The organism is Lentzea sp. NPDC036949 (genome assembly GCF_055608075.1).
Genome location: NZ_JBVJRA010000001.1, coordinates 1 through 229,205, shown reverse-complemented (window position 1 = coordinate 229,205; position 229,205 = coordinate 1). Strand labels below are relative to the sequence as shown.

General features: G+C 70.3%; 215 protein-coding genes, 1 tRNA gene and 1 pseudogene. 118 read left to right on the top strand and 99 right to left on the bottom strand.

Annotation, left to right across the window (positions count from 1 at the left end):
* Positions 1-53: 53 nt before the first annotated feature.
* The 6 genes from rpsM (at position 54) to truA (ending at position 4,220) form a co-directional block, all read left to right on the top strand.
* On the top strand, positions 54-434 hold the full coding sequence (rpsM, locus tag ACZ7CD_RS01085; RefSeq protein WP_053733134.1) for a 30S ribosomal protein S13: 381 nt from the start codon (positions 54-56) through the stop codon (positions 432-434).
* A gap of 37 nt (positions 435-471) precedes the next feature.
* The gene (rpsK, locus tag ACZ7CD_RS01080; RefSeq protein ID WP_086669042.1) at positions 472-879 is read left to right on the top strand and encodes a 30S ribosomal protein S11; all 408 of its coding nucleotides are present in this window, start codon (positions 472-474) and stop codon (positions 877-879) included.
* A 23-nt stretch (positions 880-902) separates the two neighbouring features.
* The gene (gene rpsD, locus ACZ7CD_RS01075; RefSeq protein WP_089915251.1) at positions 903-1,508 is read left to right on the top strand and encodes a 30S ribosomal protein S4; all 606 of its coding nucleotides are present in this window, start codon (positions 903-905) and stop codon (positions 1,506-1,508) included.
* Between the two features lie 148 nt (positions 1,509-1,656).
* Entirely contained in the window at positions 1,657-2,715 is a 1,059-nt protein-coding gene (locus ACZ7CD_RS01070) for a DNA-directed RNA polymerase subunit alpha (protein WP_053733132.1), read from the top strand.
* Between the two features lie 48 nt (positions 2,716-2,763).
* Positions 2,764-3,372 (top strand): 50S ribosomal protein L17, encoded by a 609-nt coding sequence (gene rplQ, locus ACZ7CD_RS01065; RefSeq protein ID WP_360395745.1) that lies wholly within the window; start codon positions 2,764-2,766, stop codon positions 3,370-3,372.
* Positions 3,373-3,428: 56 nt separating this feature from the next.
* Entirely contained in the window at positions 3,429-4,220 is a 792-nt protein-coding gene (gene truA / locus ACZ7CD_RS01060) for a tRNA pseudouridine(38-40) synthase TruA (RefSeq protein ID WP_470378132.1), read from the top strand.
* A gap of 83 nt (positions 4,221-4,303) precedes the next feature.
* Here the strand turns inward: truA and ACZ7CD_RS01055 are convergent, their stop codons facing one another.
* Complete coding sequence (locus ACZ7CD_RS01055; protein ID WP_360395748.1) at positions 4,304-5,866, bottom strand: S8 family peptidase; 1,563 nt, start codon at positions 5,864-5,866, stop codon at positions 4,304-4,306.
* A gap of 609 nt (positions 5,867-6,475) precedes the next feature.
* Between ACZ7CD_RS01055 and ACZ7CD_RS01050 the strand changes: the two genes are divergently transcribed.
* Positions 6,476-6,865 (top strand): hypothetical protein, encoded by a 390-nt coding sequence (locus tag ACZ7CD_RS01050; protein WP_470378131.1) that lies wholly within the window; start codon positions 6,476-6,478, stop codon positions 6,863-6,865.
* 63 nt (positions 6,866-6,928) lie between these two features.
* On the opposite strand, the gene ACZ7CD_RS01045 is transcribed toward ACZ7CD_RS01050, so the two are convergent.
* Positions 6,929-7,657: a hypothetical protein gene (locus ACZ7CD_RS01045; RefSeq protein WP_360395751.1), complete on the bottom strand. Its 729-nt coding sequence runs from the start codon at positions 7,655-7,657 to the stop codon at positions 6,929-6,931.
* A complete protein-coding gene (gene eccE / locus ACZ7CD_RS01040) occupies positions 7,654-8,862 on the bottom strand; it encodes a type VII secretion protein EccE (protein WP_360395753.1) in 1,209 nt (402 codons plus the stop codon). Before eccE ends, ACZ7CD_RS01045 begins: the two co-directional genes overlap by 4 nt.
* A gap of 270 nt (positions 8,863-9,132) precedes the next feature.
* Here eccE and eccB point away from each other — a divergent pair, with 270 nt between their 5' ends.
* The 3 genes from eccB (at position 9,133) to ACZ7CD_RS01025 (ending at position 12,241) form a co-directional block, all read left to right on the top strand.
* Entirely contained in the window at positions 9,133-10,758 is a 1,626-nt protein-coding gene (gene eccB / locus ACZ7CD_RS01035; protein ID WP_458430190.1) for a type VII secretion protein EccB, read from the top strand.
* Positions 10,759-10,829: 71 nt separating this feature from the next.
* Entirely contained in the window at positions 10,830-11,147 is a 318-nt protein-coding gene (locus ACZ7CD_RS01030) for a hypothetical protein (RefSeq protein WP_470378130.1), read from the top strand.
* A 14-nt stretch (positions 11,148-11,161) separates the two neighbouring features.
* Complete coding sequence (locus tag ACZ7CD_RS01025) at positions 11,162-12,241, top strand: WXG100 family type VII secretion target (RefSeq protein ID WP_360395757.1); 1,080 nt, start codon at positions 11,162-11,164, stop codon at positions 12,239-12,241.
* A 61-nt stretch (positions 12,242-12,302) separates the two neighbouring features.
* Here ACZ7CD_RS01025 and mycP read toward each other — a convergent pair whose 3' ends face one another.
* Both mycP and eccD read right to left on the bottom strand, forming a co-directional pair.
* Positions 12,303-13,763: a type VII secretion-associated serine protease mycosin gene (gene mycP / locus ACZ7CD_RS01020; RefSeq protein WP_360395759.1), complete on the bottom strand. Its 1,461-nt coding sequence runs from the start codon at positions 13,761-13,763 to the stop codon at positions 12,303-12,305.
* Positions 13,760-15,163, bottom strand: a complete 1,404-nt coding sequence (gene eccD / locus ACZ7CD_RS01015; protein ID WP_360395760.1) for a type VII secretion integral membrane protein EccD — start codon at positions 15,161-15,163, stop codon at positions 13,760-13,762. Before eccD ends, mycP begins: the two co-directional genes overlap by 4 nt.
* Before the next feature lie 231 nt (positions 15,164-15,394).
* Between eccD and eccCa the strand changes: the two genes are divergently transcribed.
* From eccCa to ACZ7CD_RS01000, 3 genes are all read left to right on the top strand, one after another.
* The gene (gene eccCa, locus ACZ7CD_RS01010) at positions 15,395-19,411 is read left to right on the top strand and encodes a type VII secretion protein EccCa (protein ID WP_360395762.1); all 4,017 of its coding nucleotides are present in this window, start codon (positions 15,395-15,397) and stop codon (positions 19,409-19,411) included.
* 613 nt (positions 19,412-20,024) lie between these two features.
* The gene (locus tag ACZ7CD_RS01005; RefSeq protein WP_360395764.1) at positions 20,025-22,739 is read left to right on the top strand and encodes an AfsR/SARP family transcriptional regulator; all 2,715 of its coding nucleotides are present in this window, start codon (positions 20,025-20,027) and stop codon (positions 22,737-22,739) included.
* A gap of 363 nt (positions 22,740-23,102) precedes the next feature.
* Complete coding sequence (locus ACZ7CD_RS01000) at positions 23,103-25,802, top strand: AfsR/SARP family transcriptional regulator (RefSeq protein WP_470378129.1); 2,700 nt, start codon at positions 23,103-23,105, stop codon at positions 25,800-25,802.
* 3 nt (positions 25,803-25,805) lie between these two features.
* Here the strand turns inward: ACZ7CD_RS01000 and ACZ7CD_RS00995 are convergent, their stop codons facing one another.
* A complete protein-coding gene (locus tag ACZ7CD_RS00995) occupies positions 25,806-28,529 on the bottom strand; it encodes an AfsR/SARP family transcriptional regulator (protein ID WP_470378128.1) in 2,724 nt (907 codons plus the stop codon).
* Positions 28,530-28,711: 182 nt separating this feature from the next.
* On the opposite strand from ACZ7CD_RS00995, the gene ACZ7CD_RS00990 reads away from it, so the two are divergent.
* The 11 genes from ACZ7CD_RS00990 to ACZ7CD_RS00940 all read left to right on the top strand — a co-directional run bounded on the left by ACZ7CD_RS00990 (position 28,712) and on the right by ACZ7CD_RS00940 (position 38,391).
* Positions 28,712-30,571: a type VII secretion-associated protein gene (locus tag ACZ7CD_RS00990; protein WP_470378127.1), complete on the top strand. Its 1,860-nt coding sequence runs from the start codon at positions 28,712-28,714 to the stop codon at positions 30,569-30,571.
* A 22-nt stretch (positions 30,572-30,593) separates the two neighbouring features.
* Complete coding sequence (locus ACZ7CD_RS00985) at positions 30,594-30,992, top strand: hypothetical protein (protein WP_470373112.1); 399 nt, start codon at positions 30,594-30,596, stop codon at positions 30,990-30,992.
* Between the two features lie 148 nt (positions 30,993-31,140).
* Entirely contained in the window at positions 31,141-31,449 is a 309-nt protein-coding gene (locus ACZ7CD_RS00980; RefSeq protein WP_360395773.1) for a WXG100 family type VII secretion target, read from the top strand.
* A 68-nt stretch (positions 31,450-31,517) separates the two neighbouring features.
* Complete coding sequence (locus ACZ7CD_RS00975) at positions 31,518-31,802, top strand: WXG100 family type VII secretion target (RefSeq protein WP_360395775.1); 285 nt, start codon at positions 31,518-31,520, stop codon at positions 31,800-31,802.
* Positions 31,803-32,058: 256 nt separating this feature from the next.
* Positions 32,059-32,502 carry a 50S ribosomal protein L13 gene (gene rplM, locus ACZ7CD_RS00970; protein WP_360395776.1) on the top strand — a complete coding sequence of 148 codons (444 nt, stop codon included), beginning with the start codon at positions 32,059-32,061 and terminating at the stop codon, positions 32,500-32,502.
* 26 nt (positions 32,503-32,528) lie between these two features.
* On the top strand, positions 32,529-33,086 hold the full coding sequence (gene rpsI / locus ACZ7CD_RS00965) for a 30S ribosomal protein S9 (RefSeq protein ID WP_360395777.1): 558 nt from the start codon (positions 32,529-32,531) through the stop codon (positions 33,084-33,086).
* 110 nt (positions 33,087-33,196) lie between these two features.
* A complete protein-coding gene (gene glmM / locus ACZ7CD_RS00960) occupies positions 33,197-34,531 on the top strand; it encodes a phosphoglucosamine mutase (RefSeq protein ID WP_458430198.1) in 1,335 nt (444 codons plus the stop codon).
* A gap of 26 nt (positions 34,532-34,557) precedes the next feature.
* Entirely contained in the window at positions 34,558-34,845 is a 288-nt protein-coding gene (locus tag ACZ7CD_RS00955) for a hypothetical protein (RefSeq protein WP_360395781.1), read from the top strand.
* 144 nt (positions 34,846-34,989) lie between these two features.
* Positions 34,990-35,283: a hypothetical protein gene (locus ACZ7CD_RS00950; RefSeq protein WP_360395782.1), complete on the top strand. Its 294-nt coding sequence runs from the start codon at positions 34,990-34,992 to the stop codon at positions 35,281-35,283.
* A gap of 6 nt (positions 35,284-35,289) precedes the next feature.
* A complete protein-coding gene (locus tag ACZ7CD_RS00945) occupies positions 35,290-37,962 on the top strand; it encodes a hypothetical protein (RefSeq protein WP_470373114.1) in 2,673 nt (890 codons plus the stop codon).
* A 3-nt stretch (positions 37,963-37,965) separates the two neighbouring features.
* Positions 37,966-38,391, top strand: a complete 426-nt coding sequence (locus ACZ7CD_RS00940; protein ID WP_470370036.1) for a hypothetical protein — start codon at positions 37,966-37,968, stop codon at positions 38,389-38,391.
* A gap of 74 nt (positions 38,392-38,465) precedes the next feature.
* Here the strand turns inward: ACZ7CD_RS00940 and ACZ7CD_RS00935 are convergent, their stop codons facing one another.
* Complete coding sequence (locus ACZ7CD_RS00935; RefSeq protein WP_470378126.1) at positions 38,466-39,296, bottom strand: dienelactone hydrolase family protein; 831 nt, start codon at positions 39,294-39,296, stop codon at positions 38,466-38,468.
* A 133-nt stretch (positions 39,297-39,429) separates the two neighbouring features.
* Between ACZ7CD_RS00935 and glmS the strand changes: the two genes are divergently transcribed.
* The 9 genes from glmS to tsaD all read left to right on the top strand — a co-directional run bounded on the left by glmS (position 39,430) and on the right by tsaD (position 48,218).
* The gene (gene glmS, locus ACZ7CD_RS00930) at positions 39,430-41,289 is read left to right on the top strand and encodes a glutamine--fructose-6-phosphate transaminase (isomerizing) (protein ID WP_360395787.1); all 1,860 of its coding nucleotides are present in this window, start codon (positions 39,430-39,432) and stop codon (positions 41,287-41,289) included.
* Positions 41,290-42,663, top strand: coding sequence for an NAD(P)H-hydrate dehydratase (locus tag ACZ7CD_RS00925; protein WP_470378125.1), 1,374 nt, complete (start codon positions 41,290-41,292; stop codon positions 42,661-42,663).
* A 51-nt stretch (positions 42,664-42,714) separates the two neighbouring features.
* Positions 42,715-43,800 (top strand): alanine racemase, encoded by a 1,086-nt coding sequence (gene alr / locus ACZ7CD_RS00920; protein WP_360395791.1) that lies wholly within the window; start codon positions 42,715-42,717, stop codon positions 43,798-43,800.
* Positions 43,797-44,894, top strand: coding sequence for an alpha/beta fold hydrolase (locus tag ACZ7CD_RS00915; RefSeq protein WP_360395793.1), 1,098 nt, complete (start codon positions 43,797-43,799; stop codon positions 44,892-44,894). Before alr ends, ACZ7CD_RS00915 begins: the two co-directional genes overlap by 4 nt.
* Positions 44,891-45,352 carry a tRNA (adenosine(37)-N6)-threonylcarbamoyltransferase complex ATPase subunit type 1 TsaE gene (tsaE, locus tag ACZ7CD_RS00910; RefSeq protein WP_360395795.1) on the top strand — a complete coding sequence of 154 codons (462 nt, stop codon included), beginning with the start codon at positions 44,891-44,893 and terminating at the stop codon, positions 45,350-45,352. Before ACZ7CD_RS00915 ends, tsaE begins: the two co-directional genes overlap by 4 nt.
* 63 nt (positions 45,353-45,415) lie before the next feature.
* Positions 45,416-45,739 carry a hypothetical protein gene (locus tag ACZ7CD_RS00905; RefSeq protein ID WP_470378124.1) on the top strand — a complete coding sequence of 108 codons (324 nt, stop codon included), beginning with the start codon at positions 45,416-45,418 and terminating at the stop codon, positions 45,737-45,739.
* Between the two features lie 295 nt (positions 45,740-46,034).
* Positions 46,035-46,715, top strand: a complete 681-nt coding sequence (gene tsaB, locus ACZ7CD_RS00900) for a tRNA (adenosine(37)-N6)-threonylcarbamoyltransferase complex dimerization subunit type 1 TsaB (protein ID WP_360395797.1) — start codon at positions 46,035-46,037, stop codon at positions 46,713-46,715.
* A complete protein-coding gene (gene rimI, locus ACZ7CD_RS00895) occupies positions 46,712-47,170 on the top strand; it encodes a ribosomal protein S18-alanine N-acetyltransferase (RefSeq protein WP_360395798.1) in 459 nt (152 codons plus the stop codon). Before tsaB ends, rimI begins: the two co-directional genes overlap by 4 nt.
* Positions 47,163-48,218 carry a tRNA (adenosine(37)-N6)-threonylcarbamoyltransferase complex transferase subunit TsaD gene (gene tsaD / locus ACZ7CD_RS00890; RefSeq protein WP_470370037.1) on the top strand — a complete coding sequence of 352 codons (1,056 nt, stop codon included), beginning with the start codon at positions 47,163-47,165 and terminating at the stop codon, positions 48,216-48,218. Before rimI ends, tsaD begins: the two co-directional genes overlap by 8 nt.
* On the opposite strand, the gene ACZ7CD_RS00885 is transcribed toward tsaD, so the two are convergent.
* Positions 48,219-49,724 carry an alkaline phosphatase D family protein gene (locus ACZ7CD_RS00885; protein WP_470378123.1) on the bottom strand — a complete coding sequence of 502 codons (1,506 nt, stop codon included), beginning with the start codon at positions 49,722-49,724 and terminating at the stop codon, positions 48,219-48,221.
* Positions 49,725-49,896: 172 nt separating this feature from the next.
* Here ACZ7CD_RS00885 and groES point away from each other — a divergent pair, with 172 nt between their 5' ends.
* Positions 49,897-50,190 carry a co-chaperone GroES gene (groES, locus tag ACZ7CD_RS00880; RefSeq protein ID WP_030478362.1) on the top strand — a complete coding sequence of 98 codons (294 nt, stop codon included), beginning with the start codon at positions 49,897-49,899 and terminating at the stop codon, positions 50,188-50,190.
* A gap of 82 nt (positions 50,191-50,272) precedes the next feature.
* Positions 50,273-51,895 carry a chaperonin GroEL gene (gene groL / locus ACZ7CD_RS00875; protein ID WP_360395804.1) on the top strand — a complete coding sequence of 541 codons (1,623 nt, stop codon included), beginning with the start codon at positions 50,273-50,275 and terminating at the stop codon, positions 51,893-51,895.
* A 150-nt stretch (positions 51,896-52,045) separates the two neighbouring features.
* Here the strand turns inward: groL and ACZ7CD_RS00870 are convergent, their stop codons facing one another.
* The gene (locus ACZ7CD_RS00870; RefSeq protein ID WP_086663892.1) at positions 52,046-52,342 is read right to left on the bottom strand and encodes a WhiB family transcriptional regulator; all 297 of its coding nucleotides are present in this window, start codon (positions 52,340-52,342) and stop codon (positions 52,046-52,048) included.
* Positions 52,343-52,510: 168 nt separating this feature from the next.
* On the opposite strand from ACZ7CD_RS00870, the gene ACZ7CD_RS00865 reads away from it, so the two are divergent.
* From ACZ7CD_RS00865 to ACZ7CD_RS00845, 5 genes are all read left to right on the top strand, one after another.
* Complete coding sequence (locus ACZ7CD_RS00865; RefSeq protein ID WP_360395806.1) at positions 52,511-53,461, top strand: MerR family transcriptional regulator; 951 nt, start codon at positions 52,511-52,513, stop codon at positions 53,459-53,461.
* 17 nt (positions 53,462-53,478) lie between these two features.
* Positions 53,479-54,384: a hypothetical protein gene (locus ACZ7CD_RS00860; protein WP_470370039.1), complete on the top strand. Its 906-nt coding sequence runs from the start codon at positions 53,479-53,481 to the stop codon at positions 54,382-54,384.
* Between the two features lie 81 nt (positions 54,385-54,465).
* Positions 54,466-55,062, top strand: a complete 597-nt coding sequence (locus ACZ7CD_RS00855; protein WP_030471988.1) for a response regulator transcription factor — start codon at positions 54,466-54,468, stop codon at positions 55,060-55,062.
* A gap of 240 nt (positions 55,063-55,302) precedes the next feature.
* The gene (locus ACZ7CD_RS00850; protein WP_360396063.1) at positions 55,303-55,875 is read left to right on the top strand and encodes a sigma-70 family RNA polymerase sigma factor; all 573 of its coding nucleotides are present in this window, start codon (positions 55,303-55,305) and stop codon (positions 55,873-55,875) included.
* Positions 55,876-56,757: an anti-sigma-D factor RsdA gene (locus ACZ7CD_RS00845; protein WP_360395810.1), complete on the top strand. Its 882-nt coding sequence runs from the start codon at positions 55,876-55,878 to the stop codon at positions 56,755-56,757.
* A gap of 204 nt (positions 56,758-56,961) precedes the next feature.
* Here ACZ7CD_RS00845 and ACZ7CD_RS00840 read toward each other — a convergent pair whose 3' ends face one another.
* A complete protein-coding gene (locus tag ACZ7CD_RS00840; protein ID WP_360395812.1) occupies positions 56,962-57,348 on the bottom strand; it encodes a DUF5319 domain-containing protein in 387 nt (128 codons plus the stop codon).
* 124 nt (positions 57,349-57,472) lie between these two features.
* Between ACZ7CD_RS00840 and guaB the strand changes: the two genes are divergently transcribed.
* The 8 genes from guaB (at position 57,473) to ACZ7CD_RS00800 (ending at position 66,246) form a co-directional block, all read left to right on the top strand.
* On the top strand, positions 57,473-58,984 hold the full coding sequence (gene guaB / locus ACZ7CD_RS00835) for an IMP dehydrogenase (protein WP_470370040.1): 1,512 nt from the start codon (positions 57,473-57,475) through the stop codon (positions 58,982-58,984).
* 117 nt (positions 58,985-59,101) lie between these two features.
* Complete coding sequence (locus ACZ7CD_RS00830; RefSeq protein WP_360395816.1) at positions 59,102-60,235, top strand: GuaB3 family IMP dehydrogenase-related protein; 1,134 nt, start codon at positions 59,102-59,104, stop codon at positions 60,233-60,235.
* Positions 60,236-60,295: 60 nt separating this feature from the next.
* Positions 60,296-60,643 carry a hypothetical protein gene (locus ACZ7CD_RS00825; RefSeq protein WP_470378122.1) on the top strand — a complete coding sequence of 116 codons (348 nt, stop codon included), beginning with the start codon at positions 60,296-60,298 and terminating at the stop codon, positions 60,641-60,643.
* 39 nt (positions 60,644-60,682) lie between these two features.
* On the top strand, positions 60,683-60,886 hold the full coding sequence (locus tag ACZ7CD_RS00820) for a hypothetical protein (protein ID WP_360395820.1): 204 nt from the start codon (positions 60,683-60,685) through the stop codon (positions 60,884-60,886).
* 55 nt (positions 60,887-60,941) lie between these two features.
* Positions 60,942-62,618, top strand: coding sequence for a GMC family oxidoreductase (locus tag ACZ7CD_RS00815; protein WP_360395822.1), 1,677 nt, complete (start codon positions 60,942-60,944; stop codon positions 62,616-62,618).
* Between the two features lie 28 nt (positions 62,619-62,646).
* Positions 62,647-63,606, top strand: a complete 960-nt coding sequence (locus ACZ7CD_RS00810) for an MBL fold metallo-hydrolase (protein WP_360395824.1) — start codon at positions 62,647-62,649, stop codon at positions 63,604-63,606.
* Positions 63,603-64,856, top strand: coding sequence for an FAD-dependent monooxygenase (locus tag ACZ7CD_RS00805; RefSeq protein WP_360395826.1), 1,254 nt, complete (start codon positions 63,603-63,605; stop codon positions 64,854-64,856). Before ACZ7CD_RS00810 ends, ACZ7CD_RS00805 begins: the two co-directional genes overlap by 4 nt.
* A 64-nt stretch (positions 64,857-64,920) precedes the next feature.
* Complete coding sequence (locus ACZ7CD_RS00800) at positions 64,921-66,246, top strand: FAD-binding oxidoreductase (protein WP_360395828.1); 1,326 nt, start codon at positions 64,921-64,923, stop codon at positions 66,244-66,246.
* Positions 66,247-66,259: 13 nt separating this feature from the next.
* On the opposite strand, the gene ACZ7CD_RS00795 is transcribed toward ACZ7CD_RS00800, so the two are convergent.
* Positions 66,260-67,705 carry an aldehyde dehydrogenase family protein gene (locus ACZ7CD_RS00795; protein WP_470378121.1) on the bottom strand — a complete coding sequence of 482 codons (1,446 nt, stop codon included), beginning with the start codon at positions 67,703-67,705 and terminating at the stop codon, positions 66,260-66,262.
* 188 nt (positions 67,706-67,893) lie between these two features.
* Between ACZ7CD_RS00795 and guaA the strand changes: the two genes are divergently transcribed.
* Positions 67,894-69,453 (top strand): glutamine-hydrolyzing GMP synthase, encoded by a 1,560-nt coding sequence (gene guaA / locus ACZ7CD_RS00790; protein WP_470370045.1) that lies wholly within the window; start codon positions 67,894-67,896, stop codon positions 69,451-69,453.
* A 48-nt stretch (positions 69,454-69,501) separates the two neighbouring features.
* Here guaA and ACZ7CD_RS00785 read toward each other — a convergent pair whose 3' ends face one another.
* The 4 genes from ACZ7CD_RS00785 to ACZ7CD_RS00770 form a co-directional block, all read right to left on the bottom strand.
* On the bottom strand, positions 69,502-70,656 hold the full coding sequence (locus ACZ7CD_RS00785) for a hypothetical protein (protein WP_470378120.1): 1,155 nt from the start codon (positions 70,654-70,656) through the stop codon (positions 69,502-69,504).
* Positions 70,641-70,919: a DUF4365 domain-containing protein gene (locus tag ACZ7CD_RS00780; protein ID WP_470378119.1), complete on the bottom strand. Its 279-nt coding sequence runs from the start codon at positions 70,917-70,919 to the stop codon at positions 70,641-70,643. Before ACZ7CD_RS00780 ends, ACZ7CD_RS00785 begins: the two co-directional genes overlap by 16 nt.
* A 133-nt stretch (positions 70,920-71,052) precedes the next feature.
* Positions 71,053-71,256, bottom strand: coding sequence for a hypothetical protein (locus tag ACZ7CD_RS00775; RefSeq protein ID WP_360395838.1), 204 nt, complete (start codon positions 71,254-71,256; stop codon positions 71,053-71,055).
* Positions 71,249-72,424 carry a PspC domain-containing protein gene (locus ACZ7CD_RS00770; RefSeq protein ID WP_360395839.1) on the bottom strand — a complete coding sequence of 392 codons (1,176 nt, stop codon included), beginning with the start codon at positions 72,422-72,424 and terminating at the stop codon, positions 71,249-71,251. Before ACZ7CD_RS00770 ends, ACZ7CD_RS00775 begins: the two co-directional genes overlap by 8 nt.
* 69 nt (positions 72,425-72,493) lie before the next feature.
* On the opposite strand from ACZ7CD_RS00770, the gene ACZ7CD_RS00765 reads away from it, so the two are divergent.
* The 3 genes from ACZ7CD_RS00765 to ACZ7CD_RS00755 are packed head-to-tail and all read left to right on the top strand — an operon-like array spanning position 72,494 to position 74,992.
* Positions 72,494-73,735 (top strand): ATP-binding protein, encoded by a 1,242-nt coding sequence (locus ACZ7CD_RS00765; protein WP_458434299.1) that lies wholly within the window; start codon positions 72,494-72,496, stop codon positions 73,733-73,735.
* Positions 73,732-74,382 (top strand): response regulator transcription factor, encoded by a 651-nt coding sequence (locus ACZ7CD_RS00760; RefSeq protein WP_360395841.1) that lies wholly within the window; start codon positions 73,732-73,734, stop codon positions 74,380-74,382. Before ACZ7CD_RS00765 ends, ACZ7CD_RS00760 begins: the two co-directional genes overlap by 4 nt.
* A 16-nt stretch (positions 74,383-74,398) precedes the next feature.
* Positions 74,399-74,992 (top strand): phosphatase PAP2 family protein, encoded by a 594-nt coding sequence (locus ACZ7CD_RS00755; RefSeq protein WP_360395843.1) that lies wholly within the window; start codon positions 74,399-74,401, stop codon positions 74,990-74,992.
* Here the strand turns inward: ACZ7CD_RS00755 and ACZ7CD_RS00750 are convergent.
* The 3 genes from ACZ7CD_RS00750 to ACZ7CD_RS00740 all read right to left on the bottom strand — a co-directional run bounded on the left by ACZ7CD_RS00750 (position 74,976) and on the right by ACZ7CD_RS00740 (position 77,934).
* Positions 74,976-76,262, bottom strand: coding sequence for a serine/threonine-protein kinase (locus tag ACZ7CD_RS00750; protein ID WP_360395845.1), 1,287 nt, complete (start codon positions 76,260-76,262; stop codon positions 74,976-74,978). The two genes, ACZ7CD_RS00755 and ACZ7CD_RS00750, sit on opposite strands and share 17 nt — an antisense overlap.
* 204 nt (positions 76,263-76,466) lie before the next feature.
* On the bottom strand, positions 76,467-76,886 hold the full coding sequence (locus tag ACZ7CD_RS00745; protein ID WP_360395847.1) for an SsgA family sporulation/cell division regulator: 420 nt from the start codon (positions 76,884-76,886) through the stop codon (positions 76,467-76,469).
* Positions 76,887-77,007: 121 nt separating this feature from the next.
* On the bottom strand, positions 77,008-77,934 hold the full coding sequence (locus tag ACZ7CD_RS00740; RefSeq protein WP_360395849.1) for a DMT family transporter: 927 nt from the start codon (positions 77,932-77,934) through the stop codon (positions 77,008-77,010).
* A gap of 82 nt (positions 77,935-78,016) precedes the next feature.
* Here ACZ7CD_RS00740 and ACZ7CD_RS00735 point away from each other — a divergent pair, with 82 nt between their 5' ends.
* Positions 78,017-78,919 (top strand): LysR family transcriptional regulator, encoded by a 903-nt coding sequence (locus ACZ7CD_RS00735; RefSeq protein WP_360395851.1) that lies wholly within the window; start codon positions 78,017-78,019, stop codon positions 78,917-78,919.
* Here the strand turns inward: ACZ7CD_RS00735 and ACZ7CD_RS00730 are convergent, their stop codons facing one another.
* The 6 genes from ACZ7CD_RS00730 to ACZ7CD_RS00705 all read right to left on the bottom strand — a co-directional run bounded on the left by ACZ7CD_RS00730 (position 78,920) and on the right by ACZ7CD_RS00705 (position 85,600).
* The gene (locus ACZ7CD_RS00730; RefSeq protein ID WP_360395854.1) at positions 78,920-80,587 is read right to left on the bottom strand and encodes a serine/threonine-protein kinase; all 1,668 of its coding nucleotides are present in this window, start codon (positions 80,585-80,587) and stop codon (positions 78,920-78,922) included.
* Positions 80,588-80,705: 118 nt separating this feature from the next.
* Positions 80,706-82,043: a serine/threonine-protein kinase gene (locus tag ACZ7CD_RS00725; RefSeq protein WP_360395856.1), complete on the bottom strand. Its 1,338-nt coding sequence runs from the start codon at positions 82,041-82,043 to the stop codon at positions 80,706-80,708.
* 147 nt (positions 82,044-82,190) lie between these two features.
* Positions 82,191-83,084: a hypothetical protein gene (locus ACZ7CD_RS00720; RefSeq protein ID WP_470378118.1), complete on the bottom strand. Its 894-nt coding sequence runs from the start codon at positions 83,082-83,084 to the stop codon at positions 82,191-82,193.
* A 204-nt stretch (positions 83,085-83,288) separates the two neighbouring features.
* Entirely contained in the window at positions 83,289-84,134 is an 846-nt protein-coding gene (locus ACZ7CD_RS00715) for a hypothetical protein (protein ID WP_470378117.1), read from the bottom strand.
* A gap of 173 nt (positions 84,135-84,307) precedes the next feature.
* A complete protein-coding gene (locus ACZ7CD_RS00710) occupies positions 84,308-85,171 on the bottom strand; it encodes a RodZ family helix-turn-helix domain-containing protein (RefSeq protein WP_360395862.1) in 864 nt (287 codons plus the stop codon).
* Between the two features lie 102 nt (positions 85,172-85,273).
* Entirely contained in the window at positions 85,274-85,600 is a 327-nt protein-coding gene (locus ACZ7CD_RS00705) for a hypothetical protein (RefSeq protein ID WP_065916047.1), read from the bottom strand.
* A gap of 70 nt (positions 85,601-85,670) precedes the next feature.
* Here ACZ7CD_RS00705 and ACZ7CD_RS00700 point away from each other — a divergent pair, with 70 nt between their 5' ends.
* Complete coding sequence (locus tag ACZ7CD_RS00700; protein ID WP_470378388.1) at positions 85,671-86,723, top strand: arginase family protein; 1,053 nt, start codon at positions 85,671-85,673, stop codon at positions 86,721-86,723.
* Between the two features lie 18 nt (positions 86,724-86,741).
* Here the strand turns inward: ACZ7CD_RS00700 and ACZ7CD_RS00695 are convergent, their stop codons facing one another.
* Positions 86,742-87,005, bottom strand: coding sequence for a chorismate mutase (locus ACZ7CD_RS00695; RefSeq protein ID WP_360395863.1), 264 nt, complete (start codon positions 87,003-87,005; stop codon positions 86,742-86,744).
* Between the two features lie 225 nt (positions 87,006-87,230).
* Here ACZ7CD_RS00695 and ACZ7CD_RS00690 point away from each other — a divergent pair, with 225 nt between their 5' ends.
* Positions 87,231-87,716 carry a hypothetical protein gene (locus tag ACZ7CD_RS00690; RefSeq protein ID WP_470370049.1) on the top strand — a complete coding sequence of 162 codons (486 nt, stop codon included), beginning with the start codon at positions 87,231-87,233 and terminating at the stop codon, positions 87,714-87,716.
* 73 nt (positions 87,717-87,789) lie between these two features.
* Complete coding sequence (gene pcrA, locus ACZ7CD_RS00685; RefSeq protein WP_360395865.1) at positions 87,790-90,108, top strand: DNA helicase PcrA; 2,319 nt, start codon at positions 87,790-87,792, stop codon at positions 90,106-90,108.
* 856 nt (positions 90,109-90,964) lie between these two features.
* Here the strand turns inward: pcrA and ACZ7CD_RS00680 are convergent.
* Together ACZ7CD_RS00680 and ACZ7CD_RS00675 are read right to left on the bottom strand one after the other, a co-directional pair.
* A complete protein-coding gene (locus ACZ7CD_RS00680) occupies positions 90,965-91,603 on the bottom strand; it encodes a M23 family metallopeptidase (protein WP_360395867.1) in 639 nt (212 codons plus the stop codon).
* Between the two features lie 356 nt (positions 91,604-91,959).
* Positions 91,960-92,940 carry an esterase/lipase family protein gene (locus ACZ7CD_RS00675; protein WP_360395869.1) on the bottom strand — a complete coding sequence of 327 codons (981 nt, stop codon included), beginning with the start codon at positions 92,938-92,940 and terminating at the stop codon, positions 91,960-91,962.
* 199 nt (positions 92,941-93,139) lie between these two features.
* Between ACZ7CD_RS00675 and ACZ7CD_RS00670 the strand changes: the two genes are divergently transcribed.
* The 7 genes from ACZ7CD_RS00670 (at position 93,140) to purH (ending at position 101,999) form a co-directional block, all read left to right on the top strand.
* On the top strand, positions 93,140-94,813 hold the full coding sequence (locus tag ACZ7CD_RS00670; RefSeq protein WP_470378116.1) for a hypothetical protein: 1,674 nt from the start codon (positions 93,140-93,142) through the stop codon (positions 94,811-94,813).
* 219 nt (positions 94,814-95,032) lie between these two features.
* Positions 95,033-96,199 carry an ADP-forming succinate--CoA ligase subunit beta gene (gene sucC / locus ACZ7CD_RS00665; RefSeq protein WP_360395872.1) on the top strand — a complete coding sequence of 389 codons (1,167 nt, stop codon included), beginning with the start codon at positions 95,033-95,035 and terminating at the stop codon, positions 96,197-96,199.
* Between the two features lie 5 nt (positions 96,200-96,204).
* Positions 96,205-97,092 (top strand): succinate--CoA ligase subunit alpha, encoded by an 888-nt coding sequence (sucD, locus tag ACZ7CD_RS00660; protein ID WP_236215987.1) that lies wholly within the window; start codon positions 96,205-96,207, stop codon positions 97,090-97,092.
* A gap of 201 nt (positions 97,093-97,293) precedes the next feature.
* Positions 97,294-97,989 (top strand): DUF5336 domain-containing protein, encoded by a 696-nt coding sequence (locus ACZ7CD_RS00655; protein WP_360395873.1) that lies wholly within the window; start codon positions 97,294-97,296, stop codon positions 97,987-97,989.
* Between the two features lie 152 nt (positions 97,990-98,141).
* The gene (locus ACZ7CD_RS00650; RefSeq protein ID WP_470378115.1) at positions 98,142-99,755 is read left to right on the top strand and encodes a cell division protein PerM; all 1,614 of its coding nucleotides are present in this window, start codon (positions 98,142-98,144) and stop codon (positions 99,753-99,755) included.
* Positions 99,756-99,879: 124 nt separating this feature from the next.
* Positions 99,880-100,431, top strand: coding sequence for a phosphoribosylglycinamide formyltransferase (gene purN / locus ACZ7CD_RS00645; protein WP_458430220.1), 552 nt, complete (start codon positions 99,880-99,882; stop codon positions 100,429-100,431).
* Entirely contained in the window at positions 100,428-101,999 is a 1,572-nt protein-coding gene (purH, locus tag ACZ7CD_RS00640) for a bifunctional phosphoribosylaminoimidazolecarboxamide formyltransferase/IMP cyclohydrolase (protein ID WP_360395876.1), read from the top strand. Before purN ends, purH begins: the two co-directional genes overlap by 4 nt.
* 52 nt (positions 102,000-102,051) lie before the next feature.
* Here the strand turns inward: purH and ACZ7CD_RS00635 are convergent, their stop codons facing one another.
* Positions 102,052-102,762 (bottom strand): hypothetical protein, encoded by a 711-nt coding sequence (locus tag ACZ7CD_RS00635; protein WP_458430221.1) that lies wholly within the window; start codon positions 102,760-102,762, stop codon positions 102,052-102,054.
* A 223-nt stretch (positions 102,763-102,985) separates the two neighbouring features.
* Here ACZ7CD_RS00635 and ACZ7CD_RS00630 point away from each other — a divergent pair, with 223 nt between their 5' ends.
* The 3 genes from ACZ7CD_RS00630 (at position 102,986) to ACZ7CD_RS00620 (ending at position 108,924) form a co-directional block, all read left to right on the top strand.
* Positions 102,986-104,053 (top strand): hypothetical protein, encoded by a 1,068-nt coding sequence (locus tag ACZ7CD_RS00630; RefSeq protein WP_470378114.1) that lies wholly within the window; start codon positions 102,986-102,988, stop codon positions 104,051-104,053.
* Positions 104,050-105,552, top strand: coding sequence for a DNA polymerase Y family protein (locus tag ACZ7CD_RS00625; protein WP_470378113.1), 1,503 nt, complete (start codon positions 104,050-104,052; stop codon positions 105,550-105,552). Before ACZ7CD_RS00630 ends, ACZ7CD_RS00625 begins: the two co-directional genes overlap by 4 nt.
* Positions 105,553-105,630: 78 nt before the next feature.
* Positions 105,631-108,924, top strand: coding sequence for an error-prone DNA polymerase (locus tag ACZ7CD_RS00620; RefSeq protein WP_470378112.1), 3,294 nt, complete (start codon positions 105,631-105,633; stop codon positions 108,922-108,924).
* Here the strand turns inward: ACZ7CD_RS00620 and ACZ7CD_RS00615 are convergent, their stop codons facing one another.
* From ACZ7CD_RS00615 to ACZ7CD_RS00605, 3 genes are all read right to left on the bottom strand, one after another.
* Entirely contained in the window at positions 108,925-109,194 is a 270-nt protein-coding gene (locus ACZ7CD_RS00615; protein WP_360395884.1) for a hypothetical protein, read from the bottom strand.
* Between the two features lie 62 nt (positions 109,195-109,256).
* Entirely contained in the window at positions 109,257-113,537 is a 4,281-nt protein-coding gene (locus ACZ7CD_RS00610; protein WP_470378111.1) for a hypothetical protein, read from the bottom strand.
* A gap of 52 nt (positions 113,538-113,589) precedes the next feature.
* Positions 113,590-114,651: a hypothetical protein gene (locus tag ACZ7CD_RS00605; protein WP_458430227.1), complete on the bottom strand. Its 1,062-nt coding sequence runs from the start codon at positions 114,649-114,651 to the stop codon at positions 113,590-113,592.
* A gap of 255 nt (positions 114,652-114,906) precedes the next feature.
* Between ACZ7CD_RS00605 and ACZ7CD_RS00600 the strand changes: the two genes are divergently transcribed.
* Entirely contained in the window at positions 114,907-116,940 is a 2,034-nt protein-coding gene (locus tag ACZ7CD_RS00600) for an RICIN domain-containing protein (protein WP_360395889.1), read from the top strand.
* 77 nt (positions 116,941-117,017) lie between these two features.
* Here ACZ7CD_RS00600 and ACZ7CD_RS00595 read toward each other — a convergent pair whose 3' ends face one another.
* Positions 117,018-117,584, bottom strand: a complete 567-nt coding sequence (locus tag ACZ7CD_RS00595) for a dihydrofolate reductase family protein (protein ID WP_470378110.1) — start codon at positions 117,582-117,584, stop codon at positions 117,018-117,020.
* Between the two features lie 72 nt (positions 117,585-117,656).
* On the opposite strand from ACZ7CD_RS00595, the gene ACZ7CD_RS00590 reads away from it, so the two are divergent.
* Entirely contained in the window at positions 117,657-118,232 is a 576-nt protein-coding gene (locus ACZ7CD_RS00590) for a TetR/AcrR family transcriptional regulator (RefSeq protein ID WP_470378109.1), read from the top strand.
* On the opposite strand, the gene ACZ7CD_RS00585 is transcribed toward ACZ7CD_RS00590, so the two are convergent.
* From ACZ7CD_RS00585 to ACZ7CD_RS00575, 3 genes are read right to left on the bottom strand one after another with little or no spacing between them, the layout of a single operon-like run.
* Positions 118,229-118,522 carry a DUF3017 domain-containing protein gene (locus ACZ7CD_RS00585; RefSeq protein WP_360395894.1) on the bottom strand — a complete coding sequence of 98 codons (294 nt, stop codon included), beginning with the start codon at positions 118,520-118,522 and terminating at the stop codon, positions 118,229-118,231. The two genes, ACZ7CD_RS00590 and ACZ7CD_RS00585, sit on opposite strands and share 4 nt — an antisense overlap.
* A 13-nt stretch (positions 118,523-118,535) precedes the next feature.
* The gene (locus tag ACZ7CD_RS00580; protein ID WP_458430229.1) at positions 118,536-119,384 is read right to left on the bottom strand and encodes a bifunctional methylenetetrahydrofolate dehydrogenase/methenyltetrahydrofolate cyclohydrolase; all 849 of its coding nucleotides are present in this window, start codon (positions 119,382-119,384) and stop codon (positions 118,536-118,538) included.
* Positions 119,381-120,301 carry a DMT family transporter gene (locus ACZ7CD_RS00575; protein WP_470378108.1) on the bottom strand — a complete coding sequence of 307 codons (921 nt, stop codon included), beginning with the start codon at positions 120,299-120,301 and terminating at the stop codon, positions 119,381-119,383. Before ACZ7CD_RS00575 ends, ACZ7CD_RS00580 begins: the two co-directional genes overlap by 4 nt.
* A 137-nt stretch (positions 120,302-120,438) precedes the next feature.
* Between ACZ7CD_RS00575 and ACZ7CD_RS00570 the strand changes: the two genes are divergently transcribed.
* The gene (locus ACZ7CD_RS00570; protein WP_470378107.1) at positions 120,439-123,081 is read left to right on the top strand and encodes a glycohydrolase toxin TNT-related protein; all 2,643 of its coding nucleotides are present in this window, start codon (positions 120,439-120,441) and stop codon (positions 123,079-123,081) included.
* On the opposite strand, the gene ACZ7CD_RS00565 is transcribed toward ACZ7CD_RS00570, so the two are convergent.
* Positions 123,067-123,684 (bottom strand): pentapeptide repeat-containing protein, encoded by a 618-nt coding sequence (locus tag ACZ7CD_RS00565; protein WP_360395900.1) that lies wholly within the window; start codon positions 123,682-123,684, stop codon positions 123,067-123,069. The genes ACZ7CD_RS00570 and ACZ7CD_RS00565 overlap by 15 nt on opposite strands.
* Positions 123,685-123,689: 5 nt before the next feature.
* Positions 123,690-124,505, bottom strand: a complete 816-nt coding sequence (gene map / locus ACZ7CD_RS00560; RefSeq protein ID WP_470378106.1) for a type I methionyl aminopeptidase — start codon at positions 124,503-124,505, stop codon at positions 123,690-123,692.
* Between the two features lie 80 nt (positions 124,506-124,585).
* On the opposite strand from map, the gene ACZ7CD_RS00555 reads away from it, so the two are divergent.
* From ACZ7CD_RS00555 to ACZ7CD_RS00545, 3 genes are all read left to right on the top strand, one after another.
* Complete coding sequence (locus ACZ7CD_RS00555; RefSeq protein ID WP_360395904.1) at positions 124,586-124,855, top strand: helix-turn-helix domain-containing protein; 270 nt, start codon at positions 124,586-124,588, stop codon at positions 124,853-124,855.
* Between the two features lie 113 nt (positions 124,856-124,968).
* The gene (locus ACZ7CD_RS00550; protein WP_360395905.1) at positions 124,969-125,949 is read left to right on the top strand and encodes a malate dehydrogenase; all 981 of its coding nucleotides are present in this window, start codon (positions 124,969-124,971) and stop codon (positions 125,947-125,949) included.
* Positions 125,950-125,983: 34 nt separating this feature from the next.
* Entirely contained in the window at positions 125,984-126,796 is an 813-nt protein-coding gene (locus ACZ7CD_RS00545) for an inositol monophosphatase family protein (RefSeq protein ID WP_470373141.1), read from the top strand.
* Here the strand turns inward: ACZ7CD_RS00545 and ACZ7CD_RS00540 are convergent.
* The 10 genes from ACZ7CD_RS00540 to ACZ7CD_RS00495 form a co-directional block, all read right to left on the bottom strand.
* Complete coding sequence (locus tag ACZ7CD_RS00540) at positions 126,793-126,984, bottom strand: DUF1918 domain-containing protein (RefSeq protein WP_360395909.1); 192 nt, start codon at positions 126,982-126,984, stop codon at positions 126,793-126,795. The two genes, ACZ7CD_RS00545 and ACZ7CD_RS00540, sit on opposite strands and share 4 nt — an antisense overlap.
* A gap of 86 nt (positions 126,985-127,070) precedes the next feature.
* On the bottom strand, positions 127,071-127,418 hold the full coding sequence (locus tag ACZ7CD_RS00535; protein WP_470378105.1) for a bacteriophage spanin2 family protein: 348 nt from the start codon (positions 127,416-127,418) through the stop codon (positions 127,071-127,073).
* Between the two features lie 59 nt (positions 127,419-127,477).
* Complete coding sequence (locus ACZ7CD_RS00530; protein WP_470378104.1) at positions 127,478-128,449, bottom strand: ABC transporter ATP-binding protein; 972 nt, start codon at positions 128,447-128,449, stop codon at positions 127,478-127,480.
* On the bottom strand, positions 128,446-129,243 hold the full coding sequence (locus ACZ7CD_RS00525) for an ABC transporter permease (protein WP_360395914.1): 798 nt from the start codon (positions 129,241-129,243) through the stop codon (positions 128,446-128,448). The genes ACZ7CD_RS00530 and ACZ7CD_RS00525 overlap by 4 nt, the downstream gene beginning before the upstream one ends.
* Positions 129,236-129,946 (bottom strand): ABC transporter permease, encoded by a 711-nt coding sequence (locus ACZ7CD_RS00520; RefSeq protein ID WP_360395916.1) that lies wholly within the window; start codon positions 129,944-129,946, stop codon positions 129,236-129,238. The genes ACZ7CD_RS00525 and ACZ7CD_RS00520 overlap by 8 nt, the downstream gene beginning before the upstream one ends.
* 112 nt (positions 129,947-130,058) lie before the next feature.
* A complete protein-coding gene (locus ACZ7CD_RS00515) occupies positions 130,059-131,414 on the bottom strand; it encodes a serine/threonine-protein kinase (protein WP_470378103.1) in 1,356 nt (451 codons plus the stop codon).
* Positions 131,415-131,510: 96 nt separating this feature from the next.
* Complete coding sequence (locus ACZ7CD_RS00510) at positions 131,511-131,753, bottom strand: hypothetical protein (RefSeq protein WP_360395919.1); 243 nt, start codon at positions 131,751-131,753, stop codon at positions 131,511-131,513.
* Entirely contained in the window at positions 131,750-141,058 is a 9,309-nt protein-coding gene (locus ACZ7CD_RS00505) for a LamG-like jellyroll fold domain-containing protein (RefSeq protein WP_470378102.1), read from the bottom strand. The genes ACZ7CD_RS00510 and ACZ7CD_RS00505 overlap by 4 nt, the downstream gene beginning before the upstream one ends.
* A 135-nt stretch (positions 141,059-141,193) precedes the next feature.
* Positions 141,194-142,099, bottom strand: a complete 906-nt coding sequence (locus ACZ7CD_RS00500) for a hypothetical protein (protein ID WP_470370070.1) — start codon at positions 142,097-142,099, stop codon at positions 141,194-141,196.
* Positions 142,100-142,207: 108 nt separating this feature from the next.
* Entirely contained in the window at positions 142,208-142,696 is a 489-nt protein-coding gene (locus tag ACZ7CD_RS00495; protein ID WP_470378101.1) for an HhH-GPD-type base excision DNA repair protein, read from the bottom strand.
* 168 nt (positions 142,697-142,864) lie between these two features.
* Here ACZ7CD_RS00495 and ACZ7CD_RS00490 point away from each other — a divergent pair, with 168 nt between their 5' ends.
* Positions 142,865-144,088 carry a hypothetical protein gene (locus tag ACZ7CD_RS00490; RefSeq protein ID WP_470378100.1) on the top strand — a complete coding sequence of 408 codons (1,224 nt, stop codon included), beginning with the start codon at positions 142,865-142,867 and terminating at the stop codon, positions 144,086-144,088.
* Positions 144,089-144,140: 52 nt separating this feature from the next.
* Here ACZ7CD_RS00490 and ACZ7CD_RS00485 read toward each other — a convergent pair whose 3' ends face one another.
* The 4 genes from ACZ7CD_RS00485 to ACZ7CD_RS00470 all read right to left on the bottom strand — a co-directional run bounded on the left by ACZ7CD_RS00485 (position 144,141) and on the right by ACZ7CD_RS00470 (position 147,446).
* Positions 144,141-144,674, bottom strand: coding sequence for an HhH-GPD-type base excision DNA repair protein (locus ACZ7CD_RS00485; RefSeq protein WP_470378099.1), 534 nt, complete (start codon positions 144,672-144,674; stop codon positions 144,141-144,143).
* A gap of 312 nt (positions 144,675-144,986) precedes the next feature.
* Positions 144,987-146,372 (bottom strand): replication initiator, encoded by a 1,386-nt coding sequence (locus ACZ7CD_RS00480; RefSeq protein WP_470378098.1) that lies wholly within the window; start codon positions 146,370-146,372, stop codon positions 144,987-144,989.
* Complete coding sequence (locus ACZ7CD_RS00475; RefSeq protein ID WP_470378097.1) at positions 146,372-146,506, bottom strand: hypothetical protein; 135 nt, start codon at positions 146,504-146,506, stop codon at positions 146,372-146,374. The genes ACZ7CD_RS00480 and ACZ7CD_RS00475 overlap by 1 nt, the downstream gene beginning before the upstream one ends.
* A 631-nt stretch (positions 146,507-147,137) precedes the next feature.
* Entirely contained in the window at positions 147,138-147,446 is a 309-nt protein-coding gene (locus tag ACZ7CD_RS00470) for a hypothetical protein (RefSeq protein WP_470378096.1), read from the bottom strand.
* 346 nt (positions 147,447-147,792) lie between these two features.
* On the opposite strand from ACZ7CD_RS00470, the gene ACZ7CD_RS00465 reads away from it, so the two are divergent.
* Positions 147,793-148,983, top strand: coding sequence for an XRE family transcriptional regulator (locus ACZ7CD_RS00465; protein WP_470378095.1), 1,191 nt, complete (start codon positions 147,793-147,795; stop codon positions 148,981-148,983).
* Here ACZ7CD_RS00465 and ACZ7CD_RS00460 read toward each other — a convergent pair.
* The 5 genes from ACZ7CD_RS00460 to ACZ7CD_RS00440 form a co-directional block, all read right to left on the bottom strand.
* A complete protein-coding gene (locus ACZ7CD_RS00460) occupies positions 148,969-149,526 on the bottom strand; it encodes an NUDIX hydrolase (protein ID WP_470378094.1) in 558 nt (185 codons plus the stop codon). The two genes, ACZ7CD_RS00465 and ACZ7CD_RS00460, sit on opposite strands and share 15 nt — an antisense overlap.
* Positions 149,527-149,574: 48 nt before the next feature.
* Entirely contained in the window at positions 149,575-150,051 is a 477-nt protein-coding gene (locus ACZ7CD_RS00455) for a hypothetical protein (RefSeq protein WP_470378093.1), read from the bottom strand.
* A gap of 118 nt (positions 150,052-150,169) precedes the next feature.
* Entirely contained in the window at positions 150,170-151,774 is a 1,605-nt protein-coding gene (locus ACZ7CD_RS00450; RefSeq protein ID WP_470378092.1) for a recombinase family protein, read from the bottom strand.
* 165 nt (positions 151,775-151,939) lie between these two features.
* Entirely contained in the window at positions 151,940-152,851 is a 912-nt protein-coding gene (locus tag ACZ7CD_RS00445) for a nucleotidyl transferase AbiEii/AbiGii toxin family protein (RefSeq protein ID WP_470378091.1), read from the bottom strand.
* The gene (locus ACZ7CD_RS00440) at positions 152,848-153,690 is read right to left on the bottom strand and encodes a type IV toxin-antitoxin system AbiEi family antitoxin domain-containing protein (protein ID WP_470378090.1); all 843 of its coding nucleotides are present in this window, start codon (positions 153,688-153,690) and stop codon (positions 152,848-152,850) included. The genes ACZ7CD_RS00445 and ACZ7CD_RS00440 overlap by 4 nt, the downstream gene beginning before the upstream one ends.
* Positions 153,691-154,016: 326 nt before the next feature.
* Here ACZ7CD_RS00440 and ACZ7CD_RS00435 point away from each other — a divergent pair, with 326 nt between their 5' ends.
* On the top strand, positions 154,017-156,110 hold the full coding sequence (locus tag ACZ7CD_RS00435; RefSeq protein ID WP_470378089.1) for an ATP-binding protein: 2,094 nt from the start codon (positions 154,017-154,019) through the stop codon (positions 156,108-156,110).
* On the opposite strand, the gene ACZ7CD_RS00430 is transcribed toward ACZ7CD_RS00435, so the two are convergent.
* Positions 156,107-157,054 (bottom strand): IS481 family transposase, encoded by a 948-nt coding sequence (locus ACZ7CD_RS00430; RefSeq protein ID WP_470378088.1) that lies wholly within the window; start codon positions 157,052-157,054, stop codon positions 156,107-156,109. The genes ACZ7CD_RS00435 and ACZ7CD_RS00430 overlap by 4 nt on opposite strands.
* A gap of 135 nt (positions 157,055-157,189) precedes the next feature.
* The gene (locus ACZ7CD_RS00425; protein WP_360395931.1) at positions 157,190-158,305 is read right to left on the bottom strand and encodes a J domain-containing protein; all 1,116 of its coding nucleotides are present in this window, start codon (positions 158,303-158,305) and stop codon (positions 157,190-157,192) included.
* A gap of 105 nt (positions 158,306-158,410) precedes the next feature.
* Here ACZ7CD_RS00425 and ACZ7CD_RS00420 point away from each other — a divergent pair.
* A tRNA-OTHER gene (locus tag ACZ7CD_RS00420) sits at positions 158,411-158,485 on the top strand.
* Between the two features lie 100 nt (positions 158,486-158,585).
* Positions 158,586-158,846 (top strand): Prokaryotic metallothionein, encoded by a 261-nt coding sequence (locus tag ACZ7CD_RS00415; protein WP_065916091.1) that lies wholly within the window; start codon positions 158,586-158,588, stop codon positions 158,844-158,846.
* Positions 158,847-158,980: 134 nt separating this feature from the next.
* Here the strand turns inward: ACZ7CD_RS00415 and ACZ7CD_RS00410 are convergent, their stop codons facing one another.
* Genes ACZ7CD_RS00410 through ACZ7CD_RS00400 form a run of 3 tightly spaced genes read right to left on the bottom strand, consistent with a single transcriptional unit; the run spans position 158,981 to position 161,118 of the window.
* The gene (locus ACZ7CD_RS00410; RefSeq protein ID WP_470378087.1) at positions 158,981-159,574 is read right to left on the bottom strand and encodes an ABC transporter permease; all 594 of its coding nucleotides are present in this window, start codon (positions 159,572-159,574) and stop codon (positions 158,981-158,983) included.
* Between the two features lie 18 nt (positions 159,575-159,592).
* A complete protein-coding gene (locus tag ACZ7CD_RS00405) occupies positions 159,593-160,069 on the bottom strand; it encodes a TetR/AcrR family transcriptional regulator (protein ID WP_458430241.1) in 477 nt (158 codons plus the stop codon).
* Positions 160,066-161,118 carry a medium chain dehydrogenase/reductase family protein gene (locus tag ACZ7CD_RS00400; protein WP_458430242.1) on the bottom strand — a complete coding sequence of 351 codons (1,053 nt, stop codon included), beginning with the start codon at positions 161,116-161,118 and terminating at the stop codon, positions 160,066-160,068. Before ACZ7CD_RS00400 ends, ACZ7CD_RS00405 begins: the two co-directional genes overlap by 4 nt.
* 106 nt (positions 161,119-161,224) lie before the next feature.
* On the opposite strand from ACZ7CD_RS00400, the gene ACZ7CD_RS00395 reads away from it, so the two are divergent.
* Positions 161,225-161,863, top strand: coding sequence for a TetR/AcrR family transcriptional regulator (locus tag ACZ7CD_RS00395; RefSeq protein ID WP_360395939.1), 639 nt, complete (start codon positions 161,225-161,227; stop codon positions 161,861-161,863).
* A 22-nt stretch (positions 161,864-161,885) separates the two neighbouring features.
* On the opposite strand, the gene ACZ7CD_RS00390 is transcribed toward ACZ7CD_RS00395, so the two are convergent.
* The 4 genes from ACZ7CD_RS00390 to ACZ7CD_RS00375 all read right to left on the bottom strand — a co-directional run bounded on the left by ACZ7CD_RS00390 (position 161,886) and on the right by ACZ7CD_RS00375 (position 164,550).
* A complete protein-coding gene (locus tag ACZ7CD_RS00390) occupies positions 161,886-162,830 on the bottom strand; it encodes a ribose-phosphate diphosphokinase (protein ID WP_470370078.1) in 945 nt (314 codons plus the stop codon).
* An 11-nt stretch (positions 162,831-162,841) separates the two neighbouring features.
* Positions 162,842-163,324 carry a hypothetical protein gene (locus tag ACZ7CD_RS00385; protein ID WP_360395942.1) on the bottom strand — a complete coding sequence of 161 codons (483 nt, stop codon included), beginning with the start codon at positions 163,322-163,324 and terminating at the stop codon, positions 162,842-162,844.
* Positions 163,321-163,647 (bottom strand): hypothetical protein, encoded by a 327-nt coding sequence (locus tag ACZ7CD_RS00380; RefSeq protein ID WP_470378086.1) that lies wholly within the window; start codon positions 163,645-163,647, stop codon positions 163,321-163,323. Before ACZ7CD_RS00380 ends, ACZ7CD_RS00385 begins: the two co-directional genes overlap by 4 nt.
* 96 nt (positions 163,648-163,743) lie before the next feature.
* A complete protein-coding gene (locus ACZ7CD_RS00375; RefSeq protein ID WP_360395945.1) occupies positions 163,744-164,550 on the bottom strand; it encodes a metal-dependent hydrolase in 807 nt (268 codons plus the stop codon).
* Positions 164,551-164,665: 115 nt separating this feature from the next.
* Between ACZ7CD_RS00375 and ACZ7CD_RS00370 the strand changes: the two genes are divergently transcribed.
* The 5 genes from ACZ7CD_RS00370 to ACZ7CD_RS00350 all read left to right on the top strand — a co-directional run bounded on the left by ACZ7CD_RS00370 (position 164,666) and on the right by ACZ7CD_RS00350 (position 168,354).
* Complete coding sequence (locus tag ACZ7CD_RS00370; RefSeq protein ID WP_470378085.1) at positions 164,666-165,508, top strand: SDR family NAD(P)-dependent oxidoreductase; 843 nt, start codon at positions 164,666-164,668, stop codon at positions 165,506-165,508.
* A 79-nt stretch (positions 165,509-165,587) separates the two neighbouring features.
* The gene (locus tag ACZ7CD_RS00365) at positions 165,588-166,811 is read left to right on the top strand and encodes an NADP-dependent isocitrate dehydrogenase (protein WP_458430243.1); all 1,224 of its coding nucleotides are present in this window, start codon (positions 165,588-165,590) and stop codon (positions 166,809-166,811) included.
* Between the two features lie 199 nt (positions 166,812-167,010).
* Positions 167,011-167,298, top strand: coding sequence for an SH3 domain-containing protein (locus ACZ7CD_RS00360; protein ID WP_360395950.1), 288 nt, complete (start codon positions 167,011-167,013; stop codon positions 167,296-167,298).
* Positions 167,299-167,320: 22 nt separating this feature from the next.
* Positions 167,321-167,539: a hypothetical protein gene (locus ACZ7CD_RS00355; protein ID WP_360395951.1), complete on the top strand. Its 219-nt coding sequence runs from the start codon at positions 167,321-167,323 to the stop codon at positions 167,537-167,539.
* An 11-nt stretch (positions 167,540-167,550) separates the two neighbouring features.
* Complete coding sequence (locus ACZ7CD_RS00350; RefSeq protein WP_470378084.1) at positions 167,551-168,354, top strand: exodeoxyribonuclease III; 804 nt, start codon at positions 167,551-167,553, stop codon at positions 168,352-168,354.
* Positions 168,355-168,930: 576 nt separating this feature from the next.
* Here the strand turns inward: ACZ7CD_RS00350 and ACZ7CD_RS00345 are convergent.
* Positions 168,931-169,104 carry a hypothetical protein gene (locus ACZ7CD_RS00345; RefSeq protein ID WP_470378083.1) on the bottom strand — a complete coding sequence of 58 codons (174 nt, stop codon included), beginning with the start codon at positions 169,102-169,104 and terminating at the stop codon, positions 168,931-168,933.
* A gap of 175 nt (positions 169,105-169,279) precedes the next feature.
* Between ACZ7CD_RS00345 and ACZ7CD_RS00340 the strand changes: the two are divergent.
* The 8 genes and pseudogenes from ACZ7CD_RS00340 to yhjD form a co-directional block, all read left to right on the top strand.
* Positions 169,280-169,411 (top strand): annotated as a pseudogene (locus ACZ7CD_RS00340) (exodeoxyribonuclease III); the annotation flags it as partial.
* A 46-nt stretch (positions 169,412-169,457) separates the two neighbouring features.
* Positions 169,458-169,766: a nucleotidyltransferase family protein gene (locus tag ACZ7CD_RS00335; protein WP_470378082.1), complete on the top strand. Its 309-nt coding sequence runs from the start codon at positions 169,458-169,460 to the stop codon at positions 169,764-169,766.
* Positions 169,756-169,896, top strand: a complete 141-nt coding sequence (locus ACZ7CD_RS00330) for a hypothetical protein (protein ID WP_470378081.1) — start codon at positions 169,756-169,758, stop codon at positions 169,894-169,896. Before ACZ7CD_RS00335 ends, ACZ7CD_RS00330 begins: the two co-directional genes overlap by 11 nt.
* A gap of 176 nt (positions 169,897-170,072) precedes the next feature.
* Positions 170,073-171,737 carry a TIGR03767 family metallophosphoesterase gene (locus ACZ7CD_RS00325; RefSeq protein ID WP_458430247.1) on the top strand — a complete coding sequence of 555 codons (1,665 nt, stop codon included), beginning with the start codon at positions 170,073-170,075 and terminating at the stop codon, positions 171,735-171,737.
* Positions 171,738-171,801: 64 nt separating this feature from the next.
* Entirely contained in the window at positions 171,802-174,324 is a 2,523-nt protein-coding gene (locus ACZ7CD_RS00320) for a bifunctional FO biosynthesis protein CofGH (RefSeq protein WP_360395961.1), read from the top strand.
* 122 nt (positions 174,325-174,446) lie between these two features.
* Positions 174,447-174,641, top strand: coding sequence for a hypothetical protein (locus tag ACZ7CD_RS00315; protein WP_360395962.1), 195 nt, complete (start codon positions 174,447-174,449; stop codon positions 174,639-174,641).
* 27 nt (positions 174,642-174,668) lie between these two features.
* The gene (gene trpS / locus ACZ7CD_RS00310) at positions 174,669-175,694 is read left to right on the top strand and encodes a tryptophan--tRNA ligase (RefSeq protein ID WP_458430248.1); all 1,026 of its coding nucleotides are present in this window, start codon (positions 174,669-174,671) and stop codon (positions 175,692-175,694) included.
* Positions 175,695-175,718: 24 nt separating this feature from the next.
* Positions 175,719-176,705, top strand: coding sequence for an inner membrane protein YhjD (gene yhjD, locus ACZ7CD_RS00305; protein ID WP_458430249.1), 987 nt, complete (start codon positions 175,719-175,721; stop codon positions 176,703-176,705).
* Positions 176,706-176,709: 4 nt separating this feature from the next.
* On the opposite strand, the gene ACZ7CD_RS00300 is transcribed toward yhjD, so the two are convergent.
* Together ACZ7CD_RS00300 and ACZ7CD_RS00295 are read right to left on the bottom strand one after the other, a co-directional pair.
* Positions 176,710-177,645 carry a hypothetical protein gene (locus tag ACZ7CD_RS00300; protein ID WP_470378080.1) on the bottom strand — a complete coding sequence of 312 codons (936 nt, stop codon included), beginning with the start codon at positions 177,643-177,645 and terminating at the stop codon, positions 176,710-176,712.
* A 40-nt stretch (positions 177,646-177,685) separates the two neighbouring features.
* Entirely contained in the window at positions 177,686-177,907 is a 222-nt protein-coding gene (locus ACZ7CD_RS00295; RefSeq protein WP_458430251.1) for an LPXTG cell wall anchor domain-containing protein, read from the bottom strand.
* Here ACZ7CD_RS00295 and ACZ7CD_RS00290 point away from each other — a divergent pair.
* A complete protein-coding gene (locus tag ACZ7CD_RS00290; RefSeq protein ID WP_470378079.1) occupies positions 177,885-178,403 on the top strand; it encodes a hypothetical protein in 519 nt (172 codons plus the stop codon). The genes ACZ7CD_RS00295 and ACZ7CD_RS00290 overlap by 23 nt on opposite strands.
* A 96-nt stretch (positions 178,404-178,499) precedes the next feature.
* On the opposite strand, the gene ACZ7CD_RS00285 is transcribed toward ACZ7CD_RS00290, so the two are convergent.
* Positions 178,500-178,850 (bottom strand): hypothetical protein, encoded by a 351-nt coding sequence (locus ACZ7CD_RS00285; RefSeq protein ID WP_360395969.1) that lies wholly within the window; start codon positions 178,848-178,850, stop codon positions 178,500-178,502.
* Between the two features lie 9 nt (positions 178,851-178,859).
* Entirely contained in the window at positions 178,860-179,087 is a 228-nt protein-coding gene (locus ACZ7CD_RS00280; protein ID WP_053737542.1) for an SCO4848 family membrane protein, read from the bottom strand.
* Positions 179,088-179,148: 61 nt separating this feature from the next.
* On the opposite strand from ACZ7CD_RS00280, the gene ACZ7CD_RS00275 reads away from it, so the two are divergent.
* The gene (locus ACZ7CD_RS00275) at positions 179,149-180,411 is read left to right on the top strand and encodes a D-alanyl-D-alanine carboxypeptidase family protein (RefSeq protein WP_360395971.1); all 1,263 of its coding nucleotides are present in this window, start codon (positions 179,149-179,151) and stop codon (positions 180,409-180,411) included.
* A 124-nt stretch (positions 180,412-180,535) separates the two neighbouring features.
* On the opposite strand, the gene ACZ7CD_RS00270 is transcribed toward ACZ7CD_RS00275, so the two are convergent.
* The 4 genes from ACZ7CD_RS00270 to sdhC are packed head-to-tail and all read right to left on the bottom strand — an operon-like array spanning position 180,536 to position 183,923.
* A complete protein-coding gene (locus ACZ7CD_RS00270) occupies positions 180,536-181,315 on the bottom strand; it encodes a succinate dehydrogenase iron-sulfur subunit (RefSeq protein WP_470378078.1) in 780 nt (259 codons plus the stop codon).
* The gene (gene sdhA / locus ACZ7CD_RS00265; protein WP_360395975.1) at positions 181,315-183,069 is read right to left on the bottom strand and encodes a succinate dehydrogenase flavoprotein subunit; all 1,755 of its coding nucleotides are present in this window, start codon (positions 183,067-183,069) and stop codon (positions 181,315-181,317) included. The genes ACZ7CD_RS00270 and sdhA overlap by 1 nt, the downstream gene beginning before the upstream one ends.
* Before the next feature lie 22 nt (positions 183,070-183,091).
* Positions 183,092-183,499: a succinate dehydrogenase hydrophobic membrane anchor subunit gene (locus ACZ7CD_RS00260; RefSeq protein ID WP_360395977.1), complete on the bottom strand. Its 408-nt coding sequence runs from the start codon at positions 183,497-183,499 to the stop codon at positions 183,092-183,094.
* 1 nt (position 183,500) lies between these two features.
* Positions 183,501-183,923: a succinate dehydrogenase, cytochrome b556 subunit gene (gene sdhC, locus ACZ7CD_RS00255; RefSeq protein WP_053737536.1), complete on the bottom strand. Its 423-nt coding sequence runs from the start codon at positions 183,921-183,923 to the stop codon at positions 183,501-183,503.
* Positions 183,924-184,427: 504 nt separating this feature from the next.
* On the opposite strand from sdhC, the gene ACZ7CD_RS00250 reads away from it, so the two are divergent.
* The 6 genes from ACZ7CD_RS00250 (at position 184,428) to ACZ7CD_RS00225 (ending at position 191,199) form a co-directional block, all read left to right on the top strand.
* Complete coding sequence (locus ACZ7CD_RS00250; RefSeq protein WP_360396071.1) at positions 184,428-185,561, top strand: BMP family lipoprotein; 1,134 nt, start codon at positions 184,428-184,430, stop codon at positions 185,559-185,561.
* Positions 185,562-185,642: 81 nt separating this feature from the next.
* On the top strand, positions 185,643-187,223 hold the full coding sequence (locus tag ACZ7CD_RS00245) for an ABC transporter ATP-binding protein (RefSeq protein ID WP_360395978.1): 1,581 nt from the start codon (positions 185,643-185,645) through the stop codon (positions 187,221-187,223).
* A complete protein-coding gene (locus ACZ7CD_RS00240) occupies positions 187,223-188,296 on the top strand; it encodes an ABC transporter permease (RefSeq protein ID WP_360395979.1) in 1,074 nt (357 codons plus the stop codon). Before ACZ7CD_RS00245 ends, ACZ7CD_RS00240 begins: the two co-directional genes overlap by 1 nt.
* A complete protein-coding gene (locus ACZ7CD_RS00235; protein WP_360395981.1) occupies positions 188,293-189,546 on the top strand; it encodes an ABC transporter permease in 1,254 nt (417 codons plus the stop codon). Before ACZ7CD_RS00240 ends, ACZ7CD_RS00235 begins: the two co-directional genes overlap by 4 nt.
* Complete coding sequence (locus ACZ7CD_RS00230; protein WP_360395982.1) at positions 189,539-189,928, top strand: cytidine deaminase; 390 nt, start codon at positions 189,539-189,541, stop codon at positions 189,926-189,928. The genes ACZ7CD_RS00235 and ACZ7CD_RS00230 overlap by 8 nt, the downstream gene beginning before the upstream one ends.
* A complete protein-coding gene (locus tag ACZ7CD_RS00225; RefSeq protein WP_470378077.1) occupies positions 189,925-191,199 on the top strand; it encodes a thymidine phosphorylase in 1,275 nt (424 codons plus the stop codon). Before ACZ7CD_RS00230 ends, ACZ7CD_RS00225 begins: the two co-directional genes overlap by 4 nt.
* 77 nt (positions 191,200-191,276) lie before the next feature.
* Here the strand turns inward: ACZ7CD_RS00225 and ACZ7CD_RS00220 are convergent, their stop codons facing one another.
* Positions 191,277-192,710, bottom strand: coding sequence for a serine/threonine-protein kinase (locus ACZ7CD_RS00220; protein ID WP_470378076.1), 1,434 nt, complete (start codon positions 192,708-192,710; stop codon positions 191,277-191,279).
* A 187-nt stretch (positions 192,711-192,897) separates the two neighbouring features.
* A complete protein-coding gene (locus tag ACZ7CD_RS00215) occupies positions 192,898-194,301 on the bottom strand; it encodes a hypothetical protein (RefSeq protein WP_470378075.1) in 1,404 nt (467 codons plus the stop codon).
* Positions 194,302-194,635: 334 nt separating this feature from the next.
* Between ACZ7CD_RS00215 and ACZ7CD_RS00210 the strand changes: the two genes are divergently transcribed.
* Positions 194,636-195,733, top strand: coding sequence for an adenosine deaminase (locus ACZ7CD_RS00210; RefSeq protein ID WP_360395988.1), 1,098 nt, complete (start codon positions 194,636-194,638; stop codon positions 195,731-195,733).
* A gap of 95 nt (positions 195,734-195,828) precedes the next feature.
* Here the strand turns inward: ACZ7CD_RS00210 and ACZ7CD_RS00205 are convergent, their stop codons facing one another.
* From ACZ7CD_RS00205 to ACZ7CD_RS00190, 4 genes are read right to left on the bottom strand one after another with little or no spacing between them, the layout of a single operon-like run.
* Positions 195,829-196,266, bottom strand: a complete 438-nt coding sequence (locus ACZ7CD_RS00205; protein WP_470378074.1) for a GDP-mannose 4,6-dehydratase — start codon at positions 196,264-196,266, stop codon at positions 195,829-195,831.
* 32 nt (positions 196,267-196,298) lie between these two features.
* Positions 196,299-197,510: a primosomal protein gene (locus tag ACZ7CD_RS00200; protein ID WP_360395992.1), complete on the bottom strand. Its 1,212-nt coding sequence runs from the start codon at positions 197,508-197,510 to the stop codon at positions 196,299-196,301.
* A gap of 55 nt (positions 197,511-197,565) precedes the next feature.
* On the bottom strand, positions 197,566-198,003 hold the full coding sequence (locus ACZ7CD_RS00195) for a hypothetical protein (RefSeq protein ID WP_470378073.1): 438 nt from the start codon (positions 198,001-198,003) through the stop codon (positions 197,566-197,568).
* On the bottom strand, positions 198,000-198,356 hold the full coding sequence (locus ACZ7CD_RS00190; protein WP_458430258.1) for a hypothetical protein: 357 nt from the start codon (positions 198,354-198,356) through the stop codon (positions 198,000-198,002). The genes ACZ7CD_RS00195 and ACZ7CD_RS00190 overlap by 4 nt, the downstream gene beginning before the upstream one ends.
* 31 nt (positions 198,357-198,387) lie before the next feature.
* On the opposite strand from ACZ7CD_RS00190, the gene ACZ7CD_RS00185 reads away from it, so the two are divergent.
* Complete coding sequence (locus ACZ7CD_RS00185; RefSeq protein WP_360395996.1) at positions 198,388-198,714, top strand: YnfA family protein; 327 nt, start codon at positions 198,388-198,390, stop codon at positions 198,712-198,714.
* Between the two features lie 10 nt (positions 198,715-198,724).
* On the top strand, positions 198,725-199,159 hold the full coding sequence (locus ACZ7CD_RS00180) for a limonene-1,2-epoxide hydrolase family protein (protein WP_470378072.1): 435 nt from the start codon (positions 198,725-198,727) through the stop codon (positions 199,157-199,159).
* Here the strand turns inward: ACZ7CD_RS00180 and ACZ7CD_RS00175 are convergent.
* On the bottom strand, positions 199,141-200,334 hold the full coding sequence (locus ACZ7CD_RS00175; protein ID WP_470378071.1) for a C40 family peptidase: 1,194 nt from the start codon (positions 200,332-200,334) through the stop codon (positions 199,141-199,143). The two genes, ACZ7CD_RS00180 and ACZ7CD_RS00175, sit on opposite strands and share 19 nt — an antisense overlap.
* On the bottom strand, positions 200,331-200,657 hold the full coding sequence (locus tag ACZ7CD_RS00170; protein WP_360396001.1) for a type VII secretion target: 327 nt from the start codon (positions 200,655-200,657) through the stop codon (positions 200,331-200,333). Before ACZ7CD_RS00170 ends, ACZ7CD_RS00175 begins: the two co-directional genes overlap by 4 nt.
* 91 nt (positions 200,658-200,748) lie before the next feature.
* Here ACZ7CD_RS00170 and ACZ7CD_RS00165 point away from each other — a divergent pair, with 91 nt between their 5' ends.
* Complete coding sequence (locus ACZ7CD_RS00165; protein WP_360396003.1) at positions 200,749-201,285, top strand: SMI1/KNR4 family protein; 537 nt, start codon at positions 200,749-200,751, stop codon at positions 201,283-201,285.
* On the opposite strand, the gene ACZ7CD_RS00160 is transcribed toward ACZ7CD_RS00165, so the two are convergent.
* The 3 genes from ACZ7CD_RS00160 to ACZ7CD_RS00150 all read right to left on the bottom strand — a co-directional run bounded on the left by ACZ7CD_RS00160 (position 201,248) and on the right by ACZ7CD_RS00150 (position 204,710).
* Positions 201,248-201,772 carry a VanZ family protein gene (locus tag ACZ7CD_RS00160; RefSeq protein ID WP_360396005.1) on the bottom strand — a complete coding sequence of 175 codons (525 nt, stop codon included), beginning with the start codon at positions 201,770-201,772 and terminating at the stop codon, positions 201,248-201,250. The two genes, ACZ7CD_RS00165 and ACZ7CD_RS00160, sit on opposite strands and share 38 nt — an antisense overlap.
* A 77-nt stretch (positions 201,773-201,849) precedes the next feature.
* Positions 201,850-204,027, bottom strand: a complete 2,178-nt coding sequence (locus ACZ7CD_RS00155) for an FtsX-like permease family protein (protein ID WP_470378070.1) — start codon at positions 204,025-204,027, stop codon at positions 201,850-201,852.
* Positions 204,024-204,710: an ABC transporter ATP-binding protein gene (locus ACZ7CD_RS00150; RefSeq protein ID WP_360396008.1), complete on the bottom strand. Its 687-nt coding sequence runs from the start codon at positions 204,708-204,710 to the stop codon at positions 204,024-204,026. The genes ACZ7CD_RS00155 and ACZ7CD_RS00150 overlap by 4 nt, the downstream gene beginning before the upstream one ends.
* A gap of 109 nt (positions 204,711-204,819) precedes the next feature.
* On the opposite strand from ACZ7CD_RS00150, the gene ACZ7CD_RS00145 reads away from it, so the two are divergent.
* The 3 genes from ACZ7CD_RS00145 to ACZ7CD_RS00135 are packed head-to-tail and all read left to right on the top strand — an operon-like array spanning position 204,820 to position 206,779.
* The gene (locus ACZ7CD_RS00145; RefSeq protein WP_360396010.1) at positions 204,820-205,950 is read left to right on the top strand and encodes a sensor histidine kinase; all 1,131 of its coding nucleotides are present in this window, start codon (positions 204,820-204,822) and stop codon (positions 205,948-205,950) included.
* Positions 205,947-206,576 carry a response regulator transcription factor gene (locus ACZ7CD_RS00140; RefSeq protein WP_360396012.1) on the top strand — a complete coding sequence of 210 codons (630 nt, stop codon included), beginning with the start codon at positions 205,947-205,949 and terminating at the stop codon, positions 206,574-206,576. Before ACZ7CD_RS00145 ends, ACZ7CD_RS00140 begins: the two co-directional genes overlap by 4 nt.
* Positions 206,573-206,779: a helix-hairpin-helix domain-containing protein gene (locus ACZ7CD_RS00135; RefSeq protein WP_360396014.1), complete on the top strand. Its 207-nt coding sequence runs from the start codon at positions 206,573-206,575 to the stop codon at positions 206,777-206,779. Before ACZ7CD_RS00140 ends, ACZ7CD_RS00135 begins: the two co-directional genes overlap by 4 nt.
* 4 nt (positions 206,780-206,783) lie before the next feature.
* On the opposite strand, the gene ACZ7CD_RS00130 is transcribed toward ACZ7CD_RS00135, so the two are convergent.
* The 6 genes from ACZ7CD_RS00130 to ACZ7CD_RS00105 all read right to left on the bottom strand — a co-directional run bounded on the left by ACZ7CD_RS00130 (position 206,784) and on the right by ACZ7CD_RS00105 (position 212,151).
* Complete coding sequence (locus ACZ7CD_RS00130) at positions 206,784-207,647, bottom strand: aldehyde dehydrogenase family protein (RefSeq protein WP_470370097.1); 864 nt, start codon at positions 207,645-207,647, stop codon at positions 206,784-206,786.
* Positions 207,640-209,067 (bottom strand): aldehyde dehydrogenase family protein, encoded by a 1,428-nt coding sequence (locus ACZ7CD_RS00125; protein ID WP_470370098.1) that lies wholly within the window; start codon positions 209,065-209,067, stop codon positions 207,640-207,642. Before ACZ7CD_RS00125 ends, ACZ7CD_RS00130 begins: the two co-directional genes overlap by 8 nt.
* Positions 209,068-209,070: 3 nt before the next feature.
* A complete protein-coding gene (gene deoC / locus ACZ7CD_RS00120) occupies positions 209,071-210,027 on the bottom strand; it encodes a deoxyribose-phosphate aldolase (RefSeq protein WP_470378069.1) in 957 nt (318 codons plus the stop codon).
* A 101-nt stretch (positions 210,028-210,128) separates the two neighbouring features.
* Positions 210,129-210,773, bottom strand: a complete 645-nt coding sequence (locus ACZ7CD_RS00115; RefSeq protein WP_360396021.1) for a DUF1707 SHOCT-like domain-containing protein — start codon at positions 210,771-210,773, stop codon at positions 210,129-210,131.
* Positions 210,774-210,792: 19 nt separating this feature from the next.
* The gene (locus tag ACZ7CD_RS00110; RefSeq protein WP_360396023.1) at positions 210,793-210,987 is read right to left on the bottom strand and encodes a hypothetical protein; all 195 of its coding nucleotides are present in this window, start codon (positions 210,985-210,987) and stop codon (positions 210,793-210,795) included.
* Between the two features lie 171 nt (positions 210,988-211,158).
* A complete protein-coding gene (locus ACZ7CD_RS00105) occupies positions 211,159-212,151 on the bottom strand; it encodes a Gfo/Idh/MocA family protein (RefSeq protein WP_470370099.1) in 993 nt (330 codons plus the stop codon).
* A gap of 100 nt (positions 212,152-212,251) precedes the next feature.
* Between ACZ7CD_RS00105 and upp the strand changes: the two genes are divergently transcribed.
* Complete coding sequence (gene upp / locus ACZ7CD_RS00100; protein ID WP_360396027.1) at positions 212,252-212,875, top strand: uracil phosphoribosyltransferase; 624 nt, start codon at positions 212,252-212,254, stop codon at positions 212,873-212,875.
* Between the two features lie 95 nt (positions 212,876-212,970).
* On the top strand, positions 212,971-214,269 hold the full coding sequence (locus ACZ7CD_RS00095; protein WP_470370101.1) for a glycoside hydrolase family 18 protein: 1,299 nt from the start codon (positions 212,971-212,973) through the stop codon (positions 214,267-214,269).
* A gap of 101 nt (positions 214,270-214,370) precedes the next feature.
* On the opposite strand, the gene ACZ7CD_RS00090 is transcribed toward ACZ7CD_RS00095, so the two are convergent.
* The gene (locus ACZ7CD_RS00090; RefSeq protein ID WP_360396031.1) at positions 214,371-214,970 is read right to left on the bottom strand and encodes a TetR/AcrR family transcriptional regulator; all 600 of its coding nucleotides are present in this window, start codon (positions 214,968-214,970) and stop codon (positions 214,371-214,373) included.
* Between the two features lie 56 nt (positions 214,971-215,026).
* Between ACZ7CD_RS00090 and ACZ7CD_RS00085 the strand changes: the two genes are divergently transcribed.
* The 4 genes from ACZ7CD_RS00085 to ACZ7CD_RS00070 are packed head-to-tail and all read left to right on the top strand — an operon-like array spanning position 215,027 to position 217,026.
* Entirely contained in the window at positions 215,027-215,233 is a 207-nt protein-coding gene (locus ACZ7CD_RS00085; protein ID WP_053737502.1) for a ribbon-helix-helix protein, CopG family, read from the top strand.
* Positions 215,234-215,265: 32 nt separating this feature from the next.
* Positions 215,266-215,652, top strand: coding sequence for a type II toxin-antitoxin system death-on-curing family toxin (locus tag ACZ7CD_RS00080; RefSeq protein WP_360396033.1), 387 nt, complete (start codon positions 215,266-215,268; stop codon positions 215,650-215,652).
* Positions 215,653-215,686: 34 nt separating this feature from the next.
* On the top strand, positions 215,687-216,064 hold the full coding sequence (locus ACZ7CD_RS00075; RefSeq protein ID WP_360396035.1) for a MerR family transcriptional regulator: 378 nt from the start codon (positions 215,687-215,689) through the stop codon (positions 216,062-216,064).
* Between the two features lie 47 nt (positions 216,065-216,111).
* Entirely contained in the window at positions 216,112-217,026 is a 915-nt protein-coding gene (locus ACZ7CD_RS00070; RefSeq protein WP_470378387.1) for an aldo/keto reductase, read from the top strand.
* A 70-nt stretch (positions 217,027-217,096) separates the two neighbouring features.
* Here ACZ7CD_RS00070 and ACZ7CD_RS00065 read toward each other — a convergent pair whose 3' ends face one another.
* Positions 217,097-217,546: a flavodoxin family protein gene (locus ACZ7CD_RS00065; RefSeq protein WP_470378068.1), complete on the bottom strand. Its 450-nt coding sequence runs from the start codon at positions 217,544-217,546 to the stop codon at positions 217,097-217,099.
* 206 nt (positions 217,547-217,752) lie between these two features.
* Between ACZ7CD_RS00065 and ACZ7CD_RS00060 the strand changes: the two genes are divergently transcribed.
* A complete protein-coding gene (locus ACZ7CD_RS00060) occupies positions 217,753-218,412 on the top strand; it encodes a pentapeptide repeat-containing protein (protein ID WP_360396039.1) in 660 nt (219 codons plus the stop codon).
* A 1-nt stretch (position 218,413) separates the two neighbouring features.
* On the opposite strand, the gene amcA is transcribed toward ACZ7CD_RS00060, so the two are convergent.
* A complete protein-coding gene (gene amcA, locus ACZ7CD_RS00055) occupies positions 218,414-218,554 on the bottom strand; it encodes a multiple cyclophane-containing RiPP AmcA (RefSeq protein WP_458430270.1) in 141 nt (46 codons plus the stop codon).
* Positions 218,496-219,683: a cyclophane-forming radical SAM peptide maturase AmcB gene (amcB, locus tag ACZ7CD_RS00050; protein WP_470378067.1), complete on the bottom strand. Its 1,188-nt coding sequence runs from the start codon at positions 219,681-219,683 to the stop codon at positions 218,496-218,498. Before amcB ends, amcA begins: the two co-directional genes overlap by 59 nt.
* Positions 219,684-219,833: 150 nt before the next feature.
* On the opposite strand from amcB, the gene ACZ7CD_RS00045 reads away from it, so the two are divergent.
* Entirely contained in the window at positions 219,834-220,931 is a 1,098-nt protein-coding gene (locus ACZ7CD_RS00045) for a helix-turn-helix transcriptional regulator (RefSeq protein WP_360396045.1), read from the top strand.
* A gap of 640 nt (positions 220,932-221,571) precedes the next feature.
* On the opposite strand, the gene ACZ7CD_RS00040 is transcribed toward ACZ7CD_RS00045, so the two are convergent.
* On the bottom strand, positions 221,572-222,036 hold the full coding sequence (locus ACZ7CD_RS00040; RefSeq protein ID WP_360396047.1) for a hypothetical protein: 465 nt from the start codon (positions 222,034-222,036) through the stop codon (positions 221,572-221,574).
* Between the two features lie 20 nt (positions 222,037-222,056).
* Between ACZ7CD_RS00040 and ACZ7CD_RS00035 the strand changes: the two genes are divergently transcribed.
* Together ACZ7CD_RS00035 and ACZ7CD_RS00030 are read left to right on the top strand one after the other, a co-directional pair.
* Complete coding sequence (locus ACZ7CD_RS00035; RefSeq protein ID WP_470378066.1) at positions 222,057-222,680, top strand: class I SAM-dependent DNA methyltransferase; 624 nt, start codon at positions 222,057-222,059, stop codon at positions 222,678-222,680.
* Positions 222,681-222,701: 21 nt separating this feature from the next.
* Positions 222,702-223,037, top strand: a complete 336-nt coding sequence (locus ACZ7CD_RS00030) for a hypothetical protein (protein ID WP_360396051.1) — start codon at positions 222,702-222,704, stop codon at positions 223,035-223,037.
* A gap of 9 nt (positions 223,038-223,046) precedes the next feature.
* Here the strand turns inward: ACZ7CD_RS00030 and ACZ7CD_RS00025 are convergent, their stop codons facing one another.
* Genes ACZ7CD_RS00025 through ACZ7CD_RS00015 form a run of 3 tightly spaced genes read right to left on the bottom strand, consistent with a single transcriptional unit; the run spans position 223,047 to position 227,089 of the window.
* The gene (locus tag ACZ7CD_RS00025) at positions 223,047-224,666 is read right to left on the bottom strand and encodes a phospho-sugar mutase (protein WP_470373172.1); all 1,620 of its coding nucleotides are present in this window, start codon (positions 224,664-224,666) and stop codon (positions 223,047-223,049) included.
* On the bottom strand, positions 224,663-225,454 hold the full coding sequence (locus ACZ7CD_RS00020) for a purine-nucleoside phosphorylase (RefSeq protein ID WP_458430274.1): 792 nt from the start codon (positions 225,452-225,454) through the stop codon (positions 224,663-224,665). The genes ACZ7CD_RS00025 and ACZ7CD_RS00020 overlap by 4 nt, the downstream gene beginning before the upstream one ends.
* Before the next feature lie 9 nt (positions 225,455-225,463).
* On the bottom strand, positions 225,464-227,089 hold the full coding sequence (locus ACZ7CD_RS00015; RefSeq protein ID WP_470378065.1) for a serine/threonine-protein kinase: 1,626 nt from the start codon (positions 227,087-227,089) through the stop codon (positions 225,464-225,466).
* A gap of 90 nt (positions 227,090-227,179) precedes the next feature.
* Here ACZ7CD_RS00015 and ACZ7CD_RS00010 point away from each other — a divergent pair, with 90 nt between their 5' ends.
* Both ACZ7CD_RS00010 and ACZ7CD_RS00005 read left to right on the top strand, forming a co-directional pair.
* Positions 227,180-228,982, top strand: a complete 1,803-nt coding sequence (locus ACZ7CD_RS00010) for a methylmalonyl-CoA mutase family protein (RefSeq protein WP_470378064.1) — start codon at positions 227,180-227,182, stop codon at positions 228,980-228,982.
* Positions 228,979-229,205, top strand: a 227-nt coding sequence (locus ACZ7CD_RS00005; protein WP_470378063.1) for a methylmalonyl-CoA mutase family protein, incomplete at its 3' end; no start/stop codon positions are given. The genes ACZ7CD_RS00010 and ACZ7CD_RS00005, both read left to right, overlap by 4 nt.

Genomic DNA, 229,205 nt, shown 5'->3' with positions numbered 1-229,205 from the left:
CGGAACTGGGCGAGGAGCAGACCTGGAAGTAATCGACAGGAGTTAACCGCCACATGGCACGACTCGCTGGCGTCGACCTCCCCCGCGAAAAGCGGATGGAGATCGCGCTCACCTACATCTTCGGCATCGGCCGCACCCGTTCCAAGGAGGTGCTGGCCGCCACGTCGATCTCGCCCGACCTCCGGGTGAAGGATCTGACGGACGACGACGTCGCCACCCTGCGGGACTACATCGAGAACAACTTCAAGGTCGAGGGTGACCTCCGTCGCGAGGTCGCGGCCGACATCCGTCGCAAGATGGAGATCGGCTGCTACGCGGGTCTTCGGCACCGTCGCGGCCTGCCCGTTCGCGGGCAGCGCACCAAGACGAACGCTCGTACCCGCAAGGGTCCGAAGAAGACCGTGGCCGGCAAGAAGAAGGCCGGCAAGAAGTAAGACCTCGGGTCTGCTGCCCTCAACTTAGGAGTTTGTTTTGCCACCGAAGTCCCGCACGGGCGCCGGGGTCAAGAAGATCCGGCGCAAGGAAAAGAAGAACGTCTCGCACGGCCAGGCGCACATCAAGAGCACGTTCAACAACACCATCGTGTCCATCACGGACCCGATGGGCAACGTGATCTCGTGGGCGTCCGCCGGCCACGTCGGCTTCAAGGGTTCTCGCAAGTCCACGCCGTTCGCGGCGCAGATGGCTGCCGAGAACGCCGCCCGCAAGGCCGCAGAGCACGGCATGCGCAAGGTGGACGTGTTCGTCAAGGGTCCCGGCTCCGGCCGTGAGACCGCGATCCGTTCGCTGCAGGCCGCCGGTCTCGAGGTCGGCACCATCCAGGACGTGACCCCGCAGCCCCACAACGGCTGCCGCCCGCCCAAGCGGCGCCGGGTCTGAGGCACGGGGAGGAGTAAGAACTAATGGCTCGTTACACGGGACCCGCGACGCGCATCTCGCGTCGCCTGAAGGTCGACCTCGTTGGTGGGGACCAGGCCTTCGAGCGCCGTCCGTACCCGCCCGGCCAGCACGGCCGCGGCCGGGTCAAGGAGTCCGAGTACCTGCTGCAGCTCCAGGAGAAGCAGAAGGCTCGCTACACCTACGGCGTTCTTGAGCGGCAGTTCGTCCGCTACTACAAGGAAGCGGTTCGCCGCCCCGGCAAGACCGGCGAGAACCTGCTCCAGATCCTCGAGGCCCGCCTCGACAACGTGGTGTACCGCGCGGGCCTCGCCCGCACGCGTCGCCAGGCCCGTCAGCTGGTCGCTCACGGTCACTTCCTGGTCAACGGCCACAAGGTGAACATCCCGAGCTACCAGGTGTCGAAGTTCGACATCATCGACGTGAAGCCGAAGTCCATGCCGACGCTGCCCTTCGAGGCTGCTCGCGCGTCCTTCGGTGACCGCCCGATCCCGGCTTGGCTGCAGGTCGTCCCCTCGAACCTGCGCATCCTCGTGCACCAGCTGCCCGAGCGCGCGCAGATCGACACGCCTGTCACCGAGCAGCTCATCGTCGAGCTCTACTCGAAGTGATCCTCTCCGGGCGGCTGTCCCTCGTGGACGGTCGCTCGGGTCGGGTCCCGCATCGGCGCGAAGGGTGTGCCGAGTGCGTTTGCCGGTCTCCGCACCGGCGTCGTGACGGCGTCAAATAGCGGGCGTCGTTGTAGAAAGGTTGAACCCAGTGCTGATTTCCCAGCGCCCCTCGCTCGGCGAGGAAGCGGTCTCCGAGACCCGTTCCCGGTTCGTCATCGAACCGCTGGAGCCGGGCTTCGGCTACACGCTCGGCAACTCGATCCGCCGCACGCTGCTCTCGTCGATCCCCGGTGCTGCTGTCACGAGCATCCGCATCGACGGCGTGCTGCACGAGTTCACCACGGTTCCCGGGGTGAAGGAGGACGTCACCGACGTCATCCTGAACCTGAAGGAGCTCGTCGTCTCGTCCGAGGAGGACGAGCCGGTGACCATGTACCTGCGCAAGCAGGGCCCCGGTGTGGTGACCGCGGGCGACATCGTGCCTCCGGCCGGTGTCACCGTGCACAACCCCGACCTGCACATCGCGACCCTGAACGGCAAGGGGAAGCTGGAGATCGAGCTCGTCGTCGAGCGCGGTCGCGGCTACGTCCCGGCTGTCCAGAACAAGCAGGCGGGCGCCGAGATCGGCCGCATCCCCGTCGACTCGATCTACTCGCCGGTTCTCAAGGTGACGTACAAGGTCGAGGCGACGCGTGTTGAGCAGCGGACGGACTTCGACAAGCTGATCCTCGACGTGGAGACCAAGCCCTCGATCACCCCGAGGGACGCGGTTGCCTCCGCGGGCAAGACCCTGGTGGAGCTGTTCGGCCTCGCTCGCGAGCTGAACATCGACGCCGAGGGCATCGAGATCGGCCCGTCGCCGGCCGAGGCCGACACCATCGCCGCGTTCGCGATGCCGATCGAGGACCTGGACCTCACCGTCCGGTCCTACAACTGCCTCAAGCGGGAAGGCATCCACACCGTCGGCGAGCTGGTTTCGCGCAGCGAAGCGGACCTGCTGGACATCCGCAACTTCGGTGCGAAGTCGATCGACGAGGTCAAGATGAAGCTCGTCGGCCTCGGCCTCGCGCTGAAGGACTCGCCTCCTGGGTTCGACCCGTCCGCCGCCGCGTCGGACTACCACCCGTCCGACACGGGCTGGGGTGCCGGCGCAGGCCTGGACCCCCACGACGACGGCCAGGACTACGCGGAGACCGAGCAGCTCTGAGGCTCTGAACCAGAGCTAGAGGATCTCTTTCAGGTACAGGAGTAAGCGATGCCCACCCCTACCAAGGGCCCCCGGCTCGGTGGGTCCCCGGCGCACGAGCGGCTGCTGCTCGCCAACCTGGCGACGGCGCTGTTCGAGCACGGCCGGATCAAGACCACTGAGGCGAAGGCGAAGCGGCTGCGTCCGTACGCCGAGAAGCTGATCAGCAAGGCCAAGGTCGGCGACCTGCACAACCGCCGCGAGATCATGAAGTTGATCCGCGACAAGGACGTCGTGCACAAGCTGATCGCCGAGATCGGTCCGTTCTTCAGCGACCGTTCCGGTGGCTACACCCGCATCACCAAGACGCTGGCGCGCAAGGGCGACAACGCCCCCATGGCCATCATCGAGCTGGTGCAGCAGAAGCTCGTCTCCACGGAGGCCGAGGCTGCGCGCAAGACCAAGTTCGCCAAGGACGAGAAGCCGGCCGCCGCCGAGGCCCCGGTCGTCGAGGCGGACGACGAGGTGAAGGACCAGGACGCCGACGCGCCCGAGTCCGCCACCAAGGACGCCGCCGAGGAGCCCGCTGAGGGTGCCGTCGAGGTTGACGGCGAGCCGTCGGCCGAGGACGTCAAGGCGGAAGAGGCCAAGGACGAGTCCGCCAAGGACAAGTCCTGAGTCTGACCGCTGACGAGCCCGCCGTTCCCGCTTCCGGGGACGGCGGGCTCGTTCGTGTGCGCCTTGATCTCGGTTACGACGGCACCGAGTTCTCCGGCTGGGCCCGCCAGCCCTCCCGCCGGACGGTGTGCGGTGTCCTGGAAGACACCATGTCGATGGTGCTGCGCGAGGACGTCGTCCTGACCGTCGCGGGCCGCACCGACGCCGGTGTGCACGCCTCCGGGCAGGTCGCCCACGCCGACCTGCCCGCGTCCCTGGACGTCGCCGCTTTCCCGAAGCGCCTGGCGCGTGCGCTGCCTTCGGACGTGCGGGTCTTCTCCGCCAGGGTCGTGCCCGCCGCGTTCGACGCGCGGTTCTCGGCCCTGCGCCGCCACTACGAGTACCGCGTGACCGACGCGCCGTTCGGTGCGCACCCGTTGCGCCGCCTGGACACGCTGGCCTGGCCACGCCCCCTGGACGTCGGCGCGATGAACGCCGCCGCGGCGTTGTTGCTGGGGGAGCACGACTTCTGCGCGTTCTGCAAACGCCGCGAGGGCGCCACGACGATCCGCGAGCTGCAACGGCTCGAACTGGTCCGTGCCGGGAACGACGGTGTGATCACCGCGTTCGTGTCCGCCGACGCCTTCTGCCACTCGATGGTCAGGTCGCTCATCGGGGCGCTGCTGGCCGTCGGGGAGGGGCGGAAGCCGGTGGAGTGGCCCGGTGGGCTGCTGTCGCTGCACGGGCGGGCCAGCGGGGTCACCGTGGCGCCGGCGCACGGCTTGTCATTGGTTCGGGTGGACTTCCCGGCCGACGAGGAGCTGGCCGCGCGGGCCGAGGCGACCCGCCGGGTGCGCACCCTGTCCTGAGCTGTCACCGGCCGTGTCCTCCTCCCGCGCAAAGGGGAGGAGCCCCCGGTGGTGCACCGGGGGCTCCGGGAGCGGGATGAGCGTCAGAGCTTCAGGGTCCACGAGTCGATGTGGCCCGTGTCCTGGCTGTAGGCGTCGCGGACCCGCAGGTGCCAGGTGCCGTTGGCGTTCTCGGTGGAGACGTTGACGGAGTAGGTGGCGTTGACGTCGTCGGCGCTGTCACCGCTGGTGGCGACCTTCAGCAGCTTCACGGCGCCCGAGGGGGTGACCAGGGCGAGCTCCAGGTCACCGCGGTAGGTGTGCTTGATGGCGACCTTCACCGAGGCGGTGGCGGTGGCCTTGCCGTTGCACCCGGCGATGGTGATCGGGGAGGTCACCGAGCCCGCGTCGGGGATGGCCGTGTCGGTGTCGTTCGTGACCGCCGGGCACTGGCCGGGCGGGTTGCCGGGGGTGGTGCCGGTGATGTGCAGCAGCTTGTTCGGGGAGCCGGTGCCGGGGTTGGTGACGACGTCGGAGGTGGCGTTCTCCACCAGGGCGTCGCGGACCTGCTGCGGCGTGGCGGCGGGGGAGGAACCGAGGAACACCGCTGCCGCGCCCACCACGTGCGGGGTCGCCATCGAGGTGCCGGAGATGGTGTTCGTGGCGTTGTCGTCGGTCAGCCAGGCGCTGGTGATGCCGGTGCCGGGGGCGAAGATGTCGAGGCACGTGCCGATGTTCGAGAAGCTCGAACGGACGTCGGTGCGCTCGGTGGAGCCGACCGTGATGGCCTCCGGCGTGCGGGCCGGGGAGGTGTTGCAGGCGTTGGAGCCGCTGTCGTTGCCCGCGGCCAAGCCGTAGGTGACGCCGGCGGCGATGGAGCGCTTCACGGCGTCGTCGACGGTCTGGTTCGCGCCGCCGCCGAGGGACATGTTGGCGACCGCGGGCTTGCGGGCCGGGTTGCCCTGCACGTCGGCGGTGACCCAGTCGATGCCGGCGATGACGCCCGCGAACGTGCCGGAGCCCGCGCAGTTGAGGACGCGGACGGCGACGAGCTTCACGTCCTTGGCCACGCCGAAGCGGGTGCCGCCGACCGTGCCGGCGACGTGGGTGCCGTGGCCGTTGCAGTCGGTGGCGTCGTTGTCGTTGTCGACGGTGTCGCGGCCGTGGGAGGCGCGGCCGCCGAAGTCGCTGTGGGTGGTGCGGATGCCGGTGTCGATGATGTAGGCGGTGACGCCGGAGCCCGCGTTCGGGTACGTGTAACTGTTGTCCAGCGGGAGCGCCCGCTGGTCGATGCGGTCGATGCCCCACGACGGGGTCGGCGTCTGCGTGTCGGAGATGCGGACCTCGGCGTCTTGCTCGACGTACGCGACGCTCGGGTCAGCCGCGAGGCGCTTGGCCTGGGACTCGGACATCGTCGCGGAGAAACCCCGCAAAGCGGACTTGTAGGTGTGTTTCACCTGAGCGTCGTACTTGGCGCTGAGGCTTTCGACACTGGTGGTGCTGAAGTCCTTCAGCACCACGACGTAGCTGTCCTTGACCGCGTTGGACGCACCGAGGTTGCGAATCTCCCCCTCGGGCGCAGCGGTGGCGGAGACGGACGTCAACGCGAGCGCGGTGCCCGCAACCAGTCCGATTCCAGCCGCTCGTCTGAGCCACGATTCACCCATAGCAGCGTTCTCCCTCGTCGCCTGGTCCTGCAGGTGAAGTTTTTCCTAGTGGCGTGGACGGATTGCGCACAAGAAGTTTCACGGATTAAGACGCGTTCGGCCATTCCACAGATTTCGCGCCCGTGTGAATTAGTTGGTGCAGCGGGTCTATGGACAGAACAATGCGGCTTTGGGGAAGCGGATGGCTCGCGCGGCCCGGCCGGCGGTGCCCTCGCCGGTCCTGGAGTCGGTCCAGGTCGGGCCGGTGCGCACGCTCACGGCCGCCACGCAGGGAGAGCGGGCGGTCACGGGGGGCGTTCAAGTGTGGTTGAACATGTTTCACCCGTGCTCTACGTTCAGTTGTGGGAACACAAGTTCTTCTGGGGTTGTTCCCGGAGTTTCGGAACATGGGGCTGGGGGGCTCAGATCGTGCTTCCGCGCGTCGAGAAGATCGATGTCGAATGGCCGGGAAGTGGCCTGTTTTGCCTGGTGAACCGCGTTCGCGGGCGGTGACAGGTCGTCTCGTCAGCGCGCCCTCGGCTTGATTCCGCAATCGAACAACGCACGATGAACAGCACGCGATGTGCTGTTCCTATTTGGTGACCTTGAATCACTGAGGAGAAACCAGCAATGATTCGTCGCTTCGTTCAGCTGGCTGCGATCACCGGTGCGGCCCTGGCGCTCACGACCTCGACCGCCGGTGCCACGCCGGTCACGGTGCCGACCGCACCGGGGGTCTTGGCCTGCCACAACGCCGACAACCCCACCAAGACGACGGGCTGGGTGCACGGCAGGGGTTCCGGCAGCTGTGCCCAGGGTGTCGACGTCTTCCTCCAGCGGCTCCGCGCGTGGGGCTGGGTCATCGAGGCCAGCGCCCACTACCAGGGTCCCGGCAGCGCGATCGCGTCCTGGAACTGCTCGGGCTCCGGCCACTACACCTACCGCACGCTCGTCCAGTGGCGCGACGGCGCCGGTGTCCCGCAGAGCTCGATCTCGGGTGAGAGCCGCTTCGAGTGCTGATCAGGCCCGGCACGACCGCGCCCCCGAACGGATCACCGTTCGGGGGCGCGGTTCGTCGGGTCCTCAGTCGCCGCGGCGGACCGCTCCGAGGATCTGCTGCTCGGTGGGCGTGGTGTACAGGCGCAGGTGCGCCCACATGTCCTGGCCCATCGCGATGACCTGGTCGTCCTTCAGCTGGGTCAGCTGCTGGAACATCTGCGGGCGCAGGCGCCACATCTGCCCGGCGAGCTGCGCCTGGCCCATCGGGAGGCGCTGCAGCAGCACCAGGTCCGCGTTGTTCGCCGTCGACGAGGCCTGCGGGTGCAGGTACGGCAGCACGTACATCGTGGTCTGCCACGCCGCCCGCGGCGGGAACAGCTCCTGCGGGACGTGGCCGCCGTCGTGGATGACGAGCAGCGGCATGTCCTCGGTCGGGCGGGGCAGGTCGGCCGGCGACAACCGGCGCAGCTGCACCAGCTGGGACGGGCGGCCGTCCGGGCCCTGGCCCGCCGCGCGCACCACCGGCTGCCAGGCCTGCGGGCGGCCGGTCGCGATGATGATCCACGCACCGGTCGCCATGGCCCGCAGCGCGATCTGGCGGGCCAGGTACAGGCCGCCGACGACCACCATGCGGGTCGGGGTCGGGCGCAGCACGGACACCGTGAGCGGCTCGCCCTTGGTGCCCTGGCCGAGCATCATGCCGCCGCGGTCACCGCTCGGGCTGACCAGGTCGAGCATGGACGGCGACACCAGGAACTCCGGTGCCACCGCGCCGCGGCCGCGGGCGTCCAGCAGACGGGTCGACGTGCTCATGCCACACCTCCCAGCGGCAGCGTCGCGGCGAGACCCGCGAGCTGCATGCCCCGCAACGGGGTCAGCGTGATGTCCAGCTTGTCGCTCAGCTTCGTCAGCTGGTCGTCGGCGCGGTCGAGCTCGCTCGGCGTCCTGGCGCTCACCCGCACCAGGCCGCGCAGCGACACCTGACCGTCCTCGCGCGACGGCGAGATGGACATCGCCAGCGTCGACGAGAGAGCGCGCACACCGGTCAGCGCGTTCAGGTTGCCCTTGAGGCCCTTCGCCGGCCAGCCGGTGATCGCGTAGCTCGCGTGGCCGACGCCGCCGGCCGTGACGCCGGACCACTTCTCCCGCAACGACACGGGGGTGGTGCCGCCGACCGCGGCGGTCAGCTCGGCCGAGGAGATCGCCGCGCGCAGCAGCTCGTCGGAGTCGAGCGGGCGGATCGCCACACCGGCGGACTCCAGCGCGTTGCGGACGCGCGACAGGGCGCCGATCAACGCGCGGTGCGCGCCGACGACGCCGCCGCCGCGTTCGCGGATGGCCTCGCCGCAGCGGCGCGGGTCGAGCCGGACCGTGATCCACGTGGTGCGCCTGGCCGCCGCGGGCAGCGGGCCGAGCACCTCCATGTACGAGCTGAGCGCGGGCGACGACGGCGGGAGCGCCGCGCTGCCGGGGTAGCAGTGCCAGAGCACGGTGATCGCGTCCAGCACCACGCCGCGGTCCTCCAGGCACGGCACCAGCGCGCCGAGGGGCAGCGACGGGGCGGAGCCGACGGCGGAGATCAGCGGCGGCGTCGGGTCGACGAGCAGCACCGCCGTCCACACGCCGTCGTGCCACGACAGCGCGAGCGGGCGGCGTTCGTGGTCGACGCCCTTGGCGATCACCAGGTCCGGGATCGCCAGGCGCAGCAGCGCGACGCGCGGGTCCTCGGCGCCGAGCACCTGCATCTCGTCGTCACCGGGCTTGGACTCCTGCTGCGCCTCGCGGTTCGCGGTGCGGCTGTGCGAGCGGAAGCTGTAGCGCAGCCGGACGCCGATCCACTGGGTCAGCCAGCGCCCCCGCGACCGGGTGAAGGCCACTACCAGCGCGATCAGCAGCACGCCGCCCGCGATCGACAGCGAGACGACGTTCAGGTTGCCCGCAGCGTCCTTCACGCCGACGAGGGTCAGCACGAGGAGTGCGATGGCGAGACCGACCTCGATCGTGACTACGTTCGACACGGGCAAGGAGCCCAGGCTGACGCCGGCCGCCCTGCGCCGGACGCGCCCGACGGGACGGGGAGGCGCCGGTGCCTGCTGGCCAGGAGTCCCCGGACCCTGCGGCCGTGCCATCCCGGGGTTCGGCCGGGGCGGATGTGGAGTGGTCACGGACATCCGTTGTGGTCTCTTTCCCCTCGATGGTCGGTGGGCTTGGCGAACCGGCCCACGGAGCAACCTGCGTCCGGCTATCCTGCCGAACCGTACCGCGACTGGGAGAGCAGCGAGCCGAGAATGGCATCAACACCCACCACCAAGTCACAGGTCCAGGCCTACCAATTCGTCCTGCGGCGGATGCAGTCCGCGCTCGTCCGCAGAGACGCCGTGATGCTGCATGACCCCATGCGCAACCACTCCCGCGCGACATCGGTCGGTGTGATCCTCGGCATCGTCGGTCTGCTCGGCTTCCTGGTGTACGGGTTCTTCAAGCCGGCACCGCGCCTGGACAAGGAAACGCAGATCGCCATCAGCAAGGAGACCGGGCAGGTCTACGTCGTCGACAACGCGACGTCCACCCCCGTGCTGGTGCCGATGACGAACCTCGCCTCGGCACGCCTGCTCTGGTACTCGCGGTCGAACCCGGACCAGGCGCAGAGCGGTGGCGGTGACGCCCCTGGCGGCTCGGTCGGCGGCGCCTCCGGTGGTGCCGCGGGCGGCGAGCCCAAGCTCGTCAGCGAGGCCGCGCTGTCCAAGTACCCGCGCGGGCGCCTCACCGGCCTGCCGGACGCACCGGACGTGCTGCCCAAGCCCGAGACCCGCATCGACGCGCAGTGGTCGGTCTGCGACACCCTCGACCTCGACGCGTTCCGCAGCAACCAGGCGGCGGCCAACCAGATCAAGACCTCCGTCATCGCGGGCGTCAGCGAGGGCAACCCGAAGCTCGGCGACAACGCCGTGCTCGTGCAGCAGCGGACGGGCGCCAAGAAGGCCTACCTGATCTACAAGAAGCCCGAGGGCTTCGACATCTCGTCGTCCACCGTCCGCGCCGAGGTGGACCTCAAGGACGACAAGGTGATGAACGCGCTGAACCTGCGGGGCAAGCAGCCGCGCGCGGTCAGCACGGCGCTGCTCAACTCGATCTCCGAGGCCAAGCCGCTGAAGGCGCCGGTCATCCCGAGGCAGGGCGAGCAGGCCGCCTACGTCACCGAGACCAGGGTCAACATCGGCGACGTCATCTCGGTCAGCCTGACCGGCACCCAGCGGTTCATGGTGGCGCTGGAGGACGGCTTCCAGGAGGTCGGCCAGACGGTCGGCGACCTGCTGCGCTGGGCGTACGCGAACAACAAGAAGGCGACCGAGCTCTCCCCGAGCGCGGTCACGAACAACCTCGAACCGAAGAACAAGCTCGACCTCACGCAGTACCCGGAGAAGACGCCGACCACGATCGAGCCGAACGCGAACAACGCGGTGCTGTGCCTGGGCTGGAAGGGCAAGGACTACGAGTCGCAGAACCGGACCCAGCACGCCATCGACACCTCGGTCACCATCGGTTCCGCGCTGCCGGGCCCGAAGGACATGAGCCCGGTGCAGCTGGGCGCTCCCGGTGCGGCCGGCGAGATCATCGACCAGTTCCTGATGCTGCCCGGCAAGGCGGCGGTCGTGCGGGCGAGCCAGGGCACCGGTGACTTCGGCGCCGGTCCGGTCCACATCGTGACCGGTCGCGGTGTGCGGTACGGCGTTCCGGACGGGGGCACCGCCGCGGCGCTCGGGCTGGAGGGGACGTTCCCACCGGCACCGAACGACATCCTGAACCTGCTGCCGCAGGGCCCGCAGCTCAACCGCGGCGACGCGAACCGCAGCTACGACGCGATCCCCGCGGTCAAGGGCCAGATCAAGGACCCGGCGCAGCAGCAGAAGTGACGGGAACCGTTCCGGGTGCACCGCAGTCGTAGGGGTGCACCCGAGGTGGCACCGTCGTGAAGGGACAGTCCGTGGCCGGTCGAATCGCCGTCAACCCCGAGTGGCTTGAGAGGTACGCCGACCGGATCGACGGCACGACCGACGACCTGCGGCGCGTGCGGGACGCCATGAGGGTGTCACCGCTGCGGCCGGAGTCGTTCGGCGAGGTCGGCAGGGCACTGGGCAGTGCCCGGGGCTACGCGCGGGCGGCCGAGCTGCTCAACTCCCAGCTCGCCCGCGCCTGCGACACCCTGGACGCGGCGGCCAAGGGGCTGCACGCCGTGGCGGAGCACCACGGGTACAGCGAGGAAGAGGCCGTCCACGGTCTCAAGAAGGCCGATCGCAGGTAGTGGGGAGCTCGAAGGTGGCCGAGGACGGCAGGCAGATCGCGGCCGAGGTGGGTCCCGAGCTCGACTTCCTCTCGCGGGTGAGCCGCAGGCTGGGCGTGGTCGACCTCGTCCACGAGTTCTTCGACCCGCTCGTCGGCGACTGGAACGACCTGCGCGAGGAAGCGGAGCGCTGGCGCAAGGCCGCCAGGGTCACCGAGGCGGTCACCAAGCACGTCGCTGGCCCGCTCGGCGGTGTCGACGCGGCGTGGCAGGGCAGGGACGCCGACGCGTTCCTGGAGCACATGCGCAAGGTCGGGCTCGCCGGCGGCGACATGTCCGACGCGATGACCGCGATGGCCGACGCGCTGGAGGAGACCGCCGACGCGGTGCGCGACATCGTGCGGGACATGGCCCACGTGCTGGCCGACGCCGCGGACTCGGTGTCCGGCGTGGCGGCGCTGCCGCTGGAGGGCGACAACCGGGCGCGCGTGCACATCGAGGACCTCAGGGACCCGGTGCGCGAGCTGTTCGAGTCCGGCCGGCAGGTGCTGGAGGCGTTCCTCGCGCTGTGCGACGGGGTCGCCGGCGTGGAGGGCGGCTTCGGCGCCGTGCGGATGGAGCACCGGTACCCCGAGCAGAACTGGACGTACGCCCCGCCCGCCAAGCCGGCCGTGACGGCACCGGAACCGGCAGGGGCCTCCGCGACGGCGGCCGCGGCGACCGGTGGCGGCGCTCCCGGCTCCGGAGGCGGTGTCGGTGCGAGCGGTGTCGGCGGCAGCGGTGTCGGCGCGGGTGGTGTGGGTGGCACGGGCGCTCCGGCCGCGGCGCAGCAGATGCAGTTCGGCGGGGCCACGGGCGTCAGTGAGAGCCTGCCGCCCGCCGAGCAGGGTGCCGCGGGCGGAACGACGGCCGCGGCCGCCGGTGGCCGTTCCGGGGCCGCTCCCGGCGGTGGCGCGATGATGGGCGGCATGGCGCCGATGATGGGCGCGATGGGCGGTGGCGGGCAGCAGGGCGGCGACAAGGAGCACAAGTCGAAGCACCGGCTCACCGGTTCCGTCGAGGACGTGCTCGGCAAGCCGAAGAAGGCCGCTCCCAAGGTCATCGGCGAGGACTGACCCCCGGCGGAACGACAACGGCCCCGCTCGACGTCCGAGCGGGGCCGTTGTCGTTCCGCGGCTAGGCCGTGCCGCCGCGCTTGCGGTTCGAGTTGCGGACGAACAGCGTCAGCGCCAGCAGCACCGCACCGATGCCGATCCCGGACAACGCCACGATGATCGGCGGCCAGTCCAGGCTCTTCGGCGGCGTGGGCGCGGTGACCATCACCTTCGGCTCCGGCGCCGTGAAGCCCGCGGCCTCCGCCGGGAGCACGGCGGTGAGCGCCGCGACCGGGTTCACCATGCCGTGGCCGGACTTGTGGTCCTTGCCGGTCACGTTGCCCGGCTGCAGCGCCGTCGCCTTCAGCCGCGCCATCACCTGGCGCGCCTTCAGCTCCGGGAACCGCTCGCGCACCAGCGCGGCGATGCCCGCGACGTAGGGCGAGGCGAAGCTGGTGCCCTTGATGTCGCTGGTGCCCTGCGCGGTGACGTTCGCGTTGGTGAGGCCGTCACCCTTGGGGTCGACCGAGATGATGCCCTCGCCGGGGGCGGCGATGCTGACCCACGGGCCCCAGATGCTGAACTCGGAGACCTCGCCGGACCGCGCGATCGACGCCACCGAGAGCACGTCGTCGGCGAACCACGCCGGGGACGAGATCACCTTGACGTTGTTCGGGTCCATGTTGTCGTTCTGGGCCGGGCAGCCGTTGCCCTGATCGTCCTTGTTGCCCGCGGCCGTGACCACCACGACGTCCTGCACGTCCACCGCGTACCGGATGGCGGCTTGCAGGTTCCGGTCGTCCTGGCTGAACCCCTTGGGGGTGCCGCAGTTCGTCAGCGAGATGTTGATGACGCCCGCGCCCTTGTCGGCCGCGCGCACGATCGCCTCGGCCAGCGTCTTGACCTTGCCCGCGCCCTTGCGGGCCTCGTTCGTCGCGTCGCCCTTGAACTCGTAGCGGTCGCTGGTCTGGCGGATGGCCAGGATTCGCGCGTCCGGTGCGGCGCCGACGAAGTCGCCCTCGGTCTTCTTCGCGGCGGCGACGCCGGCCACCTCGGTGCCGTGGCCGTCGCAGTCGTCAGTGCCGTTCTTGGTCTTGTCGACGTAGTCGCCGCCGGGGTCGACGCGGCCGGCGAGCCGCGGGTTGCGGGGGTCGACACCGGTGTCGATGATCGCGATCACGACGTTCTTGCCGGTCGCGAACCGGTGCGCCTCTTCGAGGTTGAGGCTCAGCTGGCCCCACGGCATCTCTTCGATGAGCTCGTTCTTGGTGTCGGACGCCACGCACTCCTTGTTGGTGCGCTTGTACTCCACGTCCGGCTGACCGGTGTCCTTCGGCGGCGCGGTACCGGGCGGCAGCGGTGGCGGCTCCGAGTTCACCTTGGGCGCCGAACCCGTCGCCGACGTCGGCGCCGCTGCGGACGTCGAGGACGGCGGTTGCGCTGACGACGGTTGTGCGGCGGAGGCGGCGGCGGGCACCGCTCCCGTCAGCAGCAGCAGTCCGGCGGTCGCAGCCGCCGTGGTGCGCCTGATACCGGTCCTCATGGCGTGATCAGGCTCCGGAAGACGGAGTACATGTCCATGACCGCGAGCGCCAGCGGCACCACGGCGGCGATGAGGATCGCCTCCAGGATGTCCACCGTGCGGCGCAGCGGCGGCGAGAACTTCTGGCCGGGGAAGATCACGCCGAGCACCAGCGCGGCCGCGCCCAGCACGAGCAGCGTGCCGAAGACGAAGACGATCAGGTTGAACTCGGAGGCCTTGGCGATCCAGGCGACCAGGATGCCCGCCGCGGCGAACATGCCGGTCGAGAGCAGCGCCACGGCCTGCGCACCGTTCGCGTACGCACGACCGCGCATCATCAGCACGATCGAGACGACGACGCCGTAGATCGGGCCCCAGACCGTGCCGTCGCCGGACGCGACGATCGCGGCCAGCGCGGCGATCACGCCGGTGCCGATGATCATGCCGGTGAGGTACTCGTGGGCGACGGCCGTGCGGCGCTCGATGACCGCGAACTCCGGGAAGCCGCTGTCCTCCTTGAGGTCCTCCGCGTTCGTCGGCACGACGGGCGGCGGGATCTTGGCGAGCTGCAGCGTGAGCCGGGGCAGCATCGACATCGCGCCCAGCGCCACCGCTCCCGCCGCCGCGGCCACACCGGCCAGCGGGTGCTCGACGAACGTGGCGACGAGGAACGCGAGCGCGGCGATCGTGCCGGCCGTGGCCGCGGCGATGAACACCGTGACGCCCTGGCCGATCAGCAGGATGCCGCCCCACGCGAAGATCATCATGAGCGCGGACGCGAGCAGCATCTTCGGCTCGAAGTTGACGCCCGGCACCGCGTGGAAGCCCGCGACGAACGCCATCGGCAGCGAACCGCACGCGGCGATCAGCACACCGGTCGACACCGCCTTGTAGGCGCGCGCGATGGTCGCGCCCGTGGCGAGCGCGGCGACGGCGGCCACACCGGCGGCGATGGCGGCCGCGAGGGCGCTCCCCTTGCCGGCGGTCACGACCGGGCCGGACAGGAACAGCGCCACCGCGGAGGCGATCAGCGCGAGCGCGCCCGCGAGGTGACCGAACTTCTGCGCGGTCTCCTTCGTCCACGGCCGGAACGAGTCGGGGTCGGACTCGGCGATCGCGTCGACCACGTCGTCGTACAGCGGCGGCGGCGGGTTCTCGTTGCGGCGCCGCAACTGCAGCAGCTCGCCGTCGACCACGCCGAGCGACGCGAGCGTGCGCGCCGGGTCGAGCGGGCTGTCGCCGAGCTTCGCGAGGCACCAGCCGCCGTGCCGGACACCACCGTCCGGAGTGGCCTCCCTCGCCATGTCGAGCAGCATCGGCAGGAGATCGGCCACCGCCACGTCGGCAGGCAGCGCGACGTCGATACGCGTTCGAGGTGCCACCACCGTGACACGGCTGAACACCGTCGTACCGGTCGCCACCAGGGCCCCCTAAGTCAGATCAGCACTTACGAATCAACGGCCCGACCCTATTCGTCCAGCTGGCCGCTCGTCGGGCGGCCCTAGTATGGCCGGACCGACGCCTGTTGCACGTGTGGTTCGCCGGAACCCGTCAGACTGGGTTTTTTCCCGACCCAGCTTCGTCACGCGCGCGGATGCGCAATAGTGTCGGTTGCTACTGGTGGCGTAACGAGTCGAAGAGGTGCCTGTCAGTTGAGCACGCTGCAGTTCAAGCGAACGGCACGCCTTGCTGCTCCCCGGCCTCCTGGCGGCGAGGTGCACCTCGAGCCGCCACCCGAGGTCCCCAGGATCATCCCCGGCAACATCATGATGAAGGCGATGCCCGTCGTCATGATCGTCGCCTCCGTGGGCATGATGGGCATGATGTTCGTGTACTCGAACAGGCAGCCCATGGCGATGCTCATGCCGGGCATGATGCTCATCTCGACCGTCGGCATGATGGCCAGCGGCATGGGCTCCGGCAAGGGCCAGAAGAAAGCCGAGATGAACGAGGACCGCAAGGACTACCTGCGGTACCTCGGCCAGATGCGCGACCGCGCCCGCGAAGCCGCCGACGAGCAGCGCGCCGAGCGCGAGTGGGTGCACCCGGACCCGCAGCAGCTGTGGTCGCTCGCCACCACCCGGCGCATGTGGGAACGCCGCCAGAACGACCCCGACTTCTGCCACCTGCGCGCGGGACGGGGCTCGCAGCGCCTCGCCACCCGCCTGGTGCCGCCGCAGACCGGTCCCGTCGAGGAGCTGGAGCCGATCGCGACGCTGGCGCTGCGCCGGTTCGTGCGCGCCCACTCGCTCGTCCCCGACCTGCCGATCTCCATCGCTCTGCGCGGCTTCGCCGCCGTCGGCCTGCTCGGCGACATCGAGGACCGCCGCAACCTCGCCCGCGCCCTGCTCGCCCAGCTCGTCACCTTCCACGCCCCTGACGACCTGCTGATCGCGGTCGTCAGCGCGGGCCGCACCAAGCAGCAGTGGGAGTGGGCGAAGTGGCTGCCGCACGTGCAGCACCCCACCGACATCGACGGCATCGGCCAGCGCCGCATGATGGCGAACTCGCTCGCCGAGGTCGAGGCGATGCTGGACGAGTACCTGCGCGACCGGCAGCGGTTCACCCGCAACGCCCCGCCGCCGCCCGACCAGCCGCACATCGTGATCGTGATCGACGACGGCGACATCAGCCGCGAAGAGATGATCATCCTGGAGGAGGGGCTGGTCGGCGTCACGCTGCTCGACCTCTCCGAGTGCCTGGGCAACCTGACCGCCCGCCGCGGTCTGCGCCTGGTCATCGAGAACAACCAGCTGGGCGCCCGTTCCGCGAGCGGCGTCGAGTGGTTCGGCGCACCGGACGGCCTGTCCGTCGTCGAGGCCGAGGCACTGGCCCGCAGGCTCGCCCCGTACCGCATGGGTGCGGCGGGCGACGTCGGCGGCGACGGTGGCGAGGACCCGTTGGCGATGAACAACAACCCGCCGCTGCTCGAGTTCATGGGCATCCCCGGCGACCCGATCACGTTCGACGTGCAGCAGGCGTGGCGGCCCCGGCCCAAGCGCGACCGCTACCGCATCCCGTTCGGCATCGGCGAGCACGGCCAGCAGGTCGAGCTCGACATCAAGGAGGCCGCGGAGGACGGCATGGGCCCGCACGGCCTGTGCATCGGCGCGACCGGTTCCGGCAAGTCGGAGTTCCTCCGCACGCTGGTGCTCGGCCTGCTGGCGTCGCACTCGTCGACCGCGCTCAACATGATCCTCGTCGACTTCAAGGGTGGTGCGACGTTCCTCGGTCTGGACAAGGCACCGCACGTCGCCGCGACGATCACCAACCTGGCCGGCGACCTCAGCCTCGTCGACCGCATGAAGGACGCCATCGCCGGTGAGGTCTCGCGCCGGCAGGAGGTCCTCGCGAAGGGCAACTACAAGAACGTCTGGGACTACGAGAAGGCCCGCGAGAACGGCGCCCAGCTCGACCCGCTGCCCGCGCTCTTCATCTGCATCGACGAGTTCTCCGAGATGCTGACGGCGAAGCCGGACTTCATCGACATCTTCCTCCAGATCGGTCGTGTCGGCCGGTCGCTGCAGATGCACATGCTCCTCGCGTCGCAGCGGCTGGAGGAGGGCAAGCTGCGCGGCCTGGACACGTTCCTCTCGTACCGGATCGGTCTGAAGACGTTCAACGCGGCCGAGTCGCGTGCGGCGATCGGCGTGCCCGACGCCTACGAGCTGCCGCCGATCCCGGGCTCCGGCTACCTCAGCGTGCAGGGCATGCCGCTGACCAGGTTCAAGGCGCTCTACGTCTCGGGCACCTACCGGCCGTCCGGCATGCAGTCCGCCGGTGAGTCGGTGGCCGTGCGCAGCGACAAGCGCCCGCGGTTCTTCGTGCCGGACTTCATCGAGATGCCGAAGGAGCCGGAGCGCCCCGTCGAGCCGGTCGCGGTCGCGGCCGCACCGGTCAAGGAGGACGCGAACGAGCCGACGCAGCTCGAGCTGATCGTCGACCGCCTCGTCGGCCAGGGCCCGCCCGCGCACGAGGTGTGGCTGCCGCCGCTCAACGAGCCGCCGACGATGGACACGATGCTGCCGCCGCTCGACGTGACGCCGGACCGGGGCCTCACGCCGCCGCAGTACCCGGCCAACGGCATGCTGCAGATCTCGGTCGGCGTGGTCGACAAGCCGTTCGAGCAGCGCCGCGACCTGCTGTGGGCCGACTTCTCCGGTGCCGCGGGCCACGGTGCGGTCGTCGGCGGCCCGCAGTCGGGCAAGTCGACGCTGCTGCGGTCGATCATCGCCTCGATGGCGCTCACGCACACCCCGCAGGAGGCGCAGTTCTACTGCATCGACCTCGGTGGTGGCACGCTCGCCGCGATGGAGAACCTGCCGCACGTCGGTGGCTTCGCCGGCCGTCTCGACGTCGACAAGGTCCGCCGCATGGTGGCCGAGCTGCAGACCCTGATCACCGAGCGCGAGCTGCGGTGGCGCGAGCAGCGGATCGACTCGATGGTCGAGTTCCGCAACCGCAAGCGCCGCGGTGAGATCAAGGACGACCACTTCGGCGACGCGTTCCTGGTCGTCGACGGCTGGATGAACTTCCGCCAGGAGTTCGAGATGGTCGAGCCGCAGATCCAGGCGCTCGCCGCCCAGGGCCTGTCCTACGGCGTCCACGTGATCGTCGCCGCGAACCGGTGGGCGGAGATCCGGCCCGCGATGAAGGACCTCCTCGGCACCCGCTTCGAGCTGCGCCTCGGTGACCCGAGCGAGTCCGAGATCGACCGCAAGGTCGCGGCCAACGTGCCCCCCGGCCGTCCCGGTCGCGGTCTGACCGGCGACAAGCTGCACTTCCTCACGGCACTGCCGCGCATCGACACCTCGCAGGACCCGACCACGATCTCCGCGGGTGTCCAGGACCTCGACGCCAAGCTCAACCAGGCCTGGCAGGGCCCGCGCGCGCCGCAGGTGCGGATGCTGCCCGACGTGCTGGAGCACGCGCAGCTCATGGCGCAGGTCCAGCAGGTCAACCCCAACCGCGGCCACCTGGTCCCGGTCGGCGTCAACGAGGACGAGCTCGCGCCGGTCTACTTCGACTTCGACGCGGACCCGCACTTCATGGCGCTGGCCGACGGCGAGTCGGGCAAGACGAACATCCTGCGCACGATCGTCCGCGGCATCATGCAGAGCTACACCTCCTCGGAGGCGCTGATCGTCCTCGCGGACTACCGCCGCACGATGCTCGGCTTCATCGACACCGACCACCTCCTGACCTACGCCGTGTCGTCGACCCAGTTCGCCGACACGATCAAGGAGGTGCGCGGTTCGCTCGGCCGCCGCATGCCCGGCCCGGACGTCACCCAGGAACAGCTCAAGAACCGCTCCTGGTGGACCGGCCCCGAGGTCTTCGTCGTCGTGGACGACTACGACCTCGTCGCCCCGCAGGGCGCCGCGAACCCGCTGCAGCCGATCGCCGAGTTCATCCCGCAGGCCAAGGACGTCGGTCTGCACGTGGTCGTCGTCCGCCGCATGGGTGGTGCCTCCCGCGCCATGTACGACCCGGTGATGGGCAAGCTGAAGGAGATCGCGGCCCCGATCTTCGTCGGCTCCGGCTCGAAGGAGGAGGGCGCGATCATCGGCACGCTGAAGCCGTCGCCCCAGCCTCCCGGCCGCGGCACCCTGGTGACCCGCAAGCACGGTCAGCAGCGCATCCAGTTCGCCTGGATCGCTCCGGACTAGCCGTTCCGCCCGGTGGCCCCCGTCGTTCCGCGGCGGGGGCCGCTCCGGTTTCCGGCACGGAGAAAGGCCCTCGTGGACCGGTGCACGTGAAAAGGGCCCGCAGCCGAAGCTGCGGGCCCACCGAACAGCAGGGGACTGTCCGGTTCCCCCCAAGAACCGACGCCCTTCCGGTCCGACCCACTGGGGAGGGCCGATCCGGCAGGACCACGACGGTCGCGACACCCCCCAGGGCTTGCGTTGCCGCTCTCGTCGTCCGGCTGAGGAGAACTCTGCCCGACGGCGCTCACACTCCGGTCACACCGCGAGCACGCGTCGCCGGGGCTGCTGGAGAGGCCGGTCCGGCCACGGTGAAGAGGGAGGTAACCGCGGTCGAACCGGCCACGCACATGGTCTCCGCGGACGCTCACAATCCGGTCACACAGGGGGGAACGTGGTAGGGCCTGTGTCGAGGTCCATGTTCGCGACAGCCGGGCCTGAGGCGGCCCCTGGGGGCACGGGCGACCAGCCCACATACAACACCGGTATGCGGGCTGGTCGCCCGCACCGCCAGGAACCACCTCAGGCGCGACTCTCATCGAACGGGACCTCGACACAGGCCCTAGCCGAGTACCGGGTGCTCGGTCCGCTGGAGGTGCTGCTCGACGGGGTCGTCGTGCCGCTGCCGGCCGGCCGGAGCCGAGTGCTGCTCGCCACGTTGTTGTTGCGGCCCAACCAGGTCGTCTCGATCGACGCGCTGGTCGACCGGCTCTGGGACGGTGAGCCGCCGACACCGGACCGGGCGCACAAGACGCTGCACACGGTGGTCATGCGGCTGCGCCGGGCGCTGGGCGAGGCGGACTGCGTGCGCACCTCGACCGGTGGCTACCTCGCCGAGGTGGCCGTGGACGCGCTCGACCTGACCCGGTTCCGCCGGTTGGTCGCGGCGGGGGAGCTGGCCGCCGCCGTCCGGTTGTGGCGCGGGCCGATGCTCGTCGACGTGCGGTCCGGTGCCCTGCACCAGCACGACGTCCCGCTGGTGACCGAGGAGTGGCTGCACGCGCTGGAACGGCGGATCAGCGCCGACCTCGACGCCGGCCGGGCCGCAGAGGTGGTGCCCGAGCTGCGCGGCCTCACCGCCCAGCACCCGTTCCGCGAGGCGTTCTGGGCGCAGCTGGTGCTGGCGCTCGCGATGTCGGGGCAGCAGGAACGCGCGCTGGCCGCCTACCGGGAGGTCCGGGCGCTGCTGGCCGACGAGCTCGGCGTCGACCCCGGTGACGAGCTGCGGGCGGTGCACCAGCGCGTGCTCGCCGGTCCCGTTCCGGCGCGCAGGACGGCGGCCGTGCTCCGGCCGGTCCCGCGCCAGCTGCCGACGACGACACCCCGGTTCGTCGGGCGGTCCGCCGAGCTGCGCGACCTGACCGGACTGGCAGCCGGCGACGGGCTGGTGGTCGCGGCGATCACCGGAACCGCGGGCGTCGGCAAGACGACACTGGCCGTGCACTGGGCGCGGGGCGCGGCGGACCGGTTCCCGGACGGCCAGCTCTACGTGAACCTGCGCGGGTTCGACCGCCACCGCGAACCGGTGGCGCCCGGCGACGCGCTCAGCCGGTTCCTCGAAGCGCTCGGCGTGCCGCCGGACCGCATCCCGGCCGCGCTCGACGCCCAGTCGGCGCTGTACCGCAGCCTGGTCGCCGAGCGCCGGGTGCTCGTGCTGCTCGACAACGCCCGCGACCCCGACCACGTGCGGCCGCTGCTGCCCGGTCCGTCGTCGTCGTTCGTGCTGGTCACGAGCCGCGACCGGCTCACCGGCCTGGTCGTGAACGAGGGTGCGCGCGAGCTGGCGCTGGACGTGCTCACGCCCGCGGAGGCACGCGCGTTGATCGTGAGCAGGCTCGGTGCGCGGCGCGCGGGTGACGCCGACGAGCTGATCCGGTGGTGCGGTGGCCTGCCGCTGGCGCTCGCGATCGTGGCGGCCCGCGTCGCCCAGTCGCCGGAGCTCCCGCTGGCCGGGCTGGTCGCGGAGCTGTCCGACGCCCGCACCCGCCTCGACACGCTGGACACCGGTGACGCGGCGACCACCGTGCGCACCGTCTTCCAGTGGTCCTACCGGCAGCTCGGCCCGGCGACCGCGCGGGTGTTCCGGCTGCTCGGCGTGCACCCAGGGCCGGACATCACCGTCGCGGCCACCGCGAGCCTCGCCGGCCTCACCGAGGACGAGGCGCTGCGGCACGTGCGGGAGCTGGTCGAGGCGAACCTGCTCGCCGAGCCCGTGCCCGGCCGGTTCACGAGCCACGACCTGCTGCGCGTGTACGCGGCGGACCGGGCGGAGGCCGAGGAGCCCGCCGAGTCCAGGGCGGCAGCCGTCGAGCGGATGTACGACCACTACCTGCACACGCTGGTCGCGATCGACGCCTCCTGCTTCGCCGGGCGCAGGCAGGCGCAGGCGGTGATCGAGCTGCGGCCGGCACCGGGCACGCGGCCGGAGCTGCCGGCCGGGCGCGAGGAGGCCGACGACTGGTTCCGCGCCGAACGCGCCGTGCTGCGCGCGATCATGGTCCAGGCCGCGGAACGGGACCTGCACCGCTACGCCTGGCAGCTGCCGTGGTTCACCTTCGACCTGGTCGACCGGGTCGGCCCGTGGCAGGAGTGGGTCTGGTCGATGGAGGGCGCCGTGGCGGCGGTCACGCACACCGGTGAACGCCTCTGGGACGCCCGGATGCAGTTCACCCTCGCCGTGGCCCACTGCCGGGCCGGCCGCTTCGACGACGGCAGCGACCTCTTCGCGCGCAGCGCCGACGTGTACCGCGAGGTCGGTCGCGTGACCGGTCAGGCGCGCGCGTTGAGCGGGCTCGCGTGGTCGCTGGGCGAGGCGGGCCGGCTGCGGGAGGCGCTGGAGGTGTCCAAGGAGGCGCTCACGACGTTGCGCGCGTCGCCGACGCCGTACCCGTTGCAGACCGGGATGGCGCTGCACCAGGTCGCGGCGGACCACCTCAAGCTGGGCGAGTACGCGGAGGCGCTCGTGTGCTGCGCGGAGTGGGAGGCCGAGTTCGCGGTCGACATGACCGCGGAGTGGAAGGGGCTCCTCGCCGCGATGAAGGCCAGCGTCCAGGTGGGGCTGGGCGACCACGCGGTCGCGGTCGAGAACGCCCACCTCGCGCTGGGGCACTTCGAGACCGAGGGTTCCTGGCACCACATCGCCGACGTGCACAACACCCTCGGCGACGCGCACCTCGGCCTGGGCGAGCCCGACGCGGCGCGGAGCTGGTGGACGAAGGCACTGGAGGCCTACGAGTACAACGACCACGCCGACGCCGAGCAGGTGCGCGCCAAGCTCGCCGAGCTCCGCTGAGAACTGGTGAGCGGTGCTGGTGACCCCCCAGGAACTGTGCCACCAGCACCGCTGAGGAGAACTCTGCCAGGGGCCGCTCACACTTCGCTCACACCGGGACCACAGGGCCCCTAGACTGGGTTTTCGAGCCGGTGGAGGGGTGTGCGAGCCGAGTACCGGGTGAATCCGTCACCGTCGCGACAGGACGGTCGCAGGCACTGCTCGCCGGACTGGGAGGGCGCCGTCTCCGCGGCGAGCACCGGGCGGCAGCGACGAGCCCCCAGGTGCTTTCCCGTCGCTGCCGTTCCCGGCCGAGCACCACGTTGCCGCACGGCGCTCACACATCGGTCACACCGGGTCCGAAGAGGACGGGAGCAGGGAGTCATGAACGTCGAGTACCGCGTCCTCGGACGGGTCGAGGTGCTGCGTGACGGCGTGCCGGTGCCGTTGCCGGCCGGGCGCGGACGGGTGCTGCTCGCCACGCTGTTGTTGCGGCCCAACCGGTTCGTGCCGGTGGACGAGCTGGTGGACCGGTTGTGGGACGGGGAGCCGCCGACGGTCGACCGGGCGCACAAGACGTTGCAGATGGTGGTGCGGCGGCTGCGGGTGGCGTTGGGGGACGCGGACTGCGTGCGCACGGCGACCGGCGGGTACCTGGCCGAGGTCGACCCCGAGCGGCTGGACCTGACCCGGTTCCGGCGGCTCGCGGCCGACGGGGAGTTCACGGCGGCGCTGGCGCACTGGCGGGGACCGGTGGCAGCGGACGTCGACTCGGTGCTCCTGCACCGCGAAGACGTGCCGCCGCTGATCGAGGAACGGCTGGTGGTGCTGGGCCGCAGGATCGACGCCGACCTCGCGCGGAGCCGGGGTGCCGAGCTGGTGGACGAGCTGCGCGAGCTGACCGGCGAGCACCCGTTGCGCGAGGGGTTCTGGGCGCAGCTGGTGCAGGCGCTGCACCAGGCGGGCCGGCCGCGGGACGCGCTCGCGGCCTACGAGCAGATCCGCGCGCACCTGGCCGACGAGCTCGGCGTCGAACCCGGCCAGCAGCTGCGGGAGCTGCACGAACGGTTGCAGGACCCGGAGGCCCGCAGCGACGTGCCGCGGCAGCTGCCCGCACCGTCGGCGCACTTCACCGGGCGGGACGCGGAGCTCGCGAAGCTCACCGCGCTCCTGGACGCGGGAACGGCGGTGGTGATCGCCACGATCGACGGCACGGCCGGCGTCGGCAAGACCGCGCTCGCCGTCCGCTGGGCGCACTCGGTGGCCGACCGGTTCCCCGACGGCCAGCTCCACGTCGACCTGCGCGGCTTCGACCCGTCCGCGCAGCCGCTCGACCCGTCCGCCGTGCTGGCCTCGTTCCTGGCCGCGTTCGGCGTGCCCGGCGGCAAGGTGCCCGCGGACCTGCCGGAACGGGCCGCGCTCTTCCGCAGCGTCAGCGCCGACCGCCGCGTGCTCGTGCTGCTCGACAACGCCCGCGACGTCGAGCAGGTCCGGCCGCTGCTGCCGGCCGGGCGCGGGTGCCTGGTCGTGCTCACCAGCCGCAACCGGTTCACCGGGCTGGTCGTGCGGGAGGGCGCGTTCCCGGTGACGCTGGACGTGCTCGCCGAGCCCGAGGCCGTCGCGCTGCTCACCGCGCGGCTCGGCGCCGACCGGGTGCGGGCCGAACCGGACGCGGTCGCGGACCTCGTGGCGTTCTGCGGCGGCCTCCCGCTCGCCCTCGCCGTCCTCGCGTCCCGGGCGGCCGGGGCACCCGAGCTGTCCCTGCGCGCGCTCGCCGACGAGCTGTCCGACGCGAGCGGTGGGCTGCTCACCGGCGTGGAGACGGTCTTCGCCACCTCCTACCGCTGCCTCGACCCCGACTCGGCCCGCCTCTTCCGGCTGCTCGGGCTCGCCACCGGCCCGGACGTCTCGCTGGACGCGGCGGCCGCGCTCGACGGCAGGCCCCGTTCCGCGGTGCGCCGGTCGTTGCACGTCCTCACCCGCATGAACCTGGCCGTCGAACGCGCACCGGGCCGCTACACGTGCCACGACCTGCTGCGGGCGTACTCGCAGACGCGGTCGGTGGCCGAGGACACCGACACCGGGCGGCACGAGGCGGTGCGCCGGCTGCTGGACTTCTACCTGCACACGGCGGAGAGCGCCGACCGGCTGCTGCGCCGCACCCGCGTCGCGCTGACGCTGCCGCCGCTCGCCGAGGGCGTGCACCCGGCGCTGCTCGCCGACCGGGCCGCCGCGCTCGCGTGGTGCGAGACCGAGCACCGCAACCTGGTGGCCGCCGCGCGCCTGGCCGGTGAGCACGGGTACCACCAGCACGCGTGGCAGCTGCCCACCACGATGTTCGGCTACCTCAACTTCCGCCAGCTCCCCTCCGAGCGCATCGAGCTGTGCAAGGTCGCGCTCGCGGCGGCACGGGCCGCCGAGGACCAGTTCGCCGTCGGCAACACCCTGCACTCGCTGGGCAACGCGCTCGGCGCGCTCGGGGCGTTCGAGGAGGCCGACACCGCCTACGCCGAGGCGCTGGAGGTGCGGGAGGGCATCGGCCACCTGCACGGCATCGCCGTCACGCTCGACCAGTGGGCGGTCAACCAGGCCAGGCAGGGCCGCTTGGAGTCCGCGCGCTCCCTGCACGAACGGGCCGTGCGGCGCCGCCGCGAGCAGGGCGACCCGGCCGGGCTCGCCATGGCGTTGAACAACCAGGCCATGACCCTGGTGGCGCTGGAGGACCTGGAGGCCGCGCTGGCCGCGAGCGACGAGGCGTACGCCACGATCACCGGCGGCGGCATCGACCACCTGCTCCCGTCCACACTGGACACACGCGGCCTGCTCCAGCTCCGCCTCGGCCGGGTCGACGCGGCGATGGACACGTTCCACCAGGTGCTGGCGCTGCCCGACGACGAGGTGCCCAACGCCGTCCGCGCCGTCACGCACGAGAACATCGCCGACGCACACCTGCGCCGCGGTCGTACCGCGGAAGCCGTTGCGGCACTGGAGGAAGCGCTGCTCATGCGGGAGGCGCAGGGCAACGCGCGCGCGGTCACCCGGCTGCGGGCGCGCCTCGCCGGGCTGGTACCGGAACGCCGCTGACGCTCACGCCTCCAGCTCGCGGATGAGTCCCCGGACCTCGTCCGCACCGGGCAGGCTGCTGCGTTCGGTGAGGGCCAACGCCTCGCGGGCGCACCACAACGCCGCCTCCCGGTCGTTCACGGCGGCGAACACCCTCGAACCCTTGAGCAGCATGGCCACGCGCGGGTGGCTGGTCACCTGGTCGAGCGAGCCGGCGAAGATGTCGCGGTACAGCCGCGCCGCCTCCTGGAGGTTCCCCAGCGCGGCCATCGCGTGCGCCTTGGTGTTCTGCACCAGCGGGTCGCTGAGACCGAGCGAGGCGCACCTCGCCGCGGTGTGGTCGGCGATCCTGAGGCTCTCCGCGAAGTCGCCGGTGTGGAGCAGGGTCCAGGCGAGGCCGTTCAGCGACTTCACCGCCGTGACCTCGTCACCGGCGAGTTCCCAGTGCTCGATGGCGGAGCGGAAGTACCGCGCGGCGGCGTCGTGGTCGCCCAACGCGAAGCACAGGGCCGCCAGCTCGTGCTCGCTCGTCGCGATGCCGCGCGGCTCACCGATCTCGTGCCTGATCCGGAGCGACTCGGTCAGCAGCCGCCGAGCCCGCTCGAGCTGGTTCGTGGTCCTGCAGGTGCTGCCGAGCGTGTTCAGCGCAGCAGCTTCCGCACGCCGGTCACCGGTGAGCCGCGCACTGTCCAGCGCGATCGTGAAGAGCCGGAAGAAGTCGTCCGTCGAGCCTCGGACCAGCAGGTACCCCGTCAACGAACCGGGCAGCGTGGACGCGTGTGCGAGGTGGCCGTTGCCCGCCGCGAACTCGCACAGCTCGAAGAGAAGGTCGTGTTCGCGTTGGCACCACGCCACGGCCTCCGCGCTGTCGCTGAACTCGGCCACCTCGACGACGGGGGCGCGCTCGGTCAGCGGCCGGACCGGGCGGCTGGCGCGGATGACGCGGTCGGCGTTGTCCGCGGAGTGCAGGTGGTGGTCGAGGAACCTGACGACGGCGGTGTGCCGTTCTTCGGCGGTGTCCTCGGCGGCCGCGCATTCACGGGCGTGCAACAGCAACAGGTCGTGCAACGAGAACCGCTCAGGCGTGTGCTCCTCGACGAGGTGCGCGCGGGCGAGCGAACGCAACAACGTCAGCGCCCGTCCACTCGGCACACCGAGGAGCGCCCCCGCGGACATCGGCGTGAAGTCGGCGCGCGGGGCCAGGCCGAGCACGCGGAACATCCGGCGTTCCTCGGCACCCACCGCGGTGTAGGAGAGGTCGAACGCGGCGCGCACAGCGGCCTCCTGGCCGTCGCCGACCTCCAGCTGGGTCAGCGCATCACCGGCGCTCAGGTGCAGCACCAGGTCCCGCAGCCGCCGGTGCGGCTCGCTGACGAGGATCGAGGCGGCGATCCGCAACGCGAGCGGCAGGTGCGCGCAGAGCCGCGCGAGCTCGGTCACCGCGTCGGGCTCCGCTTCGACCCGCTCGGCGCCGATCACGTTCGTCAGGAGTTCCACCGCCTCACCGGGCGGCAGCACACCCAGCCGCAGCACCTCGGCGTCGTTCGTCGCGACGAGCCCGCGCAGGTCGGACCGGCTCGTGACCACGACCACCGATCTCCCACCCGCCGGCAGCAGCGGCCGCACCTGCTCAGCTGTGCGCGCGTTGTCGAGCAGCACCAGCACCCGGCGATCGGCGAGCAGCGAGCGGTACACACCCGTGCGCTCGTCGGTTTCCAGGGGGACCTGCCGAGCGGGAACGCCGAGGCCGCGCAGCAGCTGGCCGAGTGCGTCGTGCGGTGTCAGCGGTTCCTCGCGGTCGTAGCCGCGGAGGTTGATGGCGAGCTGCCCGTCGGGGAACCGGTCGCGCACCCGGTGGGCCCAGTGCACGGCGAGTGCCGTCTTGCCCACTCCGGCCGACCCGGCGATGGCGGAGATCACCACCGCCTGCCCCGCCGTTCCGGTGGGCAGCAGCCGGTCGAGCCGGGCCAGGTCGTCGACGCGGCCGCTGAAGCGGGCGAGCCCCGGCGGCAGCTGACGCGGGACCACGGTGTCGCGCCGCGCGCTCAGCTCCGGTTCGGCGCGCAGGATCGACTGGTGGAGGTCGCGCAGCAGCTCGCCGGGGTCGATGCCGAGCTCGTCCGACAGCAGCGCCCTCACCCGGTGGAACGCGTCGAGTGCCGCGGCCTGCTGGTTCGAGCGGTACAGCGCCACCATCAGCTGCGCCCAGAAGCGCTCCCGCAGCGAGTGGTCCGTCGTCAGCGTCCTCAGCTCGGGCACCAGGGCGGTCGCGAGCCCGTTGTCGAGGTCCAGCTCGATGCGCCGCTCCAGCACCAGCAGCCGTTCCTCGACGAGCCGAGGCACGTCCTCGCGGTGCAGGGCGTCGGACGTCACGTTGGTGAGCAGCGGACCGCGCCACAGCGCCAGCGCGGCGTGCGGGTCGGTGCGCGCCAACGCACGGAACCGCAGCAGGTCCAGGTCTTCGACCTCGGCGAGGTAGCCGTTCGTGGTGGTGACCACGCAGTTCGCCGGCCCGAGCGCCCGCCGCAGCCGTGCGACCGTCATGTGCAACGTCTTGACCGCGCGGTCGATCGAGGGCGGTGAACCGTCCCAGAGGCGCTCGACCAGCTCGTCGACCGACACGAACCGGTTGGGGCGCAGGAGCAGCGTCGCGAGCAGCACGCGGCCCTTGCCCGCCGGCACCACGACCCGTTCACCGGCGAAGAGGACGTCCAGCGGTCCCAGCACGCGGTACTCGGCCCCCAGCACGCGCACGAGCTTAGGGCCGCCCCTCCGTCCCGGTGCGACCCACGCCCGTCCTGAAGCCCCACAGCGTGACCGGTGTGTCGCAATCCGTGATCCGCGGTGAACTCCCGGTGGCCACCTGGACCATCCGTGTCGTCCGGCTGTGCCGCATCCGGTAAGCATGTGCGCGGAAGAGGGGATGGTGCATGAGCCTCCAGGTCGCGGTGGACTTCGGCACGTCGAGCACCTGCGTCGCGATCTCGGTGCACGGCAGGGAGCCGCAGGTCGTCGTTTTCGACGGCCAGCCGCTGGTGCCGTCCGCCGTGTTCGCGGCCGCGGACGGGACGTTGTTCGTCGGGCAGGAGGCCGAGCGGCAGGCCGCGGTCGACCCGGCCCGCTACGAGCCGCACCCGAAGCGCCGTATGGACGAGGGGGAGCTGCTGCTGGGCAGCACCGTGCTGCCCGTCGTGGACGTCGTGCGCGCGGTGCTGACCCGTGCGGTCGGGGAGGCGCGGCGCGTGGGCGGCGGTGCGCCCGTCGACCTGCTCGTGCTCACCCACCCCGCCGACTGGGGCACGGTCCGCACCCGCGTGCTGGTCCAGGCCGCGCGCGGGCTGGGGCGGGAGCTGGCGCTCGTGCCGGAACCCGTGGCGGCCGCCGTCTTCCACTCCGCGAGCCACTCCGTTCCCGACGGTGCGGCGCTGGCCGTGCTCGACCTCGGCGGCGGCACCGTCGACGCGAGCGTGGTCGCGCGCACCGGCAGGAGCTTCCGGGTGCTCGCGACGAAGGGCGACCCCGGCTTCGGCGGCGCGGACGTCGACCAGGCGTTGCTGGAGCACGTCGGCGCGCTCGTGTCGACGGAGGACCCGGACGCGTGGCGGCAGCTCGTCGAGGGCCGTGAGATGACCGACCGGCGCAAGCGGCGGGTGCTGCGGCAGGACGTCCGCGGCGCCAAGGAGACGCTGTCGCGGCACGCCTACACCGACGTGCCGATGCCGCCGCCGTTCCCCGACGCGCACGTCACCCGGTCCGACCTGGAGCAGCTGGTGGCGGTCCCGCTCGGCGGCGCGGCGGCGCTGGTGGGCTCGGCCGTGCGGGAGGCCGGTCTGGCGCCGCAGCAGCTGGCCGCGGTGTTCCTGGTGGGCGGCTCGTCCCGGATTCCGCTCGTCGCGCGGCTCGTGCACGAGCACACCGGCGTGGTGCCGACGAGCATCGACCAGCCGGAGACCGTCGTGGCCCGCGGTGCGCTGCGCGCGGTGAGCCTCGACCCGGAGCGCACCGGCGGCATGGCGCAGCAGGGTGCGCCGGCCAAGCCACCTCAGAACCGGGCGCACCCACCGTCCAGGGGCCCCTCGGGGGAGGTGACCCACAACCTGCGCGTGTCCGGCGACACCACCCGCAAGATCACCCGCCGCATCACGCCGCCGCCGGTCGCGCAGTTCCCCGCGTCGTTCCCGTCGATGACGCCGCCGATGACGCCGCCGGAGAAGAGGAGCAAGGCGCCGTTGTTCATCGCGCTCGGCGTGGTCGTCGTGCTCGTGGCGGCCGGCGTCGGCGGGTTCCTCTGGTGGCAGCACCGGGAGGGGACGGGAACCGCCACCCCGCCGCCCGCGGACCAGATCGCGCAGTACGACTACAGCTTCACCCGGCCCGACGGCTGGGAGCAGACCGGCGGCGCACCCGCGGCCAGGCAGGTGCTCCTGCAACCGGTCGACCGGGAAAAGAACACCGGTGATTCCCCGGCGGACCGCATCGCTGTGCAAGAGCAAAAGCTGGAGTACAACAGCGACCAGGACCGCGGGCGGGCATTCGCGGAATTGCAGAAGCAATATGGCGAGCGCGAGGAGAGGGGCGACAAGGTCGCCGCGTTCAGCGACCGCCACACATTCGCGGGCAAGTCCGTTGTTCACTATCGCGAAGAGATCGGCGGGGCCGGGGTCGACTGGTACATCCAGTTCGTCGGTACGGCTCAGGTGAGCGTGGGCTGCCAGGCGACCGAGGCCGGCCGTGACCGCGTCCGCACCGCCTGCGAGCAGATCGTCCGCTCGCTGACCATCAAGCCGTGAACAGCACCAGGGGAGTCGCCTGATGTCCGCCAACGAGGTCCTCGCCCGGTTCCGCGCCGAGGTCGGCCACGCGGTCACCCGCGCACGCCGCGCCGCCGGTGAGGCCGGCGCGCGCAACGCCGAGCTGCGGGAACGCACCCGCGAGCTGGCCCGGCAGGCCCGTGACCGCCGGGCGGAACCGGCGGCCGGTGCCACGCCGGGCGACGTCCGCGAGGCCGCCACGGGGTTCCGCACCGAGCGCGGACTGCCCGTCGAACGGACTCCGGAGGCCGCCGAGCTCGCCGCTGCGGCGTCTCAACCGGTTCCGGGGCCTGAGGTTCCCGCCACCCCCGGTTCGACCGCGGTCGCCGGTCCGAGTGGCCAGCTTCCCCGCGCGGGTGACGATGACGAGGACTTTTCGCAGTCGCGAATCCTCTACTGACACCGTGCGTTCACCTGGCGTCGTTTACTAGCGCAACTACTTCGAAAGAAGTCGCGACAGGGCGGAACCGACATGGCAGGGTCCTCGTCGGAAGAGGCGTACGAACCAAGAAGTACGACCTGAAGTTCTCTGAAGGGGGCATCTCCCAATGGCTGGTTTCGGTACCACGACCGAAGAGCTCGACACTCTGGCGAAGCGCATCATCGAGGCCGACGAGACCGCGCAGGCGAAGATCCGTCAGGTCCGCGACGCCGCCGAGACCGTCTCCGCCGCGTGGAAGGGCTCGGCCCACACCGCGTTCCAGAGCCTGATCTCCCGCTTCGACGCGGACGCCGCGAAGGTCCAGGAGGCGCTCCGCGCGATCGCCGAGCAGATCTCCGACACCTCGAAGGTCTACGCGCAGAACGAAGCGGCCCAGGAGGCCGAGATGAGCAACGTCACCGCGCGCCTCGGCTGATCCTCCTGCCCCGCAGGTCCTCGTTCCGCAGTCCAGTACTTCACAGACTTTTCTAGGGGAGATCCACAATGGGTGAAATCAAGGTTGAGTTCGGTCAGATCGCGCAGGCGGCCTCGACCATCACCACGCAGTCCAAGGAGATCGACGGCGTCCTGGACGAGATCCGCGCCGAGGTCGTGCGCGTGCTCGGCACCTGGGAGGGTGAGGGCTCGGACACCTACAAGCAGTCCCAGGAGAAGTGGGACAACGCCGCGGCCGACCTGAACTCGGTCCTCGCCGCCATCGGTACCGCCGTGCAGCAGGCCGGCGAGGCGTACCAGCAGGCTGAGAAGCAGAACGTCTCGCGCTGGTAAGACCGCGCGTGGTGGCAAGACCCCTCGTGAGCCCCGGAACCACGTGGTCCGGGGCTCACGTACGTCCGGAGCGGGGTCGGTAGGAGGGGCCGTTTTGGTCCCCGCGCCACCCATCCGGTATCTTCTTACGTTGTTGTGCGGTAGCTGGCGCCTGTGTGTGCCGCGCCTGTCTCGGAACCACCGCTTGGTTCGTCCAAGATCGGTCTGGGGCAACCGCCGCAGTGACCCCAGACGCAAGTGACGACGAGGTAATTCCGTGCGCACGTACAGCCCGAAGCCCGGTGAGGTGACCCGCACCTGGCACGTGATCGACGCCCAGGACGTGGTGCTCGGCCGGCTCGCCACCCAGGCCGCGACGCTGCTGCGCGGCAAGCACAAGCCGACCTACGCGCCTCACGTTGACACCGGTGACTTCGTGGTCATCGTCAACGCTGACAAGGTCGCTCTGACCGGCTCGAAGCGCGACCAGGCGTTCCAGTACCGCCACTCCGGCTTCCCCGGTGGTCTGCGCAAGCAGTCCTTCGGCGAGGTCCTGGACACGCGCCCGGACCGCCTGGTGGAGAAGGCGATCAAGGGCATGCTGCCCAAGAACCGCCTTGGCCGTCAGATCGCGAACAAGCTGAAGGTCTACAGCGGACCGAACCACCCGCACGCGGCGCAGCAGCCGCAGGCCTTCGAGATCAAGAAGATCGCCCAGTGAGCGACGAGTACACCGAGGAAGTTCCTGTGACCACCCCTGAGAACGAGACCCCCGAAGCCGTCGAGGCGGAGGTTGTCGAGGCCGAGGTCGTCGAGGCTGCTCCCGAGGCCGACGCCGAGGCCGCTGAGGCTGAGGTCGAGGTCGCCGAGGACGAAGCCTCCGCGCCGGTGGTCGTCGCTCCCTCGCTGAACGGTGCGCCGCACCTGGCCCAGACCGTCGGCCGCCGCAAGGAGGCCGTCGTCCGCGTCCGCCTCGTGCCCGGCACCGGCAAGTTCACGCTGAACGGCAAGGCCCTCGAGGACTACTTCCCGAACAAGGTGCACCAGCAGCTCATCAAGGAGCCGCTCGTCACCACGGAGAAGCCCGAGACCTTCGACGTCATCGCCAACCTGCGTGGCGGCGGCATCACCGGCCAGGCCGGTGCGCTGCGCCTCGCCATCGCGCGTGCGCTGATCGCCGTCGACTCCGAGGACCGCCCGGTCCTGAAGAAGGCCGGCTTCCTCACCCGTGACCCGCGGGTCAAGGAGCGCAAGAAGTACGGTCTGAAGAAGGCCCGCAAGGCGCCTCAGTACTCCAAGCGCTGAGCGAGTTCCACAGCTGTACCTGCGGGAGCAGCAGTTCACCTCGAACTGCTGCTCCCGCAGTGTTTTCCGGGTCCTTCCCGTCGCCTCGCAGTGTCCATTTCGGAGGATTCATGGCCCGCCTGTTCGGCACCGACGGTGTGCGCGGTCTCGCCAACGCCGACCTCACCCCCGAACTCGCGATGTCCGTCGCCGCCGCGGCGGCGCGCGTGCTCGCCGAACACGACCGTTCCCACCGCCCGGTCGCCGTCGTCGGCCGCGACCCCAGGGCGAGCAGCGAGATGCTGGACGCCGCCGTCACCGCGGGCCTCACCTCGGCCGGTGCCGACGTGCTGCGCGTGGGCGCACTGCCCACCCCCGCCGTCGCGCACCTGGTCTCCTCGCTGGGCGCCGACATCGGCGTGATGATCTCCGCCTCGCACAACGCCATGCCGGACAACGGGATCAAGCTCTTCGCCGCGGGCGGCCACAAGCTGCCCGACTCGGTCGAGGACGAGATCGAGCAGCGCATGGGCTCCGGTTTCGAGCGCCCGACCGGTGCCGCGATCGGCCGCGTCCGCGACATCGCCGACGCCGAGACCCAGTACGTCGAGCACCTGCTCAAGGTCACGCCGCACCGCCTCGACGGCCTCAAGGTCGTGGTGGACTGCGCGAACGGCGCCGCGTCGGTGGCCGCGCCGGACGCCTACCGCCGCGCGGGCGCCGAGGTGGTCGCGATCAACGCGGACCCGGACGGCCTCAACATCAACGACGGCTGCGGCTCCACGCACCTCGATGTGATCTCCGCCGCAGTCCGCGAGCACGGCGCCGACCTCGGCATCGCCCACGACGGTGACGCCGACCGCTGCCTGGCCGTGGACGCCGAGGGCAACGAGGTCGACGGCGACCAGATCATGGCGGTCCTCGCGGTCGCGATGCGCGACGCGGGCGAGCTGTACGAGGACACCCTCGTCGCCACCGTGATGAGCAACCTGGGCCTGCACATCGCCATGCGCGAGGCCGGCATCCGGCTGCGCACCACCGCCGTCGGCGACCGCTACGTGCTGCAGGACCTCAAGGCCGGCGGCTACTCGCTCGGCGGCGAGCAGTCCGGCCACGTGGTGCTGCCCGCGCACGCCACCACCGGCGACGGCCTGCTCACCGCGCTGCGCCTGATGGCCCGGATGGCCGAGACCGGCAAGTCGCTCGCCGACCTCGCCGGCGTGATGCGCCGCCTGCCGCAGGTCCTGATCAACGTCAAGGTCGGCGACAAGGCCGCCGTGGCGAAGGCCACCTCCGTCAGCGAGGCCGTCGCGGCCGTGGAGGCCGAGCTGGGCGACACCGGCCGCGTGCTCCTGCGGCCGTCGGGCACCGAGCAGCTCGTGCGGGTGATGGTCGAGGCCACGAGCCACGACCAGGCCGAGTCGGCGGCGCAGCGCCTCGCGGATGTGGTTTCCTCGGTGCACTGAGGACGTGCGACGGGGGCTGGCCGGTCATGAGCGTGATGATGCTGTTGATCCTCCTGGTGCTGCTGGGAGGAGTGGCCGCGGTGGTGGTCGCCGTGGTCTCGGCGTCGAAGAAGAAGACACCGCCCCCGTACCCGCCTCAGGGCTTCCCGCAGCAGCACCACGGGCAGTACCCGCCTCAGGGGTATCCGCAGCCTGGCCACCAGCACCCCCAGCCCGGCCAGTACCCCCAGCCCGGCCAGCACCCTTACCCGCAGCAGGGCCAGTACCCGCAGCAGGGACCGCCACCCGGCCAGCAGCCGCCCACCCAGTGGTGATCGTCGGCGAAATGCGCCGAATGGCTGTTTACTAAGGCAACCGACATCGCGGAGCTCCGGTCGGCGTGTGAGCGGAGCTGGCACTGTATGGCGGAACCCGATGAGGCCGAACTGCGTCAGATCGGGGACTAGGGGAGGCGAGGAATGGCTGGTTTCGGCGTACAGTCCGGCGATCTCACGAAGACCGCGGGGACCTACGAGGCCGAGGGGTCACAACTGATCTCGATGAAGCCGACGATCGTCCCGGTCGTGGGGGCCGGCCAGGTCGGGCGCAAGTTCCAGGCCGTCCACGCCACCTACAAGGGCTTCTTCGACCGGCTGGGTGTCAGCTGCGACACCTTCGGCAAGGAGGCCAACAACATCGCCACCCGGCTGAAGGACGTGGCGAAGTCGTACGAGTCGAACGAGTCCCAGACTTCGCAGCAGTTCAAGGGGTAGTGCGTCGTGGCCGACCAGAACGAGATCAAGAAGCTCCTCGACGACCCCAACGTCACGCCGGAGACCAAGAAGGCACTCGTCCCCGCGCTCGCCGGTGCCGGCGCGCCGGAGGAGGAGGTCGAGCGGTACGCCAAGGCGAACGGCGTCGACGTCCCCAGCGACCCCGGCCTCGGCAGCCACATCCTCGGTGCCGCGCTCGCCGCGCCCACGGCCGGTCTCAGCACCGTCTTCGTCGGTGCCAAGGAGATCAACCGCTCCCAGTGGGAGAAGAAGGGCGGCGAGGCCGACAAGCTCGTCGCCAAGGCCAAGGAGGAGCGCGAGCTCGGCGCCACCCAGAAGGTCCTGAACGAGCAGGGTGACGTCCCGAGCAGCAACACGCTGCTCGACGCCGGCGCACCCGGTCTGCGGTTCTTCGAGAAGTTCATCCCGGTCTACCAGAAGGCCGCTCCCGCGTGCGGTCACCAGGGCGCAGCGCCGAACCTCGAAGGTGACATCTACCGCAGGTACGACGAGGTTCGCGACATCGAGTTCGCCAAGTTCCGCGAGGACTCGGTGAAGCTCCAGGAAGCCGTCGGGAAGCTCCAGACCCACGACAACGCGCTCGGCAGCGCGTGGAACGGGCTGGGCTCGTGGGAGGGCCAGGCCGCCGAGGCGGCGCGCGGCTACCACGACAAGTTCGCCGGCTCCTCCAAGACGCTCGTCCAGCAGACCGGCCAGGCCCCCGGTGCGATCACCGCCGGCGTGACGAACATGCAGAAGCACGTCAAGGAGTTCGCGCAGCAGATCCACGACCAGTACTCGGAGAAGTGCGGCGGTCTGACGGTCGAGGAGGCCGAGACCGCGATCCGGCACGCGAACGGCGACCTCTTCGAGAACGACGGCGGTGTCCTCGACTGGCTGCACGGCGTGCCCGGCCCGCTCTTCGGCGCCGTCACCGGCGCGATCTGCGGCGGACCGCTCGGCATGCTCGCCGGCCTGGGCTGGGGCAGCTGGATCAGCAACACCCGCGAGGGCATCATCAACGCGGCCAAGGACAAGCTGCGGGCGCTCTGCCAGGAGTTCGACGCCAAGAAGAAGGCGTTCGACGGCTACTGCCAGACGGTGCAGGCCGGTGTGCAGAGCGACTACGACACGATGTTCACCGCGCTCAACGCGGCGATCCCCGCGGAGAGCCCGTTCGCGAAGATCGGTGACCCGCCCGCGTTCAGCGAGGACGGCGGCGGCCGCAAGCAGGTGCCCGGCACCGACGGCGGTGGTGGCGGCGGCACGCCCGGTGGTTCGACCGGTGGCGGCGGCGGTGGCACGCCCGGCGGTGGTGGCGGCGGTACGCCCGAGATCCCCAAGCCGGAGAACCCGCTCGACAAGGACGGCGACGGCAAGCCCGACGTCCCCGGCGACACCGACGGCGACGGCAAGCCCGACGACCTCGACGGCGACGGCAAGCCGGACGACCAGCCGAAGCCCGAGGAAGAGCTCGAGAGCGTCACGGTCAAGGCGGGCGACAACACGATCAAGATCACGGAGCCCGACTCGAACGGGCACGTGAAGATGACGATCGACACGCCGAAGGGCGAGCCGAAGACCTACGACCTGGACTTCAGCAAGAACCCGGAGGCCGCCAAGGCGCTCATGGGCCAGAACGGCGCCCAGGCCGTGACGGCGCTGGCGAACCAGGTCACCGGCGGCCAGGTCACCGGCGGCCAGGCCACCGGCACGCCCACGACCGGTGCGACGCCCGCACCCGGCGGCGGTGGCGCGCCCGGCACGGGTCCCCTCGGTTCGGAGTCGAACCCGATCCCGGTCGAGGTGGGCGCCGACGGCAAGATCCACATCGAGCAGGACGGCGTGAGCTTCACCGCCGAGGTGAACCCGGACACCGGCGAGATCAACCTGACCGCGGACAACGGCGACGGCACGCCCGACCAGATCGGCGTGGCGTTCGGCGAGGACGAGAACCCGGCAGCGGCCGGTGGCTCCGGTGGCGGTGCGGTGGACGACCTGCGCCTCGACGAGCCGGTGCAGATCCCTGAGCAGGACTTCCCGCGTCCGGTCGAGGGCGAGTTCCAGACGATGCCGGCCCAGGCGGACTTCCAGCCGATGCCCGCCCCCGCGGCCGAGCAGGTGTGGAGCCCGCCCGGTCAGGACGCCCCGGGCTTCCAGGAGGCGGTGGGCCGCAACTACGTCCAGGACAACGGTTTCATGCCGGGCCTGGGCGAGCCGAGGATGCCGGCGGACGGCCCGCAGTTCGCCACCGCGCAGGCCTCCGACAGCACCTCGACCTCGGGCGTCTCGTTCACCGGCGGCGGCTCCAGCGGCAGCGAGTCCGTTCTCGGCGGCTCCTCCATGGACAGCGCCTGGAACACCCCGTCCACCGGCGACAACGGCACCGGCTTCACCACGAACACCTCCGAGGCCGGCCAGCCCGGTTCCGCGAACCTCCCGTCCATGCAGGACGGTGCCCAGGCCCCCTCGGGCGCCGCGGCCGGCGGGATGATGGGCGGCGGGATGATGGGCGGCGGCATGGCAGGCGGAGGCGCGGGCGGCCAGCAGGGCGGCGACACCGAAAGGGGCGCCAGCCAGTGGCGCACCACCGGCACCCTGTTCGACGACGACCGCGACAACAACAACCCGCTGAGCGCCGTGCACACCGTCCTGGGTGACGACCGAGGAGGCCGCTGACCCATGTCGACCGGGCAAGTGGACCCCAAGATCCAGGCGCTGTTCGACGAGAACATCGCCCGCTCCCGCCGCGCCAACACCGAGATCACGGCGGACCTCAAAGCCGACCAGGCCCGCCTGGCCGCCGAGGCGAAGGCCCGCGAGGACAAGCACCAGCGCGACCTCGCCGCGGCCAACGAGGCCGCGGAGAACATCGCCAAGCAGGGCGACAAACCCCAGCGCAAACCCCAGTGGGAACAGCGCGACCGCTCCGCGGGCGAACTGGCCTTCGGCCCCGAGGACGACGACGGCAGCTACGCCCCACCCCCGCAACAACCCCAGTTCACGCCGCCACCGCCACCGCCTCCGGTTCCGCCGGCGCGCAGCCGTCGGCCGGCTCCGGTGGCGGATGACGACGACGATTTGAGCGGTCAGACCTGGCTCAGCTGAGTCACCGGCTTGCACCCCGGTTCGTTCCGCGATGCGGAGCAGGCCGGGGTGTTCGCGTTGACGGCCCCCGCGCGTCAGGCCGGCTTGCGCAGCCCTTCTCGCTGCAACACCAGCTCCGCGCCCTTCGAGTCCTCGTCCAGCAACGAGTCGTACGCCCGCTCACCCAGCAGCACCCGCAGCAGGAACGCCGCCACGAACGCCCGCCCGATCTTCTGGGCGCCGCGCTCACCGCGCCCGTCGAGCATGAGCTCGCTCCAGTGCCGCCCCTCGGTGAACCCGAGGTGCGAGGCCTTGGGCAGCAGCCGCAGCTGCACCGGGCCGCCCCAGGCGGACGCGATGGCCTCGGAGTGGCCGACGGGCGGGGCGATGCGGTCCTCGCCCGCGGCGAGGTGCAGGCCGGGGGCCGACACCGAGCGGGCCGCGTCCAGTGCCGAGGGGCGGGTCTCCGTTGCGGCCAAAGTCACAACAGCTCGCACCTTCGGGGACGAGGAGGCCGCCAGCACGGCCGCGCCGCCGCCCATCGAGTGGCCGGCAAGGGCCAAGCGGGCGGGGTCGACGCTGATGTCGCCGGTGCCCAGGCGGACGCCGGTGCAGATGTCCAAAGTGGTCAGCAGGTTCGCCGACAGCACGCGTGCGGAGAGCAGCGGGCCGCGTTCCACGGCCGGTGCCGCGGCGACCACGCCCCACGAGGCGAGGTGGCGCAAAAGGCCGTGGTAGCGGCGAACCGGCTGCATCCAGCCGTGCCCGAAGGCGACCGCGGGCAGGCCGAGGCCGGTGGCCGGGGTGAACACGACGCCGGGCAGGCCGACGAGGGCCAGGTCGCCGCGCAGCACTGGGTGAGGACCGGGGCGGCTGAGCTGCTCGAGAGCCTGTTTCGCGGTCAGCGTGATCACGCGGCGAGCCATGGCTGAACCGTAGTCGATGGTGTCGCCGTCGCCACATCCAAGATTGGTCTACACCAAAGCTGGCCCTGACCTGCGCTGATTCACCGCCCTCGCCCTTTAGGGTTGGCGCCGTGGTCTAGCTACCCTGTCTTCCGTGTGCGGAATCGTGGGATACGTGGGTCACCAGTCGGCGCTCGACGTGGTGCTGGACGGGCTGAGGCGGCTCGAGTACCGGGGTTACGACTCGGCCGGTGTCGCGGTCGTCGCGGACGGTGAGCTCGCCGTCGAGCGCAAGGCCGGGCGGCTGCAGAACCTGGAGGCGAGGCTCGACGAGGTGGGTCGCGACGGGTTCGCGGGCACCGTCGGCATGGGACACACGCGGTGGGCGACGCACGGCGCGCCGATCGACCGCAACTCGCACCCGCACCGCGACTCGGCGAACCGGGTCGCCGTGGTGCACAACGGCATCATCGAGAACTTCCTCGCGCTGCGCGGCGAGCTCGAAGGGCTCGGCATCGAGATGGCGTCCGACACCGACACCGAGACGGTCGCGCACCTCGTGGCCATCGCGTACGGCGACGGTGACACGAAGGGCGACCTGCCCGCCAGCGTGCGCAAGGTCGTGAGCCGCCTGGAGGGCGCGTTCACGCTCGTCTTCACGCACGCCGACGAGCCCGACACGGTCGTCGCCGCGCGCCGCAACTCGCCGCTGGTCGTCGGCGTCGGCGAGAACGAGTACTTCGTCGCGAGCGACGTCGCCGCGTTCATCGCGCACACCAAGGAGGCCGTCGAGCTGGGGCAGGACCAGATGGTCGTGCTCACCCGCGACGGCTACGAGGTCACCGACTTCGACGGCGCGCCGGCCGAGGCCAAGCCGTTCACGGTCAACTGGGACCTCAGCGCCGCCGAGAAGGGCGGCCACGAGTACTTCATGCTCAAGGAGATCGAGGAGCAGCCGGAGGCGCTGGCGAACACGCTGCGCGGCCACTTCGCGAACGGCCGGATCGTGCTCGACGAGCAGCGGCTGTCCGACCAGGACCTGCGCGACGTCGACAAGGTCTTCGTCGTCGCCTGCGGCAGCGCCTACCACTCCGGTCTGGTCGCGAAGTACGCGATCGAGCACTGGACGCGGCTGCCCGTCGAGGTCGAGCTGGCCTCCGAGTTCCGCTACCGCGACCCGGTGCTCGACCGCGACACGCTCGTCGTCGCCGTGTCGCAGTCCGGTGAGACCGCGGACACCCTCGAAGCCGTCCGCCACGCCCGCGCGCAGAAGGCCCGCGTCCTCGCGGTCTGCAACACCAACGGCGCGCAGATCCCGCGCGAGTCCGACGCCGTGCTCTACACGCACGCCGGCCCCGAGATCGGTGTCGCGTCGACCAAGGCGTTCCTCGCCCAGATCGCGGCGAACTACCTGGTCGGCCTGGCCCTCGCGCAGGCCCGCGGCACCAAGTACCCGGACGAGGTGGCCCGCGAGTTCCACGAGCTGGAGGCCATGCCCCAGGCCGTGCAGCGGGTGCTCGGCACCATCGACCAGGTCAAGGCGCTGGGCCGGGAGCTCGCCGACTCGAAGGCGGTGCTGTTCCTCGGCCGCCACGTCGGCTACCCGGTGGCGCTGGAGGGCGCGCTCAAGCTCAAGGAGCTCGCCTACATGCACGCCGAGGGCTTCGCGGCCGGTGAGCTCAAGCACGGCCCGATCGCGCTGATCGAGGAGGACCTCCCGGTCGTCGTGGTCATGCCGTCGCCGAAGGGCCGTGCCGTCCTGCACTCGAAGCTGGTGTCCAACATCAGCGAGATCCAGGCCCGCGGCGCCCGCACGATCGTGATCGCCGAGGAGGGTGACGAGACGGTGCGCCCGTTCGCGGACCACCTGATCGAGATCCCGGCCGTCCCGACGCTGCTGCAGCCGCTCATCTCGACCATCCCGCTGCAGGTGCTGGCGGCCGAGATCGCGACCGCCCGCGGCTACGACGTCGACAAGCCTCGCAACCTCGCGAAGTCCGTTACCGTCGAATAGGTGAGAGGCGTCTGGCACACCGAACGCGTCAAGTCCGCTGAAGAGGAGCTCATGGCGGTCGTCCCGCCGGGCTCGCTGATGCGCAAGGCCGCGTTCGGTGTGGCCACCCACGCCCTCCGGCTCCTGCGGGGCCGCCGCCGCGTCACGCTGCTCGTCGGCGCGGGCAACAACGGCGGCGACGCCCTGTGGGCCGGGTACTTCCTGCGCCGCCGCGGGGTCGCGGTGTCCGCGGTCCTGCTCACCCCCGGCAAGGCGCACGCGGAAGGCCTCGCCGCGTTCCGCGGGGCAGGCGGCCGGGTCGTCGAGGAGGTCGGCACCCCCGACCTGGTGATCGACGGCATCGTCGGCCTGTCCGCCCGCGGCCCGTTGCGCCCGGAAGCGGCCGAGCTCGTCGAGGGCGTCACGGCCCCGGTCCTCGCCGTGGACCTGCCCTCCGGCATCGACCCGGACACCGGTGAGACCTCCGGTCCGCACGTAAAGGCCCACACCACGGTCACGTTCGGCTGCCTCAAGCCGGTCCACGCGCTGGCCGACTGCGGCGAGGTGCACCTGGTCGACATCGGCCTGCGCCCGCGGGACCCGGACTTCGTGCTGCTGGACCGCGCGGACATCGCCTGGCCGCTGCCGGGCCCGTCCGACGACAAGTACACCCAGGGCGTCACGGGCGTCGCCGCCGGCAGCTCGACCTACCCCGGTGCCGCGGTGCTCGCCACCGGTGCCGCCGTGCTCGCGACGTCGGGCATGGTCCGCTACGCCGGTCCCGCCGCCGACGCGATCCGCGCCCGCTGGCCGGAGACCATCTGCACCGGCTCGATCACCGACGCGGGCCGCGTGCAGGCCTGGGTCGTCGGCCCCGGCATGGGCACGGGCAGCTCGTCCGCCGAGGTGCTGAGGTTCGTGCTGGACGCGAACGTCCCGGTGGTCGCCGACGCCGACGCCATCACGCTGCTGGCGCAGCAGCCGCAGCTGTGGGACGCCCGCGACCCGGACTCGGAACTGGTGCTGACCCCGCACGACCGCGAGTTCGAACGCCTGGCGGGCCCGGTCGGCGGCGACCGGGTGGCGGCCGCGCGCAAGGCCGCCCAGCGCTTCAACGCCGTGGTGCTGCTGAAGGGCCACCGGACCGTCGTGGCCGCCCCGGACGGCCGGGCGCTGGTCAACTCCGCGACCTCGTCCTGGCCGGCGACCGCCGGATCGGGTGACGTGCTGTCCGGGATCATCGGGGCGTTGCTGGCCGCCGGTCTCGACCCGTTCCTGGCCGCGGGGTACGCCGCCCACGTGCACGTTCTGGCGGCGGAGCTGGCCGCGGACGGCGCACCGGTGCCCGCGTCCGGGCTGATGACCGGGATCACGGCGGCGATCAGGAGCCTCTGAGCGCTCGCTCACACCTGATGAGCTGCGCTCTTGTGGAACGATGACCGGGTTATGGCCCGTTCAGAAGTAGTCGTCGACCTCGGCGCGCTGCGGCACAACGTCGCGCTGCTCGCCGGCCTCGCCCCTGCCGCCCAGACCATGGCCGTCGTGAAGGCCGACGGGTACGGGCACGGCGCGGTGGAGGTCGCCAGGGCCGCGCTCGAAGCGGGCGCGACCTGGCTCGGTTCGTGCTCCACGCAGGAAGCCCTCGCGTTGCGCAGCGCCGGCATCCAGGCACCCATCCTCGCCTGGCTGGACGCACCGGACGAGGACCTGGCCGCGGGCATCGCCGCCGACGTCGACCTGTCCGTCGCCTCCCTGTCCGACCTGCGCCGGGTCGAGCAGGCCGCCGAGGAGGCCGACGCCCGGCCGCGGCTCCACCTCAAGATCGACACCGGCCTGAGCCGCAACGGCTGCCAGCCGCGCGACTGGCCGGAGCTGGTCCAGGCCGCCCGCCACCACGACGTGGTCGCCGTCTGGTCGCACCTCGCCTCCGCCGACGAGATCGGCGACCCGTCCATCGACCTGCAGGCCAAGCGGTTCGACGACGCCTACGAGGTGGCGCGGGCGCACGGCCTCGACCCGCTGCGGCACATCGCGAACTCCGCGGCCCTGCTGACCCGGCCCGACCTGCACTTCGACCTGGTCCGGCCCGGCATCGCGATCTACGGCCTGAACCCGGTGCCGACCGACCACGACCTGCGGCCGGTCATGAGCTACCGCTCGCACGTGGCGCTCACGAAACGCATCCCCGCCGGTGAGTCGGTCTCCTACGGGATGACGTGGACCGCGCGGGAGGACACGACGCTGGCACTGGTGCCCGCGGGGTACGCGGACGGTGTCCCGAGGGCGCTCTCCGGCCGGATGGAGGTGCTCCTGGACGGGAAGCGCCGCCCGGTGGTCGGCCGGGTCTGCATGGACCAGGTCGTGGTGAGCTGCGGGGACGACGAGGTGCGCGAGGGCGCCGAGGTCGTCCTGTTCGGCGACGGGAGCCGAGGCGAGCCGACGGCGAGGGAGTGGGCGGAGCTGACCGGGACGATCGACTACGAGATCGTCTGCGGGATGTACCGGCCGCGGGTGCGGAGGATCTACACGTGAGACCGGTGTGGAAGGTCGTCGGCTGGGTCGGTGGCGCGCTCGGTGCCGCCGTCGCCGGTGCCGCCGTCGCGCAGACCGCGAAGGTGTCGCACGAGCGCAAGACCGCGTCCGACGGCCTCGCCGACGAACAGCTGGGCCTGCTGCGGCCCGACCGCGAGTCGACGGTCGCCGCCGACGACGGCGTGCCGCTCTCCGTCGAGGAGGTCGACCCCGCAGACGGGGGCGAACCGGACATCGCCGTCGTGCTCGTGCACGGTTTCGCGCTCGACCGCCGCTGCTTCCACTTCCAGCGCCGTGACCTCGCCGAACTGCTGGACCCGCGCGTGCACCAGGTGCTCTACGACCAGCGCAGCCACGGCCGGTCCGGCCGGTCGTCGGCGGAGGGCAGCACGATCGACCAGCTCGCGCTCGACCTCGACGCGGTGGTCCGCGCGGTCGTGCCGGACGGGCCGCTGGTGCTCGTCGGCCACTCCATGGGCGGCATGACGATCATGGCGCTGGCCGAGAAGCACCCTGAGCTCTTCGAGGAACGGGTCCGCGGCGTCGCGTTGATCGGCACGGCCGCCGGTGCCGTCGGCGGCGCGGGCCTGCCGAAGTCCGTGCTGTCGCGCTACAACCCGGTGACGCTCGGCGTCGGCCGGCTCGCCGGCGTGCAGCCGGGCCTCGTCGAGTGGGTGCGCAAGAGCGCGAAGAGCCTGACCTGGAGCGGCATCCGCACGCTGGCGTTCGGCGACCGCAAGGTGGCGCCGTCGCTCGTGGACCTGATGGACCAGATGATCGGCGGGACCACGGTGAAGGTGCTCACCGAGTTCCTGGAGACCCTCGGCACGCATGACCGCTACAAGGCGCTGGCCGGTCTGCGGCACTGCGAGGTGCTGATCCTGAGCGGGGACGCGGACAAGCTCACGCCGTTCTCGCACGCAGAGCGGATGGCCGAGGAGATGCCGCACGCCACGCTCGTCCGTGCCCCCGGTGCCGGGCACATGGTGATGATGGAGCAGGCTGACCTGGTCAACGACCACCTGGTCGCGCTGATCGAGCGGTGCGCGGCCGACCGCGGAGGAAATCAGGAGAAGTGGTGGCGTCGAGCGTGAAGACCGTCGAACTGCCCCTGGTGACCGACACCGAGGAGTTCGGCCGCAGGCTGGGCGAGCTCGTCCGCGCGGGCGACCTGCTGCTGCTGGCCGGCCCGCTGGGAGCGGGGAAGACGGCGCTCGTGCGCGGTCTGGCCCGCGGCCTCGGCGTGCAGGGCCGGGTGTCGTCGCCGACGTTCGTCGTGGCCCGCGTCCACGAGCCCGCCGAGGGCGGCAGGGGCGTGCGGCTGGTGCACGTCGACGCGTACCGGCTCGGTGGCCACCTGGACGAGCTGGACGACCTCGACCTGGACACCGACCTGGTCGACGCCGTGGTCGCCGTCGAGTGGGGCGAGGGCCTCGCGGAACGGCTGAGCGAGGACCACCTGCTGATCCGCCTCGAACGCGGAACCGACGACGTTCGCACGGCGCAGCTCGTCCCGCACGGCGGGTGGACGGGTCGTCCCCTCCCGGTGTGACGCCGTCCAGCGGATGGGGTGACACCCGTCAAGGGCGGAACGGCCGGCGCCGATGGACCTACCATGATCAACAAGTCGCTCCTCGCGACCGCCGTCGTCGGCGGTGCCCTCCTCGCCGCGGGAGCGCCCGCCTCCGCCGGTGAGCACAGCCGCGCCGGCGGCATCCGCGTGGCGGACAACTTCTGCGCAGCCCCGTGGCTGTGGAACGGCCCGGCCGCGCTGCTGCACGAGGGCCACGCACCCGGCTACGCCACGTGCATCGACGTCCGCACCGCCGGTGACGACGCCGTCAGCGTCCTGGACGACGCCTGCGCCGCGCCGTGGCGGTGGAACGGCCCGCTGGAGATCTTCACGATCGACCACTCGTCGGCCTGCTCCACCGGCTGAGCGCCACCAGCTCGGCGGGATGGCCGGACCGAGCCCGCCGGCCATCCCGCCGTCCGTCCCCTCAGGACAGCTCGCCGTCTTGTTGCGCCGCGTCTGTGAGGGCGCTGCCGGCACCTTGAGGACGCATGGGAACTGTGGGCGGCCACACGTGTTCGATTGCCGCTGCTCCGCAGACGGCGACGAGGTCGTCGAGAAGTCGGCCACCCGGCCGCCGCTTCCGGCCGAATCGCCTCCGGCGGTTGACCGGAAGAGGCAACCGGATGACCGACACGACCTCGTACTACCCTGGACAATCGTGCTAGTGCTCGCCGTCGACACGGCCACCCCCGCAGTCACCGCCGGTGTGGTCGAGCTCGCGCCCGACTCCCCGCCGCGCCTGCTCGCGAAGCGGGTGACGCTCAACGCCAAGGCGCACGGCGAGCTGCTCACCCCCCACATCTCCGCCGCGCTCGACGAGGCCGGCAAGGCGTACTCCGACCTGGACGCGATCGTCGTCGGCGCGGGTCCCGGCCCGTTCACCGGGCTGCGGGTCGGTCTCGCCACCGCCGCGGCGCTCGGGCAGGCGCTCAACCGCCCGGTCTACCCGGTGGCCACCACGGACGCGATCGCCAAGGACGCCGCCAGCGGGCACCCGCTGCTGGTCGCCACGGACGCGCGCCGCAGGGAGGTCTACTGGGCCGCCTACGACGCCGCCGGTCGCCGCACCGACGGGCCGCACGTGGAGCGCCCGCAGGACCTCGCGGAGAAGCTGCCCGCGCTGGGCGTGCACCAGGCGACCGGTGAGGGTGCGGAGCTCTACGCCGACGTCCTCGGCCTGGAGCTGCTCCAGGCGAAGCACCCGTCGCCGGAGGGGCTGGTCGCCGCCGCGGCCGCCGAGGTGCTCGCGAAGGCCCGTCCCGCCGCGCTCACCCCGCTCTACCTGCGCCGCCCGGACGCGGTCGAGCCCACCGGCCGCAAGCGGGTGACCAGGGCATGACCACCGGCACCGTCACACTCGGGCCGTTGCAGCACGCCGACGTGCCGCGGTGCCACGAGATCGAGCTGGACCTGTTCCCCGGCGAGGACCCGTGGAGCGAGACCGCGTTCCACAGCGAGCTCGACCGCGGCAACTACTACCGGGGCGCGTACTGCGACGGCGAGCTGATCGGGTACGCGGGGCTCGCCGCGTCGGCGTACGAGGCGAGCGTGCACACCATCGCCGTCGCCCGGCCCTGGCAGGGCAGGGGCGTCGGCAAGATGCTGCTGCGCGACCTCCTCGCCCGCGTCGACGAGATCGACGTGCCGGTGTTCCTCGAGGTCCGCACGGACAACGAGCCCGCGATCGCCCTCTACCTCGCGCACGGCTTCGAGCACCTCGGCTTGCGCCGCCGCTACTACCAGCCGTCGGGTGCCGACGCGTACACGATGGGAAGGCCCGCGAAAAGTGTCTGACCGACTCATTCTCGGCATCGAGAGCTCCTGCGACGAGACGGGCTTCGGCATCGTCCGGCTCGGCCAGGACGGCTCGCTCGAGCTGCTCGCCGACGAGGTCGCCTCCAGCGTCGAGGAGCACGCCCGCTTCGGCGGCGTCGTGCCGGAGGTCGCCTCGCGCGCCCACCTCGAAGCGCTGGTGCCGACCCTGCGCCGGGCGCTCGACACCGCGCGGGTCGAGCTCTCCCAGCTCCACTCGATCGCCGTCACCGCGGGTCCCGGTCTCGCCGGGGCGCTGCTGGTCGGCGTGTCCGCCGCGAAGGCCTACGCCGCCGCGCTCGGCAAGCCGCTCTACGGGGTGAACCACCTCGCCGGCCACGTCGCCGCGGACACGCTGCAGCACGGCCCGTTGCCACAGCGCTGCCTCGCGCTGCTGGTCTCCGGCGGCCACTCGCAGTTGCTGCTCGTCGAGGGCGGCCTGGCCGGCTCGATCACCGAGATCGGCTCCACCGTGGACGACGCCGCCGGCGAGGCCTACGACAAGGTCGCGCGGCTGCTCGACCTGCCCTACCCCGGCGGCCCGCCCATCGACAAGCTCGCCAAGCAGGGCAACGGCTGCGCGATCGCGTTCCCGCGCGGTCTCACCGGTCCGCGCGACGCGAAGTACGACTTCTCGTTCTCCGGTCTGAAGACCGCGGTCGCCCGCTGGGTCGAACGCGCCGAGAGCGCCGGCGAGGAGATCCCGCTGGCCGACGTCGCCGCGTCGTTCCAGGAGGCCGTCGCGGACGTGCTGACCGCCAAGGCCATCCGCGCCGCCAAGGACCTCGGCGTCGACACGCTGGTCATCTCCGGCGGTGTCGCGGCGAACTCGCGGCTGAGCGGCCTGGCCGCCGAGCGCTGCGCGGAGGCGGGCATCGAGCTGCGCGTGCCGAGGCCGCGGCTGTGCACCGACAACGGCGCGATGATCGCCGCTCTCGGCGCGCACCTGGTGGCGGCGGGCGCCAAGCCGTCGTCGATGGACCTCTCGACCAACCCCGGCCTGCCGGTCAACTCGGTCCAGATCCTCTGATCACAGCCGGTGCAGGCCCGGCCTGCGGTCCTCCACGGCGAACGACGCCCTGGTGGTGACCGGGGAGCCGGGCCTCGTCACGTGGTCGAGGCCGCGGAAGTCCGCGCGCAGCTCCTCGGGCGTGAACCTGGCGATCGTGTAGCCGCGGCGGTTGTTGAAGTACTTCACGTGCGGGTTCTCGCGCAGCCACGACGGCGTCTCGGCGTACTCCTCCGACCCGTCGCCGCCGGCCGTGATCGACGTGGTCACCAGCTCGGTCGCGAGGGTCCGCGACGACGGGTCGTCCCAGCGCTGTTTGACCTCCGCGGCCCACGCCGCGTGCACGTCCCCGGTCAGCACGACCGGGTTCCGCACGTCCGCGAACCGCGCCACCACCCGGTCCCGGTCGGCCGCGTAACCGTCCCAGGCGTCCAGCAGGAACTCGTCGACCTCGCCGGGGACGTAGTCGTACTGCGAGAAGAACACCTGCTGGCCGAGCACGTCCCACCGCGCCCGCGACCCCCGCAGCCCGGCGAACAGCCAGTCCTCCTGCTCGGCGCCGAGCATGGTGCGCTCGGGCGCCAGCCGCTCCGGGCAGAGCTGCAGGCCGTCCCCGCAGGCCTGGTCGGTCCGGTACTGGCGGGTGTCGAGCAGGTGGAACGTGGCGAGCGCACCCCAGCCGATCCGCCGGTACAGCCGCGGCGACCTGCGCAGGGGCATGTTCTCGTAGTAGGCCTGGAAGGCCGCGGCCCTGCGCGCGGGGAAGTCCGGCTGCGGCCGGTCCGGCACCAGGCCCGCCCAGTTGTTGTCGATCTCGTGGTCGTCCCAGACGACGCTCCACGGCGCCGCGGCGTGCGCTGCCTGGAGGTCCGGGTCGGCCTTGTACTGCGCCTGCCGCCGCCGGTAGTCCGCGAGCGTGGTGGTCGTCGGGCCCTCGACGTGCCGGACGTTGCCGCTCGGGGCGACGTGGACGCCCGCCTCGTACTCGTAGGTGTAGTCGCCGAGGTGCAGGACCAGGTCGGGTTCGTCCTCGGCCAGCCGCCGGTACGCCGTGAAGTAGCCGTGCTCGTACTGCGCGCACGAGGCGAAGGCCATCGTCAGCGGCACCCGCAGGGAACCGGGCGCGGGCGCCGTGCGGGTGCGGCCGGTCCGGGAGAGGTGGTTGAGGGCCTTGAAGCGGTAGAAGTACTCGCGGCCGGGCGCCAGCCCGGCGAGCTCCACGTGGACGCTGTGCGCCCGCTCCGGTCGAGCCGTGGTGGAGCCGTGCTGCACGGTTCGGGTGAACCGCTCGTCCTCGGCGACCTGCCACCGGACCTCCACCGGACGCGCCGGCATGCCTCCCAGGCCGTCCTCCGCGAGCGGTTCGACGGCCAACCGGGTCCACAGCACCACCCCGTCGGGTGTCGGGTCCCCCGAGGCCACGCCCAGTGTGAAAGGGTCGGAGCGGCGGGCGGACCCCGCGACCGAGAACGCTGTGACGCCGGCCACTCCGGAGAGCAGCAGCGTGCGGCGCGAGAACGTGACCATGGCCTGAACACGGCTCCCACCGGGTGAGCGGTTCGGGACCCTCGTTGAAGCGTTGGCACTCTCATGGGTAGAGTGCCAACTGCACGGCACCAGCACCGCCCCGACCCCCGCGACGGCGGGGTGGCAGGAGCCGTTTATTCGAACCTGCCAACGACCCGTGGAGGTCATCCCGGTGAGCGTGAACATCAAGCCGCTCGAGGACAAGATCGTCGTTCAGGCCTCCGAGGCCGAGACGACCACTGCCTCCGGCCTCGTGATCCCGGACACCGCGAAGGAGAAGCCCCAGGAGGGCAAGGTCCTCGCGGTGGGCCCCGGCCGCATCGACGACAAGGGCAACCGCGTCCCGCTGGACGTCGCTGTCGGCGACGTCGTCATCTACTCGAAGTACGGCGGCACCGAGGTCAAGTACAACGGCGAGGAGTACCTGATCCTCTCCGCCCGCGACGTGCTGGCCGTCGTCAACTAAGACGCTCGGCTGTCATGCCTGACGCCCCGGCGCCCCACTCCGGGGCTTCCGGGGCGTTTCGCTACCAGAGAGGCTTTAGGCAATGCCCAAGCAGATCAGCTTCGACGAGGACGCTCGTCGGGCACTCGAGCGCGGCGTCAACAAGCTCGCGGACACCGTCAAGGTCACCCTTGGCCCGCGCGGGCGCCACGTCGTGCTCGACAAGAAGTTCGGTGGCCCGACGGTCACCAACGACGGTGTGACCATCGCCCGTGAGATCGAGCTGGACGACGCGTTCGAGAACCTCGGCGCGCAGCTCGCCAAGTCGGTCGCCACCAAGACCAACGACGTCGCGGGTGACGGCACCACCACCGCCACCGTGCTGGCGCAGGCGCTGGTCAAGGAAGGCCTGCGCAACATCGCCGCGGGTGCGAACCCGACCGCGCTCGGCCGTGGCATCCAGGCCGCCGCCGACGCCGTCGTGGACGCGCTCAAGGGCAAGGCCACCCCGGTCAAGGGCCGCGACAACATCGCCCAGGTCGGCACCGTCTCCTCGCGGGACACCTCGATCGGCGCGCTGCTCGGCGAGGCCATCGAGCGGGTCGGCGAGGACGGCGTCATCACCGTCGAGGAGTCCTCGACGCTGGCGACCGAGCTCGCGATCACCGAGGGCGTGCAGTTCGACAAGGGTTACGTGTCGACGCACTTCTCGACCGACCTCGAAGCGCAGGAGGCCGTCTACGAGGACGTCCGCATCCTGCTGCACCGCGAGAAGATCTCGGCGCTGGCCGACGTCCTCCCGATCCTCGAGAAGGTCGCGGAGTCCGGCAAGCCGCTGCTGATCATCGCCGAGGACGTCGAGGGCGAGGCCCTGTCCACCCTGGTGGTCAACGCCGTCCGCAAGACCCTGAAGGTCGTCGCCGTGAAGGCGCCGTTCTTCGGTGACCGCCGCAAGGCGTTCCTGGACGACCTCGCGGTCGTCACCGGCGGCGAGGTGATCTCCTCGGAGATCGGCCTGAAGCTGTCCGAGACCACGCTCGACCAGCTGGGTTCCGCCCGCCGCGTCGTCGTGACCAAGGACGACACCACGATCGTGGACGGCGGCGGCACCAAGGCCGACATCGCCGGCCGCGCGGAGCAGCTGCGCCGCGAGATCGAGGCCACGGACTCCGACTGGGACCGTGAGAAGCTCCAGGAGCGCCTCGCGAAGCTCTCCGGCGGCATCGCCGTGATCAAGGTCGGCGCCGCTACCGAGACCGAGCTGAAGGAGCGCAAGCACCGCATCGAGGACGCGGTCGCCGCTACCAAGGCCGCGGTCGAGGAGGGCATCGTCCCCGGCGGTGGCTCCGCTCTCGTGCACGGCGCCAAGGTGCTCGACGGCGGTCTCGGCCTGACCGGTGACGAGGCCACGGGTGTCGCGCTCGTCGCGAAGGCCCTGTCCGCGCCGCTGTTCTGGATCGCCTCGAACGCCGGCCTCGAAGGTGCCGTCGTGGTGAACAAGGTCCGCGAGGGCGAGTGGGGCTTCGGCATCAACGCCGCCTCGCTGGAGTACGGCGACCTGCTGGAGCAGGGCATCATCGACCCGGTCAAGGTCACCCGCTCCGCCGTGGCGAACGCCGCCTCCATCGCCCGCATGGTGCTCACGACCGAGAGCGCCATCGTGGAGAAGAAGGCGGAGGAGCCGGCCGCTGCCGGTCACGGCCACGGCCACGGGCACGGCCACTGAGTCGCCGCTCCCGCTTCCGTCGGGACCGCGATCTCTGAGCTGGAACGAGAACCGGGGCGGCACCACTCACGTGGTGCCGCCCCGGTTCTTCTCGTCCACCACCCCGCGCCCCCTTGAAGCCAGCAGAGCGACGGGGAGAGGGCGACCCGGTCAGACGATTGCCAGCTGGCGTTTTCTCGCCTTGATGATGTGGTCGCGTTCCGACTCCGAGAGCCCGCCCCAGATTCCGTAGGGTTCCTGGACCGCGAGCGCGTGCCTGCGGCACATCTCCAGCACCGGGCAGGCGAGGCAGACGGCCTTGGCCCGGGCCTCCCGGCGAGATCTCGCCGGACCCCGTTCACCGTCGGGGTGGAAGAAGAACGCGCTGTCCATGCCCCGGCACGAACCGCGCATCTGCCAGTCCCACAGGTCTGCGTTGGGACCGGGGAGCCTTCGGGTGTCCGCCATCGAGACCGCCTCCGTGACGACTGCTCCATTCGGCTTAACGAAGATCCACCGTAGAACCGCGTCAATACTTGTTCAAGAGGCAGAAGACCCTTATCAACTGATGGGTGACAGCACGCGTGTTCGATCACTCACCGCCCGGAGTTGCCACCCGGAAGAGGTGAACGGAACATGTTTGCCGTGATGATCCAGCCGGAGCACAGATCTGCCGGTGGTCACACGGGTGAACCCCTCCTGTCCGTGGCCGCGGTGGCCAGGCGGCTCGGGGTGGCACCCGCGACGCTGCGCACCTGGGACCGGCGCTACGGACTCGGGCCGAGCGGCCACACGGTCGGACGGCACCGCAAGTACGGACCGCGTGACGTGGCCCGCCTTGAGCTGATGCAGCGCGCGCTCCTGCGTGGCGCCTCGTCGGCCGAAGCCGCCCGGTTCGCGCTCGACTCGAAGGCGTCGATGACGCACGGTGAGGTGCCCGCCGCACCCACCGGTGGCCGCGGTCTGAAGTTGCCGGGTGCCTCCCGGCTCGCCCGCGGGCTCGGTCGTGCGGCGCTCGCCATGGACTCGATCGCCGTGCAGGAGGTGCTGGCCGACTCGCTCGCCTCCGAGGGCGTGGTCGCGACGTGGAACGAGGTCGTGCGGCCGGTGCTGGCCGCCGTCTCCGCGCGGTGGGAGCTGTCGGGTGCCGGCGTGGAGGTCGAGCACCTGCTGAACGAGTGCGTGCTCGCCTCGTTCGTCCGCGCGACACCGCTCGTCACCCTCGGGCGCAACCACCGGCCCGTGCTGCTCGCGTGCATGCCGGAGGAACGGCACAACCTGCCGCTCTACCCGTTGGCGGCCGAGCTGGCGCAGCGCGGGATCGTCGTCCGGCTGCTCGGGGCGGCGTTGCCGGCGGACGCGCTGGCCGCGGCGGTGCGGCGGACCGCGCCGTCGGCGGTGGTGCTGTGGGCGCAGCTGCCCAGGTACGCCGATCCGGGAGTGCTGGCGGCGGTCCCGCGGACCCGGCAGCAGGTGCGGGTGTTCGTCGGCGGGCCGGGCTGGCGGCGGGGGATGGTGCCGACGCCGGCCGAGCGGGTCGACGACCTGGGTGACGCGGCGGCCGCGGTCGAGGCCGCCGTCACCTGACGGCACACTGCCTGTTCGTGAACTCCGGAGAAGACGCGCTGCGCCGGGCTGCTTTCGGTGCCGCGCCGGGCGACGACGTCTGGGCCGCGCTGGGTGCGCCGAGCGCTCGGGTGCGCTGGCTCGCCGCCGTCGTGCTCGGCGGGCAGGGGCACTACGCCGCCGCGGCGACCGCCCTCGACGCGCTGCGGCACGACCCCGACCCGGTCGTCGCCTCGCTCGCCCTGTCGACCCGCGCCTCGCACCACCGCCAGCTCGGCGCGCACCACCTCGCCCGCGGCCTGGACGGCCGGGCGCTCGCCCACGTGCGGGGCGACGACGCCGGCGACCCGGACGGGGTGGACGCCGCCGGGGCCCGCACCGACGCACTGCTCGGGCTCGCCGCCGACGCGATCGGTGCCGGGCGGACGCACGAGTCGCGCCGGCTGCTCGCCCGCGTCGGGCGGACCCCGTCCTGGCGGAGCGCGGTGCGGTTCGGCTGGGTGAGGGCGGAGGTCGAGCTGGCCTCCGGGAACGCCGGGGCCGCGGTGGCACCGGCCGAGGAGGCGCACGGCGTGGCGACGAGGGCAGGAGCCGTCCGCCACACCGTGAAGTCGGCCCTCGTGCTGGGCACCTCGTTGATCGTGTCGGGGACGCCCGAGGGCACGGCCAGAGGGGTTGAACTGGTCGAGTGTGACCTAAATCACAGCGTCGTGGGCGGGCTCCAACCGTTGATCTGGCCGAGCGCTCTGGTGCTGGCAGACCATGCCCCCACGGTGGGCGCAACCGCCATCGACCGGGCGACGGAGGCTCTGAGCTGCGTGTTACGCAGAGCTGATCCAGTCAGCCGTCGGGTCGCCCTCGAGTCCCCCTGGGTGCCGACCGGGCTGCTCCGTTCCGGGGAACCCCCGAATGCAGACCCTCAGACGAACTTCTTGACGGATTAAGCACCGGATCGTGTCAAGGTCGGGCCATCAGCGTCCGATAGGGGATATGGAACGTCACTCGGCTGCAGGAAAGGAGTCCCCGTGACCACGGTCCTTATTTGCGACGACCGGCGCAGTGTGCGTGAGGGTCTCACCCGCGTGATGTCGGCTGTCCCCGGGGTCAGCCGCATCGACTGCGTAGCGCACGGTGACGAGTTGTTGGCTCGCTTTTCCAGGCAGCCGGTCGACGTCGTACTGGTGGGAACCCAGCGCGCCGTCCCGACCGGGGTGGAAGCAACCCGTCGGCTCGTCTCCGCGAACCCGCAGGCAAACGTCATCGTGTTCGGAGCCCCCGACGACGCGGGCAGCATCGCCGCCGCGATCGCCGGTGGCGCCCGCGGCTACCTGAGGTGGGACGCGTCGCGCCCCGAGCTTGTGGCAGCCCTCGCGCACACGCTCGCCAGCACCTCCGTACCGGCACCGCGCCAGCCCTCCGACCCCGGCGTGCAGCTCACGGAGCGCGAGCTCCAGGTGCTGCGCGGCATGAGCCAGGGCAAGAGCAACGGTCAGATCGGCCGCGAGCTCTACCTGTCGGAGGACACGGTCAAGACGCACGCCCGCCGCTTGTTCCGCAAGCTGGGCGTCCGCGACCGCGCGCAGGCGGTGGCGCACGGCTTCCGGCGCGGTCTGGTGCAGTAGTCCAGGCCACAGCGTTGGGCTGAGTTCGCACGATCAGCCGCAATCCCCCAGCCCGGTGACGATGTCGCCGGGCTGCGGCCGTTCGGCGTGCCGGTTGTTCACTCGGTGTGTCCATGCCCCGTTGATGAACGGACGGCCCGCTGACCGGTACGGTGAGGGTTGCTGCTTCGAGTCGCCGTGAGTGACTCGTGTTGTTCCCTGCCGGTACGCCAACGAGTAACACCAGGGCTGTTGTCTGCGATGACCAACTTGGGGGACGGACTGGACGCCGAAGTGGGCGCGGCCGTCGACGGTGACCGCCGGGCGATCGAACGCCTGCTGGCCTCCATTCGTCCTCTGGTGGTGCGGTACTGCCGCGCCAGAGTTGGCAGGCAGGAGCGGAGCTTCGCTTCGGCGGACGATGTGGCCCAGGAGGTGTGTCTCGCGGTGCTCACGGCATTGCCCAGCTACCGCGACCAGGGTCGGCCCTTCCTCGCGTTCGTCTACGGGATCGCGGCGCACAAGGTCGCCGACGCACATCGGTCTGCCGCCAGGAACCGCTCGGAGCCCGTTCCCGAAGTTCCCGACGCGCCGGAGACCGGAGCTGGTCCTGAGCAACGGGCCCTTCAGGGCGAGCTCTCCGGCCGGATGGCGGTCCTGTTGCGCGTCCTGCCGGAGAAGCAGCGGGAGATCCTGCTGTTGAGGGTGGTGGTCGGACTCTCCGCCGAGGAAACTGCCGAGGCGGTCGGTTCGACGCCGGGTGCGGTCCGGGTGGCGCAACACCGTGCGCTGGCTCGGCTCCGCAAGTCGCTGGCAGCGGAGGAGGTGGTCTGAGTGGCCGACGAACACGGGAAGGACGACGAGGAAGTGCGCGGACAGGACGACAGAGCCCCGCACGAGCCCGTCGCAGACGATCTTTCGGCTGTACAGGCCGATGACCGGCTGCTGGACGCGCTGGGGTCCGCGACTCCGGGTGCGGCCGGCGCGCTGGTCGACGACGAGCTGAACGCGTTGCTGCTCGCGTGGCGGCACGAGGTGGAGACCGAGCCCTTCGGGGAGCTCGTCGACACCGAGACCGCCATCGCCACGATCCAGGCTGCCCGTCCGCAGCCGGTGAGCAGGCACCGCTTCCTGATCCCGCTGGCGAGCGCCGCGGCCGTGCTGGCCATCGCGTTCACCGGCGTGAGCCTCGTGGCCCGCGACGCCCAGCCGGGCGACGCGCTCTGGGGTCTCACCCGCGTGCTCTACTCCGAGCACGCGAAGTCGATCGAGGCCGCGGCCATCATCAACACCGACCTGGAGTCGGCCCGCCTCGCGCTGCGCGAGGGCAAGGTGACCGAGGCCCGCGAGAAGCTGAACAAGATCGAGGCCAGTCTGGGCTCCGTCAACACCGACGACGGCAAGGCCCAGCTGGAGGAGAAGCACAAGGAGCTCGAGAAGCAGCTGGGCACGAACACGTCGGTGACGTCACCCACGACGCCACCGCCCGTTGTGACCAAGCCGACCGAGACCAGCGCCAAGCCGACGACGCCGTCCTCGACGCCGACGACAGCGCCCTCGACCACCACGCCGCCCACGTCCCCGTCGTCGGAGACCCCTCCGCCGCCGGACCCGACGTCGAACGGCGAGGAACCCCCGCCGCCTCCGCCCGCACCGGGGGAGACCCAGGGTTCCAACGGGGTCACCAGCGTGAACGAGGGAACCGGAACCAACTGAGACGTGCTGTGAACGCCCCTGACTTCGCCGAGGTCAGGGGCGTTCACACGTCAGGTGGAATGGATTTCGGGTGACCCGGATGGGCCGTTCGGCGGCAGCCGGTCACCGGGAACCGCCGGAGGCGGGCTGACCGGGCGCGACCAACGTCACCCCGCGACCTCGGTCACCTCGTCCGGGTGAAAAACCGGACATTTCGGGCAGAGGTCAGCGAGCCGACTCCGTCGCCGTCACCCCGTCCGCGTACCCGCGGCAGTACTCCCAGCTCACGTACGCACCCGGATCCGGGTCGAACGCCGGCTCGTGCGGCCGCATCCGGCCGTCGGCGAGGAGCTGTTCGAGCGAGGCGCGCAGCAACGCCCAGTCGTGGAAGTGCGGTTCCTGGCACTCGCCGCAGTCCACGACGATGCCGCGAACGCCCCTGTGTTCGAGGAGGGCCTGGTAGACGGCCAGGTCGCTGAGGTCGCTGACCAGCTCGGCGCGTTCCTCGTCGTCCATCGGGTCGTGGTCGTGGTGGTCGGGCTCACCGAGAGCGCGCGCGGGGTCCTCGGGGTCGCCCGCGAAGGGGTCTGGTGGCAACGCGTCGTGCGGCACGACCCCGCACGGTACCCGCCGTACCCCGGGATACGTCCAGATACCATGGGCAGCACCGCCTCCGCCTGCGGAAACCGGACGCAGGGACGGGAGGTGCCGCACGACGGAAGGCAAGCCACCCGCCATGACCAGCGAGCTCAACGCTGACGGAGTCCCGAGCAAGTTCGCGATGCTGGGATTGACCTTCGACGACGTGCTCCTGCTGCCTGCCGAGTCGGACGTCGTCCCGAGCGGCGTCGACACGAGCACCAGGATCTCGCGCAACATCAGCCTCAAGGTTCCGCTGGCCAGTGCCGCCATGGACACCGTCACCGAGGGCCGGATGGCGATCTCGATGGCGCGGCAGGGCGGCATCGGCGTGCTGCACCGCAACCTCAGCGTCGAGGACCAGGCCCGGCAGGCGGAGACCGTGAAGCGGTCCGAGGCCGGCATGGTCACCGACCCGGTCACGTGCTCGCCGGACGCCACGCTCGCCGAGGTCGACGCGCTGTGCGCGCGTTACCGGATCTCCGGCGTGCCGGTGACCGACTCGAACAACAAGCTGGTGGGCATCATCACGAACCGCGACATGCGGTTCGAGCTCGACCACTCCAAGAAGGTCAGCGAGGTCATGACCAACGGCCCGCTGGTCACGGCGCAGGTCGGCGTGTCGGCCGAGGCCGCGCTGGGGCTGCTGCGCCGGCACAAGGTCGAGAAGCTGCCGATCGTCGACGGTGACGGCAAGCTCAAGGGCCTGATCACGGTCAAGGACTTCGTGAAGACCGAGCAGTACCCGAACGCCACCAAGGACCCGGACGGCCGCCTGCTGTGCGCCGCCGCCGTGGGCGTGGGAGAGGACTCGTTCGTGCGCGCGATGACGCTCGCGGACGCCGGCGTGGACGTGCTGATGGTCGACACGGCGCACGGCCACTCGCGCGGCGTGCTGGAGATGGTCGCGCGCATCAAGAAGGAGCTCGGCGACTCGACGGACGTCGTCGGCGGCAACATCGCGACGCGGGCCGGCGCCCAAGCGCTGATCGACGCGGGCGCGGACGGCGTCAAGGTCGGTGTCGGGCCGGGCTCGATCTGCACCACGCGCGTCGTCGCGGGTGTCGGCGTGCCGCAGATCTCCGCGATCTACGAGGCGTCCCTCGCGTGCCGCCCGGCCGGTGTGCCGGTGATCGGCGACGGCGGCATCCAGTACTCCGGCGACATCGCGAAGGCCATCGCGGCCGGCGCGTCCGCCGTGATGCTCGGCTCGCTGCTCGCGGGCACCCAGGAGGCGCCCGGCGACCTGATCCTGGTCAACGGCAAGCAGTTCAAGACCTACCGCGGCATGGGCTCGCTGGCGGCGATGCAGTCGCGCGGCGAGAACAAGTCGTTCTCGAAGGACCGCTACTTCCAGGACGACGTGCTCAACGAGGACAAGCTGGTCCCGGAGGGCATCGAGGGCCGCACGCCGTTCCGCGGCCCGCTGTCGCAGGTCGTGCACCAGCTCAACGGCGGTCTGCGCGCGGCGATGGGCTACACGGGCTCCCGCACGATCGCGGAGCTGCAGGACGCGCAGCTCGTGCGCATCACCGCGGCGGGGCTCAAGGAGTCGCACCCGCACGACATCACCATGACCGTCGAGGCCCCGAACTACACGACCCGTTAAGGTCTGTCGGCTGTTCGCTCAGGGGTGAGGTGCGTCCGCGGAAAGCGCGGACCACGCTCGCCCGCCGTGTTTTCTCTGGGGGCGGCCCCCAGACCCCCGGACGAAGGAGAACAACAGGTGCGCGATCTGGTCGAGATCGGCATGGGCCGGACCGCGAGGCGGGCCTACGAGCTGGACGACATCGAGATCATCCCGTCGCGTCGGACGAGGTCGTCGAAGGACGTCTCCACGACGTGGCAGATCGATGCCTACCGCTTCGACATCCCGCTGATCACCCACCCGACGGACGCGATCGTGTCGCCGGGCACGGCGGTCGCGATCGGCGAGCTGGGCGGACTCGGCGTGCTCAACGCCGAGGGCCTCTGGGCCCGCCACGGTGACGTGGACGAGGCGTTGTTCCGCCTCGTGCAGGCCACCGAGGACAGCGACGACCCGGCAGCGGCGGTCAAGGTGCTGCAGGAGCTGCACGCCGCCCCGCTGCGGATGGACCTCATCGCCGAGGCGATCAAGCAGATCCGCGAGTCGGGCGTCACGGTGGCGGCGCGGGTCAGCCCGCAGCGCGCCGCCGAGCTCACCCCGGACCTGCTGGCCGCGGGCGTCGAGATCCTGGTCGTGCAGGGCACGATCATCTCGGCCGAGCACGTGTCGCGCGACGGTGAGCCGCTGAACCTGAAGTCGTTCATCGCGGACCTCGACGTCCCGGTGATCGCCGGCGGTGTCGGCGACTACCGCACGGCCATGCACCTCATGCGCACCGGCGCGGCGGGCGTGATCGTCGGCTACGGCTACTCGCCCGGCGTCACGACCACGGACTCGGTGCTGGGCATCGGCGTGCCGATGGCCACGGCCATCTCGGACGCGGCGGCTGCCCGCCGCGACTACCTCGACGAGACCGGTGGCCGGTACGTGCACGTCATCGCCGACGGCGGCATGCAGACCTCCGGCGAGGTCGCGAAGGCCATCGCCTGCGGTGCGGACGCCGTGATGCTCGGCGAGCCGCTCGCCGCCGCGACCGAGGCACCCGGTCAGGGCCTGTACTGGACCGCGTCGTCGGCGCACCCGTCGGTGCCGCGCAGCCTCGTCGCCGAGGCCGTGGACCAGGAGCTCGACCTGCGCACCCTGCTGTTCGGGCCGTCGTCGGACCCGCGCGGCGTGACGAACCTGTTCGGCGCGCTCAAGAGGGCCATGGCGAAGACCGGTTACTCGGACCTCAAGGAGTTCCAGAAGGTCGGCTTGACCATCCGGGGCTAGTCGTCTGCTGCGGAAGGGCGCGTTCCGGTTGGGACGCGCCCTTCTGCTTTGCTGGGTCCCGTGCCGCTCGTCGAGATCACGTACGCCCCCCACATCCCCCACGCCCTGCTCAAGGACCTCGCCGCGACGCTCCCGCACGCCGTCTCGGTGGCGGTCGAATGCCCGGAGGAGCCCTACGACGGCAACCTCCAGCCCGGTGACGTCGAGCTGCGCTTCCGGCCGCGCGGACCGTTCGACTCGACCGGCATGGACATCGTCGTCGAGGTCAGGTCGAAGTGGTTCGAGAGCCGCGCGGCCAACCGGCAGGACCGGGTCGACGGTCTGTGCGCGGCCGTCGTGAACGCCACCGGCCTGCTCGACGTGGGCGTCTACCTCAGCCTCCCGGTCGCGGCCTGGGCGCAGAGCTGATCTTGCAACCGAACCGGTGTCCCGTGCGTCCTGTAGTGCGTGGAACTGGATGCCCTGTTCGGCAAGGACAACAGCAGCGTCGACACGGTCGAGGAGCCCGAGGTCGACGAGGTGCAGGAGGAGACCGCTGACGAGAACAGCATCGGCTGGAAGGCCCTCGCGCTGTTCATCTGCGGTGGACTGGTGATCATGGCGTTGGTCGTGGCGTTCTCGGTCTGGGTCATCGAGGGCCTGGTCCTCTGACTCTGAATCGATGGGGGACTAGGCGTTACCCGAAGTAACGCCTACTCTCCGGTACATGGGTGAACTCGCCGGTAACTTCGACGTCGTCATCGTCGGCTCCGGGTTCGGCGGGAGCGTGGCCGCGCTCCGGCTGACCGAGAAGGGCTATCGCGTCGCCGTGCTCGAAGCCGGCCGTCGCTTCGCCGACGACGAGTTCGCCAAGACCAGCTGGGACCTGAAGAGGTACCTGTGGGCGCCGCAGCTCAGGTGCTTCGGAATCCAGCGCATCCACCTGCTGCGCAACGTGATGGTGCTGGCCGGGGCGGGCGTCGGCGGCGGCAGCCTGGTGTACGCGAACACGCTGTACCGGCCGCTCAAGCCGTTCTACGAGGACCGGCAGTGGGCGCACATCACCGACTGGCAGGCCGAGCTCGACCCGTTCTACGACCAGGCGAGCCGGATGCTGGGCGTGGTCACGAACCCGACCACGACACCGAGCGACGTCGTCATGCGGAAGGTCGCGAAGGACATGGGCGTCGAGGACAGCTACCACCCCACGCCCGTCGGCGTCTTCTTCGGCGAACCCGGCAAGCCGGCGGAGGACCCCTACTTCGGTGGTGCGGGACCGGCCAGGACCGGCTGCACCGAGTGCGGCAGCTGCATGTCCGGCTGCCGGGTCGGCGCCAAGAACACGCTGGTCAAGAACTACCTCTACCTCGCGGAACAGCTCGGGGCGAAGGTCTTCCCGCTGACCACGGTGACCGGGCTGAGCGAGTCCGGTGGCCGGTGGACGGTCCAGGCCAAGCAGACCGGTGGCCGCGCCAGGGCCACGTTCACCGCCGACCAGGTCGTGGTCGCGGCCGGCACCTGGGGCACGCAGCAGCTGCTCCACCGGGCCAGGGCCACCACGCTGCCGAAGATCTCGGCCAAGCTCGGCGAGCTCACCCGCACCAACTCCGAGGCGATCATCGGGGCCGGGCGGTACACCGTGGACCCGCAGAACGACTTCACCAGGGGTGTCGCGATCACGAGCTCGATCCACCCCGACGAGATCACGCACATCGAGCCCGTCCGGTACGGCAAGGGCAGCAACGCCATGGGCCTGCTGCAGACGCTCGCCACCGACGGCTCGGCGAGCGTGCCGAGGTGGCTGCAGTTCCTGCGCGAAGCGGTCAAGCACCCGCTCAAGCTGCTGCGGCTGCTCAGCGTGCACCGGTGGAGCGAGCGCACGGTGATCCTGCTGGTGATGCAGAGCCTCGACAACTCCATCACCACGTTCCTCAAGCGCGGCAAGCTCACCAGCGAGCAGGGCCACGGCGAGCCCAACCCGGCGTTCATCCCGGCCGGCCACCGGGCCAACCTGCTCGCGGCCGAGCACATCGACGGCATCGCCGGCGGCACCTGGGGCGAGCTGTTCAACATCCCGCTGACCGCGCACTTCATCGGCGGCTGCGCCATCTCCAGCACCCCGGCCGAGGGCGTGATCGACCCGTACCACCGGGTCCACGGCTACCCCGGTCTGTCCGTTGTGGACGGTGCGGCGATCAGCGCCAACCTCGGCGTGAACCCGTCGCTCACCATCACCGCGCAGGCGGAGCGGGCGTTCTCGCTCTGGCCGAACAAGGGTGAGCGGGACCAGCGGCCGGCGCAGGGCGAGCCGTACCGGCGGATCAACCCGGCGAAGCCGCGCACCCCGGCGGTCCCCGAGCAGGCCCCGGCCGCGCTGCGGTTGCCGATCGTGGAGGTGTCCTGACCTCGATCACTTTGGCTACCGTGGAGGCATGGCCAAGAAGCCGTTCGCTTCCAGCGCGGACCTCGCCGACAAGGACGAGGTCTTCGTCGAGCTCGCCGAGGGCGTCTACACCCTGACCGCCGAAGGCGACCCCAACGTCGGTGCGATCGAGGCCGACGACTTCCTGATCTGCTTCGAGGCGCGCGCCACCCCCGCGGCCGCGCGCCGCTGGCTCGCGACCCTGCGCAAGCACACGAAGAAGCCGGTCCGCTACCTCGTGCTGAGCCACTACCACGCCGTCCGCACACTGGGCGCCAGCGCGTTCGACGCGCAGGAGGTCGTGGCGCACGAGATGACGCGGGTCCTGATCGCCGAACGCGGCCGGCAGGACTGGGAGAGCGAGTACGGCCGCATGCCGCGGCTGTTCGAGCAGCCGGCCGAGATCCCCGGCCTGACCTGGCCGACGCTCACGTTCTCCGACCGCATGACCATCCCGCTCGGCGGCGAACGCGGCGACCTCGTGCTGCAGCACCTGGGCCGCGGCCACACCGCGGGCGACGTCGTGGCGTGGCTGCCGCAGCAGCGCATCCTCTTCGCGGGCGACCTGGTCGAGTCGCAGGCCGCGCTCTACACCGGTGACGCGTTCCACGACGAGTGGGCGACGTCCACTTTGGACAACGTGGAGGACCTCGGCGCCGAGGTCCTGGTGGGTGGCCGCGGCAAGGTGGCCCGCGACCGGATCGAGGTCGAGGCCGCGATCGCGCAGAGCAGGCACTTCCTGGACGAGCTGCGCCGCACGGTCGGCGGGGTGCACGCCGAGGGCGGCACGCTCAAGCAGGCCTTCGAGCTGGCCCGCGAGACCCTGGCGCCCCGGTACGGCCGCTGGCCGATCTTCGAGCACTGCCTGCCGTTCGACGTGCAGCGCTACTGGGACGAGTGCGACGGCAAGGACTGGCCGGAGATCTGGACCGCGCGCCGCGACCGCGCCGTCTGGGACGCCCTGCAATGACCGTGCTGGTCGTCGGTGCGGGCCCGGTCGGGCTCACGGCGGCGCTGCTGCTGGCCCGCGCCGGTGTGCCCAGCGTGGTGCTGGAGAAGGCCACCGAGCGGTCCCGCGTGGGCAGCCGGTCGATCTGCGTGCAGCGCGACGTGCTGGAGGTCCTCGAACGGGTCGGCGCCGGGCAGGCCGTGGCCGACGCCGGCGTCACCTGGTACACCGGCCGGACCTACCACCGCGACCGCGAGGTGGCGACCCTGACCTTCCCGGCGGCAGCGGGCTTCCCGCCGTTCGTGAACACCCCGCAGACCGTCGTCGAGCGCATCCTGGAGGAGCGGGTCCGCGCCGAGCCGTTGGTCGAGCTGCGCTACGGCCACGAGGTCACCGGCCTGACCTGGGACGCCGACGGTGTGTCCACATCGGACGGAATCGCCGGCACCCACTGCATCGCCGCGGACGGCGCGCACTCGACCGTGCGGCGGCTGCTCGGCGTGCCGTTCGAGGGTTTCTCGTTCGACGACCGGTTCATCATCGCCGACGTGCGCGTCGACCTGGACTTCCCGGCACCGGAACGCCGCTTCTACTTCGACCCGCCGTGGAACCCAGGCCGCCAGGTGTTGCTGCACCCGCAACCGGACGGCGTGTGGCGGATCGACTGGCAGGTCGCCGAGTACGTCGAGCTCACCGACGACCACCTCCGCGCGATCGTCGGCGACAAGCCGTACGAGGTCGTCTGGCAGTCCACGTACCGCTTCCACCAGCGGCGAGCGGCGACGTTCCGCGTCGGCCGGGTCCTGCTCGCGGGCGACGCGGCGCACGTCATGAGCCCGTTCGGCGCGCGCGGCCTGAACTCGGGGATCTGCGACGCGGACAACGCGGCGTGGAAGATCGCCGCCGACCGCAACGGCGAGGCCGGGCCGGGTCTGTTGCGGTCCTACGACGTCGAGCGCGGTGCCGCCGCCGACGAGAACCTGCGCATCACCGGCGCCACCATGCGCTTCCTGGTGCCGGGCAACGACGACGAGCGCGCGCAACGGCAGCGTGCGCTGGAGTCCGGTGAGGGCATCGACTCGGGCAAGCTGTTCACCCCGTTCGCCTACACCGACTCCCCGCTGACCACGGATGGCGGCGAGCTGATCGCGGGATCTCGCGTGGCCGGGCCGGGGTTCCTGGTGCGGGACGGCCGCCTGATCAGGCCGGACGGTCACGTCGCCGGCACCGCGGCGAGCGATGAGGTGACGCGTCGCGCGCTGGGCTGGTGAACTGGACCACATGGGGATGAGCAGAAGGACTTTCTTACGGGGAACCGGGTTATCGGTCGCGGGCATGGGGATCGGTGGCACCGCCGCGGCGGACACGGACTGGGGGAGGCTGCGGCGCAGGCTGGGCGAGCGGCTCGTCCTGCCGCAGGACACCGGCTACGACGCGCTGCGGCTGCCGTTCAACACGGTCTACGCCCACCGCAGGCCGGCCGCCATCGCCCGGTGCGTGCGGACCGAGGACGTGCAGGCGTGCCTGGACTTCGCCTCGCACCAGGGCATCCCGGTCGCCGCCCGCAGCGGCAGGCACAGCTACGCGGGCTACTCGGTGCCGGAGAACGGCCTCGTCGTCGACGTGAGCGCGTTGAACGACGTGCGCTTCCGCGGCACCGACGTGCGGGTCGGCAGCGGCATCCGGCTCGGCGACCTCTACGAGACCATCGGCGCACGCGGCCGCGCGGTGCCGGGTGGCACCTGCAAGTCCGTCGGCATCAGCGGTCTCACGCTCGGCGGCGGCATCGGCGTGATCGGCCGCAAGTACGGTTTGACCTGTGACAACCTGCTCAGCGCGCGGATCGTCACGCCGGACGGCTGCGTGCGCACGGCGTCCGCGGACTCCGAGCCCGGCCTGTTCTGGGCGCTGCGCGGCGGTGGCGGCGGCAACTTCGGCATCGTCACGTCGTTCACGTTCCGCAGCGTGCCCGCGCCGGACATCACCCGCTTCCTGCTGCTGTACCCGGACGGCGCGACCGCCGACGTGGTCGACGCGTGGCAGGAGTGGTTCGCCGACGCCCCGGACGAGCTGTGGGCGATCTGCGAGACGCTCTCCGGCACGCCCACCAGCACCGCGGTCGGCGGCACCTACCTCGGTCCCGCGAAGGACCTGCACCCGTTGCTCGACCGGATGCCGAAGGGCACTCAGCGGGTCGTCGAGGAGCTGACCTACCTGGAGGCCATGCGGTTCTACGCGGGCGGCGACGAGACCGGTGCCGCGTTCGTGGCGTCGTCGCGGATGGCCTATGAGCACGTGCCCGGCTCCCGCGTCGACGAGCTGCTGCGGGGCGGCAGCCGGTACCGCATCCAGTTCGACTCGTTCGGCGGCGCGCTCGGCCGGGTCGCACCGGACGCGACCGCGTTCCCGCACCGGCGGGCCAAGGCCAGTGCCCAGTGCTACGTCAACGTCGTGGACGGCCGCACCGAGGCGGAGGGCCGGCGGATCCTGGCGTCGTTGCGCGACGGGCTCGGCACCGGCACCACCGGGTACGTCAACTACGTGGACCCGGAGATGCCGGACTGGGCGAGGGCCTACTACGGCCGCAACCTCCCGCGGTTGCGGGAGGTGCGCCGCCGCTACGACCCCGACCGGGTGCTCGCGTTCGCCCAGGGGCTGTAGCGCGATCCCGTGCCTAGATCTGAACTCCGGTCAGGACGGTCACCCGTTCCTCGGTGAAGTCCTCCATCGCCGACCGGACGCCCTCGCGCCCGGTGCCCGAGCCCTTCACGCCGCCGTAGGGCATCTGGTCGGCGCGGTAGGACGGCACGTCACCGATGATCACGCCGCCGACCTCCAGCTCGGCCGCCGCCTCGAACGCGACCTGCACGTCACGGGTGAACACCCCGGCCTGCAGCCCGTACTTCGAGTCGTTGACCTGCGCGAACGCCTCCTCGACGCCGTCGACCACGGACACCACGAGCACCGGCCCGAAGACCTCTTCGCGCCACACCTTCGCGTCCATCGGCACGTCGGTCAGCACGGTCGGCTCGACCGTCGCGCCGGTGCGCTTGCCGCCGGTGAGCACCTTGGCGCCCGCGTCGGCGGCCATCAGCACCCACTCCTCGACGCGGCGCGCGTTGTCCTCGTCGATCAGCGGCCCGACCTCGACCTCGGGGTCGTGCGGGTCGCCGGTCCGCAGCGCGGCGACCTTCTCGACGAGCTTCGGCACGAACTCCCCGGCCACCGACCGGTCCACGACCACCCGCTGCACCGCGATGCACGACTGCCCGGCCTGGTAGTTGCCGAACGTCGCGATCCGCTGCGCCGCGAAGTCCAGGTCCGTCCAATCAGGACAGACGACGGCGGCGGCGTTGCTGCCCAGCTCCATCACGACGTGCTTGCGCGGCGCGGAGTCCATCAGCGACCAGCCGACCTTCGTCGACCCGGTGAAGGAGATGACGGGCAGCCGTTCGTCGGTGACGAGCTTCTCCATGTCCTTGCCCCGCACCGGGAGCACGGAGAACACGCCCTCCGGCAGGTCGGTCTGGGCGAGGACCTCGCCCAGCAGCAACGCGCTCAGCGGCGTGGCCGAGGCGGGTTTCACAACCACCGGCGCACCCACCGCGAGCGCCGGCGCGACCTTGTGCGCCACCAGGTTGAGCGGGAAGTTGAACGGTGCCACCGCCAGCACGGGACCGCGCGGCACGTGGCGCACGATCGCCATCCGGCCCTCGCCGCCCGCGTCGGTGTCCAGCCGCTGCACCTCGCCGCTGAACCGGCGGGCCTCCTCGGCGGCGAACCGGAACGTGTTCACCGCGCGCTGGACCTCGACCTCGGCCCACTTGAGCGGCTTGCCGTTCTCGGCGGTGATCGTCTCGGCGATCTCCTCCGCGCGGTCGGTCAGGGCCTGCGCGACCTGCTGCAACGCGGTCGCGCGCACGTGCGCCGGTGTTCTGCGGAACTCGCGGGCCACGGCGTGGGCAGCGGCGACGGCACGTTCCACCTGGTCAGGGCTCGGCACGGCGACCGAGGCCACCTCGGTGCCGTCGAACGGGTGGAACACACCCAGCGCCTGCTCGCCCTGTTCGGGACGGCCGGCGATCCAGCACGGCCTCGGTTGTGGCGTGAACGCGTCCATGGGCTCACGGTAGGCCCTGACCGCCGGTTGGCACCCGCTGAGCGCGCGACTGCCTTCGGGGTCCGCCCGCGTGGCCAACCTCACCGGGGACCGCAACCCGTTCCCACGTCTGGTGGTCCGGTCTCGAACACCTGGTCAACCCGGCCACCGGTAGGCGCCCGACCTGCGGCGCATGACATCCTTAGGCCGTGTCCGACACCAGCAACCGCCCTGTTCTCGTCGTCGACTTCGGCGCCCAGTACGCGCAGCTGATCGCCCGCCGCGTCCGCGAGGCCCAGGTCTACTCCGAGGTGGTCCCGCACACCGCGACGGTGAGCGAGATCCTCGACAAGAACCCGTTGGCCATCGTGCTGTCCGGTGGCCCGTCGAGCGTCTACGAAGAGGGCGCGCCGCAGGTCGACGCCAAGCTGTTCGAGACCGGTGTCCCGGTCTTCGGCATCTGCTACGGCTTCCAGGCGATGGCCCGCGCCCTCGGCGGCGAGGTCGCGCACACCGGCACCCGCGAGTACGGCCGCACCGACCTCGGCATCACCGCGGAGGCGGGCGCGCTGCACACGGAGCTGCCCGCGAGCCACCCGGTGTGGATGAGCCACGGCGACGCCGTCACCAAGGCCCCCGAGGGCTTCACGGTCACCGCGACCAGCGAGGGCGCCCCGGTCGCCGCGTTCGAGGACACCGAACGCCGGTTCGCCGGTGTGCAGTACCACCCGGAGGTGCACCACTCGCCGCACGGCCAGGAGGTGCTGCGCCGGTTCCTGCACGACATCGCCGGCCTGCGCCCGCAGTGGACCACCTCGTCCATCGTGGACGAGCAGGTCGCCCGCATCCGCGAGCAGATCGGTGACGGCAAGGCCATCTGCGGCCTGTCCGGCGGCGTCGACTCCGCCGTGGCCGCCGCCCTGGTCCAGCGCGCCATCGGCGACCGCCTCACCTGCGTCTTCGTCGACCACGGCCTGCTGCGCTCCGGCGAGCGCGCCCAGGTCGAGCGCGACTACGTGGCCGCGACGGGCATCAACCTGGTGACCGTCGACGCCCGCGAGCGGTTCCTGACCGCCCTGGCCGGCGTCACGGACCCGGAGGAGAAGCGCAAGATCATCGGCCGCGAGTTCATCCGCGTGTTCGAACAGGCCGAGCGCGACCTCAAGGCCGAGGGCGACTACCGCTTCCTCGTCCAGGGCACCCTCTACCCCGACGTCGTCGAGTCCGGCGGCGGCGCGGGCACCGCGAACATCAAGTCGCACCACAACGTCGGCGGCCTGCCGGACGACCTGCAGTTCGAGCTGGTCGAACCGCTGCGCGCGCTGTTCAAGGACGAGGTCCGCCGCGTCGGCACCGAGCTCGGCCTGCCCGAGACCATCGTGCAGCGCCAGCCGTTCCCCGGCCCCGGCCTCGGCATCCGCATCATCGGCGAGGTCACCCAGGACCGCCTCGACACCCTGCGCCAGGCCGACGCCATCGCCCGCGAGGAACTCACCGCCGCAGGCCTCGACCGGCAGATCTGGCAGTGCCCGGTCGTGCTGCTCGCGGACGTCCGCAGCGTCGGCGTCCAGGGCGACGGCCGCACCTACGGCCACCCGGTCGTGCTGCGCCCGGTGTCGTCCGAGGACGCCATGACCGCCGACTGGACCCGCCTGCCCTACGAGGTGCTGGAGCGGATCTCCACCCGGATCACCAACGAGGTGGCGGAGGTCAACCGGGTGGTGCTCGACGTGACGTCGAAGCCGCCGGGCACCATCGAGTGGGAGTGACCACGTGACGAGGCCCCCGGCAGGACGCCGGGGGCCTCTCGCGTTCGGTCAGCGCTGCCGGTGCCGGAGAAAACTGGAGTCGACCGCGACCGGTCCGGTCAACCGCCACGCGCCGCGCTCGAAAGCGAGGTTGCCGGTCACCGTGAACGGCAGTCCGTTGGTGTGGGCGAAGATCGCCCAGCCGTAGTCGTCCCCGCTCAACGGGATGTGGATCTTTCGTGTGCGCCCCCGGACCTCGGCGCTCAGCACGATCGTCGTTTCCTCCTGGTCGTCGCCGCTCGACTCCTCCCTCGTCAGCGAGCGGACCTGGCCGACGAGTGTCTCGGTGCTCGGCGGTTCCTCACGGCGCACCAGACGTTCCCGAACACGCGGCAGCCCCGCGATCGCATCGCGGTTGATCACGATGCGAGAGGAGGGGACCTCCGGCGGCGGCGCGCTCGCCGCCCAGTCGAACGAGAGGTCCAGTTCGCGCAGGGTGTCCGACTCCGTCAGATCTTGGAGCGACTCCACGAGGTTGGCGCTGAGTCCCTGTTCCGCGGCACGTTCGACCGCACCGGGGTTCCAGCTCAGCGAGAGGTCCCTGGCCGCGTGCAGACCCGTGGCGAGCGTTTCCATCACGCGGCGCTGGAAGGGAGCCTCCGGGCCGTCCTCGTGATCGGGCAGCGGATCTCCGAGCCGGGTGACGACCGTGAAGACGAAACTGCCGCGCTTGGTGTGCCCGAGCCGGATGTCGTCGTCCAGGAAGTCGTTCACCGTGCTGGAGCGGCGGCCTCGGTGGGAATGCGTCGGATCGTCGGCCGAGGTGGCAGCGGCCTTCATCATCTTGAACAGGCCGTCAAGGGTTCTCCCCGCCTGTTTGAACGGCAGCGTTCCGTCGATCATGATCTGGTCGAACCGGACGAAGAACAGGTCGGCACGGGTCGCCGTGATCCGCTCGGCCAGCCGCTGCGGATCCCAGGCGTACACGGTGGCCAACGACCGGAGGGTGTCGCGGAAGCGCTGGGCGAAGTCGACGAAGTCCGTTGCCAGGGGGAGCATCACCCGTGCTCGGTCGTGGAGGCGCCAGATCTGCCGGACGTCGGGAACCTGTGCTTCGAGTTGCCAGTCGTTGGCAGCGAGGTACTGCTGCACCGCCAGCGGGTGGAGGCTTTCGGCGAGTTCGCGGTAGTCGTCGAGTGACGGGCTGCTCACCAGGTCGTCCATGTGGAGTGTGTGTCGCGAAGCCGGTCGTGCTGCGTGGTGCACTTGAGCTGGAGCTCGAACTCCGGGCAGTAGTACTTCACGTACTCGGTCGACGACGAGATGGTGATGTCGACGCCGTCGTAGTCGGTTGCGTGCCACTTGATCGAACAGCCGGCCGCAGCAGCGATCATCTTCACGAAAGCGAGACCGAACTGCTCCTGACGAGCTGTGAACGGCAAGCCTCCGTCAAGTGGTGCTTCCGCGCTGCCGCTTCCGTCGGCCATGGGCTCCCTCCTCGTGGCGGCGAACTGGCAGCACCACAGGGAGCGGCCGGTCCGACGCAGGGAGGAATCGATCTTCGTCACCCGGAAGCGTGACGAGGCCCCCGGCAGGACGCCGGGGGCCTCTCGCGTTCGGTCAGCGCTGCCGTCGGCGCAGTGAGTTGGTCAGCAGGACCACACCCACCAGGATCGCCGTCCCTCCCAGCGCCCACCGGAAGTCGAACCAGAACCGCCCGTCGCTCAGCACGTAGGCCGCTGTCAGCAGCCCGCCGATGCCGAACACCAGGCCCACCACGTCGATCCGGCGGCGCACGGCCTGTCCGGAAGTCTGCTCAGCCACGGAGCACCCTCACCTCTCCGACGCTCGTGCGAACGTCCAGGTCGATCTTCAAGCCGCCTTCGCCGTCGTCGCCGAGGTCCTTGCCCTCGACCTGCACGGCGCCGCCCTCCGCCTTGCGGTCGAGGCAGTCGAGCTCACCGATGGACGTGGCGTCGCAGGTGAACGTGACGTCGGCGGTCTTCGGCACGTGCACGACGACCTCGCCCAGGTCGGCGTTCACGGCGGTCTGCACCGAACCGGAGTCCGGCAACTCGCGCAGGTCCAAGAGCACGCTGCCGACGCCGATCGAGTACTTCGCCTGCACCTCGTCGAGCGTCTTGGGCGTGGGGGAGATGCTGCTGACCGTGGTGGGGCCGTCGAAGTCGACGGCGGTCACGCCGAAGCCGACCACCGCCAGCGGGACCAGCAGCCACACCAGGCCGCGACCGCCGCCAGTGAAGGCACCGACCAGCAGACCCGCGGCCAGCACGGCGATCGCCAGGCCGATGACGTGCGGCGCGGTGAACCACGGCACGACCGGGGCCGCGATGGCGGAGCCGGCGACCACCAGCATCATCACGCCCAGGGTCGCCAGGCCGATCCGCGGCTTGCGCGGGCGCGGTGCGGGGGGCGGGGCCGGGGCGGGTGCCGGTTCGGGCAGGTCCCACGCGAACGGGGCGGCGCCCAGCGGGTCCCAGGCCGGTGCCCCCGGCACCGGTGGCACGGGCGGTGGTTCGGCCAGCGTCGTCGCCGGCTGCAGGTGTCCCCGGTTCTTCTGCAGCAGGTACACGCCGCCGACCGCCGCCGCCAGCGTCACGACGACCTGGAAGCCGCCGCTGCCGAACGTGAAGGCGAGCGCCGGGAACATGAGGATGCCGAGGAACAGCGTCTTGGCCGGCGGCATCTCGCTCTGTCCCTTGTGGACCAGCGCCTCCAGCGGCGACACCGCGTCGCCCTCCTCCGGCAGCACCAGCCAGCCCGCGAGGTACAGCGGCAGGCCGACGCCGCCCGACAACGCGAGCGCGACGAAGGCGATCCGCACGATCACCGGGTCGATCTGGTAGCGCAGGGCGATGCCGGTGGCGACGCCGCCGAGCTTCCGCCCTGCACGGGGCCGCACCGGCCGGTGGGCCCAGAACTCCCTGAGCGTGTCCGCCACGCCCTGCATTGCCTTCTCAGTCCCGCTCACGACGACAAGGTTGCGCTGCCGGAGCGCGAACCACATCAGGGAGCAGCCCTGATTCCGCGAACCGGGGTCATCCCTGATGAACAACCCGCCGGGACGTGTGACGATCAGGTGGTGAGTGCAGGGATCGAGCCGATGCGCCGCCGCCGCACCGGCCGGGTGATCGCGGGCGTCGCGAGCGGGCTGGCGAACCACCTGGGCGCACCCGTCTTCTGGGTGCGCCTGGTGTTCGCCGTCTTCGCCGCGTTCAGCGGTGTGGGGATCATCGCCTACGCGCTGCTGTGGATGTTCGTCCCGCAGTCGCCGGTGGCGGAGCCCGAGACCGAGCAGGACCGCAAGGAGTGGCAGCAGGCAGTGGGGCTCGCGGCCGTCGGCATCGGCGTCGCGGTCTTCACCGGCCTGATCAACGGCGGTGCGAGCGGCTGGAGCGGCTGGATCACCGGCCCGATCGCCGTGGCGCTCGTGGGTGCCGCCGTCGTGTGGCGGGAGGCCGACGAGGCCCAGCGGCGCCGGTGGCGCGACGGGGCGATGGCCCAGGGGAAGACGGGGATCGTGCGGACGCTGGCGGGTGGTGCCCTGGTCGTGGCGGGGGTCGCCGCGTTCCTGGTCGCCAACGACTCCCTCCAGAACCTCTCCACGGTCGTGCTCTCCGTGCTCGCGACCCTGATCGGCGTCGCCGTGCTCACCGTGCCGCTGTGGATGCGGCTGGTGCGCGACCTGGACTCCGAGCGCCGGGCCCGCATCCGCACCGAGGAACGCGCCGAGATCGCCGCCCACCTGCACGACTCCGTGCTGCAAACGCTTGCGCTCATCCAGAAGCAGGCCGAGTCGTCACGCGAGGTCAAGCGCCTGGCCCGCAGCCAGGAACGGGAGCTGCGCAGCTGGCTCTACGGCCGTGAGGTGGGCGAACAGCCGCAGACGGTCAGCGTGGCCATCGCCCAGGCCTGCGCCGAGGTGGAGGACGACTTCGCCATCGCCGTGCAGCAGGTCGTGGTCGGCGACTGCGAGCTGGAGGACGGGCTGATCCCGCTGGTGCAGGCGGCGCGGGAGGCGATCGTCAACGCGGCCAAGCACGCGGGGGTGGCCGAGGTCAGCGTGTACGCGGAGGTGGAACCCGAAAAGGTGACGGTGTTCGTGCGCGACCGGGGCAAGGGCTTCGACCCCGACACCGTGCCGGAGGACCGGCATGGCCTCGCCGGCAGCATCCGGGGGAGGATGAGCAGGCACGGTGGCGAGGCGCGGCTGCGGACCGCGCCCGGTGAGGGGACCGAGGTGCAGCTCGAGATGCCGAGGAAGACGGAGGCCAGGACATGAGCGTCAGGGTGTTCCTGGTGGACGACCACGCGTTGTTCCGCGCGGGGGTGCGTGCCGAGCTCGACACGATCACCGACGAGGTCGAGGTGGTCGGCGAGGCGGGCGGCGTCGGCGAGGCGGTCGCGGGCATCGCCCACCTCAAGCCGGACGTCGTGCTGCTCGACGTGCACATGCCCGACGGCGGCGGCGCCGAGGTGCTGCGGCAGATCCGGACCAAGATCCCCGAGGTCACGTTCCTCGCGCTGTCGGTCTCGGACGCCGCCGAGGACGTCATCAACGTCATCCGCGCCGGTGCGCGCGGGTACGTGACCAAGACGATCTCCAGCCAGGAGCTGGTCAAGGCGGTCGTGCGGGTCAGCGAGGGCGACGCGGTGTTCTCCCCGCGCCTCGCCGGGTTCGTCCTGGACGCGTTCGCCGACCGGCCGGGTGCCGCGCCGATCAGCGACCCCGAGCTCGACCTGCTGACCCCCAGGGAACGCGACGTCCTGCGGCTGCTGGCCCGTGGCTACGCTTACAAGGAAATCGCGTCCGAGCTGTTCATCAGCGTGAAGACGGTGGAGACGCACGTGTCGAGCGTCCTGCGGAAGACCCAGCTCTCCAACCGGTACGAGCTCTCCCGCTGGGCCACCGACCGCCGACTGGTCTGAAGGGTTCCCGGGGGCTTTGGTCACGAAGGTCGCTCGCGCTGCCACCGAGGTGCTGGCGCCGTGGGTCTGGATCGTCCTGCTGCCGTTCATCGTCGCCGCGGCCTCCGACGGGCTGTGGAAGACGGTGCTGTGGGGTCTCGTCGTCGCCGTGACGGCGTCCGTCATCCCCATGGCCGTCATCGTGCGCGGCGCGCGCAAGGGCAAGTGGGACGGCCACCACGTCACGAACCGCGAGGGCCGGCTGGTCCCGCTGCTCACGGCGGGTGCGTCGCTCGCGGCCGGCACCGTGGTCATGCTGCTGGGCGACGCCCCGGCCAGCATGCTCGCGCTGGCCGGGAGCATGTTCGCCTCGCTGCTCGTCAGCATGGCGATCACGTTCGGGCTGAAGTGGAAGATCTCGCTGCACGCCGGCGTGGCGTGGGCCGCCGTCGTGACGCTGGCGATCGTCTACGGCCCGTGGCCGCTGCTGATCGCACTGCCCGCCGCGCTGGTGTCGTGGTCGCGCGTCCAGCTCGGCGACCACACGCTCGGGCAGGTGCTCGGCGGCACGGCGATGGGCCTGGTCGTGGGCGGCGGCACGTTCTGGCTGCTGCTCACCTCGTTTGGATGATGCTGACGATCTTCATCTCGTTGTTGACCGCGGCGACCACGACCTCGTAGGTGCCAGCCTGCAGCTGGCCGCCGGTGGTCTGGAGGTTCAGGTCGACCGTGACCACCCAGTTCGGCCCGTCCGAGCGGATGGGCGTGCTGGAGGGGTTGCACTTGACCGACCGGTAGCCCGACCAGCGCGACAGGTACACGTCCACGGGCTCGCTGGCCTTGCCGTGCAGGTTGCGCCACGCCACCTCGGCCCTGGCCGGGAGCTCGGCGTAGTGGTTCTGCACGAAGGACTCCGCCTCCGCGGCGGAGAAGTAGCGGGCGCCGGTGTCCCTGGGGAAGCTGCTCTGGTTGACCGGGGTGTCGTTGCCCGTGCCGTTCCAGTAGGCGGCCGCCGCACCACCGCCGATCGCCAGCAGCCCGATGAGCGACAGCACGGTCAGGATCCGCCGGTTCGGCGGCTTGCGCCGGGGCAGCTCGGGCGGCAGCACCAGCGGCTGCGACGGCTGCGGTGAGGCGGCCAGCAGGTCGGCGGCCTCCTGCGCGGTCGGCCGGTCCTTCGGGTCGGCGGCGAGCAGCCGGTTCAGCAACGGCGTGAGCTCACCCGCGTTCTTGGCGTCCCGCAGCTGCCCGCTCGCGGCCCGGTAGATGAGGCCGAAGCTGTTGTCGCTGGGCCCGTAGACGGACTCGCCCTCGATCGCCGTGTAGATCGTGGCGCCGAGCGAGAACACGTCGGAGGCCTCGTCGGGGTGCTCACCGCGCGCCACCTCGGGTGCGAGGTAGGCGGGGGTGCCCGAGATCATGCCGGTGTCGGTCAGCGTGCCGTCACCGCTGGACTTGGAGATGCCGAAGTCGGTGATCTTGACCGTGCCGTCGTGGCCGATCAGGACGTTGCCCGGCTTGATGTCGCGGTGCACCAGCCCCGCGGTGTGCGCCGCGGACAGCGCCGAGGCGATGAACCCGCCGATCCGCGCGGCCTGGGCCGGCTTTAGCGGCCCCTTGTCGGCGAGCAACGCCGAGAGGCTCTGCGACGGCAGGTACTCCATGACGATCCACGGCTGCTCCTCGTCGTCCCCGACGACGTCGAACACCGCGATCGCGTGCGGGTGGTGCAGTCTCGCCGCGTTGCGCGCTTCCCGCATGGCGCGCTGGTGGTCGCCGGTGACGAGCTGCTTGACAGCGACCTCGCGCGCCAGAACCTGGTCCCGCGCCCGCCAGACCACCCCCATCGCTCCGCTGCCGACGCGCTCCAGCAGCGTGTAGCGGCCCCCGACGGTTGTCACACCGCCAGAGTAGTCAAGGTCGGGTCCGCGCTTTGCGGGGTTCCCGTCGAAGCCGTTCGCGTGGTGCCGCGGTGGGGACCGTGCCTGGTGCGTCGTCGCTGCCCACGACGTCGGGCACCATGCCGTCGGTGGTCTCGGGTGACGAGCTGGTTGGCCACCTCGTCCCGCGCCCCTGCCACCGTCCGACCGGCACGCGCAGGCGCACTAGTCGAGCGTCGAGACCAGCTTCTGCAGCTCCCGGTCGAAGTCGATCCACAGGTCCTCTTCGCCCGGCTGGACGACGTCGTAGGAGCTGTCGAGGAACGTCGCCACGTCTTCGGCGACGGCGCTCAGGATCGCGAACCCGGTCGGCGCGTTCAGCTCGACCAGCACCCGCTCCGGGTCGTCGGAGGCCGGGCGGACCAGGATGTCGCCCTCGCCGCACGGCGTCAGCAGGCCGTCGGCCAGCAGGTCGCGGGCGAACATCCACTCGACCCGGCCGGAGCCCGTGTGGAACACGATGGCGACGGCGTAGGGGTCTTCTGGGTCGTAGACCAGCTCCGCCTCCACCGGTGCGGGGGCCGCGCCGGGGGCGAGGAGGTGAAAAGTGGTGCGGGTGACGACCTTCAGGTTTTCGTTGTTCATGTCGATGTCCTTCTCAGGCGGTTGTCCATCTCCTTCAACAATGAGGAGACGGCTCAGCAGCTCGATAAGGACGCGATTCGTCTCGGAACCATCCTATTGGGGGAGACGCACGTCTCACACCTCAGCGTTTGACCAGGTCGTGCGTCTCGTTTGGTGAGACGCCCTGACCTGCCGAGACGGGCTTCCGGCGGGTCAGCGCGACGCCCATCAGGACCACCAGCATCCCGATCACGACCCTTGCGTTCAGTTGCTCCCCGAGGAAGACCGCTCCGAGGAGTACCGACACGACCGGGAGCAGGTAACCGACCGTAGTCGCCGTGGTGGCGCCCTCGTCGGCGATGACGCGGTAGTTGAGGATGAACGCGACACCGGTGCCGGCGACGCCGAGGACGATGACGGCGACCACGCCGATCCAGTGCAGGTGCAGCGGCTGCAGGCCGCCGAACGGCAGCGCCAGCAGCAGCATGCCCATCGCGGTGGTCAGCTGCATCGCCGCCAGCTGCGTCGAGGTGGCGCCCGTGTTGACCAGGTAGCGGCCCGCGTACGAGTAACCGATGGCGTAGCTCGCGGCGCCGGCCAGGCACAGGACCGCGCCCCAGCTCGCGATGCTGTTGGCCTGCTGCCACGGCGCGAAGATCAGCAGGACGCCCGCGAAGCCCAGCCCCAGCCCGAGCATGCGAACCAGGTCGCTGATCTTCTCCGTGCCCAGCACGAGCCCGATGGCCAGCGCGAACAGCGGCGTCGTGGAGTTGAGCACCCCGGACACGCCGGAGTCGACGGTCTGGCCGCCGATGGCGAAGAGCGTGAACGGGACCGCGCTGCCGAAGAACGCGACGAACGTCATGTGCGCCCAGATCCGCCGGTTCCGCGGCAGGGTCATCCGCGCGGTGGCGAGCACCACGAACAGCACGAGCGCCCCGAAGAACGTCCGCACGATCGAGATCTGCAGGGGCGACAGGCTCCCCAGCGCGAGCTTCATCCACAGGAAGCTGGATCCCCACAGCAGGGCGAGCACGCCCATCCTGATCAACGTTCCGCGTTGGTTCACGCGGACAACGATGCGCCGCACAACCCGTAAAGACAATTTAATTGTTGTGCATAACCTTTAAGTACCGCTGTATGGTCGGGGCATGCTCGACGTGCGCCGCATGCAGGTCCTCAGGGCCGTCGTGACCACGGGTTCCATCACCGCGGCCGCCACGAACCTCGGCTACACCCCGTCCGCGATCTCCCAGCAGGTGGCGGGCCTGGAGAAGCAGGCGGGCCTCCCGCTGCTGGAACGCGTGGGCCGCGGCGTCCGCCCCACCGCCGCCGGCCGCCTGCTCACCGAGCACGCAGCCCGCCTCACCGAACAGCTGGCCGAGGCCGAGAGCGCCCTCACCGCGCTGCGCAACGGCTGCGCGGGCACCCTGCGCGTCCGCTACTTCGCCACCGCCGGCGCCGCCCTCGTGCCACCCGCCGTGGCCCAGTTCCGCGCCGAACGCTCCGGTGTCGAGCTCGACCTGAAGCTCACCGAGCCGGCCGACCCCTTCGAGGAGCTCGCCGCCGGCCGCGCGGACGTCGCCATCACGGTCATGGAACCCGACGAGCCCGCCCCCGCCGGCATGGTCGCCCGCCACCTGCTCACCGACCCGTTCTACGCCGTCCTGCCCCGCGGCCACGCCCTGGCCCGCAAACGCGTCCTGGACCTCGGCGAGCTGGCCGACGAGTCGTGGATCTACGCCGACTGCGGCGCCTCCGGACCGTGCAAGGACCTCGTGCCGAACGCGTGCGCGGGCGCCGGCTTCGCGCCGCAGGTCGTGGTGGAGAGCGACGACTACGCGACCGCGCAGGGCTTCGTGGCGGCCGGGCTCGGCGTCACGATCATCCCGCGGCTCGGGCTGGGCTACGCGCATCCGGGCGTGGTGCTGCGCAAGGTGCGCAACCCCGAACCGGTGCGGCACATCCACGTCGTCTACCGCGAGGAGGCCGCGTGGAACCCCGCGGTGCTCGCGCTGGCCGAGGCGCTGGAGAAAGCCGCGCGGGCCTCCTGACTACGCCCCGCCGAACGGCTTGTCGTAGCTCAGCAAGAAGTTGCTGTTGCGCCACCACAGCGAGATCTGCCGCTGCATGGTCGCCTTCGTGCCGTCCTTCTTCGTGACCTCGACGTCCACGACGTAGTAGAACTCCTGCCGCTGGTCGGCGTTCACCAGCTTGGCCTGCTTGTAGGGCGACCAGAAGGTCTTGAAGCCGGCCATGCCACCGGGGTAGTTGGCCTGGAAGTCGGCGTTGCCCATCTTCCACGCCTCTTCCGGTGAACTGGTGGCCAGCTGCAGGTAGGCCTCCAGCAGCGCCTGCCGCTCTTCCACCGAAGGGCTGGCGCTCCACGCGCCTGCCTTTTCGAGGATCTTCGGCTTCTCCGTGTTCGTCGGGTCCGCGTTGTTGCCCGTCGTCTGCTGCGTGGAGGTGTTGCCGCCGGCGTTGTTGTTGCCGTTGCCGTTGTTCCCGCCGCCACCGTTCGAGATCATGCTCGCGAACATGATGCCGACGACCGCGGCCGCCACGATCGCGATCGCGGTGTAGACGGTCGACTTCTTGCTCTTCGACGACGACGACGGCGCCGGGCGGGAGGGCTTGGGGCGCTGCGAGTACTGCGGTGCGGCGGCCGGGCGGTGGTGCTGCTGCTGTGACTGGTGCTGCTGGGGCTGGTGCTGCTGCGCCGGCATCGCGCGGGGCGGCGTGTGCGGCGCGTGCGAGTGCATGTCGACCCGCGTCGCGTTGGGTGGCGGCGGGGGCGGGAGCGCGCGGGTCGCGGCCGACTGGGGCTGCTGGACCGGGGCACCGCGCCACGACGGCGGGTGCGTCGGGGCGACCACGGAGGGCGTGAAAGCGGGGGTGGCCTGGCCGTTGGCGACCGCGGCGAGCGCGTCGCGGGCCTCGACCATCGTCGGGCGCTCCTCCGGCTCCGAGCGGAGCAGGCGCATGAGCAGCGCGGTCAGCGGGCCGGCGTTGCGCGGCGGGTTGACCTTGCCGGAGGCGACCTTGTGCAGCAGGGCGATGGTGTTCTCGCTCAGGCCGAACGGCGGCTCGCCCTCGATCGCGGCGTACAGCGTGGAGCCGAGGGAGAACACGTCGGACGGGCTGCCGGGGTCGTAGCCCTTGGCGACCTCGGGGGCGAGGTAGGCGGGGGTACCGGCGAGCATGCCCGTGGCGGTGACGGTGACGTCGCCGGTCGCGCGGGAGATGCCGAAGTCGGTGATCTTCACGGTGCCGTCGTCGCCGAGCAGCACGTTGCCGGGCTTGATGTCGCGGTGCACGATGCCCGCGTTGTGCGCGGCGGCCAGCGCGGAGGCGACCTGCATGCCGATCGAGGCCACGTCGCGCGGCGGGAGCGTGCCGCGTTCGGACAGGACGCCGGACAGGCTCTTCGACGGCAGGTACTCCATCACGAGCCACGGCTGGCCGTCGTCCTCGGCCACGTCGTACACGGCGACGGCGTGCGGGTGCTGCAGGCGCGCGGCGATGCGGCCCTCGCGCATGGCACGTCTCTTCGCCTCGTCCACGTCGCCGTCGGCGAGCCCTGGCTGCAGGAGCAGCTGCTTGACCGCGACGGTCCGGTGCAGGCGCTCGTCGTGTGCTGTCCAGACGACGCCCATGGCACCGCTACCGATGCGCTGGCTCAATCGGTAGCGACCAGCGACCAATCGGCCATCGTCGGTCACAGTTGCTCCCCGCTGTGCGGTCACTTGCTCTCTGTTCAACGGCTCATCACACGTCTGAGTTCACATCACCCATCGGTGCGGTTACCCACCTTACGAGATAACTACGGCCGAACCGTGCCTAACCCTGTTGGGCGTTCGTCGTGGTCGTCGTGACAGGCGGCACCGTCGTGGTGGTCTGCACGACCGAAGAAGGCTTCGACGGCGGAGGCGGCGTCGTGGTCGTAGTCGTCGTCGTGGTGGTCGTAGTTGTGGTCGTCGTAGTGCTGGGCGCTGTTTCGCGCGTCGTCGTTGCCTCGGGCGTGGTGGTCGTCACCTCGGGCACCGTCGTGGTCGTCGGCACCACGGAGGACGAGCTCGCCGGCGGCGCGGACGGCGTCTGCTGCTCCTTGGTGAACACGCCCAGCGCGACCAGGAGACCACCGATGACCAGCAACAACGCCAGCACGACCGCCGCGATCACCAGCGGGCGGTTGTCCTGCGGCCTGGCCGCGGGCGCCATCGGTGGCGCGGTCCGCGGCGGCGACGTGCGCGGAGCCGCCCGGACGATGCGCGTCCGCTCGGGTTCCACGATCGCCGTGGGGTCGGGTCCGGCCACCGCGGCGAGGCCCGTGAACGACGGCGCACGGCCGTTCGCGACCGCCGCCAGCAGCTCCCGCGCCTGCGACATCGTCGGCCGGTCGTCGGCCTCGAAGTTCAGCAGGTACAGCAGCGTGTCGGCGAGCGGGTGGTCGACCGTCGGCGGGTTGATCCGGCCGGCCGCGACGGCGTGCAGAACACCGAGCGTGTTCTCGCTCACCCCGTAGGGCGGTTCGCCCTCCATCGCGGCGAACAGCGTCGAGCCGAGCGAGTAGACGTCGGAGGCCGGCGTCGGGTCCTGGCCCCGCGCGATCTCCGGTGCCAGGTAGGCGGGCGTGCCGGCGATCAGGCCGGTCTTGGTGACCGTGATGTCGTCGCTGGCCCGCGAGATGCCGAAGTCGGTGATCTTGACGATGCCGTTCTCGGCGATCAGCACGTTGCCGGGCTTCACGTCCCGGTGCACGATGCCGGCCGCGTGCGCCGCCGCCAGAGCCGCCGCGCACTGGGCGCCGATGCTGGCGACCTCGACCGGGTCCATCGGCCCGCCCTCGGCCAGCGCGTCGGCGAGGCTGTAGGACGGCAGGTACTCCATGACCAGGCACGGGACACCGTCCTCCTCGACCACGTCGTACACCGCGATGGCGTTCGGGTGGTGGAGCTTGGCGGCGATGCGGCCCTCGCGCATGGCGCGCTGGATCGCCTCGTCCTGCTCGGCCTCGTCCAGGCCGGGTGCGAGGAGCAGCTGCTTGATCGCGACCTCGCGGCCGAGGCGTTCGTCGTGGGCGCGCCAGACGATGCCCATCGCGCCGGAGCCGATCCGGTCGAGGAAGCGGTAGCGGTCGGCGACCAGCCGCCCGTCAGTGGCGTCGGACGTCGTCACGTGACCACCCCGGCGCGCAGCGAAGGGGAGACCGCGGTGGCAGCAGGTCCCACGCTCGTGCTCCTCGTGCGGTAGTCAGCGGTCGTCCGGAGTGCCCGCACAGGGTACCCCTGTCGTGTACGACCGGTGTGCTACCGGGTTGATGCGTTACTCAGCCGGTGCGAAGAAGTCGAAGACGCCGACGGTCTGCTCGGCCGTGCCGCCGACGGTGTTGAGCACCGGGTCCAGCACGCCGAGGTCGACGCTCACGTCCACCGGGTTCGACGGCGTGGGCAGCGGGGTCTGCGACGAGCTGGGCGGCGGCGGGGGCGTGGTGCTGCTGCTCGGCGGGGTCGCGCTGGACGAGCTCGGCGGCGGAGGAGGCGTCTCGCTCGACGGCGGCGTGCTCGGCGTGGTGGGGGTGGTCTGCGTCTCCGACGACGGGGTGCTCGCGGTCGGGGGCTGCGCGGGCTGCTGCTGCGTCGGCTGCTGGACCTGCGGCTGCTGCGCCGGGCGCTGCTGGGTCGGCTGCTGCGTGTACGGCGCGACCCGCACCTGCTCGGTGGTCGGGTCGGCGGCGGCCGTCTCGGTCTGGTCGGCCTGCTGCGTCTTGTTCGACGGCAGCTTCACGACGCCCTCGGTGCCGGCGCTCGCGCCACGGGCCTGGGCCCGCTCGTCGAACCGCACCTGGGCGAGCGGGCGCTCGTCGGGGGAGGACAGCCAGGAGGAGGCGGCGAACGCGACGGTGCCGCACAGCACGACGCCGCCACTGGCGGCCGCGGCCAGCTTGCCGACGGTGAAGCCGCTGCTCTGCGCGTCGTCACCGCGGCCTTCGCGGCGCAGCAGCTCGGTGATGTGCAGCTCCTTGGCGGGCTGCTTGCGCGGCTTGCTGCCGGGGTGCTTGGCGTCCGGGGTCCGCACCGACCTGAACTTGATCGTCGGCTCGAACGCTTCGGGGGTGATGTCGTCGGTGATCACCGGGATCGGCATGGTCTCCGCCTCGCGGCGGGCGATCAGCTCGGCAACCGACAGCTGTCCGGTCGACTCGGCAGAGCCGGTCAACCGCCGACGATGGTCCTCAATCGACACCGCTCGTTCACCCTTCCAGGCTTGCTTTGCGCACTGGCGGAAACATGGATACCGAATCGTGACCCGAGATGTAACCCCTTTGGGGGAATTTTCACGATCGAACCTCATCTTCGCGACGAGCGGTCACCGTTCGACTGCGAACGGCGAATGGGGTTGAGCGCGGCCCGACTCGGCGGGCTAGCTCCGTTGCGCCGAAAGGACCTCGGTGCCGATGATCCGCGGCTGAGTGGTGTCGGTGAGCCAGAAGAGCTGCTCGATGCGCAGCCAGCTCCCGTTCCACTCCTGCATCGAGACGACGGCGAGCACGCTGCCGTTCGGGCGCAGCGAGGTCTGGTCGACGTTGACCGTGCGGATCGTGCCCCACGACTCGACGAACTCCCGCGGGTTCGTGCCCACCAGGTCGGGCGAGAGCAGCTTGGCCGCGGCACCCGGCTTGGTCGTGAGCAGCTCGTAGAACCGCTTCACCACGTCCACCTGCGGCTGCGGGCCGGTCGACACCAGCGGCGTGGCGAGCTCTCCCGACGGCCCCGCCGACGGTCCGGCCGACGGGTCCGCCGACCGCGTGGGCGAGGTCAGCAGCAGCGCGGACGGTTGCGGCATGGGGACCTCGGGAGCGGTCCGCGGCGGTGTGTACTCGCTCGGCAGCTGGGCGGACAGCAGGTCAGGGCGCAGCGCCTGCGCACCGGACAGCGCGACGGGGCGCTCGGTGAACGGGACGCCGGAGTTCGGCGGGCGGCTGCCCGCGAGGATCGCCGCGCCCGCGATCGACGAGACGAGGACGATCGCGCCGGTGAGCACGCCCGCGACCTGGGCGGCGCGGCTGTCGCCCGCACGGCGCCGGCGGCCGGGTCCGGCCGGTGGCGCGGGCTCGGTGGGGCCGAGCAACGACGTGACGAGCGCGTCGGTCGCGGCTTCCTCGGCGGACGGGATGCGCATCGGGCCCGGCTGCTGCCTGATCAGCTCGGCCACGCTGATCGACCCGGCACGGGTGTGACGTCGTCCGGTCGTCGCGGGACGCTGCACTGTCCTGGTCCTCCGTACTGTCCGTGGTCACCTGAAGACGTACCGTGGCCTCACGCGGCAGCGCCAGTTTCTCGACGGACTTCAGCCGTTTGTGGCGTCCAGCGGAGCCGTGGATTCGCTCGAAGGTGTTACCTACTACGGTCGGTAGCTCAGGGCCGGACCTTGAGTGCCGGTCACCCGCCGGCTTTCAACCGTTCACCGCTGATCAGCGGCAGCTCGCCGAGCGTGAAGCTGAGCTCGCGCTTCTCCTGGCTGACCGAGCCGTCCTTCTTGGTGAGCCGCAGCAGGCTCACGGTGAGGCCCTTGCCGGGGTCGACCACGATCTCCTCCACCTCGATCAGCGAGATGTCGGCGAGCCGGCCCTCCAGCAGCGAACCGGCGTTCGCGCGCACGGTGTCGGTGGTCAGGGCGAGCGCGGTGTCCGCGTTCGCCGTCATCTCCCGGTAGAAGTCCTCGGTCCGCTGGGCGATCTCGGTGCCGTCGACCGCCGGCGCCTGCGAGAGCGGCACGGTGGTGATGACGGGCGCTGCGGTGCCGGGCGGCTTGGTGCCGCTGCCGGTCGGGGCGCCCTGGCCGCTGCTGCGGGGCGCCGCGGAGCCGGGCGTGGCGCCGCCGGTGCCGGGGACGGGGTTGCCGCGGCCGGTGTTCGCAGGGGACGTCCGCGTGCCGGCGGTGGTCGCGGACGTCGGGCTGACCGCCGTCGGCAGGGCCGAGATCAGCGGCACGTCCGACGGGTAGCCGGGCAGGCCGATCCGCTCGACCTGGCCGCCGCCGCTGACCAGCTTGGCCGCGGCGACGCTCAGGCCGACCAGCACGAGCACCGAGGACACGACGGCGAACCACGCCGCCCGCTTCCAGGTGCGCGGGGGCGTGACCGACGCGGGAACCATGCCGATGTTGAACTTGCGCAGCCCGTCGGTGTCCGCGATCGGGTCGATCGGGCGGCTGCGGGGCAGTGGGATGCGGTCGCCCCCGACGACGGGTCGTTCGTGTGCGACCCAGTCGTCGAGACGATGTTTGCCCGGTTGTTCGTCCATCCCGACACCCCTCTGCGACGCAACCAGGGTAGGGCCGTTCGGACGTGCGGAAGCGACCTGAAGGGGTAATTCAGGACGAGTGACACCCGGAGGTGTGAACTTCTACCGCGGAGGCAGCTGAGCTTGGCCGCTCTTCAACTGCTTCTGCGTGCGCTGCACGCCGTTCAGGGCCGCGAGACCGCTGCCGCCGGCGATCAGCGCACCGATGACGTCGGCGCCCAGGGTGTCACCGCCGGTGATCAACAAGCCGATCACGGCACCCGCGGTGGTGATGATCGCCGCCTTCCAGCGGCTGCGGACGAACTGCGCGACAGGTGCTCCGGCCGCGCCCTTCTTGCCGGCGGCCGAGCCGAGCATGCCCAGGTATGCGTCGTGCGCCAAGGCGGCGAGCAGGCCGGCGATGGCGATCAGTGCGGCGATGAGGCCCATGCCTCCAGTGTGCCCCCGGATTTTTCCGGTGGACCATCCGTGATCGCCCTGATATCCGATTCGGGTGGACATGTTCTGGCACGACGACTGCCTTGAGCACGACGCCGGCGAGGGGCTGTGGGAGCTGCCGGGCTCCTGGCCGTGGCTGGACGTGCCGGAGCCGCACCCGGAGAACGCGGCGCGGCTGCGGACGTTCCGGCACGCGCTGATGCACGGCCCGGTGGCCGGGCACCTCCGGTGGCACGAAGGGCGCCATGCATCCGTGGACGAGCTTCTGCACGTGCACTCGGCTTCGTACCTGGACTCGTTGCGGGTGTCCGAGCGTGTGCCGCTGGAGGTGAACACGGTCGTCGGACCCGAGACGTGGAACGCGGTCCGTGCGGCGGCGGGCACCTCACTGGCCGCGCTGGAGTCCGGCGCACCCCTGGCCTACGCGCTCGTGCGACCGCCCGGCCACCACGCGCAGCCGGCGATGGCGGACGGCTACTGCTTCGTGAACAACGCCGCGCTGGTGGCGGAGACCGCGCGGCGCCAAGGCCTGCGGGTCGCGGTGCTGGACTGGGACGTGCACCACGGCAACGGCACCCAGGAGGTGTTCTACGACCGGTCCGACGTGCTGACCGTCTCCGTGCACATGCGGCACGGGGCGTGGGGCGCGAACCACCCGCAGACGGGCGCCCCCTCGGAGGTGGGCGCGCAGGGGCGGAACGTGAACATCGAGCTGTCCCTGGGTGCTGGCGACACGGCGTACCTGCGCGCGTTGGACGAGATCGCGTTCCCGTTGCTGCGGTCGTTCGAACCGGACCTGCTGGTGTGCGCGTCGGGGTTCGACGGGTCGGCGTTCGACCCGAACGGCCGGCACAACCTGACCGCCGCCGGGTACCGCGAGATCGGGCGGCGGGTGGCGGCGTTCGGCACGCGCGTCGTGCTCACGCAGGAGGGCGGCTACCTGCGCGGGTACGGCGCGTTGTGCCTGCACGCGCTGGTGGAGGGCCTGCTGCGGCTGCCGGAGCCGTTGCTGGAGGACCCGCTGGCCTACGTGCCGGACGACGACCAGCTCGTGGAGGCGGACTTCGAGCGGGTGCTCGCGGCGCTGCGGCCTTTTTGGCCCGGCGTCCTGTGACGCCGGGCCGGTGGGCGACTACCTGCCGAGCGGGCCGCGACCCATCTTGAGCAGGACCAGTGCGAGGTCCTTGCCCTCGGGGCCCAGCGGCTTGTAGCGGTTGAGCACGTCGATCTCGCGGTTGTGCACGATCTTCGTGCCGCCCGCCGCCATCCGCGCGGCGCCGATGATCTTGGAGATCTCGACCCTGCGCTGGACCAGCCGCAGTATCTCGGCGTCCAGGTGGTCGATCTCCTCGCGCAGCTCGGTGATGTCGGACGCGGCGGTGGTGGTGGATTCCATCGTGGTGACCTCTCGACTCTTCTTGAGTCCCGGCCCGGAAGCGACGAAGCCCCGGGGTCCGAGGACTCCGGGGCTTCGTGGTGGCTTCGTCAGCGCTGGACGACCACGGGAGCCGGAGTCCGGGTCCCGTAGAAAAACTCGAAGAACGTCGCGCGCATGGACGTAGTGTGCCACATGTCGCGCCGTTCACGCTTCGGCGTCTCACACAGTGACCTGGGGGTCTTCATGAAGTACGTGCTCGGGGTGGCTGCTGCCCTCGTGCTGTCCGCCTTCACCGTTCCCGCCGCTCAGGCGGAGACCGGCTTCGCGTCGGTCGCGCTCACGCCCACCTCCGGCTGGCTGGTCGGGCCGGACGGCACCTGGAAGATCAGGGGCGGGTACGCGGGCGGCTTCGCGATCGACATCACGAACCGGTCGGCGGTCGACGTCGACGACCTGTACGTCCGCGTCTCGTTCCCGACTGACGAGCTGGAGGTCACCGGCTACGAGGGTGACCACTGGACGTGCTGGGACGTCGCGGGTGGTCCCGGCGTCGAGGGCGTCCACTGCCAGGCCGACTTCCTCGCGGTGCCGGACGAGGCGTTCCCGACGCTGACGCTGGGCACCAAGGGGCTCCAGCACCACACGGACAGCATCGACGTCTACGCCGAGAGCGCGGGCCACGACGACGTCCATGCCGGGGTCGCCTACGAGGTCGACACGAGCACCTGATCGAACCTGCTCGTCGAACACATGGTCGGGCGGTACCGGATTTGTCGGTGCCGCCCGGTACCGTGGATGGACGATGAGCGCCTTGTTCGACTTGCCCTCAAGTCCCCCCGTTTCCCGCGCTGGCCACCTGCTCGACGACCTGAACCCCGCGCAGCGCCGTGCCGTGGAGCACGCCGGCACGCCCCTGCTCGTGGTGGCGGGCGCCGGCTCCGGCAAGACGCGCGTCCTCACCCGGCGGATCGCGTACCTGTTGGCGGAGCGCGACGTGCACCCCGGCGAGATCATGGCCATCACGTTCACGAACAAGGCCGCCGCGGAGATGAAGGAGCGCGTCGCCGACATGGTGGGCGCGCGCGCCCGTTCGATGTGGGTGTCGACGTTCCACTCGATGTGCGTGCGGGTCATGCGCCGCGAGGCGAAGACGCTGGGCATGTCGTCGAACTTCTCGATCTACGACAGCGACGACACGCGCCGGCTCATCACGCTCGTCGCCCGCGACCTGGACCTCGACCCGAAGAAGTACGCGGCGCGCACGCTGGCCGTGCACGTCTCGAACCTCAAGAACGAGCTGGTCGACCCGGAGACGGCGACCGCGCAGGCGACGAACGACCTGGAGCGCCGCGTCGCCGAGGTCTACACCGTCTACCAGCGGCGGCTGACCGAGTCGAACTCGCTCGACTTCGACGACCTGATCATGAAGACGGTCGAGCTGCTGCAGACGTTCCCGGACGTGGCCGAGCACTACCGCCGCCGCTTCCGGCACGTGCTGGTCGACGAGTACCAGGACACGAACCACGCGCAGTACACGCTGGTGCGCGAGCTCGTCGGCAAGGCGGGCGGCGAGCTCCCGCCGGCCGAGCTGTGCGTGGTGGGCGACGCCGACCAGTCGATCTACGCGTTCCGCGGCGCGACGATCCGCAACATCGTGGAGTTCGAGCGGGACTACCCGGACGCCACGACGATCCTGCTCGAGCAGAACTACCGCTCCACGCAGAACATCCTGACCGCGGCGAACGCGGTGATCTCGCGCAACGCGAACCGCCGCGACAAGACGTTGTGGAGCGACCTCGGCGAGGGCGAGAAGATCGTCGGCTACGTCGCGGACAACGAGCACGACGAGGCCGCGTTCGTGGCCAACGAGATCGACCGGCTGGTCGACGGCGGCGAGGTCAACAACTCCGAGATCGCCGTCTTCTACCGCACGAACAACCAGTCGCGCGTGTTCGAGGAGATCTTCATCCGCCTCGGCCTGCCGTACCGGGTCGTCGGCGGTGTCCGCTTCTACGAGCGGCGCGAGGTGCGCGACGCGCTGGCCTACCTGCGCACGCTGGCCAACCCCGAGGACACGGTGTCGTTGCGCCGCATCCTCAACGTGCCCAAGCGCGGCATCGGCGACCGGGCGGAGGCCTGCGTCTCCGCCTACGCCGAACGCGAGCGGATCAGCTTCGCCGCGGCCCTGCGCGAGGCCGTCCACGACCGCGTCCCGATGCTGAACCCGCGCTCCCGCAACGCGATCGCCGGTTTCGTCGAGATGATGGACGCGCTCGGTGAGATGGTCGCCCGCGAGGACGACGTGGCCGACATCCTCGAAGCGGTGCTGGAGCAGACCGGCTACCGCACCGAGCTGGAGGCCAGCGAGGACCCGCAGGACCACACCCGCGTGGAGAACCTGAACGAGCTCGTCACGGTGGCCCGCGAGTTCACCGAGCTGGAACTCCCCGAGGGCGCGGAGCCGGTGCCGTCGCTGCCCGCGTTCCTGGAGCGCGTGTCGCTGGTCGCGGACGCCGACTCGATCCCCGACGCCGAGTCCGACGGCGTGGTCACCCTGATGACCATCCACACCGCCAAGGGCCTGGAGTACCCGGTCGTCTTCTCGACGGGCTGGGAGGACGGCGTCTTCCCGCACATGCGCGCCCTGGGCGACCCGGCCGAGCTGGCCGAGGAACGCCGCCTCGCCTACGTGGGCATCACCCGCGCCCAGCGCCGCCTGTACCTCTCCCGCGCACTGGTCCGCTCCGCCTGGGGCCAGCCCTCGGCGAACCCGGCCTCCCGCTTCCTCGGCGAGATCCCCCAGGACCTCATCGACTGGCGCCGCGTGGAACCCTCCCGCTCCGCCCCCGCCGCGGCCACGACCTGGGGCCGTTCGGCGGCCTCCAGCGGCGGCATCGCCTCCCGCGGCCTCACCCGCCCCGCCCCCGGCAAGGCGGGCTGGAAGGACGCCCCGGCGATGAAGCTGGAGGTGGGGGACCGCGTCACCCACGACAAGTACGGCCTGGGCCGCGTCGTGGCCGTCGACGGCGCGGGTCTGCGCGCCACCGCCACGATCGACTTCGGCGGTTCGGGCACGGTCCGCCTGATGCTCATCGGCAGCGTGCCGATGACGAAGCTCTGACCGCACGAGCCAGCACACCCGCGCCGCCAACGCCGTCGTTGGCGGCGCGTGCTGTTTCGGCGCCGTGCACCCGCGCGCTCGGCGGGGCGTTTCGCTGACTTCACCTGTCCGGGTGACAGCCGGGACACCGGTCGCACCCGGTCTGACCTGCGACTTGAGTTGCGCTTGACCAAATTCACAGCAATTCGGAAAACCTGCGCAACTACCCGCAACCCCGTGCGTCTATGTGGGTGTCGCAAGCAGCACGGCCATCGGAACGTTCGGGGCGGTCCGGGGCAAGCAGGAGCAGCTCGCGCACGAAGGGGAGCGAAGGGACGGCGGGGGCCCAACTTCGCGGCGAAGGTGCGGCCGGACCGAACGGGAGAGCGGTCCGGCCGCATCGTTTTCACAGGTGGGGCGCGGTGCGCCGAAATTGTCAGACCCCCTGAGCACAATCGACCGCATGAGGAACTCGACTCGGCGGGAGTGCTCGCGGTGGATCACGTACTTGCTCAGGTTCTGCGCGAACGTGTGTTCGGCGATCTCGCGCGGCTCGAAGCTGGCGCGAGTGGGAACCCAGAGCACGCGGTCATGCTCGTGGAGGCCTGGCGGGCGCTCCTGCGCCTCCACGAGACGACGGAGAGCGGGGCCTGCCGGGGGTGCGGGCGCCGGTGGCGCAGGCGGATGTGCTCGGTCTGGCGGGTGGCGGTCGCTCACTTCGTCCGGCACGAGCGCGACTGCAGTGGCGCTTGAGGCTCCTGAGGCCCCAGGGGCGCCTGGAGCGACCCGGACCACCACAGCACCTGGCTCAAACCCGGAAAGCCCCTCAGGAGGCCGCTGGGCCGTAGTTCACCGCCGGACGAACCTGCGGAACCGGTCAGACCGTGACGCCGCGCTGGTTCAGCCAGGTCAGCGGATTGATCTTCTGGCCGCCCGGCTCCCAGACCTCGAAGTGCAGGTGGGGCCCGGTGGAGAAGCCGCGGTTGCCCATGCGGGCGATCTGCTGGCCCGCCTTGACGCGCTGGCCCTCGCTCACGTTGTAGTCGTTCACGTGGCCGTAGACGGTGATGGTGCCGTCGGCGTGCTGCACGCGGACCCAGAGGCCGAAGCCGGAGGCGGGACCCGCCTCGATCACGACGCCGTCGGCGGCGGAGAGGATCGGGGTGCCGATCGGGCCGGCGATGTCGATGCCGAGGTGCATGGTGCCCCAGCGGCCGCCGTAGCCGGAGGTGAACTCACCGGCGGCGGGGCGGACGAACTTCGGGCGCTTCTTCTCGGCCTCAGCGGCTTCGCGCTGGACGGTGAGCTGCTGGCTGCGCAGGAGCTTCGCGGCTTCCGCGGAGCCTTCCGACGTCGTCTTGGAGACCGCGAGGATCTGCGGCGCGGAGGCGGTGTCACCGCCCATGCCGTCGAAGGTGGCGGCGCCGCCGGTGTGGTTGGCGAGCTGGACGTCCTTGCCCTCGTCCGCGGCTGCCTGGCCGATCTGGCCGGCGCCGGCTGCGGCGAAGGCGCCCACTGCGACGGCGGCGACGACGATGCGTCCGCGCAGCGCCGACGGCGGCGGGGGGAGCCGGTGCGAGCTGACGGTGCGCGTGGAAGCGCGGTCGACTGCCTCTTCAAGCGCAGTGCGTTCAAAGCCGCCGGGGGAGCGGTGGTGACTCAAAGCTTGCCCTTCCGCCTTCGGGGAGCCTGGTCGGGTGGACTGCCGGGCGGGGGATTCCCGGTGAGTCAGATTTCGGGGTTCTGACTCGGTGTCCTTCTGTGACCAGACCGTGACAACGGACCGGGGGACAGTAACGGCGGCGAGCGCCGGAGGGCAAACCCCAGTTCGTTATGTCGACCGAATGGGCGGCGACCAGCAAGTTTCAACTGTCAACTGTGACGGTCGGTCAGCCCGGGCGCGTGACACGCCTCCCCACCGGCGGCGATGGGGTGAGTTGACGAGTCATCCATACGGGTGATGGCGGTAACAACGACGTGAAGCGTTCTCGTGTCAACCGGGAGGGAAAGGTGACCTGAATCACGTATCTGGTGCTCTTCGACGAGCAACGACGGGTGCTCCAGTCGGGCGTTGCGCTGCGGGACGATGACCTGGTCCATCTCCGACCAGACCACGACGAACCGGGTGCGGCACGGCCGGCAGGGCTCGGCGAGCTCGGAGAGGAGCTCCGAACCGGGGCGCAGCTGCCTGGTCAGCGAGGTCGGCATCAGATAGGCGGTGAGAGTGCCGTTGTGCGGAGTCCCCAAGGTCACGAGCGTGCGCACTCGTGAGTCGCCGTGCAGCCGTTGTACGTAATACCTGGCGATGAGACCGCCGAGTGAATGGCCGACGACGTGCACCTGGTCGGAACCGGTCTGCTCGCAGATCCGCTCGATCTGCTCCCCGAGCAGGGCGGCCGACCGCCGGACGTCGCCGGTCAGCGCGGTCAGCACGCTGTAGTTGACGGCGTGCACCACCCCGAAGCCCCGCCTCCGCAGCGCCCCCGACAGCACCGCGAAGGCGGAGCGGTTGTCCCCGATGCCGTGCACCAACACGATCGGGGTGCCCGCCGCGTCCATCGCCGAAACCACCAGCCCCCGCTGGCGGGGCGGCAGGCCGTCGGTGCGGTAGTGCCGGAAGTGGCCGTCCGGGCGCAGCTGCTCGGTGACGGCACCCCAGGGGTAGAGCACGGCGTGGGCGGTCAGCCAGACCGCCTCCATCGCCGCCCCGCGCACGCCGCCGGGCGTGGCCAGCGCACGCAGCGCGACCTTGGCTTCTTCGGTGATGTCGCGGGCCGTGTGCACACCTCGGCCGGCGCGATCGAGAACGGCGTCGGCGAGACGCCCCGTCCACGACCGGCCGTTGTCGCTCATGGGGGCGACGGTAAGTGATGATCTCACCGGAAAGGAGTACCCAGCGGCCCTTTTCCACAAGCGAACGCGTCCCGTCTCAACGGGCTTCGTTCACCTGCGTGAACAGGTGCGTCCGTTCGTCCGCCCACCTGGGGGACCACCGCCTTCCACCAGGGCGTCGGCGTGGCGGCGGGGTGTGGTCTTGCTAGGTTCGCCCGCGATGACTCGAACCGAGCTCGAGAACCAGACACCGGCGGTCACCCGGCTGCGCGTCGCGTGGGGCCTCGCCGCGGCAGGAGCCCTCCTCGCGACGATCGGGCCGTTGCTCGGCGTCGTGGACGGCAGTGCGCCGGCGTACACGTCATGGCCGCTGCTGGCCGTGCTCGCGCTGCTGCCTCCCGCGCTCGCGGGGGCGTTGTGGCTGCGCGGCCGCCCGTTCGTCGCGGCCGCGGTGCTCGCGGCGGTCGGTGCGTTCGCGCCCGGACGGCTGCTCGGCGACCTGCAGATCATCGGTCACACGATGACGGTGAGCAGGCCCGAGCTGTTCCGGCCGTCGGGGCTCGTGGCGCCGCCGACCGGTGCCGGGCTCTGGGTCCTCGTCCTCGGTCACGCGCTGGTGCTCGCCGGCGGTCTGCTCGCGGCGGGCCGGCTCGGCGTGCCCGCCGACGAGGAGGAGGACGCGCCGCGCCAGCTCGCGGTCCTGCTGCCGGTCACCGCGCTCGCCGCGATCGCGCTGCTGGGCGAGCCGTTCAGCTCCTCCGACGTCTACCTGCTGCCGCGCAGCCCGTGGGACCTGCCGGTGCTCGGGCTGGTCGGCGGGCTGCTGCTGGCCGTGGCCGCACCGCTGGTCGCCGCGCTCACCGGCAGCTCGTCCGACCCGGACACGCGCCGCGGCGGCATGCTCGGCGTGGCGCTCGGCCTGGCCGCGGTGGCCGTGCCGTCGCTGGCCGCCGGCCTGTTCGCGGACGGCCTCGGCGTCACCTGGGGCCCGGTCGTGGCGGTGCTGGTCGCCGTCGTGCTGGTGCTCCTGTCGTTCCGCGGTGCGCGCGCGGACAGGAGTGAGAAGGACGGGGCGGCGGAGCAGGTCGCCCTGCCCGCCCTGCACCGGCTGCACGCGGCCACGGGCGTGTTCGCCCTCCTGGCCGCCGTCGCCGCCGTCGTGGGCGCCCTCTCCCCGCTGATCGTGGTCGACGGCGAGGCACCGGTGGCCTACGCGGCCCGGCTGCTGTGGCCGACCGGCCTGGTGCTCGCGGTGCTGGGGCTGCTGATGTTCGTGCGCGCCGCCGCCGGCCGGGTCCGCCCGGCACTGGTCTTCACGGTCTACGCGACCCTGCTCGCGTCCGTGTTCTCCGTGCAGACGGTGAGCCTGGCCAGCCAGTCCGGCCTGGCCGAGCCGGCGCCGGGCTTCTGGCTGATGTCCGCGGTCTACCCGTTCGGGTTGATCGCGCTGGTGTGCGCGGCCGTCGCGGGCGGCGCCGAACGCGAGAGCGCCGAGCAGCGCAAGGCCGAGCGGGTGCCGGTCGCCGAGCTGGGCGCGGTGCTGCTGGCCGGGTTGTTCGCCGTGGGCGCGTTCGCGTTGCCGACGATGAAGGCCGCCGGCTACACCCCGCCGGACCTGCTCGGCAACTACGACCCGATCGTCTCCACGACGCTCGTCGCCGCGTTGCTGCTGGTCGTCACCGGCCTGGTCCTCGCGCTGCGGTCCCGCCCGGAACGCGGTGCGGCGGTGCTGGCCGGTGCGGCCGTGCTCGTCGGCGTCCGCGCGCTGGAGCTGCCGCTGACCGGTGACCGGGTCGAGGGGATGACCGCGGCACCGGGCACGTGGCTGGCGCTCGCGTCCGTGGTCGCGCTCCTGGTCGCGGCGGGCTCTATGGCGGCTCGCGCGAGCAGGTGAGAAGGCTCGCACCCGGCTTCCGCAGGGGCGCTGGAACGCACGTACGCATGCACGCGTGATCGACCTCACCGCCGTTGAGACCGACCTCACCGGGAGTGGCGTGCGAGCAGTAGGCGCAGGTCGATAGTGTCTGGGCCCAGCCGCGTCAAGTGGGTTCTGACGGCCCCTTGAGGACCACCCAGGCGCGGTGTTCCGACACCGACGTCGCAGGAGACCCGAGTGGACCTGTACGAGTACCAGGCGAAGGACCTCTTCGCCGCCCACGGCGTCCCGGTACTGCCGGGCGATGTGGCCACCAACCCCGCCGACGCCAAGGCCATCGCCGCGAAGTTCGGCCAGCCCGTCGTCGTCAAGGCCCAGGTCAAGACCGGTGGCCGCGGCAAGGCCGGCGGCGTGAAGCTGGCCAAGGACGCCGACGAGACCGAGGAGAAGGCGACCGCCATCCTCGGCCTCGACATCAAGGGGCACATCGTTCACCGCGTGCTGGTGACGCCCGCCTCCGACATCGCGGAGGAGTACTACTTCTCCTTCCTGCTCGACCGCGCCAACCGCACCTTCCTCGCCATGGCGAGCGTCGAGGGCGGCATGGACATCGAGGAGGTCGCGGCCACCAAGCCCGAGGCCCTCGCGAAGATCCACATCGACGCCATCCAGGGTGTCGACCAGGCCAAGGCGACCGAGATCGCCGACGCGGCGAACTTCCCGGCCGAGGTCAAGGACCAGGTCGTGGACGTCATCGTCAAGCTGTGGGAGACCTTCGTCGCGGAGGACGCCACGCTCGTCGAGGTCAACCCGCTGGTCCGCGACCCCGAGGGCAAGGTCATCGCCCTCGACGGCAAGGTCACGCTGGACGAGAACGCCGGCTTCCGCCACCCAGCCCACGCCGAGCTGGTCGACAAGCAGGCGGAGAACCCCCTCGAGGCCAAGGCCAAGGAGAAGGGGCTCAACTACGTCAAGCTCGACGGCGAGGTCGGCATCATCGGCAACGGTGCCGGTCTCGTGATGTCCACCCTGGACGTCGTCGCGTACGCCGGTGAGCAGTACGGCGTGAAGCCCGCGAACTTCCTCGACATCGGCGGCGGCGCGTCCGCCGAGGTCATGGCGAACGGCCTGGACGTCATCCTCGGCGACGAGGCCGTCCGCTCGGTCTTCGTCAACGTCTTCGGCGGCATCACCGCGTGCGACGCCGTGGCCAACGGCATCGTGAAGGCGCTGGAGATCCTCGGCGACTCGGCCACCAAGCCGCTCGTCGTCCGCCTGGACGGCAACAACGTGGAGGAGGGCCGCGCGATCCTCGCCGAGGCCAACCACCCGCTGGTGACCGTTGTCGACACGATGGACAACGCGGCCGCCAAGGCCGCCGAGCTCGCGGCTGCGGGGGTCTGAGTCAGATGGCTATCTTCCTCAACGAGAACAGCAAGGTCATCGTCCAGGGCATGACCGGTGCCGAGGGCACCAAGCACACCAAGCGCATGCTCGCGTCCGGCACGAACATCGTCGGTGGCGTGAACCCGCGCAAGGCGGGCGAGAAGGTCGACTTCGACGGCACCGTCCTCCCGGTCTTCGGCACCGTCAAGGAGGCCATGGAGGCCACCGGCGCGAACGTGACCGTGATCTTCGTCCCGCCGGCCTTCTCGAAGGCCGCCGTGGTCGAGGCGATCGACGCCGAGATCGAGCTGGCCGTCGTCATCACCGAGGGCATCCCGGTGCACGACACCGCCTACTTCTGGGCGCACGCCGTCGCGACGGGCAACAAGACCCGCATCATCGGCCCGAACTGCCCCGGCATCATCAGCCCCGGCAAGTCGAACGCCGGCATCATCCCCGCGAACATCGCGGGCAGCGGCAAGATCGGCCTCGTGTCGAAGTCGGGCACGCTGACCTACCAGATGATGCACGAGCTGCGGGACTTCGGTTTCTCCACCGCGATCGGCATCGGTGGCGACCCGATCATCGGCACCACGCACATCGACGCCCTGGAGGCCTTCGAGGCCGACGAGGAGACCGTCGCGATCGTGATGATCGGTGAGATCGGTGGTGACGCCGAGGAGCGCGCCGCGGCGTACATCAAGGAGAACGTGACCAAGCCGGTCGTCGGCTACGTCGCGGGCTTCACCGCTCCGGAGGGCAAGACCATGGGCCACGCCGGCGCCATCGTCTCGGGCTCCGCGGGCACCGCGCAGGCGAAGAAGGAGGCCCTCGAGGCCGCCGGCGTCAAGGTCGGCAAGACGCCGTCCGAGACCGCCGCCCTCATGCGCGAGATCATGAACGCCCTCTGACCCGAGCCGGTCTGAGCTGAACCGCACGCGGGGACCTTTCGTACCGTCATCGAGTACGAAAGGTCCCCGCGTGCGTCTGCGGCAGGGGTAATTTCGGGTCGGACGGGTTCGTGTGGCGGAACCGGCGTGATCCGGTCATCGTCTGAGCACACGCATCGACTAGCGTTTGGGATTCACCCAGCTGGAGGAGGAGACCTCGACATGTCCGTGCCTTACGGCGCACCCCAACAGCAGCCGCCGGGTCCGGCACCGCAGCAGCCCAGCGCCGCTCCCGGCGCGAGCAACCTCAACCTGGGCATGATCCTCCCGATGGTGGGCGCCGGTCTCGGCCTGGTCGCCTACCTGCTCGCCTTCTCCGACAGCGTCGGCGGCGTGACGTGGATCCTGGCGGCCGCCGCGCTCGCCGCTCTCACGCTCCTGCCGAACGCCCCGAGGTTCCTGCCGGTCGCCGCCGCGCTCGCCGCGGTGCAGACGCTGGAACTGCTCCAGGGCATCATCAAGGCCTCGTCGGTCGACGGCCTCGCGATCGTGCTGCTGATCGTCTCGCTGCTGCAGACCGCCGCGCTCGTGCTGGCGTTGCTGCTCGGCGAGGGCATCGTGAAGTTCGACCCGAAGCCGGCGAACCCGTACGCGGGCCAGCCCGGTGGCTGGAACCCGCAGTCGGGCGCGTTCCCGCAGCAGGGCCACCAGCACCAGCAGCAGCACGCCGCTCCGCAGCAGCAGTTCGGCCAGCAGCCGCAGCAGCAGGCACCGCAGCAGCAACAGCAGTTCGGTCAGCAGCCGCAGCAGCCGCAGCAGCCGGGTCAGCCGCCGCAGCAGACGAGCTTCATGCCGCAGCCGGGCCAGTTCGGTTCGCCGGGCACGCCGCCCGGTGGCTTCGGCGGCCCGCAGCAGTAAGCAGTCGGGGCGTCTGCAAGTACCACCGACTTCGTGTTGGTAGTACTTGCAGACGCCGTGGGCAGGAGGGGCGGTACCGGACCACGGTGCCGCCCCTCCTGCGTGCGGCGAGCCTCATCCGGATGGACCAGCCGGCCTGACACAGTGGGGAAATGCCCGTGCTGCAACGCGACGTGACCCGCGAGGTGACGGCGGTGCGCCCGCCGGAGTTCTCGCGTGCCGAACGCATGCGCGTCCTCGCCGCGGCCGCCGTCGGTTCGGTGGTGGTCGGCTACGCCGCCGTCGCCGCCCTGCTCGCGCTGATCACGGCCACCGCCACGTACGCCGACTTCGACACCGCCGGCGTGCTCACGGGCGCCGCGCCCGCCTGGCTCGCCGCGCACCACGTGCCGCTGCGCTTCGAGGCGGGCCAGCTCGGCGTGCTGCCGCTGCTGCCGACGGCGCTGCTGATGCTGCTGGTCGGCAGGACCGCCGCGGGCACCGCCGACCGGCTCGGCCTCTACGAACCGCTGCAGGCCCGTTCCGTGGTCCTGAGCATCTCCGGCGCCCACGCGGTGGTGGGCGGCATGATCGCGCTGCTGATGGGCGACGACGGGCTCGTGCGCGCGACGCCGGCCGTCGCGTTCTTCGGCTGCGCCGCGGTCTCCGGTGTCGCTGCCACGGTCGGCGTGGCCCGCCGCTGCGGCCTGGTGGAGCTGGTGTTCGACAAGCTCGACCCGGTGGCGTTCCAGGGGCTGCGGTCCGGCTTCATGGCGTTGTTCGCGCTCTTCAGCGCCGGTGCGCTGGCGGTGGCGGCCGGGCTCGCGATCTCGTGGCCCAAGACCGCGGAGCTGTTCGCCGACGCGGGTCCGTCGGTCGGTGTCGGGCTCGGCGTGTGGCTGCTGTGCCTGGGCTACCTGCCGAACGCCGTCGTCGCCGGCCTGTCCTACGTCGCGGGCTCCGGTTTCTCGATGGGCCTGGTCGAGGTCACGCCGCTGACGTTCACCGGTGGTCAGGTGCCCGGTGTGCCGCTGCTCGCGGCGATGCCGGAGGGCGAGCACCTGCTCAGCCCGGCCGTGCTCGTCGTGCCCCCGCTGATCGGCGCGTTCGTCGGGTGGACCTGCCGCAAGGTGTCCGACCGGCCCACGTCGCGGCTGCGGGCGGTGCTGGTCGCCGCGATCACCGCGGCCGTCGGCAGCCTGGTGCTCGCCGCGACGGCGGGCGGGCGGCTCGCCGGTGGTGCGTTCGACCCGGTCACCATCCCCGCCGGCCTGCTCGGGCTGCTCGTGGCGCTGTGGGTGCTGGTGCCGGGAGCACTCGTCGCGTGGCTCGCCGGGGCGCGGGTGAAGCCGGTCGTGGCCGCAGACGCCGAGTTCGTCGAGCCGGACTTCGTCGAGGACGCCGAGGCCGTGGATGAGGAGGTCGTCTTCGAGGACGACGAGCTCACCGACCAGCTCCAGGTCGTGGCGGCCGACGAGTTCGAGGTCGAGGAGGACCTCGACGACGACTACTACGACGACGAGGCCGAGTACGACGAAGCCGAGTACGACGACGACGCTGACGCCGAGTACGACGACGACGACGAGGACGACGAGGCCGTCGCCGACGAAGCTGTCGCCGACGAGGACGAGGACGAGTACGAGGACGACGTCGCCGAGGACGAGCCCGTCGACGAGGACAAGAGCTCCGAACCCGAAGTGGTGGAAGAGGAAGACTTCGACGCGGAGTTCGACGAGATGCTCGGCATGGGTCCGGAGGAGGACCTGGACGACAAGCCGCGGCGGTGACGACCTAAACTGCCCCTGAGCTGCTGCAACACCGCTGCAAGACCAGGAGTAGACGCTGAGCACCGAACTTCGGCTTCCCACACCGGCGCGCGTCGTCGTGCTCGTCTCCGGTTCCGGAACCCTCATGCAGGCGTTGCTGGACGCCACCGACCTCCCGATCGAGGTGGTCGCCGTCGGCGCGGACCGCGAGGACATCGAGGGCCTCAAGCGCGCCGAACGGGCGGGCGTCCCGCACTTCGCCGTCAAGCTGCGCGACCACGCCGACCGGGCCGCGTGGGACGTCGCGCTGACCGAGGCGGTCGCCGCGCACGAGCCCGACCTGGTCGTGTCCGCCGGCTTCATGAAGATCATCGGGCCGGAGTTCCTGGCCCGCTTCGGCGGCCGGATGATCAACACCCACCCCGCGCTGCTGCCGGCGTTCCCCGGCGCGCACGGCGTCCGCGACGCGCTGGACTACGGCGTGCGCGTGACCGGGTCGACCGTGCACCTCGTCGACGCGGGCGTGGACACCGGGCCGATCCTGGCGCAGGAGGCCGTTGTCGTCGAACCCGGCGACACCGAGGAGACCCTGCACGAACGCATCAAGGTCGTCGAACGCCGGCTGCTCGTCGAGACGGTCGGCAGGCTGGCCCGCGAGGGCTGCACCGTGAACGGACGAAAGGTGAGCATTCCGTGAGCACTCCCGCCGAGAGGCGACCGGTCCGTCGGGCACTGGTCGGTGTCTCCGACAAGGCCGGCCTGCTGGAACTGGCCACCGGCCTGCACGCGGCCGGAGTCGAGATCGTGTCGACCGGCGGCACCGCGAAGGTGCTGGCCGCCGCCGGTGTGCCGGTCACGCCGGTCGAGGAGGTCACCGGGTTCCCCGAGTGCCTCGACGGCCGCGTGAAGACGCTGCACCCGCGCGTGCACGCCGGTCTGCTCGCGGACCTGCGCAAGGAGACGCACGCGCAGCAGTTGCGCGACATGGACATCGCGCCGTTCGACCTGCTGGTCGTGAACCTGTACCCGTTCACCCAGACCGTGGCGTCCGGTGCTTCGCCGGACGAGTGCGTCGAGCAGATCGACATCGGCGGCCCGGCGATGGTGCGCGCGTCGGCGAAGAACCACGCGAACGTGGCCGTGGTCGTCGACCCCGCGCGCTACGACTGGGTGCTGGAGAACGTGCGCGAGGGCGGCTTCACCCTGGCCGACCGCCAGCGCCTGGCCGCGGACGCGTTCCGGCACACCGCGACCTACGACGTGGCCGTGGCGTCCTGGATGGGCAACGCCCTGGCGCCCGACGACGAGGGTTCGGGCTTCCCCGGCTGGGTCGGCGCGACCTGGAACCGCTCGAACGTGCTGCGCTACGGCGAGAACCCGCACCAGCACGCCGCGATCTACGCGCAGGGCGACGGCCGTGTGGGTCTCGCGTCGGCGAAGCAGTTGCACGGCAAGGAGATGTCGTACAACAACTACCTCGACGGCGATGCCGCGTGGCGCGCCGCGTGGGACCACGAGCGCCCCTGCGTCGCGATCATCAAGCACGCCAACCCGTGCGGCATCGCGGTGTCCGACGTGAGCATCGCGGACGCGCACCGCAAGGCGCACGAGTGCGACCCGGTCAGCGCGTTCGGCGGCATCATCGCGGCCAACCGCGAGGTCACCGTGGAGATGGCCGAGTTCGTCTCGGAGATCTTCACCGAGGTGGTCATCGCTCCGTCCTATGCGGACGGTGCGGTGGAGGTGTTGCAGCGCAAGAAGAACGTGCGCATCCTGGTTGCCGAGGCACCTGCTCGCGGTGGTGCGGAGATGCGCCCGGTTTCCGGCGGCCTGCTGCTGCAGCAGCGCGACGCGATCGACGCCGACGGCGACTCGCCCGCCAACTGGACGCTGGCGTGCGGCAAGCCCGCCGACGAGCAGACGCTGGCGGACCTGGAGTTCGCGTGGCGCGCGATCCGCGCGGTCAAGTCGAACGCGATCCTGCTGGCGGACAACGGTGCCACCGTCGGCGTCGGCATGGGCCAGGTCAACCGGGTCGACTCGTCGCACCTCGCGGTGAAGCGCGCGGGTGAGCGGGCCAAGGGCGCGGTGGCGGCCTCGGACGCGTTCTTCCCGTTCCCGGACGGCCTCGAGGTGCTGCTGAACGCGGGTGTGCGCGCGGTCGTGCAGCCCGGCGGTTCGGTCCGCGATCCCGAGGTGATCGCGAAGGCCGAGGCGGCCGGCGTGACGCTGTACCTGACCGGAACGCGCCACTTCGCGCACTGATCGGTGCTGTGAGGAGGGGCCGCTTCCCTTGGGGGAGCGGCCCCTTCGCGTCTCAGAGCTTGGCGAGCATCTCCTCGGCGATGCCCTTGGCCGCGGCCTCGAACTCGGCGGTGTCCCCGCGCTTCGGGCTGAACAGCCCGACGTCCCAGCCGGTGTGGTCGACCTCGACCACGTGGTCGCCCTTGCGCGCGATGATCGAGATGTCGGTGAACGCCGACGTGCCGTCCATCAGCACGGCGGTGGCCTCGTCACCGAGACCGTCGATCGGCTTCTGCCGCGGTGTGCCCTGAGTGTTGGCCATGGCCATCTGCACGGCCTCCTGGTACGCCCTGTCCTCTTCCTTCGCGTCCTGCGTGACGTACACGTCGGTGTTGCGCAGGCCTTCGCCGTCGACACCCTCGGTCTGGTTCCAGGAGCAGATCGTGCGCTTGCCCCTGCCCAGGTCGGTCTCCGACGAGCCGAGCCCGTTCGGGTTGGTCGTGCGCGCCTTCTTCAGCGCCGCCTCGGAGACGTTCGAACAAGCCGCGGGCAGTTGGTCGGCACGCTTGGGAGAGCCGCCGTCCTCGTGGGCGCCGAGGTACAGGACCGCGGCGGTGATGCCGCCGCCGAGGACCAGCAGCGCGACGATCGACAGGGCGATGATGACCGGCGCCTTGCTCTTACCGGGTGGTTGCGGCGGACCCCAGCCGGGCTGCTGCGGGTGACCCCGGTACTGCTGCTGCGGTGGTTGCCGGTGCCAGCCGTGCGGAGGTGGTTGGTTCACTGTTTCCCCAGATAGCGGTGCTGTTCGAGCCACCGTAGAGGACCGTCCGGACCCGTGTGCGCATGTCCACCGAAAGGGTGACACCCCAGCATTGACACAGGGGTGCTTGGACGCGCTACGATCATGACGTTCGTTCGAACAAGAGTTCGAATAAGCAAGTCGCCGAACTTCCCGCGGCGATCGTGCACAGGGGTGCGCACGATCAGGACGGGAGGTGGGTGGAGTGTCGAGGTCGGCAACGGCGTCGTTGGCCGCGCTCGGGGTGAACCCGGCCAGCGAGCTGACCCGCTCTTCCACCGACCAGACCACGGGGCGGGTGCTGCCGGTTCGCGGGGAACTGGCGGACCTGCTGCCGTGGGGCGGCTTGCGGCGTGGCAGCACGGTGTCGGTGGGCGGGTCGACATCGTTGCTGCTCGCCCTGCTGGCGGGTGCGACCGCGGACGGCTGTTGGGCCGCCGTGGTCGGCCTGCCGCAGGTGGGGGTGCTGGCCGCGGCCGAGCTCGGGGTCTCGGTGCAGCGGCTGGCACTCGTCCCACACCCCGGCACCGATCCCGGCCCGGTGATCGCCGCCCTGCTGGACGGCCTCGACCTCGTCGCCGTCGGCTGCCCCCTGCCCCCTTCGCTGGCCCGCCGCCTCACCGCCCGCGCCCGGCAACGCCGCGCCGTGCTGATCGCGTTCGGCACCTGGCCCTCTCCCGACGTGGAGCTGACGGCGGAGTCCGTGCGCTGGAACCGGCTCGACGACGGCGCCGGCACCCTGCGCCGCCAGCAGATCGACGTCCGCACCGGCGGCCGCGGCTCCGCAGGCCGCCCGCGCACCGCGGTGCTGACGTTCGGCGAGGAAGAAATCGAGCTCCCGCTGGTGACCGGTGACCCGGTCCGGCCCGACGAGCCGGCTGATGCCGGTCCGGGCCGGTCTGACGAGCCGGTCACCAGGCGGGTGAACGCGTTGGGGGACAAGCGCTCTGCCGCTGAACGCGCGGCTGCGGTCGTGGCCAGGTGGGCGGCGGCCGAGAGGGACGAGCTGGCTGCCCGGCGGGGGCGGCAGGGGGAGCGGGTGCGGCGGGCGGAAGGGACGCGGCAGGGGGAGCAGGAGCTGCGGGCCCAGCGGGCGCGGCAGGCGGAGGGGGCTGAGCGGGCGTGGGAGGCGGAGCAGGCGCAGCAGGCGGAGCGGGCCCAGCAGGCAGAGCGGACGCGCACGCTCGCGCAGGGGTCCCCTTCGGCCTGGGATCCCCCACATTCCATTCTCCCAGGCACCACCGACAGTTCCGGCGCAGCGGAGCCGCGGTGAAGGACACCCGGCTGCTCGTCGTCTGGTGCCCCGACTGGCCCGTGATCGCCGCCTGTGCCGCCACGGGCACCAGCCCGCACGTCCCGGTGGTCGTGGTCGACGGCAACGAGGTCGTGGCCACCTCGGCCGTCGCGCGGGCCGAGGGGGTCCGCAGGGCCATGCGCCGGCGGATGGCCGAGGCGATGTGTCCCGAGCTCGTCACGTTCGAGCACGAGCCGCAGCGGGATGCGCGGTTCTTCGAGCCGGTCGCGGAGGCGGTCGAGGAGCTCGCGCCCGGTGTCGAGGTGGTGGAGCCGGGGGTGGTGGCGGTGCAGGCGCGGGGGCCGATCACGTACTTCGGCGGTGCCGAGCGGGCGGCTGAGCGGCTGGTCGACCACGTCGCGGCCAGGACCGGCACGGAGGCGCAGGTCGGGGTGGCCGACAGCCTGTTCGCCGCCACGAAGGCCGCGCACCGCAACGTGATCGTGCCGCCACACCGGACCGCGGAGTTCCTCCGGCCGCTCGGTGTGCACGAGCTGGCGGAGCCGGGGCTCGTTGACCTGCTCAGGAGGCTCGGGTTGAAGACGCTCGGCGCGTTCGCGGACGTGCCGGAGAACGCGGTGGCGTCCCGGTTCGGCGGTTCGGCCACGAGGCAGCACCGGTTGGCGCGCGGGTTGTCGGAGCGGCCGCTCGACAAGCGCAGGCCGGCGCCGGAGCTGGCGGTCGCGGAGACGTTCGACGAACCGGTCGACCGGGTCGACTCGGCCGCGTTCGCCGCGCGGACGCTGGCGGCGAGGCTGCACGCCAACCTCGCTGACCGCGGGCTCGCGTGCACCCGGCTCGGCATCCACGCCCGCACCGAACGCGACGAGGAGCTGCACCGCGTGTGGCGGGCCGCGGAACCGTTGACACCGCGGGGGATCGCGGACCGGGTGCGGTGGCAGCTGGACGGCTGGCTCACCCGTGAACGGCTCACGTCGGGCATCCGGACGCTCACCCTCGAACCCGCCGAGGTCGTCGACGGCACCGCGTTGCAGCTCGGGTTGTGGGGGCAGGACGACGAACGCGCGGTCAGGGCGTTGCTGCACGTGCAGGGGTTGCTGGGGCCGGACGCGGTGCTGGTGCCGGTGCTCGACGGCGGACGCGGGCCGCGGGAGCGGGTCAGGCTCGTGCCGTGGGGGGACGAGCGGACGCCGGCGCTCAACCCGGACCACCCGTGGCCCGGCCGCCTCACCCGCGCTCCCGCCACGCTCAGGGACGAACCCGCCGCGCTGAGGGACGCGAACGGCGGCGAGGTCGGTGTGACCGGACGGCTTGAGCTCACGGCACGGCCGCGGCAGGTCACCGCGAACGGCAGAACGCGGGACGTGGTCGCGTGGGCGGGCCCGTGGCCGGTGGACGAGCGGTGGTGGGCACCGGACGCGCACCGGGCGGCACGGGTGCAGGTGCAGACCGAGGACCAGGCGTTCCTGTTGATCCGCAGGGACCAGAGGTGGTTCCTGGAAGGGGTGTACGACTGATGTTCGACGACTACGACTACGACTACGAGGTCCCCGAGGGCCTGGAGCAGCTGATCCCGTCGCCGCGCAGGGCACCGGATGGGCTGGAATGACCCGCCGGTCCGCTGGAAGGACCTGGAACGCGCGCTCTCCGGCAAGCCGCACGAGCAGAGGCCCGACGGCGGTGACGGTCCCGCCTGGTCACGGCGGCGCGACCGGTACTCGGCGCCGCCGGGGTTCCAGCTGCGCGCCGACGAGCGGGTCACCCGCATGCGCGTGCCGTACGCGGAGCTGCACTGCCACTCGAACTTCAGCTGGCTCGACGGCGCGAGCCACCCGGAGGAGCTCGTCGAGACCGCGCAGCGGCTGGAGCTCGACGCGCTCGCGCTGACCGACCACGACGGCATGTACGGAGTGGTGCGGTTCGCCGAGGCGGCGAAGGAACTGGGCGTGCACACGGTGTTCGGTGCGGAGCTGAGCGTCGGCCTGAGCAGGCCCGCCGGCGGCGAACCGGACCCCGAGGGCGACCACCTGCTGTTGCTGGCGTGCCGGCAGGAGGGCTACCACCGGCTGTGCCGCACGCTCACCACCGGCCACCTCCACGACGATGCGGAGAAGGGAAAACCCGTCTACGACCTCGATCAGCTGCTGGCCGACACCAGGGGCGAGGTCGTGGCGTTGACGGGCTGCCGCAAGGGAACCGTGCACCGCGCGCTCACCAGGGAGGGTCCGGAGGCGGCGTTCCGCGAACTGGTCCGGCTCACCGACCTCTTCGGTGCGGAACGCGTCTACGTCGAGCTCACCGACCACGGCCTGCCGGAGGACAGCCGCCGCAACGACCTGCTGCACGCGATGGCCAAGCACCTCAAACTCCCGGTCGTGGCAACGAACGCCGTGCACTACGCGACACCGGACCGCGGCCGGCTGGCCGCCGCGATGGCCGCGGTCAGGGCGCGCAGCAGCCTCGACGAGATGGCCGGCTGGCTGCCGCCGTCACCCGCGGCGTTCCTGCGCAGCGGCGAGGAGATGATGCACCGGTTCCGCCGTTTCCCCGGCGCCGTGCACAACGCGGCGCTGCTCGGCATGCAGCTCGCGTTCGACCTGAGGCTGGTCGCGCCGCGGCTGCCGCCGTTCGACGTGCCTGCCGGTCACGACGAGATCAGCTGGCTGCGCCGGCTCACCCACGAGGGCGCGCACCGCCGGTACGCCGACTCCGAGCACCGGGAACGGGCGTTCGCGCAGATCGAGCACGAGCTGAAGGTCATCGAGCAGCTCGGCTTCCCCGGCTACTTCCTCGTCGTGCACGACATCGTGAGCTTCTGCAGGGAGAACGACATCCTCTGCCAGGGCCGGGGCAGCGCCGCGAACTCCGCGGTGTGCTTCGCGCTCGGCATCACCAACGTCGACGCGGTCCGCTTCGACCTGCTCTTCGAACGCTTCCTCGCCCCCGCCCGCGACGGCCCTCCCGACATCGACGTCGACATCGAGTCCGACCGCAGGGAAGAGGTCATCCAGCACGTCTACCGCAAGTACGGCCGCCGGCACGCCGCGCAGGTCGCCAACGTCATCACCTACCGGGCCCGTTCCGCCGTGCGCGACATGGCCCGCGCGCTCGGCCACTCACCCGGCCAGCAGGACGCGTGGAGCAAGCAGATAGAGCGCTGGGGCCCGCTGCGGACCACCACCGACGACTGCGACATCCCCGTCCCGGTGCTGGAGCTCTCCGCGCAGCTGGAGAACTTCCCGCGCCACCTGGGCATCCACTCCGGCGGCATGGTGATCTGCGACCGCGCGGTCAGCGAGGTGTGCCCGGTGGAGAAGGCGCGCATGGCCGGCCGCACGGTGCTGCAGTGGGACAAGGACGACTGCGCGTCCATCGGCCTGGTGAAGTTCGACCTGCTCGGCCTGGGCATGCTCTCCGCGCTGCACCACGCGATCGACCTCGTGCGCGACCACGAGGGCGTCGAGGTCGACATCGGCCACCTGGACCTGGATGACCAGCGCGTCTACGAAATGTTGCAGAAAGCCGACTCCGTGGGCGTCTTCCAGGTGGAGAGCCGCGCGCAGATGGCGACGCTGCCGCGCCTGAAACCGCGCGAGTTCTACGACCTGGTCGTCGAGGTGGCGCTGATCCGGCCGGGCCCGATCCAGGGCGGCTCGGTGCACCCGTACATCCGGCGCCGCAACGGGCAGGAGAAGTGGGACTTCGACCACCCGTTGCTGGAGAACGCACTCCGCAAGACCTACGGCGTGCCGTTGTTCCAGGAACAGCTCATGCAGATCGCCGTGGACGCCGCCGGTTTCACCGCCGCGGAGGCCGACGAGCTGCGCCGCGCGATGGGTGCCAAGCGCTCGACAGCGCGGATGGAACGCCTGCGCGACCGCTTCCACGAGGGCTGCGCGGCGAACGGCATCGGGGAGGAGTTGGCGGGCCGCATCTACGCGAAGCTGCTGGCGTTCGCCAACTTCGGCTTCCCCGAGTCGCACGCGCTGTCCTTCGCGCACCTGGTGTTCGTGAGCGCGTGGTTCAAGCTCTACTACCCGGCCGCCTTCTACGCCGCACTGCTGCGCGCTCAGCCGATGGGCTTCTACTCACCGCAGTCGCTGGTGGTCGACGCCCGCAGGCACGGCGTGACCGTGCACGGCCCGTGCGTCAACGCCTCCCTGCCGCACGCGACGCTGGAACCCTTCGAGGGCGGCGTGAACGCCGTCCGCACCGGTCTGGCCTCGGTCCGCGGCGTCGGCCAGTCGGACGCCGAACGCATCGTCGCCGCACAACCGTTCCGCGACATGGAGGACTTCGGCTCCCGCGTGCAGCTCACCACCGCCCAGGTGGAGGCCCTCGCCACCGCGGGCGCGTTCGCGTGCTTCGGCCTGGAACGCCGCGAGGCCCTGTGGGCAGCCGGAGCGGTGGCCGCGATCCGCCCCGACCGCCTGCCGGGAACCACGACCGGTGTCGACGCACCCGCGTTGCCCGGCATGGACGAGGTGGAGCTGGCCGTGGCCGACGTCTGGGCCACCGGCCTGTCCCCGGACAGCTTCCCGACCCAGTTCGTCCGGTCCACCCTGGACGCGATGGGCGCCCTGCCCACCGCCGCGCTCGCCGGCGTCGAGTCCGGCACCCGCGTCCTGATCGGCGGCGCGGTCACCCACCGCCAACGCCCCGCGACCGCGGGCGGCGTCACGTTCCTCAACATCGAGGACGAGACCGGCATGGTGAACGTGGTGTGCTCGCCGGGCCTGTGGGCCCGCTACCGCCGGATCGCGCGCAGCAGCGGGGCGATGCTGGTGCGGGGGACCGTCGAGTCGGCGGAGGGGGTGGTCAGCCTGCTGGCCGACCGGCTCCAGCACCTCGACCTGCGCATCCCCTCGCGGTCGCGGGACTTCCGCTGATCAGGCCTGGCCGGCGCGCCGCTGTTCCCAGCGCTCGACGATCTGATCGGCGGTGGCCTTGTCGATGGGGTCCAGCCGCCCGTCCCGGCGTCCCCGGTCCAGCTCCTCGCGAACGCGGCTGCGCATCCAGCCGGACTCGGTGATGTACCGCTCCTCCAGGTCGTAGCCCTGCGGGCTCGTCCAGGTCCGGATGACCGCGTCGGGCTCGGCGGACGAAGATCCCCAGTCCACCCAGGCGAGGTAGGAGTACTGCCCGTCCTCAGGTTCCATGTCGCACAGCTCGTTTCGTCAGAGGGAACGCGCCCCTCGCGGGTGCGAGGGGCGCGTCGTCATCACCTCAGCAGTTTGAAGTTCGGGATGATGAGCGCACTCGGTGGGATGTCGACCTCGTTGAAGATCGCATCGGACTTGACCTTCTCGGCCGCGGTGTCCGCCTCAAGCTCGTTGATCTTCAGCTTCTCCTTCTCCGTGAGGGGGCGCTTCTCCGCCGCCGCCCTGCCCTGGATCGCCGCGACCTGGGCGTCGTTGGTCCGGCGCTTCTCGTAGTGCGTGGTCTCGTCGCTCTTCGCCTTGAAGCTCTTGTCCGTGTGGAACTGGAGCTCGAACAGCTGACCGTCCGCGGACCTGAAGGTCGTGTTGATGCCGGGGTAGCCGTTCATCTTCGCCCAGAAGTTCTTGACCTCCACGAGGGTGTAGCCCTTGGCCTCGAACGCGACGAGGGCCTCGTAGAACTTGTTGGTGTACGTCGCGTCCGGGAACACGTAGGTGTACCGGACCGCGTCGTTCATCTTGTGCTGGATGTCCCGCGGATCGCGCTTGACACCACCGTCGTTCATCTCGTCGAAGAGCTTGCGGAGGTACGACTCCGCGCTCTTGAGCTCGGTCCGCTTCTTGCCGGGCTCCACGATCCGGTACTTGCGGTCGGCCCCGATCGCGTCCGCGATGCCGTCGACGTCCGGGGTGATGCGCTTCTCCGCGTCGGCGGCCTTCTTCAGCTGGGCGTCGGCCCACTGGTAGTCGGCCGCGCTGATCCGGACCCTGAGCGCACCGATGTCGTGCCAGTAGTCGCCGTTCACGAACGTCGGCTCTTTGTACACCGGTGCGTCGGGATCGGGGGTGGGGCTCGTGCAGTCCGCGGCCGCGGCCATCAGGCCATGCGCGCAGACCTTGGGCTGCTCCACCTTGAACTTCGCGTCGTCGAGCTTGGCCAGGCCGTTCTCGATCCGCAGCGTGCCGCCCTCGATGCGGATGTCCGCACCGTCCAGCTTGGACAGGTCGCCCTCCAGCCGGCTGGAGTACGACTCCAGGCGGTAGAGCCTGCCGTCGATCGCGACGACCGCGTTGTCGATCTTGCCGACGCCGTTCTCGATGTGGACCTTGGCGCTGAAGATCTCACCGAGCGAACCGGGGAGCCGGTGCGGCACGGTGTCGTCCAGCTTGACGATGACGCCGCGGAGCTCCGCGAGGTTGTCGAGGATCTTGCCGGTGCCCTTGCCGAGCACGTTCTTCATCACGCTGAGCGTCTTGGTCAACGCTCCGGCGCCGCCGCTCGCGACCGTGCTCACCGCACCGAACGACAGGTCCCACAGGGTCAGGCCGAGCGCCTTCGCCGGGTTGTCGTGCCATTCCTCCAGGTGGATGAGCGTGTACGGGTTTTGGACCGTGTAGACGAGCCCGTCCCAGATCTGCTTGCACGAGTGGAAGTCGCCGAAGACCGAGCCGCCGACGCAGTCGAGACCGGTGAGCAGGCCGTCCAGGGTGCCCTTGGCGCCCTCGACGATGCCCGAGCCGATCTGCTTGTAGAGCAGGGTCAGCTTGTCCTTGCCCTCGCGCAGCAGCTGGCAGGCCGCCTGGTCACCGGCGGCGCACCGGGCGCCCGTCTGCAACGACTCGACCGCGGCCTCGCCGTAGGCCTTGAGACCGCTCTTCGCGACCTCCTCGACCTTGTTCGCGGCGCGTTTGCAGTCCTCGAAGTAGAAGACCGGGTTGTCCAGGCACCGGTCGACGGTCAGGATGCCCTTGATGAGCTGCCCGTTGAGCTCGTCGGCCTTCTTCTGGGCCTCCTCCCGCGCGATCTGCTCGGCCATCTCGAGCCGCACGCGGTACTCGTGGACGTCGTCGATGTGGTCGACGACGGACTGGATGAACTCCTGCACCTTGTCGGCGCTGGCCCTGGCCATCGCGTAGATCTGCTCGGTCGCGGCTGCCGCCCGGTCAGCGCTCGCAGCCGATGCGCTCGCCGCCGCGGCGGCGTTGCCCGCGGCCACCGCGTCCTGCTGGGCGGTGTTCGACCAGCGACCCGCGGTGCCGGCGGCGCCGTGGGCCGCCTGGGCGTGCTGCACGGCCTGGTTGGCCGCGTCGTTCGCGACCTGGGCGTACTGCGCCGCCTGGTTCGCGGAGTCGGCGGCACGGGAGGCCGCCTCGTACGCGGGTTTCACGTCCGCGGTGGCGTCGTCGGCCGCCTTGGCCGCCCTGACCGCCGCCTGCGCGGCCTCGTCGGCCTTCTCCCTGGCCAGGCGGGACTGCTCCTCGCTGATGAGCAGGGCGTCGGAGAGGGTCTGCAACGCCCTGCGCGCGTCGGCGTTGAGCGCCGCGTACGGCTTGAGGATCAGCTCGGCCGCTCGTGCCGAGTCGACCACCAGCGCCGCGGACGCCGCCGCCGCCGAGGCCGCGCGGTCGGCGACCACGGACTGGAAGACGGCCTGGTTCGCCTCGCGGACCGCGGCCTCCGCCTCCTGCTGGGTCATCTCGGCGGACGCCTTGGCGCCCAGCGCCACGTTCACCGCTTCCAGCGTGATCCGGTGCGCCTCGTCGGCGGCCCGGCGTGCGGTCACGGCCTCCCTGGTCGCGTTGTTCGCCGCGGTGCGGGCGGCCTGCGCCGCTGCCGCAGCCTGCTGGGCCGATGCCCGTGCCGCCGCGGCCGACGACGCCGCTGCCGAGGCCCAGCCTGCCGTCTCGTTCGCGGCGCCGCGGGCCACGTCGACCTGGCCCCGGATCTCCCTGGTGACCTCCTCGACGTTCTCGCCGCGTTCCCTGGCGACCTGCTCGCGATCACGGAGCCGCAGCTCCATGTTCTCCAGGCTGATCAGGCGCGCGTTGTGCATGCGCCCGATGACGTCGACCTGGGTCTGGATCGAGCGGACCTTGTCCACCGCGGCGTCGTGCTCGCCGGCCAGGCGAGCGGCCTCGGCGTTCGCGGCGTAGGCCGCGTTCGCCGTGACAGCCGCGTTGCGTGCGGCGGCCTGCGCGTTGATGCGGTGGTTGCGGGCGTTCGTGGCGTGGCGCTGCGCGTCGGCGGCCTTCGCGCTCGCGATGTTCTTCTGCTGCTCCGCGCGGTTGCGCGCGGCGATCGCGATGTCCTGCTGCTTCTTCGCCGCCTCGGCGAGCTCGGCCGCCTTGGCCGCCTGCCGTTCCGCCTCCGCGCGGTACTTCGCCGCGTTGTCCGCGTGTTCCTGGGCGTTGCGGTCGGCGTCGAGCGCGCGGCTGTCGGCCAGCGTGGCGGTGGCCGCGTGCATCGACGTCTCGGCGGCCAGCGCCGCGGCGTCCACCGCGTTGCCGATGCCGATGGTGACCTTGGCCCAGTCCAAGCCGTCGGTCATGCCGCTGTCGACCAGGCGCTGCGCCGCGTTGCGCGCACGCGTGTTCGCCTCGACGGACGCCAGCGCGATGCGGTCGGCGGCCTCGGACTCGCGCGCCGCGTTGGCGCGTTCGGCGTCCAGCAGGTCGTTGCGGCCGAGCTGGCCGTGGGCACGGCCGGGCTTGTCGTCGCGGAAGATCCGGTCCGCCCTGTGAGCCGCTTCCACGGCCCGCTTCATGGCGTACGTGACGTCTTCCAGGTGCTTGACCGCGTCGATGTTGGCGCGCAGGATCTCGGCGCGCGCACTCGCCGCGGCTTCGGCGCGACGGGCGATCTGGTCGAGCTCGGTGATCGCCTTGTTGCGGTCCTCCAGGGCTTTCTGGATGACCGCGCGCATGTCGTGGTCGCGCTGGTTCGCCTCGTGGTAGTCGACGAGGTAGAACTGGCGGATCCGCGCGTAGTCGCCGCTGAGGAGCGCCGCCTCGCCCTCGATCTTCACCTGCGGGCCGCCCATGGCCACCATGTCGCGGACGCGGGCGATGATGCGGTCCTGCTCGGCCTTGTCGTCCTCGGCCTGCTGCTTGTCCCGCTTCAGCGCGATCTCGTAGCCATAGGCCACGAAGTCCCTGATGGCCTGGTCACCGGCCGTCAGCGCGGCCTGCGCCCCCGCGCGGACGTTGGGGCCACCGGTGGCGGCCCAGTTCTCGACCTTGCGGCGGTGTTCGGCCAGTTCGGCGCGCTTGCGCACGTCGGCACGGCCCTGCGCCTCCGCCTGACCGTGGTCGAGGAACCAGATCAGCCGCTCTTTGGTGCCGACCGCCAGCGCGGCCTTGGCCGCGTCGCGGACCTCGACGTCCTCCGCGTGCTCGGAGATGTCGGTGACGAGCATCTTGTAGAACTCGAACTCCTCGTCCACTTCCTGCGGAGGAGGGTCGTTCGCCGCTGCCTGCTGGAGCACCGGAACGGGTGTCGGCGCGGCGGCTGCCTGCACTGTCCCACCGAACAGGGTGAGGACCAGCGCCGCGGAAATGGGCACGACTGATCTGCGCCACACCGAGGTGGCGCCTGATGATCTTCTTTTCATGGTGTCAGCGATCCCCCAGATCGCGGTCGGCGGCGTCCTTCGCCGCCTTGCGTGCTTGTTCGGCGACGGCCTGCCAGTGGGCGGCGGAGTCGCGGGCCTTGCCGGCGGCTTCCTCCCACGTGATGCGGCCGCTGTTAGCCTGCGCCAGGATCGCGAGCCAGTCCTGCTCCGACTGGGCGCCACGGGCGTACTCGGCGACCTCGGCCCACATCGCCGCCTGCCTGTCCGCCTTGGCCTTCTCCGCCAGCCAGTCCACAGAGGACTCGCCTGCCTCGCGGTCGACCTGCTCCCAGAGCTGCTGGGCCTCCAGCCGGTGCTTGCGCGCCAGCTCCCCGCTGGCCTCCCGCTCGGCCGCCTCCGCCGCGAGCGCGGACGCGGTCAGCCGTGCGATCTGGTCGTGCCAGACCTGGTTCTGCTCGGTCGTGGTCCGCACGAACCGCTCGGTGTCGAGCTCGGCGCCGATCTTCCACTCGTAGGCGAAGAACAGGCCGATCGACCGGTCGTCACCACCGCTCAGCGCGCGTTGCGCCGCGGCCCGCACCTGGACGCCGGGGTCGGTGGCGGCGAGGTGGGCGACGTAGGCGCGGTCCTCTCCGGACAGCCGGGCCAGCCGTTCCTGCCGCTTGTTGTCGTGGACGCGGTCGAGCTCCACGGCCCGGTCGTATCCACTGTGGACGTACAGCTCCTGGGCGTTGAACGAGGAACCCAGCGCGCTCAGGGACGACCCCTGCACCTCGCTGCCGGGGATGGCGGTCCGGTTGATCTCCCGGATGATGTCGGTGTTGAGTCTTTCTCGTTGCGTGGCACGGGTTTTCGCCTTGCCGTAGCCGACGAGCACGAACTCGCGGATCTTCGCCTCGTCGTTGGAGGCCATGGCCACGTAGGCGGCGTCGCGCACCTCGGACTGCAGCGCGGCGTTGAACGACATCTGGAACACCGTCTCGCGCATGGACGCGGCCAGTGCGGTGGCGGTCGTGCTGATGGCCACCGATTCCGCGAACGCGGGAGTGGCGTGGACGGTTCCGACGGCGCCGGCCGCGAGTGCGGCGGCGAGAAACGCAGGCATGAGCGCATGACGCCCCATGTGTTCCCCCCAGAACTTCACGTGGTGGGCTGATCGCCCTAAAAGTTCCTAGCACTTCGAGTGCCCGCGGGGACACCGATAGTGAAGTGACCCAGCTCACACCGCATTGCGGACAAGGCGGGCGCCGTGCGAAGTTCCCCACGGCATCCGACGACTGGGGAGTCGAGCGGCCGGGCCTGGGGGGTTCACGCCGCGCTTGGAGCAGATGCCGTTACGACGAATCTTGGGGGATTCACCTTGTCCAGACGCAGTCTGGGTGACCGTGGCCTGCGCGCAGTCGCCGCGCTCACGGTCTCCATCACGCTGGCCGGCGGTCTGTTCGCCACTCCGGCACTCGCCGCACCGCCGGGGGTCGACCCCTCGGCACCGGCCGACGTGTCGACGGTCAGCTTCTCCGCCGCCCTGGTGTCGGACTTCGACCAGAAACTGGCCGCTGCCAGCACGATCAGCGCGTCGGTGACGTCCAGGGAAGCCCGGATGGCCGACCTGAACTTCGTCATCTGGATCTACAACAACGCTCCGCGCGACAGCGCCGTCAAGCGCGAGGCGTTGAAGGCGCTCACGAACGAGACCGACGAGAACGCCTGCTACGACTTCATCGTCACCGGCATCCACCTCGCCTTCCGCGAGGACGTGCGGGCCATCCCGATCATGGACGAGCGGCACCGGCAGCGGCTCAAGGCCACCGACCTCATCGGCTGGATGAACGTCGACCGGTACTACCTCGACTCGAACCTGAGCGAGTTCGTCACCAAGCTGTTCATCAACACCAACGGCACCGAGAACCCCGAGATCAAGGCGCAGGCCTCGGCCGTGCTGACCAACACCTCGACCGACGAGCAGCGCCAGAAGTTCGTCACCGAGGGCATCTTCACCGCCTACAACCTCGACGTGCAGCGCCGCCGCGAGGCGGCCGAGCGCGAGCGGACCGCGATCGAGGAGCGGGACGCGATGCTCAAGGCGCGCGGTGACGCGTGGCGCGTCGCGGCCCAGGCGGAGCTGACCACCTCGCTCAAGGTCATGACCGACAGCGAGTTCACCTGGGAGGTCTACCGGGCTCCGCTGGCGCGCAAGTTCGTGAAGGCCGCCGCCCAGGGCGCGCTGGACACCCACGACGCGGCGCAGATCAAGGCCTTCATCTTCACCGGCATCCACACGGCGCACCAGAGGGACGTCGCCGAGGAGGACGCGGCCCGCGCCGTGGAGACCGAGAAGCAGATCAAGGAGATCCTCGACCGCGCCAAGCGCGACGGGTACCTGCCGAACGTGGTCGCGGCCGCCACCGCCGCACTCGCCGGCGATCTCAAGGCGCGCAACGAGTTCATCAACCTCGGCCGGTACGAGGCCGCCAAGCGCGACCAGATCAAGCCCGCCCACGAGCTGGTGGTCGAGCTGCAGGGCCAGGCCTCCGGGCGGTGCGCCCAGATCGCCGGCGTCGACGCGCAGGCCATCGAACAGGGCCAGTACAACGAGCTGTGGGACTGCATCCGCCCCGCCCCCAAGCAGGTCTGGGCGCTGAAGCAGGTCGCCACCAACGAGTACCTGCTCATGAACGGCAACTCGCGCCAGTGCATGGACGGCCACAGCGACCTGCTGCGCCAGTACCCGTGCGACGCGAACAACGGCTACCACCGCTGGAGCTTCCTGGAGAACGCCGACGGCACGTACCAGATCAAGAACGTCGGCACCGGCAAGTTCGTGACGGTCAGGGACGGCCAGACGCCGAACGCCAGCCCGGTCACCACCTACGTCGGCACCAACGACGGCCACCAGCGCTGGCGCCTGCTGAACCTGGTGCACCGCTCGGACGTCGCCACGATCGCCGTCGGCCGCTACCAGCTCAAGGGCGTCCAGTCCGGCCGCTGCCTGCAGACCGCCGGTCTGTGGGACACGCCGAACCAGGGTGCGCTCGCGAACCTCGCCGGCCAGGAGCTGTGGGACTGCGTCGGCGGCGGCAAGATGGCGTGGGACCTCGTGGACCTGGGCGGCAAGCGGTACGCGCTCAAGAACGTGATGTCCGGCAAGTGCCTCGACGTCAAGAACGGCGTGCAGCTCAACGGCTCGCAGCTCATCCAGTACGACTGCCACTACGGCGACACGGAGCAGTTCGCGTTCTCCAGCCAGCCCGACGGCAGCTACGTGCTGGAGAGCGTCCTGGCCGGCAAGGCCGCCGACGCGATCGGCAACGCCGTGCAGAACGGTGCCGCGGTCGGCATCTGGGACGTCAACGGTCTGACGAACCAGCGGTGGACGCTCCACGCCACCGCCTGATCCCGGTGTGAGGACGAAGGGCTCCTCCCGCTGCGCAGCGGGAGGAGCCCTTCGCCGTACTCGCACGGTCGGCAGGATCAAGAACTGCGTTCGTAGGTCATGAAGGAGACCCCGCTTTCGAACAGCCGCGCGTCGGTGCGCGTGAACTTCGTGATGTCGGCCTTCCCGTCGAACAGCGGGATGCCGCGGCCGAACACGACCGGGTGAATCTTGAGCAGCAGCACGTCGATCTCCGGCAGCAGGGCGGCGGCCAGCTTGCCGCCGCCGCACAGCCAGATGTCCTGGCCGTCCTCTTCCTTGAGCGCGCGCACCCGGCCGACGACGTCCTCGCGGATCACCTCGACGTCGGGCGGCGTGCCGGTGATCTGGGTCGAGACCACGAACTGGCGCAGGTGCGCGTACGGCGACGCGAGCCCGCCCGGCACCTGGTAGGTGCTGCGGCCCATCAGGACCGTGTCGAAGTGCTTGTTCGGCGCGTCCAGCAGCCCCAGCGCCTCGCGGAACTGCGTGGGCAGCGTGTCCGGGTACTCGGCGTTGATGCCCTCCATGTGGTCGCCTTCGAAGACGAACCCGTCGTAGGTCCCGTCCTCGGCCGCGATGAAACCGTCGAGCGTGGTGGCGACGTAGTACACGAGCTTTCGCATCCCCAGAACCTCCTGTAGCTCCAACCACGACAACCGTAGTACTATGTGTGTAGTGGTTGCAAGGAGGAAATCGTGGTGAGGAACGAAGCGAGGCGAACGGCGCTGCTCGACGCGGCGGTCGACGTCCTGGCCGAAGAGGGCGCGCGCGGGCTGACCTACCGGGCGATCGACGCCAGGGCGGAGGTGCCGGCGGGCACGGCGTCCAACTACTTCGCGAGCCGCGAAGACCTGATGTCCGAGGTGATGACCCGCGTGTTCCAGCGGTTGCAACCGTCGGACTCCTCGGTCGCGGAGTCGCTCGCACTGCCGCGCGACCGGGCGCTGACCGTGAAGTTCATGCACGACATCATCAAGCGGGCGGACGCCGACAAGGCCTGCTGGCTCGCGATGATGGAGCTGCGGCTGGAGTCGACCCGGCGGCCGGACCTGCGCACCGCGATCACGAGGACGGTCGCCGAGGGCCTCGACCTCAACGTGCGCTTCAACGAGGAGGCGGGGCTGCCCGGCGACCGGATGGCGGTCGTGCTGCTGTACCTGGCGATGACGGGGTTGGTCCACGAGCGGCTGACGCTGCCGGACGTGCTGGCCGACGAGGACCTCGACCGGCTCGTCGAAGACCTCGTCGACCGCGTGATCGGCCCGGCCTAGCGGCTCAGCGGGCCGCCGGTGATCGTCAGCGCCACGGCGATCACCACGACGCCGAGCGTGCTGTAGAGGAACGCGTCCATGCCGCGGCCGCGGATCTTGATCAGGCCGGCCTGCTCGTCGGTCACCAGGACCCGCAGCACGGCCGCGACCAGCAGCGACACCCCGAGCAGGACGGCGCCCTGCCGCCAGTGGTACTGGAAGATCCGCACCAGTCCGAGCACCCCGACGCCCAGGACCAGCGCGAACGGCAGGTGCTTGCCCGCACCCGACCGCCAGCGCTGTTCCGGCATGAGCGCTTCTGCGTCAGACCGCTGCATGGGCGCGCTCGGCGGCTTCGACGGTGTTCGTCAGCAGCATCGCGACGGTCATCGGGCCGGACCCGCCGGGGATCGGCGCCAGGTGGCCGGCGACCTCGGCCACGTCCGGTGCCACGTCGCCGACCAGGCCGTTCTCCGTGCGGGTGATGCCGACGTCGACCACGGCCGCGCCCGGCTTGACCATGTCCTTCGTGATCAGGCCGGGGGAGCCGGCGCCCGCGATCACGATGTCCGCGCGGCGCACCTCCGCGGCCAGGTCCTTGGTGCCGGTGTGGCACAGCGTCACGGTGGCGTTCTCGCTGCGGCGGGTCAGCAGCAGGCCGATCGGGCGGCCCACGGTCACGCCGCGGCCGACCACGGTGACGTTCGCGCCGGCGATCGGCACCTCGTAGCGGCGCAGCAGTTCGAGGATGCCGCGCGGGGTCGCGGGCAGCGGGGCGGTCTCGCCGAGCACCAGCTTGCCCAGGTTCACCGGGTGCAGGCCGTCGCCGTCCTTGCGCGGGTCGATGCGCTCCAGGACCGCGTTCGCGTCGAGGTGCTTCGGCAGCGGCAGCTGGACGATGTAGGCGGTGACCTCGGGGTTCGCGTTCAGCTCGTCGATGACGGCCTCCAGCTCCTCCTGGGTGGTCTCGGCGGGCAGGTCGCGGCGGATCGACGCGATGCCGACCTTCGCGCACGCGGTGTGCTTGCCCTTCACGTACGAGTGCGAACCGGGGTCGTCGCCGACCAGCACGGTCGCCAGACCCACCGGCGCCGGCAGCGCGGCGACCCTCGCCTTCAGGTCCTCGAACAGCGCGTCTCGGGTTTCCCGGCCGTTGAGCAGCGTCGCAGTCACCGCGCCATCCTCCCACTGGGCAACGCCGCCACGCCGACCGACACCAGGGTCAGCGCCACACCCACCACCGTCGCCGTGGCGAGGTGCCCGCTGACCACGTCGAGCAGCACGGCGCCGACGAGCTGACCGCTCACGCCGCACAGCCCGACCATCAGCACGCCGATGAACCGCACGGACACGATCGCGCCGCCCACGCCGACGATGCCCAGCAACCCGCCGAGGTACAGCCACCACTGCGACGGGAACGCACCGGGCACACCGCGCGGCACGGCCAGGTTGACCAGCGTCAACGCGATCGTGCCCACGCTGAAGTTCACCAGGATCGTCGCCATCGAGTGCTGGGCGGCCTCGCGCACCAGCCCGTTCACCGCCTGCTGCCAGCCCATCATCAGCCCGGCGACCAGCGGCAGCACCGCGAGCCACAACGTGCCCGGCGACGTGAACTGGTGCGACACCGCCACCGCGACCGCCACGACACCGAGCCCGGCACCGGCGACGCGGGTCTTCGTCAGCGCCTTCGGCACACCCGGCCCGAGGCCCGCCCGGTCCACCACGAGGCTGCTCACGAGCTGGCCGACGACCACCGCGACCGTGAACACCGCCACACCGATGGTCGCGACCGCGATGCCCTGCGACCCGACCAGGAAGGCGCCGCTGATCCCGCCGATGCATTCCCACCAGCGGATTCGGCGGTGCCGCAGCGCGTCGGCCAGCCGCCGCAGCCCCGCGCGTGCCGACGACCGGGACAACACGGCCGCGAGCAGCACGATCAGCCCGCCGCCGAACGAGACCAACGCGGCCAGGGGACCGTTCTGCAGCGCTTGGGCCAGCGAGCCGTTGACCCGTCCCTGGACCGCGATCGCCACTCCACTGAGTGCCGCGACGAGACCGCCGGACACCTGTGCGGACCGTGACAAGGGGCCTCCTGCTCCGACGGGGGTGTTCTTGATCAGCTTTAACGTGGACGCCACCCGCGTTATGGTCGGGCCTCCACCGTTCGGCGCAGCGGCGGGGGACGTGTGCGATCCGGCGAGTTGCGGGGGAAGATGTTGGCGTGTCCGAGCCGAAGCCGTTGAACCCTACCGAGCAGGACGCTCTGGTGAAGCAGATCGGCCTGACCCTCATGCGGGCCGCCCCGGAGGACTGGCGCAGGGTGGTCGCCGAGTACCGCGCCACCGGCCGGTACTTCGAGCTGGCCGCCGAGTTGCACGTCGCGGACGGTACTTCGCGGCCGTGGGCGCCGCCGCAGGAGGTCGCGCAGCTCTTCGCGCGGCTGAGGGCCGGCATGCACCGCGAGGGCAGGGGCAGCTGGTCGAACGCCCGCTACCAGCTCGACCACCCGTCGAGCTACAACCTCGACTTCGACCGCGCGGAGCCGAAGTGGCAGACGCCGCCGCCTCCGCAGGCGTACGTCGACGAGATGCGGTTCTTCCCGCGTGCCGACGAGAACGTCCCCGACTGGCTGCGCCGCAGGCTGAACCCGCCGACGCCGGTGTTCCGCAGCGTCCGGGTGTTCGACGGCGCCGGTCCGAACGGCCGCCCGTCGGTCAACCGCCCGCCGGTGCCGGAGCCCGAGGTCGCGCCGCTGCTCGCCTACCTGTCGAACGCGCCGGTCGCCGTGGCCGGCCGCGGGTTCGACGCCGACCTGCTGGCCGCGGACTCCCCGCCGGTCGTGCCCGCGGGGTTCCAGACCGACGGCGTGTGGATCTGGCCCGCCGGCGTGTCCTACTACCTGCGCAAGTACGGCGTGCCGCCCGAGCCGGAGCTGGTCGAGCGGGCCCGCGGCAGGGGCTTCGCGCTGCCCGAGGTGTCCGAGGAGACCCGGCTCGCCGCCGCCGCGAACATCGGCGCGCCCGCGGCTCCTCCCGGCACGGTGCTGCCGCCGCCCCCGCCGGTCGAGGCCCGCCCGGCCCCCGAGCAGGAACCCGAACCCGAGGCCACCCGCGAACCGGAGCCGGACGCGACGCAGTTCGTCGAGGCACCGAAGTTCGACGACGAGCCCGACTTCGAGCCGCCGCAGGAGTCGACCCGGTTCATGCCGGCCCCCGACTTCGACGACGAGCCGGAACCTCAGCACGCCGCCGAGCAGGAGCCGGTCGAGGTGACCGCCGAGCGCGCCCCGCTCGACGACGACCCCGAACCGCTGGGCCGCCCGGTCTCCGTCGCGGCACCGCTGGCGGACGACGGCCCGCCCTACCGGGTGATCTTCGACTCCGACGGCGTGCCGGACCGCGTCGACGACCGGCACCTGCGCGACACCTACGGCGCCGGCATGGACCTCTTCGCGCCGCACCCGACCGAGGAGTTCGCCCAGGTCGAGGACGACCTGCCGGAGCAGGACGAGCAGGAGCCCGTCGCCGTCGTCGAGCCGGACGACGAGCCCGAGGTGCCGACCGCGGGACCCGACGAGCCCGCGCTCTTCACGCACCAGCAGGAGGACGAGCCGGAGCTGTTCACGCACCACCGCGAGGAGGAGCGCACCGACAGCTTCGTGCCGGAGGCCGAGGACCGCCCGCGCGACGCCATGCAGGACACGATGGCGTGGAGCCCGGTCCCGGACGAACCGCTGGAGCACGCCACCGAGGTCACCGAGGAGCACCCGGTCGTCGCGGTCGAGGCCGACGAGCCCGACCTCGCCGAGGAGGAGCTGCGCACGACCGCGGAGCTCGACTCGCGCGACCTCCACCTCCCCGAGCGCCTTCCCGAACACCAACCCCAACACCAGACCCAGCACCAACCCGAGCGCCTTCCCGAGCCCGCGCCGGTGGCGCCGCCCGCACCGGTCAAGCCCGCCGTGCCGGTCGTCGAGGAGACCGCCCAGTTCGACGCGGCCCTCTTCGCCGACGACGAGCCGGAACCCGAGCCGGAGCCGGAGCCCCACCCGCGCCAGGTCACGCCGGAGGAGGACCGCGAGCTCGCGGGCACCCGCCGCGCGCTGGACGACCTGAACGTGCCGCACGGCGTCTACCGCATCGGCGGCGAACCCGCCGACCGCACCTGGAACCTGCGCCTCGACGGCGACAGCTGGGAGGTGTGCTGGTTCGACCACGGCCCGAAGAACCCGGTGCGGTTCGAGAAGGTCGAGGACGCCTCGGCGTACCTGGTCGGCCGGCTCGTGATGGGCAACTTCCGCACCATCCCGCCCCGCGGCCAGACCCCGCCCGCACCGCAGCGGCCCATCGCCAACGGCTTCCGCGAGGAACCGCGCCGCCCCGTGCCCCCGCAGCGCCCGCCGATGCAGGCCCCGCCGCTCCCGGCCCCGCTGCCCCCGGCCCCCACGGCCGTGGTCCCGGCACCCGCCCCCGCACCGGCACCCGTCGCCGTGCAGCAGGACGACCCGGCCAAGCGGAAGTTCCCGATCACCCCGCTGGCCGGCGAGCCGCCGCTGACGTTGTTCCGCCACAAGCAGATGTTCGAGCTGCCGGCGGGCACCGAGGTCGACCGCTACGGTGACCAGAGCGGCAACCTCGTGTACGTGGCGGGAACGCCGTTCCCGGAACGCAGCCTCGTGCCGTCGTGGATCAACCGCCCGTACCGGGTCTACCGCCTGCGCCGGCCGCTCGAGGTGCTGACCGGCGTGGCGGTGCCGTGGTTCGAGCAGCCCGGCGGCGGAACCGCCTACCTGCTGCCGAAGGCGGTCGAGGAGATGATCGCCGAGGGCGTGCTCGTGGAGATCACGGGCTCAGGAGACAACTAGGCCGTACGCCGCCGCGAACGAGACCGCGGTGTCGATGTCGATCAGGGCTCCGGCGAGCTTCGCTTGCCGGAGCCCGTTCGCGTCGATCTGCGCCCCGCGCAGGTCCGCCCCGTCGAGCTTCGCGTCGAGCAGCCGCGCGCCCATCAGATCCGCCCGGCTGAGGTCGGTGTTGCGCAGGTCCGCCTCGCTGAGGTTCGTCTCGCGGAACCGCTGACCGCCCAGCTTCAAGCCGTGCAGCGGTGCCTTCACGAACGACGCCAGCGTGAAGTCGACCTCGGTGAACGTGACCGGGCGCAGCACGCAGTCCGCGAAGTTCGACCCCAGCAGGCTGCACGAGGTGAAGCTGGAGCGCGTGAGCACCGTGCGGTCGAACGTGCACTGCCGGAACGCCGTCGCGTGGTGCCTCGACTCGCCCAGGTCGGTCCGGGTGAAGTCGCACCGGGTGAACGTGCACCCCGTCGTCACCAGCTCGCGGAGGTCCGCCTCGGTGAAGTCGCAGTCCGTGAAGGACCGCTTCTCCCAGTGCTGGTTCGGCATGTTCGCGTCGGCGTAGTCCTCGCCGACCTCTTCGACCGGGCCGGTTTCTTCGACGGGGTTGTCCACGGCCCCTAGTGTGCCGGAGCGTCGCTCACCTGTTCGACCGGTGCGGCCTTCTCCGACTCGCGCCGCGTCAGCACCAGGGGAGCGTCCTCGGTGATCGCGACGGTGTGCTCGGAGTGCGCGGTGCGGGAACCGTCGGCCGAGCGGATGGTCCAGCCGTCCGGGTCGTAGACGATCTTGTCGGTGGTGCGGGCGAGCCACGGTTCGAGCGCGAGCGTCAGGCCCGGCTTCAGGGTCATGCCGCGGCCGGCGTGGCCCTTGTTCGACACGTGCGGGTCCTCGTGCATGGTGCGGCCGATGCCGTGGCCGCCGAACTCGGTGTTGACCGGGTAGCCGTACGAACGCGCCACCTGGTAGATCGCCGCCGACAGGTCGCCCAGCCGGTTGCCGGGGCGGGCCACCGCGATCGCCGCCTCCAGCGCCTCCTCGGTGGCGCGGACGATCCGCTGGTCCTCCTCCGCGGGCGTGCCGACGATGATGGTGCGCGCGGAGTCGGCGACCCAGCCGTCGATGCCCACGGCGATGTCGGCGGTGAGCACGTCGCCGTCGCGCAGCACGTAGTCGTGCGGCAGGCCGTGCAGCACGGCGTCGTTGACCGACAGGCAGATGACGTTGCGGAACGGGCCCTTGCCGAACGACGGCGCGTAGTCCCAGTAGCAGGACTCGGCACCGCGGTCGGAGATCATCCCGCGGACGTGGTGCTCCAGGTCCATGAGGTTGACGCCCACGTCGGCGAGCCGGCCCACCTCGGTGAGGACCTCGGCCACGAAGCGCCCGGTCACGTGCATGCGGTCGATCTCCGCAGGCGACTTCAGTTCAATCACGAGCTACCTCACTGGCTTGGTATAGTTATACCGGCACCCTAACACTTGTCGGTATAGTAATACCAACCTATCCTGGTGGCATGGTCCGCCAACCGCTCACGCCAGAGCAGATCGAAGCCGGCCGCCGACTCGGCGCCCTGCTGCGGCGCGCACGGGCGGGGCGGGACCTCGTGGAGGTCGCGCAGTCGGCCGGCATCTCGCCGGAGACCCTGCGCAAGATCGAGACGGGCCGTCTCCCGACGCCCGGCTTCGGCACGATCATCTGCCTCGGCGAGGCCCTCGGCGTGCCGGTGCAGGAGCTCGCGGACACCTGGCGCGGCGCCGACCAGCCGCTCGACGCCGTGTCCTAGCACCTCGGCGTGGTTGTCCACTCTCACACCCTCGGTCGCTCCCCGTGTTGGTAACGTGCGGGACGCCGGGCGACCTGCCCGACGTCAACGAGGACCGTCATTCGGGAAGGCTCATGACCCGCACGCCCGTGAACGTCACTGTCACCGGTGCCGCCGGCCAGATCGGCTACGCACTGCTGTTCCGCATCGCCTCCGGCCACCTGCTGGGCCCGGACACCCCGGTCAACCTGCGGCTGCTGGAGATCACCCCGGCGCTGAAGGCCGCGGAGGGCACCGCGATGGAGCTCGACGACTGCGCCTTCCCGCTGCTCAAGGGCATCACGATCACCGACGACGCGAAGACCGCGTTCGACGGCGTGAACGTCGCCCTGCTCGTCGGCGCTCGCCCCCGCACCAAGGGCATGGAGCGCGGCGACCTGCTGGAGGCCAACGGCGGCATCTTCAAGCCGCAGGGCGAGGCGATCAACGCCGGTGCCGCGGACGACGTGAAGGTGCTCGTGGTCGGCAACCCGGCCAACACCAACGCCCTCATCGCCCAGCAGCACGCGCCGGACGTCCCGCGCGAGCGCTTCACCGCGATGACGCGCCTGGACCACAACCGCGCCCTGTCGCAGCTCGCCAAGAAGCTGGGCGTCGCGGTCACCGACATCAAGAACATGACGATCTGGGGCAACCACTCGGCCACCCAGTACCCGGACCTGTTCCACGCCGAGGTGGGTGGCAAGACCGCCGCCGAGGCCGTGAACGACCAGGCGTGGCTGGAGAACGACTTCATCCCGACCGTCGCCAAGCGCGGTGCGGCGATCATCGAGGCCCGTGGCGCGTCCTCGGCCGCCTCGGCCGCCAACGCCGCCATCGACCACATCCACGACTGGGTCAACGGCACCGAGTGGACCTCGATGGCCATCCCGTCGGACGGCTCGTACGGCGTGCCCGAGGGCATCATCTCGTCGTTCCCGGTCAAGTGCTCCGGTGGCTCGTACGAGATCATCCAGGGCCTGGAGATCGACGAGTTCTCCCGCGCCCGCATCGACGCCTCCGTGGCCGAGCTGGTCGAGGAGCGCGACGCGGTCAAGGGCCTCGGCCTGATCTGATCCCCGGCGCGGATTTCGTGGCACTGTGGGGCACGTGCTGATTCCCTGGCCCGTGCCCCAGCCGCAGATCTCCGACGACGTGCACCCCGCGCTCGCTGACGCCGCCCGTGCGGCGTCGGCGGCGTACGGGCGTGCCCGTTCCGCGCACACCCGGCTCGAGCTCCGCGAGGAGGTCGCCGACGGTGCGGACGGAACACCGACGATGCGCGTCGACCGCATCGTCGAGGACGCGATCCTGGAGTCGATCCACCGCAGTCGCGTGAACCTCCTGTCCGAGGAAGCCGGGTTCGTCGACAACGGCTCGGCGGTCACCCTCGTCATCGACCCGGTCGACGGGTCCGCGAACGCCGCGTTCGGCGTTCCGCTCTCCTGCTTCGCCGGTGCCGTTGTCATTGATGACACGGCTACCGAAGCTTTGACCACATGGTTCGACACGGGCCGTGCGTGGCATGCGCGCGCGGGTGTCGACACATCGTTCCGCACGACGGGGCGCACGTCGTTGGACGGTGCGTCGATCTGCCTGATGCGGCCCAAGACCGGCACCCAGGACGCGTGGCTGCGCATCGCGAACCGCGCCGACCGCATCCGGGTGCTGTGCACGACGTGCCTGGAGACCATGCTCGTGGCCGAGGGGACCGTCGACGGCTTCATCGATCCCGGAACCGATACACACCGGATCATGGACCTGGCCACGGCGCTGGTCACCGTGCCGGCCGCCGGTGGGGTGCTGGTCGACCTGCACGGCCGGCCGTTCACCTTCGACCCGGACCTGTCCCGCCGGTGGTCCGGTGTGGCGGCGGCGACTCCCCAGCTGGCCGAGGAGCTGATCGCGACCGCGCTGGCTTAGACGGTTCCGCGCGGCTCGACGACGCAGTCGGGTCCGGGGAACACGAGGCCCTCGTGGCCGTCGTTGAAGCGGACCAGGTAGGGCGGGGCACCGTCGGTGCCGCGGACCTCGAGGATCTCGCCGAGGCGTTCCTCGAGACCGATGGAGCGGCTGTGGACGTGGAGCCTGTCACCAACTGTTGCTTGCATGGCGCTGCGACACCTCCGGGAGCGGCGTGAGGTCAGGCGTCAAAGCCTAGGCCGCTTCCGGAGGTGCGCAACAGGGACTCGAGTGCTCATCCACCGCACGCGGCGGAGACCTTGGCGACCATGTCAGCCTTCTGCGTGACCCAGTCCGCCGCGGAACCGACGTTCTGCATGCCGTTCGCGGCCTCCTCGAGCGCCTTCTTCACCTGCTCGTCGGGTGCGGAGTTGGCCAGGTTCTCGAGGTCGGTCGCCTTGGCCCTGGTGTCCTCCAACGCCTTCTGCGGGTCACTCATGTCCGGCGAGAACCCGACCAGCTGGATCGCGTCGGCGCACAGCTTCACCTTGTCCGCGGTGTCGCTGACTCCCTGGATCGTGTCGCAGGCCGTCAAGCTGCCCAACGCGATGACGGCTGCCGCCAGCGGTCCGATAAGGCGCATTCGCTCTCCCTCTGCCCGAAGTGTCCGTTTGTGTTGTCCCCGACTCTACCGACCTGCGGTTACCGGTGGGCGTGTTCTTCGACCTGGCGCTGGTAGAGCTTCCTGATGACGTCGTCGATCTGCGGCTCCACGACGGCGAGGTCGTGCACCTCCACCTGCGCGACGACCCTGGTGATCAGCTCGGCCGCCGTCGTCTCCGCTCTCCTGAACGTCAGGTGGTGGCGCGTCCCGCTCGCCTCGCTGCGCACGGCCGTCACTCCTGGGACGTCCGGCGCGGGGCCGGGTTCCCTGAGGTCGATGACCAGCTCGCGCTCCGGCGTGACCTCCTCGCGCAGCGCGTCGAGCGCCCCGTCGGCGAGCACCCGGCCGTGGTCGATCACCATCAGCCGCGGGCAGAGCCGTTCGATGTCGTCGAGGTCGTGCGTGGTGAGCAGGAGCGTGGTGCCGCGGCGGGCGTTGAGGTCCTTGAGGAACTCCCGCAGCCGTTCCTTCGACTCCAGGTCCAGGCCGATCGTCGGTTCGTCGAGGACCAGCAGCTCCGGCGCGTGCAGCAGGGCGGCGGTGATCTCACCGCGCATCCGCTGCCCGAGCGAGAGCTGCCGCACCGGTGTGAGCAGGAACTCCCGCAGGCCCAGCAGCTCGACGCACTCGTCGAGCCGGGTCCGGTAGTCCGGCGGCGGCACCCGGTAGATCGACCGGAGCAGGTCGAAGCTGTCGCGCAGCGGCAGGTCCCACCACAGCTGGCTGCGCTGGCCGAACACCACACCGATCCGCTTGGCGAGGTCCCGCCGCTGCTTGGCCGGGTCGACCCCGCTGACCTGGACCCGGCCGCTGCTCGGCACCAGGATGCCGGTCAGCATCTTGATCGTCGTCGACTTGCCGGCCCCGTTCGGGCCGACGTACCCGACGGCCTCGCCCGCCGCCACGTCGAAGCTGACCCCGTCCACCGCGGTGACGGTCTTGTACTTGCGCCGCAGGCCCTTGGAGGTGGCGACCTTGAACTCCCTGCGGAGCTCCCTGACCTCGATCATGATCCCGTTCCCCGGTATCTCCCGACCGCGAACCGCCACACCAGCCCGGCGACCACGGCCGCCAGTGCCGCGACGAGCGGTGATGTCCAACCGACCCAGCCCGGCAGTCCGAGCGGGTCCTGCCTCCCGAGCAGCGCGAGGCTCGGGTAGTACGCGACGAACGCCCCCGGCACGACGAACGCCATGAACCAGCGCAGCGGCCGGGAGTAGACGTTGATCGGGTACGAGGTGAAGGCGCCGCTGCCGTAGGTGACCGCGTTCGCGAACTCGCGGCCGTCGACGATCCAGAAGCAGATCGAGCACGCGACCACCCACACCGCGCTGTAGATGACCGCGCCCGCCACCGGTGTCAGGACCACCAGCGCGACCTTCGCCGGCGACCAGTCGACCGCGACCCGGTTGAGCGCGTAGACCATGACCGCGACCGCGCCGAAGATCCGCCCGATCCGCCGCAACCGGATGTCGGACACCATGATCTGCGGCAACGTGCCGAGCGGGCGCATCAGCAGCACGTCGAAGCTGCCGGTGCGGATGTAGGTCGGCAGGTTGTCGAGCTGCCCCGCGAACAGGTCCGCGGCGCCGAACGCGGCGCCAGCGAACGCGTACATGAGCAGCACCTCGTCCCTGCTGAACCCGCCGAGCGCGTTGACCTGCCCGAACAGCACCAGGATCACGAGCAGCTCGTACCACTGCGCGATCACCTGCGTGACGAAGTCCAGCGCGAACGACGCCCGGTAGGACAGCTGGCTGCGCAGCCGCGCGCCGATGAGCCGCGGGTAGATGACGTCAGCCACCCTGCACCACCACCCTGCGCACCGCGCGCCGCAACGCGAAGTGGCCGAGCGCCAGCACCACGACGGCCCAGAACAGTTGGTACAGCAGGAGTCTCACGACACTGCCGTGGCCGAGGAACACGTCGATCGGCGCCTGCAGCAACGCCGGGAACGGGCTCATCCACAGCAGGTCCCGCGCCCACTGCGGGAAGAACGCGATCGGCACGGTCAACCCGCACAGCAGGCCGGACGTGACGTTCCAGAACCCGTACAGCCCGCGGTTGTCGAGCAGCCAGAACGCGCTGACCTCCACGAGGAACCGCACCCCGAAGCTGCACACCAGCGCGATGAGCGCGCTCACCAGGAACAGCGGCCACCGGAGGGGGCTGTCCGGGAACTGGAAGGGGAACAACAGCATGCCGAACAACGCGGGCGGCAGCAGCCGCACGAGGAACGCGTACCCGCCGCGCCCGACGTCCTGTGCGAGCAAGGCGCTCAACAGGTGCCAAGGCCGGTACAGGTCCACCACGACGTCACCGGATCGCACTCGCTCGGCGAGCTCGTTCGGTCCCCACAGCAGGACGAACCCGAGCAGCCCCTGCCCGATCCAGACGTACGTGTTTGTCGCGGCGATGTCGTAGTCGGCGATCTCGCCGTTCGCCGCCTTGAGGGCGGCGACGAGGACCGCGACCCTGAGCAGGCCGAAGACCACGTTCGTGGTCATCCCGGCCAGCATCGCCTGTCGGTAGGTCGAATACCTTCGGAACCCAGCAATGATCAAATCGGCGTGAACACGCACAGCGGTCCACGTTACGACCCGTCGCAAGTGGATTTGTTCAACTGCCGAAAGCGGCCGTGACCGTCTCACCCACGTCCGGCGGCGACCCGAGGCACAGGTAGTAGCTCCGCTCGCCGTCCTTGAAGCCGACGGCGACGATGTCCCAGCCGGTCGTGTCGACCCCGGCCTTCGTGTTCGCCTTCATCACCTCGGGTGAACAGGTCTTGGCGAGCTCCGGCGCCTTCGCCAGGTCCTCCGGGTCGGCCGTGGGGATCGGCCCCGACAGCCACCCGCCGGCGAACGCCTCCCAGAAGTGGTCCTCCGAGCAACTGCCGGTCCGCCGCGCCGTGGCCGCCGCACCACCGGCCTGCACGGTGCCGCGGAAGCACGTGGAGCTGTCGACGCAGAAACCGCTGTCGCACACCTTCAGGAACGGTGGCACGGACTCCAGCGCGACCTCGTTCGTCCTCTGCTGCCGGGGGTCCTGCGTGCTCGCCTGCGTCTTGTCACCATTGGAGCTCCACACCAGCACCCCGGCCGTGACCGCCACGACCGCCACGGCCGCCGCGACGAGCGGCCACCTCTTCGCGGCCTTGGGCTGCTGGGGCGTCAAGCTCCGCAGCTCGTCGCGCAGCTGCGCCGCAGTCGCCGTGCGCTGCGTCGTGTCCGGGTGCAACGCGCGGGCGATCGTGTCGTGCAACGCCGACGGCACCCCGTCGACCGTCGGCACCGGCTTCCGCAGCACCTCACCGAGGTGGTCGAAGCTGGTGATGGGCCACGGCACCGGTCGCGGCGGCTTCCCGGCCAGCAACGTGTAGAGCGTGGCGGCGAGCGAGTACACGTCCGCCTGCGGCGTCGGCTGCGCCATGGCGAACGCCTCCGGCGGCGCGAAGCTGGGGCTCAGCGCGTCCCTGGTGACCGTGCTCCCGCCCTGCGCGTCCAGCAGCGCGGCCAACCCGAAGTCGGCGAGCTTCGGCGTCCCGTACCGGTCGACGAGGATGTTGCCCGGCTTGATGTCCCGGTGCAGCACACCCTCCCTGTGCGCGGCGGCGAGCGCGTCCGCGAGCTTGATCCCCAGATCCCTGACCTGCTCGGCCGGCAACCGCCCCTGCTTCTCCAGCCGGTCAGCCAGCGACCCGCCGTCGCACAGCTCCATCACCAGGTAGGGCGTGCCGTTCTGCGTGATGTTCGCGTCGTGCACCCCGACGACGTGCGGATGCCCGCTCAGCTTGGCCGCCGCGTGCGCCTCCCGCACGAACCTCCTGCGATCCCGCTCGTCGGCCAGCACGCGGTTGTCGATCTTGACGGCGACGTCGCGGTCGAGCTGGGCCTGGTGGGCGCGGTAGACGGTGGCGAAACCGCCGGAGCCGAGGGGTCTCAGGAGGGTGAGGCCGGGGATGTGGGGTGCGGTCACGGGCGGCACTTTAGGCGACGCCACCGACAATCCGGACCAGGTGGGGCGAGCACGACGAAGGCCGGGGACGCGCGTCCCCGGCCTTCACGACGTGGATCAGCTGCGGTGGGCCCGGTGCACCGCCAGCACCGCCTCGATCACCGCCCGCCGGTCCTCGATGTCCGGTCCGTCGTGGTCCGGTTTCGTGGGCATCAACCAGGGTTCGGGACTGACGAGCGCGATCCCGTCCCGGTCGTCGACCGTGCAGGAGAACTCGAGACGAGTTCCACCCGCGAGGAACGCGAGCTCGTAGCGGTTGCCCGGCATCGCGGTGATCTGGACCAGTTGCGCCTTGCTCATCGGAAGACCGCTCCCAACACGTGCCTGCGAACCCAGTCGGAGTCGACGGTGTAGGTCACGCCCGGATCCGGGTCCCGGATCAGCACCTTGCCGTCACCCAGGCCTTCGCCGACCACGAAGTGGCTGGTCGGGTGGCCCTTCGCGATCAGCTGGAGAATCGTCGAAGGGGCGTTGGTCGCGACCAGCACCGCATTGTCCTCGGACAGACCGCCACCTCTCCACTGCGGGTCGGCACCGCGGTTGTTCAACGCTCTCGTCAACGAGTCGATGTCGGTCCACTCGCCGAGCTCGTCGAGGAACTCGCTCTCCTTGACGGCGCCGTTCGTCACCATCTCACCGCATGCGGATCCGCACGAACCAGACTTGCTCTGACTCACCGCTCCGCCCGGTGTCACCCCGTGGTCGGGTACCCAGGGCCCGGACTTGCCGCCGGAACCCGCGGGGATCGACAGGGGCCTCAGCTCCGACGCGGCGTCGATGCCCTTCTTGAGCAGCTTCCCGCCGGTCGCCGCCATCCCGGCCAGCGGAACCAGCGCCGCCGCCGACAACCCTGCTTCGAGCCACTTCCCCTCGGCCGCGTACCACAGCGCGTTGATGCCGTCCGCGATCTCACCGAACCCCGGGATCAGTCCCAGCACGTCCAGCGCCGCGTGCCCGACGCCGTTCAGGAACCCGTTCGGGTCGGCCTTGAAGTCCTCCCACGTCTTCTTCAGCTGGGCCTGGAACAGGTCCCCGTCCGGCCGGTTCGGTTCGTTCAGCTCCAGCGAGCTGCCGAGCGCCACGACGTCCTTCATCAGCAGGACCTCGGCGCGCGTGATCGACTGCTCGATCTTCTGGTACGTCATCGCCACGCCGTCGACCGGGTCGACCTGGTCGGCGAACTGGTGTGACGGCGTCTGCGGCGACGACGAGACCGGCGGGTCGAAGCTGTCGCCGTAGAGCGGCTGGCCCAGTGCCGACGGGATCGGCATCGGGTTGTTCATCGCCGCGCGGCGGTTCTCCGCGCGGGCCGCGATCGCGGGGTCCGGCGGCGGTGGCGGCGCGTAGTTGTAGCCGTTGGGCTTGTTCGGGTTGCGGCCGCCGGGTTCGGTGTCGCCGTCACCGGAGCCGTTGACGCACGAGCTCCCGCCGCCGAACGACACCAGCAGGCTGGGGTCGCGGCCGGCGCCGTTGCACGGCGTGTCGCACCCGCCGCCGGAGAACGCCTTGCGGGCCGTGCAGTCGTCACCGCCCTGGCTGCTCGGCGGGTTGATCTTGTCGAACATCCCGGGAGAGGGCTTGCCCTCCGCGTGGTCGTTCTCGTAGCAGTACGGGTAGGGGCGCGGGTAGTCGCAGGTGACGTCGCGCGGCCTCATGCCGTTCGGGTCGACGAAGTTCGTCGGCGCGCCCGCACCGTAGTTGTAGCGGTGCGCGAACGACGACGGGTTCGCCGGCAGCGCGGCCGAGTCGCGGCTGGAGAACGCGCCGCGGGACGGGTCGTACCAGCGGGCCGACATGTTGACCTGGTCGGTCTCCTGGTCGGTCCAGTCGCCCTGGTAGCCCAGCGGGCGCTTGGTGCCGCCCACGACCTTGCCGAACGGGTCGTACGAGGTCGTGTCCGTCAGCGTGCCGGAGGCCGGGTCGAGGGACCCGATCACGTCGGAACGGCCGTTGGCCACCGCGAGCCGCTTGGTGCCGTTCTGCTGCACCGCCAGCAGGTCGGCGCCGGGACCGCGGCTGAACGTCGACGAGCCGTCGGAGGCCAGGTCGTTGCCCGTGCCGGAGTAGGCGAAGGTGGTCGAGTTGCGCTTGACCACCCGGTCGAGGCCGTCGTAGGAGTACGTGGCCGCGCCCTGGGACGCCAGGCGGTTGAACGCGTCGAACTTGGACTGCTGCGCGCCCTTCGACACCGTGGTGCCGCGCGGGGAGTGGACGTAGGAGTCGGTTCCGTCGTTCAGCAGGCGGTTGCGTTCGTCGAACGTCGCCGTCTTGCCGGCCGCCGAGGTGCGGTTGCCCGCCGCGTCCCAGCCGTACGCGGTCTCGACCCCGTCGGACTTCCACGAGGTCAGCCGGCCGAGCGCGTCGTAGCCGTACTCCTGCAGCGCGGGGCCCGCGAAGCCGGCCGAGGTGGCCGTCTTGAGCTGGTTCCCGTTGTCGTAGGTGTACGTCTTCGAGGCGCCGCCGACCTTGTCGGCCTTGAGCCGCGCGAGGTCGTCGTACTCGAACTCCCGCTTGCGGCCGCCGCCGTACTCCATCGCCTTGACCTGGCCGACCTCGTTGTACGAGGCGACCTGCAGCGTGCCCGTCAGCGCGTCCTGCACGCTGCTCAGGCGGCCGTTGAGGTAGGCGTAGGTCGAGGCACCGGAGGCGTCCGAACGCGTGGTCACGCGGCCGTCGGAGTCGTAGCCGAACGACGACGTGCCGGACGGGCCGTCGGCGGTCAGCAGCTGGCCGCGGTCGTTGTGCGTGAACGTGTTCGTGCCGCCGGGAGCCGACGCGGAGGTCAGCCTGCCGAGCACGTCGTAGGCCATGACCCGCTCGACGGTCGGGGCCTCGGCACCGGACCCGGTCTCGCGCGTCAGCTGCCCGCGCAGGTCGAACGTCCGCTCCCGCGCCACGCCACCGGGGGCGACCGCGCGAACCGGCAGCCCACCGGTGTCGTAGGAGGTCACCCACGTCCGGTCGGCCGCGTTCGGGTGCGCGGCGGTCGACGGCTCGACCGTCTTCTCCGGCAACCCCAGCGAGTTGTAGGTGTTGTAGGTCGGGATCTGCTTGCCGTTGGTGTAGCGGGTGAGGTTGCCCGCCGCGTCGTAGCCGAAGCTGGTCGTGACCGACTCCGGCTCCGCCTGCTGCACCACGCGGCTCAGAGCGTCGTAGGTGAACGTCGTCGTCCGGTTCAGCGGGTCACGCGTCGTCTCGACGTTGCCGGCCGCGTCGTAGGTGACCGACGAACGGCGCAGCAGCTGGCCCAGCGGGTTCAGGTCGACGGAGTTCTTGACCCGGCCCGCCGTGTCGTAGTTGGTGCGCGTGGACCGGCCCAGCGCGTCCTTCACCGTGGCGGGGCGGCCCACCATGTCGTAGCCGTAGTGCGTGGGCACGCCAGCCGGGTCGACGACCTTGGTCAGCGCGCCGACCGCGTCGTAGCTGAACGTCGACCTGGAGCCGCCCGCGGACACCTTCTCCAGCAGGTCACCGGAGTCGGCGTACTTGAACCGGCTCGTGAACGTGCCCGGCTGGGGCCTGCGCTCCAGCTGGGTGGCCGTGACCAGGCGGCCGAGGTCGTCGTACGTGCGCTCGGCACGCCCGCCGTCCGCGTTCACGCTCGACAGCAGCTCACCGACACGGGTGTAGGTGAACGACGAGGTGCCCTGCGACTCGCCCGGCGTCGTCGGGTGCGGGTGGGCCACCTCGACGACGCGGTTCATCTGGTCGTACCTCATCCGCGTCACGGCACCGCGGGCGTCGGTCACGGCGGCGAGGTTGCCGTCGCCGTCGTAGTCCCTGTGCGTGAGGCGCGGCGTGATCACCGAGGTGGAACCCGGTGAGGTGTAAGGAGGTGCGAACGCGTCGACCAGCCGGCCGAGCTTGTCGAACGTGGCCCGCGACGTCCTGCCCTGCGCGTCGACGGACTCGGTGGGCTGGCCGAAGGTGTTGTACCCGGCCTTGGTCTCCGGACGGGTGCGCACGGCGGCGCCGCCGTCACCGGACTCGACCGACACCTCGGGTGCCCTGGTGCCGATCACCCGGCCGAGCACGTCGTAGCTGATCTCCGCCGTGGTCGAGGTGCCGCGCGGGTCGTGGATCGAGGTCAGCTGGTTCTGCGCGTTGTAGCCGCGCACGGTGGTCAGCCACTTGCCGTCCACCCACACGCGCTCGGACGTCTGGCGCCCGGCCGCGTCGTAGCCGAACTCGACGGTCTCCACGTCGGTCGACACCAGCTGGGAGCCGGTGTTGGACTCCAGGCCGGAGCGGACGACCTTGGTGACGTTGCCGTTCAGGTCGTACGTGAGCGCGGAGCGCCGCTTGAGGCCGTTCGGGTCCGCCGTGGTGGCGGTGATCCGGCCGACCCGGTCGTACTCGGTGGTGGTGACCCGGTTCCCGGTGCCGACGACCTTGGTCAGGTTGCCGGCGTTGTCGTAGCTGAAGTCGGCGAGCACGATGTCGCGCGTGCTGCCGTCCTCGTCGTGGAAGCCCTTCGCGTAGGTCTGCTTCAACGAGCCGTCGCTGTAGTACCGGTAGCCGGTCTTGCGGCCCATCGCGTCGGTCTGCCCGACGAGCTCGCCCGCCAGGTCGTAGTTGTACGCGGCAACGACGAGGTAGTCGTCGGAGGAGACGGGTCTGGTCTCCTCGTCCGGCTCCGCCGGCCGCCACTGGTCGCGCCAGCCGCGCAGCCGCACCTCGGCGACCATGTTGCGCGCGGTGTAGGCGTACTCGTACTTCACGCCGTCCGGGCCGACCGTCCAGGTGCGGTTGCCGGAGCTGTCGTAGCCGAAGGTGGTCTCCAGGCCCTCGGCGTCGACCAGGCGCCGCACCCGGTTGCGGTCGTCGTACTCGGTCGTGGCGGTCCTGGTCGCGTCCCCGCCGGTGAGGTCCTTGGCCTCGACGCGCTCCGGGAAGCCGTCGACGGTGTAGTCGGTCCGCACCTGCAGCTGGTGCGAGACACCGGTGACCGGGTTCTTCACCACCGGCTGCGTGACGCTGTCCACTCTGGACAGCTGGTCGTAGGTCGTCGCGGAGAACACGCCGTTCTGGGTGGTCCGTTCCCTGCGCCCCAGCGCGTCGTAGGTGTAGGTCGTGACGAGACCCGCCGGCGTGGTCACCTCGGCGAGGTCACCGGTGGCGTGGTAGCGGTACCTCGTCACGGCACCGCGGGCGTCGGTGCTCTCGCGCACCAGCCCGGCCGGTGCGTTGCCACCGCCCACCGCCGGCTGGTTGCCGTCGGTGTAGAGGTGCCGCACCACGGCACCGTCCGGCGTGGTCTGGGTGTCCAGCTCGCCGAGCGCCGTGTAGGTGTAGCTGGTCTTGTAGGTGTCGTCGGTCGCACTGGCCGAACGGCCGTCCCGCGCCGCGATCACCTTGTCCAGCCGCGGGTCCGTCAGGTTCGACTCGTCGGCGAAGAACTGGAAGTACGACGTCTGGCAGTCCGACAGGCCCGAGCGGCAGGACGTCCGCGAGACGATGTTGCCGCGCTTGTCGTGCTGGAGCGTGACCCGGTTGCCGGTCTCGTCGGTGATCTTGCTCTGGAACCCGGCCTCGTCGTACTCGTAGGTGCGGGCGCCCTGCATCTCGACCGGCACGAACGAACCGGGCCCGCCGCCGATCGGCACCTCGCAGAACGAGCCGCCCGGCTGGCTGACGCACGTCGTGGTCGTGGTGGTGGTCGTCGGCTGGGTCGGCCGGTCCTCCGGCCTGACCTCCATGCCCAGCGGCGCGAGGTAGCGCAGGATGCGGCCGCGCAGCGGGTCGTAGTCGTAGAAGTGGGAGCGGTTGCCGGGGTCGATCACCCGCACCGTGCGGACCATCTTCTCCCGGCTGGGGCCGCTGACGACCGGTTCGCTCAGCGTCCACCTGCCGCCGTTGCCGTCGACCAGCGTGTGCATCCGGTCGCGCTGGACGTCGTAGCTGATCTCCGCCGCCACCTTGCCGCTCGGCAGCGCGACCTTGGTCAGCTGGTCGGCCGGGTCGAGCGCCGCGCGGTGCGCGTTGATCGCGAGCTGCCCCACCGTGTGCTGGTAGACGGCGACCTCGTCGATCTGGCCGGAGAAGTGCCTGCGCACGGTGCTGCCCCAACCGGCCCAGTCGGTCGTGTTGAGCTGCTGCGAGGCACCCACCAGCACGTGCGTCAGGGTGGAGTTGTCGATCGTGCCCGTCCGGTCGCCGACCGGCTGGCCGTCGAGGTACAGCCACTGCCTGTTCACCGTGCTGGTGAGCGCGACGTGGTGCCAGCGGTTGTCGTTGACCGCCGCGGTGGACGTGATCGGGTCGACCGCGCCGTGCCAGAACTGGCCGCGCAGCTTGCCGTCCGTGCCCACGTACAGCACCGGCACGGTGTTCGCGGGCGCGGTGCCGAGCGGGGTGTTCTGGGCGCCGACCAGCGGACCGCCGGCCCCCGTCTTGAACCACAGCTCGACGGTGACCTCACGGCTCTTCTTGATCAGGCCCTGCGGCAGCGCCACCGCGGACGTGGTGCCGTTGAACGAGGCCGCGCGGTCACCCGCCCCGGCCACGCCCTCGCCCACCGCGGTGCGGGTGACGTCGGTGAGGCGGCCGGTGTCCTTGCCGAGGTTGGTCGCGACCTCGCTGCGGGCGTCGGTGCCGCTGTCCTCGCGGAACCGCCAGAAGCTGTCCGGGTTGCTGTCGATGACGGCGCTGCGGAAGTGCGTGCCCTGCTGGTAGCTGTACGTCGTGCAGTTGCTCAGCGGGTCGCAGACGGTGCTGAGCCGGTCGGTGCCGGTCTCGTAGTTGTAGCGCCACGTCGAGGTCTTGCCGTTCACCGCGTCGGTGGCGACGGTGCTGACGTGGTTGCCCGCCCACGTGAACGTGAGCGTGCGGTTGCTGGTCGTGTTCCTGGCGGTCTTCAGCTTGCCGGACTCGTAGGTCAACGCGACCGCGCGACCCGCGGCGTCCGTGGTCCTGCTCAGCGTGCCGTCCGCGGCGAACAGGTGCGTCGTGTTCGACTTGTCCGTCAGCAGCCAGCCGCCGCCGGTCTGCGGCACGAGCGTCGCCCACCTGCCCGGCGGGGGAGCGAGCCGGCCCCCGGTGGGCCTGCCCTGCGCGTCGAGGTCGGCGCCGAACCTGACCTGCTGGCCGTCCGGGTAGGTGACCACGACGTTGCCGGAACCGTCGTCGTCCGGCGTGATCCGCATGTCGTACCGGCTCGACCAGCCGGCGCCGAACAGGCCGGTGCGCCGCGGGTCGAGGCTGTTGTACGTGCGGTTGACCGTGAGCTCGGGCCCGACGGTCGTCACCGACGCGTCGACCGCGCCGGTGGTGTAGTTGCCGACCTGCGGTGAGAAGTCACCGCCGCTGCCGCTGTACGGCGCGGTGCCCAGGTGCGCGGTGATCTCCGGCTGCGGCACGGCGGTCAGCAGGGTGGCGAACCCGATCTTCGGGCTCTCCTTCTGGCCGTCCCAGGCGAAGATCTGCCACTTGTACTCGGTGCTCCAGCTCAGCCTGCCGTGCGGGACGGTCCAGGTCTGGCTGTTGACGCGGCCCGAGTCGAAGCAGTTCTGCTCGTTCTTGTCGCAGATCTCGAAGCGGTACTGCAGGGTGCCGCCGGTGGGAGGGGCGTCGATGTCGATCGCCCTGGCCCAGAACGTCGGCGTGAGCGACGGTGACGAGTACCCGTTGGGCGGCCACTGCTCCTGCAGTGCGGGAGCGATCTCCTCCACCCGCAACGTGAGGCCCGCGGGCGGCACCTGCTCGTCGGTGAACATCGCGCCACCGCGGCGCAGCATCGAGAACTCGTACCGGTACGTGCCCGGTTCGGACTTGAGGATGTTCGCGTCGAGCGTGACCGACGCGCCGCGGCCGACCGTGCCGGGCAGCGGCGCCGACTCGCTCCAGCCGAGGTAGGTGCCGTTCTCGCTGAACTGCCGGTACGCCAGCGCGAAGTCGTTGGAACCCCAGTCGACCGCGCTGCGGTTGGTGACGGTGATCTTGACCTTGCCGCCGTTGGTGCGGGTGACCGGCGGGTCCGGCACCGGGTTCTCGAACCGGTACCCGGCGTCGAACGGCGAGTGCGTGATCGCGAGCCGCGGCGGGTTGGCCGTGCCGGCGCCGGTGAACTTCTTCCAGCTGCGGCCGTCCGTCTCGGACGCGCGCACGCTGAGACCGAAGTTGGCCTGCTGGCCCGTGACCCAGCGCTGGATCAGCGAACGGCCGTTCTCGCCGAGCGTGACCAGCTCGGTCGCCGTGGGGCACTTGGACACCGTGGTGCGCGGGGCGATCCAGCCGTGCGCGAACTGCGCACTGCCCAGCACCGTGCCGTCGTAGCCGGGGCCGGGGAAGCTGTACCCGGTGCGCGCCGTCCAGTCCTGCGTCACCGCGTGCACCGTGATCGGCAGCGTCGCGGAGCACGATGTGGCGTGGTAGTTGGTGATCGCGAGCTGCGCACCGAGGATGCGGTGGCCCGCCAGGTCGTTCTGCACGTTCGGGAAGTGGAGGTACGACGCCGCCGTGAACGAGCCGCCGTCCACGACGTGACCGGCGCGCAGCTCACCGCCCGGCTGGCTGAACGTCGAGCCGTCCCCGTTGCGCTGCACGAACATCGACGCCGACGCGTCCTTGCGGTGCACCGGCGGGTCGACGACGACCGGGTAGACGCGGGCGGGGTCGCGCAGCCACGCGGAGTCGAGGCCGACCCGCAGCACCTGCCGGCCCTTGTCGCCCAGCAGCTCGTACGTGACGCCGCGCGACTCGGCCGTGATGCCGGAGATCTCGCCCTTCTTCGAGTCGGCCATGAAGCCGTGGGGGATGACGGCGCGCTCGTCGCCGCCCTCGTCCCTGAGGACGACGTCGCCGTCCCTGAGCTCGGCGGTGAGGCCGGTGAGCTTCAGCGGGAAGTCCCACACGTGCGGCGCGTCCTGGTTGTGCAGGACCAGGAACTCCTTGAAGCCGCCCGCTTCCACCTCGAACCGCAGGTCCGCGTTCGGCCGCACACCGGCGTAGATGACCGAGCTGCCCGAGCTGGTGCCGGGCACCCGTGCTGCGTCGGCCAGCCCGAACTCGACCCGGTGGCCGGCGTCGAGCTGCAGCTCCGCGAGCTTCTGCGCGTCGGCCAACGGCGCGAACCGGCTGCGGACCGAGTCGGCGGCGTTGCGGAAACCGTTGTCCGCCACCACGTTCGTGTCGATCGGCGCCCAGCTGCCGTCCTGCTCGCGGAAGTTCAGCGGGTCCTTGCTGTACTCGGAGGTCAGCGTGCCGTCGGCGTTGCGGAACGTCCTGCTCCGCTCACCGCGCCGCTCGGCCACCTCCGTGCTGGTGGCGGCGTCGAAGCCCTTGACCTGCGCCTTCGCTGCCGCGTCGACCACCTGTGCGGAGTTCGCGGCCTTCGGCTTCGCGTTGAGCTCGACCGGTGGGTACTTCGACTGCAACGTCGCGGCCTCGGCGTTGTTGCGCTCGCCGGTCGCGCCCTCGGCACTCGCCGTGCCGAGCCGTTGATCAGGCCCGTGACCTGGTTCCCGCTCGGCCGCGGACCGGGCGAGCTGCTCGGACAGCACCTGCCCGAGAGCGGGCCCGAAGACGCCGAGGGTGACCGTCAGGACCAGGAAGAGGATGAGAGCGTGCCGTCTTTTGCGCACGCCGAACTGGCGGGCTCTGCCCATGGAACTCGTTCCCCCAAGTGTGAGTTCGTACAAACCCGCCGATGCCCTCCCTTGCACCAGCGGATCTCAGCCTGGGATGCGGACGACCCCGAGACAATGTGACCTGGGACACATTGTCCCGGGGGCGCCGTGGCTTTACGCGCAGTTCAACGCGCCACTGCGAAGGGCGTGCCCACCCGTATTGTCGTCATCGGCCCACAGCACGACCTTCTTGCCGTTCACGCAGGCAGGAGCAATGGCGAACCCTTCGAGGTTCACGTTGGGCAGCTTGGCTGGCCGGTCGTAGGTCGCCGTGACCTTGAACCGCCCATCGCGGATCGCGAGCGTCGTGGACCGCCCGTTGCAATGGTCGTCACACGCCGCCCACAGCCGGTTGCCCTCGAACTCGAGGTCCATCACCTGCGCCAGCCCGCTCGCGAACCCGGCCACGAGCCGCGCCCCACCGTCCTGCAACGCGTACAGGAAGACGCCGCCGGTCGCCTCCAGCCCCACCGCGAACAACCCGCTGCCGTGCCCGGGGTAGTCGGCCGGGTCGTACCGCTTCCCGGTGTCGTCCTTGAAGCCCTGCCCGGTCAGGAACGAGTCCGGCACCCACGCGATGCCCTCGGGCCCGTCGTTGGGATCCACCTCCGGCATCCCCGGCAGCTCCCACGCCTTGACAGCACTGCTCCCACTGCCGACCTTCAACACCGCCGGCGCACTCACATCGCCGTCGTCGTTGTCCCGCTCGACAACGACGAACAACCCGTCCGGCGTGCTCACGACCCCTTCGGCATCCGGATCACCCTGCCCGTCGGGGAACCGGAGCGACACCTTCCGGTCCACCTGCCACTTCCCGCTCCCGCCCGGCACGAGCCGGTAGAGCGTCGAGGGCCCGTTCTTCACGGCCCACACGACCCCCGCACTCTCGAACGACACCCCGCTGAGGTTCGTGCCGAACACGTTCGAACCGTCCGCGGTCCTGGTGGCCGAGTCCCCCGGCCACGTGGACGCCGCCGACGCGGGTGTGATCGCCAAGCTGAGCGCGAGAACCGCGAACACGCCAATGGCCTTGATGCGCAACGCAACGCCCCTTCTCCCACGAGGCGCGAACGCACCCCGTTCGGGCTGGCGGCGTGCCCCCAGTGGACCAGACGACCGCCTCCGGCGCTACTTCGCTTTCGCCTTCTCCTTCGCCGCCTTCTTGAAGGCGCGCACCTCCAGCAGCGACTTCCGGTCCGTCACGTCCGCAACGCTGCGCCTGCTGCCCTCGTCGCCGTAGTGCCCGGCCGCCTTGCGCCACCCCTCCGGCGTCACCCCGGCCTGCTTGCCGAGCAACGCCAGGAAGATCTTCGCCTTCTGGTTCCCGAACCCCGGCAACGCCTTGAGCCGCTTGAACACCGCGCCCCCGTCCCCCTCAGCCCAGATCCGCGTCACGTCCCCGTCGTACTCCGCCACCACGAACCGCGCGAGCGCCTGCACCCGCGTGGCCATCGAGGCGGGGAAGCGGTGCACGGCCGGCGGCGTCGCCATGACGGCGGCGAACTCCTCGGGGTCGGCCTCGGCGATGCGGTGCACGTCGAGACTGCCCATTCGGTCAGCGATGACCTTGGGGCCGGAGAACGCCTTCTCCATCGGGATCTGCTGGTCGCAAGACAATTATGAATGATTGTTAACATTGTAACTCGAAGTCACGTTGAAGTGAGCGAAGGTTCACACCTTCGTGTGTATTGCTCCGGTCGAGCGACCTGAAGATGTCCACAGATGTCACCGTGTGTGCGCAACTGGGTGACCGCATGCGTGCGGCGGCGGATGAGGTGAGCATTCGTGACTGAGGTTAGTCAAAAGGGGCGACAGAACGGCGCCGTCGACAAGGAAGGCGACGAGACGCCCAAGAAGCGCACTCGAACGGCTCGTGCGTTCCCTGCTGCAACCTTTGAGGACTCGCTTGTGATCGGCCGAGCAATCCAGGAGCACGGCGCTGGAAGGCAGATCCGTCGCCTCACCTTGTTTGATGCAATGGGTAGGGTTCCTGACAGTAGTGCGAGCCGTCAATTCATCACGAACTCTGGTAAGTATGGAATAACTACCGGCAGTTATTCCGCTGAGCACCTTGACCTGACGGACATTGGTCGGATTGCCACCAGTCTAGATTCTTCGCCGGTGGATCGCGCCCAGGCTTGCTTCGAGCTTGCGATCAAGCGAATCCCAATTTTTGACAAGCTGTACGAACACTTCAAGGACAGTAAGCTTCCCGCGATTAACGTTCTTCGTGATGTCGCAGCCGAGAATGGAATCCCTGAGGACCTCACGCAGGAGTGTGTCGATACATTCGTGGTGAATTGCAAGTATGTAGGTGTTCTAAAGAGCCTAGCCGGGGCTGAGCGCTTCATTACCTTCGAGCATGCGCTCGAAGAGATAAAGAAGTCGGCGGGCGTCCAAAGTTCTCCTGTTGAGGCCGATGTGGTCCTTATGCAGCCTCCTGCGAGTTCGGCGGTCGCTATTGCGCAGGTGTCGACAGGCGTTTCTGTGGTGACGTCGCTAGAGGAGTTCGACTCGGCCTGCTTCTATATCTCGCCGATCGGCGACGAAGCAAGCGAATTCAGGAAGCATTCAGACCTCTTTATGGGCACCTTCATCGAGCCTGTGCTATCTCAGTTTGATCTGAGGCTGATTCGAGCTGATAAGATCAATGAGGCTGGCATGATTACGTCTCAGATGATTGAGTACATAGCTCGAAGCAAGCTGGTAATCGCTGATCTATCCTTCCATAACCCGAATGTGTTCTACGAGGTGGCCTTGCGGCATGCTACCCGCAAGCCGATCGTCCAGCTTATTCGTCGAGCTGATCGCGTGCCCTTTGACGTGCAGCCTTTCAGAACGATCATGATTGACACGACTGATATCTACAGTCTAGTTCCGCAGATTGACGTGTATCGTTCCGAGATTGCTACTCAAGTGCGCAAGAGTCTCGATTCAACGACGCTTCCAGACAATCCGCTGAGTATATTTTACCCAGGATTCTGGTCGCAGTTGAATATGCAGCAGTGACTAAAGTATGGTTCGGCTATTTGACTGCGGCCTTAGCGGCCTTTTTGAAGTTTCATACTTCTGGCAGGCTCGATGCATCCACGACGTCGGCGACACTGCGCCGCGAGTCGACGTCACCGTAAGAGCCAGCTGCTTCGCGCCAGCCGTCAGGTTGCACATTAAGTTGCTTGCCGAGTAGGGCGAGGAAAATGCGCGCCTTTTGATCACCGAACCCTGGGAGCGATTTTAGTCGCTTTAGTACCTCCTTTCCGCTAGGTGAGTCCTTCTTCCAGATTGAGTCAACGTCGCCATCGTAGTGTTCGACAAGGAACTGTGCGAGTGACTGCAAGCGCTTCGCCATGGCGCCTGGGAATCGATGAATTGCAGGCTTGTCGGCGATGATCGCGGCGAATCCATTGGGGTCTGCTTCGGCGACGCGTCGCACATCAAGCCCACCCATGCGGATGGCGATATCTCTCGGACCTTTGAAAGCCTTCTCCATGGGAATTTGTTGATCAAGCATCATGCCAAAAAGCAGCGCGAGAGTGCTGTTGGACAGCAACGCATCAGCTTCAGGATCTTGTGCAATGCACAGCTTGGGACTCATGGCGGGAAGCATGTCACGACGATCGGGGACATGCCTGATGCGTTGGCACGACGGCGCGAAGCGGTGGCGTGGCGTCGATCGCCGTGCCCAGCTCGATCAATCAGCCTCGATGGCGATCGTCACGGCCTGGTGCACATCGACGGTCCTCTTCTCGTCAATGCGCTGCCGCCAGTAGGCGCCCTCCCTGTCCGCGCCCCGTCCCGAGCACGGCCGGAGGCCGCGCGCAGCGGGCGGGGATGTGGACAGAAGAGGAGGGCGTCTGCGCTGGCGAAGCCAGCGCCTTGAACAGGGAGAAGAAACTTTGAACCACCGTCATGCAGCCGAGTCCGTGTTGGCCGGCCGCGCGACAGGCTTGTACCGATGCTGCTCACGGATCAGCTCGGCCCAGGACTCCTCACCCGAGTTGGTGTAGCCGACACCGGCAACAGCCCAGTCGCCGACACGAACGGTCTGCTGATCAGCCGGAAGCGGATCAAGCCCGTCAAGCTCGCGAGCGAGATCAGCACGGAATCTCGCCCGATCGCTGCGCATGGCCCCGAGCGTTGTGGAGTACCGACGACTCTTGGTGGAGAAGTGCCCGCCGTACCCGAGCATGTGCGCCCACTCCCGCAGCTTCAGGTACGCGTGGTCCTCGTGGCCACCCAACTCCCAACACGTCTCGGTCATCCGACGTGCATGGCCCGACAGACCGCGAACGCGGTGCAGGTGACCGACGCTCCTGATCTGCCGATCAACGGTCCCTGCGGCTTCGGCTCCTTTGGTGGCGTACTTCGCGATGTACCGCGCCACCTTGGCATCCGTCCAGCCGTCCCCGTCGTGCTCGATGGGCCTGATATCGAGCTGCTTGCCCCATCGGATCGTCTGGGAGAACCCCGGCACGCCAACGTGCGCCGCGCGGGCAGCACCGTTGATCGCATCGCACAGCATCCCCGCATCCACACCGAACGGCGGCGGTTCGCCCGGACCAGACGGCCCGTCGAGCCGAATCACAGCGTGGAAGTGGACGAGACCGCGCACCTGGTACTCAGCGACCTTTGCGTATTCGACCCGCAGGACCTTGGAGAGCTTTGAACGCGAGACTCCAAGCGCCTCGGCCAGGTGCCGGCGTAGGTACACGGCGAACGTGTGCCACAGCTCGCCAGCACGGTTGTTCCACAGCACCGCTCCCGCGTAGTCGTAGCTGGCTGGATCAATCGTCTGCCCGAGTGCTGAGTCGTCTTCCTCGTGCTTGGCGCGGCAAGAGGGTCCTTCACGGCGCGGATGACACGGACGAACGGCACCGGAGGCGTCGATGACCCGAGCATGCACCGGCCCGAACGACGGCGCGGTGAACGTGGCGAACACCCGAGGGTGCGACGCAACGGAGGCTGGAACGTCGCGACCTCCGGCAAGCCCTGGCCTGATCAGGTAGAACGTGTCATCGGCATAGACCTGCGAACACGCCTCACACCGGCTCGCGCGTCGGTTGCCGCAGGCAGTCAGCAGGTACTCGTTCGGCTCAGCCCGGGTCGAGTAGGTGCTGAGCACTTCGCCGGTAGCAGCGTCGACAGTGGCGGATGAGCCGACCAGACGGATCGGGGCGGAGCAGCCGCGCGTACTGGTGACCATCTCTTTCCAGCGGTGGAAGTCCTGCTTGTTTGCGGCTCCCTTCGCCAAAGACACGAACTCGGGTGGCAGTTCGATCTCGTGGCCACTCATCACGCGGCCTCCCGCTGGTGCTGGGCGGCTCGTTCGTCGGCGAGTCGAACGCCGAAGATGGCGTTGACGCGCTGCCAGCGTTCTTCGCTCCAGGCGGGCACAGCTGCGGCTTGCTGCTCTGCCCACTCCCACATCTCGTCGGGCGATGGCCCCACAAGAAACACTCCCCTTCACGGTCGTGGAGCCACGACGCGTCAACACAGGCAGCGCGGGGATCTACCCCTACTTGTGTTTGTGAAAGGGAGTGTTTGTGTGGTGGTTGCGGTCTTCTGTGGCACCCCAGAGGGCTCGGCCCTCGTGCTGCTCTCGTCAGGGGATGATGTGCCACTCCGCAGGCCGTAGCCTCAAGTTTTGTTTGTGTGTATAGGTTTCTGGCGCTTGTGTTGAGTTGTCGCACGTGCTCGCGAACTGCATCGCGGCTCCGCTGCGGTTGATCAGACGGCCGTCAGGTGGCGGCCGGTGTTCGGTCAGTCGTCGTGCTCGTCGGCGAGGCGGCGTTGGATCGCTGCGACCGAATTGGCAAGCTCGGCCGCGACTCGACGGGCTTGTTGGCGGGCTCCTCGGCGCCGCCATGCCGCTGCGAGACCGCAGGCAATCGCGTACAGAACGACGCAAGCCCACACGACGCACACGACGACGACTTGGATTGCTTCAGCGAGGGGGCTTGGCGCTGCGCTGACCTGTTCGCTCGCGAACACGCCACCCGAACCAGCAGCAAGACCACCAAGCAGCAGCAGAGCGCCACCAGCTCCAGCGTCCACCGGTTCACTCGGTGCGCCCGACGAGTTCGCTCCAGCGGGCCATCTCGTCCTCGTTCACGGGCGCGAAAGTATCGGGCTCCGCGTTGGTGGCCGCCTGGTGCAGCTCCTCGCACCTGGCCGCGAACTCGGTAGCCGACTTCGCAAGACCCCACGCGAACTGAGCAGCGAGCTTCAGCCCGTCCGGGCCATCCGGCGTCTGCACTGCAATCTGCGAGTCGCCGATTGCCGCCATGAGGGACGGCGCACCCGGCATGTGCTCGACCAGCGCTGAAAACGCTCCCTCCTCCGGTCGAGCGAGTACGTAGAACCCCATCTCGTGCCTCCTGTCGAGTCGTCCTGACACGACGATCGGCGCGCTGCGGCAATGAACCCACCACGCAGGTGACTGAGATATCCAATCCGCTCATATCCGCACGTCAGCGGGTGCTCGTGTGATTACACTCGGGCTTGGTCGCAGGTCAGGGATGGTGATGAGCGGACGGGACACGCCTCGGCAATGCCGGGGATGCGGGACGCGGTTGGCGAGTGACAACCGCGCGCATTTCTGTGCGCCCTGCGTCCGCCGCGATGTTCAGGCTTCTCGGGCGCCTGTGAAGCCCGCCGAGTTCTGGGACCGTCCACGTCTCAGCGCTGCCCTACGGTCGAGGCACTTCGGTCACGTGATCGAGGCTTACCGGAAAGAGCACGACCCGGCTCTTACTCAGGCCAAGATCGGCCGCTGGTTCGGGCTGACGCAGGGGCAGATCAGTCGCTTGGAACGCACTGCCGAGCCGCTCCAGAACCTGGGCAAGCTTGAGCAGTGGGCGTGGGCTCTCCGGATTCCAGAGGAGCTGTTGTGGTTTCGGTTCGCTGAGGACGACGTGCCGCCTGCTTTGGTGATGCCCTACGAGTCCGGCTTCGGTTGGTTCAGTGCGCCGTCATCGGAGATCGTTGAGCGGATCGTCGGCACGGCTGATGTCGAGACACTGCGGGCGATGACCCGAACGTTCAGGCAGCTCGACAACCGCTTCGGTGGTGGGCATGCCCGCGCGACGGTCAGCCACTACCTCGTGGGCGAAGCCGTGCCGCTGCTGCGTGCTGGTCGGTTCAAGGACGGCGTGCGGCGGGAGCTGTTCGGAGCGGTCGCGGAACTCAACCAGCTCGCTGGATGGATGGCTTACGACGTCGGTGACGCCAGCGCTGGGCGCAAGCACCTGCGGCAGGCTCTCCAGCTTTGCCAGGACGTCGGTGACGATGCGCTTGCCGCCGAGATGCTGGCTGGCATGAGCCATCATGCGGCCTTCGTGCGGTCGCCTCTCGTGGCTGTCGACCTGGCGCGCGCCGCACGTGACAATGCCGGCCGGACCGGCATCTCCGCGCTCATGGCGGAGTCCGCAGTGATGGAAGCTCACGGGCTCGCGCTGCGTCGTGATACCAAGGGATGCCTTGCGGCACTTGGGGATGCGGAGACTTCGTTCTCGTCGGCGGGGTCCGATGTGCCTGAGTGGCTGCGGTACTTCGATGCCGCGTACATGGCGGCGAAGTTCGCTCACTGCTTCCGGGATCTTGGGCGGCCTGATGAAGCGGAGCGGTTCGCTCGGCGGTCGTTGGAGATGACCGAGGGATACGACCGAGGGCGGCTGTTCAACACGGCCTTGCTCGCGTCGATCCTGGCCGATCAGCGGCGCGTTGAGGAGGCCTGCGCGGCGGGCACCAGTGCTCTGCGCATGGCGGGCAACATGCATTCGATCCGGACTGTGGCGTACCTGGAAGATGTGGCTCGGCGTCTCCAGCCGTTCCGCTCGGAGCCTGCGGTCCAGATGCTCTACGCGGAGATGGCGGCTGTGGGGATCGGGCTATCCGAACGCTAGGACGTGCAGTAGACCGACCTGCGCGGCTGCCCCGATGATCTCGCCCTTGGCGATCATGTCCTTGATCGAGGACAGCGGGATCCAGGCCACTCGCTCGGCCTCGTTGATGTCGGCCTGCTGGCCGGTGTCCTCCGCGCCTTCGGCGACGTAGATCAGGTTCTCGAAGTCGGCCGTGCCGGTGAGGGGCTGGAACGTCGTCAGCAGGCGGACACTGCGGGGCTTCCAGCCGGTTTCCTCGATCGCCTCTCGCTCCGCGCAAGCGGCGGGGTCCTCGTTCGGGTCGAGGTAGCCGCCGGGAAGTTCCCAGGTCCAGCGGTCCATGATCCAGCGGTGCCGGTAGATCATCAGCACGTTCTCGCGGGCGTCGTCCAGAACCAGGGTCATGACGGCCTTCGGCATCCGAAGGACCCATTGCTCGAAGTGGACTCCATCTGGAAGCTCCACGTGCGCGATGCTGACGTTGAGCTTGCGCGTGTCGTCAACAAGACGTTCATCGTGGATGGTCCAGCGCGTCGTCTCGGCGGGAGTCTCCTCGGCGGTCACACGACGGACGGTACCGGAGCAGTGTTCGCTCCAATGGAGAGCGGTCTCTTAGAACCGCCAGATCAACCAGTCGGACAGCAGGTTGACCAAATCGGCGATTCCTGGCCAGGTCGCCCCCTGGTTGACCGCTAATGCGATCACCAGCACAGCGCAGAGTCTGCGGAACGCGTAGAACGCAGCGCCCTGTAGCCGGTATTCGGTCTTGATGAAGACGACTACGAAGACGATCGAACTGACCACGAGCTTGACCCAGTCCCAGAAGCCCAGTTCGACGGCGGCAATGGTGTGCGTGACCGCGCTGGCCACGACAAATAGCAATACGTAGACCGCTGCTGTGAAGCCGAAGTGCATCGCTGGCCACGTCTCGGTTCTGTCCCCGACGTGGAAGTTGATGTCTCCTTGAACATCGCGCGCCTGAACCGAGTTGTGTGATGAGCCTGAGAAATCGTTGCGCGTCCGCCCGGAGTTGTGGCCCGACGAGTGAAAGGTCTCCTCGTCATCGTCGTCGTGGTCCCGATAGCCCATGATCGCTACGCCCCCCATCAGCCGCTGGCGACAACGGACCACGGTAACGGAGCTTCCGCCTGACTTAGTCAGTCAAGGCGAAAACCTCTGGTGTTCACCAATTTGGACTAGCGTCAGATCAGCGCCACAAGAGTTCGATCCGCTCGGGGTGGAATCCTCGGCGTCCCCGTGAGGGAAACACCAGTACGGCTGTCAGGGCCTCTTCGATGTAAGCGCGCTTCTGGGCGAGCGGGTAGCCGTCCCAGTCGGCTCGGATCGTCGCCAGGTTGGCACCTGCTGTAGCCGACTTCGCTAGCCAGCGTTCACGGTCGGCGAGTAGCTCACGCTCCTGCTGTTCCAGTTCGGGCAGCATGGCGAAGTAGCGGTTGGCTGAGATCCGCCGCTCCTTGCGGGCTGCGCTCAGCTCTCGCAGGTCCTCGCGAACCTCGGCAAGCTCTGCTTCCTGCGCCCATGGTTCCGGCGTGCTCTGAGCTTCGCGTCGCTCAGCCTCCAACTCGTACTTGCGGATCACGGCGGCCGTCACCCAAGCGTCGGTCTCTTGGCCAGGGATGCTGACGCCTCCACCGCAACCGCCCTTGTTCCTGGCCTCGCAGGTGTAATAGAAGCGGTTGGGGTCCTTCACTCGCGAAGCGTGAGCCTTCAGCGCTCGGAGCTTGCCGCCGCAGTCGTCTTTGCCGCACCGAAGCGTGCTGGTGAGCAGGTAGGTGCGAGTGTTCTTGCCGCGTCCAGCGATCGCGTGGTTACCGATCACAGCTGTAACCGCGTCCCACTCATCGACGGTCAGGATCGGCTCGAACTGGCCGATGACAGGTTCTCCGGCGTCATCGCGAACGATCTCGACGCGGAACGACTCCTTGCCGGTCTGCTGGTTGATCTCACGCACGTTCCGCGACCGGAATCCGCACACCCGAGGGTTCCGGAAGACCGTCTTGACCGTCTGGTTCGTCCACTTGTTGCCCAGCGGTGTGGAGACGCCTCGGTCGTTCCAGTCGTTGACGATCGCGCCAAGGGGAGCCCCGCGGAGGATCCGTTGTGCGGACTCGCGGATCAACTCGGCTTCGGCCAGGTTCAGCGTCCGCTTGTCCTCGTTCCACCCGAACGGGCGTCGGCCTCCGGTCGGAATGCCGGCCAGCTCCAACGCCCGGTGCTTACGACGCGCGCGGCGAGCAGTGTCGGCGGACTGTTTGTTGTTGGTGGCGACGACGATCCGGGCCACGGTGCGACCGTTGTCGGTCAGCAGGTCGAGGGTGCCCGTGATGTCCATGATCGGACGCCTGAAGTGCTCCACGACCTCGATGGCGTCTTCGAGGTGCCGGTTGTCGCGGGTGAGACGGTCGATGTCGTAGACGACCAAGCCGTCCAGTCGCTCACCGTCTGGCGTGGTGCCGCGCTTCAGGTCGTTCAACGCGCCCTCGAAAATCGGACGCACAACGCGATAGGTGTACGAGCCGTCCGGGAGTAGCACGCGCTTGCGCTTCCATGCGGAGGTGTCCGGCTCGATGTACGTGTGGACGTACTGGCCCTTGCGAGACTCGACGTACGTCCGGCAGTCCTTCTCCTGCTCCTCGCGGCCCTTGATGTCCTTGCCGGACAACGGGAAGCTGCGCACGTTCGCCTGCGGGTCGTCGTGGTTCAGCTCGAACGACAGGCGGACGAGACCGGCCAGGTTCAGGCCCTCGAAGTCGCCCCAGTGAGCGCGTCGGACGCGGTCGGATGGATCCATACGCTAGTCATACATCAAGCAGTGTGCTGGTCAAGCGTCATGCCAAGGAGGAGGGCGAACATGTCCGACGCGAGGAGTGCGTCCGCGTCGGGGTTCTGCGCGAGGCACAGCGTGCGGGTCATGGCGGGATGGTGTCACGGACCAGGCGACTGTCGCCCGGCGAACTCACGGGTTCGGGCTCCACCGCAGTTCGGCGGCAATCCACCGACCAGGATCCTCTGCCGACAGAATCGGGTTGAGGAACCTCCTCATGAGTTCGGTTGCCTGCGTGAGCGTCCGATGCGCCGCCAAGGCATCGAGGGTGCTGGCTTCGCGTTCGTACCCGGTGCCCCAAGAGGCAGGTTCCGGCACGGTGAACACCTCGGGGAGCTCAAGATCGATGCCTGCACCACGGCGCCGCTGACATTCGTGCCTGATGGCAATTTGCAGTTCTCGGCCCACAACGGACTCGCGCAGAGCGATGAGCACCAGGTCCACGAGATCGCGGTACCTCGTGGAAACCCTTCCGTTGTGCTTTTCGTACAGGGCGCACACCTTGTCCGCTACGTGAGCGATCAGCGGGTACAGCCTGACCACTGGCCAGTCGTCAGGCCAGTCAACAGGGACGGACGGCTGCAACCTTCGCAGCTCGGGTGTTCCGTGCGGCGGTGAGTGCACAACCAGGTCGACGCTGACGGTGCCCTCCGTCCGCGGGCCCACCAGGATGGTGAACGAAACGCGCGTGGTCGGGCGGTTTTCCGTCATCTCGGCACGTCCGCGATACACGTATCGAACGAAGTCGCCCAGGTCGAAGTCCGCGGCAGCGCGGATCGCAGCCACCGCCTCGTTCAGATCGGTGGCGTGCGGGCGGCACAGGGCGATGTCCCGGCTGTGGCGGACATCGCGGTAGCGCACCAGCATCGCTTGGCCGCCCTTGAGGAGCCAACCATCGGGGTCGTGGCGGAAAACTCTGGCGAGGAGCCGCTCGAAGAAGAACCTGTTGAGCAGATCGCCAGGACGTGTGCCGGCGTTCGCGGCCTCGCGTTTGGCGCGATCTCGAAGCGCGCGGCTCAGTGCCAGGGGCGAGGCGTAGCTCACTGCTTGCTCTCCAGCTCGGGGTTGTTGCTGGTTGATTCGTCGATCGCTGCGTTCACGGCCGCCTGCAACTTCTTCAGTTGCGCCACGTCCAACCCGGCGAGCTGGGTGGCGATCGAGTGAACCGTCGCTGTTGCCGCAAGGCTGGAGTCGGCGGCCATCGTCACCGCCGATCGGCCCTCGAACGCGGCATCTGCCCCTGCCTGCTGCAGCAGGTGCTGCAGCAGACGGGACCCATCGTCTTCGCTGATGCCATATGCGGCTGCGTGGTCGGCCAGCACCATCAGAAGGCTTTGCACGTCCACCAGCCGGCGGCGAAGTGCGTCGTGCAGGACTCCGCCCAGATGGCCTCCGTCGACCTGCGCGACGAGGAGGTCCCTGATGGTTCGTTCGACCGTGGTCACCGGTAGACCGTCATCGGTCGTGGTGATCTCGTCGCGGGTCAGTTTGCCTCGATGCAGTCGAACGCCGGAGATCCGGGTGGTTCGTCGTCGTGGCACCGTGATCTCGACCTGTGGCGCAGGTATGTCACCGAGGCCGTGCAGGACGCAAGCGGTGCGATGCGAGAAAGCGCCGTTGTCGCAGTCGGCGACGTCTCGCTCCCAAGCGCGGCGAGACGGATCCAGGCGAAGCCATGCCGACTTCTCTTCGAGGTGGTTCGGAGTTCCCGCTGCGACGACGAGGTGGACGCCGCGCGTCACGTGGTCGACAAGCCCCGCCGAGACCAGCCGGGTCAAAGTCGTGCGGTTCACCCCTGCTGCGTCCGCCTGCTGGGTCGTGAACAGGCCCCACTGGTCAGCAGCGATCTCGCCGATGACTTGAAGGGCCATGACACGTTCCATGCACCAACGCTACACCGTGTGCAGCGTTTGCTACAGCTTAGGTGTAGCAAACGCTGCACCAAGGGGTGAACTGCCTCGTTCAGGCGATGTGCTGGTCCGGCAGCACTTCCTAGAGCAACGCGAACCGATTCGGTCTTTCGTATAGGTCCGAACGAAGCGGTCTGACCGCTCGTCGCTGAAATGAGCACGCACGCCGCTGTGGCAATCCGTGTTCGAACAGTCACGCCACTCTAAGGGCAGGGGCGGAAAACGCCGTTCCATTCCCCGTGACCGGGGAATGAGCACTAGGGGGCGCTGGTGGGCGGGGGATTGTTCCTCGTGGTTTCGTGACGGTGGAGAACGGGGTCGGCGGAGGTGTGCAGGGTCAGGTCGTGCAGGCCGGGTCCATCCAGGGCGGGGTGCACCTGCACGGGTTTGCGCAGGTCCTGCCCGTTCCGCGGCAGTTGCCGGCGGCGCCGTTCGTGTGCGTGGGGAGGGAACGCGAGTTGGCGTTGCTGGCGGCCGCGATGGACGAGGCCGCGGGAAAGGGTGGGGCGGTGGTGGTTTCCGCATTGGCCGGGACGGGCGGGATCGGGAAGACCTGGCTTGCTTTGTGGTGGGCGCACCGAAATGTGGACAGGTTTCCGGACGGGCAGTTGTTCGTGGATCTGCGCGGGCGGGATGCGAGTGGCGATCCGATGTCGTTGGACACGGCGGTGCGCGGGTTCATCGACGCGTTCGGGATCGCCGCGGACCGGATTCCGGTCGACGTCGGTGCGCGGCTGGGGTTGTACCGGAGTCTGGTGGCGGGGCGACGGATGTTGATCCTGCTCGACAACGCACGGGATGCGGCGCACGCTGCGCAGTTGTTGCCGGGCAGCCCGTCCTGCGTGGTGATCGTGACCAGCAGGGACCGGCTGGCGGGGCTGGTGCGCAGTCACGGGGCGCGGTCGGTGACGTTGGACGTGTTGTCCGACGGTGCGGCGCACGAGCTGCTCCGCACGCTCATCGGGAAGCAGCGGGTGGACGCGGAACCGCAGGCGGCGGGGGAGCTGGTCGCGTGTTGCGCGGGATTGCCGCTGGCGTTGAGCATCGTGGCGAGCCGGGCGACGGCGCACCCGTCGTTCCCGCTCGCGGCGTTCGTGCGGGAGCTTGAGCTGACCCGGCTGGGGGCGTTGGACGAGGGTGACGGTGCGCTGAGCCTGACCGCGGTGTTGTCGTGGTCGTACGCGGCGTTGTCGGTGCGGGAGGCCGAGGTGTTCCGGATGCTCGGGGTCACGCGGACGGCGGACGTGAGCCTCGGTGCGGTGGCGGCGATGGCGCGGGTGCCGGTGGTGGAGGCGGCGCGGGTGCTCCGTGCGCTGGAACGGGTTTCGCTGGTGCACGAGCACATGCCGGGGCGGTACCGCATGCACGACCTGGTGCAGCTCTACGCGGAGGACTTGGCGGCGCAGGACGCGGCACGGCACGAGGTCCGGCGCCGGCTCGTCGACTTCTACCTGCACACCGCGCACAACGGGGACCGGCTGCTCGACCCCGACGGACAGGACGTCGCGCCGGCGCCGCCGCGGTGTGTGCCGCTCGGGTTCGCCTCGCAGGCGGAGGCGTTGGAGTGGTTCGACATCGAGCACCAGAACGTCCTTGCGGCGCAACAGCTCGCGGAGGGCGACGCGGTGTGGCAGCTCGCCTGGGTGCTGTACGGCTACCACTGGTGGCGTGGGCACCTGCACGACGACCTCAGGGCGTGGCGGGCGGCGGCGCCGGCGGCGAGCGACCTGTCGTCGCGGGTGCTCGTGCACCAGATGCTGGGGTTCTCGTACTCGCGGTTGCGGCAGTACGACGAGGCGTCCGAGCAGCTGGACCAGGCGCTGGCGCTGGTGGACGGGCTGGGGGACCCGCACCGGCGGGGTTCGGTGCACCACGCCGCGGCGCGGGCGGCCGGGGAGCGGGGCGACTTCGGTCGCGCGCTGCACCACGCGGTCGAGGCGCTGCACCACTACCGGCAGGCCGGTCTGCCGATGCGGGAGGCGTGGGCGCTGATCATGATCGGCACGTACGCGGGGCGGCTGGGCGATCACGACCTCGCGCACTCGTCGGCGGACAAGGCGCTGGAGTTGTTCCAGGAGCACGAGTACGCGCCGGGCAAGGCGGCCGCGTTCGCCGCGCTCGGCACGTTGCTCGGCGCCATCGGCGACCACGCGTGTGCCATGGCCTACCACGAGAGCGCGCTCACGATCAGGCGCGAGCTCGGCAACAGCTACGGCGAGGCGGACACGCTGGCGCAGCTCGGCGGCACCTATGCGGCGCTGAACCGGCTGGCGTGGGCGCGGTCGTGCTGGAGCGCGGCTCTGGCGCTCTACCGGTCGCAGAACCGCGTCGCCGACGTGGAGAAGGCGTTGCGGGAGCTGGATGTACTGATTCGTGACGTTGTTGATGTCTAGGCGGTCAGTCGGGTGATGGGTGGCTGGCCGCCGAGGGCGGTGTGGGCGCGTCGTGTGTTGTAGTCGTGGACCCAGTTGGGCAGGGCGGCCAGGCGGTGGTCGTTGCCGGTCCAGGCTCGGGCGTAGGCGAACTCGGTTTGCAGGGTGCGGTTGAAGCGTTCGGCTTTGCCGTTGGTCCAGGGGCAGCGGGGTTTGGTGAATCGGCGGCGGATGCCCAGCGCGACGCAGACCGCTGCCCAGGTGCTGCCGACGCGGTAGACCTTGGCGTTGTCGGTGAGCACCCGCAGCACCACGACGCCCTGGTCGCGGAACCAGGCCACCGCCCGGTGCAGGAAGCCCGCGCAGGTGCGGTCTTTCTCATCGGGCAATGCTTCGACGTAGGCGATGCGGGTGCGGTCGTCGACCGCGACGTGCAGATAGTCGTAGCCGATACCGCGGCCTCGCACCGCTTCGCTGCGGCCGTGGACCCGCCAGCCGCCGCCGTCGGGCACGCGCCCGAGTTTCTTGACGTCGACGTGCAGCAGGTCGCCGGGCCGGGGTCGTTCGTAGCGGATGCCGCTGTGGCGGCGCCGCACCGGCAGACCGGTGATCGGGTCGGCCGCGGCCAGCGCGGGCTCGCCGCGGCGGCGCAGGACCCGGCCGATCGTGGAGGCCGGCAGCCCGAGCAGGCCGGACAGGTGCACCGGGCCCCGCCGCGTCTCCCGCCGCACGGCCAGGATGCGGTCCTCGACCTCGGCCGGCGTGCGGGCCGGGCTGCGGTGCGGACGCGAGCTGCGATCGGCCAGGCCCGCGTCGCCTTTACGCTGGTAGCGGGCCAGCCACTTGTGCACGGTGGCGCGGGAGATGCCGAGCTGCTCGGCGATGCACGCCGGTGACCACCCGGCCGCGCGGCGGGTCACGATCAGCCTGCGGGCATGGATCGTGGTGCGGGCGTTACTGTGCACGCGAGGACCTCCGTGTGCCGATGGGATGCGTCAGACACATCCACTCGCCCGGAGGTCCTCCCATGTTCAACCCGACACGCCGTCAACAACCTGATTAGTCACTACAGCTAGACCTGCTCGCCGACCGGTAGGCCGTCAGGCGCCGGCGACCCGGACCTCGGACACCACCTGGCGCACCAGCACGCGCAGCGCCTCGCGGTCGACCGTGGCCGGGTCGTCGGCCAGCCACTCGCCGATCTCGCGCACGAACTGCTCCGGCGTCATCGGCGGCACCTCGAAGTCGAGGTCGTCGTCGCAGGTGACCTCGCCCGCGCGGCTCGGGTAGATGATCAGCGCGCCGCGGACCTCCAGCGACGGCAACAGTTCCTGGAACCGCTCGACGCCTTCGAGCAGCTGCGTGCCACCGCCGCGGAACGGGTGGCCGTTGCGCCACAGCTCGCCGTCCTCGTCGCAGTAGTAGTGGCCGGGCAGCCACGACTTCGACTCGATCAGCACGAGCCGGCGCCCGCACAGCAGCGCGTGGTCGACGTCGGCGAACACCGAGCCGGGCCACGCGAGGCCGTGGAAGACGCGCACCCCCGGCAGCTGGGTGAGGTACTCGGTCAGCAGTCCGGCCGTCAGCCGTTCGCGTCTGTTTTCACCCGGACGGCCGAAGATGGTGTTCCCGTCGTACTCCCCGGCGAACGCCCGTTCGGCCCGCGCGACCGCGACGTACCGGCGGACCAGCCGGAACGCCCCGTAACCGGCGGCGGCCACGAGGGGCAGCCAGACGGCCAGCAGCAGTGGCGACAACGGCAGCGCCAACGGGATGAGCAGGACGAACCACCCGCCGATCGCGGCCGCCGCGGGGGCGTGGCCGAGGCCGGTGGCGGGGACGTAGCGGACCCGTTGACCGAGGTCGATCCGGTTCCACCAGCCCATCGAACCGAGGTCGACGCGCGGCTTGGGCGCCAGGTAGCTCGGGTCGTCGCCGAAGTCGCGCAACCGCCCGGTCCGGCCCGTTCGCCGAGGTCGCGGGCGTGCGGGCGGGCGCACCACGGACGGTGTGGGCGCTGCGGGACGGTCGTAGTCCGCTCGGCGGACCGGGTCCTTCAGCGTCTCGTAGGCCTCCTGGAGCAGCCGGAAGCCGCCCGAGGTACCACCCGCGTCGGGGTGCATGACCTTGGCGAGTGACCGGTAGGCCGACTTGATCTCCGAGGCGCTGGCGCCCCGGCTGACACCGAGCAACTCGTAGTAGTCGATCCCTGGCACGACACCGTCCAGTCCGAGGTTGTTGCACGAACCTTATGGGTCCAACACTTTCGCAGGGCATACGGCCCGCTGTTCACGGACTAGTGTTGTCGTACGCGGTGCGAAGGGGCCTGTAGCGCAGTGGTCGACGCGCCCTCCCACAGGGGAGGGAGAACGCCGGTTCGAATCCGGCCGGTCCCGCTCAGCCGAGGCGTCGTGTCCTCTGTGGACCTCTCATCGACCGTGTGCGACCTGACGTTTCGAGTTGCCGACCCGGCCGACCTGTCGCAGTCTTCCGCGCATGGCGACCTGTGACGTCTGCGGCAACGAGTACTGGATGGCCTTCGAGGTCCGCACAGTGGGCGGTGGTGTGCACACGTTCGACAGCTTCGAGTGCGCGATCCAGCGCCTCGCCCCGCGCTGCGAGCACTGCGACTGCCGGGTGATCGGGCACGGCGTGGAGGTGGAGGGCCGGTTCTTCTGCTGCGCCCACTGCGCGCGGTCGGCGTCCTCCGACCTCGGGGCGCAGATCCGCGACACCGTCGGCGCGCACCCCGGTTAGGTCTCCGCTTGTCCGGCTGCGTTGGCGTGCATGAAGCTCAACGCCGGCTCGATGGCGGGCAACGGACCGGGCACGCGACATCACACCGTGACGCCCAAGGCCGGGTCACGGTGCGAGTGCGGCTGTAGGAACCCTTACCGGGCAAGCGATGCCAGGCGGCGGGGCTCCAGGAACGCGGCCAGCAGGTACGCGGCACCACCGAGCACCGCCAGCACCCCGAAGAACCCGGCGCCGGGCACGAACAGCGCCGCCGCGGCGACCAGGGCGAGCCACGTCCCGAGGTTGTGGTGCAGGGCGTTGCCGCGGACGGCGCCCTCGGCGAGGTAGATCAGGCCGACCACGATGGTCGAGCCCGCGGGCCAGAGCACGGCCTGCAGCTCCGGGCGGTCGAACACGGTGGTCAGGCCGGTGATCGCGAGGGCGAGCGCGGTGAACCCGACGATCCAGGCCGCGCCGACGAGTTTCTCCGCTCGTCGCCGTGCGGGGGCGGCGGCGCGCTGGGCCCGCAGCGCCGCGGTCGTGGCGAGCACCGTGGCGACGAGCATGCCGGCGGCGAGGAACGCGACCGGCAGCCACGACGGCAGCACCACGACCGGGTCGACGCCCCTGGACAGGGCCGCGCTGCCGTGGCCGAGGACGTAGGCGGTGGCGAAGCCCAGGTAGGCGGGGCGGTTGTCGATCTCGGTGGCGGGGACGACGGCGGTGGAGCGGATCGTGGTGGCGTTCACGGCAGGACCTCCTGGAAGTCAGATGAGCGAGGTGATGAGGCGTGGTGCGAGGACGGCGAACCGGGGTGAGCGCCGGGTCGTGGCGCGCTGGTCGGCGAGGCCGTGCAGCCCCAGCCACAGCACCAGGGCGTCGGCCGCGGGTTCGGTGCGGCGGGGGTCGGCGAGCACTCGGGTGAACAGGCGCAGCGCCGGTCCGGAGAGGTCCGCCGCACCGAACATCACGCGGTAGCGGTGCGGGTGCGCCACGGCGAAGTCGAGGTAGGCGAGGCCGGCCGAGCAGGCGTCGGCCGCGCCGAGCACCGCGGTTTCGAGCTCGCGGAACGACTCGTGGCACACGGCCAGCAGGATCGCCGGCGGATCGGGGAAGTGCGGGTAGATCGACGAGGTGGGCAGGCCCGCCTCGCGGGACACGGCGCGCAGCGTCACCGCGTGCCTCCGGTCGACCAGGGCGGTCGCCGCCGCCACGATGGTCTCGCGGCAGCCGGGCCTGGTCACGGTTGCGGGACGATGACGACCTTGCCGAGGACGGTGCGCGACTCGGCGAGCGCCAGCGCGGCGGCCGCGTCGGTCAACGGGACGCGCGCGGCGATCTGCGGGGTGAGCGCACCGCTGCCGACCAGGCGCAGCACCTGCGTGAGGTCCTCGCTCAAGCGGGCGCGGAACGCCGCGGTGCGGAACCGCTTGCCCGCCCAGAAGTTGTAGAAGCCCGCGCGCTTGCCGTTGGGCAGCGCGTTCCACACCAGCAGCCGCGCGAACAGCTTGAGCACCGGCACCATGCCGCTGCCCGGCTCGTCCTTCGTCGCCGCAGAACCGTAGTTGACCAGCGCGCCACCGCGGCGCAGCAGCTTCCAGGACTCCGCCAGGCCCGCGCCGCCGACGTGGTCGAACACCGCGTCGACACCGCCGGGGGCGAGCGCGCGGATGCGGTCGTACACCTCCGGGTCGCGGTAGTCGACCACCTCGGCGGCACCGAGCTCGCGCACCGCGTCGTGGTGGCGGGCGGAGGCCGTGCCGATCACCCTGATGCCGGCGTGCTTCGCCAGCTGCACCAGCGTCGAGCCGACGCCGCCGTTAGCACCGAGCACGACGATCGTGCCGCCGCGCTCCACCTTGGCGGTGCGGTACAGCATCTGCCACGCCGTGACGCCGTTGACCAGCACGGTCTCGGCGGCGGCGGAGTCGATGCCGTCCGGCACCGGCACGAGGTCGGCCGCGGCCACGGTCAGGTGGCTGGCCCAGCCGCCGACCTTGGTGACGGCGGCGTACCGGCGGCCCTTCATCAGCGGGTCCACACCGGGCCCGGTCGCGACCACCGTGCCGACGACGTCGTAGCCGGGCACGAACGGGAACGCGGGCTGGTCGTAGTACTTGCCCAGGCGCATCTGCTGCTCGGCGAACGAGACGCCGGTCGCCTCCATGCGCACGACCGCCTGGCCCGCACCCGGTGCCGGCAGGTCGCGGACCCGCACGTGCAGGCCGTCGGGCTCGACCACGCCGGGCAGGACGACCTCGGTGGCGCGGGTGGTGGCGGTGGTGGCGTTCATGTCGGTGTCTCCTCGGGTCGTTGTACTTACGGTTATAAGCTAACGACCGTAAGTAAACGAGCGCAAGGCCTAACACTCATAAACTTTCACGTGTATGGTTACGAGCGTGACGAACACCGGGTCGGCAACCCCCGCACGCAGGCGAAACCGTCGTGGCGAAGGGGGGAAGCTGCGCGAGGAGATCATCGCGGCGGCCGTCGAGATCCTCGACGAGGGCGGCGACGAACGCGCGGTCACGCTGCGGTCGGTCGCGCGCAAGGCGGGGATCGCGGCACCGTCGATCTACCCGCACTTCGCCGACCAGCCGTCGATCATGCTGGCCGTGGTCAGGCAGGAGATGGACCGGCTCGCCGTCGCCCTGCGCGAGGCGGACGAGCAGGCAGGCCCGGACCCGCGCGCGCGGCTGTTCGCCGTCTGCAACGCCTACCTGGACCTGTCCCGGGAGCACCCGCAGCGCTACCGGATCATGTTCGGCGGCCTGTGGACGCCGTCGGTCGACGACGCGTCGATCACCGACGACGACCTGGAGTCACTGGGCGCGGAGGCGCTCGCGGTGCTCGCCGACGTGCTCGGCGCGTGCGTGGAGGCCGGGATCGCGCACGGCAGCGACGACCTCTACGGCGACGCGGTGGCGTTGTGGCTCGGGCTCCACGGCCTTGCGCACCAACGTGCCGTGGTGCGCAAGATGCCGGGACCGGAGGACGTGGCGGAGCGCCTGATCACGGCGCTCGCGCATCTCAGGTAGGCACGTCTCAGGTGGGCGCGTCTCAGGGAGCTTCGAAGAGCGTCGACACCGACTCGCCGACGTTGATCCGGCGCATGGCCTCCGCCAGCGCCGGAGCGATCGACAGCACCTGCAGCTTGGGCACCTTCTTGTCCTCGGGGATCGGCACCGTGTTGGTGGCGACGATCTCCAGCACGTCGTCGAAGGCTTGGAGCCGTTCCAACGCGCCCGACGAGAACAGGCCGTGCGTGCAGGCGACCCTGATCGTCCCGACGCCGCGCTCGCGCAGTTTGTCCAGCAGCTCGATCACGGTCGAGCCCTTGGCGATCTCGTCGTCCAGCACGATCACGTCGCGGCCGGCCACGTCGCCGATGACCGTGGAGATCTGCACCTCGTCGTCGGCGAAGCGCTGCTTGGCACCGGCGGCCACGGGCACGCCGAGGATGCGGGCGAAGTGCGCCGCTTCCTTGGCGTTGCCCAGGTCCGGCGAGACGACGACGGTGTTGGACAGGTCGTTGCGGGTGAAGTGCGCCGCCAGCTCCCGCAACGCGTGCAGGTGGTCGACGGGCACCGAGAAGAAGCCGTGCACCTGCGGCGAGTGCAACGTCATCGCGAGCACCCGCGAGGCACCGGCGGCGACCATCAGGTCGGCGACCAGGCGACCGCCGATCGAGATCCGCGGCGCGTCCTTCTTGTCCGACCGCGCATACGCGTAGTGCGGCAGCACCACGGTCGTGCGCGCGGCGGAGGCACCGCGGGCGGCGTCCAGCATCAGCAGCAGTTCCACCAGGTGTTCCTGCACCGGCGGCACGAGCGGCTGGATCAGGAACACGTCCCGTTCCCGGCAGTTCGCCTGCAGCTGCACCTCCAGGCAGTCGTTGGCGAAGCGGGTGACGCGGCTGGGGGAGAGGTCGACGCCGAGGTGACGGCAGATCTCGGCGGCGAGTTCGGGATGAGCGGTACCGGTGAAGACAGCGATGTCGCGCACGTGCGCAAACCCTAGTCGACCACCAGCACCAGCTTGCCGTTCTGGAAGAACGGCGTGAGGTTGCCCCGTGTGTCGACCGTGTGGGTTCCGCGCGGCAGCACGGCTTCTATGGCCGTGAACGCGAGGATGTCCGACACGCCGTGACGGCCGCGCAGCGAGCGTTGGCCCTGAAAACGCAGAGCGCGCCCCTCACGCCGGTATTGGTGCGCCTCGGCGGCAGCCGACGCGCCCGCGCGTAATGCCTCCGGGCCCACCAGCCGTCCGGACGACGCACTGCGCACGGCAACGCCGAAGCCCTGCTGGACCAGCGTGTCCACCTCGATGTCGGACGGGGGCTGCGGTACGAGGAAGGACATCGCGTGGTGGCCCTCGACCTCGTGGACGACGACCGTGCGCGCGGTCGTCAGCAACGTGTCGTGCAGCTCCAGCGCGATCTTCTCTGCTTCCCAGCGGTTTTCGTAACCGGCGTCGATGCCGACGAAGGTGCTGGTCACCTGACCTCCACGAAGATCGGGTTGGTGTGGCACCACAGGTCCTCCCACGGGTTCGCGGCTCCCGGAGTGTCCGCCTGCGGTTCGAACGCGCCGCGGTTGCCGTCGGTTCCGCGCAGTCTGAGGTGGAAAGGCTTCCGGACGTTGCGGAACGTGTGCGTGAAGACCGCATGGTGCCAGCGCGGCTCGAAGGATCGCTCGACGTTCACATGTGGCGTGGACAACGTTTCAGAAGTCGTTCGGCCGGTAACCGCGCCCTGGACGAGATCAAGCCTACGCATCCCGGACCCGCAGCCGGCACTGTTCGGCGAGGTTGCCAGACGCACCGTGACCAACACCCTCCACGCAACCGGCCGGGGTCCGTGGAGGCTAGACCGTTCGGATGAGGCGGAGGTGGCCGCCGGGTGGACTGCCGGCGAACGTCAGATCGGCAGCAGGTCGATCCAGTCCAGGAACGGCAACGCGCCCGTGGCCTGCAACGCGGCCAGTCCCAGCCACAGCGACAGACCCGTCACGATCGGCCCGACGACCGCCATCTCGACCACGCCGCCGGTCTTCATCCGCATGATCTTCGGCGGCGCCACCGGGTACCAGGTCTTGCCCATGATCGGCACCGGCCACAGGATCGGGCAGCCCTGCTCGGTGATCGCGTCCCCGACGTAGTGCGCGAAGCACCCGACGCCGACCGCGATGCCGGCCGCCGCCGCGGACGCGTTCGTCTGCGCCGTCCACGCGATCATCGCCCACGTGATCCCCGCGGACACCGCCGTGATCAGCAACGCGTCCTGCTTGGGGCACCAGTCGTTCATGATGCCGCGCACCGCGAGACCGGCGAACACGAACATGAGCACCGGCAGCGCCCACTTCTGGCTGTTCTGCACGACAGCGGTGGTGAACACGGCCGCGAACAACGCGAAGACGAGCGTGTGGGTCAGGCCGCGGTGGCCGCCGTCGCGCTTGGAGTCCTTCTTCGTCCTCGTGGTCCGGTAGACGAAGCCGCTCAGCATGTTGATGCCGGCGGACAGGCCGCCGCTCAGCGCGCCGAACGTGCGCGAGATGGTCGAGCCGGGGTGGTCGAGGTCGGGCAGCAACGCCGCACCGGTCGCCAGCACGGCCCCCACCGCCCAGCTCTGCGGGGACAGCTGGCCGATCGGGTGAGCGGAAGCGAACGCGGTGACGGCGGACCAGGCAAGCAGGCCGCTCATCGCGTGTGTTGGCCCAGTGGACACCGACGCCCCTCCTGAAGATCACCCGACAGTGTGAACAGTAGTCGCAGGTATCACGCGGTCGGTCGTGAACTCCATATCTGCGGACAACTGATCACTCGATGAAGGACGTGTGGACATGACGCAGGTTTGGCTCATCACCGGCAGCTCCCGCGGTCTCGGCCGCAAGACCGCGGAGGCCGTGCTCGCCGCCGGGCACCGGCTCGTCGCCACCGCGCGCAACCCCCGCGACCTCGACGACCTCGTCTCCCGGCACGGTGACCGGGTCCGGGCTGTCGCGCTCGACGTGCGCGACGCCGATCAGGCCAGACGGGCGGTGGAGACCGCGGTGGCGGAGTTCGGCCGGCTCGACGTGGTGCTGAACAACGCCGGCTCCGGGCACGTGACCTCGATCGAGCAGTGCTCGGACGCCGACTTCCGCGAGCAGCTGGAGGTCAACCTCTTCGGCGTCGTCAACGTCACCCGCGCCGCACTGCCGGTGCTGCGGGGGCAGCGGTCCGGCCACTTCCTGATGACCGGCTCGACGGCGGGGCACGTGGCGTTCGGCGGCGGGCTCGGCCCGTACGTGACGGCCAAGTTCGCCCTGCGCGGCTTCTCCGAGTCGCTGGCGGCGGAGACCGCGCCGTTCGGCGTGAAGGTCACCCTGCTGGAGCTCGGCGGCTTCCAGACCGACTGGACGGGCCCGTCCCTGGTGGTGACCGAGCCGTCGGAGGACTACGTTCCGTCTGTCGGGGTACTGCTGGGCATGGTTCGCGGCGCGGACGGCAACATGCCGGGTGACCCGGCCGAGGCGGCGAGGGTCATGCTCGACGTGGTAGCCATGGACGAGCCGCCGCTGCGTCTGCTGCTGGGCAGTGACGCGGTGGAACTGGTCCGCCTGGCGGACCAGGCACGAACTGCGGAAATCGACAAGTGGGAGCACGTGAGCCGCTCGACCGACCGCAACCCCGAACCGGTGTAACCAGGGTCGCAGGCGCGTCGGAGCGGTTTACCAGTACGCTTGTCTTGCTTGCATCGTCGCGAGAGGAGCGCCCGGAGTTATGGGCAAGATCAAGGTTCAGGGCACCGTCGTCGAGCTCGACGGCGACGAGATGACCCGGATCATCTGGCAGTTCATCAAGGACAAGCTGATCCACCCGTACCTGGACGTCACCCTGGAGTACTACGACCTGGGCATCGAGCACCGGGACGCCACCGACGACCAGGTCACGATCGACGCCGCGAACGCCATCAAGAAGCACGGCGTCGGCGTCAAGTGCGCCACGATCACGCCGGACGAGGCGCGGGTCGAGGAGTTCGGCCTGAAGAAGATGTGGGTCTCGCCGAACGGCACGATCCGCAACATCCTCGGCGGTGTCGTCTTCCGCGAGCCGATCATCATCTCGAACGTGCCGCGCCTGGTCCCCGGCTGGACGAAGCCGATCATCATCGGCCGTCACGCCCACGGCGACCAGTACAAGGCCACCAACTTCAAGGTGCCCGGCGCCGGCAAGCTCACGATCACGTTCCAGCCGGAGGACGGCTCGGACCCGATCGAGCACGTCGTCACCGAGTTCCCGGCGGAGGGCGGTGTGGCGATGGGCATGTACAACTACAACAAGTCCATCGAGGACTTCGCCCGCGCCTCGTTCTCCTACGGCCTGCAGCGGGGCTACCCCGTCTACATGTCCACGAAGAACACGATCCTGAAGGCCTACGACGGCCAGTTCAAGGACATCTTCCAGCGCGTGTTCGACGAGGAGTTCAAGGCGGAGTTCGACGCCAAGGGCCTCACCTACGAGCACCGCCTCATCGACGACATGGTCGCCGCGGCCATGAAGTGGGAGGGCGGCTACGTCTGGGCGTGCAAGAACTACGACGGTGACGTCCAGTCCGACACGGTCGCGCAGGGCTTCGGCTCGCTCGGCCTGATGACGTCGGTCCTGATGACGCCGGACGGCAAGACCGTCGAGGCCGAGGCCGCCCACGGCACGGTCACCCGCCACTTCCGCCAGCACCAGGCCGGCAAGCCCACCTCCACGAACCCGATCGCCTCGATCTTCGCGTGGACCCGTGGCCTGATGCACCGCGGCAAGCTGGACGAGACCCCCGAGGTCATCCGCTTCGCCGAGGCGCTCGAGTCGGTCGTCATCGAGACCGTCGAGTCCGGTCAGATGACCAAGGACCTGGCCCTGTTGATCAGCAAGGACCAGGAGTGGCTGACCACCGAGGACTTCCTCGCCGCCCTGGACGAGAACCTCAAGAAGAAGATGGCGTCGTTCTGACGTTCGCCTGAACGGTTCGTCGAAGGCCACCCCGGTCACGCCGGGGTGGCCTTCTTCGTTCCCGCGTCACCCGGTCGGTTCCTCTTGCGGGTGGTTGCCGCGCCGGGCCGTCCGGCGCATCCTCCCAGCCGCTATATCTGCTGATCGAAGGCAGTGCGGTGCGCGGGAGGCGACGATGCTGGGTGTTCCGGTCCGGGGCATGATCGTGATTGGCGTGCTCGGCGTCGCCGGGGTGATGTACGTCGCGAACGGCGGCAAGCCGATGGGCACCGACAAGGCCGACCAGGTCTGCAAGATCACGGTGACCGCGGACATCCTCAACGTCCGCTCCGGTCCCGGCGACATGCAGCCGATCGTCTCCACGATGCCCCGCGACGCCGTGACCGACGCCTCCGACCGCGTCGAGAACGGTTACCGCATGCTGAGCGACCGCCGCTGGGTCAACGGACAGTTCGTGGCGCTGACGAGCGACTCCACCTGCAGGTAGGCCCGGCTGGCACACTGGTGCCATGCTGCGCAACATGTTCCGGTGGGGCCGGGCGAAGTCCACGACCCGGTGCACCTGCACGCCGGAGTGGCAGGGCCTCTACACCGAGCTGGACGGCCAGCGCCAACTCGCGCTGCCCCGTGACGAGATGGCCACCCTCGTCGGCTACCTCGACCTGCGCGCCCACTGCGCCGGCTGCGGCGCCGAGTACCCGCACGCCTGGGGCCTGGCCTCCCAGTAGGCTCCCCGGTCGTGCTCACGGTCTCCACGGTCAACGTCAACGGTCTGCGCGCCGCCGCCAAGAAGGGCTACCTGGAGTGGCTCGCGTCCTCCTCGGCGGACGTGGTGTGCCTGCAGGAGGTCCGCGCGGAACCGGGTGACCTCGCAGCCGAGCTGCACACCCCTCCCGGTTGGTACGCCGTGTACGCCCCGTCGTCCCTGAAGGGCCGCGCGGGCGTGGGCGTGCTCTCGCGCGTTGAACCGTCATCGATCCGCGTGGGCTTCGGCGACGCGGAGTTCGAGTCGAGCGGCCGCTACGTGGAGGTCGAGCTGCCCGGCGTCGTCGTCGCGTCCCTGTACCTGCCCTCCGGTGACGTCGGCACCGAGCGCCAGGAGGAGAAGGACCGCTTCATGGCGTCCTTCCTGCCGTACCTGGTGTCGCTGCGGGAGAAGGCCGCCGTGTCGGGCCGTGAGGTGCTCGTGTGCGGGGACTGGAACATCGCGCACCAGCAGGCCGACCTGAAGAACTGGCGGACCAACCAGAAGGAGTCCGGGTTCCTGCCGTACGAGCGGGAGTGGATGTCCTCGGTGTTCGCCTCCGGGTACAACGACGTGGTGCGCGCGCTGCACCCCGATGTCGTCGGGCCGTACTCGTGGTGGTCGTACCGCGGGAAGGCCTTCGACAACGACTCCGGCTGGCGCATCGACTACCAGGTGGCGACGGACGGGCTGGCTGGGCGGGCGGTGTCCGCGGTGGTGGAGCGGGCGGCCACCTACGCGGAACGCTGGTCCGACCACGCCCCGGTGACGGTGACGTTCGACTGGTCCAGGTCGTAAGGGACAGACATGGGCGCTCTGTGGCTGCGTTCATCGGCGCGGTAGCGGCTCTGGTGGTTGCTTGGACGACACAAGCCCTCACCAGCCAGCGTGAGACAGGACGCGATCAGCTCAAATGAGCTCAAGAGCGCCAACAACGTGCGTTCAACAGTCAGAAGGCGGCTTTGTCGGCGTCCCTGACGGCGCTGCACAAATGGCATAGCGGGCTGACCGCCGTGAACGTCTGCCTCGGTGATCCGTACGAGCGGAAAGCAGACGTGAAGGGTCTCGCCGAACTTGAGCTAGAAGCTGGACACACGTACGCGGAAGCGCGGTTGCTTCGCAGTGACGCTGTGGTCAAGGCGGCCTCTGCGGCACTCGATCACCTTGACCGGATGAACTACAAGCTCCGCATTGCTGTAGAGCAGTTCAGGACAATCTTGTACACGAGAGCAGCATCAAGGCGAGCCTCCACGGCAGTGCGATGGACTACGTCGCCAAGGCCTGCCGTGACGAGTTGGAACGTCTCGCCACTGAACCTGTTGTTCCTCCTGGAGAATCCCGTGAACGGCTGCGCCTGCCGTGGCGGAAGTCTGACTAGCCCTTGATGGCGCGAGACAACGTCACGTACACCCCGAGGTGTCCGGGACTGAGGGCTTCAAAGCTCCACCCCTGCTGAACATGACTGTTGATCGTCTTGGTGAGAAGTTCCTGCATGGTGTTGCCAAGCGGCACGTTGTTCCCTTGGAACACAACCAAATACTCACGCATGGAACACCTCTTCTGTCGTCAGGTAAGGGTTCCGGCTGGGCTGGGGACTCAGCCAGGGGACCAAGTTCTGGGTGCTGACAGGGGCCGGACACGTGACCCGACGACAACTCTGCCACGGCCGAAGCCCCCTCCTGGTCAGACCCGTCAGCGGTTGTGGAGAACACCAGGCATCCGCTGGCGCATCGACTACCGGGTGGCGACGGACGGGCTGGCCGGGCGGGCGGTGTCCGCGGTGTTGGAGCGGGCGGCCACCTATGAGGAGCGGTGGTCGGACCACGCTCCGGTGACCGTCGTGTACTCGGGCTGATCGCAGACTGCGGATCAGGCACAATCGTGCCCAGGAGGTGACGAGGGTGCACGAGGTCGTGGCCGCCAAGCTGACCGAGATCGAGGATCTGTGCCGGACGCTGGGCGTCCGCCGGCTCGACGTGTTCGGGTCGGCGGTCGGGGAGTCGTTCGACGTGGAGTCGAGTGACGTGGACATCCTCGTGGAGTTCGACGTCACCGACAGGTTCGACCACTTCGGCAGCTACTTCGCGCTGAAGGAGGGGTTGGAGCGGATCCTCGACCGGCCCGTCGACCTGGTGGTCGGCGCCGGCATCCGCAACCCGTACTTCCACCAGCAGGTGATGGACACCAAGGAAACCCTGTGTGCGGCGTGATCCTCGCGCGTACCTGTGGGACGCGTTGCGCGCCACTGAGCTGCTGGCCGAGTTCAGCGGCGGCAAGTCGTTCGCGGACTACGTCTCCTTGGAAGAGCACCTGCGCCAGTTGTCGGCCGGCTTGAGCTGACCGGCGTCACCCGGTTCACGTCCCAGCACCGCACCGCCGCACGGCCGGTCACCCGTTCCGCCGTCCGACCCAGCCCATCCGGCCTTTATCGCTCCCGTCACCCGACCGCCCGCTCGATTCAGCCCGCCCGTTCCCCGAACATGAGCACGATTCACCATCGATGAATCGGGGCGGGCATGACGGGTTTCAACCGGCGCAACTTCCTGCTGGCCATGGGTGTGGGCGCCGCGGGCGTGCCACTGCTCGACCTGGACGCGCAAGCGATTGCGAGCACCGCGGGCACCACGCTCGACACCACCGCCGCACCCATCGGCACCAGCGGCTACCGCAGGCTCCAGGCGGGACCGGGCTGGCCGGTGGTCGTCCGCGGCGACCTGGTCGCGGCCAAGCCCGGCCGGGAGGCGCGGCGCCAGGCGCTCGCCAGCTTCGTGCAGTTCAGCGACATGCACATCTGCGACGCGCAGAGCCCGCTGCGGTTCGAGTACCTGCACCCGGTCATGGGGTCCAGCGCGCACCGGCCGCAGGAGACGCTCACCGCGCAGGGCTCGACGGCACTCGTCAAGCGCGTCAACGCGGTCCAGCGAGGTCCCGTCACCGGGCGGAGGTTCGACTTCCTCATGACCACCGGCGACAACACCGACAACCACGAGCACGTCGAGCTCGACTGGTTCCTCACGGTCCTCAACGGCGGCCGGATCACGCCCAACACCGGCGACAGCCGGTACGAGGGCGTGCAGAACGCGGCGATCAGCACGTTCTGGCAGCCGGACCTGTCCGGCACCGACGACTACAAGGCCAAGGGCTTCCCGCAGCTCCCGGGACTGCTCGACGCGGCCACCAGGACGTTCACCAGCCCCGGCCTCGACATCCCCTGGTACGCCACGATCGGCAACCACGACGACAGCGTGGTCGGGGCGTTGCCGGACGGGCTGCTCGACGGCTGGTACACCGGGCGCAAGAAGATCGTCGGGTTCGGTGACCCCGTGCAGAACGCGAAGGTCGCGCAGGCGTTCCACGACCCCGCCGCCGTCCCCGAGGCGATGGCCATCCTCGCGAGTGGTGGGGTCGTCAGGACCGTGACGCCCGATGACCGGCGCAGGCTGTTCACCACCGGCGAGTATGTGCGCAAGCATCTGCCGACGGGCGGTCACGGTTACACGGACGCCAACGCGGACGGGGTGGACGTCTTCTACACGTTCCGGATGGCGCCGGGGGTGACCGGCATCAGCATGGACACCACGAACCTCGCCGGGTTCTCCACCGGCTCGATCGGGCTGCACCAGCTCAACTGGATCGAGCGGACCCTCCGGCGCAACAGCTCGCTCTACTACGACTGGCTCGGGCTGCCGCAGCGGCAGAACGTCACCGACGAGCTGTTCGTGCTGTTCAGCCACCACACCAGCCAGACGATGGGCAACGTCCTGCCCGACCGCAGGCGGCCGCTCGACCCGCGGATGAACGGTGACGCGCTCGTGAACCTGCTGCACCGGTTCCCGAACGTGCTGGCGTGGGTCAACGGGCACACGCACCGCAACGTGATCACGCCGCACCGGCACGACACCCCGGGCAGGGGCTTCTGGGAGATCAACACCGCGGCGCACGTCGACTACCCGCAGCACGCCCGCGTCATCGAGGTGGCCGACAACGGTGACGGCACGTTGTCGCTGTTCACGACGTTGCTCGAAGCCGATGCGCCCTATCAGGTCGACTACGACGACCGCAGCGACGAAGCCCTCGCCAGCCTGTGCCGCGAGCTCACCTACAACGACCTCCACTCGCGGACGGACCCGCTGGGCACGCCGCTGGACCGGAACACCGAACTGCTCGTCTCGGTGCGCTGACGAGTGGGATGTCCCACAGCCCGTCACAACTGATCAGGAATTTCGGCGGCCTAAGGTCGTTGACGTGGCAGTGGACATCTCTTTGAACCCACCGCAGCCCCGTCCGAGCGCTGCGGCCCTGCGGCGTGCGCTGCGCCGGGCCGCCGACGGTGCCGTGCTGGACGCGACCGAGGCCGCGGTGCTGCTGCACGCGCGCGGGGAGGACCTGGACGCGCTGCTGGCCGCGGCCGGGCGGGTGCGGGACGCGCACCTGCTCGCCGAGGGGCGGCCGGGGGTCGTCACGTACAGCCGGTCGGTGTTCATCCCGCTGACCAGGTTGTGCCGGGACCGGTGCCACTACTGCACGTTCGCCACCGTGCCGCACAAGCTGCCCGCCGCGTTCCTGGAGCGCGACGAGGTGCTGGCGATCGCGCGCGCGGGAGCCGAGCAGGGCTGCAAGGAAGCGCTCTTCACGCTCGGCGACCGGCCGGAGGACCGGTGGCCGGCCGCGAAGGAGTGGCTGGAGGCGCGCGGCTACGAGTCCACTTTGGACTACGTGCGGGCCAGCGCCATCGCGGTGCTGGAGGAGACGGGGCTGCTGCCGCACCTCAACCCCGGCGTGCTGAGCTGGGAGGAGCTGCAGCGGCTGCGTCCCGTGGCCTCCAGCATGGGGATGATGCTGGAGACCACCGCGGAACGGCTGTGGAGCGAGAAGGGCGGCCCGCACCACGGCAGCCCGGACAAGGACCCCGCGGTCCGGCTGCGCGTGCTCACCGACGCGGGCCGGGTGAACGTGCCGTTCACGACCGGCATCCTGATCGGCATCGGCGAGAACCTGACCGAGCGCGCGGAGTCGTTGCTCGCCATGCGGCAGATCGCCAAGCAGTACGGGCACATCCAGGAAGTCATCATCCAGAACTTCCGCGCCAAGCCGGACACGGCGATGCGCGGCATGCCCGACGCCGACCTCACCGAGCTCGCCGCGACGATCGCCGTCGCGCGCCTGGTGATGCCGTCGACCGTGAGCGTGCAGGCACCGCCGAACCTGGTCGGCGGGGAGTTCGGCCTCATGCTGCGCGCGGGCGTCGACGACTGGGGCGGCGTCTCGCCGGTCACGCCCGACCACGTCAACCCGGAGAAGCCGTGGCCGCAGGTCGACGAGCTCGCCGGCATCACGCGTGCCGCCGGTTTCTCCTTGCGGGAACGGCTGAACGTCTACCCGCGCTACGTCCGCGCGACCGCCGGGCAGTGGATCGACACCCGGCTCACCGCCCACGTCTCCGCGCTGGCGCTGGAGAACGGGCTCGCGAACCCGGACGCCGAGGTCGCCGGCCGCGAGTGGCAGGAACCGGACGGCGGTCTCGACACCTACGGCCGCGCCGACCTCAACACCGCGATCGACACCGAGGGCCGCACCGGCGACCGGCGCGGCGACTTCGACGAGGTCTACGGCGACTGGGACGAGCTCAAGGTTCCCGTTGCCCCGCAACGACTTCCCGAAGACGTCCAACGTGGACTGAAGATCGCGGCGGACGACCCGGCCGCGCTGCTCGGCGACACCGACGCCGCCATGGCGCTGCTGACCGCCGACGGCGACGCGCTGGAGCACCTCGTCCGGCTCGCCGACGAGCTGCGCCGCGAGGTGGTCGGCGACGACGTCACCTACGTGGTCAACCGCAACATCAACTTCTCGAACGTCTGCTACGTCGGCTGCCGCTTCTGCGCCTTCGCGCAACGCGAGCGCGACGCCGACGCGTTCCGGCTCTCGGCGGAGGAGGTGGCCGACCGCGCGCAGGAGGCGTGGGACGCGGGCGCCACCGAGGTCTGCATGCAGGGCGGCATCGACCCCAAGCTGCCGGTCACCTACTACGCCGACGTCGTCCGCGCGATCAAGAAGCGGCTGCCGGACATGCACGTGCACGCGTTCAGCCCGATGGAGATCGTCTCCGCCGCGGCCAAGGCGGGCGTGAGCGTGCGCGAGTGGCTGACCGAGCTCAAGCAGGCCGGGCTCGACACCATCCCCGGCACGGCGGCCGAGATCCTCGACGACGACGTGCGCTGGGTGCTGACCAAGGGCAAGCTGCCGACCGCGACCTGGCTCGACGTCGTCGGCACCGCCCACGAGCTGGGCATCCGCTCGTCGAGCACGATGATGTACGGCCACGTCGACCACCCCGGCCACTGGCTCAGCCACTTCCGGGTGCTGGCGCAGCTGCAGGACCGCACCGGCGGGCTCACCGAGTTCGTCGCGCTGCCGTTCGTGCACCGCAACGCCCCCATCTACCTGGCGGGGGTCGCCCGGCCCGGCCCCACCCGCCGCGACAACCGGGCCGTGCACGCCTTCGCCCGGCTGGCACTGCACGGCCGCGTCGACAACATCCAGTGCTCCTGGGTCAAGCTCGGCGACGAGGGCACCGCGGAGATCCTCAACGGCGGCGCCAACGACCTCGGCGGCACGTTGATGGAGGAGACGATCAGCCGCATGGCCGGGTCCGAACACGGGTCGGCGCGCACTGTGCGTGAGCTCAACACCATGGCTTCACTAGCAGGGCGTAACGCCCGTCAGCGAACTACGACATATGGGCGAGTGCGATCCGATCACCGGTGACCGATAGTCTGACTTGGCGCATGGACGCTACCGGTCCTCGGTAGCTTGGCGGCCAATCAGTCAGCAAGGTTCACCCGTTCCGGGGTGGTCTGTGCTTTGGGGAGGCTCGGCAAGTGCAAGGCGTGAGTTTTGTACTGAGCGCTGCTGTTGAGAGCAGTGTCTCGGGCACCGCTGCGGGTCCAGTCGGTCTGATCGCGGTCACGGCGGGCGTCGGTGGTCTGGTGTACGGCTTCGTGAAGCAGCGCCGCAAGCCGGCGGTGGTGTCGGCGCAGAACCAGCGCGTCGACCTGGTCCAGCAGGACACCCCGCTGAGCTGATTTCCCCGGTCTGAGAAGATTTCTCCCGTGTCCACGGAGAACGCACCCGCACAGCCCGTTCGTCGGCCGCGTGTCCTGTCCGGCATCCAGCCCACGGCAGGCTCGTTCCACCTCGGCAACTACCTGGGTGCGGTGCGGCAGTGGGTGGCCCTGCAGGAGGACCACGACGCGTTCTACTGCGTCGTCGACCTGCACGCCATCACCGTGGAGCAGAACCCCAAGGAGCTGCGGCAGAACACCCGCGTCTCGGCGGCCCAGCTGCTCGCGCTGGGCATCGACCCGGACCGCGCGACGCTGTTCGTCCAGTCCCACGTCCCCGAGCACGCCCAGCTCGGCTGGGTCATGCAGTGCCTCACCGGCTTCGGCGAGGCCTCGCGGATGACCCAGTTCAAGGACAAGTCCGCACGTCAGGAAGCCGCCGTCGGCGTCGGCCTCTTCACCTACCCGATCCTGCAGGCCGCGGACATCCTGCTGTACCAGGCGCACTACGTGCCGGTCGGCGAGGACCAGCGCCAGCACCTGGAGCTGACCCGCGACCTCGCGACCAGGTTCAACTCGCGCTACGGCAAGACCTTCCGCCTGCCGGAGGCGTACATCGTCAAGGACACGGCCAAGATCTACGACCTGCAGGACCCGACCGCGAAGATGAGCAAGTCGGTCCCCGGCGGCGTCGTCGAGCTGCTGGAGGACCCGAAGCGGTCCGCGAAGAAGATCCGCTCGGCCGTCACCGACACCGGCCGCGAGATCGTCTTCGACGTCGAGAACAAGCCGGGCGTCTCCAACCTGCTCACCATCTTCTCGGCGCTGACCGGCCGCACGGTCGAGTCGCTGGTCGCCGACTACGACGGCAAGGGCTACGGCGACCTGAAGAAGGACCTCGGCGAGGTCTTCACCGAGTGGGTCACGCCGGTGCAGGACCGCGTCCGCACGTACCTCGACGACGTGGCCGGCCTGGACAAGATCCTCGCCACCGGCGCCGAGCGCGCCCGCGACGTCGCCGCCGGCACGCTGCGCCGCACGTACGAGAAGATCGGCTTCGTTCTGCCCGAGTAGTGCGCTTGCACTAGCGTCCTACCCGTGGACAAGTGGCGGCAGAAGTACGCGTGGCTCGACCACATCATCCGCGCGTACGAGCGGTTCGACCAGCGGTACGGCACCCAGCACGCCGCGGCGGTCACGTACTTCAGCGTGCTCTCGCTCGTGCCGATCCTGATGATCGGCTTCGCCGTCGCCGGTTTCGTGCTGCAGTCGCAGCCCGACTTGCTCGCGTCGCTGCGCGCCAGCATCGCCGAGGCCGTGCCGGACCAGCAGCTGCGCACCCAGATCAACGAGGCCGTCGACACCGCCCTGGAGTCGAAGGGCACCGTCGGCATCATCGGTCTGCTCGGCGCCGCCTACTCCGGTCTCGGCTGGATGAGCAACCTCCGCGACGCGCTGACCGCGCAGTGGGGTCAGGCCAAGGGCGACCTGCCGTTCCTGGGAACGCTGTGGCGGGACCTCCTGTCGCTGGTCGGGCTCGGGCTGGCGATCGTGCTGTCCTTCGGCATCACGGCCGCGGGCTCCGGGTTCGCCGAGCAGGTCCTGAAGTGGCTGGGGTTCGAGGACGCCGGCTGGGCGCACGTGCTGCTGCGGATCGGCACGATCGTGCTGTCGCTGCTCGCGAACTGGATGGTGTTCCTGTGGGTGCTCGCGCGCCTGCCCCGCAAGCCCGTGGGCTGGCGGAGCGCCGTGCGCGGCGCGCTGGCGGCCGCGATCGGCTTCGAGGTGCTCAAGCAGGCCGCCACGATCTTCCTGTCGTTCACGACGAAGTCGCCGACCTCGGCCGCGTTCGGGTCGGTCATCGGCGTGCTCGTGTTCGCGAACCTCGTGGCGCAGTTCATGTTGTTCATCACCGCGTGGACGGCGACCGCGAAGGAGAACCGGGAGCCCGAGGTCGTGCAGGCCCCGGCTCCCGCGGTGATCTCGCCGGTCGTGTCGGTGCGGCCGGGGCCCTCTCCTTCGCTGATGGTCGGGGTCGGCGCCGTGCTCGGCGCGCTGGTGGGACTGAGGTGGAAGAGGCGGTAGCCGCTCACCACCCCCGCGGCGCGGCCCGGTCGTCCGGCGCGATCCGCACCGCAGGCCGAGGCCGGGCCCCGGCGGCCTCGTAGGCCCGTCTCAGCTCAGTCGCCACCTGGTCCGGGTGCGTTCTCAACCGCGCCGGCAGCGTCTGCACGACGAGAATCCCCGCCGCCGCGTACCTCGTGTTGCGGGCGAGCGTGCGCTCGTAGTCGCGAGCTCCGCAGTGGAACGCGCGCGAGTCGATCTCCCAGGCCAGTGCCACGTCGTCGAACCACGCGTCCGGTCTGCCGACGACCTGGCCGCGCGCGTCGACGACGGTGGCGTTCCAGTGCGGGGTGGTCAGGCGGATGCGGCGGGAGAGGCGGCGGGCGTCCCGTTCGGCCACCGACTCGGCCCGGCCCAGGTCGGCGAGGACCGAGCGGACCAGCTTCGCGCCGAAGCGGTGGGTGCGGGCCTCCTCGCGGAGGGCCTCCGGGGTGCAGCGGCCCCTCTGGATCGCGGCGGCGACCAGGGCCGTCACCTCGTCCGCCGACCGGAGCTGACGGCAGGCGTCCACGACCGCGCGGGCCGGGCGCACCAGGGGGAAGCCGTCGACGGTCGTGGTCGGCGGCATCGGGGACGCGCGTTCGACGACCAGCCGGCCGCTGCCGCGGACCGGGGCCGGTGCGAGCAGGTGGAGCTCGCGGCCGCGGGCGGGCAGGCCGTGGCGGCGGCAGGCCTCCGCCCCCGTCACGGCGGCACCGGGGCCCGCGCGCAGCAGGGCCGCCGTGAGGTGCTGGTCCTGGGTGGGCGGGCCGTTGTGCAGCAGCACGACACCGGGGTACATGCGCTGCCACGGCCCGCCCGAGGCGCACCGGTGCCAGGGGTTCGAGACGCCCAGGGACTTCAGGGTCGCGGTGGTGATGACGCCGAGGTCGCTGCGTTCGCGCAGCTGGTCGATTCGCACGTCACCAGTGTGACGAGGACCACCGACAGTTCCGGAGCGGTCAGCGCCGGGCGGGCCTGGTGCGGTTCAGCAGGAGCAGGAGCGCGCCGGCGAGGAGCAGCAGCGTGCCCAGTGCGGCCAGCCAGCCGGTCGAGGCGCCGGTGGAGGCCAGGTGGCCCTCGTCGTGGCGCGGTGGCGCGGCGACGGGCTTGGTGGTCGTGGCCGGCGGCGTCGTCGCGTTCGTGGCGGACGTCGTCGTGGTGACCGGCGTTGTCGTCGTCACCGGCGTCGTGGTCGTGACCGGTGTCGTGGTGGTGCTGGACGTGTCGGTGGTGCTGGTCGTGCTCGACGGGGTGGTGGTCGTCGTCGAGTCCGTGGTCGACGTCGTCGTGGACGTCGTCGAGCCGGTCGTGGTGGTCGTCGAGCCCGTGGTCGTGGTCGTCGAACCGGTCGTCGTGGTCGAGCCGGTCGTCGTGGTCGTCGAACCGGTGGTCGTGGAGTCCGTGGTCGTGGTGGTCGCACCGGTGGTCGTCGTGGTCGAGCCGGTGGTGGTGGTCGTGCAGTCGGTCGTGGTCGTCGTGGGGGTCGTCGTGGTCGTCGACGGCTTGGTCCACGAGGTCTTGGTCGTGGGTTCGCCTCTTTCCACGGGGGCGAGGCGTTCCTGCGGGCACCACGAGGCGGCGCACACCTGGCCGTCGCCGGAGGCGGAGGCCTCCGGCGACGCGCCGTGCAGTCCGGCGAACGTCAGCACCGCGCCCGCGGTGAGCACACCGATGTAGGCGATACGAGACATGCCCGCGATCGTGTCGCCGCCCACATCGGGCCGCGCGTGATCTGGGACAACGTCACCCGCGAGTGAGCAGGACTTCCCTCGATCAGGTCCAGAAGACCGCGATGCCCACGTTCAGCACGACCAGCGAGGCGGCGGTCGGCAGCAGCCAGGACGGGGCCTTGGGCTTGTTGACGGTGATCGCGACGACCACCGCGATGGCGACGACGACGGCCAGCTTCACGCCGATCTTGACGTGGTCGTACTTCACCGAGTCGACGAGCGGGTCGATGCCGACCAGCGCCAGGCCGGTGAGCAGCTGCAGGGCGGCGCCGTGCAGCCAGCCCTTGTTCACCGGGGCGTCCTTGCCGGCCCTCGCCTGCAACATGATCATCGCGACGAGCATGCCCATGCCCAGCAGGTGCAGGAAGACCAGCACCAGGCGTACGAACTCCACAGCGTTTCCCTATCGACGTCGGGTGGCGAGGAAACCCCGCACGCCCAGCACGCCGATGACGGTGCCGAAGACGAGCGAGGCGATCACGAGCACGAGGTGCACCGTGAAGAACGGGGTCGGTCCGTCGCTGAACGAACGCGGGTCGTTCCAGATGTTCTTCAGGAACGTGGGCCAGATCACCCACGACCACACTCCGAAAGCCACCAGGAAGAGTGACATCGGGCGCGAGAGCTTCACGGCGACCAGTATCGGACGTGGTGCGTGCAAGACGTTGAACGGGGGTGGATAGCCTGGGGGCGTGCCCTTCACCCATCGGCTCATCGTCGCCCTGGTCCTCGCCCTGGCCACAGCCGCGTTCGCCGCACCGACCGGCACGGCACAGCAGAACCTCGCCGCCCAGTGCGCCAACCGCGAGACCCCGCCCCCGCCCGTGGACACCTCCGAGCAGCCGGCGCCCGGTCAGAAGGCCCCCGCACCGCTCGAGGTGCCCGAGAAGCCGATCGGTGGTGACCGGCTCGGCGAATGCGGCCTGATCCTCCCGCCGAACTCGGCGCAGCCCCCGAGCGGCAACACCGCGGCCTCCTGGCTGCTGGCCGACATGGACAGCGGCGCCGTCATCGCCGCGTACGACCCGCACGGCCGCCAGCGCCCCGCGAGCGTCATGAAGGTCCTGCTCGCGCTCGTCGTGGCCAAGGAGCTGCGCGGCGACATGGTGGTGACCGCCTCCGCGGAGGACACGCAGCAGGAGTGCACGTGCGTCGGCCTGCGCGACGGCGGCCAGTACACCGTCCGCCAGCTGCTGCACGGCCTGCTGCTCACCTCCGGCAACGACGTCGCGCACACCCTCGCCCGCCAGCTCGGCGGCGTGCCGAGGGCGCTGGGCAAGATGAACGCCATGGCCCGCGAGCTCGGCGCCCTGGACACCCGCGCGGTCACGCCGTCCGGTCTGGACGGCCCCGGCACCAGCACGTCGGCCTACGACGTCGCCCTGATCTTCCGCGGCGCCATGAAGTACGACGAGTTCGCCAGCGCCATAAAGCTGAAGCAGTCGCAGTTCCCCGGCCGCAACGGGGGCACGATCATGCTGACCAACGACAACCGCCTCCTCTCGAACTACGAGGGCGCGATCGGCGGCAAGACCGGCTTCACCGACGACTCCCAGCACACCTACGTGGGTGCCGCGGAACGCAACGGCCGCCGCCTCGTCGTCGTGCTGCTGCGCGGCCAGCAGACGCCGACCCCGATCACCACCCAGGCCTCGAAGCTGCTCGACTACGGCTTCGCGATGGGCCCCGGCGGCGTCGGCAAGCTCGTGGACGGCGCCCCGCAGCCCAAGCCGAGGGTGACCTCCACCCAGAACGCCGACGCGGACGCCGTGGCGGCACCCGGTGACAGCGCCAACGGCCGCCCGGCCCCGACCATGTTCGGCACCGTCGGCCTCCCCATCACGGCCGCCGCCGGCGTGGGCCTGCTGGCCGCCGTGTTCCTCTACCTCCGCAACAAGAGGGCCAAGGCGGCACGGGCACGCCGCCAGGCCGCCCAGGCCGCACAGGGCTTCTGAGAGCGTTCTCCCACGAGGGCCCCGGCGCACACCGCGCCGGGGCCCTCGTCGTCGGCACACCGGGTGCAACGACACGGCGCCGCGTCCCCGAGGGGAACGCGGCGCCGTCGTCGAACGGGGGAGATCAGGTGCGCTTGAACAGCAGCGCGCGCTTCACTTCCTGGATCGCCTTGGTGACCTGGATGCCACGCGGGCAGGCGTCCGTGCAGTTGAACGTGGTGCGGCAGCGCCACACGCCGTCGACGTCGTTGAGGATGTCGAGCCGCTCCTCCGCACCCTCGTCCCGCGAGTCGAAGATGAAGCGGTGCGCGTTGACGATCGCGGCGGGACCGAAGTACGAGCCCTCCGTCCAGTACACCGGGCACGAGGTCGTGCAGCAGGCGCACAGGATGCACTTGGTGGTGTCGTCGAAGCGCTCGCGGTCGGCGACCGACTGGATCCGCTCCCGCGTCGGCTCGTTGCCGTAGGTCACGAGGTACGGCTTGACGGCGCGGAAGGCCTCGAAGAACGGCTCCATGTCGACGAGCAGGTCCTTGTTCACCGGCAGGCCCTTGATGGGCTCGATGGTGATGGTGCTCTGCTTGTCCTTCAGCAGCAGGTCCTTCAGCAGGACCTTGCACGCCAGGCGGTTCACGCCGTTGATGCGCATGGCGTCCGAACCGCAGATGCCGTGCGCGCAGGAGCGGCGGAACGTCAGCGTGCCGTCCACGTACCACTTGATGTGGTGCAGCAGGTTCAGCACGCGGTCCGACGGCAGCGCGGGGATGTCGAACGAGTCCCAGCGGGGCTCGTCGTCGACCTCCGGGTTGAAGCGCCGGATCTTGACGGTGACCGTGACAGCGCCGTCCGGAACCGGCGGCTGGGAGCCGCGCGAGCCAGCAGTGGTTTCAGCGGTGGCGGTCATCAGTACTTGCGCTCCATCGGCTTGTACCGGGTAAAGGTCACGGGCTTGTAGTCCAGCCGGATGTCCGCGGCCAGGCCCTCGCCCTGCTTGTAGAACATGCTGTGGCGCATGAAGTTCGTGTCGTCGCGGTTCGGGTAGTCCTCGCGCGCGTGACCGCCGCGGGACTCCTTGCGCGCGAGCGCGCCCACCACGAGCACCTCGGCCAGCTCCAGCAGGAAGCCGAGCTCGACGGCCTCCAGCAGGTCGGTGTTGAAGCGCTTGCCCTTGTCCTGCACCTGGATGTGCGCGTAGCGCTCCTTCAGGGCCTGGACGTCGTGCAGCGCCGTCTTCAGCGTGTCCTCGGTGCGGTAGACGGACGCGTTGGCGTCCATCGTGGCCTGCAGCTCGGTGCGGATGTCCGCCACCCGCTCCTGGCCGTGCTCCGACAGCGCCAGGGCGACCTGGGCCTCGACGGCGGCGGCCGGGTTCTCCGGCAGCTCGACGTGCGACTCGCGGGAGAGCGCGTACTCGGCTGCGGCGATGCCGGCGCGGCGGCCGAAGACGTTGATGTCCAGCAGCGAGTTCGTGCCGAGGCGGTTCGCGCCGTGCACGGAGACGCAGGCGCACTCGCCGGCGGCGTAGAGGCCGGGGACGACGTTGTCGTTGTCCCGCAGCACCTCGCCGTGGATGTTCGTCGGGATGCCGCCCATCGCGTAGTGCGCGGTCGGGTAGACCGGGACGGGCTCGACGACCGGGTCGACCGCGAGGTAGGTGCGGGCGAACTCGGTGATGTCCGGCAGCTTCGTCTCCAGGACCTCGGCACCGAGGTGCGTGCAGTCCAGCAGCACGTAGTCCTTGTTCGGGCCGGCGCCACGGCCTTCGAGCACCTCGAGGGCCATCGAGCGGGCCACGATGTCGCGCGGCGCCAGGTCCTTGATGGTCGGGGCGTAGCGCTCCATGAACCGCTCACCAGAGGCGTTGCGCAGGATCGCGCCCTCGCCGCGGGCACCCTCGGTCAGCAGGATGCCGAGACCGGCCAGGCCGGTCGGGTGGAACTGGTAGAACTCCATGTCCTCCAGGGGCAGGCCCTTGCGGAAGACGATGCCCATGCCGTCACCGGTCAGCGTGTGGGCGTTCGACGTGGTCTTGAAGACCTTGCCGAAGCCACCGGTCGCGAACACGACGGACTTGGCCTGGAAGACGTGGATCTCGCCGGTCGCCAGCTCGTACGCGACGGCACCGGTGCAGACCGGGCCGTTCTCCGTCTCGGTGAGGCAGATGTCGAGCACGTAGAACTCGTTGAAGAACTCGATGCCGTGCTTGACGCAGTTCTGGTACAGCGTCTGCAGGATCATGTGACCGGTGCGGTCCGCGGCGTAGCAGGCGCGGCGCACGGCGGCTTCACCGTGGTTGCGCGTGTGACCGCCGAACCGGCGCTGGTCGATCTTGCCCTCGGGCGTGCGGTTGAACGGCAGGCCCATCTTCTCGAGGTCGAGAACGGCGTCGATCGCCTCCTTCGCCATGATCTCGGCGGCGTCCTGGTCGACCAGGTAGTCGCCGCCCTTGATCGTGTCGAAGGTGTGCCACTCCCAGTTGTCCTCCTCGACGTTGGCGAGGGCGGCGCACATGCCGCCCTGGGCCGCGCCGGTGTGGGACCGGGTGGGGTAGAGCTTCGTCAGCACCGCGGTGCGGGCGCGCTGGCCGGACTCGATCGCCGCGCGCATACCGGCACCACCAGCGCCGATGATGACTACGTCGTACTTGTGGAACTGCATTGTGGTGGGCTCCCCGCGCGGGTCAGTTCGAGATGTTCGGGTCGAAGGTGAAGATCACGAACGTGCCGAGCGAGATGATCAGCACCATCGACACGTAGAGCAGCATCTTCAACCAGAACCGGGTGGAGTCCTTGCGCGCGTAGTCGTTGATGACCGTGCGCAGGCCGTTGCCGCCGTGGAGCTGAGCGAGCCACAGCATGGAGAGGTCCCAGAACTGCCAGAACGGGGACGACCAGCGGCCGGCGACGAAGGCGAAGTTGATCTTGTGGACGCCGCCGTCGAGGATGTTCATGATGAACAGGTGGCCCAGGACCAGGACCACGAGCAGCAGGCCGGACAGCCGCATGAACAGCCAGCTGCGGAGCTCGCCGTTGCCGCGGCGGGCCGCGGGGCGGCGCGGCGAGCGGGGCTTGTCGAGTGCGAGAGACATGTCAGTGACCCCCAACCAGGTCGGAGATCGTGCGCTCCATCATGAAGTAGAAGCCGGGGATCATCACGACGACCCAGACGGCCAGCACGACCCAGAGCATGACCCGCTGGTACTTGGCGCCCTTCTCCCAGAAGTCCACCAGCATGACCCGGATGCCGTTGAGCGCGTGGTAGAGCACCGCGCCGACCAGGCCGACCTCGAAGAGGTTCACGACCGGGTTCTTGTAGGTCTCGATCACCGCGTCGTACGCGTTCGGTGACACCCGCACGAGCGCGGTGTCGAGCACGTGGGTGAAGAGGAAGAAGAACGTGAGGACACCGGTGATCCGGTGGGCGACCCAGGACCACATGCCCAGATCACCGCGGTAGAGCGTCCCACCCCCTCGGGTGGTGCCCGACCGCTCGGGTGCGCCTGCGCTGGTCATGCGCCGCGGCCTCCAACGTCAGTGGTGGTGGTCGGCGAAACGGTTCATCCCGACCATGACCGGAAAATCGTAGTCCTGCACGTTGGGACGGACCCAGCAGGCGTACCCGCTCTGTGACTGACGAGACACGCTGTCGATCGGCCAAGCGGTCTTTATCGATACGGAAATGCGGTCCACGCCACAGCTACCGGCGAGTACGCCAGCTGGGCGGTGTGAAGCCGTAGCAGAAGTTTCACAGTTACCGGACCTCTCTTCGGGCCGCGCCACTGGGCCGTTGGGACGACGACCAAGGCCCGGAAGCGGCCGAAGCGGACTTTTCCGCCACGCGGCGAACACGGCTGATCACCACTCGTGCGGTCAAAGCGTCGAATGCGTAACCGATAGGGGTCTTTGTAGGTGCTGGCGGCAACGGGGTTGGTTACTAAGAGGTACGGTGCCGCGTCTAGGACCCAACAACGTCGTTGGGGAGGAACCTCAGGGAGGAGACGAGCCGTGCGTCGTCGTATGCGTGGTGTCGCGGTCGCCGCGATCGCGTTGACCAGCGTGATGACTATGGCCGCCTGCGCGAAGGACTCGGGTGGCGGAAGCAACAACTCGAGCGCTGGTACTGGTGCCGCCTGCGAGTTCGCCGCGGCTCCGCCCGCGCCCACCACCTCGAACACCAGCGCCGCCAACGGCGCCAAGGTGGATGCGAGCGCGCTGAAGATCGGTCTGGCCTACGACATCGGTGGCCGTGGCGACGCGTCGTTCAACGACTCCGCCGCCGCCGGTCTGGACAAGGCCATCTCGGACATGGGCGTGAAGAAGGAGAACACGCGCGAGCTGTCCGCCGCCCCGAACGAGGACGAGTCCGCCAAGCAGACCCGGCTGCGCCAGCTGGCCGCCGAGGGCTTCAGCCCGATCATCGGTGTCGGCTTCGCCTACGCCGAGTCGATGAAGCTCGTCGCCGCGGAGTTCCCGAACGTCAAGTTCTCGCTGGTCGACGGCTCCGTCGACGGTGCGGCCAACGTGACGCCGCTGCTGTTCGCCGAGCAGGAGGGTTCCTTCCTCGCCGGTGTCATCGCCGCGTACCAGAGCAAGAAGTGCCACGTGGGCTTCGTCGGCGGCGTCGAGATCCCGCTGATCCAGAAGTTCGAGGCCGGCTACTTCCAGGGTGCGCAGACCGCCGCCCCGAAGATCAAGGTCGAGAAGAAGTACATCACGCCCGCGGGTGACTTCACCGGCTTCCAGGACGCCCCGAAGGGCCAGGAAGCCGCGAAGGGCCAGATCGACAAGGGTGCGGACGTCATCTACCAGGCCGCCGGCGCGTCCGGCAAGGGCATCTTCTCCGCCGCCAAGCAGGCGGGCGTGCTGGCCATCGGCGTCGACTCCGACCAGTACAACCAGGCGACCGTCGCCGACACCAAGGACGTCATCGTGTCGTCCATGCTCAAGCGCGTCGACGTCGCGGTCTACGACTACATCGCCGCTGTCGCGAAGAACGACCTCGCGTCGCTGCCGAAGGTCTTCGACCTGAAGGTCGACGGCGTCGGTTACGCCACGACGGGTGGCAAGATCGACGCGAAGCTGCAGGGCATCCTCGAGGGCTACAAGGCCCAGATCATCGAGGGCAAGATCACGGTCAAGGACAAGCCGTAGTCCGGAAGCCACGAACACCGCCGGGCCCTGTGAGGTTTCGCCCTCACAGGGCCCGGTGCGTGGTAGGAGGAGCACTCGACGATGAGCAGTTCCACGTCCGTCGGCACGGACGAACACCCCGCGGTGGTGCTCACGGGCATCACCAAGCGATTCCCCGGTGTGGTCGCCAACAGCGACGTCCACCTGACCGTCCGCCGCGGCGAGGTGCACGCGCTCTGCGGTGAGAACGGCGCGGGCAAGTCGACCCTGATGAAGATCCTCTACGGCATGCAGCCGCCGGACGAGGGCACCATCGAGGTGAACGGCGAGCAGGTGCGGTTCCGCACCCCGTCCGACGCCATCAAGGCCGGCATCGGCATGGTGCACCAGCACTTCATGCTCGCCGACAACCTCACGGTGCAGGAGAACGTCGTCCTGGGCGCCGAGGCGCTGCACGGCATCGGCAAGAAGGCCCGCGCGCGCATCATCGAGCTCTCCGGCAAGACCGGTCTCAACGTCGACCCCGGCGTGCTCGTCGAGCAGCTCGGTGTCGCCGACCGGCAGCGCGTCGAGATCCTCAAGGTGCTCTACCGCGGCGCCAGGGTGATCATCCTGGACGAGCCGACCGCCGTGCTCGTGCCGCAGGAGGTCAACGAGCTCTTCGACACCGTCCGCGGCATGCAGGAGCAGGGCTACACGTTCCTGTTCATCTCGCACAAGCTCGACGAGGTCCGCGCGATCGCGGACTCCGTCACGGTGATCCGCCGCGGCACGACGGTGGGCAGCGCGGACCCGAAGACGGTGTCGTCGCGCCAGCTCGCGGAGATGATGGTCGGCAGCGAGCTGCCCAGCCCGGAGACCCGCGAGTCCACCGTCACCGACCGGGTCGTGCTGGCGGTCGAGGGCCTGCGGCTGATGACCCCGGACGGCGCGCGGCCGATCCTCGACGACGTCGACATGGTCGTGCGGTCCGGCGAGGTCGTCGGCATCGCGGGCGTCGAGGGCAACGGCCAGACCGAGCTCGTCGAGGCCGTCATGGGCATGCGCAAGGCCGGTGGCGGCACGATCACGTTGCAGGGCAAGGACATCACCAAGCTCGGGACGCTCGCCCGGCGCGAGGCGGGCATCGGCTACGTGCCGGAGGACCGCCACCGCCACGGCCTGCTGCTCACGCAACCCCTCTGGTACAACCGCATCCTCGGCTACCAGACCCGCAAGCCCACCTCCAGGGGCATGTGGCTCGACATCGACGGCGCGAAGAACGACACCGAGCGGATCGTCGCGGACTTCGACGTCCGCACGCCCGGCATCGACGTCCCCGCGGCGGCGCTCTCCGGTGGCAACCAGCAGAAGCTGGTCGTCGGCCGCGAGCTGTCCGGCGACCCGGTGCTGCTGATCGCCTCGCACCCCACCCGCGGTGTGGACGTCGGCGCGCAGGCGTTGATCTGGGACGAGATCAAGCGCGCCCGCGCCGCCGGTCTCGCCGTCCTGCTGATCTCCGCCGACCTGGACGAGCTGATCGGCCTGTCGGACACGATCAAGGTCATGCTGCGCGGCCGCCTGGTGGCCGACGCGGACCCGAACACCGTCACGCCCGAGGACCTCGGCAGCGCGATGACGGGTGCGGGCAGCACGAGTGCCGCGGTGCACGAGACCGCCGCGGTAGAGGAAGGCGAGCACTGATGGGACACCTGCGCGGCAAACTCCTGCCGCCCGCGTTGGCGATCGTCTTCTCGATGCTGTTGTGCGGCGTGGCGCTCGTCATCTCCGGTGCCAACCCGCTCAAGGCGTTCGGCGTGATGGTGACGCAGGTCGGCAAGGGCACGACGTTCGTCGACATCATCAACTCGACGGGCATCTACTACATCGCGGCGCTCGCGGTGGCGATCGGGTTCCAGATGAACCTGTTCAACATCGGTGTCGAGGGCCAGTACCGCGTCGCCGCCGTCATCGCGGCGGTCGTCGGCGGCTCGATCGTGCTGCCGCCCGGCATCCACACGCTGGTGATCATCATCGTCGCCGCGCTCGCCGGTGCCGCCTGGGCCGCGATCCCCGCGATCCTCAAGGTGACGCGCGGCGTCAACGAGGTCATCTCGACGATCATGATGAACGGGCTGGCGATCGGCCTGTCCGCCTACCTGATCCGCCGCGACGTCTTCGGTGAGCTGCGCGGCAACAACATCCGCACCGCCGAGATCCCGGAGTCCGGCTGGATGCCCGGCATCTCGTTCGGCGGCAGCGGCACGATGTTCGGCTTCATCTTCGTGGCCATCGCGCTGGGCGTCGGCTACTGGGTGATGATGAACAAGACCCGGTTCGGCTTCGAGCTGCGCGCGTCCGGCGAGTCCTCGACCGCCGCGTCCGCCGGTGGCGTCAACGCCAAGAAGATGGTCCTGGTGTCGATGCTGCTCTCGGGCGCCATCGCGGGCCTGATCTCGCTGCCCGAGCTGCTCGGCCGCGACCACACGTTCAGCCTGAACTTCACCGCCGGCATCGGCTTCTCGGGCATCGCGATCGCGCTGCTCGGCCGCAACCACCCCGGTGGCATCGCGTTCGGCGCGCTGCTCTGGGCGTTCCTCGACAAGTCGGGCCTCGCGCTCGACAACGTCGGCGTGCCCAGGGAGATCGTCACCATCATGCAGGGCTCGATCGTCCTGTCGGTCGTCGTCGCCTACGAGGTGGTGCGCCGCTTCGAGCTCGCCGCCGAACAGCGCCGCGTCGGCCGTGAGCTCGGAACCGTTGGAGGTGCCGCGTGATCTCGACGTTGGAGGAGAAGCCGCACATCCCGGCAGCGCCCCGCAAGCGCAGGGTTCCCGGGTGGGCCGTCGGCATGCTCGGCGTCGCCGGTGCGATCGCGCTGCTGTCGATCACGTCGATGCAGACCGGTTTCCCGCAGCTCACCTCGTCCGGCACGACCCAGACGGCGGTCCGCCTGGGCCTGCCGATCCTGCTCGCCGGCCTCGGCGGCCTGTGGGCGGAACGCGCCGGCGTGGTCAACATCGGCCTCGAAGGCATGATGATCATGGGCACCTGGGGCGCGGCGTGGGCCGGCTACCAGTGGGGCCCGTGGGTCGCGGTGCTCGCGGCCGTCGTGTTCGGCGCACTGGGTGGCCTGCTGCACGCGATCGCCACCGTCACGTTCGGCGTCAACCACATCGTCTCCGGTGTGGCGATCAACCTGCTCGGCGCCGGTCTGACGAAGTACCTGTCGACACTGGTGTTCTTCCCGCTGTCGAACAACCCGCGGCAGTCGCCGCCGGTGCAGCCGTTCGACACGTTCTCCGCGGCGGGCCTCGACGACTGGCTCGGCGAGCTGGAGGCCGGTCAGCGCCTGTTCATCTCGGACGTCGCGGGCATCCTGCGCGGCCTCGTCACCGGCGTCTCACCGCTGACGATGCTGGCGATCCTGCTGCTGCCGCTGTCGTACTACCTGCTCTGGCACACCCGCTTCGGCCTGCGCCTGCGCTCGGTCGGCGAGAACCCGCACGCGGCGGACTCGCTGGGCGTGAAGGTGTACTTCCACAAGTACGTCGCCGTGATCGTCTCCGGTGGTCTCGCCGGTCTGGGTGGCGCGGCGCTCGTGCTGAACCCCGGTCAGCTGTCCTACCTGGAGGGCCAGACCGGCGGCCGCGGCTACATCGGCCTCGCCGCGATGATCTTCGGCAACTGGCGGCCCGGTGGCCTGCTCGGTGGTGCGGCGCTGTTCGGCTACGCCGACGGCCTGCAGCTGCGGTCGGGTGGCGACACGGTGCTGGCGCTGGTCTACGGCGTCGTGCTGCTGCTCGGCGTGATCGTGGTGTGGCAGCTCATCCGCCGCAAGTGGTTCTCCGCGGCGGCGGCCATCGTCGTGGCCGTGCTCATGTACCTGCTCTACATCAGCCTCGACGAGATCCCGAGCGAGTTCGTGGCCTACGCGCCGCACATGGTGACGCTGGCCGTGCTCGCCGTCGCCTCGCAACGACTCCGCATGCCGGCGGCCGACGGTGAGGTGTACCGCCGTGGCTGAGGTCGACTGGGACGTGCTGCGGGCACGGGCGGTGGAGGCGGCGCAGTCCGCCTACTGCCCGTACTCGGGGCTGCGGGTCGGTTCCGCGGCGCTGTGCGACGACGGCCGGATCGTGACGGGCTGCAACGTCGAGAACGCCTCGTACGGCGTGGGTCTGTGCGCCGAGTGCGCGATGGCCGGTCAGCTGCAGCTCACGGGTGGCGGCCGGTTCGTCGCCGTGGCCTGCCGGTCCGGTGCCGGTGAGCTGCTGATGCCGTGCGGCCGGTGCCGCCAGGTGCTCTACGAGCTTGGTGGCCGGGACTGCCTGGTGGACACGCCGTCCGGGGTCCTGCCGATGTCGTCGGTGCTGCCGGACGCGTTCGGACCGGAGGACCTGCCATGAGCTTCTCGGCGGTGGACGTCATCCGCGCCAAGCGCGACGGTGCGGCGCTGACGTCCGAGCAGATCGACTGGGTGATCGACGCCTACACGCGCGGCGCGGTCGCCGACGAGCAGATGTCCGCGCTGGCCATGGCGATCTTCCTGAACGGCATGACGCCCGCGGAGACCGCGCGCTGGACGCAGGCGATGATCGCCTCCGGCGAGCGGTTGTCGTTGCACGTCGACCGCCCCACCGTCGACAAGCACTCGACCGGTGGCGTCGGCGACAAGATCACGCTGCCACTGGCACCGCTGGTCGCCGCCTGCGGTGCCGCGGTGCCGCAGCTGTCCGGTCGCGGGCTCGGGCACACCGGCGGGACGCTGGACAAGCTGGAGTCGATCCCCGGGTGGCGGGCCGCACTGTCCACTTCGGAGATCCTCGACCAGCTGTCGTCGGTCGGTGCCGTGGTGTGCGCTGCCACGGAAGGACTTGCTCCCGCCGACCGCAAGCTCTACGCGTTGCGCGACGTCACCGGGACGGTCGAGGCGATCCCGCTGATCGCGTCCTCGATCATGTCGAAGAAGATCGCGGAGGGCGCCGAGTCGCTGGTGCTCGACGTGAAGGTCGGCTCCGGTGCGTTCATGAAGGACCTCGCGTCCGCGCGGGAGCTGGCCTCGGCGCTGGTGTCGATCGGCGTCGAGCACGGCGTGCGGATCTCGGCGCTGCTGACGGACATGTCGGTGCCGCTGGGCCGGGCCGTGGGCAACGCGGTCGAGGTGGCCGAGTCCGTGGACGTGCTGCGCGGTGGCGGTCCGGCCGACGTGGTCGAGCTGACCGTCGCGCTGGCCGCGGAGATGCTGTCGCTGGCCGGGATCTCCGCCGACCCGGCCGCCGTGCTGGCCTCGGGTGAGGCCTACGAGGTGTGGGCGCGGATGATCAGCGCCCAGGGCGGCGACCCGGAGGCCGCTCTGCCGGTGGCCGCGCACAAGCACGTCGTGACGGCACCGGCCGCCGGTGTGCTGTCCACGTTGGACGCCTACGGCGTGGGTGTCGCGGCGTGGCGGCTCGGTGCCGGCCGCGCGCGCAAGGAGGACCCGGTGCAGGCCGGTGCCGGCGTCGTGTGCCTGGCCAAGCCGGGTGACGTCGTGGAGGCCGGTCAGCCGTTGCTGGAGCTGCACACCGACACCCCCGACGCGGTCACCGGTGCTCTGCAGGCCCTCGAAGGTGCCTGCAGCGTCACGGACTCCGCGCCGGAACGGTCACCGCTGGTGATCGACACCATCCGCGGCTGACTGACAACCCCGCCCCTGGCTTCCACGGCATCTGCAAGTACCGAGTACTTGCAGATGCCTGGGCCAGCAGGGGGAGGTCAGTTGACGAGGGAGCCGGCCAGGGGGGACCTGTCCTGTTTCCAGAGCACGCACAGGACCTCCTGGCGGCCCGGTGCGGTGGCGTCCTGCCAGGCCTCCCACTCCTTCTGGGTGGGCACGAGGCCGGTGAAGCCGAGCGGCTCCTGGATCTTCGGCTCGACCACCCTGAACTGCTCGGTGCAGTAGTCCTTCGTGAAGTCGGCCAGCCACTTCGTGCCGGGGTACGGCGTCTCCTTGGGCTTGTCCCACAGCGGCGTCGCCGCGGAGAACAGCTGGATTCCGTGCGGTCCGTCGCACGGCACGTTCGTGCGCACCGGCGAGCCCTGCGTGAGGAAGTCCTTCCCGCACTGCGTCCCCGACAGGTTCCACTCGGGCACGTCACCACCACGGCCGAACGTGGCGATGCGGCGGGCCGGCAGCGGGGCGCCCACCGGGAGCTGCGAGGCCTCCGCCCACTCGGTGGAGCTCTGCCCGCTGGGTGCGGAGCCCGTGGTGCCGTCGGGCTTGAAGGCCTGGTAACCGGCGAACGCCGCCCCCGCGAGCACCAGCGCACCGAGCGCGACCGCGCCGGCCACGACGAGCCTGTTCTTGTTGCGCGGCAACGACACCGGCGCCGTACCCTGCACGATCGCGACCAGCATCTGACGTGCCTGGGGTGCGGTCAGGCGCCGCGCGGGGTCGACGGTCAGCAGCCCGCGGATCACCTGGGCCAGCGCGGGTGACGCGCGCCGCAGCACCGGCGGCTCGTTCATGACGGCGTGCAACGTGGACGCCGTGGACGTCCGCTCGAACGGGCTGATGCCCTCGACCGCGTGGGCGATCGTGACGCCGAGTGCCCACAGGTCCGACGCGGGCGAGGCCTCCCAGCCGCTCAGCCGGTCCGGTGACATGTACGCGGGCGACCCGACGATGCCGCCGTTGTGCGTGAGCCGCGGGTCGTCCACGGCCTGCGCGATGCCGAAGTCGGTGAGCTTCACCGTCCCGTCCGGACGCACCATGACGTTGCTGGGCTTCACGTCCCGGTGCACGATCCCGGCCTGGTGCGCGGCCTCCAGCGCCCCCAGCACCTGCAACGCGACCCCGGCCATCCAGGTGGAGTCGCGCGGCCCGTTCCGCTGCACGATGCTCGCGAGGTCGAGCGCGTCGACCAGCTCCATGGCGAGGTAGGTGCGGCCGTCCTCGCGGACGACGTCGTAGACGGTGACGACCGCCGGGTGGTTCAGCCGGCCCGCGGTCCGCGCCTCGCGGAGCATGCGCTCCTCCAGCACGGTGCGTTCCTCGGCGGCGATGCCCTGCGGCGGGTGCAGTTCCTTGAGCGCGACCGCCCGGCCCAGCAGCTGGTCCTGGGCACGCCACACGACACCCATCGCACCTCTGCCGAGCTCGACGAGCAGGGTGTAGCGGTTGGCGACGACTCGCTGTTGCTGCTGCACGGACTTCCCTTCCGGACGCCACCGGCTGCCCTTGTGGTCACCCCCAGCCGGCGCGAGCATAACCACGGCGTGTGTGAGCGCTCTCCCCGTGGGCACGTGCGTCGCACGGCAACCGGTTCACCGCAAACGCGGAACGGCCCCGGAGCGACGTTGCTCCGGGGCCGTTCCTGGTGGGGGTCTCAGGCGCTCAGGCGCCCTCGGCCGCCAGGTCGTCGTCGTCCACGTCCTTGCCGCCGTTGGCCGGCTTCGGGCCGCCGTTCTTGCGGGTGCGGCGCTGCGGGCGGGGCAGGGCGGTGGGCGGCGGGGGAGGCGTGGGCGAGCCGCCGCCGAGGATCAGCTCGGCGAAGGTGGCCATGGCCTCGTCGAGCTGGCCGCCGATGCGCAGTTCCGACTCCTGGTTCGACCGGCGGACCAGGGACTGCAGCGCGTCGGTGTCCGGGCGGGCGCCGACGGTCTCCGCGACCTTGGAGAGGCTCGCGTCGACGGTGCCGCCGAGCTCGGCGATGCGCGCGGCGAAGCCGTCCTCGACCTTGTCGAGGCGGTTGGTCATGGTGTCGAGCTGCGAGGTGACCAGCTCCAGGCGGCGGGCCAGCGCCTCCAGGCGGTCCGCGGAGTCGACCTGGTCGCGGGACTGCTCGATCGCCGCGTACAGCGCGGTGCGGGCCTCGTCGAGCTTGCCGTTGACGACGTCGCGCGTGTCGGCGACGGCGGAGGTGAGCTCCGCGCGGGTCTCGGCGAGCGAGCCGGCCAGCGAGTCGCGGGTCTCCACCACGGCGCCGGCGAGCTCGGAACGGGCCTGCGACAGGGAGCCGGCGAGCGAGTCGCGGGTCTCGGCCAGCGACGTCGAGATCTGGGTGGTGCGGTCCGCGAGCGAGCCGGCGAGCGAGTCGCGGGACTCGGTGATCGCGGCGGACAGCTCGGCGCGGGCGGCGGCGAGGGTGTCGCGCTGCTCGTCGGCGCGGCCGTGCAGGCCGGAGAACGACTCGGCGAGGATCTTCTGCAGGGCCTCGCGGGTGCCGTCGAGGTGCTCGTGCACACCCTCGTCGACCTCGTCCAGGCGACCGCGCAACGCGGCTTCGAGGGCCTCGATGCGCTCGCGCAGCGGCGTCGTGACGGCGGCGGGGAGCGCCTCGACCTTGCCGTCCTGCTTGTCCAGGTGGCCGTCGAGGTCGTCGATGCGCTTGTGGATGCTGGAGAGCTTGTCCTCCAGGCCGTCCATGCGACCGGCGACGCCCTCGAAGCGGCCGGCGACGCCGTCGAGGCGGCCGTCGAGCTGGGCGAAGGGCTTGGCGAGCTTGTCGACCAGGCCGTCGACCGCGCGGCCGATGTCCTGAACGGCGTTGTCCTGGGCCTCCAGCTTGGCGAGTGCCTCGTCGAGACGTTCCGCGAGCACGCTGACCTCGGTGCGGTCCGGCAGCTCCGACAGGCGCTTGCGGACCGAACCCAGCGACTCCAGAGGCGACATCCGGGCGTGGATCTCGTCCAACGCGTCGAAGATCTGCTGCTGCTCGCTCTCACGGATCTCCGCGGCGCGCGTGAGCATGTTGCGCATCCGATCGAAGGACATCGTGGAGTTGTTGTTCTCTGTCACGGCTGAGTGCCTTCGTCCAAGGGGAGGGGAGACCACGGGAGCCTATCCGCGTCATGGCGTGGCTCCGTACCACCCCCGCCGGAAAAAGGCCGTGCGCGGATGGCTGACTAGCCCGGTCGGGCTAGCGTGCTGGACCGAACGCCAAGTCACTGGCCGCGAGTGGGCGGTAGCGAGAAGTGATGTTCCTACCTTGGGGTGACGTGAGCCTCGCCCTGGTTGCAGAAAGTTGCTGATCACGGATCGGCAACATCTGAGAACGACTCCTGAGCATAGCGCCGCCAAGATCATTTCATCCGGCTCTGAAGCGGCGTGTCGCCTGGAGTAACGTGTAGTGATGTCCACGCCGCTTACCTTGGAGACCATCCGCAGCGCGCCGAAGGTCCTGCTGCACGACCACCTCGACGGTGGCCTCCGCCCGCAGACGGTGATCGAACTCGCCGATGCCACCGGCTACCAGGGCCTGCCCACCACCGACGCGGGCGTCCTGGGCGGCTGGTTCCGCGACAACGCGAACTCCGGGTCCCTCGTGCGCTACCTGGAGGGCTTCGCCCACACGTGCGGGGTCATGCAGGACGAGGCGTCCCTGGTCCGCGTCGCCGCCGAGGCCGTGGAGGACCTCGCGGCCGACGGCGTCGTCTACGCCGAGATCCGCTACGCCCCCGAGCTGAACACCGAGAAGGGCCTCTCGCTGGAGCAGGTCGTCGAGGCCGTCCAGGAGGGCTTCCGGGTCGGGTCCGCCCGCGTCGCCGAGACCGGTCGCAAGATCCGCGTCGGCACGCTGCTGTGCGCCATGCGCCAGAACGAGGGCTGGCTGCGCATCGCCGAGCTCGCCGTCCGCTACCGCGACCTCGGCGTCGTCGGGTTCGACATCGCGGGCCCCGAGGCCGGCTTCCCTCCCACCCGCGGCCTCGACACGTTCGAGTACCTGCGTCAGCAGAACGCGCACTTCACCATCCACGCCGGTGAGGCGTTCGGCCTGCCCTCGATCTGGGAGGCGATCCAGCACTGCGGTGCCGAACGCCTCGGCCACGGGGTGCGGATCGTCGACGACATCAAGGTGTCCGACGGCGACGTCGCCGGCGCCGAGCTGGGCCGCCTGGCCGCGTACGTGCGCGACCGCCGCATCCCGCTGGAGATGTGCCCGACGTCGAACCTGCAGACCGGTGCCGCCCCGACGCTCGCCGAGCACCCGATCGGCCTGCTCGCGAAGCTGCGCTTCCGCGTCACCGTCAACACCGACAACCGCCTGATGAGCGACTGCTCGCTGTCGAGCGAGTTCGCCGCGCTCGCCGAGACGTTCGGCTACGGCTGGGCCGACCTGCAGTGGTTCACGATCAACGCCATGAAGTCGGCGTTCATCGGGTTCGACGAGCGGCTCGCCATCATCAACGAGCTCGTCAAGCCGGGCTACGCGGCGCTCACCGCGCGGTAGCCCATGCGCTCTCGTCGACCGGGCTGAGCGTCCGCAACGGCTCCCACCACGCGCGGTTGGCCGCGTACCAGCGGATGGTGTCCCGGACACCGGCCTCAAAGCCGATCTCCGGGCGCCAGCCCAGCTCGCGGCCGGATCTCCGGGCGCCGGCCCAGTTCGCGGCCGATCACGCGGGAGTCGAGCAGGTAGCGGCGGTCGTGACCGGGCCGGTCCGGCACGACCTGTTCGCGCGACTGCGGCAGCACGTTCCCAGGGAACTGGTTCGGCCCGTAGTTGTCGGCGCAGTTGGTGATCGTGACCGGCAGCCCGAACGTCTCGAAGTACGACCGCACCGCGTGGTCGCCGCCTGCCTTGGAGGCGTTGTACGGCGTGCGCGGCCGGTAAGGCGAGTCCCTGTGGAACGCCTCGGTGGCGTCGACGCCGGCCAGCTCGGCCTCGCTCTCCATCGACCCGGCCGGGCCGTGGTCGCCGAGCGTGCTGCGGTCGCGGAGGTCGGCGGCGAGCCGCTGCGACGAGGAAGGGGCCGCTCGCATCGCGCGAGCGGCCCCTTCCCCGTGCCGGAACGTCAGTTGACGTTGAGCCGGTCCTCGAACTTGGCCTGCAGCTCGCGGAACGACGCCACCTCCGCGTCGTACGGCGCGGACGGCGCGAGCCGCGTCGGGTCCGGCGCGACCACGAACGACACCAGCCAGCCCAGCGACTCCGAGGTGGCCAGCGCCTCCTTCACGGACTCGTCGCCCGCCCACTCGGCCGCGTCCTCGAACAGCTCGACGGCGAGGTCGAGCTGCTGCGGGTCGAGGGCGTCGGGGCCCTCCTCCATGTCCTCGGCGATGCCGGTGAGCACGTAGACGTTGTCGTCGTCCACCTCGGCGTCGAGCTCGCCCGCGGTGGCCTTGACCTTCACGTCGTTCCAGGTCTCGACCTCGGCCAGGTCGTGGTCGTCGTTCTCGGCGACGAACCGGCTCAGCGCGCGCGACGAGGTGAAGACCTCGATCTTGCCGCGGCGGCCCAGGAAGATCGGGTCGTCGCCGAGGTAGCAGCGCAGCGTGTAGAACTCGCCGGCGGACGTGATGATCTTGATGGGGTCGATGCCGACCTCGGCCCAGAAGCCGGTGGGCTCCGCCTTCTCCTCGTCGCCGTCCTCGGTGACGTCGTCGACCTCGGCGGGCTGGGCGGCTTCGAGCTCCGCGAGCTCCTCCTGCGCGAGGGTGAGCTCCTTCTCCGGCACCTCCGGCGTGTTGACCACGCTGTCGATGGCGTCGAGGACCTCGTCCCACTTCTCCGAGACGACCGAGGACAGCTCGTCCCACAGCTTCGCCCCGTCACGGCCGCTGAACGGCAGCGTGCCCTGCGGCAGCAGCGAGAAGCCCTCCGCGGAGTCGAGCACCTCGTGGATCTTCTCGAGGTCGCACACGTCCGCGAGCGACCGGACGATCGCGATCACGTCCGCGAGCTCGCCGATGGTCCAGGTGTCCGGGTCCTCCGCGACCAGCTCGGGCACGCCCACCAGGTCGAACTGGTGGTTGTCGTCCGGCGAGAGGTCCGCGATGCCGAGCTTCGGCACGATCGGCCACGCCGGGTGGTCGGTGAGGTCGTGTTCGCCCGCGGTGCGCACGAAGGCGGCGAGGTGCGCGGCGTCGGGGAAGACGAACAGGTCCTCCTCGTCACCGAGGAAGGCCTCCCACTCCTCACCCTCCTCACGCCACCGGGGTGCCCACAGCGTGACCACGTCACCCTGCGTCAGCCCCAGCTCGATGGGGACGATGTCCTGCGCCATCACTGACCTCCCGGTCATGCCTGCCGAATGCCGTGGGCGAGCCTAACGGTGCTGATCACCGGCGCCCAAAGGGGTTCTCGAAGAAGGCGTCCTCGTCCGGGTCGTCGACGAGGGGCGTCCTCGGCTGCCTGGGCGCAACCGCCTCAGGAGCTGCAACGACCGGGGGCACCACCGGGTTCCACGTCGCGCGGAACGGCGAGTCGCCGGCGATCGCCTCGACGTTGATGGCCATGCCGTCGCCCAGCGCCAGCGCCATCCTGTTGAAGCTCGTCTGCACGGCCGCGTTCGTCGCGAGCCGCGCGGTCTCGGTGGCGACCTGGCCGACCGCCCGCGCACCCCGGCTCAGCAGCGCGGGGTGCAGGTGCAGGGCCCTGAGCTCACCGCTCGCCGTCGCCGTGGCGGTGCACAGGCCGCTCGGGTGCTCGACTGTCTCCGCGGTCACCGCGAGGTCGCGCTGGAGCTGCTCGACGGCCCGCATGCGTTCCTCGTTCACCGCAGCCACCCCTGCTGCTGCTCGTCGTCGTGGCCGCGTTCGAAGCCCATCGCGTTCAGCTCCCGCGGGTCGACTACCCGTTCCAGCGTCTCGTGCAGCCGCGAGCCGGCGCTGAGCCGGGCCTTCTCGGCGACGCGCACGATCTCGGCGGCCAGCCCGTGCGGACCCATCCGCAGCGCGGCGGCGCTCACCGAGATCTCCAGCGGCGGACCACCCGGTGTCCCGACCACCGTCACCGCGCCGTCCGGCGAGGACGCCCGTCCCGTGACGGGACCACTGCGCGTGACGTGTTCCGACACCGCCTGCCCGACATCGCGCACCTTCCGAGCGGCGCGCTCGACGTCGTCGTCCACCTGATCACCCCCTACTGCGACAGTGTGCCGCATGATCCTGCGTTCGGTCGCGTTGTTCGCGCTCGCCGCCCTGCTGGAGATCGGCGGCGCCTGGCTGGTCTGGCAGGGCGTCCGGGAGGACCGCGGCTGGTTGTGGATCGGCGGCGGGGTGATCGCGCTCGGCGTCTACGGCTTCGTCGCCACGCTGCAGCCGGACGCGAACTTCGGCCGCATCCTCGCGGCCTACGGCGGTGTGTTCGTGGCCGGGTCGCTGGCCTGGGGAATGGTGCTCGACGGGTACCGGCCGGACCGCTACGACGTCACCGGCGCGCTGATCTGCCTGGTGGGCGTGGCCGTGATCATGTACGCGCCTCGCTAACGTCATGGGCGTGACGAACCCGAGCGACGTTGTCCTGGCGATGCTGCGCGCCACCGAGACCCTCGACGAGAACGCCGTCGTGCGGCACATGGGCGACGGGGTGGTGTGGCGGAACATGCCGTTCCCGCCCGCCCGCGGCAAGAAGACGGTCGCCCGGCACCTGCGGCTGATGAACAGGGCCGTCACCGGCGTCGAGGTCCGCGTCCACCACATCGCGGCCAACGGCGGCGTCGTGCTCACCCAGCGGACCGACGTCGTCCGGCGCGGCGGGTTCGAGGCGGCGTTCTGGGTGTGCGGCACGTTCGTCGTCAAGGACGGCAAGGTCGTGCTGTGGCGCGACCACTACGACCACGCGTACGTCGCGGGCGCCTTCCTGAAGGGCCTGGCCAAGCTCGGCCTCGGCGCCCTCAGGAAGACGCTGTCCGGTCAGCCCGTCGGGCGGTAGAACCCGTAGAACGACATGCCGGAGTTCGTCGTGCGGATCGGCTGCACCTGCACGGGGTCACCGGCCTCGACCATCTGGCCGTTGCCGATCACCATCGCGACGTGGCCGTCCCACACCACGAGGTCGCCGGGCAGCACCTGGCCCGGCGGCACCGAGGCGCCCATCGCCTGGTCGCAGGCGGGCCGCGGGATGTCGAAGCCCGCGCCCTTGTAGGCCCACTGCGTCAGGCCGGAGCAGTCGGTGCCCTGCGGCGGGTTCGCGCCGCCCCACACGTACGGCGTGCCCAGCGCGGACAGCGCGTTGCGCACGGCCATCGCCGCGGTCTCGTTCGGCGCCTCGGCGCTGCTGCCGTCGGGCAGGTTCACGCCGACGCCGTCGCCGGGCTGCGGCGGAATCGCGACCGGCAGCCGCGGGCCGGAACCGCCGCCGCCACCACCACCGTTGCCGCCGCCCCCACCGCCGCCTCCGCCACCACCGCTGCCGGAGCCACCGCCGCCGCCACCGCTCGAACCGCCGGAGCCGTTGCCGTTGCCGGACGGAGCGGCCTCCTGCTTCGGGGAGTCGGAGACGCCCGACGTCGAGGTCGAGCCGTCGTCACCGCCCAGCGGCTCGCCGAGCTTGCCGAGAGCGCCGGTGTCGGGTTTCTGCATGCCGTTCAGCTGGCCGACGAGCTGGGTGAGCTGCTCGCGGACCTTCTGCAGCTCGGCCGTGGTCTTCGCCTGGTAACCGCTGGCCATCCCGGCCAGGTCGGCGAGCGCGGCCAGCACGACGCCGGGGCCCGCGACGAGGCTGGCGGCCACCGCGGCGGCGAGCCGCGGGGTGGCCTTGGCGGTGAACTCGTCGATGAGGCCCTGGATGGCGGTGCGACCGCCGGTCACGGCCGAGACGCCGGCCGAGGCCACCGTCTTCACCGTCGAGGCGTTCTGCACGAGCACGTTCGTGGCCGCGGCGAACGTCGCCACGCGGCCGGTGAACGCGTTGGCCTTGTCGCCGGACCACGTGTTCAGCACCGCGGTGGAGGCCGAGCTGTGCCGGCCGCCGAGGTCGGCGAGCGCGGTCTGGGCGCGGTCGAACGCGTCACCGGCCCGCTGGGCACCGCCGGTGTCGCCGTCCAGCTTCGCCAGGTCCTGCTTCATGGGCGCGATGAACTGGCCCAGCAGCCCCTCGACGCTCACGTGCGGGCCGCCTTGTTCAGCGCGGCGGCGTTCGCGTCTTCCTGCGCGATGTAGGCCTCGCGGGCCTTGGTGACGGCGGTGCCGAGCCCGGACAGCCCCGTGGACGCCGCTTTCAGCGCGTCCAGCTGCACCTGCGCGGCCTGCTGGAAGGCCGCGCTGAGCCCGACCTCGTCGCCGATCTTGCCGAAGCAGTCGCCGGGCAGCGCGGTGGTGCCGCTCAACGTGCCGGTGCCGACCGTGCCGATCTCGTTCGCCAATCCGCTGACCGCCGACGCATATCCGGTCAATGCGTCGAGATCGACCTTGAGACCCTGTTCTGCCATCTGAAGCCGCTTCCCCCGGTGTGACCTGTTCGCGTTGATCCTGCCCCGATGAGCGGTACCTCGCCCGTCGTTCCGCCAAGATCATGGAACAGTGGGTGTCATCGAGCACTGGAACCGGATCCTGGCATGGCTGGCGGAACACGCTCCCGCTACCCGAGCCGTGCTCCGTCCGAGGTACGACGCACTGCCTGAGCTGAGGGTTCCCGACGACCTGCAGCTGTGGTGGAGCGTCTACGGCGGAACGGACCCCGACCTCTTCGCCGAGATCCTGCCGCCCTTTTACACACCGCTGGGTGCTGAACGGGCTTTTGTGCTGAGGGAAACCCACGTCAAGAAGCCGGCGGATTCTTCGGAAGCGGGTTCGCCGACGATCGGATTCCACTCGGAATGGCTTCCGATCGCGTTCGACGGCACCGGTGACGTGCTCGCCGTCGACCTCCGTCCCGGCGTGCTGCGCGGCTGCGTGGTCGAGTGGGACAAGGACCGCAACGAGATGTCCAAGCCGGAGTGGACGTCGATCGTCGAGATGTTCGACCAGGTCGCCACGGCACTGGAGACGCGCAGCGCGATCGGGCACTGCACGGCCGAGGTCAACTCCGCTGGTGAGCTGGGCTGGCGGACCAGCTGACCCGGTCGGCGACACCGGTCCAGACCTTCACCGCGGCCACCGCGCAGAGCCACCCGAGCGCGGTGCCGGTGGTGTTCGCGACCAGGTCGTCCACGTCGAAGATCCGGTTCGCCCACAGGAGCTGCGAACCCTCGATGACGAGCGAGACGCCGCAGCCGATGAGCGCCGTCTGGCCGATGGTGCGCTTGCCCCAGAACATCAGCATCGCGCCGAGGGGCACGAACAGCAGCACGTTCAACGTCATCTGGTCGAAGGCGATCCGCCCGTCGCGGAGCGTGTCGGCGACCCACTGGAACGGGACCAGCTGCACGGACTGGCGCGGCGGCACCGTCTGCAGCGGCAGGAACGTCGCGGCGAACAGCATGCTCGCGTAGCCGGTGACGAGCGCGCTGCGCCAGGTGAGCTGACGGAAGAACAGCTGCGGCGCAATGAAGACCACGGAGAGGAAAAGGCCCCACTGGATGCTGGCGAGCTGTGCATTCGTCATGAATCCAAAGTAGGAAAACGGCCCTCCGCGCACATCGCGCTGAGGGCCAGTTCCCGCCTCGTACTTCCGGCCGAGTGCTACTCCGCCGCGTAATCCCGCGGGCTGATGCCGCGTAGTACCGGGCCGCACGCCAACGCCGCTACCAGCGCGACCACCACTCCGACGGCGACCGGTGCCACCACCCACGGCGTGAGCGGCATTTCCCCGTGACCCACCAGTCCGCGCGCCAGGACGAGCAGTCCGAGACCCACGGCGATTCCCGCCCCGCACGCCGCGATGGTGACGGCGAACACGGGAAGAACCACTTCCCGGCGCAATGCGCGACCCAGCACGCGAATCGGCGTTCCGGCCGCTGTCAACGCGCCGAAGGTGCGCCTGCGGTCGATCACCGAACCGGCCGCCGCCACCGCCGCGCCGATGCCGCCGAGCACCGCCGCGATCGACAGGCCGATGACCGTGGCGCGCCGGAGGTCCTCCATCAGCGTGTCGCCGTAGAGGCCGCGCTGCTCACCGTCGGCAAGCCGCGCGCCGGGCAACGTGCCGACCAGTGCCGTGTGCACGACCTCGCGGTTCTCCGCCGTGGTCGGCACGCCCACCATCGACACCCGGCCCGCCAGCTGGGGCAGCACCTCCGGGTCGATCACCGCGAAGATCCGTCCCGCGCCGGTGAACGCCCGCGTCTCGTACCGCCGCGGCAGCGGCACGGTGACCTCGTCACCCGGCCCGGCGGTGCGGAACCGGTCCCCCCGCAGCTCCTCGGGGGCGTAGACGGCCGGGCCCGGCCGGCAGTCCAGGCCGGTGAGGACCGTCGCGACCTCCGCGCACCTGCCGACGACGACGTAGTGGCCGGAGCGGCCCTCCTCGCCGTCGCTCACGAACCCGTCGAGCATCGGCACGACCGGCGCCGAGGTGGCCGCGCGCAGCGGTCCGAGGTCGCTCGACACCTGCTCGGCGACGATCGCGCCCCCCTGCCACGTCGCGTCGCGGAACGGCACCTGGCTCTCCAGGCCGGGCAGCATCGTCAGCGCCATCGAGCCGGTGAACACCGCGATCACCACGCCTGCCGAGCCGCGGAACGCCGCCACCGGGTCACCGGCGAGCCTGCGCCCGGCGAGCAACGTCGACGGCGTGCGCCACCGGCCCACGAAGAACCGGCCGACCTGCGCCGTGAGCACCGGACCGGCCAGCACCAGCGCCAGCGCCACCGCGCCGAGCCCGAGCAGCACCACGGTGAACTGGCTGTCGCCACCGGCCTGCTGCGCGTAGACGACGCCGAGGAAGAACACGCCCAGCGCGACGGCGATCGACACCAGCCGCCACGACCGCACCCGCCGTTGCTCCTCCGCGGCCAGCGGGCGGTTCACCACGCGGCGCAGGCCCATGATCGCGGCCGCGATGACCAGCACCGGTGCCAGCAGGGCCACCGCGGCGACCACCGCGGTCGAGGGCACGAAGTCGCCGGGGTACCAGGTCCCGCCCTCCCACGGGATCTTCGCGGTCAGGTGGCTGAACGGCTGGGCCGCCAGCACGCCGAGCACGCTGCCGATGACGGCACCGACCGCGGTCTCCACGGCCGTCATCACGACGACCTGCCCCGGTGTCGCACCGGCCAGCCGGAGCGCGGCGAGGCGCCGTTCCCGTTTCGCCGCCGTCAGCCGCGCGGCCGAGGCGACCAGCACCAGGCACGGCACCACCAGCACGACCAGGCCGACGCGGGTGAGCAGGTAGAGCATGCCGTGGTGGTCGTCGCGGTAGGAGCCCGCCGCGTTGCGCAGCGCGTCGGTGCTGAACCCGTTCACGCCCGCGCGTCCGACGACGGCGACGAGCTCACCGGGGTGCTTGAGCGCCTCCGGCCCCAGCACGCCGGCGACCGTGCCGGGGAAGCGGTTGCCGAGTTCCTCGGCCGGGTGCGCGCGCACCAGGTCGGCCAGCGCGGGGGACAGCAGGACCTCGCCGGCCTCCGGGAACCTGCCGAGACCGGCGGCGACCGGCACGTCACCCGGCTCGTTGCGGGAGACCTCGAACCGCTCGACGAGCTGCCCGCGGAACGAGTCGGTGGTGTGGTCGACCGTGATCCGGGTGCCCTGGTTCACCGCGTCCCGCCACGCGGTGCGGTCGGCGCGCGCCTGCAGTCCGTTCGGTGCGGCGACGAGCCACAGCACCAGCGACACCGCGATCATCACGCCGAGCGCGACCAGCACGGTGGCGACCTGGCTGCGGCGGTCCCTGCGCAGCACCGCGAGCGCGATCCTCATGCCGGCACCTGACCGCGGTTCGGAACGGCGATGCGGCCGTCCTGGATGTCGACGACCCGGTGGGCCCGGTCGGCGATCGCCTTGTCGTGCGTGACGATCACGACAGCGGCGTTCGTCTCCCGCGCGGCCTGCAGCAGCGCGGTCATCATCTCCTGCCCGGTGCGGGTGTCGAGGGCACCGGTCGGCTCGTCCGCGAACACCACCCGCGGCCGGTGCGCCAGCGCCCGTGCGATGGCGACCCGCTGCGCCTGGCCGCCGGACAGCTCACCGGGCCGCCGCTGCTCCATGCCCTGCAGGCCCAGCCGCGCGAGCCACAGCCGGGCCGCGCCGAGCGACTCCTCGCGCGAGCGCCCGCCGAGCAGCATCGGCAGCGCGGCGTTCTCCTCGGCCGTGAGCTCGGCGACGAGCATGCCGGACTGGAACACGAACCCGAACGCCGTGCGCCGCAGCTCGCTGCGCCCCGTCTCGCTCAGCTCCCCGATCGCGCGCCCGTCGAGGAACACGTCACCGCCGTCGGCCCGCAGGATCCCGGACAGCACGTGCAGCAGGGTCGTCTTGCCGGAACCGGACGGGCCGACCACGGCCAGCACGTCACCTGGCGAGATGTCGATGTCCACCCCGGCGAGCGCGTGCACGTCGCCGTAGGTCTTGACGAGGCCACGAGCGGCCAGAACCGAATTCATGGTGCTGACGGTGCCGGGTCCGCGCCGGGGAAACCTCAGCCTTGACGACACACCGGATCAGCCGGATGACCGAGGCCGGAACGGTTCGGTGGTCCTACCGTTGCCTCCCGTGGACAGTCATCGGGGCCAATGGCCGATCGCCGCCGGGCTCGCGCTGCTGATGCTCGCCGAGCTCATCTTCATGTCGGGGCCGACGAGCTCGCAGGCCCTGGTGTGGCTGCTCAGCGTGCCGCCCTGCATCGCGGCGGTGGCGTCGTTCAGGTCCCGCGCCTTCACCATCCCGGTGACCGTGGCGTCGATCTTCGTGGCGTCGTTCGTGGTCCGGCTGTTCGACGTGAACCTGCCGACGGTCCTCAGCCCGCTCACCGTGGCCGAGACCGCCGCCTGCCTGGTGCTCACCGCCGTGGTCGTGCGCGAGGAACCCCGCCGCTCCGCCACCTGGTCGGTCGGCTCGCTGATGGCCGTGAGCGTGTTCGCCGCGATCATCCGCGACAACTGGCTCGCGTCCTACAACTACAACGAGGTCCTCGGCTCCCTCGTCCTCGGCTTCCTCGCCGTCGGCACCGGCCTGTACTTCCGCGCCCGCGACTCCGAGAGCGGCCGCCTGATCGCCGCCGCCGTCACCGACGCGCAGAAGGAGGAGCGCATCGTCCTGGCCCGCGAGCTGCACGACGTCGTCGCCCACCACGTCACCGGCATGCTCATCCAGGCCCAGGCGGCGCTGGAGGTCTCCGACGACGACCCGCGCGCCGCCCACCGCCTGCTGCCCGGCATCGTCCGCAGCGGCACGGAGGCCCTCGGCGCGATGCGCCGCCTGGTCGGCACCCTGCGCCAGGGCGAGAACGACGTGGCCACCACCGACCTCGCCGCCGACGTGATCGCCACCGTCGAACGCACCCGCGAGCTCGGCTTCACCACCCGCCTGCGCATGGACCTGCCCGAGGTCGTGCCCCCGGAGCTGGGCCGCTCGGTGCTGCGCCTGGTCCAGGAGTCCCTGACGAACGTGCACAAGCACGCCGAGTCCCCGACCGCGGTCGACGTCGACATCTCCCGCACCCCCGCGGGAGCACTGCGCGTGGTGGTCGCCGACGACGGCCGCCCCGGCGAGCTGAACCAGGGTGGGTACGGTCTGGTGGGCATGCGTGAACGCGTCGACCTGCTCGGCGGCCTGTTCTCCGCCGGCCCGCGCGAGAACGGCTGGCAGGTGCTCGCGGAACTGCCACTGGAAGGAACCAAGTGATCTCGGTCCTCATCGCCGACGACCAGGAGATGGTCCGCGTCGGGTTTCGGATGATCCTGGAGAAGCAGCCCGACATCACCGTCGTCGCCGACGTGCCCGACGGCGTGACCGCGGTGACCGCCGCCAGGGAACTCCAGCCGGACGTGGCGCTGCTGGACATCCGCATGCCCGGTCTCGACGGGCTGGAGGTCACCAAGAAGCTGTCCGTGACCTCGACCAAGGTCGTCGTGGTGACGACCTTCGACCTGGACGAGTACGTGCACACGGCTCTGGAGAACGGCGCTTCGGGGTTCTTGACCAAGGACGCCGGGCCCGCGCTGCTGGTGGAGGCCGTGCGGGCGGCAGCCGCCGGGAACGCGCTGATCTCGCCGCAGGTGACCGTGCGGATGCTGGAGCACTTCGCGCGGCCCGCGTCGCGGCCGGACCTCGGGCTGCTCACGGCTCGGGAGCAGGACGTGGTGCGGGAGGTCGCCCGCGGGCTGTCGAACCAGGAGATCGCCGGGGCGTTGTACCTGTCGTTGTCGACGGTGAAGACGCACCTGGCGTCGGTGCAGACGAAGTTGAACGTGAAGAACCGGGTGGGGATCGCTTCGTGGGCCTGGCGGGCGGGGCTGGTGAACTCGTGACCGAACAGCCTGAGACCGAGTTCCCGCGTGCCATCGGCAAAGTCGCCACCCGTGAGCTGGCCGCCCACGGCTACACCACGTTCGACTCCCTCACCGAGGTCTCCGCGAAGACCCTGCTGAGCATCCACGGCGTCGGCCCGAAGGCGGTCCGCATCCTCGGCGAGGAGCTGGCGGCGCAGGGCAAGACCTACGCCGCCGGCTGAGGTCTCACACCCCCATCGGGTGCCAGACCGTCTTCGTCTCCAGGTACGCCCGCAACCGGGACAGGTCCGGCTCGCGGGTGAAGTCCTCGTCGGGCCGGATGCGCAGGACCCGCTTCACCGTTCCCGCGGCCGACCGTTCCAGGTCCGCGCGCAGCGACTCGGGGGCGCCGGTCAGGTCCAGGGCGTTCACGTCCGCGTGCGAGGCGAGCCACGGGGCGATCTCCGCCGTGTGGCCGGTGATGATGTTGACGACGCCGCCGGGCAGGTCGCTGGTGGCCATCACCTCGGACAGCGTGATCGCCGGGAGCGGGCGGTCCTGCGAGGTGATGACGACGCAGGTGTTGCCGGAGGCGATCACCGGGGCGATGACCGAGACCAGGCCCAGCAGGGACGACTGCTGGGGGGCCAGTACGGCCACCACGCCGGTCGGTTCCGGGGTGCTGAACGAGAAGTACGGGCCGGCGACCGGGTTCGAGGAGCCCAGGACCGCGGCGATCTTGTCCGTCCAGCCCGCGTACCAGACCCAGCGGTCGATGGCGGTGTCCACGAGGGACTGGGCCTTCTTCACCGCGACGCCCTCGGAGACGGCGACCTCGGTGGTGAACTGCTCGCGGCGGCCCTCCAGGACCTCGGCCACCCGGTACAGGACCTGGCCGCGGTTGTAGGCCGTGGCGCCGGACCAGGGGCCGAACGCCTTGCGGGCCGCGGTCACGGCGTCGCGGGCGTCCTTGCGGGAGCCGTGGGCGGCGTTGGCGAGGAAGGCGCCCTTGGTGTCGGTCACCGGGTAGGAGCGGCCCGACTCGGAACGCGGGAAGGCGCCGCCGATGTAGAGCTTGTAGGTCTTCGCGACCGAGATGCGATCAGACATCGAGGTAGGCCTCCAGACCGGTGCGGCCGCCCTCGCGGCCGAAGCCCGACTCCTGGTAGCCGCCGAACGGGGCGGTGGGGTCGAAGCGGTTGAACGTGTTGGACCACACCACGCCGGCGCGCATCTTCGACGCCATCCAGAGGATGCGCGAGCCCTTCTCGGTCCACACGCCGGCCGACAGGCCGTACGGGGTGTTGTTGGCCTTGGCCACGGCCTCTTCCGGGGTGCGGAAGGTCAGGACCGACAGCACCGGGCCGAAGATCTCCTCACGGGCGATGCGCATCGCCTGCGAGACGTTGGAGAACACCGTCGGGGCGAAGTAGAAGCCCTTGTCCGGCAACGGGCACGAGGAGGTCCAGCGGACCGCGCCCTCGGCCTCGCCCGACTCGGTCAGCTCCTGGATCTTGGTGAGCTGCTCGCGGGAGTTGATGGCGCCGACGTCGGTGTTCTTGTCGAGCGGGTCGCCGACGCGCAGCGTGGACACGCGGGCGTGCAGCTTCTCCAACAGTTCGTCGGCGACGGACTCCTGCACGAGCAGGCGGGAACCGGCGCAGCAGACGTGGCCCTGGTTGAAGAAGATGCCGTTGACGATGCCCTCGACGGCCTGGTCGAGCGGGGCGTCGTCGAACACGATGTTCGCCGCCTTGCCGCCGAGCTCCAGGGTGAGCTTCTTCGCCGTGCCGGCCAGGTTGCCCTGGATGATCTTGCCGACCTCGGTCGAGCCGGTGAAGGCGACCTTGTTCACGTCCGGGTGCTCGACGAGGGTCGCGCCCACGTCACCGGCACCGGGGAGGATGTTGACGACGCCCGGCGGCAGGTCGCACTGCTGGATGATCTCGGCGAGCACCAGCGCGGTCAGCGGGGTGGTCTCGGCGGGCTTCAGCACCACGGTGTTGCCGCAGGCCAGGGCCGGGGCGATCTTCCACGCGGCCATCAGCAGCGGGAAGTTCCACGGGATGACCTGACCGGCCACGCCCAGCGGGCGCGGGTCGGGGCCGTAGCCCGCGTACGAGAGCTTGTCCGCCCAGCCCGCGTGGTAGAAGAAGTGCGCGGCGGCCGTGGGGACGTCGACGTCGCGCGACTCCCTGATCGGCTTGCCGTTGTCCAGCGACTCCAGCACCGCGAGCTCACGGCCGCGTTCCTGGATCTGGCGCGCGATCCGGTAGATGTACTTGGCGCGCTCGGCACCGGGCATCTTCGACCACACGCGGTCGTAGGCGCGGCGTGCGGCCGTCACCGCGGTGTCCACATCGGACTTCGACGCGGTGGAGACCTCGGCCAGCACCTCCTCGGTGCCGGGGTTGATGCTCTTGAGCGGTTCGCCGGAGCCCTCGACGAACTCGCCGTCGACGAACATCCGGTAGTTCGGCTTGAGGTTCGCGATGGCCCGCGACTCGGGCGCGGGGGCGTATTCCCACATGTGTCAGTCCACCGTCACGTAGTCCGGGCCGCTGTAGTGGCCGTCCAACTGGGTCCGCCGCTGCATGAGCAGGTCGTTCAGCAACGTCGACGCGCCGAACCGGAAGAGGTGCGGGTCGAGCCACTCGGGGCCGGCCACCTCGTTCACGGCCACCAGGTACTTGATCGCGTCCTTGGTCGTGCGGATGCCACCGGCGGGCTTGACCCCGCGCAGCTCGCCGGTCTGGGTCTTCCAGTCCCGCACCGCCTGCAGCATCACGTGCGTGACCGGCAGCGTCGCCGCGGGCTGCACCTTGCCGGTCGAGGTCTTGATGAAGTCGCCGCCGGCGAGCAACGCGAGCCACGAGGCGCGGCGGACGTTGTCGTAGGTCACCAGCTCACCGGTCTCCAGGATGACCTTGAAGTGCGCGTCCCCGCAGGCCTCCTTGACCTTGACGATCTCCTCGAACACCAGCCCGTAGCGGCCGGAGAGGAACGCGCCGCGGTCGATCACCATGTCGACCTCGGCGGCGCCCTGCTCGACGGCGAACCGGGTGTCGGCGAGCTTGACGTCGATCGTGCTGCGGCCGCTCGGGAACGCCGTCGCGACGCTGGCGACGCCGATCCCGCTGCCCTGCAACCCGTCGACGGCCGTCTTCACCATGTCCGGGTACACGCAGACAGCGGCGACCTGCGGCACGTCCGGCCGCTCCGGGTCGGGCCTGCGGGCCTTCGCGGCGAGCGAGCGGACCTTGCCGGGGGTGTCGGCGCCTTCGAGCGTGGTCAGGTCCACCATGCTGATCGCCAGGTCGATGGCGTGCAGCTTGCTGGCCTTCTTGATGCTCCGCGTGCCGAGGCCCGCGGCTCGTTGCTCGACGCCGACCTGGTCGACGCCGGGAAGGCCGTGCAGGAAGCGCCGCAGCGACGATTCGTCGCGCACGGCGTCCGCCAGGGCCGACGGCAGTGTCGTAGGAGCAGCCATGGTCCGGAGTCTAGGCGGAATGGGACGCCCGTCCTAAGTGAGCGGGTTCGCGCAGGTCAGCGCCGTTTGCGGCAGCTTCGGGCCCGCTGTCGGGGCCGATGTCAGTCCAGGAGCTCGCGCAAGATCTTGGACTTCTTCTTCTTGGGTCCCTTGACCTCGACCCCGCCCATGATCGCGAGCCCGGTGACCCGCACGGTCGGCGCGCCGGGGATGTACCGGCGGCTCGGCGCCTTGTCCTCGAACCCGCCCAGGAGCCCGAACCCGTCGACCTTCACGTTGATGTCGTCGGGCACGCGCACCTCGACCCCGCCCCAGAACGCGAAGACGCTGATCGTGACCTCCTGCTCGGCGAACCGCGCGTGGGTCAGGTCGAGCTCGACGCCACCCATGACGGCCACGGCGTTGTGCAGCCGCGGCACCACCCAGTCGCCCTTGCGGTTGACGCCGGACCAGAACGCCACCGACACGGCACTGCCGGGCTCACCGCCGACGCGGTGGTCGACAGCGGAGTGGTGCTGCGGTCCCACCGCGGGCTGCGGCAGCCCGTTGAGCACCAGGTCGGCGGTGATGGGAGCGAGCTCACCGTAGGTCTTGGCGGCGTAGACGGCGGTCAGCCGCTCGTCCAGCTCGTGGATGTCGAGGCGCCCCTCAGCGGTCGCCTCGTGCAGCACCTGCGCGATCCGTTCCCGGTCCGCGTCCGAGGCGCGCAGGTGACTCTGGTCAGCCGGTACCAGCTCGTCGCTCACCCGATCGAGTCTAGAACCCTCACTTGCGGTTCGGTGCGTACTTGACCGTGATCGCGAAAGCCGCGACCAGGAGCAGCGCGAGACCGCACGCGAGGGCCGGCTCGTGCAGCCACAGCCGCGGCAACGCGCCGATGAGCACCCCGAGGGTGACCGACACGACCAGGATGAGCAGCGGCGACTCACACCGCTGCCGGACGGGCTTCTGCTCGATCATCACCGTTCACACCTCCGCGTCTTGTCTGGACTCCAAGAACTTCGGAGGTGCGGAGCGGGTTCTTGACTCCCGGAACGGGTGGGGCAGGACCCTGATCAGGTGGTCCGCCGGTCGCTCTCCTCGACGGGGCGGGCGAGGTGGGCGGGCGGACGAGGTGGGCGGGGCGGGAGCTCAGGCGCTCGGCCGGCGCACCGGCAGACCGGCGGCCCGGTAGACCGCGTCGATCACCGCCATGTTCCGCACCGCGTCGTCCGCCGTCGTCGGGAACGGCTTGCCGTGCAGGACCGCGTCGGTGAACGCGTCGAGCTGGTGGGCGTAGGTGGAGCGGCGGCCGAACGTCTCCACCGAGCGCCTGTCCTTGAGCCGCAACGACAAGCGGTGGGCGAGCTGCGGGCCGAGTGGGTTGAGCACGGTCAGCACGCCGTCCTCGCCGACGGCCCTCATCGACAGCTTGAGGACGGTGGCCGACCACAGCGAGGCGTGCACGGAACCCGTGTGGCCGGAGGGGAAGCGCAGGGTCGCGCGCATCGCCCGGTCGATCGCCGGGGCGCGCAGCAGGGCGTGGGCGGAGCGGACCGCGGGCTCCTCGCCGCCGAGCAGGCGGGCCATGTGCACTGCGTAGCAGCCGGCGTCCATCATCGCGCCGCCCGCGAGCGCGTAGTCGTAGCGGATGTCGGAGAACACCGGCAGCGGGAAGCAGACGGAGGCCTCGACGTGGCGCAGCGGGCCCAGCACACCGGACCGCACGATCTCGGCCGCGCGCTGGGCCAGCGGGTGGTAGCGGTAGTGGAAGGCCTCCATCACCACCAGGCCGGAGGCCTCGGCGGCGGCCGCGACGGTGGCGGCTTCGGCGGCGTTGGCCGTGAAGGGCTTCTCGCACAGCACGTGCTTGCCGGCTTCGAGCGCGGCCAGGGTCCAGCGGCCGTGCAGGCCGTTGGGCAGCGGGTTGTAGACGGCGTCCACGGCCGGGTCGGCGAGCAGGGCCTCGTAGGAACCGTGCACGCGGGCGATGCCGTGCCGGTCGGCGAACGCCTGCGCGCGGTCGGTGGAACGGGCCGCCACGGCGACCACCTCGGCGGCGGTCGAGGAGCGGGCGGGGCGGATGACAGCGGTCGGCGCGATCCTGGCCGCGCCCAGCACTCCGATGCGCACGTGGTCCGTCACGCGGCTGACCCTACACCCGTCGAGTTAACGGTGTTCACGACGGCGGCCTGGTCCACTCTGGACACCTTGCCGGGTTCGCCCAGCGGTTACGGTGTCGGGCATGGACGTCCTCGTCGTCGATCACCCGCTCGCCAAGGCGAGACTCACCACCATGCGCGACGCGCGCACGGACAACGCGGCGTTCCGCGCGGCGTTGCACGAACTGACCGTCATGCTGGTCTACGAAGCGATGCGGGAGGCGCCGCTGAAGGAGGACCGCACGCACACGCCGGTCGCGCGGACCACGGGCTTCAGGCTCGCGAACCCACCGCTGCTCGTGCCGGTGCTGCGGGCCGGGCTGGGCATGGCCGACCAGGCGCACAAGCTGATCCCCGACGCGCAGATGGGGTTCGTGGGGCTCGCGCGCGACGAGGAGACGTTGCAGCCGACGCCGTACATGGAGTCGCTGCCGGAGGACCTCGCCGGGCGGCCGGTGCTCGTGCTCGACCCGATGCTCGCGACCGGTGGCTCGATGGCCTACACGATCCGGCTGCTGACCCAGCGCGGCGCGACGGACGTGACGGCGGTGTGCGTGCTCGCCGCTCCCGAGGGCATCAACCACCTGGAGGACTCGAACCTGCCGGTGCGCCTCGTCACGGCGTCGGTGGACGAGCGGCTGAACGACTCCGGCTTCATCGTGCCCGGCCTGGGCGACGCCGGTGACCGTCTGTACGGGGCGGTTTAGGACATACCTCCGATCGGACGTAGCAATGGTCTAGACCTCAGGCCTATCGTGCTGTGGACCGCATCGCCGCTGCCGCGATCTCACTGAGGAGTCACATGTCCAGACGGAGATGGGGTGTCGCCGCACTCGCGGTCGGCGCCCTGTCCGCGTCGCTGGCTTCCGCGCCCGCGAACGCCGACGTCGAGACCAACGGGCACCACGGGTACTCGAAGACCCGCACGGTCGGGTACTTCATCCAGTGGGGCGTGTACGACCGGAACTTCCGGGTCAAGAACCTCGTGGACAGCGGGGCCGCGGCCCGGCTCACGCACCTGAACTACGCGTTCGGGTTCCTCGACGAGTCGGGCAAGTGCGTCAGCGCCGACCCGTGGGCGGACTGGCAGATGCCCCACACCGCCGAGCAGTCGGTGAGCGGCAAGGCCGACGAGGCCGGTCAGGTGCTCATGGGCAACCTGAACCAGCTCAAGCAGCTCAAGGCCAAGTACCCCGGGTTGAGGGTGAACATCTCCCTGGGCGGCTGGACGGGGTCGCGGTACTTCTCCAACGCCGCGCTGACCCCCGAGTCGCGCGCCGCGCACGTCAAGTCGTGCACCGACATGTGGATCAAGGGCAACCTGCCGGGGCTGCCGGAGGGCGCCGCGAAGGGCGTCTTCGACGGCGTCGACCTCGACTGGGAGTGGCCGGCGAGCGAGGGCAACCCGACGCCGCCGAACGTCGTGCGCCCCGAGGACAAGCAGAACTTCACCAAGCTGCTCGCCGAGTACCGCAAGCAGATGGGCTGGAACCGCGACCTCACCGCGTTCCTGCCGGCCGACCCCAGGCAGGTCGACCGGGGCTTCGAGGTCGCGAAGGTGTTCTGCTACCTCACCTTCGGCACCTTGCAGGGCTACGACTACCACGGTGCGTGGGACGCGGCGGCGAACCAGCAGTCCGCGCTGCGCGTGCCCAAGGGCGACCCGTCGGAGTTCGAGTTCAGCTCCGAGGTGACGGTGAACGCGTGGCTCTCGCGCGGTGCCCCGCGCTCCAAGGCCGTGCTCGGCGTGCCGTTCTACGGCCGAGGCTGGGACGGCGTCGCACCCGGCACCCGCAACGGCCTGTTCGGCACCGGTGTGCCCGCGCCAGCCAAGTACGAGAACGGTTACGAGGACTTCCACCGCATCAAGGCGAAGCTCTCCGAACCCGGCAACACCTACAAGGTCCACCGCGACGAGCGCGCGGGCTTCGCGTGGATCTACGACGGCAAGACGTGGTGGACCTACGACGACGCGACCGAGATGAAGCGCAAGGCCCGCTTCATCAACGACCGCCGCCTCGGCGGCGCGATGATCTGGTCGCTCGACGGTGACACCGCGAACGGCGAGCTGATCAAGGCGCTGGACGGCGCCCTCAGGTAGACGCCGCACCACAGGCGAACTGTCCCGTTGGGACAGTTCAGCGGGTCCGGGGAGGTTTCGCGGCGGCCGCCTCCCCGGATTCCGTCATTTCCGCGACGGGATCACTTCCGCGACGGGGTCTCCGCCAGCCAGCCGCGGCCGTGCGCGCGCAACGCCAGCTCGTACGTGGCGGCGGCGTCCACTCCGCGCGGCAGGTTCCCGTTGAGCTCCAGGCTCACCAGCCCGTGCGCGATGCCCCACATCGACATCGCGATCTGCTCGGGGTCCTCGTCCCGGTAGACGCCCAGCTCGATCGCCCGCCGCACCGCGTTGCGCACCGGCGCGAACGTCCGGCCGGCCGCGCGGCTCATCTCCTTCGTCGGCTCGACGACCTTGGAGTACAGCACCGAGTAGAACCGCGGGTCCGCGAGCGCGCCGCGCCGGTAGGCGAGACCGATCTGCAGCAGGTCCTCCGCCGGGTCGTCGGTGGTCGGCACCGCGGCCAGGTTCGCCCCGAACCGGCTGAACGCCTCGTCGTGGAGCGCTTCCAGCAACGCCGGCTTCCCGCCGAAGAGGGAATAGACGGCGGTGGTGGAGGTGTTGACGTCGGTGGCGATCCTGCGCAGGCTCACCGCGTCGGGTCCCCTGGTGCTGAGCAGCTCGCCCGCCCGCTCGAGCAGACGCCGGCGCAGTGCGTCGTCGTGGGTCTTGGGCCTGGGCATCACGCAATCCTAATGGCCCCTGGCCTGAGTGGTATCACATTGGTACCGTGCCGGGAATGGCGATGACCTTGCGGTTGACCGAGGAGGAGAACCTGCGGCTCGCGGAGCTCGCGGCGGCCGAGGGGCGCTCCAAGCAGGAGGTCGTGCGGTTGGCGATCGCGGATCGTTACCAGCGCATGCAGCAGGAGGAGAAGCTGGGCGAGGTCCTCGGGAGGGTGCTGCCCAAGTACCGAGGTCTTTTGGATAGGCTCGGATCTTCCTGAAACTGTCGGACGTCTGTGATCAACTGGGTGCTGTGATCTCCTACCTCGACGCCGGGGACCTCTTGGTGCTGGCCACGGCTGTGACCGGTGGTGACCTCGTCGTGAGGGACATCGGGCTGCTGGACACGGCGGCGTACCGCCCCCGAGCGACCGTGCTCGGCGTGGAGGCGTACGACACGCTGTGGCTGAAGTCGTCCGCACTCCTCGACTCGATCGTCCGCACCCGCCCTCTCGTCGAGGGCAACTGGCGGCTCGGCTGGGTCGCCGCCGTCACGATGTGCGACATCAACGGCTACTGGATCGACGCCGACGAGGACGACGCACTCGACCTCGTCCGCGCCCTCGGCCGGGACAAGATCGACGTGGCCGAGATGGCGGGCCACCTCCAGGCGTGGGGGCTGCCCAAGGATTCCGCTTGACCTAGAGTGCACTCCAGGTCTTAGCGTCGATTTCGTGAGTTACTCGATAGCCCAGGCCGCGCAGCGCAGCGGGTTGTCCATCGACACCCTGCGCTACTACGAACGAATCGGGCTCGTCGACCCGCCCGCCCGCGACTCGGGTGGCCGCCGCGTCTACTCGGAGGAAGACCTCGGCTGGCTGGCCTTCGTGACCCGCCTGCGCACCACCGGCATGCCGATCCGCATGATGCGCGAGTTCGCGCAGCTCAGGCACCGCGGCGAGCACACGGCGGGCCGGCGCAAGCAGATCCTCGTGGAACACCGCACCGACGTCCGCGCCCGCATCGCGGAGCTGCAGTCGTGCCTCGAGGTGCTGGACTACAAGATCGACCACTACGCCGTGGTCGAGAGCGATTTGGAGGCGACGGCGTGACCCGTCAGCTCGGTTCACTGGAGGTCGGGCCGCAGGGGCTCGGCTGCATGGGGATGTCGGAGTTCTACGGTGCCGGCGACGACACCGAGTCGATCGCGGTCATCCACCGGGCCCTGGAGCTCGGCGTGACGCTGATCGACACGGCCGACATGTACGGCCCGCACACCAACGAGGAGCTGGTCGGCCGCGCGATCGCCGACCGCAGGGACTCGGTGGTGCTGGCCACGAAGTTCGGCATCGTCCGCGACGGCGACCGCCGCGGCGTGCGGGGCGACCGCGCCTACGTGCGGCAGGCGGTCGAGGGGTCGCTGAAGCGGCTCGGGGTCGACGTGATCGACCTCTACTACCTGCACCGCGTGCCCGCGGACACGCCCATCGAGGAGACCGTCGGGGCGATGGGCGAGCTGGTGGCCGAGGGCAAAGTCCGCCACCTGGGCCTGTCCGAAGCCGGCGCCGAGACGCTGCGCCGCGCCCACGCCGTCCACCCGATCACGGCGCTGCAGAGCGAGTGGTCGCTGTGGTCGCGCGACATCGAGGCGGAGATCGTGCCCACCGCACGCGAGCTCGGCATCGGCCTGGTGCCGTACTCGCCGCTCGGCCGCGGCGTGCTGACCGGCCGGTTCGCCTCCTCCGCCGACTTCGCCGAGGGCGACTTCCGCGCCGCGAACCCGCGGTTCTCCGGCGCGAACCTCGACGCGAACCTGAAGATGGTCGCCGACCTGCGCGCCCTGGCCGACGAACGCGGCGTCACCGCGGGCCAGCTCGCGCTGGCGTGGGTGCAGCACCGCGGGTCCGACGTCGTGCCGATCCCCGGCACCAAGCGGCTGAAGTACCTGGAGGAGAACGTCGCGGCGGCCGCCCTGGAGCTGTCCGAGGCCGACCTGGCCGCGATCGAGGCCGCCGTTCCGGCGTCCGCGGTGGCCGGCGACCGGTACCCGGACATGAGCTCGATCGGCCGTTAGAACACCTGTTCGAATCCATCCCCAGGGTTGTCCACAGGGTGGGGACAAGTGGCTGTGGACAACCCTGGGGTCATGTGGACAACTGGGCCGCGACAGTGGCCCCGAGCTCCCAGCACGCCTCCAGGTCGGCCTTGCCCGGCTCGCCCGTGACGACCACGTGCTGAGCCGCCTTCACCCAGTCCAGGCCGGTCGTGGTGGTCTCCACGCTCCTGACCGCACCGATAGTGTCGTTGTTGCCGTGCACATAAAGCCCGAACGGGCGACCGCGCGTGGAGTCCAGGCACGGGTAGTACACGGTGTCGAAGAAGTGCTTCAGCGCACCGCTCATGTAGCCCAGGTTCGCGGGTGTGCCCAGCAGGTAGCCGTCCGCTTCCAGGACATCCACAGCGGTTGTGGACAACGCGGCTCGGCGCACCACTTCGACGCCCTCCACCTCGGGGGTGGTGGCGCCGGAGACGACCGCCTCGAACATCGCCTGCAGGGCGGGTGAGGGCGTGTGGTGGACGATCAGCAGCCTCATGACCCCAGTTATAGCCAGTGCCGTGGTCAAGCGGTGCATGGGCGAGGTCACCGCCGCGCTGCGCGGCCTTGCCCGAGTGAGCCCGTGCCCGAAAATCTGTTCCGCTGATCTATGGATTCGGAATGTGCAGCTTGGTCGTCTGCGCAACATTCTTCGCAACGGAGTGCATTTGTGTCCAACTTCGTTGAGTGCGCTACCGTGTCCGTATGGAGTTCCTGAAAGTCGCGGGCAAGACGATTCAGCGGCCGTCGATCGAGGAAGAAGACCTCGTCGGTGAAGTAGCCGCGTTCCGCGGTGACTTCGAACTTGAGGCAGTCAGCGTCCGGCAAGGTGACCAGTCGGGCGTAACCGGTGAGGGGTCTGTTGCTGGTGCGCTCGTCTCCGACGTGGACCTGTCGGAATCGCATCTGGCTCCGCTCGTGCTTTCCGACGTCAGGTTCGAAGAGGTGAACCTGGCGAACGCCGTCCTCGCCGATGTGACCGCGCGGAGGGTGGACTTCCTCCGCTGTCAGGGGATCGGGCTTCGACTTTCGCTGAGGCAGGCTTCGGACATCTATGCGGAGGACTGCCGGTTCGACTACGCGACCATCAAGATCGATCAGGTCAAGAACGCCGTCGTCTTCCGTCGATGCTCATTCCGTGAAGCGGTTTTCGTCGGAGACCTCTCCAACGTGGTTTTCGATGAATGTGAGATGCCTCAGGTTGAATTCGAGGCCACCCGCGCGAGTGGCTGTGACCTCACGACCTCCCGGCTTGGCGACATCAGCGGTCTGTTGACCCTGCGGGGTGCGAAGATCGAAGCTGTTCAGGCCGGTTTCCTCGGTGCTCAGTTCGCCAAGGAAGCCGGCCTGACGGTTGCGGGCTGACCTACTTCTTGTCCCAGTTGTCCCACGTGGGCCGATTGTCGAATCCGCCGCCTCCGGTCACGTTGTCCCACGTGGGGTCGTTGTCAAAAGCGCTGATCCGCGTAGGTAGCTGACCGGTCCTGGTCAGCAGGTTCAGGAGCATCGTTCGACACTCCAGAATCCTGGCCTCCAGCAGCTGTTGATCGGTCAAGGCGTAATACTCCCTCCAGTAGTGAAATCTTGCTGTTCCGGCAGTAGTTGGTCGTGGTTCCATCCATGCGTCCATGCTCGAAGTAGCGGTTGGCGGGATGTCCGCCTCCGCAGAAGTCGAAGTACGGGCATGTGAGCCGGCAAGCCTTGACTCCCCGTGAGAACTCAGATACCCAGGAGTCTTCGGACGTCGATTGTTCGATGATCTCGGTCAGGGTGTTCTGCAGTACGTTTCCGCTGGAGAAGGTGCCCCGGTTCGACTCGAATCCCGCGAGTTCAGGCGAGATCAGGGTTACCGATCCGTCGTGGCCAACAGTCGGCAGAGGATCGAACAGCGTCTCATCGCGGTGCGTGGCGCTGTCACGCCTGAGCACCGCACCTGCATAGCTGAGAGCCCGCTCAAGCTCTCGGACGCGGACAGCGGGATTCTCGCGCCAACTCGCCGTGAGCGTCGTCCAGAAGTCAGTTACGACGTCTTGGCGATGAGCGTTGGTGGAGACGTTGACGCCTTCCTGCTCTTCGATGTTGACGCCCAGGTGCGTGATCCCGCACTCGACGGCGAAGGCGTAGAGCCTGCGAGCGCGCACGGGCGTTGGATCGGACACCACCGCGATGGCGTGAACCTCGTGACCATGAGCGCGCAGAAGTTCTACACCGCGCAACGCCTTCGCCTGCGTGGGCATCCGCCGCCGATCCACGCGGCTCGCGTTGTCGGCGGGCGCGCCATCGATGCTGACGCCCACGTGCACGTCCCGCTCCGCGAAGAACTCGCACCAGGCGTCGTCGATCAGCGTCGCGTTCGTCTGGACCACGTGTTTCACGTCGACATCCGCGAACGCGTCCATCAGCCGGCCGAGATGGGCTCGGCCGGTGGCCAGCGGCTCTCCGCCGTGCCAGCACACCTCGACCGTTCCGTATGCCGCCCACGGACGCACTGACGCGGCTACGGCCCGTGCCACGGCGAGCTTCATGGTGTTCCGCTCGTGCCGGAACGGCAGGTAGCAATAGGTGCAGTCGAGATTGCACAGCGTCTCCGGCTGCATGATGACCGAGGTCGGGCGAAGGAAGAGCTGCTGGTCCACGATTCCCCCTCGTTCGTGACGTGGTCCGAGCGCCGACCGGCTCATGAACCTCTCCGGTAGATCCGGTTGCCTCTGTTCCTACCGGGGTCAAACGATGTTTATGCTGATCAACGCGTTTACAAGAGTTGACAACGCGGACCGGGAGCGGGCGTGTCGGAGCTGAGTGACGCCCTCAGGGCAGCGCGCGAGGCGGCCGGGCTCAGCCTGTCCCGGATGTCTCAGCTCACCCACTACAGCAAGCCGTACCTGAGCCTGATCGAGAACGGCAAGCGCCGGCCGCTCCCGGACGTCGTCACCGCGTACGAACAGGCTCTTGGCGTTCCGCTGGGCAGCGATCCGATGCGCCGCGCGCACGAGTGGCTTGTCTCGGATTCCCCGATCGCCGTGCAGAGCCGTTCCGGCCGCAGGGTCGGCGGCTCCCTCGCGGACGCCGTAGAAGCTCGTGTGGTCGAGCTGCGGCACCTGGACGACGTGGTTGGAAGTACGGACCTGTTGCCCGCTGTGCGGCAAGAGCTGTCCGAGACGGAGTCGTTGGTGCGTGACGGTTCCTACTCCGAAGTCACGGGACGACGGCTGTTGACCGCGACGGGTGAGCTCGCCCAGCTCGGCGGGTGGGTCGCGTCGGACGCGGGCAGGTACGCGGAGGCTCAGCGGCTTTACCTCGGTGGAGTGTCCGCGGCTTCGGAGGCGGGCAACGATTCCCTTGCCGCGCAACTTTTTTCCTCGCTGAGCTACCAGATCGCGAACGTGGCCGACCCGCATGACGCGCTGTTGCTGGCGCGGTCCGCGGTGAAGGGTGCCCGCGATGCCACGCCCGTGGTTCGGACGCTGCTGTTGGAGCGGGTGGCGTGGGCGAGCGCCAAGACGAAAGACCACGAGGGAACCCGCCGCGTGCTCGATGCCGTGGACGACGCGTACGAGCAGAGGTCACCCGGCGTCGAAGAGCCTGAGTGGGTCTATTGGCTCAACAGAGCCGAAATCGATGTGATGGCCGGGCGTTGCATGATCGAGCTGGGCAATCCCGGCAAAGCTGAACCGCTGCTGTCAGCCGCCGTCGCCGCTTACCCGGAAGAGCACTCGCGGGAAGTCGCGCTCTACCTCTCGTGGCTCGCGGAGTCATACGCGCGGGTTGGTGCTCTGGACGCTGCGAGGGACACGCTGAGCCGAGCGCGGGAGTTCGCTTCGCGGATGCCGTCCGCGCGCACCGACGACCGGTTCAACCTCCTGGACAGCTTGCTCAGGGCATGAGTTGTGCGGCGCGCCGGAGACGACGGCCTTGAACATCGCCTGCATGTTCGACGATGGCGTGTGGTGGATGGTCAACAGACGCGGTATGTGTTCACGCTGACGGGTGAATCGTAGATCCGCAACTGTGGTGAGCACTGACATCGGGCAGCTCGATCAATAGAGTCACCCGTGCGAAGAGTGCCAGGATCAACTGGAGCGACGCGAGCCTTCTCGGACTTACCACCCGACGTGAGCAGAGGGCAGCGTTGTCCTCACACGCTCTTGGTGATTGACGAACTGCGTACGGCATCACAACGACCCGCTGTGCTCACTGGTGGGCTTCTTCGTTGTGGAGTCGTCATGTCGGTGTGGTGGGCTGCGGCAGGTGTGACGGCGGTACCAGCCGTCTCTCGGCTTGTCAGGCATTGGATCGAGCTGCGCTTTCTCCGTTGGGTTTACGAGCGCGGAGGCGCGAAGGACCTCAAGGTCGCCGCCGAGGCACTGCGGACGACTCGATCCCAGTCTCTTGCCAGGAAGCTCCTGCGACGCCGTGACCAGGGCGAACAGTGAATCCTGTTCCGTCGCGCCGGCACCGCTCATGTAGCCCAGGTTCGCGGGGAGGGCGTGTGGTGGAGGATCAGCAGCCTCATGGCGGTCAAAGCTATAGCCAGTCGCCGTCGGGGTCGGTCGGCTCCGCGGTGTCCACTCCGATGGCCTGGAGCTGTTCGGTCGTCACGACCGTTCCGTCGTCCGGCTTGGCCAGTGCGAGGATCTCCACCGTGAGGTCGACGAGCCGTTCCTGCGTCCGCTCGTGCAGGGTGGCCAGCTCGACGCACCTGTCCATGACGTCCGTGCCTTCGAACCGCTTGACCAGCAGGCCGCCCTCCAGCACGCCGGAGAGCGGGTGGCGGTTGCCGCGGTAGGAGTACGCCACGCTGCGGAAGAAGAACTTCAGCAGCTGGTCGTCGTTCAGGTCGAAGCCGAAGAGCTGCTTCAGGCCGCGCAGCAGTTGCCGGTGGTAGGTCTTCATGCGGGCGTACAGCGACTCGGGGTCCACCTCGTGGTGCTCCGGCACCGGATACGCCTCGAGGTAGGCCAGGGCCAGGTCACGCCGGGTGTACTCCATGCGCGGCAAGATAGATGACCATGACCCGTGCCAGCTACGACATTGTTGCGGCCAGCTACGCCCGGCTCCTCCCCGACGCCCACGACGGCCGCCCGTTCGACGCCGCGATCACGCGCGCCTTCGCCGAGCTGGCTGCGGGACGGGTCGGTGACCTCGGCTGCGGCACCGGCCGCATCACCCAGCACCTGCACGAGCTGGGCCTGGACGTGTTCGGCGTCGACCTCTCCGACGGCATGCTCGCCCAGGCCAGGCAGCACCACCCGCACCTCGACTTCCGGCAGGGCGACATCACGGCGCTCGACCTGGCGGACGAGAGCCTCGGCGGCGCGGTCGTCTGGTACTCCACGGTGCACATGCCGGCGCAGGACGTGCCGTGGCGGGAGTTCCACCGCGTGCTCAAGCCCGGCGGATACCTGTTGCACGCGTTCAAAGCGGGTGACGAGAAACGGCACCTCGACCACGCGTACGGCCATGACGTGGACTTGGACGTCTACTGGCACGACGTCGACGAGACCGTGCGCAACGCCACCGCGGCCGGGTTCAACGAAGTGGCCAGGCTCGTGCGTCAGAGGGGTGTGGACGAGGCAGGACCGCAGGCGTTCCTGGTGTTGCAACGCAACCCCGCGGCCAGGAAGACGTCCTAGAAGGTGTACACAGGAGGGACCATGAAGACCACCGCCCTATTGACCACGAGTCCTCGACAGCGTCGCATCACCTGGGGTTTCGGCCTCGCGATCGGCATCGGGATGATCGGGATCGGGCCCCTCTTCGCGTCGCTGTGGCCGGGGTTCGACCACAGCCCGTGGGACGTCAACACGATGTTGCTCGGACTCGGCGTGGGGCTCTGCTCGGTTGCCTACATCTTCGGCCGGATCGCGGTCGCGGCCGTGACGGAGGGACGCCGCACCGCGGTCGCCCCGCCGACCAGGAGGGCCTACTGGGTGGCCGGCGGGGGTTTCGCCCTCGCGGTGCTGTGCCTGCTGATCGCTCTCGCCGGCTGACGCCGGGAGCTAGCTGACCAGCGCTGTCACCCGTTCCCGCAGCTCAGCCAACCGCGTCCGCGCCGCCGCACGGGCGGACTCCAGTCCGTCCGTGACCGGCTCGACGACCTCCAGGTACGCCTTGAGCTTCGGTTCGGTGCCGGACGGCCGCACGATCACCCGCACGCCGGGGGCCGTCCACCGCAGCACGTCCGCGCCAGGCAGCAGGTCCTCGGACGTGAAGTCCGCCGGCGGTTCGGCGCGCAGCCGGGCCATCGTCGCGCCGATCAGCGACAGGTCGGTGTAGCGCAACGACACCTGGTCGGTCAGGTGCAGGCCGTGGTCCAGCGCGAGCTGGTCCAGCGCGTCGAGCAACGTCCGCCCGGCCGCCTTCAGGCCCGCCGCCAGGTCCGCGGCGACGACCGCGGCCGAGATGCCGTCCTTGTCCGCCACGAACTCCGGGTCGACGCAGTTGCCCAGCGCCTCCTCGTAGGCGAACACCAGGCCGTCACCGGCACGCGCGAGCCACTTGAAGCCCGTCAACGTCTCCGCGTACCGCGCGCCGTGCGCCTCGGCGATCGACTTCAGCAGCGACGACGACACGATCGTCGTGGCCACCAACGGGTCCGCGCTCTCCACAGTGGACAGCACGAGCGAGCCGAGCAGCACGCCCGTCTCGTCGCCGCGCAGCATCCGCCACGCCGACCCGTCCCGCACGCCCAGCGCACAGCGGTCGGCGTCCGGGTCCAGCGCGATGGCGAGGTCGGCGTCCACCGAGTCCGCGAGCGCGAGCAGCTCGTCCGCGGCACCGGGTTCCTCGGGGTTCGGGAACACCACCGTCGGGAAGTCCGGGTCCGGCACGGCCTGCGACCGCACCACGTGCACGTCGGTGAAACCCGCGCGCCGCAACGCTTCCACGGCGAACTGGCCGCCGACGCCGTGCATCGGCGTCAACGCGATCTTCAACGTCCGCGCGGTGCCGCTGGGCAGCGACGCGACCCGGTCCAGGTAGGCGTCGACGTCCGCGTCCGGCACGACCGAGTACGTCGAGGCGCGCGGCACCGACACCGCGGCGGGCACCGCCTCGATCGCCCGCTCGATCTCCGCGTCCGACGGCGGCACGATCTGCGAACCGCCGGCCAGGTACAGCTTGTAGCCGTTGTCCGCGGGCGGGTTGTGCGACGCGGTGATCTGGATGCCCGCCACCGCACCGTGCGCTCGCACCAGGAAGGCGAGCACCGGCGTCGGCAGCGGACCGGGCAGCACCCGCACGTCGAAGCCCGCTGCCGCCATGACCTCGGCGGCGGCGACGGCGAACTCCTCGGATCCGTGGCGCGCGTCCCTGCCGACGAAGACGAGCCCCGCAGCGCCGGACGCGCCGGACGCCTTCAGCCAGGCGGCCAGACCGGCCGTCGTGCGGACCACGGTGGCCACGTTCATGCCGTTCGTACCGGCCCGCACCGGGCCGCGCAGCCCGGCCGTGCCGAACGTCAACGGCCCCGCCATGCGGTCGGCGAGGTCCTCGCGCGCCGCGGCGTCACCGCCCATCGCCCGCGCCAGCACCCCCTGCAGCTCCTCACGGGTGGCCGCGGAGGGGTCGTCGGCGATCCACCGGAACGTCGCGTCGCGCAGTGCCGGCGTCAGGCTCATGCGCGGTCCACCAGCTCGCGCAGCAGCGTGCCCATGCGCTCGGCCGCGGCGGCACCGGCGTCCAGCACCTCCTGGTGGTTCAGCGGCTCACCGGTGATGCCCGCGGCGAGGTTCGTGACCAGCGACAACCCGAACACCTCGACGCCCTCTGCCCGCGCGGCGATCGCCTCGTGCACGGTCGACATGCCCACCAGGTCGGCACCCAGGGTGCGCAGCATGCGGATCTCGGCCGGCGTCTCGAAGTGCGGACCGGGCAGCCCCGCGTACACGCCCTCCTCCAGCGACGGGTCGATCTCCTGCGCGACCTCGCGCAGCCGCGGCGAGTACAGGTCCGTGAGGTCCACGAACCGCGCGCCGACCAGCGGCGACAGCGCGGTCAGGTTGAGGTGGTCGGAGATCAGCACCGGCTGCCCGACGGACATGCCCTGGCGCAGGCCACCGGCGGCGTTGGTCAGCACGACCGTCCGCACGCCCGCGGCCGCGACGGTGCGCACGCCGTGGACGACCTTCTGCACGCCCTTGCCCTCGTAGCCGTGGGTGCGGCCGAGGACGACGAGGACCTTCTTGCCGCCCACCTCGACGGACCGGATGGTGCCGCCGTGGCCGAGCGCGGTCGGCGCCTCGAACCCGGTCAGCTCCCCGACGGGGATCTCCGCGACCGGCTCGCCGATCACGTCGGCGGCGGGTCGCCAGCCGGATCCGAGCACGATCGCGATGTCGTGCTTCGCCACGCCGGTGCGGTCCTGGATCTCTTCCGCGGCCTTGCCGGCCAGCTCTTCTGGAGTCACCGCGAGAGCTTAAACCGGGGCGAATGTCGATGCGATCGCGTCGAAGAGGCGCTCCCGTGCCGCGTCCTCCTGTTCGGTCGGGACGGTGACCTCGACCACCCACAGGTCGGTGCTGTGGGGGAGCACGCGGGAGAAGTGCGAGCGCCGCAGCCCGGTCGCCTCGTCGCCCTCCACGGTCCGGTAGACGAACTGGATGCCGTCCTCCGACCGCGGCCCTGCGAGGTTGGGCGTCGGCACCTTCTCGCCGCCGTAGAACCGCGTCGCCCACCGCGCCTGCACGGCCGCCACGTACTCGGCGATCCGGCGCTTCGGGTAGAAGTCGGGGAACCGCTGCACCGCCACCTCGTACGCGCCGGGCGGCGACACGAAGTGCACCACCGCCGAGGCCGGCACGCGCTGGTCGGCCGCGCGCTGCTCCGCGTACTTCGTCCAGCTCTTGTCCACCTTCAGGGTGAACTTGCCGCCCTGGTCGCCGATCGCGGTCACCGCGTCCTCGGTGCGCTGCTCGAACGTCGGCGAGGCCGGCAGCGTCGGCAGCGTCGGCGCGCCTTGCTGGGCCGGCGGCAGCAGCGGCGCCCCGGCCACGAGCCGCGTCAGCGCGAACCCGCCGCCTGAGCCCACCAGGAACAGCAGGACCGCCGCGACCAGCACCAACGTCCTGCTCACCGGCGTGCGTTCCGGCGCCGTCGACCGCGTGACCAGGAACGGCAGCGGCCCCGGATCGGCGGCCAGCGGTGCGTCCGGCTCGATCCTCGGCTTCGGCCGCACGATCACCGGCGGCGTGCGCGGCGCACGCGCCTCGAACGCGTCCGTGCCCGGTTCCGGCAGCAGCGGGTACACCTTGCGCCGCACGTCGACCAGCGACATCCGCTGGTCCGGGTCCTTCTGCATCAGCCCGCTGATCACCGGCGCCAGCCGCCCGGCGCCCGCGGGCACCGGCACGTCGCCGTGGATGACCGCGTTGATCGTCTGCATGACGTTGCGGCCCACGTACGGCGGCTCACCGGCCATCGCCGCCCACACCGTGGCGCCCAGCGACCACCGGTCGGCCGCCGCGGACACGTCACCGCCCTGCGCCACCTCGGGCGCGATGTAGGCGGGCGTGCCGAGGGTGATGCCGCGGGCGGTCATGGTGGCCTCGGCGACGTTGCGCGCGATGCCGAAGTCCGTCAGCTTCACCCGCCCGTCGTCGGCGATCAGGACGTTGCCCGGTTTGACGTCGCGGTGCGTGATCCCGACCCGGTGCGCGGACTCCAGCGCCGCCGCGACCGCGTCCAGCACCGCCGCGCCCTGCTTCTCGGTGAGGCAGCCCTGTTCCTTCAGCACCTCGCCGAGGCTGCGCGAGGGCACCAGCTCCATCACCACGTACGGGTCGCCGTCGTGCTGGACCACGTCGTAGAGCGTCACCAGGTTCGGGTGCGACAGCGCGGCGACCGCGCGCGCCTCCCGCATCGTGCGCTCGCGCAGCTGGGCGGCTTCGGCGTCGGGCATGCCGGGCGTGTGCAGGATGCCCTTCACGGCCACCTGCCGCCCGAGCACCTCGTCGTGGGCGGCCCAGACCGTGCCCATGGAACCCTGGCCGAGCAGGTGCAGCAGCCGGTACCTAGCCGCGATCAAGCGCTCCTGGTCGTCCACCGGTCCATTGTTCCTGAGACACTTGCTGCATCGTTAACGGCGGTGAACCTCACATAGCCGAGCGCGTACCGGTCGGTGACACTGCAACGCATGATGGAGTTGGCCTTGCCCGCCGAATTCCGCCCGAACGAGTTCCCCGCGGCGTCGCGGGAACAGTGGCGTGACCTGGTCGACGCCGTGCTGAGCAAGACCGGCGCCAGTTTCGACTCCCTGGTCACCCAGACCTACGACGGCTTCTCCCTCCAGCCGCTCTACACCGCGGACGACGCGCTCGGCACCCCCTACGCGCTCGCGCCGGTCAAGCAGGGCTGGGACGTCCGCCAGCGCCACGCCGTGCCCGACCCGGTCGCGCTGATGAACGACCTCGAAGGCGGCGTCACGTCGCTGTGGCTCGCCGTGCCCGCCTCCTCGCTGGAACGCCTGCTCGACGGCGTCTACCTCGACCTCGCACCGGTCGTGCTCGACGGTGACGTCGAGGCGGCGCGGACGATGCTGCGGATCTACGACCAGGCGCCGCTGCTGGCCGCCGACGTGCGCGGCAACCTGGCCCTGGTGCCGTCGGCGGACACCTTGCCGGTGATCCGGGACGCCGTGTCGCGGTTCCCCGGCCTGCGGACGGTCGTGGTGGACGCGTTGCCGTTCCACGACGCGGGCGGGTCGGACGCGGAGGAACTGGGTGCGTCGCTGGCCTTGGCCGTGTCCTACCTGCGTGCTCTGGTTTCCGGTGGTCTGTCGGTCGAGTCGGCGTTCGCGCAGCTGGAGTTCCGCTTCGCGGCCACGGCGGACCAGTTCGCGACGATCGCGAAGCTGCGTGCGGCGCGCCGGTTGTGGGCGCGGGTGGGCGAGGTGTCGGGCGTGGACGTGCCGCAGGTGCAGCACGCGGTGACGTCGTCGGCGATGATGACCCGTCGCGATCCGTGGGTGAACATGCTGCGCACCACCGTCGCCACCCTGGCCGCCGGTCTGGGCGGTGCCGATGCGGTGACGGTGCAGCCGTTCGACGCGGCGATCGGGCTGCCGGACGAGTTCGCGCGCCGGATCGCGCGCAACACGCAGAACCTGCTGCTGGAGGAGTCGCACCTCGGCGCGGTGATCGACCCGGCGGCGGGGTCCTGGTACGTGGAGCAGCTGACCGAGTCGCTTGCGGTGGCGGCGTGGGCGTGGTTCCAGGAGCTCGAACGGGCCGGTGGGCTGCCGGGTGCCTCTGCGCTGGTCGCCTCGCGGATCGCGGAGACGTGGGCGCGGCGGTCGGCCCGGCTGGCGGACCGCAGCGACCCGATCACGGGGGTCAGCGAGTTCCCGGACCTGGCCGAGAAGCCGGTGGTCCGCCCGCCCCACGCGCCCGCCTCGGCCTCTCCGGTGTCCGCGGCCCCGCCCTTCGGAATCGATACCGACTCGCAGGCCCCCAGGGGGGACGCACCCCCCATCCCGATCATCTCAGGCGGGTCTGACAGTTTCGGGCTGCCGCGGGTGCGTTATGCACAGGCCTTCGAGGAGCTGCGCGACCTCGCCGACGCTCAGCCCGAACGCCCCGTGGTCTTCCTCGCCACCCTGGGCCCGGTCGCCGCCCACACCGCACGCGCCACGTTCGCGGCCAACCTGTTCAACGCCGGCGGTTTCGCCACCCCCGACGCGGGTCCGACCACCACGCCGGACGAGGTCGCAGACAGGTTCACAGCCTCCGGTGCCAGGATCGCCGTCCTGTGCGGCAGCGACAGCAGCTACGCCGACCAGGCCGGGCAGACCGTCGAGGCCCTGCGTGCGGCCGGTGCCGAGCGGGTGCTCCTGGCGGGCAAGAAGACCGACGCGGACGTGGACGGATTGGTCTTCGCGGGCTGCCCGGCGCTGGAGATCCTGAACAGCACCTACGACTTCCTGGGAGTGCAGCGATGATCCCCGACTTCGCGGACGTCGACCTCGGCTCGCTCCCGTCGGCGAAGTACGAGACCGATCTGCCCGTGTGGGAGACGCCGGAGGGCATCGCGGTCAAGCCGGTGTACGGGCCGCAGGACCTCGACGGCCTCGACTTCCTGCGGACCTATCCCGGTGTCGCGCCGTTCCTGCGCGGCCCGTATCCGACGATGTATGTCAACCAGCCGTGGACGGTGCGCCAGTA

Coding starts and splice junctions, on each gene's coding strand:
- rpsM (WP_053733134.1), top strand. CDS start 54: ATGGCACGACTCGCTGGCGTCGACCTCCCCCGCGAAAAGCGGATGGAG.
- rpsD (WP_089915251.1), top strand. CDS start 903: ATGGCTCGTTACACGGGACCCGCGACGCGCATCTCGCGTCGCCTGAAG.
- rplQ (WP_360395745.1), top strand. CDS start 2,764: ATGCCCACCCCTACCAAGGGCCCCCGGCTCGGTGGGTCCCCGGCGCAC.
- ACZ7CD_RS01055 (WP_360395748.1), bottom strand. CDS start 5,866: ATGGGTGAATCGTGGCTCAGACGAGCGGCTGGAATCGGACTGGTTGCG.
- ACZ7CD_RS01050 (WP_470378131.1), top strand. CDS start 6,476: ATGATTCGTCGCTTCGTTCAGCTGGCTGCGATCACCGGTGCGGCCCTG.
- ACZ7CD_RS01045 (WP_360395751.1), bottom strand. CDS start 7,657: ATGAGCACGTCGACCCGTCTGCTGGACGCCCGCGGCCGCGGCGCGGTG.
- eccB (WP_458430190.1), top strand. CDS start 9,133: ATGGCATCAACACCCACCACCAAGTCACAGGTCCAGGCCTACCAATTC.
- mycP (WP_360395759.1), bottom strand. CDS start 13,763: ATGAGGACCGGTATCAGGCGCACCACGGCGGCTGCGACCGCCGGACTG.
- ACZ7CD_RS01000 (WP_470378129.1), top strand. CDS start 23,103: ATGAACGTCGAGTACCGCGTCCTCGGACGGGTCGAGGTGCTGCGTGAC.
- ACZ7CD_RS00990 (WP_470378127.1), top strand. CDS start 28,712: ATGAGCCTCCAGGTCGCGGTGGACTTCGGCACGTCGAGCACCTGCGTC.
- ACZ7CD_RS00985 (WP_470373112.1), top strand. CDS start 30,594: ATGTCCGCCAACGAGGTCCTCGCCCGGTTCCGCGCCGAGGTCGGCCAC.
- ACZ7CD_RS00980 (WP_360395773.1), top strand. CDS start 31,141: ATGGCTGGTTTCGGTACCACGACCGAAGAGCTCGACACTCTGGCGAAG.
- ACZ7CD_RS00975 (WP_360395775.1), top strand. CDS start 31,518: ATGGGTGAAATCAAGGTTGAGTTCGGTCAGATCGCGCAGGCGGCCTCG.
- glmM (WP_458430198.1), top strand. CDS start 33,197: ATGGCCCGCCTGTTCGGCACCGACGGTGTGCGCGGTCTCGCCAACGCC.
- ACZ7CD_RS00955 (WP_360395781.1), top strand. CDS start 34,558: ATGAGCGTGATGATGCTGTTGATCCTCCTGGTGCTGCTGGGAGGAGTG.
- ACZ7CD_RS00950 (WP_360395782.1), top strand. CDS start 34,990: ATGGCTGGTTTCGGCGTACAGTCCGGCGATCTCACGAAGACCGCGGGG.
- ACZ7CD_RS00940 (WP_470370036.1), top strand. CDS start 37,966: ATGTCGACCGGGCAAGTGGACCCCAAGATCCAGGCGCTGTTCGACGAG.
- ACZ7CD_RS00935 (WP_470378126.1), bottom strand. CDS start 39,296: ATGGCTCGCCGCGTGATCACGCTGACCGCGAAACAGGCTCTCGAGCAG.
- alr (WP_360395791.1), top strand. CDS start 42,715: ATGGCCCGTTCAGAAGTAGTCGTCGACCTCGGCGCGCTGCGGCACAAC.
- ACZ7CD_RS00905 (WP_470378124.1), top strand. CDS start 45,416: ATGATCAACAAGTCGCTCCTCGCGACCGCCGTCGTCGGCGGTGCCCTC.
- rimI (WP_360395798.1), top strand. CDS start 46,712: ATGACCACCGGCACCGTCACACTCGGGCCGTTGCAGCACGCCGACGTG.
- ACZ7CD_RS00885 (WP_470378123.1), bottom strand. CDS start 49,724: ATGGTCACGTTCTCGCGCCGCACGCTGCTGCTCTCCGGAGTGGCCGGC.
- groL (WP_360395804.1), top strand. CDS start 50,273: ATGCCCAAGCAGATCAGCTTCGACGAGGACGCTCGTCGGGCACTCGAG.
- ACZ7CD_RS00870 (WP_086663892.1), bottom strand. CDS start 52,342: ATGGCGGACACCCGAAGGCTCCCCGGTCCCAACGCAGACCTGTGGGAC.
- ACZ7CD_RS00865 (WP_360395806.1), top strand. CDS start 52,511: ATGTTTGCCGTGATGATCCAGCCGGAGCACAGATCTGCCGGTGGTCAC.
- ACZ7CD_RS00850 (WP_360396063.1), top strand. CDS start 55,303: ATGACCAACTTGGGGGACGGACTGGACGCCGAAGTGGGCGCGGCCGTC.
- guaB (WP_470370040.1), top strand. CDS start 57,473: ATGACCAGCGAGCTCAACGCTGACGGAGTCCCGAGCAAGTTCGCGATG.
- ACZ7CD_RS00815 (WP_360395822.1), top strand. CDS start 60,942: ATGGGTGAACTCGCCGGTAACTTCGACGTCGTCATCGTCGGCTCCGGG.
- ACZ7CD_RS00810 (WP_360395824.1), top strand. CDS start 62,647: ATGGCCAAGAAGCCGTTCGCTTCCAGCGCGGACCTCGCCGACAAGGAC.
- ACZ7CD_RS00805 (WP_360395826.1), top strand. CDS start 63,603: ATGACCGTGCTGGTCGTCGGTGCGGGCCCGGTCGGGCTCACGGCGGCG.
- ACZ7CD_RS00800 (WP_360395828.1), top strand. CDS start 64,921: ATGGGGATCGGTGGCACCGCCGCGGCGGACACGGACTGGGGGAGGCTG.
- ACZ7CD_RS00795 (WP_470378121.1), bottom strand. CDS start 67,705: ATGGACGCGTTCACGCCACAACCGAGGCCGTGCTGGATCGCCGGCCGT.
- ACZ7CD_RS00785 (WP_470378120.1), bottom strand. CDS start 70,656: ATGGACGACCTGGTGAGCAGCCCGTCACTCGACGACTACCGCGAACTC.
- ACZ7CD_RS00780 (WP_470378119.1), bottom strand. CDS start 70,919: ATGGCCGACGGAAGCGGCAGCGCGGAAGCACCACTTGACGGAGGCTTG.
- ACZ7CD_RS00760 (WP_360395841.1), top strand. CDS start 73,732: ATGAGCGTCAGGGTGTTCCTGGTGGACGACCACGCGTTGTTCCGCGCG.
- ACZ7CD_RS00745 (WP_360395847.1), bottom strand. CDS start 76,886: ATGAACAACGAAAACCTGAAGGTCGTCACCCGCACCACTTTTCACCTC.
- ACZ7CD_RS00735 (WP_360395851.1), top strand. CDS start 78,017: ATGCTCGACGTGCGCCGCATGCAGGTCCTCAGGGCCGTCGTGACCACG.
- ACZ7CD_RS00710 (WP_360395862.1), bottom strand. CDS start 85,171: ATGGACGAACAACCGGGCAAACATCGTCTCGACGACTGGGTCGCACAC.
- ACZ7CD_RS00705 (WP_065916047.1), bottom strand. CDS start 85,600: ATGGGCCTCATCGCCGCACTGATCGCCATCGCCGGCCTGCTCGCCGCC.
- ACZ7CD_RS00700 (WP_470378388.1), top strand. CDS start 85,671: ATGTTCTGGCACGACGACTGCCTTGAGCACGACGCCGGCGAGGGGCTG.
- ACZ7CD_RS00695 (WP_360395863.1), bottom strand. CDS start 87,005: ATGGAATCCACCACCACCGCCGCGTCCGACATCACCGAGCTGCGCGAG.
- ACZ7CD_RS00690 (WP_470370049.1), top strand. CDS start 87,231: ATGAAGTACGTGCTCGGGGTGGCTGCTGCCCTCGTGCTGTCCGCCTTC.
- pcrA (WP_360395865.1), top strand. CDS start 87,790: ATGAGCGCCTTGTTCGACTTGCCCTCAAGTCCCCCCGTTTCCCGCGCT.
- ACZ7CD_RS00675 (WP_360395869.1), bottom strand. CDS start 92,940: ATGAGCGACAACGGCCGGTCGTGGACGGGGCGTCTCGCCGACGCCGTT.
- ACZ7CD_RS00670 (WP_470378116.1), top strand. CDS start 93,140: ATGACTCGAACCGAGCTCGAGAACCAGACACCGGCGGTCACCCGGCTG.
- sucD (WP_236215987.1), top strand. CDS start 96,205: ATGGCTATCTTCCTCAACGAGAACAGCAAGGTCATCGTCCAGGGCATG.
- ACZ7CD_RS00655 (WP_360395873.1), top strand. CDS start 97,294: ATGTCCGTGCCTTACGGCGCACCCCAACAGCAGCCGCCGGGTCCGGCA.
- ACZ7CD_RS00650 (WP_470378115.1), top strand. CDS start 98,142: ATGCCCGTGCTGCAACGCGACGTGACCCGCGAGGTGACGGCGGTGCGC.
- purN (WP_458430220.1), top strand. CDS start 99,880: ATGCAGGCGTTGCTGGACGCCACCGACCTCCCGATCGAGGTGGTCGCC.
- ACZ7CD_RS00620 (WP_470378112.1), top strand. CDS start 105,631: ATGGGCTGGAATGACCCGCCGGTCCGCTGGAAGGACCTGGAACGCGCG.
- ACZ7CD_RS00615 (WP_360395884.1), bottom strand. CDS start 109,194: ATGGAACCTGAGGACGGGCAGTACTCCTACCTCGCCTGGGTGGACTGG.
- ACZ7CD_RS00605 (WP_458430227.1), bottom strand. CDS start 114,651: ATGCCTGCGTTTCTCGCCGCCGCACTCGCGGCCGGCGCCGTCGGAACC.
- ACZ7CD_RS00595 (WP_470378110.1), bottom strand. CDS start 117,584: ATGCGAAAGCTCGTGTACTACGTCGCCACCACGCTCGACGGTTTCATC.
- ACZ7CD_RS00585 (WP_360395894.1), bottom strand. CDS start 118,522: ATGCCGGAACAGCGCTGGCGGTCGGGTGCGGGCAAGCACCTGCCGTTC.
- ACZ7CD_RS00555 (WP_360395904.1), top strand. CDS start 124,586: ATGGTCCGCCAACCGCTCACGCCAGAGCAGATCGAAGCCGGCCGCCGA.
- ACZ7CD_RS00550 (WP_360395905.1), top strand. CDS start 124,969: ATGACCCGCACGCCCGTGAACGTCACTGTCACCGGTGCCGCCGGCCAG.
- ACZ7CD_RS00540 (WP_360395909.1), bottom strand. CDS start 126,984: ATGCAAGCAACAGTTGGTGACAGGCTCCACGTCCACAGCCGCTCCATC.
- ACZ7CD_RS00535 (WP_470378105.1), bottom strand. CDS start 127,418: ATGCGCCTTATCGGACCGCTGGCGGCAGCCGTCATCGCGTTGGGCAGC.
- ACZ7CD_RS00530 (WP_470378104.1), bottom strand. CDS start 128,449: ATGATCGAGGTCAGGGAGCTCCGCAGGGAGTTCAAGGTCGCCACCTCC.
- ACZ7CD_RS00520 (WP_360395916.1), bottom strand. CDS start 129,946: ATGACCACGAACGTGGTCTTCGGCCTGCTCAGGGTCGCGGTCCTCGTC.
- ACZ7CD_RS00510 (WP_360395919.1), bottom strand. CDS start 131,753: ATGAGCAAGGCGCAACTGGTCCAGATCACCGCGATGCCGGGCAACCGC.
- ACZ7CD_RS00505 (WP_470378102.1), bottom strand. CDS start 141,058: ATGGGCAGAGCCCGCCAGTTCGGCGTGCGCAAAAGACGGCACGCTCTC.
- ACZ7CD_RS00485 (WP_470378099.1), bottom strand. CDS start 144,674: ATGAGTCCCAAGCTGTGCATTGCACAAGATCCTGAAGCTGATGCGTTG.
- ACZ7CD_RS00480 (WP_470378098.1), bottom strand. CDS start 146,372: ATGAGTGGCCACGAGATCGAACTGCCACCCGAGTTCGTGTCTTTGGCG.
- ACZ7CD_RS00475 (WP_470378097.1), bottom strand. CDS start 146,506: ATGTGGGAGTGGGCAGAGCAGCAAGCCGCAGCTGTGCCCGCCTGGAGC.
- ACZ7CD_RS00470 (WP_470378096.1), bottom strand. CDS start 147,446: ATGGGGTTCTACGTACTCGCTCGACCGGAGGAGGGAGCGTTTTCAGCG.
- ACZ7CD_RS00455 (WP_470378093.1), bottom strand. CDS start 150,051: ATGGGCTATCGGGACCACGACGACGATGACGAGGAGACCTTTCACTCG.
- ACZ7CD_RS00450 (WP_470378092.1), bottom strand. CDS start 151,774: ATGGATCCATCCGACCGCGTCCGACGCGCTCACTGGGGCGACTTCGAG.
- ACZ7CD_RS00440 (WP_470378090.1), bottom strand. CDS start 153,690: ATGGAACGTGTCATGGCCCTTCAAGTCATCGGCGAGATCGCTGCTGAC.
- ACZ7CD_RS00415 (WP_065916091.1), top strand. CDS start 158,586: ATGGCGACCTGTGACGTCTGCGGCAACGAGTACTGGATGGCCTTCGAG.
- ACZ7CD_RS00400 (WP_458430242.1), bottom strand. CDS start 161,118: ATGAACGCCACCACCGCCACCACCCGCGCCACCGAGGTCGTCCTGCCC.
- ACZ7CD_RS00370 (WP_470378085.1), top strand. CDS start 164,666: ATGACGCAGGTTTGGCTCATCACCGGCAGCTCCCGCGGTCTCGGCCGC.
- ACZ7CD_RS00365 (WP_458430243.1), top strand. CDS start 165,588: ATGGGCAAGATCAAGGTTCAGGGCACCGTCGTCGAGCTCGACGGCGAC.
- ACZ7CD_RS00360 (WP_360395950.1), top strand. CDS start 167,011: ATGATCGTGATTGGCGTGCTCGGCGTCGCCGGGGTGATGTACGTCGCG.
- ACZ7CD_RS00355 (WP_360395951.1), top strand. CDS start 167,321: ATGCTGCGCAACATGTTCCGGTGGGGCCGGGCGAAGTCCACGACCCGG.
- ACZ7CD_RS00345 (WP_470378083.1), bottom strand. CDS start 169,104: ATGCGTGAGTATTTGGTTGTGTTCCAAGGGAACAACGTGCCGCTTGGC.
- ACZ7CD_RS00325 (WP_458430247.1), top strand. CDS start 170,073: ATGACGGGTTTCAACCGGCGCAACTTCCTGCTGGCCATGGGTGTGGGC.
- ACZ7CD_RS00270 (WP_470378078.1), bottom strand. CDS start 181,315: ATGACCGCCACCGCTGAAACCACTGCTGGCTCGCGCGGCTCCCAGCCG.
- sdhA (WP_360395975.1), bottom strand. CDS start 183,069: ATGCAGTTCCACAAGTACGACGTAGTCATCATCGGCGCTGGTGGTGCC.
- ACZ7CD_RS00260 (WP_360395977.1), bottom strand. CDS start 183,499: ATGTCTCTCGCACTCGACAAGCCCCGCTCGCCGCGCCGCCCCGCGGCC.
- sdhC (WP_053737536.1), bottom strand. CDS start 183,923: ATGACCAGCGCAGGCGCACCCGAGCGGTCGGGCACCACCCGAGGGGGT.
- ACZ7CD_RS00250 (WP_360396071.1), top strand. CDS start 184,428: ATGCGTGGTGTCGCGGTCGCCGCGATCGCGTTGACCAGCGTGATGACT.
- ACZ7CD_RS00245 (WP_360395978.1), top strand. CDS start 185,643: ATGAGCAGTTCCACGTCCGTCGGCACGGACGAACACCCCGCGGTGGTG.
- ACZ7CD_RS00240 (WP_360395979.1), top strand. CDS start 187,223: ATGGGACACCTGCGCGGCAAACTCCTGCCGCCCGCGTTGGCGATCGTC.
- ACZ7CD_RS00225 (WP_470378077.1), top strand. CDS start 189,925: ATGAGCTTCTCGGCGGTGGACGTCATCCGCGCCAAGCGCGACGGTGCG.
- ACZ7CD_RS00210 (WP_360395988.1), top strand. CDS start 194,636: ATGTCCACGCCGCTTACCTTGGAGACCATCCGCAGCGCGCCGAAGGTC.
- ACZ7CD_RS00205 (WP_470378074.1), bottom strand. CDS start 196,266: ATGCGAGCGGCCCCTTCCTCGTCGCAGCGGCTCGCCGCCGACCTCCGC.
- ACZ7CD_RS00200 (WP_360395992.1), bottom strand. CDS start 197,510: ATGGCGCAGGACATCGTCCCCATCGAGCTGGGGCTGACGCAGGGTGAC.
- ACZ7CD_RS00185 (WP_360395996.1), top strand. CDS start 198,388: ATGATCCTGCGTTCGGTCGCGTTGTTCGCGCTCGCCGCCCTGCTGGAG.
- ACZ7CD_RS00170 (WP_360396001.1), bottom strand. CDS start 200,657: ATGGCAGAACAGGGTCTCAAGGTCGATCTCGACGCATTGACCGGATAT.
- ACZ7CD_RS00160 (WP_360396005.1), bottom strand. CDS start 201,772: ATGACGAATGCACAGCTCGCCAGCATCCAGTGGGGCCTTTTCCTCTCC.
- ACZ7CD_RS00155 (WP_470378070.1), bottom strand. CDS start 204,027: ATGAGGATCGCGCTCGCGGTGCTGCGCAGGGACCGCCGCAGCCAGGTC.
- ACZ7CD_RS00150 (WP_360396008.1), bottom strand. CDS start 204,710: ATGAATTCGGTTCTGGCCGCTCGTGGCCTCGTCAAGACCTACGGCGAC.
- ACZ7CD_RS00130 (WP_470370097.1), bottom strand. CDS start 207,647: ATGTCTGATCGCATCTCGGTCGCGAAGACCTACAAGCTCTACATCGGC.
- ACZ7CD_RS00125 (WP_470370098.1), bottom strand. CDS start 209,067: ATGTGGGAATACGCCCCCGCGCCCGAGTCGCGGGCCATCGCGAACCTC.
- deoC (WP_470378069.1), bottom strand. CDS start 210,027: ATGGCTGCTCCTACGACACTGCCGTCGGCCCTGGCGGACGCCGTGCGC.
- ACZ7CD_RS00110 (WP_360396023.1), bottom strand. CDS start 210,987: ATGATCGAGCAGAAGCCCGTCCGGCAGCGGTGTGAGTCGCCGCTGCTC.
- upp (WP_360396027.1), top strand. CDS start 212,252: ATGGACGTCCTCGTCGTCGATCACCCGCTCGCCAAGGCGAGACTCACC.
- ACZ7CD_RS00095 (WP_470370101.1), top strand. CDS start 212,971: ATGTCCAGACGGAGATGGGGTGTCGCCGCACTCGCGGTCGGCGCCCTG.
- ACZ7CD_RS00090 (WP_360396031.1), bottom strand. CDS start 214,970: ATGCCCAGGCCCAAGACCCACGACGACGCACTGCGCCGGCGTCTGCTC.
- ACZ7CD_RS00085 (WP_053737502.1), top strand. CDS start 215,027: ATGGCGATGACCTTGCGGTTGACCGAGGAGGAGAACCTGCGGCTCGCG.
- ACZ7CD_RS00070 (WP_470378387.1), top strand. CDS start 216,112: ATGGGGATGTCGGAGTTCTACGGTGCCGGCGACGACACCGAGTCGATC.
- ACZ7CD_RS00065 (WP_470378068.1), bottom strand. CDS start 217,546: ATGAGGCTGCTGATCGTCCACCACACGCCCTCACCCGCCCTGCAGGCG.
- ACZ7CD_RS00060 (WP_360396039.1), top strand. CDS start 217,753: ATGGAGTTCCTGAAAGTCGCGGGCAAGACGATTCAGCGGCCGTCGATC.
- amcA (WP_458430270.1), bottom strand. CDS start 218,554: ATGCTCCTGAACCTGCTGACCAGGACCGGTCAGCTACCTACGCGGATC.
- ACZ7CD_RS00040 (WP_360396047.1), bottom strand. CDS start 222,036: ATGGAGTACACCCGGCGTGACCTGGCCCTGGCCTACCTCGAGGCGTAT.
- ACZ7CD_RS00035 (WP_470378066.1), top strand. CDS start 222,057: ATGACCCGTGCCAGCTACGACATTGTTGCGGCCAGCTACGCCCGGCTC.
- ACZ7CD_RS00030 (WP_360396051.1), top strand. CDS start 222,702: ATGAAGACCACCGCCCTATTGACCACGAGTCCTCGACAGCGTCGCATC.
- ACZ7CD_RS00025 (WP_470373172.1), bottom strand. CDS start 224,666: ATGAGCCTGACGCCGGCACTGCGCGACGCGACGTTCCGGTGGATCGCC.
- ACZ7CD_RS00010 (WP_470378064.1), top strand. CDS start 227,180: ATGATGGAGTTGGCCTTGCCCGCCGAATTCCGCCCGAACGAGTTCCCC.